The following is a 228,225-nucleotide window of genomic DNA, read 5'->3' on the forward strand; positions in this document are numbered from 1 at the left end:
GTTCATCGAACTGCTGGAACGCGGTGCGCTGCAGCAGGTGGGGATCGGCGCCGGAGGGGACGCCGAGCCGTTCGACTCGTACTTCTCCGGCAACACCGTGCAAATCTGCCCCGTCGGCGCGCTGACGGGCACCGCGTACCGGTTCCGGGCCCGGCCTTTCGATCTGGTCTCCTCCCCCAGCGTGTGCGAGCACTGCGCCTCCGGATGCGCGCAACGCAGCGACCACCGGCGCGGAACGGTGTTGCGCCGCTTGGCCGGTGATGATCCGGAGGTCAACGAGGAGTGGAACTGCGACAAGGGCCGCTGGGCGTTCACCTACACCACGCAGGGCGACCGGATCACCACGCCGCTGATCCGCGAAGCCGACGGCACCCAGCGCCCGGCATCGTGGTCCGAAGCCGTCGCCGTGGCCGTGCGTGGATTGGCGGCGGCCGGCGCCCGGACCGGCGTGCTCGTCGGCGGACGACTCACCATCGAAGACGCGTACGCATACGCCAAGTATGCGCGGATAGTGCTGGGCACCAATGACATCGACTTCCGCAACCGGGTACACAGCGACGAGGAAGCCCAGTTCCTGGCGGCCACCGTCGCGGGCCGGCCGCTGCAGGTGACGTACGCCGACCTGGAAAAGGCGCCCGTCGTGCTACTCGTCGGTTTCGAGCCGGAAGACGAATCACCGATCGTCTACCTGCGGCTGCGCAAGGCATTCCGCAAGCACGGCCTGAAAGTGGTTGCGGTGGCGGCGTTCGCCAGCCGGGGCCTGGAGAAGATGGGTGGCACCCTGATCTCCGCCGCACCCGGCCGCGAACCCCGTGCTCTCGACGCCATCGAGGTGTTGCCGCCCGGTTCGATCATCCTCACCGGCGAGCGGCTGGCCGGTCTCCCAGGCGGGTTCTCCGCGGTGGCCCGGTTGGCCGAGCGCACGGGCGCAGGCGTCGGCTGGGTGCCGCGGCGGGCCGGCGAGCGTGGTGCGCTGGAAGCCGGTGCAGCCCCGAATCTGTTGCCCGGCGGGCGTTTGGTGACCGATCTGCCGTCTCGAACCGAGGTGGCCGTCGCCTGGCATGTGGACGAACTCCCGGATGCACCGGGCCGCGACACCACAGCGATCCTGGCCGCCGCAGCCGACGGCGACCTGGAAGCCGTCCTGGTCGCCGGTGTCGAGCTGGCCGACCTGCCCGACCCGGAACTTGCTCAGCGGTCACTCACCGCTGCGAAGTTCGTGGTCAGCATGGAGGTGCGCCGCAGCGCCGTCACCGACCTCGCGGACGTCGTGTTCCCGGTCGCACCGGTGGTCGAGAAGGCCGGCAGTTTCGTCAACTGGGAAGGGCGCAGCCGGCCGTTCGGTGCCGCTCTGCCACCCGCCACCCGTGCGGACATGGGAGTGCTGGCCGCGCTGGCCGACGAGCACTGCATCGATCTGGGTCTGCGCGACGTCACGACGGTCCGCAACGAGATGAACCGGCTCGGGTGCTGGACCGGACCACGCCCCGCCGCACCGGAATTCACGGCTCCGCCCAACCCGGTGCCAGGACCGGGCCAGGCCGTTCTCGCGGGCTGGCGGATGTTGCTGGACGCCGGCCGGATGCAGGACGGCGAGCCGCACCTGGCCGCCACCGCGCGTCCCGCGGTGGCCCGACTGTCGCCTGACACCGCGGCGAGCGTCGGAGCCGGGGACACGCTCATGGTGAGTACGGAGCACGGCAGTATCACCCTGCCACTCGAGATCACCGATATGCCGACCGGTGTGGTGTGGCTCCCGCTGAACTCACCCGGATCGACCGTGCACGCGACACTGCGCGTCGCCCCGGGCGCGGTCGTCTCGATCAGCGGAGCGGCCTCATGAACTATCCCGACCTCTCGTCCTTCGGTCTCGACCCGTGGTGGCTCGTCCTCGCCAAAGCACTTGGCATTTTCGTCTTCCTGCTCCTGACGGTGCTGGTCGCGATCTTGCTCGAACGCCGGGTGCTGAGCTGGATGCAGATGCGCATCGGGCCCAACCGGGTGGGTCCGTTCGGATTGCTCCAGAGCCTGGCCGACGGCATCAAGCTCGCCCTGAAGGAAGGGCTGGTCCCGGCCGGGGTGGACAAGCCGATTTACCTTCTGGCGCCGATCATCTCGGTGATCCCGGCGATCATGGCATTCGCCGTCATCCCGATGGGGCCACTGGTCCACGTCTTCGGACACGAGACCCCGTTGCAATTGACCGACCTGCCGGTCGCGGTGTTGTACGTCCTCGCGGTGACCTCGATCGGGGTGTACGGAATCGTATTGGCGGGCTGGGCGTCCGGCTCCACCTATCCCCTGCTCGGGGGGCTGCGGTCCAGCGCACAGGTGATCTCGTACGAGATCGCGATGGCGCTGTCGTTCGCCGCGGTGTTCCTGTACGCCGGCACCATGTCGACGTCCCAGATCGTCGCCGCGCAGCAGGGCCGCTGGTACGTCTTCCTGCTGCTGCCGTCGTTCCTGATCTACGTCGTCTCCATGGTCGGCGAAACCAACCGGGCGCCTTTCGACCTGCCCGAAGCCGAGGGCGAGTTGGTCGGCGGTTTCCACACCGAGTACTCGTCACTGAAGTTCGCGATGTTCATGCTCGCGGAGTACGTCAATATGACGACGGTGTCCGCATTGGCCACCACCCTGTTCCTCGGCGGCTGGCAGGCCCCCTGGCCTTTGAGCCTCATCCCCGGAGCCAACACCGGATGGTGGCCGCTGCTGTGGTTCATCGGCAAGGTATGGGCTTTTCTGTTCCTGTTCATGTGGCTGCGCGCCACGCTCCCCCGGCTGCGCTACGACCAGTTCATGGCGTTGGGCTGGAAGGTGCTCATCCCGATCTCCCTGGCATGGATCATGATCGTCAGTATCGTGCGCACCCTGCGTCTGCAGGGCTACGACAGCTGGCCCGTCGTGCTGACGTTCGCCGCCGCCATCGCCGTGGTCGCCATCGCCGGTGCGCTGTGGAACACCATGCGGCGCAGGACCGCTCACCCGGCTGCCCCAGCCGCCGAACCGCCGCCCGGCGCGTTCCCGGTACCGCCCATCCCGGCCAAGGAGGTACACCATGCCCAGTAGGCCCAAATTCATCGAGGCCATCGCCGGCTTCGGCGTCACCTTCGGGACCATGTTCAAAAAGCCGGTCACCGAGCAGTATCCCGAGAAACCCGGTCCGGTCGCGCCCCGCTACCACGGCCGGCATCAACTCAACCGCTATGACGACGGCCTCGAGAAGTGCATCGGCTGCGAATTGTGCGCCTGGGCCTGCCCGGCGGACGCCATCTTCGTCGAGGGCGCGGACAACACGGACGGGACGAGCGAAGCGACGGGGGAAATAACACAGTCACAACGCTTTTCGCCCGGCGAGCGGTACGGCAGGGTATATCAGATCAACTACCTGCGGTGCATCGGCTGCGGGCTGTGTATCGAGGCCTGCCCCACCCGTGCGCTGACCATGACCAACGACTACGAGATGGCCGACGACAACAGGTCCGACCTGATCTACGGCAAGGACAAGCTGTTGGCGCCTCTCGAGCCCGGTATGACCGCACCACCACACGCGATGGTCGACGGCGGCACCGACGAGGACTACTACCGTGGCAACGTCACCGCCTCAGGCCTCTCGCGGCCCGCCGCCGACGAGCCAGCTCGGCGAGAGGCGGCCAAGTGACCGGAGAGGCCATGACATTCTGGGTGCTCGGCACGGTGTCGGTGCTCGGCGCCATCGCCATGGTGACCGCACCCAAAGCGGTGTACTCGGCAATGTTCCTGGCCAGCACCATGATCAGTCTGGCCGTGCTCTACATCGCCCAGGATGCCGTGTTCCTCGGCGTCGTGCAGGTGGTCGTCTACACCGGCGCCGTCATGATGCTGTTCCTGTTCGTCCTGATGCTGATCGGTGTCGATTCAGCGGACTCCCTGGTGGAAACGATTCGCGGACAACGCATTGCCACCGTCGTGGCCGGCGTCGGCTTCGGCATCGCGGTGATCGCCGGCATCGGCAGCCTCGGCACGTCGTATGTCGGTTTGGAGTACGCAAACCGCGCCGGCAACGTCCAGGGTCTGGCGGTGCTGATCTTCACCCGCTACCTGTGGGCGTTCGAGACCACCAGCGCGCTACTGATCACTGCTGCACTGGGCGCCATGGTGCTGACCCACCGCGAACGGTTCGAGCACCGAAAGACCCAGCGCGAGCTGTCAATTGAGCGGTTTGCCGCGGGCGGACATCCGACGCCCCGGCCGAACCCCGGGGTGTACGCACGGCACAACGCCGTCGACATCCTGGCCAAGCTTCCCGACGGTTCGGACGCCGACATGTCCGTCAGCGCCGTCCTGCCCCGGCGCAGCGTCTCGACCGACGATGGGCATGCCGTCAGCGCACGCGAGGAGCAGGGAGGCTCATGAATCCCACCAATTACCTCTATCTCGCCGCGCTGCTGTTCACCATCGGCGCGGCTGGTGTGCTGGTGCGCCGCAACGCCATCGTCATGTTCATGTGCATCGAATTGATGCTCAACGCCGCCAATCTGGCGTTCGTCACGTTTTCCCGGATGCACGGCGGGCTCGACGGTCAGGTGGTGGCGTTCTTCACCATGGTGGTGGCTGCGTGTGAGGTGGTGGTGGGACTGGCGATCATCATGACCATATTCCGGACCCGGCGATCGGCGTCGGTGGACGCCGCGAGCCTGCTGAAGCAGTGACCATGACGACATCGGTGTGGTTGCTGATCGCGCTGCCCCTGGCGGGCGCGGCAATATTGCTGCTCGGCGGGAAGGCCACCGACGCGTGGGGCCACCTGCTCGGTTGCGCCGCCGTTGTCGGCGCCTTCGCAGTCGGTGCCACCCAGTTCGTGGCAATGTCCGGTCGCGACAACGACTTCCGGATGGTGCACCAGACGCTGTTCTCCTGGGTTCCGGTCGCCCAACTCCAGGTCGACTTCGGGCTGCGGCTGGACCAGCTGTCCGTCTGCTTCGTCCTGCTGATCACCGGCGTCGGCGCGCTGATCCACATCTATTCGATCGGCTACATGGCGCACGACCCGGCCCGGCGCCGCTTTTTCGCCTATCTCAACCTGTTCGTCGCGGCGATGCTGCTGCTCGTCCTGGCCGACAACTACCTGGGCCTGTACGTCGGATGGGAAGGCGTCGGCCTGGCGTCGTACCTGCTGATCGGGTTCTGGTCGCACAAGCCGTCGGCGGCGGCAGCGGCGAAGAAGGCGTTCGTCGTCAACCGGGTCGGTGACATCGGGCTGGCGCTGGCGCTGGCGGCCATGTTCGCTCACACCGGAACACTCTCCTACGCGGGGGTTTTCGCCAAGGCGCCGCATCTCGCCGCAGCGACCACCACGCTCATCGGTCTGCTGTTGCTGCTGGCCGCGTGCGGCAAGTCGGCTCAGGTGCCGCTGCAGTCGTGGCTCGGGGACGCCATGGAGGGTCCCACGCCGGTGTCAGCGCTGATCCACGCGGCCACCATGGTCACCGCAGGTGTGTACCTCGTGGTGCGGTCGGCACCGATCTTCAACCAGTCCGCCGACGCCCGGCTGGCGGTCGCGATCGTGGGAGCGGTCACGCTGTTGTTCGGCGCGGTGATCGGCTGCGCCAAGGACGACATCAAGAAGGCCCTTGCGGCGTCGACCATGAGCCAGATCGGCTACATGATGCTCGCGGCGGGGCTCGGTCCGGCCGGCTACGCGCTCGCGATCCTGCATCTGCTGGCCCACGGCTTCTTCAAGGCCGGTCTGTTCCTCGGCGCCGGTTCGGTGATGCACGCCATGGACGACGAGACCGACATGCGCCGCTACGGCGGGCTTCGCACCGCCATGCCCGTCACGTTCGCCACGTTCGGCATGGGGTATCTCGCGATCATCGGGGTGCCGCCACTGTCGGGCTTCTTCTCGAAAGACCCGATCATCGAGACCGCTTTCGCTGTCGGCGGCACCAGAGGCCTGCTGTTCGGTGGCGCCGCGCTGCTGGGCGCGGGCATCACCGCGTTCTATATGACCCGCGTCATGCTGATGACCTTCTTCGGGGAAAAGCGTTGGCACACCGAGGCACATCCCCATGAATCCCCTTCCGTCATGGCCTGGCCCATGGTGTTGCTGGCCGCCGGGTCCATCGGTGCGGGCGCGCTGCTCGCGGTCGGCGGAACGTTGGAACACTGGCTCGAACCGATCGTCGGTTACCAGGAACTCGAGCACACCATTCCGGCTTGGCTGCTCACCGTCGTCACGCTCGCGGTGGTCGGTGTCGGTGTCGTGATCGCGTATCGGATGTATGCGCGGCAGCCCATCCCGGTGAGTGCGCCGGTCAACGTCTCCGGGCTGACGGTCGCTGCCCGCAATGATCTGTATGGCGACGCGTTCAACGAGCGGGTGCTGATGATGCCGGGCCGGCGGCTGACCGATGACCTGGTCGACTTCGACGACGTCGCGGTCGACGGTGTCACCCGCGAGCTCGCGGCGCTGGTGCGCAGCGGGTCGCAGGATCTTCGGCGCTGGCAGAACGGGTTTGCCCGGTCGTATGCGTTGTCCATGTTGGCCGGAGCGGCATTGCTTGCGGCCGCCATTCTCACGGTGAGGGTGTGGTGACCGGAATGTGGTGGCTGACGGCGTTGTGGGCCGTCCCGATGGCCGGCGGTGCGGCAGTGATCCTCTTGCCTGCCACGGCACGTGCTTTCGCGCGCTGGACGGCATTTGCGGTGTCGCTGGTCGTGTTCGCCATCGCGCTGATGCTCACGCTGCGGTTCGATCCGGCCGGGGCGCGCTACCAGTTTGTCGAGAACCATCCGTGGATCCCGTCGTTCGGCACCGGATACATCCTCGGGGTCGACGGTGTGGCCCTTGTGTTGGTCGCGCTGACGGCGGTCCTGGTGCCGCTGCTGATCATCGCCGGCTGGCATGACGGTGACAAGAACGACGCGGGCACGCAGGCCAAGTCGACACATGCCTACTTCGCATTGATCCTCGCCGTCGAGTCGATGGTGCTGATTTCCCTGGTGTCGCTGGACATCCTGCTGTTCTACGTGTTCTTCGAGGCCATGCTGATCCCGATGTACTTCCTCATCGGCGGTTTCGGCGCGGACCGTCCCGCGGCGTCGAAGGCTGCGGTGAAGTTCCTGCTGTACAACCTGTTCGGTGGCTTGATCATGCTGGCCGCAGTCATCGGGCTGTACGTGGCCACCGCCAACAGCCCGCTCTTCGCGCACGGCACGTTTGATTTCCGTGCCGTCGCGGACGCCGCGCGGGGCGGCACGCTGATTGTCAGTCCGGGTTTGGCCAACGCGCTCTTCGGCGGATTCATGTTTGCGTTCGCGGTCAAGGCACCCCTGTGGCCGCTGCACCGGTGGCTGCCCGACGCGGCAGTGCACTCCACCCCGGCCACCGCCGTCCTGATGATGGCCGTCGTCGACAAGGTCGGCACCTTCGGCATGCTCCGGTACTGCCTACAGCTGTTCCCCCAGTCCGCGGCGACGTTCCGGCCGTTGATCATTGCGCTGGCGGTCATCGGCATCGTCTACGGGGCCATCGTGGCCATCGGTCAGACCGACGTCATGCGCCTGATCTCCTACACCTCGATCTCACACTTCGGCTTCATCATCCTGGGCATCTTCGCCATGACCGAGCAGGCGCAGTCCGGCTCCGCGCTGTACATGGTCAACCACGGCCTCTCGACCGCCGCGCTGTTCCTGATCGCCGGGTTCCTGGTGTCCCGCCGGGGATCTCGGGCCATTGCCGACTACGGGGGCGTGCAGACCGTCGCGCCGGTCCTGGCCGGCACATTCCTGGTCGCCGGGCTGGCCACCCTGTCGCTACCGGGCCTGGCACCGTTCATCAGCGAATTCCTGGTCCTGGTAGGCACATTCATCCATTACCCGGCCGTCACGGCAGTCGCGGCCACCGCCCTGGTGCTCTCCGCCCTCTACATCCTGTGGATGTACCAGCGCATGATGACCGGCCCCGTCGCCGACGGCAACGACAAGCTCCGCGACCTGATGCCTCGCGAACTGGCCGTGGTGGTACCACTGGTCGCCCTGCTCCTCGTGCTGGGCGTCTACCCCAAGCCGGCCCTCGACATCATCAATCCCGCTGTCGGCCACACCTCGTCGAGCACCGCCCAGGGGGTCGCCCGGTGACACCCATCCCCGCGCCGTCCGTCGAGTACGGCCTGCTGTCGCCGATGCTGATCGTCTTCGGCGTCGCCCTGGCCGGCGTCCTCGTAGAGGCCTTCGCGCCGCGCTCGGCACGCTACCGTGCCCAGGTCATCTTGAGCATCGGCGGCCAGGTGGCGGCGCTGATCGCGGTGGTTTCCCAAGCGCTGCACCTGGGTTCGGCGATCGGCCGGCCCGCGGTCCTCGGTGCCATCGCCATCGACCGGCCGGCATTGTTCCTGCAGGGCACCCTGCTCGGTGTCGGCGTGCTGGCGACCCTGCTGATGGCCCAACGGGTTTCCGACGGCAGCGGGCTGGCCGCGTTCACCCCGCAGGCCGCGACGGTACCCGGCAGCGCCGCCGAACAGGTCGCGCTCAAAGCGGGTGTGGTGCATACCGAGGTGTTCCCCCTGGCGATGTTCGCGCTCGGCGGCATGATGCTGTTCGGCGCCTCGGATGATCTGCTGACGATGTTCGTAGCGCTCGAGGTGCTGTCTCTGCCGCTGTACCTGATGTGCGGCCTGGCTCGGCGGAATCGGCTGCTGTCGCAGGAAGCGTCGCTGAAATATTTTCTGCTGGGCGCATTTTCGTCGGCGTTCTTTCTCTTCGGCGTCGCGATGCTCTACGGCTACTCGGGCAGTCTGAGCCTGTCCGGGGTCGCCGCCGGCCGCGGACCGGCTTCACTCGGACTCATCGGCATCGCGCTCCTCTGCGTGGGCCTGTTGTTCAAAGTCGGTGCGGTGCCGTTTCATTCGTGGGTACCCGACGTGTACCAAGGTGCACCCACACCCGTGACGGCCTTCATGGCGTCAGCCACCAAGATCGCCGCGTTCGGTGCGCTGCTGCGGGTCTGCTACGTCGCGCTGCCGGCCCTCGCCGACCACTGGCGGCCGGTGCTGTCGATCATCGCGGTGCTGTCCATGGCGGTGGGCACGGTGATCGCCATCGCGCAGGACGACGTCAAGCGCATGCTGGCGTATTCCTCGGTGGCACATACCGGTTTCATCCTCACCGGTGTGATCGCACTCAACGGCAGCGGATTGTCGGCGTCGTTGTTCTATCTGTTCGCCTACGGGTTCAGCACGCTCGGTGCGTTCGCGGTGGTGAGTGTGGTCCGTCGCACCGACGGCGACGAGGAAGGCGACCTGCGCCGCTGGGCCGGGCTGGGACGGCGGAATCCGTTCTTCGGTGTGGTGTTCGCACTGTTTCTGCTTGCCTTCGCCGGCATCCCGCTGACCAGTGGGTTCGTCAGCAAGTTCGCGGTCTTCAAGGCCGCAGCCGAAGGTGGCGCCGCGTCCTTGGTGGTCATCGGTGTCATCGTCAGTGCCGTTGCCGCGTACTTCTACGTCCGGGTGATCGTCCTGATGTTTTTCACCGATCCGGTCGACGACGCACCGGAAATCCAGTCGGGCAGCCTCAGCACCGCGATGATCGGGCTGACGGCGTTCGTGACGCTGGCACTCGGCGCGGTCCCGCAGCCGGTGCTGGATCTGGCCAACCACGCCGGTCAGTTCTTGCGGTGAGCCGCTCGGAGGTGAGCAGCCGGTGATCGGAGATCGTTGGGGCGTCACCGACGCTGAAACTCGCGCCGAGTACGACTGTGACCGCTACGTCGCCAACCCGTCGGTCGAAGCGTGGCGCGGTGTCACGGTGAATGCGACACGAGAACGCTTGTGGCCTTGGCTCCTTCAGGTTCGCCTCGCGCCGTACTCGTACGACTGGATCGACAACCTCGGGCGGCGATCGCCGCGCGAGCTGCACAACCTCACCGACCCTGAGCCCGGCGATCCGTTCAGCGCCAGCGCCGGCCGGCCGCTGGGCAGAATTGTCTCCGTCGACCATCAGGTGCAGTTGACGGCGAAGATCATCGGTGCCTACATGTCTTATCGGCTCACCCCGATCGACAATGACAGAACGCGACTGGTACTGAAAGTCGCAGCGCCGCAGTCGTTGCGACTGGTCGCACCACTGCTGTCGCTAGGCGACCTGGTGATGGCGCGGCGGCAGCTACTGAACCTCAAGCTGCTCGCTGAGCAGTAACAGGCGGCCGACTCTGACATTCCCTCAGATCGGGGAGCCAATCGCGCAACGACACCACATTGGTTGTGAAATCGGAGATTTCAGCTCATCATGCTGATGTGACCGAGTGCGATCAAGCCACGCCGAGTGGAGTCCACCCGCTATTGGCGGAGCGATTCAGCCCCGTGTGGTTCGATCGGAACGCGGCCCTGAGTGACGCTGAGGTCGACGTGCTGCTCGACGCTGCCCGGTTGACTCCGTCGGCGGGCAACTCCCAGCCGTGGATGTTCATCGTGGGACGCCGTGACGATCCGATCCACCGGCGGATCGCGGGCCACCTGGCGCCCAGCTCGGCTCGGTGGGCTCTCGATGCCGCGCTGCTGGTGGTGAATCTGGCTCATCTCCTCGTCGAAGACACGGACTGGGAGTACTCCGAGTTCGCGCGGTACGACCTGGGCCAGGCAGTCGCCCACATGACGATTCAGGGTTTGGTCATGGGACTCGGTGCGCATCAGTTCAGGGCATTCGATCGTGACGCCGTTGCGCGTGAATTCGAAGTCCCGGCCGAATGGGAGGTGACGTCGATGACAGCGTTGGGTTTGGCCGGTCGCGCGCCAGACGGAACGACGGCACCGGCCCTGAGCCGCGGCCGGCTGTCACGACACGAAATCACCTGGAGCAGAGCGTAGTCATCTCCGATGGTCAGTGACGGGGCGAGGTTCCGGCTGCTCGCGCCACGGACATGCGCGAAGCACTGACTGCGTTCCGAGAGAAGCGCCCTCCGGTTTTCACTGGCACCTGACCTGCCCTGTGATTCGCGTTCCGGTCACCGGACAACTCGCTGTCGTCGTGACGCCGCGATCTGCGGAGATAGAGGAGTCGAACAGTCTGCGAAAAAGCAACTTTCGCGTTGCGAGCCGAACATATCGCGCGCTCGGAAGGCGCGTCGGTCTGGCGCGAAGGATGCCATTCGCCCCGCAACTACGTATCGAAGGAGCCGACGATGCCACAGCCCGGCCCTCGGAGTACCGCGCCGACCAAGCAGTTCTTGAGGGACCCGTCCCGGCGAGAAGAACTCCGCAAGCGGATCGTGTCGGCCGCGACAACACTGGCAGTCCTCGGCGACGGAGAATGTCAAATACGTTCAGTCGCGACCGCTGCCGGTATCGCGCCCAGCACTGTATATCGGTACTTCACGTCGAAAGACGATTTGCTCTTGGCATGCCTTCACCGATGGGTCAGCGACTTCTCCGCCTCCATGGACGCGAGTATCGACGGCTCCGACTTCCGCCGCGGAAATTTAGAGGTTGCCAGGATGCTCACCGTTTCTTTGTGTGCATCCCCTCGGTTCACCGAAGCGGTAATCCGGCCGTACCTGTACGCACACGGAGAGGCCTCTGCCCTGGCCGACATCGTGCGCCAGCAGCTGATCGAAATCTTTTGCACAGCCTTGCACGACAGACGACCGTCGCAGCTGCACGGGAGCGTTGCTGAGGTACTCACCGACATTTGGGTCACCAACGTTGTGGCCGTCAGCCAACAGCGCGCGACCCTTGACGACGTGATGCATCGCCTCAGCTTGGTGGTCAACGCGCTGTGGGACAACGCGAACGAGGTAAATCCCGGCGCTGCACGGCCGGACTCTGGCGAGGACGCCGTCGCGTGACTTGAACTACCTCGCGGAGTGCTCGGCGCCCGCGTCCTCAGGTCGTACCTTTTCCCGCTCACCGAACGAGGCGGCCGACCACCGCCGAAATCCCGGTGGGAGGGAATCGCGATGGCGGGGCCCGAAGCTCGCCTGCCAGTCTTCCTCGGTGGGACGTGTCCCGGGTCACATCGACTCGCATGTCCCGGTAGAGAAACGGAGTACGTCATGCCGCAGCGATCGTTCGCCGGTCCGTTGCAAGCGGTCGGAGGGTTGTTCGCCATGACGGCCGACGCAACCAAATTCGCGTTCCGGCGGCCCGTCCAGTGGCGCGAATTCCTTGACCAGTCATGGTTTGTCGCGCGGGTGTCTCTGGCACCCACACTTCTCGTCGCGATCCCGTTCACCGTGTTGGTGTCCTTTACTCTCAACATCTTGCTCCGCGAACTGGGAGCGGCCGATCTCTCTGGAGCCGGCGCCGCGTTCGGTGCAGTCACACAGGTCGGCCCCATGGTGACGGTGCTGATCGTGGCCGGCGCCGGCGCCACCGCAATGTGTGCAGACCTGGGATCGCGCACCATCCGGGAAGAGATCGACGCCATGGAGGTGCTCGGCATCAATCCGGTCCAGCGACTGGTAACTCCCCGCATGCTGGCCTCCGGACTTGTAGCACTGCTCCTCAACAGTCTTGTGGTCGTCATCGGCATTCTCGGCGGATACCTGTTCTCGGTATTCGTCCAGGATGTGAACCCCGGTGCTTTTGCCGCCGGCATCACGCTGCTCACCGGCGTTCCCGAGGTCATCATCTCCTGCGTCAAGGCGACACTGTTCGGCCTCATCGCCGGCGTTGTGGCCTGTTACCGCGGACTCACCATCTCCGGCGGCGGAGCCAAAGCAGTCGGCAACGCCGTCAACGAGACCGTCGTATATGCGTTCATGTCGTTGTTCGTGGTCAACGTGGTGGTCACCGCCATCGGAATCCAGATGACCACCCGATGACGCGAACCACAGCACCGCTCCGGTCCACCTACCCGCGGCTGACCCGCGCCGTGCAGACGCCCGCGAAGATCAGCGCCGACATCGGCGACCACATTTTGTTCTACGGTCGAGCAATTGCGGCCGTGCCGTACGCCGCGGCGCACTACCGCCGCGAAGTGATCCGCCTCATCGCTGAAATCAGCATGGGCGCAGGCACCTTGGCGATGATCGGTGGCACCGTCGTCATCGTCGGATTTCTGACCCTGGCCACGGGCGGAGTCCTGGCGATCCAGGGATACAGCTCGCTGGGCAACATCGGCATCGAAGCGCTCACCGGATTCCTGGCCGCATTCATCAACGTCCGGATCTCGGCGCCGATCGTCGCCGGCATCGGCCTCGCGGCCACCTTCGGCGCCGGTGTCACCGCCCAGTTGGGCGCGATGCGGATCAACGAAGAGATCGATGCGCTGGAGTCCATGGGGATCCGATCCGTCGAATACCTCGTGAGCACGCGCATCGCGGCCGGAATGCTGGCGATCACCCCGCTGTACGCCATTGCCGTGATCTTGTCCTTCCTCGCGAGCCAGTTCACCACCGTGGTGCTGCTGGGGCAGTCCGGCGGCCTCTACAACCACTACTTCGACACTTTCCTCAACCCCATCGACCTGCTCTGGTCATTTCTCGAGGCCGTCCTGATGGCCCTGGCGATCCTGCTGTTGCACACCTACTACGGCTTCTTCGCCGGCGGAGGGCCGGCCGGTGTCGGCGTAGCGGTCGGCAACGCCGTCCGCACCTCGCTGATCGTGGTCGTCTCCATCACGTTGCTCATCTCACTGGCCATCTACGGGTCCAACGGCAACTTCAACCTCTCAGGCTAAGCAGGCATCGAATGTCACGCGACTCATTACGTTTGCTCACCGGCGTTGCTGCGATGGGCGTTACCGCCGCGCTCGTGGTCGGCGCCGTGGTGTTGTTCCGCGGTGGCGCAACCGCCACCGCACCAGTCACAGTGCTGTCTTCGCGCGTGGGACTGATCATGAACCCCGACGCCAAGGTGAAACTGCATGGCGCCCAAGTAGGCAAGGTAGCCGCCATCGAAGACCTACCGGACGGCAGCGCCGCTATCCATCTGGCGATGAATCCTGGCTACCTGCAGCTGATTCCGGCCAACACCGGAGTACAGATCGTGTCGAGCACTGTGTTCGGCGCCAAGTACGTCGACCTCGTCCCACCGGCGGAACCATCTGCCCAGCCGCTGCACGCGGGACAGGTTCTCGACGCCAGCCACGTCACCGTCGAGATCAACACGGTGTTCGAGCATTTGGTCGACGTGCTGTCCCAGGTCCAACCCGAAAAGCTCAACGAGACACTGGGCGCGATGGCCCAAGCCCTGGGCGGCCGCGGCGACAAGCTGGGTCAGACGATGGTCGATTTCGACGCCATGCTCACCAAGATCGATCCCAGCCTTCGCGCGATGAGCCAGGAAATCGCCACGGCCCCAAAGGTACTCACCGCATACGCGGACGCCGGTCCCGATCTGATGAGTGCCGCACGCAACGCATCGCAGCTCAGCGACACCATCGTCGAACGCCAACAGGACCTCGACAAGGTACTGCTGAGCGCCATCGGATTGGCAGACATCGGCAATGACGTAGTCAGCACCAACAGCAACGCGATCATCGAGGCAATGCACGTATTGGTGCCCACAACCAATCTGACCAATCAATACAACGAAGCGCTCACCTGCGCGCTCAAGGGCATGGAGCCGCTTGCCATGGGACCGCCGCAACCGTTGCCCGGCATCATGCTGCTGGACTCGTTCCTGCTCGGCACAGAGCGCTACCGCTATCCGGGTAACCTGCCGAAGGTCGCCGCATCGGGCGGTCCCCAGTGCATGGACCTACCCAACGTGGGGTTCGGGCAGCGGCCGCCGTTCGTGGTCACCGACATCAACGCCAACCCCGCACAGTACGGAAATCAAGGGATCCTGTTGAACTCCGATGCCCTCAAACAAGCCCTGTTCGGCCCGCTCGACGGACCGCCGCGCAACACTGCTCAGACAGGGCAACCAGGATGACACGTCACAACTCGACCGCCCTCAAGTTCGGTGCGTTCGGTATCACGATGCTCCTGGTGACCGCAGCGCTTTTCGCAATCCTCGGGCAGTACCGAACCGGCTCGACAAACAGCTACTCAGCCGTGTTCACCGACGCGTCCAGCCTCAAAACCGGTGATTCTGTACGAGTCGCGGGTATCCGCGTGGGCACGGTCAACGACATCGCACTGCGATCTGACAACACCGTGGTCGTAGGTTTCGATGCCGACCGCGACGTCGTGCTGACCACCGGCACCAAAGTCGTTGTGCGTTACCTCGATCTCGTGGGCAACCGGTACCTGGAGTTGGTGGACAGCCCGGGGTCGACAAAAATTCAGCAGGCGGGCACCCAGATCCCAGCTGACCGTACGGAGCCCGCGCTGGACCTCGATCTGCTACTGGGTGGCCTCAAACCCGTCATCCAGGGACTCAACGCCCAGAACGTCAACGCGCTGACCAACTCGCTGATCCAGATTCTGCAGGGCCAGGGCGGAACCATGGAATCGCTGATGGCTCAAACGACTTCATTCACCACCGCACTGTCCGACAACGGGCAGACCGTTCAGCAGTTGATCGACAATCTGAACACTGTCGTGGCGACCGTCGCCAAGGACGGCGACAAGTTCTCTGGCGCCGTCACCCGCCTGCAACAGCTGATCACCGGCCTGTCGCAGCAACGAGACCCGATCGGCGAGGCGATCACCGCGCTGAACAACGGAACAGGTTCCCTGTCGGAACTCATGACGCAGGCCCGCCCGCCTCTCGCCGGAACGGTGAACCAGCTCAACCGCATGGCGGCACTTCTCGACAACGACAAAGACAAGGCCCGCATGGATCTCGCGCTGCAGAAGGCGCCCGCCAACTACCGCAAACTGGTCCGCCTCGGCGCTTACGGCAGCTTCATCAACCAGTACCTGTGCGGCTTGAATGTCCGCGTGACGGATCTGCAAGGCCGCACCGCGTACTTCCCCTGGATCATGCAGAACACCGGACGCTGCGGGGAGCCCTGATGCTGAAATACCGCGGATCGCAACTGATGCGCACCGGATTCATCGGTTTGGTGCTGATCATCCTCATCATCGCTATCGGCCTGCAGCCGCAGAAACTATGGTCGTGGGCCACGTCGATCAGGTACCACGCGGTGTTCGCCGACGCCGGAGGACTGTCCCCCGGAAACGACGTCAAGGTCTCTGGCGTCACCAAGGGGACAGTAAGCGCCATCACCCTCAGCCACGGAAAAGCCCTGGTGACGTTCACTCTCGATGGCACGGTCACTCTGGGCACACAGACCACCGCCCACATCAGGACGGGCACTGTCCTCGGCGCCCGGATGATGACCTTGGAACCGGCGGGAACCGGCAGTCTGCGCCCCGCCGACACCATCCCGCTTGCCCGCACCGGGTCTCCCTACTCGCTCACCGATGCCGTCAGCGACTTCACCACCAACACGGCCGACACCGACACCGCAGCACTCACCCACTCGCTGGACACGCTTTCCGACACCATCGACCGCATGGCCCCCCAGCTGAGACCGACATTCGATGGACTCACCCGCCTGTCCCGAACGCTCAACAGCCGCAACGAATCCCTGGCCGCGCTACTCAAATGCGCGGCCGACGTGACCGGCATTCTGTCGCAACGCAGCGCGCAGGTGAACACCCTGCTGCTCGATGCCAACGCGCTCACCGGAGTGCTCGACCAACGGCGCCACGCGATTGTCAATCTGCTGGCCAACACGTCGGCACTTTCTCAGCAACTGTCCGGACTCGTCCACGACAACGAAAAGGTTCTCGCGCCGACCCTGCAGAAAGTCAACTCCGTCACCGCAATTCTCGAAAAGAACCGCGACAACATCGCCAAGGCCCTTGCCGGGCTGGCCAAATATCAAGTCACGCAGGGCGAATCGGTGAACAACGGGTGGTATTACAACGCCTTCGTCGGCAACCTCATCCCCTCACAGACCATCCAACCGTTCCTCGACTACGCCTTCGGATTCCGCCGCGGCACCAACGCCGGCCAGCCCGCCGACAACGCAGGTCCGCGGGCCGAGTTCCCCTGGCCCCACAACGGTATTCCGGGAGGCCACTGATGATCACCCGCCATCGCCAACCATTGACCCGCGTCGCGGCTGCCCTGCTGGTGGTGCTCGCGCTCGCCGGCGGCGTGCTGCTGGTGCGGCAAACCGTCTTCCGTCCCACCACCATCACCGCGTACTTCACCTCCGCCACAGCGATTTATCCTGGCGACGAAGTCCGCGTCGCCGGCGTCAAAGTGGGAACGATCACCGGCATCGAACCGGCCGGCAGCCAGGCGCGGCTGACGCTTGCGATCGATCACGGAGTGCCGATCCGAGCAGACGCGAAGGCAATCATCATGGCGCAGAACTTGGTGGCCGCCCGATACGTGCAGTTGGCGCCCGCGTACGAGGATGCCGGTCCCACAATGGCCGACGGTGCACAGATCGGCGTTGACCGGACCGCGGTGCCGGTGGAATGGGACCAGGTCAAAGACCAGCTCATGCGGTTGGCCACCGACTTGGGGCCAGTCAGTGGTTCCTCTGCCACCTCGCTGAGCCGTTTCATCGACAGCGCCGCTACCGCGATGGATGGCAACGGCGAGAAGCTGCACCAAGCGATCAGCCAGCTTTCGGGGATCGGACGAATATTGGCGCACGGCAGCGGCAACGTCGTCGAGATCATCAAGAATCTGCAGACGTTCGTCACCGCGCTGCGCGACAGCAACGCCCAGATCGTCGAGTTCCAGAACCGCCTCGCGAGTGTCACCGGTGTCGTCGACGGTGCGCGGTCCGATCTCGATGCCGCCCTGACCAATCTGGCGTCCGCCGTCGGGGAGGTTCGGCGCTTCGTCGCAGGTACCCGCGATCAGACCGTGGAACAGTTGCAGCGGCTGACGAACGTCACCCAGAACCTCGTCGACAACAAACTCAAGCTGGAGAATGTGCTGCACGTGGCGCCCAACGCCATCGCGAACGGCTACAACATCTACAACCCTGACAGTGGCACAGCCGTCGGCGCTTTCGCGATGTCGAACTTCGCCGATCCAGTGTCGGTGGTGTGCTCAGCCATCGCGGCGGTCAAGAATGCCACGGCAGCAGAATCATCGAAGTTGTGCGCACAGTATCTCGGCCCGGCATTGTCTCTGATCAACTTCAACTACCTCCCGCTGCCGACGAATGTCTATCTGCGCAAGGCACCGAGCCCGGAGAATCTGGTATACACCGATCCCAAACTCGCCCCAGGCGGAAGCGGCGCCCGTGCCGAATCCCAAACCGAGCCCCCGGCAGTATCGGCATACACCGGCGCCAACGACGTGGCACCCCCTGCCGGGTGGGGCGCGCCACCAGGGCCTCCAGGTGCATACGTGCCCAACGGATTACCGGCAGATCCAGCGCCCGCGTTGTTCCCCGGCGCGCCGATCCCCCAACCACCAGCCGGCGCCGCGCCCTCGCCACAGACGCCCACTGTGCGGGACCTGCTCCTTCCCGCAGAAGCCGCGCCCGCGCCCGCCGCGCCGAACCCAGGAGGCACCCCGTGATGACCCGACGGGCCCTGACCCGCCTTACTGCGATATCGGCCTGTTCCCTGGTGTCGATCACCGGCTGCGCGTTCCACGGACTGAATTCGCTGCCGTTGCCGGGTACGGTGGGACGGGGCTCCGACGCCACGACCTATCACGTGGAGCTCGCCAATGTGGGTACGCTGGAAGCAAATTCGCCCGTCATGATCAGCGATGTCATCGTGGGCAGCGTGGCCAAGATGACGGTGCGCAACATGCATGCCGACGTCGAGGTGTCGGTCAAACCTGGCACCGTAGTCCCCGCGAACGCGGTTGCCACAGTAGGACAAACCAGTCTGCTCGGGTCCATGCATCTGGCCCTGGACCCGCCCCCGGGACAGCCATCCTCCGGTCGGCTGTCGCCCGGCACCATCCTGGAGCTGAACCGGACATCGACATACCCGTCGACGGAACAGACGCTGTCGTCGCTAGCAGTCCTCGTCAACGGCGGCGGGCTCGGCCGGATCGGTGAACTGGTCACCGAGACCAACAATGCGCTGAACGGTAGGCAAGACCAGATCCGCGACCTGCTCACCCGACTCAACAATGTGGTCGGCATCTTCGCCGATCAGCGAGACGACATCAATGCCGCCATCACCGCGCTCACTCGCCTGGCCCGGACCATGGCCGGGCAGAGCGACGTGATCACCCAAGCCCTGCAACGGATCCCGCCCGCACTGGATGTCCTGATCAGGGAACAGCCCCGCATCACAACCGCCATGGAGAAGTTCGGTGTGTTCAGCAGCACCGCGACCAAGCTGATCAAAGCCACCCAAGACGACTTGGTCACCAACCTGCGCAACCTTGAACCGACCCTCCGCGCACTGGCCGACGTCGGGCCGAATCTGGGTACTGTCCTGGCATTTGCGCCAACGTATCCCTACCCGCAGAACTTCATCGACCGCGGTATTCGTGGCGACTACCTCAACGAATTCATCACCTTCGATTTCACGATCCCCCGGCTCAAGCGCGGATTGCTGCTGGGCACCCGCTGGGGCCAGGAAGGAGCCCCTTTGGTTCCCGCTCCCGGCGATCCCTGGTACGCCAACTACACCAAGGACCCGCTGGGCACATTGCTGACCGCTCCGCCGAAAGCCGTTGCAACGCTGCCGGCTTCGGCACCCGCCGGCCCCGCAAATCTGAACGGAGGCGGCAACTGATGCTGACTCGTTTCGTACGCATTCAGCTGGGCCTCTTCGCGGCCGCCTCGATCGTCGGTTTGGCGGTGATGCTGGTCGTCTACCTACAGGCCCCCACCTTGCTGGGACTCGGGCGCATGACGGTCAGCCTGCAGCTGCCGGCGACCGGAGGGCTATACCGGTTCTCCAACGTCACCTACCGCGGCGTGCAGATCGGCAAGGTCACAGATGTCCGGCCCACCCGTGACGGTGCCGTCGCCACCCTGTCACTCGACCAAGCGTCCAAGATCCCCGCGGATTTACACGCCGCAGTCCTGAGCGTGTCCGCCGTCGGCGAGCAATATGTCGACCTGCAACCCCGTAACGAGGCAGGCCCCTACCTGCACGACGGATCGGTCATTCCTGCGGCGAAAACATCGATCCCCCAAGCCGTCGGACCGATGCTCGATCAAGCCAGCGCACTCATCAACAGCATCCCGAAAGACAAGATCAGTCCACTGCTCGACGAAACATTCAAGGCGTTCAACGGCTCTGGTTACGACGCCGGGTCCCTGTTGGATTCCTCGTCGAGGTTGATCGCAGACGCGAACAGCGTCAGCGACCAGTCCCGAGCGCTCATCGATGACAGCAGGCCCTTGCTGGATGGACAGGCCCAATCGGTCGATGCCATCCGGACCTGGGCCCACGGCGTCGCCGGAATCAGCCGGCAACTGGTCCAGAACGACCCGCAGGTGAGAACGCTCCTCAAGGAGGGGCCAGGCGCAGCGGACGAGGGCTCCCGCCTGTTCAACCAGGTGAAGCCTACTCTGCCGCTGCTCTTGGCCAACCTGACAAGCCTCGGCCAGGTGGCCGTGACCTACCACCCGTCCCTCGAACAGCTGTTGGTGCTCCTGCCACCTGTGGTGTCGTCCACCCAGTCGTACGGCGCACCCAAGAACAATCCGACGGGCATGGCGATGGGCGACTTCACCCTGAACATCAGCGATCCGCCGGCCTGCACAGTCGGCTTTCTGCCGCCGTCGTCATGGCGCTCACCGGAAGACACCAGTGACATCGACACCCCCGACGGGTTGTACTGCAAGCTGCCGCAGGATTCGCCGATCGGCGTGCGTGGGGCACGCAACTACCCGTGCATGGGGAATCCCGGAAAGCGCGCTCCCACAGTTGAAATCTGCGACAGTGATAAACCTTTCGAGCCGTTGGCGATGCGTCAGCATGCGCTGGGGCCGTACCCGATCGACCCGAACCTGCTCGCTCAGGGGATCCCGCCGGATTCTCGGGTTGATCACGACAGCACGATCTACGGGCCCATCAACGGAACGCCGGGGCCGGCAACCGCTCAGCCGCCAACCGGCGAGCCCGCGCCGGACGCTCCCCCACCGCCCCCGGGCGCCACGCCTGCGCCAGTAGCGCCGAGCGCCTTCAGCCCCAAGCATTCGGCGGGGCCGTCGGTCGCCATCGCCACCTATGATCCCGCCACCGGCCGTTACGCCACTCCCGACGGCGGGGTCTACCGTCAGAAAGATCTGGCTCCGCAGGGTGGTCAACGAACGTGGCGGGACCTGTTCACAGCCTGACGTTTTGGACCTTGGGGCCGGCACAATCTCAGGAATGTGCCGGCCCCAAGAAGTCAGCACCGGGTCAAGCGACTTTGACCAGTTTGAAGGGCATCGTGATGAACACGACCCTGCTGCTGCCGCACGAGCCACTGACGCCGGTGGTGGAGTCCTCGCCCATCAGTGTCGTCGACGTCGAATCCGCACCGGCCCCATCGGAGGTAGCCGGATAGAACCTGAACACCTGAAGTCCCGGTCCTGCACTGCCATCGCCGCACGGCTGCCAGTTGTCCACTGTCTTCTTGACATACCAGACACCGCTTTTCATATAGATGGGCGCCGTCCATCCCCAGTCGCTCGCGACTTTGCCGGTGCATTCGGTCGGGTAGCTGCACTTGGTCGTGATCGTCCACGTGCTGCGGATGCTCGCCTCGTCGTGATAGATGTCGTTGGTCTTCGCCCACTCACCGTTGGACGTAGCGACATAGGTGCCATTGAGACCCCAGTCGTTCGACGCGTTGGCGATGCCGCAACCCCACCCACTCGACAGCCCAACGGCCACCGCCGTCGCCGCGATCGATGTCGCTGATATCCGCATGACCCGCTCCTTTTGCACCGAACCCCGTTTGACGTCCGCCGGCGGCCACCACACGGCGCGAGTCCGGCCACATAGGTTCATCGAAAGATGCTGCCACACAGCCGGAACAGCTACTACTGTCCAGCTTCCCGCATTGGGTGACAGACAAAATCCCGCCAAGCGGTCATCGTGCCCTCGGTGGGCCGACGGTGTGCCACAGTTGGGCAGTGCCAGTCGTACCCAACCACCTCCACCCGTTCGGCGACATCAGAGGGCGTGTCACCGGTCGAGGCACAACGGCAACTCCTGCCGCAATGGCGCGGTGGACGCTGGCGGCAGGCTCGGTATTGGTGATCACCTTCGGTACAGCGACGGCACAGTCCGCATCCGCAGACAGCGACCCGGCGCCGCACCATGTGACGTACACCGTCACCGCCGATCTGCCCACCAATGCGGGCATCTACTACCGCGATGTCGAACCGCCCACTTGGGCCGAATACAGCCACAACCCTTATGAATTCAGCCCACGAGACGATGTGCATCTCGAACCCGGAAAACCGTGGGTCCACGAAGCCACCCTTGACGACCCCGGCCAATGGGCGATGGTCACCGTCACCACTGCCGGTCAGCCACCGCAGCTCGGGCAAACGCTGCGCTGCACGCTCACCGTCGACGGCAGGGTGGTCAACCGCGCTGACGGCCCCAGCGGCGCTCTGTGCTCATTGCGAAATTGGTGACCACCAGGCACCCCAGGCGCGTCCATCAACCGCTGGGCGGGAATTCTTCGCCATTCGGTTCCGGACCGCATTAGCGTCGAAAACGTGACGGCCAGAACGGGCTTGGCACCGACGGGCATCAGCACCCAAGACCAGCAGGGAACCGGAGGTGGATCATGCGGTTACTCAGCCGCTCCGATACGGCAACGCAGGTGAACGCCCCGGGCGCGACCGAGGACAACGACCGTTCGCAGGCTTTCGACCTGGCGGTCATCAGCCAAGCGGAGGCAGAGGCCCTTGCCGCAGAACAGCTGGCAGCAGCCGCGCGCGCACGAGCCGACGGGCTTCGTGCACGGGCAGTCGAGGTCGACGGTTCGCCGGGCGACGGCGAACCCACCGAGTCGACATCAGATCTCGCTGACGTCGAAACCGCTGCTGCGCAAGCGTCGTCGACGAAGGTACGGCGGCGGTTACAGCGCCCGAAGTTGGGGGCGGCATTGGCCACCGTCGCCGTCCTGGCAAGCGCCGCACTTCTCGCCGCAACCGGCTACATGCTCCACTACGACCGCCAGTTCGACAGCGAGCTGCAGCGAAAGGCCGAATTCGCCGCCTCCGCGTCGCAAGCAGTCGTCACGCTGATGTCGATCGACGGCACCAAGGCCGAGGACAACGTCAAGCAGATCATTGCCAATTCCACCGGACAGTTTCGTGACGACTTTCAAGCCGATGCAAAGGATTTCGTCCAGGTTGCCCGCGAGTCCAAGGCAGCAACGAAGGCGACCGTACGCAGCGCTGCCGTCGAATCGATGACGCCGGATTCTGCTGTGGTATTGGTGACCACCGCGACAACGGTGAGCAATACCGCAGGGACCAACCAACAACCACGCAATTGGCGCCTCAGTGTCACCATGATCAGGGACGGAGCGCAGCTCAAGATGTCGAAAGTCGAGTTCGTGCCATGACCACAGACACGGCAGTACCCCACACCGCTGAGGACGCCACTGCCGAGGATGCCGACAGTGCTCAGTCCGTCGACGACCGCGCGGTCGTCGACGATCAACGCGCCGACGTATCAGAACAAACCGCTTCAGACCCCGACCGGCCGAAGCGACTGACTCGACGGCTTGCAGACCGGTGGCGGGCCATCGCCGTCACAAGCCTCGTGCTGGCGTGCGCCGGCACCGCAGGTGCGCTGTACTTCACCACGTATCTCAGTGACCGCGCCAGCGCCGAAGCCACAACCCAGGTCGCCAAGGCCGCATCCGAAGGTGCCGTGGCGTTACTCTCCTATGCGCCTGCGACTTTGGACCATGATCTGGCGGCTGCGCGTTCACATCTGACCGGCGGATTCTTGACGTACTACAGCCAGTTCGCCGACCAGTTCGTCGCGCCTGCCGCCAAGCAGAAGGACATTCACGCCGTCGCGTCGGTCCTCCGTGCCGCCACGATCGATGCACACGCAGACAGCGCACACGTACTGATCTTCCTGAACCAAACCACCACCAGTCGCGAAAACCCTGAACCGACACAGTCGGCGAGCAGCGTGAATGTCGGCCTCACGAAAATTGATGGCGGGTGGCGGATTTCGTCGTTTGATCCGATCTAGTCGGCTGAGCCTTGCGGCGGAGGTATCAAAGATGTACAAGGCCCGAGCGCCCTCACAATGAGAGCACCCGGGCCTTCTACATCAGTGCATTTGCACATCTGGGCGTCGAACGGTTGCGATCAGCGCGCGGGCGACGCGACGTCGCTACCGACGCAGCAACTCGCCCAGGGCGCGGCTTGCCTGCCGGCGGGCGGCATGCGCGATATCGAACATGGGCATCGTCATGAAGCCGTGTATTCCGCCGGCGAAATACAACTGCTGAACGGTACCGCCCGCTTGCCGCAGCGCGTTGGCATACGCCAGGCCCTCATCTTTGAGTGGGTCGCAACCGGCGAGCACCATGACCGCCGGAGGCAATCCCTCGAGAAGACCACACAGCGGGGACGCGTACGGATGGCGGCGATCACTGGGCTCCGGAACGTATTGATCCCAATACCATTGCAGTGCTTCGCGCGGGTTGTAGTAACCCGCGCCGAATCGGCGGTAGGAGTCGGTGTCGAAATCCGCGGCGATCACCGGATAGAGCAGCATCTGCGCAGCAATGGGCAACTCGCCTCGGTCGCGGGCCATCAAAGCGGTCACGGCGGCGAGGTTTCCACCCGCACTGTCGCCCCCGATTGCGATTCGTTGCGCGTCGGCACCGAAGTCGTCCGCGTGTTCGGACACCCAGCAGGTCACTGCATACAAATCCTCCGCGGCTGTGGGCCACCGATGCTCCGGGGCCAGTCGGTATGCGACCGAAACGACCACCGCCGGAACGAGATTCGCCATATTCCGGCACAGGCCATCATGACTGTCCAGATCACAGAAGACGAAACCGCCACCGTGCGCGTACACCAGCACCGGCAAAGGTCCGGATGCTGCCGGGCGGTATATCCGGATGGCCACGTGCCCACCGTCGACCGGCACCTGGTCATCCCATACGCCGGCGACCGGCTCGGGCTGCGGGTTCGGCACGAACCGTGCGCGAATCGCGGCCCTGGCCTGTGCGCCGGTCATCGTGGACACCTTGGGAAATCCGGTATCGAGGACCTCGATGAGGTCCGCTACTTGCGGGTCGAGGCTCATGCGGGTCGCATCGCCGACGCACGCAGCTCCGCGTTATGTGCCGCAATACCGCCCCGCAGGGGACGCAGGAGCGTGGGACTCGCATGTTCGCGGACGCTTTCGGCATTACGCCAGATTGCCGTCGCGGTCATCCGCACCGGCGTGACCAACCGTCGGTCGAACGTCATCTGTGTCATGGGACCACACACCGAGACTGCGGCCACGGCTTCGCCTACCGGCCCGATCGGTGCCGCTACGCAGCCGAATCCACGAAGAGACTCTTCCCTCTCAGTGGCCACGCCGTGGGCCCGGACTCGGTCCAGTTCGCCGGCGAGCTGGGAACTCGTAGCTACCGAGTACCGCGTCCGCCGATTCGCAAGGTCAACGTGAGCAGAGTCGTGATAGGCCAGGATCGCTTTGCCGACGGCGGTGCATTGAGCGGGTTGGCGCCCACCTACGCGCGTCGGGATGGCGGCAACCACCTCGTCGCCGATCTTTTCCAGGTACACGACATCAGGGCCGTCGAGGACGGCGAGGTGCACCACCAGTCCAGTGGCCCGGTGCAGGTCGCGCAGGAGCGGCATGGCCGCTCGATGAATTCGGTCCTGTTGGAGCGCAAGGTTGCCCAACTCCACCAAGCGCACGCCGAGCTCGTAATCGAACCCATCGCGGCTCAGCCACCGCAGGCTCACCAGGCGCTCGAGCATCCGGTGCGCGGACGAACGTGGCAGCCCGGTGCGACGAACGATCTGCGCCAAGGTGAGACTTCCAGACCCGTCGAACGCCTCCAGCACCAGGGAAACCCGATCGATCACATTGCTAGGCGTCTCGGCAGCCATATCGACGGTCAGCGTCATCGAAACCCTCCAGGCTCATCACAGGAATAGTCAAAATAGGAATAGTGCTTTTTTTACCATATGCTGTGGTGGCTGTCACATATCGATGTCAAGCCACCGGCGGCCACACCGCCTCGGGCGGGTTTCCGCTCACCGGTCGGCCACCTATCGCCCGTTCCCGGAAGTCGGTACAGCTGAATCCGACGACCCCATCAATGACCTCGGGAGACGAATGCGCAATCACCTGCTGCTGGCCATCGCCGTCGGCGCGCTCAGCTTCGGCCCTGCGGCCGCGGCGGCCGCGGACGCTCCTGCCCCGTGCGAGGATGCCTACTGCACACCCGGCATCTCCGGCGGCGTCGTGCTGGGAGCCCCGTGCGCCGACACGTCGCATTTCGTCTTCGGCACCACGTCATGGGGACGCCTCGTGTTCTGCGGCTCTCCGCGTCGGTATGAGCCGCGCTATTTTCGTTCGCCACCGATGAGGGGCATCAAGGTCGAGGGCTCACCCTGTCCTCAATTCGTGAATGACGTGGCCCAGAGCCCCGACGGTGTGTTCTTGAGCTGTGTTGCGGTCGACGACACCACTCGCTGGGTGCCGGGCGACCAGTGACCAGGACCGGATCGACCAATCTTCCTGCACTACAGACACATTCATGATCTCGCCTGGGATCCAACGTGAATTCCTTTGGCGGAATTATTTTTGCGTGGCGCCCGCGTCAACGGGCAACGTGATCGCGGTGATGTATCGCGCCTCGTCGGAGGCCAGGAACAGCGCCGCGTTCGCGACGTCGATCGCCTCGACCCACGGGATGGACAGGAGGTTCATCCGGCGCGCGGCAGCGGCGAACTCATCGCGCGTAGGTGGCCGGTCCAGGTCCGGCCGGAAGGCGACTCGGACCACGTCGTTCTGGATGAGCGGAGTGTCGACGTTGGTGGGCAGGATGCAGTTCACGCGGACGTCGTGCGGCGCCAGGTCGTGCGCGAGGCTGCGCATCAGTCCAATCACCCCGTGCTTGGCTGCGGTGTAGTGGCCCACCCCGACGAGACCGCGCAGACCCGCAATGGAGCTGGTCAGCACCATGGAGCCGCCGCCGCGCGCGATCAGATGCTCGGCGCCAGCTCTGCACGTGTGCCACACCCCGGTCAGGTTGACGTCAACCATTGTGTGCCAGGCGTTTTCGCTGAGATCGACGGTCATCGCACGTGACGTGATTCCGGCCGTCGCGCAGACGACGTCAAGTCCTCCGAACTCGTCGACACCCCGATCGGTCGCTGCCTGCATGCCTTCGAGGTCGCGGACGTCGACGATGTCGGTGTAGATCCGGCGACCGGCCTGCCTGACCAGCCTGCCGGTCTCCTCAAGATCTGCTGGAGTACTTGACGGGACCGAGACGGTCTCGACCGGCCCGCAGAGGTCCAGCCCGATGATGTCGGCGCCTTCCTGGGCGAACCGGACCGCCTGGGCGCGGCCGATTCCGCGGGCCGCGCCGGTGATCAACGCGACCTTGCCGGCCAGCCGCAGCGCACTCATGTGGTTCTCCCCGTCAATCCCGCGTTGCAGGTGATGTAGCGACCCTCGTCGGAGGCCAGGACGACCCCGACGTCCACGTCGGTGTTCGATCCCCCGCGCACTACACCAACGGTAGGGAGCCGGGGCAGCCAAATCAGCGTCGATTCCCGGTGATCGGAAACCCGTGCCCGGATCCCGCTCATCGGAGAGACCGGTTGGGTCCGCGCCCTCGGCGTCCCAGAATTTCAGCACATGACCGCTGTCGAAACCGACACCGAAACCGTTGGTGCCCGTCGTGGCGTGCTGCTGACGGTGGCCGATGTCATCGCGGAGAGCCCTGACGCACGGTCATTGGTATTCAGCGTCCCCGAACAGCTGCGGGACCGCTTCGCCTATCGGCCGGGGCAATTCCTGACCTTTCGCGTTCCGAGCGATCAGACCGGCTCGGTGGCGCGGTGCTACTCGCTGGCGAGTTCACCGCACACCGATCCCGCGCCGAAGGTGACGATCAAGCGGACTGCGGGCGGTTACGGGTCGAACTGGTTGTGTGACAACGTCTCTGTCGGCGACACCATCGAAGTGCTGCCACCTGCCGGCGTGTTCACGCCCGCTTCGCTCGACAGCGACTTCCTGTTGTGGGCGGCCGGAAGTGGTATCACTCCGGTGATGTCAATCCTCAAGTCAGCGATGGCGTCAGGCTCTGGGCGGGCAATTCTGTGTTACGCCAACCGTGACGAGCACTCGGTCATTTTCGCCGCCGAACTACGCGAGCTGGCTGCACGTTACGCCGGCCGCTTGACGGTGCTGCACTGGCTGGAATCGGTACAGGGATTGCCGACGCGTGCCCAGATGGCCGGGTTTGCGCACACTGTTTTTGCCGGGTCGAACACCTTCGAATCGTTCATCTGCGGCCCTGCCTCGTTCATGACCGTGATCAAGGAAGCGCTGGCCGAGGCCGGGGTTCCGCGCGAACGCATTCATCTCGAGGTGTTCCAGTCATTGTCGGGCGATCCGTTCGCCGATGAGATCGATTCCACGGCCGATCATTCCGATGACGAAGACGCTGCGACGGTTCAGGTCGACATCGACGGCGACTGCCACCAGTTGCGATGGCCGCGGCGCGCAACACTGGTCGACACGATGCTCGCGGCAGACCTTGATGTGCCGTACTCGTGCCGGGAGGGCCAATGCGGGTCATGCGCGGCCACCGTGCTCCGCGGCCACGTCGACATGGCCACCTCCGAGGTACTGCAACCAGAGGACATCGCCGACGGCCTGATCTTGGCCTGCCAGGCCACACCGGTCTCAGACGACCTGCACATCAAATTCTGAAGAACATCGTTACACGACAACATTTTTCCGCTCACCGGGAACGGTTCTCAGCGGCGGGAAGCCCACTGTTGGACCATCAGTGGCAGCCATTGACCGATAGGACGAGAAGATGACCGACCGGGTAATCGACCGGGTGCGCGCGATCGCCGACCAACTACGCGCGCAGGGGCCCGAGGCAGAAAAGGCTGGACAGCTCACCAACGAGACGGTCAAGTTGATGAAGTCGGCCGGCAACATTCGGCTGTTGCAGCCGAAGGCCCACGGCGGCCTGCAAGTCCACCCGCGCGAGTTCGCCGAAACCGTGATGGCCACTGCCGCGCTCGACCCGTCCGCGGGTTGGATCAACGGCGTGGTCGGCGTTCACCCCTACCAGCTCGCTTACGCAGACCCACGGGTGGCATCCGAAATCTGGGCTGACGACGTCGACACCTGGGTCGCCTCCCCCTACGCGCCACAAGGCGTGGCGAAGCCGGTCGATGGCGGCTACATCTTCAACGGCCGCTGGCAGTTCAGTTCGGGCACCGATCACTGCGACTGGATCTTCCTGGGCGCGATGATCGGTGACGCCGAGGGCAAGCCGCTGATGCCGCCGCAGGTGCTGCACATGATTTTGCCGCGCGCCGACTACGAGATCGTTGAGGACTCGTGGAATGTCGTGGGGCTACGCGGCACCGGCTCCAAAGACGTCATCGTCAAGGATGCATTCGTGCCGTCGTACCGCACGATGGATGCGATGAAGGTCATGGACGGCACCGCCCAGCGCGAAGCCGGGATGACCGAAACCCTGTACTTGATGCCGTGGTCGACGATGTTCCCGCTCGGCATCAGCTCGGCGACCATCGGCATCGCCGAGGGCGCGCTGGCCGCTGCACTCGACTACCAGCGCGAGCGGGTGAACTCCAGCGGAATCTCGATCAAGGACGACCCGTACGTCATGTACGCCATCGGTGAGGCCGCCGCGGACATCAACGCGGCCCGGCAAGAGCTCTTGGCCAACGCCGACAGAATTTTCGACATGGTCGACTCGGGCAGGGAGGTGTCCTTCGAGGATCGCGCGGCCGGTCGGCGCACCCAGGTGCGGGCGGTGTGGCGCGCGGTCTCAGCGGTCGACGAGCTGTTCGCACGCTGCGGCGGCAACGCCGCGCGAATGGACAAACCGCTTCAGCGCTATTGGCGTGATGTGCACGTCGGCCAGGCGCATGCCATTCACGTTCCGGGCACGGTCTACCACGCTTCGGCCCTGAGCTCGCTTGGCGTGGATCCGCAGGGTCCGCTACGAGCGATGATCTGAGTGACCGTGGGATTGATCAAGAGCCTCGGCTACGTCACCGTCGCCGCCTCCGACATCGAACGCTGGCGGCACTTCGCCTTCAACGTCCTCGGCTTCGCGACCGGTACCGGACCCGACGAATCCGCGCTGTACCTACGAATGGACGAACGTGCTGCGCGCATCATCGTGGTGCCCGGCGAGTCCGACAAGATCATGACCGTCGGCTGGGAGGTCCGCGACCATGCCGACCTCGAGCAGGTCAAGAGCGCACTCGAAGCCGCCGGCGTGCCGTTCAAGCAGCTGTCGCTGGCGGAAGCCGATGCACGACGTGTCGAAGAAGTCATCGCTTTCGAGGATCCGGCCGGCACGCTACTCGAGGTGTTTCACGGCCCGGTCCTGGACCACTCACCCGTCATCACCCCGCACGGAGCAAAGTTCGTCACCGGCAACCAGGGCCTGGGACACGTGGTGCTCCCCGCACTCGATGTCAACGGCTTGTTCGAGTTCTACACGGAGGTCCTCGATTTCAAGTCCCGCGGTGCATTCCGTGTCCCGGTGCCACCGGAGTTCGGACCCGTCCGGGTTCGATTCATGGGCGTCAACCAGCGCCATCACAGCCTCGCGATCTGCCCCGCGCAGAATCTGCGCGATCCCGGCCTCATTCACCTCATGGTCGAGGTCGACAGCCTCGACGCGGTGGGCCAGGCCCTCGACCGGGTCAATGCCGAAGGCTTCCAACTCTCGTCCACCCTGGGCCGCCACACCAACGACAAGATGGTGTCCTTCTATGTGCGTGCTCCCGGCGACTGGGACATCGAGTTCGGCACCGAGGGCATGAAGGTCGACGAAACCTATTACACGGCAAAGGAAATCACCGCCGACAGCTACTGGGGCCACCAGTGGGTGTCGGACCTCCCGGCGGCCATGCGCCCATGACACGCGAGCCCCGCGTCACGCGAACTTACATCTGTACGAGGTCGAACGGATAGGTCAACGTCCCGGCGGGCGATCCGTCGCAGCCGGTGGCGAACGACGACGAGAGCGCCCCGGACATCGTACTCGGATCCCACGAGTAGGTATCCCGGGTCGGTATCACTGGGCCGTAATAGACATCCCCACAACGTAATCCATCCGGCACATCAACGGTCAGCGTCAACCGTCCGTCGTGCAGTTGCGCGTCGCCCTGGTACGGAAATGCTCGTGCCACCGGTTGTGGAATCGCCTGGACATGGACACAGTCGCCCTGACAACTCGACAGTGCCCAGAGCCAGTTGTGAAAGTCGTGCCGGCCAGAGATTCTCAGTTCGAAGTTCCCGTGGCGGATATCCGCGTGCGCCAATGGCGTCGACATCCACGTAGCGGCGACCAGCGTCATGGCCGAAACGATTGATTTCATACCTGCCCTCGCCAACGTGCCTACGGGTCGAACGCCACCGGCAAACGCCGGTCGAAGTAGCTGTGATCCGCTTACTAGCAAGAAGTTACGGCGCACAAGGCCGGGACGGTGCCGAATATCCGCTGAGCGGGCATCCTCGCGCTCGCACCTCAGCAGAGCGTCATCTGTGGACGCCGCGCGGCACGACGGACGGCTGCACGCCACACCGACCCATCCCGAAGCTACTGCCGACAGCAGGCTGGTGTGACACCGCACACATCGTATGGTAAAAATAGTAATAGTACTTTTTTGACTATCGACACTGGGAGCACTTCATGACAACGGCAGTCGTGAGCCGCGGCGAAACGCCGATCGCCGCCATTGATCGGATGTCCTTGGTGCTGGACGCCTTTGACGGCAAGACACCGCTGACGATGGTGCAGATCGTGCATCGCACCGGTCTGCCAAGGTCGTCCGTACACCGCATGCTGGAGCGACTCGTTCATCTTCGCTGGCTCCGACGCGAAGGTTTCGACTACGAACTCGGTACCCGCTTGGTCGAGTTGGGGTCGCTCGCCCTGCATCAGGGTCGCATTCACCAGGCCGCCCTTCCCCTACTGCGCAGTCTGCAACGGGCCACCGGATTGGTGGTACACCTGGCTGTCGTCGACGGCTCCGACATCATCTGCCTCGAGAGAATCGGTGATCAACTGTCCGATCTCGTCCATACCTCGGTCGGCAATCGCGTACCTGCGCACTGTACCGCGGTCGGAAAGGCCATTCTTGCCGAAAGTAACTGCACCGATGTCGATCTCAGTGCCCGGCAAACTCGCTTCTCGATTGCCAGCACCCAGCAATTGACGGCTGAACTGACCAAGACCCGCGAACGTGGCGTGGCGTTCGACCGGGAGGAATCCCTGCTCGGGATCGGCTGCGTCGCTGCCGCCATCGGACTGCCGGGACAGCCGCTCGCAGCCGTATCGGTGTGCGGCCCGATCGACCGGATCACTCTGGATCAGCGACTCGCCGCGCCCGTGCGGATCACCGCATCGCGCATCTGGCGCAATATCGAATACGGACCGCACCGGCCCACCCCGAAGGCGGTTACCCACCCAGCACTGCGACGAGTCGGACCGCCGAACTCCTGGGCGCGAGCATAGGTATTTGATCCATCGGCCCGTCAATTCGTGGCGCGTCTCCGGTCGTCAGGGAGCCGCTCAGCAGTCCCGTAACGTTGCTCAGGGTCCAGGACGCAATGGGTCCGTCCGAACACCGTCACCATGCACTTGTTGTTGTGGGTGCAACGGCTGCGTGAGCCTGGCTCGGCAATCATGGTGTTCACGCGATCCGGTTCACGAAGCAGGGCCCGCCCCATGGCGAAGAAATCAAAACCCTCTCGCATCCCGGTCTCGATATGCTCGCGGTTGGTAATGCCGCCCAACAGAACGAGTTTGGTGTTCTTCATCAGCGGGACGAACTGGCGGGCGGCGTCGAGCATGTACAAGTCCCGGTAGGGGTACATGCCCATCGCCTGCTTGCCGAAGAGCCGGATCGCAGGGCGTAAGGCCACCGGCATTACTTTCGAGAACTCCTTGGCCGGTACGTCGCCGCGGAACAGATACATCGGCTTGTACACCGAGGAACCTTGGGTCAGCTCGAGGGCGTCAAGGGTGGCGTCGGCATCGAGGAGTTGCGCCGTTCGCAGCGCTTCATCGATCCAGATGCTGCCGGGCAGACCGTCATCCATGTCGAGCTTGGCGATCACCGCGATCTGGCCGCCGACAACCGTCCGTACATGTTGAGCGATCTCGCGAACCAGTCGCGACCGATTATCGATCGACCCGCCGTAGCCATCTCGGCGGCGGTTGATGAGCGGGCTCAGGAATGAGCTGGGTAGGTACAGGTGTCCGAAGTGAAGCTCGACCGCGTCGAATCCGGCATTCACCGCAATACGGGCGGCCATTCCGAATTGCCTGATGACTGCCTGGATTTCCGCGACGCTGATGGCGCGGCAGTATGCCAAAGACGTCGGGTTGACGAACTTGCTCGGCGCCATTGCGGTGACCCCGGTGAGCTTCTTGGGCGCTACCACTCCGGCGTGACCGAGCTGGGCCGAAATCGCCGCTCCAGTCTCATGCACGGCATCGGTGAGCCGGCGCAGGCCGGGCAATGTGGTCGCGCTCATGACGATCTGCCCCGGTGCACTAGCAGCTTCGGGAGCGACGCAGCAGTAGGCGACGGTGGTCATCCCCACGCCGCCGTCGGCGAATGCCCGGTGAAATGCGATCAGTTCCTCGGTGACCGCGCCGTCGGGCGAGCGTCCCTCAGATGTCGCCGCTTTGATGATCCGGTTCCGCAGTATTACCGGACCCAGCTGCGCAGGTTCAAACGGATTGTCGCCCATGGGATCACCCTCGTCGCCTACTGTCGGTGAGCAAAGATGCGTTCCCGGTAACCGGGAACGGGCGGACCGCCGACTACCGCCGGCCCATAGCCTCTACTCATGGACGAAGTGTTCGTCATCGACCGGGTGGTTACCGCTCCCGGGTGCGCCCAGAAGTTCATCGACGCCTATCTCGCCGACTACGCACCCGGCGCCATTGAACGGGGCATGACCATGTGGGACATTCTGGTCAGTCCGCCGATCTGGTTCGATGACCAAACCAACGTCGTCACCATCACCTGGTCACTGCCCAGCCCGCAGGCGTGGTGGGAGATGACATGGCAAGGCCGTGGTGATCCAACACTGGCGCAGTGGTGGGACAGCGTCGCAGGTCTCATCGTCGAACGCAACCGCAGTGTCGCCGCATCGCCCGACAACGTCGCCCCCGCGGGTGATGTCGCCGCGCCGGCACCACAAGGATCCGCGGAGGGCACCACCGTCGGCGTGACCCGGCTGATCGATGTCGCCGAATCCGACCGCACACGAATACTGGAGAACCTGCGCGAGGCCGCCCGCAACAGCGGCGCGTTGGCGTATGTCGTGCAACCGACACTTCCGGGGTCACGCAATGGCGGCGACATCCTGGCCCATCTGCGCTTCTGGAACCAGACCGCCTGGGAACAGAGCACTTTCGACAGCGCCCTGGCTGATCCGGCCGTTACCCACGTCAACGGCGCGACCTACCGCGGCGCCCCGACACGCAACGGCCGCGGCAGCGTGTACCGAGCGCTACTGCTGCGGGTCGAGCCCGGCGTCGACGCCACCACCATCGCCGACTTCGAACGCGAATTGGCCTCGATGCCAAGGTATGTAAACACCATCGCGGCGTGGCAGCTCAGTCGCGTCGACTCCGCCCTGGGCACCAGTCCGTGGACGCACGTGTTCGAACAGGAATTCACCGACGTCGACGGTTTGATGGGGCCCTACCTGATGCACCCCATCCATTGGGCGGTCGTCGATCGCTGGTTCGATCCAGAAACCACCGACGTGATCATCCGAGATCGCTTGTGCCACAGTTTCTGCGAACTGACCACGCCGGTGCTCTGGTAACGGCAGACAGCTAGACGCCGGCGGGCAGGATGTTCGGATTCGCCGCTGCAGGCGGTGGCAGCGGCGGCAGGACCGTGCGGCCGTCCAGCGAGTGCACCGTCAGTTCTTGGGACCACGGATAGTGCAGGCTGAACGCCACCAGACCCGTACGCTCCGCGGCAGGAGCATGGCACATGGCCAGTACCGTCTCCGCCAGGTATTCCACCGGCTCGGTGGGAAAGGAATCGGGGATGAGTGCGGCAGCGCCCGGTGTCCGGACCGCCGTTGACGGACCAACACAGTTGACCGCGATGTTCGCATCGAGCAGCTCGGCGGCCACTCCCTGGGTGAAACGGTGCAGCGCTGCTTTACACGAGGCGTAGATGACATCGCCGGCGGTCTTGTTGTAGTCCCGATACGGCCGTGTCGGAGCCACCCCGGTAACCGAACCGATGTTGACGATCCAACCCGCACCCTGATCCTTCATGTGCGGCACAACGGCTTTCGTCAGCGCGAACGGAATGCGCAGGTAGTGGTCGATTGTGCGGTCGAAGGTTGCCATCGGCATCTGCTCGACCACGGCGTAGTCGGCGAAACCGGCGTTGTTGACCACGATGTCGACGCGGCCCGTGCGGTGCAGGACCGCCTCGACAAGACTGTCACGAGCCTCAGGTTCTTCCAGATCCGCCGGCACCCCGAAAGCCGAACCACCTGCGTCTTCGATGAGCTGGACGGTTTCCTGAATGCTGCCCGGTATCACCTCGCTCACCCCGGCACGCACCGAAGTCGACGGATGGTTGCCGCGCGCGGTTACCGCGACGGTGGCTCCTTCGGCCGCCAGCCGCTGAGCGATGGCCCGTCCGATCCCCCGGCTACTGCCCGTTACGAGTGCAGTCTTACCTGCCAACGGCTGTGTCATTGCAGGATGAAGTCTTCCTCGATGGGGGCCCGGTGCTGACGCCATAAGTCGACCAGTCGATACGGTGTCGCCACGACAACGCGCCCCGAATCGGAGCGATAGTAGGTGTGGGCGTTGGGAGTATGGCACCACACGGTGCCGCGCATCGTCTCGTCGATGCCCTCGACGTACTCGTCGTAAGCACCGCGCGTGACCTCCATGGTCTGCACACCGCGAAGCGCCATCAGCTGCAGGCACTCAATGATGTAGTGCGCCATCACCTCCATCGAGAAGTTGGCTCCCGCGCCGTGTCCCGGGCTGTAGTTGGGAGCGGAAGTGATGAACAGATTGGGGAAACCCGGCACGGTGCCGCCCCGGTAGGCCCGGGGGCTGTCGCCCCATTCGTCGGACAGCGCCTGGCCGTCGCGACCGCGGATGTCGATCGTCGACAGGAAGTCGAGGTGGTAGCCCGTGGCGTAGATGATGACGTCGAGGTCGATCTGCCGACCATCTTGAGTGACAATGCCGTTGGCGTTCACGGCAGCTGGTTCGCTGGCCTCGACGTCGACGTGATCACGGGTCAACGCCGCGTAGTAGCCGCCGGGGTCACGGATGATGCGCTTACCGTAGGGGGCGAAGTCCGGAGTGACTTTGTGCGCCAATTCCGTCCCGGCGCCGAACATCCGATTGATGTAGTCAGTACACATCTGCAACAGCACGTCGTTGGCAGGCGAGATCGACAGATGGCTCTTCGACCACTCTGGGTCCTGCAGGATGACCGGGTAGTTGTTGTCTGCGGTACCCCAGTATGACTTGACTCGATTCCACATCGCGTAGAACGGCAGCACCCGCCCCAGATAGCGACGATGTTCCGGCACGTCGTCGGAGAGGCGCTTGCGTGGGGCGACCCAATGCGGCTGCCGTTGGAACACGGTGAGGTGCTCGACCTGGTCGACGCAGGCATCGACGATCTGCACCGCCGTGCAGCCGGCTCCGATGATCGCTACCTTCTTGCCCGTCAGATCCAGTGTGGGATCCCATTGGGCCGAGTGAATACTGATGCCGCCAAAGGTCTCCCGGCCCTCGATGTCGGGAAAGCGCGGGCGATTCAGGTAGCCTGCCGCGGTGACGACGACGCTGGCATGGTCGACCGTCACGGTTCCGTCGGCGCTGCGCGAATGAATCTGCCACTGTTGACGCTGTTCATCCCACCGCAGTGCTTCGACCTCGGTGCCGAACCTGATGTGGCTGCGTAGCTCGTGTTTGTCCGCGAGCGCTACGAGGTAGGCCTGGTACTCGGCGCCCTGCGGATAGTAGCTGGACCACTCGGGGTTCACTTCACGAGATAGCGAGTAGTAGGCCGACGGGGTATCTACCCCGATGCCGGGGTACGTGGTGGTCAGCCAGGTACCCCCTACTTCTGTGTTGCGTTCGAAAATCTGAAATTGGACGCCCTCCTCGGCCGCCGCCAACGCCACCGCGATGCCGGCCAAGCCCGCACCGATGATGGCCATTGTGGTGGTCTGGGGAATGGGCACCGTACGCGGCAGGGTCGGTTGAGACGGGCGGAAACCACCCTGCTCGATCAGCAGGTCGACGTTTTCGTCGTCGACCTGAGTACCCAACGCGACCGGAAGCAACCTCGCGAACAGGTCGCGGTCAACGACGGGCTCGTCGGCGGGCGGGAAGAAGGCAAGCGCATTGCTCATCTCGTCGACAAGCGCCTGCATTGTCTCGGGATCGGTTCGTCCCGCCCGCTCCGGAGGGTCCGGAACGTGATCGATCTTGGGTGCATACCGATCGATGACCGATGCGTCGCCGGTCATCTGTGCCAGCACAGCGACCAGGACACCCGGATCTGCCTGCATCAGATGTGCCCGCAAGGCATCGGGGTCAGGAGCGCTGGCTACTGGTGAGGACGATTCGGTCGCGGCGGTCATGCAACCGAGTATCGAAGGGATCTTCCTTACGCCGCCGCTGCTTTAACCTCTGAGCGGGATACGATCCTGCGACCAACCCGGTGCACTACATACGTTTCACGGCATGGATTCTGATGACCTGGACACCGTCATCGCCCGGGCCCGCAGCCACAGCCTCGCCGACATTCCCCGACGATCGGCGCGCAAACAGCCAAACAAGACGGCGATCGTCGACGGAGACGTGACGCTGAGTTTCGCGGAATTCGACGACCTGGTCGACCGCGCCACAGCAGCGTTGTGCGACAACGGCCTTCGGCCCCGAGACCGGCTCGCGCTGTTGTCGCGGAACTGCTGGCAGTACGCGGTATTGGCATTCGCCACTGCCCGTGCCGGCGTTGTTCTGGTCCCGATCAATTTCATGCTCACTGCCGAAGAAATCGCCTACATCTTGGCGCACAGCAATGCTGCCGGGCTCATCGTCGAAGCTGACCTCGTACCGGTGGCGGAGGACGCGATGCGCCTCGGCACCGCCGTGAACTCCACCGCGGCACTGGTTCCGCCTGGGCAGCCATGTCCCGCTGATTGGGCAGATTTCACTGATTGGCTGACCACGGACAGCGCTGCCCCCGACCATCTTCTCGGCGACGACGAGATTGTCCGGGTGATGTACACCAGTGGCACCGAGTCACGGCCCAAAGGGGCGATGCACAGCAGCCGCGGACTGATGTGGCAGTACATCAGCACTATCGTCGCCGGCTCGATGTCCGGCGACGACGTCGTCATCCAGTCCCTACCGCTGTACCACTGTGCACAGCTGGACAACTTCTTGGCCACCGCCATCTACCTCGGCGCGACAAGCATCATCCTGCCGCGCCCGGAACCAGAAATGGTGCTGCGCACCATCGAGCGTTACCACGCCACCAGTTACTTTGCGCCGCCAACTGTTTGGATCAGCCTGCTGCGCAGCCCCGTCTTCGACCAGGTGGATCTGTCCAGCCTGCGCAAGGGGTACTACGGCGCATCACCGATGCCCACCGAAATCCTGCACGAGTTGCGCCGCCGGCTACCGCGTCTGCGCCTGTGGAATTTCTACGGCCAAACCGAGATGGCGCCGCTGGCCTCGGCACTGGGCCCCGACGAACAGGACAGTCACGCCGGATCAGCGGGCCGACCGGTGGTCAATGTCGAAACCACCATCCTCGACGACACCAACATTCCCGTAGCGCCCGGAACTGTGGGCGAGATCGCCCACCGCAGTGCGCATTTGATGCTGGGATACCTCAACGACCCGGACAAGACCGCCGAAGCGTTTGCCGGCGGATGGTTCCACTCCGGTGACCTCGGCTATTACGACGAGTACGGCCTCCTGCACGTCGTGGACCGCAAAAAGGACATGATCAAGACCGGCGGGGAGAACGTCGCCAGTCGCGAGGTCGAAGAGATCCTGTACCTGCACAGCGGCGTAGAAGAAGCCGCCGTGTTCGGGCTGGCCCACCCGCTGTGGGTAGAGGCCGTGGTAGCCGCGGTGGTTCCTCGCATCGGTGTCACGCTGACCGAAGACGAAGTCCTCACGCATTGCCGCGATCATCTCGCCGGCTTCAAGACCCCCAAACGCGTGTTCTTCGTCGATTCCCTGCCGAAGAACCCCAGTGGCAAATTGCTCAAACGCCGCCTGCGTGAGGAATTCAGCCCCGAATTCGTCCAAAACTAAAGGAACACAGCACATGTACACAGGTCGCATCGCGCGATTCGACGAGCCCGGTAAGCCATTTCAGATCGAAACCGTCTCTCTGCCAGAGGTTGGTCCGGGCGAGATCCTGGTACGGGTGAGCCGCGCCAACATCTGCGGGTCGGACGTGCACGCCTGGCACGGTACGTTTGCGACCCGAGGTCTCGGCGGACACCTGCCGACCGTGCTCGGCCACGAGATGGTCGGGGCTGTCGAGGCACTGGGTGACGGTGTTGCCACCGACTCCAACGGCAAGCCGTTGCAGGCCGGGACTCGAGTGGTGTACCCCTACTTCTACAGCTGCCACAGCTGCCGCAATTGCCTGGCCGGGCGACGAAACGCCTGCCTCAAGCTGAAGATGGCCATGCTGGGCCGCGCCGACCTGCCGCCGTATTTCGTCGGCGGCTACGGGGATTACTACCTGTTGCCGGCGGGCGCCGTCGTCTACACCGTTCCGGACAGTGTCGGCGACGACATCGCGGCAGGCGCGAACTGCGCTCTGTCCCAAGTGATGTATGGGCTCGAGCGCGTCGACCTTCAGCTCGGCGAGCACGTCGTGGTGCAAGGGGCCGGAGCCCTGGGCCTCTATGCGATCGCGGTCGCCAAAGCCCGCGGCGCCGCGAACGTGATCGCGATCGACGGGATAGCCGAGCGGCTGGAGTTGGCAGCCGCCTTCGGTGCCGACACCGTGCTGGATCTCAACCAGGTCGCGACGCCCAAGGACCGCGCCAAAGCCATCCGCGCCCTGACCGACGGCCACGGCGCCGACGTCGTCGTCGAAGTCGTCGGGCACCCCTCGGCTATCGAAGAGGGGCTGCAGATGCTGGGACAGTTCGGCCGCTACGTCGAGATCGGCAACATCAACGCAGGCCAAACGTTCGCCTTCGAACCATCGCGGTTCGTCTTCAGCAACAAGACCATGGTCGGCGTTTCGCTGTACGACCCCGCCGTGCTCTCGCGCGCCCTGACCTTCCTGGACCGGCACCAACACGCGCTGCCCTTCGACCGGCTCGCCGCAACGACTTACTCGCTCGACGACATCAATGACGCCTTCGGCGCGGCCGACGGCAAGCGCGACATCCGTGCCAGCATCACCCCGTAGTTCGCAAAGGACGAATATGCATACTCATCAACGCTCCGAGCTGTTCATCGACGGCCGCTGGGTAGCGCCCTCCGGCAGCGGTGTCATCGACGTCGTCGACCCGGCCACCGAAGCGGTGATCGGCCACGTCCCGGGCGGCGATGAAGCCGATGTCGACGCCGCGGTCGCCGCAGCACGCCGCGCCTTCGACCCGGCGATCACCGTCCAAGAGCGGCGGCAGCGGCTGCGCCGGGTGATCGACGCAATGGACAAGCGCCTGCCGGACATCGCCAACCTCATCACCGCCGAAATGGGCGCCCCGGTACGAATCGCCCAGACGGTGCAAACCCAGGTACCGCTCGCCGTTGCCAACGGTTTTGCCGACGTCCTGGAAACGTTCGAATTCGAAGAGCGCGTGGGCAATTCACTCGTGCTGCGCGAGCCGTACGGCGTCGTCGGCGCCATCACCCCCTGGAACTATCCGCTGTATCAGGTCGTCGCCAAAGTGCTTCCGGCCATCGCCGCGGGCTGCACCGTCGTGCTCAAACCGAGCAACGAGGCACCGCTATCGGTGTTCGCCTTTATCGAAGCCTGCGAGGAGGCAGGTCTGCCTCCGGGGGTGATCAACATCGTCTCCGGTTCTGGACGGGTGATCGGTGAGCGCCTCGCCAGCCACCCGGATGTCGATTTCGTGTCGTTCACCGGGTCCACGGGGGTCGGATCCCGTGTCGGCGAGTTGGCGGGCCAGTCTGTCAAGAAGGTGGCGCTCGAACTGGGCGGAAAATCGGCCAACGTGATCCTGGACGGCGCCGACCTGGCCACCGCCGTCAAAGTTGGTGTCGGCAACGCTTTCCTGAACGGCGGCCAGACCTGCATGGCGTGGACCCGAATGCTTGTGCCGCAGAAGCGCTATAGCGAAGCGCTCGAATTGATCGAATCGGCAGTGAGTCGCTACACCGTCGGCGATCCATGGGACCCTGGCACCCGCATCGGCCCGTCCGCGTCGCAATCCCACTTCGAGACAGTGCGTGGATTCATCGACCGCGCACGGAATGATGGAGCACGCCTGCTGACCGGCGGCTCAGAGCGGGTGCGTGACGTCGGGTTCTTCCTCGCACCAACGGTATTCGCCGACGTCGACCCGGAATCAGAACTCGGACAAGAAGAAGTTTTCGGGCCCGTACTGGCAGTCATCCCCTACACCGACACAGACGACGCGCTGCGCATCGCCAATGGCACCCCCTACGGTCTGTCGGGGGCGGTGTGGGCCGCTGACGACGACACCGCGATCGCGTTCGCCCGCCAGATTCAGACCGGACAGGTCGACATCAATGGCGGTTCGTACAACCCCGCAGCGCCATTCGGTGGCTACAAGAAGTCGGGAATCGGCCGTGAACTCGGGCGATTCGGTTTCGAGGAGTATCTGCAAACGAAGTCCCTTCAGCTCAAGGAGCGGCCGTGAAAGCGCCTGTCGACGTCAGTACCAGCGGCTCGATCCAGTTCTGGACGATCAATCTCCCGGAGGCAGGTAACGCCATATCCGGCCCGGATGTGGTCGCCGAGTTCGAAGCGAATATCGACGCAGCCAACCGCGACAACGCAGTTCGGGCGATCGTCCTCACGGGCAGCGGCAAGATCTTTTCCGCCGGCGGCAACGTCAAGGAGATGGCCGACCGCCGCGGCATGTTCGGCCTCGATCCCATCGACCAGCGTCGGGCCTACATCGACGGCATCCAACGCATCCCACGCGCGATGAGCCGACTCGAAGTCCCCATCATCGCGGCGGTCAACGGTGCCGCGGTCGGCGCCGGCTGCGATCTGGCGATGATGTGTGACATCCGTATCGCGTCGGAGCGGGCATCATTCGCAGAAAGTTTCGTGCAACTCGGCTTGATTCCCGGCGACGGCGGGACCTGGTTTTTGCCGCGGGCCATCGGGTACTCCCGCGCCGCCGAGCTCACCTTCACCGGCGATCGCATCGACGCCGCAACCGCGCTGGAGTGGGGCCTGGTCAGCCGCGTCGTAGCCCATGACGATCTGCTTGCGGACGCGCACGGGCTGGCCGAGCGCATCGCCGCCAATCCCCCGCATGCGCTGCGCATGGCCAAACGGCTGCTGCAGGAATCCATCACCGGCACATTGGAATCAACTCTCAGTATGGCCGCAGCCATGCAGCCATTGGCCCACCACGACACCGCGCACCAAGATCGCATCGCAAAGTGGCAGACCTCATGACTACCGCGTTGAGGCTGGTGCCGCCGGCGAGCAGCTCAAGCCCGGTGGCTGATGCGTTGCGCACCCAGGTCCGGGCGTTCCTGGCCGAGCAATTGGCTGCGGGCGCCTACACGCCGTCGGTCGACGCGTGGTTGTGCGGCTGGGACGAAAACTTCACCCACTCGCTGGCACGACAAGGCTGGTTGGGCATGACGGTCCCCGAATGCTATGGCGGGCACGGCCGTTCGTTCCACGACCGATTCGTGGTCACCGAGGAACTGCTGGCCGCCGGTGCGCCGGTGGCCGCCCATTGGATCGCCGACCGCCAGATTGTGCCTTCGCTTCTCAAGTACGGCACCGAAGAGCAGAAGCACGAGTTCCTGCCCCGCATCGTCCGCGGTGAGTGTTTCTTCGGCATCGGAATGAGCGAGCCCGACTCAGGATCCGATCTCGCGAGCGTTCGCACCCGAGCGGTCCGCGTCGACGGAGGCTGGTCGGTAACCGGGACCAAGGTATGGACCTCGGGAGCGCACCACGCGCACGCGTTCATCGTATTGGCCCGCACCGCACCGGTGGACTCGGCGCATCGGCACGCGGGGCTCAGCCAGTTCATCGTCGACTTGGCTGCCGAGGGTGTGGACGTTCGGCCCATCATCTCGATGAACGGTGGGCATCACTTCAACGAGGTCATCCTCGACGAGGTGTTCGTGCCCGACTCGATGGTCTTCGGTGAAATCGGGCAAGGCTGGACGCAGGTTACCTCGGAATTGAGTTTCGAACGAAGTGGCCCTGAACGATTCCTGTCGACCTTTCCCCTCCTGGCCGCGACGCTCGAACAGCATGCTCCACAAAGTGTTTCGCGCGACGTCGAGATGGGCCGGTTGGTGGCACGTATCGCTGGTCTGCATCACACCTCGACGGCAGTGGCAGAAGCGCTACAACGCGGCGAGGCCGCCGATGTATCTGCGGCCGTGGTCAAGGTTCTCGGCACCACGGTCGAGGGCGACATCGCCGACTACGCCGACCTGCACACCGGTGATGAGAGCACAGTCGAGTCGTCGTGGACCGATCTGCTCTCCCACGCGGTCGACCAACGCCCGGGATTCACCCTGCGCGGCGGAACAAACGAGGTACTGCGCGGAGTCATCGCGCGGGGATTGGGGCTGCGATGAACGCAACCGGTGTGCGGACGAATACGTCGACGGTAGATCGCGAACTGGTCGACATGATGGAGGCCGTCTTCGCCGGCTATCGGTCGTCGCACGATTCCGGGCCGGCGGATGCACGAATCGACTATGACCGCGCGTTGTGGCATCGGCTCGATGAGCTCGGGCTGGTGCGGCTGACCGGAGCGGAACAATCCGGCGGCAGTGGAGCGAGCTGGCGCGAATCGACCGAATTGGTCAGCGCCGCAGTGCGACACGGGGTACGGCTGCCGTTGGCCGAACATGATCTCCTGGCGTGCTGGCTGCTGGAGGCCGTCGGGCAGGAAGCAGATGACGCTGTTCGCACGATCCACATCGTGCCAAGACCCGGCGGGCCTCAGGCGCCGACACCCTGGGCCGGCTCGGCCGACCGGATCGTCACCGTCTGGCGCAGTGGCGACGGATACCGCGTCGCCGACGTCGATGCCGCGGAGATCACCATCGCCCCAGGACAGAACCTGATCGGCGAACCGCGTGACACCGTCAGCATTGATTTGTCCAGCCGGTCCGGACACGTTGTAGAGCCAGAATTGGTTGCCGAACTGACGCGCAAGGCTGCGTTGGTCCGGGCCATTCAGGTTTGTGCCGCACTGGATTGCGCGATCGCGGCATCGGTTGAGCACGTGACGTCGCGCGTCCAATTCGGCCGTCCGCTCGCCAAGTTCCAGGCGATCCAGAACCTGATCGCCGATGCTGCCGCCGAGGCAGCCGTCGCCCGCTCGGCCACCGAAGCGGCACTGCACAATGCGCTCGAAACCGGATGGCAAACAGGCCATCTGGACTTTCAGATCGCAGTCGCACGATCCTGCGCCGGGCATGCAGCCTCGGTCGTGACCCGCAATGCCCACCAGGTGCACGGCGCGATCGGGACGACACGTGAACACCGCCTGCACGAGTGGACCCGCGCGGCGCTGGCCTGGCGGTCAGAAAGCGGTTCTGTGCATTTCTGGGACCGAAAGGTCGCGGCCGCGGCGGCCGAGGCGGGTAGCGCAGGCCTGTGGGCGTTGATCACCGGTACCGACTAGCTCATCACCCACCAACGCCTCAAACCGGCTGAAAGACAACGGAGAAACGACTGAACATTGCTCGTCGGGACTGGTCGTATTTCGGGCAGAGCCATTATTCCGGTGACCGGTCACGGGCGCTGTGACGAACAACTCCGACGAGTTGACTTTACCGGTATGAGCAACCCGATCAGCCTGCCTGAGGCCCAAGAATTCATCGCCGAATTTTGGTTTCACTACGACCAGGGAAACTTCGCTGAGGTGGCCGCGCGTTTCGGCGACGAGATGGAGTACCTGAGTCGTTCGGATTCGGGTAACTGCCCGTTCGAACATCTGTTGGCAGCTGAATTACACGGTGGCGCAGAGACTATGGCCTGGATGACCTCGCATCGTAACGAGAACCCCTACCCGTGCCGGCACCACGCGACCAACATCTTCCGGACCGGCACCGAGGGTGAGGTCACCATGGTGCGGTTCTACCTGTACGTCAACCAGATCACCAATAACGTCCCGTTCGCGGTATCCAGCGGTGTCGTCGATGCCGGCATCCGGCGCGAAGGTGCTGGCTTGGTGTTCGCATCCATGAAGGTGGTGCTCGACGCCGAGGACTCGGTCCCGTTCGCCGAGCACGCGGCTGAGGTCGCTGCCAGCAGCGGGCAACCGGCATGACTGCCAGCTCAACCTTCGGAGGTGGCGTAGCCGTGATCACCGGCGCCGGCGCCGGCATCGGCGCCGGCCTGGCGCGTCACGCCAGTCAGTTGGGTATGACGGTGGTGTTAGCTGACATCGACGTCGCCGCCATTGCAGCCTTGCGTAACGAGATCTGCGCCGCGGGGGGAACTGCCGTCGACGCAGTCTGCGACGTTCGTGATGCCGCGGCGGTACAGCGGCTGGCCGACAGGGTCTTTGACGAATTCGGTGCCGTACGGCTGCTGGTCAACAACGCCGGAGTGGAGCAATTCGGCTATCTGTGGGACACGCCGCTGGCGAACTGGCACCGGATCGTCGACGTCAACATCAACGGCGTCTTCCACGGCATTCGTGCGTTTCTTCCGCGAATGATGTCTAACGACGCGCCCGCGTGGGTGTGGAATCTGTCATCGATCGGCGGGGTTGCAGTGGTTCCCCTGCAGGCGCCCTACATCATGAGCAAGCATGCCGTGCTGGCGCTGACCGAATGCCTGAACTTGGAGGTACAGGCGGCAGGACATGCTCATCACATCCACGTCCAGGCCGTCCTGCCTGGAGCCGTTGTCTCGAACATCTTCGAGTCCGCAGGCGGGGTGGACACCGGAAATACGGACGCTGCCGAAGGGCAGCGCGCAGCGATGCTCGATATCAAAGCCGCCGCAATGGACCCACTTGCCGCTGCTCGGGTGGTCTTTGATCAATCGGCCGAAGGCCGCTTCTATCTCATCACCCAACCGGACTACGTCGGCGCGGCGATGTCCGAACGTGCCCGAGTACTGACCAGCCAGCAGGCGCCTCAACTGCGCGAACATCGCCGGTTCGATCCCACCCACAACTGAGATGCCCACACCACAACTCGATCACGATGCTGCGGCCCGGGTCGCAGCATTCGGAGACATCGCACCGATGCGCACCCGCGGCCTGCCGGCCGTCCGCGCCGGTATCGAATCCGCACCGCTGCCTGACATGCCGGCCATGGCCAGCACAGAGAACCTCACGGCACCGGGCCCTGCCGGCTCCCTTTCGGTCCGCCTGTACCGGCCCAGCACCGAGGAACGTCTGCCCGTCCTGGTCTACTTCCACGGCGGCGGACTCGTCATGGGCTCCAACCACTCGTTCGAGCCGTTGGCGCGAGAACTGGCCTACGCCAGCGGAGCCGCCGTCGCAGCCGTCGAGTACCGCCTGGCGCCGGAGTCACCACCACCCGCTCAGTTCGATGACGCCTATGCCGCGACGGAATGGATCGCGGCCAACGCCAACGATCTCGATCTCGACGCCGGACGGTTGGGGGTGGCCGGCGACAGTGCGGGCGGATCCCTGGCCGCGGCAGTGGCTTTGGCGGCGCGGGACCATGCCGGGCCGCGGATATCCGTGCAGGTCCTGCTCTACCCTGGCCTGGATCGCGACATGGGCGCACCATCGATCACCGCGATGCCCGACGCACCGATGCTGCGCCACGACGACATCGTCTACATGCACGAGCTGGTGGACCGCAGTGGCGATTGGCCGCATTCGCACTATCAGGTGCCGGCCTACGCGACCGACCTGAGCGGCCTGCCGCAGGCAATCGTCGTCACCGGCGAATGCGACCCCATCCGAGACTGGGGTGAGCGCTACGCCGATCGACTACGCGAGGCCGGAGTGCAGACCACCCTCACCCGTTATCCCGGGATGTACCACGGGTTCTTGATGCGATCGGATGCGACCGCACGCGGCCGGCTCGCCATGGCTGAGGTCGGCGCACTGGTGCGCGCAAAGTTCGCTCACCCGTGCGTCACCGGCCGGTCCACCAACGGATCCCTCATTCAAAGCGCTTCTGTCCCAACGTCGACAGTCGACACACTCACCACCGAAGGAGAACACCATGCTGACCGATGAGCGTCGACGCGAGCTGTCCGACGTCCTACGTCCTGCCGCTCCCCCGCGGGAGATCACCGATGTCTACACCCCCGACCAGCGGCGGCGACTGCTCGACGTTGTGCACGATCACGGTCCATGGAAGCTGATCATCGCGCAGCACTTCGCCTCCGCGGACGAATTGTTGGCGACCATGAGCGGGTCGTTCCCGGAAGGTTTCACCCCGTCGCTGGATCTTTTTCTCACTCCGACGTTCCGGGGCTATCTCGCCAACTACGGTGCCGTCCTGTACCCGGAACTGCACGACTGCTTCTACAACAGCGCCTTCATCGAACAAGCCAAGAGCTACTGGAACGCTGAATACGCCAAACCGCAGATGATGTTGTTCAACATCAACGGGCCGTGCGCCAACCGCGATCCCGGCCATCTGGACTCCCCGAGTTTCCGTGGCGTGCGCTACGAGAACGCACCCACCTGGCTGTGCAGCGTGATGGGCAAATCGGGACTGTTCACCGACTACCTGATCAAAATGGCGCAGGTCATCACCTGGTTCTCCCTCGACACGCAATCGGGATTCACGTATTGGCCCGACGGACCGCTCAAGGCGCCCGGACGGGTACTGCCGCCGATCAACAACCGGGGTGTTGTTGTTCAGAACGAGATGATGATGCACCGTGGAGAGGCCAACGGCCCTCTGGCGCAACAGGTTCCCGCCGGGCTCTCCTTCGACACAGTGTTCACCGGAGACCCCGCCGACCGTGATCAATGGCTGCTGAAGAACGGTGAGGATGTCATCGGTCGTCATCACACCGACGAGCTGAGGTTCCTGGTGCACTGGTCCGCCGAAGTGTTCTCGGACTACGACGAACTCAAGAAGAACATGGACGGCTCCGACGACATCACGATCGAACGCGCGATCGGCATGATGGTCGATGATCTCAAGGGCAAGGGCATCAAAATCGATGTCCCCAGCGAACCCCTCCACAACGCCGCATTCATCGGCGCACTCAACGCGGCCTACGACTTGGGCGCCCCGACGACCTACCCGGAAGAAGCGCCGGTCAGCGCGTTCCAACTCGCATAGACCGCGAAAGGCACTGCAAAATGGATCGTTTCACTGACCGTCGCGTCATCGTGACAGGCGCGGGATCGGGTATTGGCGCGGCCACGACCGCGCGGCTACTCGATGAGGGTGCCACCGTGGTGGCCTACGACATCTCTGCCGGCGGACTGGCTGCCACGGCTGCCGCCGCTGAAAATGCCGGCACGGCAAAGCGCCTGACAACCACAACAGTCGACATCTCGGACGAGGACACCGTCATCGCCGCCGTCGACAGTGCGGTGGCCGAGTTGGGTGGGCTCGACGTATTGGTCAACGTCGCAGCAATACAGACCTGCTCGCACACCCACGAGACCACGCTGGCGGACTGGAACCGCACGCTCGCAGTCAATCTCACCGGCACCTTTCTGATGACGCGTCAAGCACTACCGTCACTACTGGAATCGGGCAGAGGCGTAGTGGTGAATTTCACCTCCACCGCAGCGACGTTCGCCCACCCCTATATGGCCGCTTACGCCGCCAGTAAGGGCGCGGTCCTCAGCTTCACCCACTCGCTCGCTCTGGAGTACTCGAAACAGGGCCTGCGCGCGGTGAACATCCAGCCAGGCGGTGTCTCCACTGCATTGGCCAACAGCACACTCGAGAAGATGCCCGAAGGCTACGACTTGGGACTGTGGACCAAACAGACACCGCTGTTGCACGGCCGCGACAACGCTATCCTCGGCGATCCGAGTGCTGTTGCTTCGGTGGTCGCCATGGTCGCGTCCGATGACGGCGCATTCATCACCGGCACCGAAATCCGCGTCGACGGAGGCGCGCACGCGTAGTCGCCCTGACTAACCCTCAGGCACACCGCCTTCGACACGTAGTTGCCCGCCGGGTCTGCACAGGATTCTGTGCAGACCCGGCGTGCTGCGTCTGTGCCAACCGAACGAGTCGGTCAAGATATCGGGTCAGCTCCCGGCAAGGCCCCTACCACCATGCTCATTCCGGTCCGCAGCACCGAACGCAGGCTACCGAAGTCACCATGGGCCACCCATTGCAGGTATGCGTGGCGGCACGCCTGAATGATCAACTGCGCCGGTAACTCTCGCGTCAACGGATCATCAGCCAGCCCGACCCGAGTATCGAGAAACTCGGTGATCGGCCCCACCAGTTCTTGCCCCCAGTCCAGCCAGCGCAACCGATACTGAGGTGCACTGACCACCAGCGCCATGAACGTGCGGTCGAACTCGACTTGTCCGCGTCTGGGCACCTCGGTGCTGAATGCCTCCACGAGGATGTCCACGACATCGCCGTCTGGTGGAGCGCCGGCCAAAACCTCGACGCTGAGCGTGCCGAACTGACGGAACAGCGGCATCACGACGTCTTCTTTGACCGGAAAATGCCGATGAAAAGTCCTCGGCGCGATACCGACGGCCTGGCAGATGCGCTCCACCGTTGCAGACGTCGACCCATCCGCGAGGAAGATGTCACGCGCGGCAATGGCGATATCCAATCGGAGCTCTTCGGCACGTCGCTCCGTCAATGTCGCCGGCCTGCGCTCAGCTCGCATGAATCCTCATCCCCTCTCTGAACAGCCAGTTCATCGCGTTCGCTATCCACCGGGTCAGGTTCACAGCCAACGTCATTGCCATCCCGGTGACAGGGAATCCGGTAGTGACGTACATCTCCCGAACATTACCGTTAAACATGTCAGATTCTGCCATTCCTGCTGAATCTGACAGCGGGATGCCGCCCCGTCGCCAGCCGCGAAACCGTTGGCTCGTCCCGCGCCTATTGATGCTCACGCAGCACAGCCCACTGAGGAGGAACCATGACCGCCGAACCCGAGGAAACCACCACGGAGACCGAGGAATTGAATTATGACGACTACACCCACGACTTCATGGGCAAGGTCGGCAACATCCAGGACTTCTCTCGCGACTTCCTGCTCGGTCTGGCACGCGTTTTTGAGGATGTTCTGAACTTCATGCCGTATGCGCATGTGAAGATCTATTCGGAAAAGGTTGGTATCAATGCCGCGATGGACGTGACCGCCGAGGTCTCGCGGGCTGGGATGCGCCAGGTCATGCCCATGGGACGTTTCATCGCTCCTCCCGGTTGGGATTGGAAAGAAGCGCAATACCAAGTGATTCCGTTCGACGTCCAGACCGAAGACCTCACGAAGCCGGCTCTGATCCGCCTGATCAAGACCTACTGGGATCAGTACCTCAAGGGGCACAACTACCTCATCGACCAATGGACGAAGATCATTCCCGAGGAAGAGGTATGGCTCGGGCTGCCCGACATGTACCAGCTCATCATCGACTACCAGTACCCAAAACTGGCAAAGGTCCTCAAGATCGAGCCTGTGCATGTGGTCGACTTCCTGAAACTGGCGGTGTTGAGCATCGATGGCACCCTGGGCTACGGCGGCGAATACATCGTCTACAACCCGGATCACGTCGTGCTCAACATGCGCCGCTGTGAAGTGCTGCAGAAGTACACCGACGAGGGCCTCTACCCCCCTGCGCGCGCATGGATGAACTGCACGTTCGAACAACGTATTTCGGCACCGTTCTTTCCCGGCTGCAAGCTGGCGATCAACTTGCCACCCAAGGACTTCAAATTCGCCCAGGGTGAACCGTTCTGCGTGTGGACCTACACCCGAGGTGAAGAGAACCACGCGGCTGCGGCGGCTGCGCCAGATCCACGGGCTACTGCGATGGAACGGATCCCGCTCATGGACGTGACAGTGTCCAAATAGGAAGTCCAAATAGGAACCGTTGGGCTGCGCCGTGACTTACGGCGCAGCCCAATTCCTTCATAGTCGGAGCAGGTGCCGTCGACGGCCGGCAGTGTTCCTGCGCGCACGGCAGCTCCGCACCGCCGGCAGTTCACCGGCACCATCGGAGTCTCGTCGACGCGGTTGCCGTACCGGACCGCCGTCGTCACTTCATCGAATTGGCCGTCGCGGCCCGCGCAGCCACATTGGCCTCGACTTCTTTCATCCACGCTTCCCGGGGCCGCGTCGTGTCCAGCTCGAACTCGAACCGGTCGACCATGTCCGGCGTGACATCAGCGGCATCGACATAGAACTGTTCGTACCAGCGCCGCAGCTGGTACACCGGGCCGTCTTCTTCAACCAGCAGTGGATTGTCGATGCGGGTCTTGCTGCGCCAGATTTCGACGTCCTGCTCAAACCCCATCTTGACGAAATCGCCCAGGGCAACAGCAGTCTGGACGGCGAGTTCGTCCGGCAGCGATGGATTCTTCTCCACGACGATGCCGTACTGCAGCGCAAAGGAATTCTCGTCGATCGGATAGTGGCAGTTGATCAACACCGTGCGCTGATCGAAGTCCTCGTAGTGGTAGGTGAGGTCATCGACCATGAATGACGGTCCGTGATAGGCAGCCAGGGAGGTCGTCCCGAGAATCTTCACGCCCTCGTCAGGGTCGCCAAGATCGGGCCGTCCAGCGCTTCTCATGTATTGGGTCGCGACGTGACCTTCAAAAATGTTCTTGAAGTGCGTGGGCATCGAGCCGTGGATGTAGAAGAAATGCGCCATGTCGACCACGTTGTCGATGATCTCGCGGCAGTTGGTATGCACCACCGTGGTGTACCAGTGCCAGTCGGTCCAACTGTCGCTGGTGGCACCCTCGATGCGAGGGATGGTCACATCCTGTGGCGGCTCGTTGTGCTCGGGGTCATTCCAGACGAACAGCATGCCGTCCTGCTGCAACGTGGGCCAGGCTGCGGTTCGGGCCAGCCGCGGTGTGCGCTTGGCATAGGGAACCAGCTTGCACCGACCGTCCCCGCCCCAGCGCCAATCGTGGAAGGGGCACGCGATCTCGTTTCCCTTCACGCTGCCCTGCGACAGGTCGCCACCCATGTGCCGGCAGTATCCGTCCAAAACGTTGATGGCGCCGTCCTGGCCACTGAACACCACCAGCTTCTGCCCAAAGGCGTTGATCTGGTGCGGTTTTCCGTCGGCGAAATCACGGATGAGTCCCAGGCAGTGCCAGCCTCTGGCAAACCTGGTCGGCACCGAGCCAGCTTCGATCAACCGGACATCGTCGGTTTCAGGTTGGGCTGTCATCTTTCGGTCCGTCCTTCAATTGGTGAAATCGCCATCGTGACAACATCATTGAACTGTGCCAGCCGCACGCAGCGAGATCGTCCTTCCCGCTGACAGGAATTTCCCGGCGAGAAATGTGTCCCTGTAGTTTTAATGTCGTTGACCGTGACCGACTCGACGCACACGACAATCCCCGCTGGTCTGACCATCGCTGACACCGAGGTCGACCTTCTTGTTGTGGGGTCCGGCACCGGCCTCGGCGCCGCTCTCGCCGCGCATGAGCAGGGCTTGTCGGTACTCGTGATCGAAAAGTCGTCATACGTAGGCGGTTCAACGGCCCGCTCCGGCGGTGCCCTGTGGTTGCCCGCGAGCCCCGTCATCGAAGAGTGCGGCGGCGTCGACACAGCACATCGGGCGAGCACCTACCTCGATGCGGTGGTTGGTGAGTCAGCCCCACAGGACCGTTCGACCGCCTATCTAAGCCAACTGCCGGCGACGGTCGACATGCTGCGCCGGACCACTCCGATGAAGCTGTTCTGGGCCAAGGAGTACTCCGACTACCACCCCGAGGCACCGGGAGGTTCAGCCGCCGGCCGCACGTGCGAATGCCGCCCGCTGAACACCGCGATTCTGGGTGAGTACCTGGCGGACCTGCGGCCTGGGGTGATGGAAGTCAGCATTCCGATGCCGACAACCGGGGCGGACTACCGCTGGTTGAACCTGATGAGCAGGATTCCACGCAAAGGGCTACCCACCGTCATCAAGCGACTCGCTCAGGGACTCGGCGGACTCGCGTTGGGTCGCCGCTACGCCGCGGGCGGGCAGGCCTTGGCCGCGGCCCTGTTCACAGGGGCGATTCGCGCCGGCATTCCCATCTGGCTGGACACCTCGCTGACCGGTCTCGTCACCGATGACGCCGGCCGGGTGGTCGGCGCGACAGTCGCGCATGCAGATGCCGCGTTCACGATCACCGCGCGGCACGGCGTCGTGCTTGCTGCGGGCGGATTCGACCATGACATGGACATGCGGTGGAAGTTCCAGTCCGAATCCCTTGGCCACAATCTCAGTCTGGGTGCACGGTCCAACACCGGCGACGCCATCCGGATAGGCCAGGAGGTCGGCGCCGGCATCGCCTTGATGGATCAATCGTGGTGGTTTCCCGCTGTGGCTCCGCTACCTGGAGCGACTCCCGCGGTGATGCTGGCTGAACGCTCTCTGCCCGGATCATTCATCGTCGATCAGACCGGTCGCCGTTTCGCCAATGAATCGGCGGACTACATGAGCTTCGGTCAGCGGGTGCTGGAGCTGGAGGCTGCGGGCACCCCGGTTGAGTCGATGTGGATCGTGTTCGACCAGCAGTACCGCAACAGTTACGTCTTCGCCGCGGAGCTGTTTCCCTGGATGCCAATCCCCCAGCGCTGGTATGACGCCGGAATCGCCTCTCGTGCAGAGAATCTCACCGATCTCGCCAGCCAAATCAGCGTTCCGGCCGGCAACTTCCGTACGGCGGTGGACCGGTTCAACGAGAACGCGTTCGCGGGCGAGGACCCCGATTTCGGTCGCGGCCGCAGTGCCTACGACCGCTACTACGGCGACCCGACGATCACGCCGAGCCCCAATCTGCGTCCACTGATCAACGGTCCGTTCTATGCCGTGAAAATGGTGCTCAGCGATCTCGGCACCTGCGGCGGCCTGCTCGCCGACAGCCACGCGCGGGTGCTACGTGAGGACGGCACCGTTATCGATGGCCTGTACGCAATCGGGAACACCGCCGCCAACGCGTTCGGCCGCACGTATCCGGGCGCCGGCGCGACCATCGCACAAGGCCTGGTTTTCGGCCACATCGCCGCTCAGCACGCCGCGCAGAGGAGACTGGCGGCACCGAAGCGGTGAAGTGCCCGTACCTCAGTCGCCTGCGTCTTCGGCGGCCGCCCTGCGTTCGATCTCGTACCAAAAGCTGAGATCGGGCCACGCGATTGCGGCGCCCTTGCTCGTGTTCGGCAGGGTCGCCTCCGCCTCCTCCAGATCCTTGATCAGGTTCAGGGCAAGCTCCCGCTCCGACGTGTAGTAACGGTCCGCCCAAATCAAGGCAAGTTTGGCGTACCCCCACGAGGGATCAGCGCCGGCCCACTTTGCTTCCGCGGCGGCTTCGCGCTGCAACTGGTCGACCTGCGCCACGTGTTCGTGCAGAAGCTGTTTGAGCGCGGCCGGATCGCTGAGGTGCCCCAACATCACGCGAAGGATCGCTGGATGTTTCAAGGTTGGCGGCTCAATCGGCGCTTCCTTGGCCCACCGGGAAACCGCATCCAACCCTTGGTCGGTGATTTTGTAGAGTCGCCGGTAACGAGCGCCTTTGCCCTCGACTCGCGAACTCAGCAACCCGAGCTTTTCGAGCTTCTTCAGCTCTGCATAAATCTGGCTGTAGGCGGGGCTTCCGAAAAAGAAGCGCATGCTCCAGTGAATCCACTTACGGATGTCATACCCCGACAGTTCCCGCTCGTACGACAGCATGCCCAGCAAGGCCCAATTGATCGCGGGCAGCGAAGGTATGTCTGACGTCTCGGGTTCTCCCACACCCTTAGGTTAACAATCGGTCCTGCCCAGACGCCGCACCTCGACCGCTAACCGGGATTTTGCCTTGCCGACGAATCCAGGCCGACCGACAGTGGTTCCGAGGCCAGAAGCGGACGAAGGAGAGCCATGGGACTCGGCGCAGCCCTGCTGCCAGGCACGAACCGGCCACGACGATTTCAGCAGCTGGACGGTGACCTCGGTCATGCCTGCACTGGTATCCATGCTGCGCAGCTGGAACCGGCAAGCTAGCCCAGATGGCCGAGACTATTGGAACCCACGTCCCCGCGGCGCTCTACAAGTCGCTCACGGACTCGGTCCGTCGACTGGTCGATTTCACCATTCGCAGCCAATGTGATGCCGCGACCATCGAATCGGCCCGCGCCAAAATCGACGCTGCCGCAGCTGAACTCGGCCACGCGCTCATTCCGAGGTCATTCGGCGTCCAGCAGGAGATCAGTGGAGCAACACTCGCTTGGGGCAACGCGGTTATCGGATTGCGGAACGCCCTCGCTCCCCCGTTGGACGTTCATCATGACGACGACGGAACGGTCTGGGCCGAAACCACTTTGGGCGCAGCGTACGAAGGACCCAGTGGCCAGGTCCATGGGGGTATCTGTGCCTTGTTACTCGACCACGTCTTGGGTGCTACCGCGCATAAACCCGGCCAGCCTGCAGTCACCGGCACGCTGACGATCCGCTACGAGAAGGGTACGGCACTGGGACCTGTGCGGATCGCAGCTCATGTCGACCGCATGGAGGGAGCGAAAACCTTTGCGGTGGGGCATATCGCGACGCCGGACGGTACGACGGTCCGTGCAGAAGGAGTCTTCATCCACCCCCGTAGGTCCACACCAACTGCGACTACGTTGGCGTCAAAGTGAACGGCAGCCAGTAGGTACCAGCCCCGTCCCCGGGGCAGCCCGGTGCAGCCACGGTGAACGTCCGCTGTCACCACGGACCGCAGCGAGACGCCAAGCTCAGCCAGGCTGTGACCGTTGCCCTACATTCACCATCGGGCTCACGTGTCACAGAACTGCTAACACCGCAGTCGCCACCGGTCGACCGTGTTGCGCAATGTGTAGGTATGCCAGCTATCTCCGTGCAGCAGCAGGGTGACCTCACTGGGGCCCGATGTTGGGTAGCTGACGCCGGAGTCGTCGAAACAGATGGCGTCGATGTCGTTGCCCACGAACACGCTGACGCCAATCACAGCCGATGGGCCGACCAGCAATTGACGGTCGGGGTTGCGCCGGTCGCCGATGGCCAACAGTCCGCTGGCGATGTTGAGATGGCCATCAAATGCTCGGACCCCGAGTCCGCCGGTATCCGAACCAGAGAGCACGCGAACCTGAATCTTCCGGCCGGCGACGTCACACTCGTGGGCACTCATCGTCCGCACCCACAGTGCCCGCTGCACCGTCGCGGGATCGGCGTCGATATCGGGGTGTACGTAGGTACCTGCAATCCCTGTCGCCCCAGCATCTTCGATGACCACCATGTAGCCGTCGGGTGCGATCATGACGTCGCACAGCAGCTTGTTCGTTGCCGTCCACACGGCGATGCCTCCTCTTTTCGCCTTATGCCGGCCGATGGTCAGTACCGCTCAATCCACCCATGGATCGTCGGCGTAGTACTGCCCAGGATCCTGGGGACTTCTCCGGTCAACTGTCTTTCCTGCCGGTTTACCGGTGGCATCCGTGATCGTCGCCCAGAACAGCATTGGTATTGATGCGAGACACCGCAGAACCCGCTGTACGTCACGAATCATTTTGTCCCCCTTCTCCCCTCAGACGATGTAGGCAGCCTCACACAGCTCTTGACGCCAGCGGCTTTCGCCAATCGTGAATCTGCAAGCAGACGCGTTCGCGTCTGAAGACCACTCATACATTGGTCGAAATCGATAGCGCGGCCGCAAATTCGAGAAGTCGGCCCATTTCTTCCTGACCGTCGTCTGCGGTCTTATCGAAGAGATAGCACTCGACGTAGTGCTGACTGTCCTCGGGAGTGGTTCGGGTTGTGCTGTTGACTGTCGGCGTGTAGAGCCGCAGGCGCACCGACACCAAGTCGTGAGAACCGTCGGGCAGGACGTCGTAGTCGGTGTGCAAGGCCTGATCACTGAGCCGCGAGAGCAGCACGGTCCGCACTGAGGACTGGAACATCGGGTGCGGCAACCGATTGTCGTGACCGGCGCATTCTGTGTCAGAGCCGTGCCACAAAATCAAACGCCGACCGTCGGTGACCGCAACCTCTTGCCACGTCGGACGCTCCGTAAGCACGAATGAGTAGGAACCGTCGAAGTTGATGAAAGGGCGCAAATTGTTCAGTGCCGCTTCGGGGTTGCGGATGCCGAGCTTTACCGCATGCTCAAGATGCCTGTGCGATGCCCAATCAGCCATGTGCGGCGATCGCCCTTCCGAATTGAATCAGCCGTTCCATCTGTGCTCGTCCGCCGTCCGTGACAGACTTCGTGAATAGCAGTTCTTCACTGAAGGCCTCGGTCTTCGAAGGGGTCTTGGCGAGCGTGTAGTCGGCCGTCGTGGTCACCAGCCGCAGTTCGACACTGTGCAGGGACCGTCCGCCACTGTGATCGATGCGATACCCAACCTTGAGATTGCGGTCGGTCAACGCGGACAAGGGAATCGAGCGCAGCGTGGATGTCAGCAAGGGTGCGCCGGGCTCGGGATCGTCGTCGTCGGTGAGTTCGTCGTCACCCATCCACAGCAGCAATGTCCGGCCGTCGGTCACAGCGACTTCCTGGTACAACGATTCGCGTGAATCCTCGTGTTCGAGCGTGCGTTCCATGACGAATGCCTTGATCGCCGTCGGATCCATCACGCGGTACAACGCGTCCACCGCGATCGCAGGGTCACGCAGGTACGCCTCCGCCGCTTGTGCCAAGTCGGAGTACGGCGCCCAATCCTGATGAGTGTCCGGCCCGGCGGGTCGATCGGGTGATACTTCGGCCATGAGCTCAGCTCTCGTACGGTCCCAAGGCCCGCAGCGCGGGCGCCACCTTCGCCGGCAAGAAACCACCCATGACCACATCCCCCTGTCCAAAAGACCGACCACACTCGTCACCGATGACGAGTCTGTGCAAGGTGTAGTCGTGAATCAGTGGCAGAACCGAACGGTGATCTGGCCCACAAAACGCGATAGGTTCGAAAGAGCATCTGCGCGAAGGCGTCAATAGCGAATGCACTGAGGCAATGGGATCCGCCTTCCCGCAGGCAGGGGTCCTCCGTTTGGTGATTATCCGCGGGAGATCATCTCGCGCGCTTGGCCAGTGCCGCGGGATCGACAATGCTGATCGTCTTGCCTTGCACACGGATCCAGCCTCTATCGACGAACGAAGCAAGAGCCTTGTTGGCTGATTCGCGGGTTGAGCCGGCGAGCTGAGCAAGCTCGTTCTGGTTGAGCTGGTGGTCGATGCGCAGTGTCCCATGGTCCGATTCGCCGAATCGGTTCGCCAGGTCCAGTAGCAACGTGGCCAGGCGCCCGGGGACGTCGTTGAACGTCTGATCGCACAGCTTGTTGTTGGTTCGGCGCAGCCGCCGTGCCAGCACGCGAAGCATCTGTTCGGCAGCGTGGGGCTCCTGATGTATCCAGGCCAGCAGTGCGGGACGGGTCATCGTCGCCGCGCGCACAGCGGTAATTGTGGTGACGGTGGATGTGCGCGGACCCGGATCGAGCAGGGCGAGTTCACCGAAAACCTCGGAGGGTCCAAGGACGGCGATCAGGCTGTCCGAGTGTCGCGTTGTGCAGGCGACTTTCACTCGGCCGGCGGTGATGATGTACAGCCGGTCCCCGGCATCTCCTTCGCGAAACACGTTGTGCCGTTGGGGAAAAGAAACCCACTCAAGTTGCGCGACGGCTGCGGCCAGAGCGTCTGGCCCCACGTCTTGGAACATGCCGGCTCGCGCCAAGATGTCATTCATCCCATACCCGCCGACCCCGAAATCGATCCGCCTGTCATCGACACCCCCGGCGCCTCCGTCACCATTTCCCAGCTAGCAATAGCACACCCACCGTTCTTTAGCTGACGTAGGTGGTTTGCTCGCCATCCCCACCCAAGCTACCGGTTGACGTATCAGTCCGCATATGCCAAAGTTCGCAACATCGGTGAAAGACCATGCAAGCCGGGGGGCTTAGAACTGGTCGTCACAGGGGGGGATTTGTGCATGCTCGGCCGTCAAGGGCCGTCGCGGCGTGATGCCGCGACGGCCATAGTGTTCGCTGTATCGGTAGCCTCGTGCGTGTGGGCGGCCGGCACTGCGGCCGCCGACCCGCAACCGATGTCGGATCGGTGGACGCAGTTCGTCACCGATGACGGCTGGGTGGTGGACGTGAACACCACCAACGAGGTGATCAACCACATCGACAACCTGGCCGGGGCATCGAACTCCCGGCAGGCGCGGCGTGCACCGTATCCAGACATTCCGACAGCTCCGGCGGGGTACGGGTAGCGATCTGCAGCAGTTCGCAGTCTTGGTCGGCCACCGTCAGCATTCAGCGGCCCAAAGCTGTGTCCACTGGCCGAAGATGCCGGCGCCCACGAGACTTCCGGGCGAAACCGTCAATCTCCGTTGATCACACCGTGCGTCACGATGGCCGCCGTCTCATCCACCCACAACTCGTCGAGTTCGCTCTCCGGATGCAGCAGCATCCGCAACATCGTTGCGCCACCGATGATTTCGATTAGCCGTTCGGGCTTGACGTCAGCCTGGACCTCGCCGCGCTCGATGCCGTGCTCCAGCCGGACCCGCACCACGTCGAACAGCCCGTGGAAGCGTGCGACGACCCGCGCGTTGAGCTGCTCGTCGGCGCTCATGTCCGCCATCAGCCCCGGAAGCGCGGCCCGGACGGCGGGACTGGTGAATACGTCGCGCGCCGCCGCGATCATGGCGCGGATGTCGCCGACGATGTCCCCTTCCGGGGTGGCGAGCGCGGTCGGGGTCGTGGGGAACGCCGCTTCGTGCACCAGCTCGGCCTTGCTCGACCAGCGGCGGTACAGCGCCGTCTTCGTGGTTCCCGCGCGTTCGGCGATCGCCGCCATCGTGAGGTTGGCGTAGCCCACCTCAGGCAGCAGTGCGGCGGCGGCAGCCAGTACCGCGGCATCGATCCGCGGATCACGAGGACGCCCTGCGCCAGAGGGCTTGTCAAGCGGTTGCAGGTCTGATTTCATAACGCTACGCATCGTATCGTAATTACCTCGGGAAGGAAGGTTCAGTGCCGAACCAACCGGCGGAAGGCTCCGTCACGGTCGAAACGAACGTCGACCATATTCAGCGCTCCAGCCGCGACGTGACAACAGTTCCGGACATCCTGTCACAGTGGCTGTCCACCGTGATGGAAGGCGGCATCAAACCTGACATCACGGTCGAGAGCGGTGTGGACTCCAACGGAATGTCCTCCGAGACAATCATTCTCACGGGCCGCTGGACCGAGGACGGCACGCCGATGGAGCAGAAGTGGGTCGCTCGGGTCGCGCCGACCACCGAGGACGTGCCCGTCTTCTCTTCCTACCGCCTGGACCACCAGTTCGATGTCATGCGCCTGGCCGCCGAGCTCACCGACGTCCCCGTCCCCCGCGTCCGCTGGCTGGAGAACACCGGTGAGGTGCTCGGTTCCCCGTTCTTCCTGATGGACTGCGTCGACGGCGTGGTCCCGCCCGACGTGATGCCGTACACCTTCGGCGGCAACTGGTTCGCCGACGCCACCCCGCAGCAGCAGCGCACGCTGCAGGACAGCACCGTCGAGGCCATCGCCAAGCTGCACGCGATCCCCGATGCCGACAAGACCTTCGGTTTCCTCCAAGAGATCGACCCACCCGGCGACACCGCACTGCGCCGCCACTTCGGCTGGCTCAAGGACTGGTACCAGTTCGCGGCGTCGAGCCTCGGCCGGTCGCCGTTGGTCGAGCGTGCTCTCGTCTGGCTGGAGGAGAACTTCCCCGAGGACGTCGCGGCGTCGGAATCTGTTCTGGTGTGGGGTGATTCGCGCATCGGCAACGTGATGTACCAGGACTTCCGGCCGTCCGCGGTACTGGACTGGGAGATGGCGACGGTCGGCCCGCGCGAGTTCGATGTCTCGTGGATCATCTTCGCGCACAAGGTGTTCCAGGAGCTGTGCGGTCTGGCCGGGCTGCCCGGCCTGCCGGACGTGCTGCGCGAAGAGGACGTGCGCGCCACCTACGAGAACCTTACCGGCGTCGAGGTCGGCGACCTGCACTGGTTTTACATCTACTCCGCCGCGGTCTGGTGTTGCGTGTTCATGCGCACCGGTGCGCGACGGGTGCACTTCGGCGAGATGGAACAGCCCGACGACATCGAGTCGCTCTTCTACCACAAGTCACTGCTGGAGAAGCTCCTGGAAGGAACCGCCTAAATGCTCGGCCCCATGGACGAATATCCGATCCACCAGGTCCCCCAGCCCATCGCCTGGCCGGGAACCAGCGACCGGAACTTCTACGACCGCTGTTACTTCAACGCCCACGACCGCACCGGCGACATCTTCGTCATCACCGGCATGGGCTACTACCCCAACCTCGGGGTCAAGGACGCCTACTTCCTGGTCCGCCGCGGTGATACCCAGACCGCGGTGCACCTGTCCGACGCCATCGACCAGGACCGGCTGAACCAGCACGTCGTGGGCTACCGCATCGAGGTCACCGAGCCGCTGCACAAGGTGCGCATCGTGCTCGACGAGACCGAGGGCATCGCTGCCGACCTGACCTGGAACGGCCTGTTCGATGTCGTGCAGGAGCAGCCGCACCTCATGCGCCAGGGCAACCGAGTGACGCTGAATGCTCAGCGCTTCGCCCAATTGGGTTCCTGGAGTGGCTCTCTCGCCATCGATGGCCAAGAGATCAAGGTCAGCCCCGACACGTGGATCGGCTCGAGGGACCGCTCATGGGGCATCCGCCCGGTCGGTGAGGCTGAGCCCGCCGGCCGGCCGGCCGATCCGCCGTTCGAGGGCATGTGGTGGCTGTACGTGCCGCTCGCGTTCGAGGAATTCTCGCTCGTGATGATCATCCAGGAGGCCCCCGACGGCTTCCGCTCGCTCAACGACTGCACCCGCGTCTGGAAGGACGGCCGGGTTGAGCAGCTGGGCTGGCCCCGCGTGAAAATTCACTACGTCTCCGGTACCCGCATCCCCATCGGGGCCACCATCGAAGCGACGGCGCTGGACGGCACGCCTGTCCGCTTCGATGTGGAATCCAAGCTGCCTGTGCCGATTCACGTGGGCGGCGGCTACGGCGGCGACTCCGACTGGCTGCATGGCACGTGGAAGGGCGACAAGTTCACCGAACGGCTCACCTACGACATGACCGACCCAGGGATCATCGCCCGCTCCGGCTTCGGCGTCATCGACCATGTCGGCCGCGCGGTGTGCCATGAGGGCACCAAGCCACCGGCCGAAGGCTGGGGTCTGTTCGAGCACGGTGCGCTGGGCCGGCACGATCCGTCAGGCTTCCCGGACTGGCTGACCATGGCTCCCTAGTTTTGGAGTCCGCCTCGGCTTACTCCAGCCCGGCGGTGCCGTCCGGCTTGACCGTCACGGCGGCGCCGGCGAGGTCCTCACGGGTGCTGACCTCGGCCTGCGACGCATCGGTGATGACGGCCAGCGCCCGGCCGCCACTCGGGGTGCGGACGGCGACGAACACCTTCTCGGGCGCGCCCTCGCGCGTTACCGGCGTCGTCCACGTTTCGATGGTCCCGGTACCTGACCAGTCGGCCTCTGCCATCACCGTCGGCTCCGCATCGACTTCCGATTGCACGTCCTCCCAACGGAATTCGCGCGCAGGCGGCTCGGTGCTGTAAACGCCGAAGCTGTGCTTGGTCAGGTACCCGCCATTGGCGGTGATGAGCCCGACCTGGCCCGGATTGGCGACGAGCCGTTCGGCCATGGTGGCGATGGAATGCGAGACGTAGTTGTTCCACGGCCCGCCGGCAAAGGTCAGACCACCGGTCACGGTCAGCGGACGTGCCGGATCGTCGAGCGCCAGGCCAAGCTCGCGGGCCGCCACCTGCACCGCCGACGGGAAGCACGAGTACACGTCCACCGCGTCGATGTCGTCGATGCCGAGCCCGGCCAGTTCCAGCGCCCGACGGCCCGCGATGCGAATAGCCGGTGATCCCGAGAAACTCGCGCGCTCCCCGATCAGATAGGTGTCATGAGCGTCAGTGCCGGCGTGCGGGAACACCCAGCGGTCCTTCGGTATCTGCAGTTCCTCGGCCTTGCCCACGGAGGTGAGGAGCAGAGCAGCCCCTTGGTCGACCATGTTGTTGGAGTTCATCAGCTTGGTGTACGGCCAGCTGATCATCCGGTTGCCCGGGCCGGGCTGCCAGATCTCTTCCGCGGAAACCGCGTCCCGGCTCCAAGCGTGCGGATTGCCTTGGGCCACTTGGCTGAACCGCGACCACAGCTCGCCGATCCGGCGGCGATGCTCGTCCGGGGCCTCCCCCGCGGCGATCCGCAGGGCCTGCTCGAACATGGGGTACACGTGCGACGGCGCCACCAGCCCGATCCGCAGTTCGGCGGGGCCGGCCATGGTGAACTCCGGGTCGCTAGGTGCCAGCGGGACGGACTCGGGCTGCTCGGTGCCGGTCAGTCGCTCGCCGCGGGCCTTCAGGCGGGTGCGGGTACGCCAGGTTTCGCCACCGGCGATCAGCACCACGTCGGTGCGGCCCTGCTGGATGTCCAGGCAGGCCTGGTTCACCAGTGACTGCGGAATGTTGCCACCGACCGGGGTGTACCGCGTGACGGCGTGTGGTGCGCCGATGCGCTGAGCCAGCAGCAGACCGGGATCCCGGTAGCGCACCGACAGCAGGTTGACGACCCGAACGGCGTCGACCGCCTCGAGCACGCGCGGATCCGCGGCGGCACGGGCCGCCGCCTCCATCAGGTCGACCGGCTCACTACCCGGGTTCTCGTCATGCTGGTTGATCTGGCCATAGCCGACGAGCACCGGGGTTCTGGGATCAAGTGACACTGATAGTTCCTCTTCTGCCGCCGGACCTTCTCCGGGATATCTCCACCATGGCGGCATCCGGGCGGCGCTGTAAACGACCAGCCCGGAAACCCACACATGAGCGTTCGGGACATCCAGTCGCCGTCCGATGTCGCAGATGTCCCCAACGGAAACGTACAGGTGTCGCACAATGCGATTTACAGGGCGGCGGCGACGACATTGCATGGACCTGACATGCAGAAGGGTGAACCCATGACGATGAGCGTCGCCGAACGCGCAGAACTCGCCGCCGCAGTGAAAGACCTGCTCAGTGAACATTGCACCGAAGCCGACGTGCGCCGCGTCATGCGCACTGACGAGGGGTTCGATCGCGATCTCTGGCACAAACTGGCCGCCCAGGGCGTGGCGGGGTTGATCGTCGACCCCGACTACGGCGGCGTGGGGTTGGGCGCGCAGGAGTTGGAGGCTGTCGCCGAGGTGACCGGCGCAGCCTTGCTGCCGGCCCCGTTCCTATCGAGTGCAGTCTTCACCACAGCACTGATTCAGGCCGCCGGCAGCGACGACGACAAGGCGCGACTCCTGCCTGGGTTGGCCGACGGGTCCTCGATCGGAACCGTGGCGGCCACCGGGCCCCGTGGCACGTGGGCGCCCGATGGTGTCGCGGTGCAGGCGGTCCAGCACGCTGCGGAATACCGGCTCACCGGCAGCGCGCATTACGTGCTGGACGGGCAGATTGCCGATGTTGTCATCGTCGTCGCAAAGACAGGTGACGGCATCGCGCTCTTCGAAGTAGCCGCCGATGCAGCCGGATTCGACCGGACTGCCACAACGGCTTTCGATCCCACGGTCCGCCTGTCGACCTATGCATTCGGTCAGACCCCGGCACGTCGCATCGGCAGGGGCGGTTGGGCCTCCGTCGAACACGCCTTGTCACTCGCAGTCATCGCGCTCGCCGGGGAGCAGGTCGGCGGCACTCGCCGGCTGTTCGGCATCACCGTCGAATACCTCAAGACCCGTATCCAATTCGGCCGGCCCATCGGCAGCTTCCAGTCGATCAAGCACATGGCGGCCGACCTGCTGCTCGAAGTCGAATCCGCCACCTCGGCCGCGCAGCACGCCGCCGCGCAATTCGATGCCGACCCGGCGGCCGCCGACGGTCCCGTCGCGCTCGCCGGATTCGCTTGTGCGGAGGCCTATCACACCACAGCCATGCAATCGATCCAGATGCACGGCGGCATCGGCTTCACCTGGGAGCACCCCGCTCACCTGTTCCTGCGCCGGGCGCGCACCGGCCGTCAACTGTTCGGCAGCTCTCGTGATCATCGTGAGCGCTACCTCGCCTCGAAGGGTGCCTGATATGACTCTCACCGCACCAACGGCCGACACCCTACGCAGCGAGGTGCGTGACTGGCTCGCGCAGAACTGGACCGCACTGCCGCCATCGGACGACCCCTGGGTCAGTTCTCCCGAGGAAATCGCCTGGCGGGAAAAGGTTCTGGATGCCGGCTACGCCGTACCCACATACCCGGCCGAATGGTTCGGGCGCGGCTACCCGAGCAAGTTGGCAGCCGTCATCCACCAGGAGTTTCGCGCCGTCAAGGCGCCCGGCGCCTGCCAGGACAAACACAACATCCCGGCCAACACGCTGTTCACGTTCGGGTCTGACGAGCTGAAACACGAACTGCTGCGCGATTTTCTGACCGGAGCGGCTCGCACCTGCCTGCTCTACAGCGAGCCCGGCGCCGGATCCGACCTGGCCGGGGTGAGCACCACCGCGGTGTGCGACGGTAACCGCTGGGTGGTCAACGGCCAGAAGGTGTGGACCTCGGGCGCGGCGACATCCGAGTACGGTCTGCTGATCGCGCGCACCGACTGGGATGTGCCCAAGCACAAGGGCATGAGCTACTTCATCATCCCGATGCGCCAGCCCGGCATCGAGGTGCGGCCACTGGTCCAGATCACCGGCGAGGCGCACTTCAACGAGGTGTTCATCTCTGACGCGACGGTGCCGCACGCCAATCTCATCGGCGGAGAGGGCAACGGCTGGCGCGTTCTGCAGACTGCTCTGGCCTATGAACGCTCCATCATGGGCGACGGCGGCCGCGGCTCACGCAACAAGTCCAAGGCCGACAGCCTCGTCGACCTGGCGCGCGAACACGGCCGCCTCGATGACGCCGCCGTGCGGGAGAAGCTGGCGAACGTCCTGGCACTTCGGGAACTCAACCGGCTCAACAACCTTCGCGCCAAAGCGGCCACCAGCCAGGGCACGTCGAGTTCGATCATGTCGCTGGGCAAACTAGCGATGTCGCGAATCCTGCATTCCGAGGCGGCGTTGAAGACCGAGATCATCGGCACCGAATCGCTGTTGGCGGGCCCCGACAACCCGGAGGCCGACGACGTCAACTTCCTTTCCCTCAACGCGTTCTTCACCTCGATCGGGGGCGGCACCGACCAGATTCAGCGCACCATCATCGGCGAACGTGTACTGGGACTGGCGAAGGAACCCGAAACCGATCGAGACATCCCGTTCCGGCAGGCGCGACGCAGTTGACCAACATGCCCTACGACCCACCGCTGTCGGGGATCGAGATTCTCGATCTGACCACCGGACCCATCACGGCCGTCGGCCGGTTGCTGGCCGATCTCGGTGCCCACGTGACGTCCGTTCATCTGGCCGGCGTGACCGCGGCAGACACCACCGGACCACGCATCGACGGGGTGTCCATCGGCACCGCCATCAACCGCCACGGCATCCCCACGATCGAGATCGATCCATCGACACCGGCCGGACAGCAGTCATGGGCGGAGCTGTTGACCACCGCGGACATCCTCATCGAGAACACGCGTCCCGGGTCGGCGGCCGAAGAGTCGTTGTCGGTCAAACAGATTCATGCCGACCATCCGTCCTTGGTCATCCTGTCCATCAGCGACTTCGGGCGCGACACGAGTTATCGCGCCTGGCAGGCCACCACGCCCGTGCTGCACGCGTTGACCAGCGAGCTGTCCCGCTCGGGCATCCCGGGACAGGCACCGCTGGTGCCGCCGAGCGCGGACCTGCCCTATCACGTCGCCGCAGCCCAGGCCGCCTTCTTCACGCTCTGCGTGTTTCTGGACCGATTACGCACGGGCACAGGCGATCTCATCGATTTCTCGGTACTCGAAGGAGCGATGCAGGCCCTCGACCCGCCCTTCGGCACGGCGGGCAGCGCCGCAGCCGGAGTACCGATCAGCGAACAGAAACGGGACTGGATCGCCGAGCAGCAGCGCTACCCGATCATCAAATGCAAGGACGGCCACGTCCGCATCTGTGTCCTTGCAAAGCGCCAGTGGCAGGGCATGTTCGAATGGATGGGGCGCCCGGAGGAATTCGCCGATCCGAAATTCAACAGTCTCCGCGAGCGTTTCGCATCCGCGACTCTGCTCGGGGCCATCGAGCAGTTCTGTTCCGACAAGACCCGCGCGGAACTGGAACTCGCCGGCCAACGGCACGGTGTGCCGACGGCGGCGGTACTGAGCCTGGCCGAGTCGCTGTCCACGGAACAGGTTGCAGCGCGCGGCTTCTTCCGCGAGACGGAGCTCTCCCCTGGTCTGAGCGCACCGGTACCGGTCGGCGTGGTCGAGATCGACGGGCACCGGGCCAGCAGCCTGACCGCCCGCAGTTTGACCAGCGGCGCGCCGTCGTGCCACCCCCTTCGTGACGCACCCACACTCACCGCGCGCGGCCGCGCCGGCCTGGGCCTGCCCCTGGAGGGGCTACGCGTGCTGGACCTCGGCGTCATCGTCGTCGGCAGTGACACCGGTCGTCTGTTCGCCGATCTCGGCGCGGACGTGGTCAAAATCGAGAACTCTGCCTTCCCGGACGGGCTGCGGATCAGCCTCACCCGGATGACGCAGGCCTACGCCGCCGGCCACCGGAACAAGCGGTCGATCGGCATCGACCTGCGGTCCGACGAAGGCCGGGCGTTGGCGCACCGACTGGTCGCGCAGTCCGACCTCGTCTTGAGCAACTTCAAACCCGGCGTGGCGGCGGCACTCGGCATGGACTTCGCCACGCTGCAGCAGATCAATCCGGCCATCGTCGTCGTCGACAGCTCGGCGTACGGACCCACCGGGCCGTGGGCCAAACGACTCGGCTACGGACCGTTGGTCCGCGCCGCAGCAGGCTTCACCAAGTTGTGGACGTACCCTGACGATCCGGATGCCTTCTGCGACACCGTCACCGTGTACCCCGATCACGTGGCCGCGCGCATCGGCGCGCTGAGTGCGCTTGCGCTGCTGCTGCGCCGCGAACGTAGCGGCGGCGGTGGCGCGGCGAGCATTGCCCAGGCCGAAGTGATGCTCAGTCACCTCGCCGACGACATCGCCGGCGAGGTGCTGACAAGTCGTGGTCATGTTCCCGACGACCAGGCGGCCCACGACGCGCCATGGGGCCTGTTTCCGGGCGCGAGTGACGACACCTGGATCGCCGTGACGGTCCGCGATGACGCCGACTGGTCGGCCCTGTGCGCGGTGATCGACCGGCCCGACCTCGGCGCCGATGCCGAGCTGGGTTCGCGCGTCGGGCGAGACCGCCAGCGCGCACGGATCGACGAGGCACTCAGCGCATGGACTTCTCAGCGCACCCCGGTGGACGCGATGGCGCAGCTACAGGCCGCGGGTGTGCCCGCCGGGGCCGTGCTGCACGCCGTCGAGGTCCCCACCTGGGATTACTACGTGGAGCGCCGCGCTTTCCGCGAGGAACTGCATCCGCACGGCGCGGCACCGTTCATGATGGAGAACGTGCAAATCCATGCTGACCTCATCCCGGATCCCCCGCTGGGCCAGGCACCGCTCCTCGGCGAGCAGACGCGCGAGGTCGCGGCGGAACTGCTCGGGCTGGACGACGACACGATCGACGACCTCATTGCCCGCGGCGTCCTGGAAGTACCTGCGGCAGCAGCACATTCGGGACGGTAGCCGACACCCGCAATGGAAATCGACTTCACCCGGCTTCGCTACTTCGTCGCTGTCGCAGAGGAACTGCACTTCAAACGCGCCGCCGACCGGCTGATGATCACCCCACCGCCGCTGAGCAAGCAGATCAAGCTGCTGGAGCGCGAACTCGGTGGGGAGCTGTTCGAGCGGACGTACCACGAGGTCCGCCTGACGCCACTGGGCGCGCAGCTGCTGGAACCGGCACGCGACATCCTGCGCCGGGTCGAAGACCTGAAGGCCACCGCGTCCCGAATCACGCAGGTGGTCAATCCCATTCGGATCGGGGCGACCGCGTATGCACCATCGGATTTCCTGTCCAGGTTCGAACAGGCAGTGGCCGGCCTGGCGGTGCCCACCGAGTACAGCATGCCCGGGTCGGCGGCGGAGGTCATCGCCAAACTGGTCTCCGGACACGTCGACCTCGGCCTGATCCACCTGCCGTCCGCGGACAAACGCATACGCCATCGCGTGGTGGCCACTTATCCCGGCGCGGCGGCGGTGCGGTTCGACGATCCGTTGGCGGCCAACGACATCATCGCCATCGAGGACCTGCGCGATCGCGACGTCGTGATCGACTTCGCGCGGCCCAATCCTGTGGTGCTGGCGCAGATGGCGCGCGGACTCAACGAACGTGGCGTCACGCGCATCGTGCGAGCCGTCAGTCAGCTGGGTGGCGAGCTGGAGATGGCCAGCCAGGTGTTCAATCGCCATCTCGTCGCGCTGGTCAGCTACGCGCCGGCATCGACGCTCGGCCGCATCTTCTCGCCCCCCGAATTCAAGCTGATCCCGATCGATGAAAGCACGTGGGCGCCGGCCAGAATCGCGCTGGCCTGGGCGCCGGACCGGCTGATCAACCCCGCCGAAGTCGAAGCGGTCGTCGAGCAGCTCGCCACTGCCCTTACCTAGGGCGTTCATGGCCCCGCGGTCCTGTCACCGCGCGGCGGTAGGCTGCCTCGACGGACGAACTCCCCACGATGGCCCCGGAAGGTTGGATGCCGTGCTCGACGCCGATGATGTGCGCCGCATCGCGCTGTCCCTCCCCGAGACCACCGAGAAGGAGCGTTGGGGCCATCCGACGTTCGACGTCGCGCGCAAGATGTTCGTCACCGTGCCCGACGATGAGACCTCGTTTGCGGTGCGCTGCCCCAGATTTGACCGCGAAGAGTTGATCGCCGCGGAGCCGCACAAATTCTGGGTACCGCGACACGAAGCTGCGTCGTCGTGGGTGCGGGTTCGGCTGGAGGCCCTCGACGACGCGCAGGAACTGACCGACATTCTCACCGATTCCTGGCGACTGGCGGCCCCGCCCAGACTCACCGAGGAGCCAGAGTCGTGAAAATCAGACCCGCTGGGCCGCTCGGCCGAAGACCATGGACTCTTCGATGCGGTCGAAGCGGTGGTCGATGACGTCGAGCACATAGTTGTGCCGCACATGCCATGGGCGGTGGGTACCGGACTTGGGCAACGCGTGCGGATTGCGGTTGATGTAGCCGGCATCGAGGTCGAACGTCTTCTTCTCGTCCATCGGGACGTCACCCAAATGCGGGTACGCATGGGTGTACCCGTGAGTGTCCATGTACTCCACCAGCTTTGCGAAGGCGCGGGCCGTCATGTCGGCGCGCAGCGTCCACGACGCGTTCGTGTAGCCCAGGCACCACGCCATGTTCGGCACGTCCTCGAGTAGGAACTCCTTGTAGACATACCGGTCGGACGGTGTGATCGGGACACCGTCGACAGCCAACGAGATGCCGCCGAGGGCCTGCAACTCCAGCCCCGTCGCGGTCACGATGATGTCGGCATCAACGCGCGCACCGGATTTCAGCACGATGCCGGTGGCGTCGACGTGGGAGATGTGGTCGGTGACGACCTCGGCGCGGCCGTCACCGATGGCGGTGAAGATATCCCGGTCGAGCACCGCGCAGAGGCGCTGATCCCACGGGTCGTACTTCGGGTTGAAGTGCACGTCCACCGGATAACCGGCGGGCAGCGCGGCCATGGCCCGACTGCGGATGAGGCGCCGCCCGCCCTTCGGGAATTTACGGAGCAGGTTGTAGCTGAGCACGCCGATGAGGACGTTGCGAAACCACACGACCCGGTGGGCGATCTTGCGCGGCAACAACTTCCGGATCAGGTTGACCATCGGGTCGATCTGCCATTGGGACATCAGGTAAGTGGGCGACCGCTGCAGCATGGTCACCTTCGCGGCGGTCTTGGCCATGGCCGGGACCAGACTGATGGCGGTCGCTCCACTGCCGATCACCACCACCTTCTTGCCGGCGTAGTCGAGCGACTCCGGCCAGAACTGCGGATGCACGACATCGCCGGTGAAGGTGTCGATGCCGGGGAAATCCGGGGTGTACCCCTGGTCGTAGTTGTAATAGCCGGTACCACAGAACAGGAACCGGGCGCGGTAGGTCTTGGCCTCACCGTTCTGCGCGGTCTGCACCGTCCACGTGTCGGTCGCCGAATCCCAATCGGCCGACAGCACATGGGTGTTGAAGGTGATGTGGCGGTCGATGCCGTGGGTGTGCGCCGCGGTGGTGAGGTACTCGCGGATGTGGTCGCCGTCTGCGATGTTCTCCGGCCTGGTCCACGGCTGATAGGGGAAGCTGAGCGTGAAGATGTCGCTGTCCGAACGAATTCCCGGGTAGCGGAACAAGTCCCAAGTGCCGCCGATGCGTGCCCGCCGCTCCAGGACCGCGTAGGTGGTCTGAGGGCTGCGTTGGTGCAGCCGGTATGCGGCGCCGATGCCGGAGATGCCGGCACCGATGATCAGCACATCGAAAAATTCGCCGCCGTCGCTACCCGTCATGAATCTCCCTTGATCTGATCCGGTACCGCCGGTTCCACCTTAGGACATCACGGCCCTAGGCAGTCGAGCTGTGGGCCGACCCGGTGAGTAGCGCCCGCAGATGCTGATTGACCTGCTCGGGGCGCTCGAGGTTCGCGCAGTGCCCACCGCCCAGCTCGACGAACGACCAGAGATTGGGGACGTTCCTGGCAATCCGCCGCGACGCCGCGATGGGCAGGAGCCGGTCCTTGGTGCTGCCGATGACCAGCGTCGGAACCGTCAGGTTGTCGAGGCTGATGTGGTGCGCATCGAGGTTGTCCACCAGAGCGTTGACCCACCCGCTGCGGCCGGCGGCCGAGGTGCCCATGAACAGTTCGTAGACGTAGTCGACAACCGCCGGATCAGCGTCACGCCCGACCGCGATCATCGCCACGAACTGGCGGGCCGCCTTGCGCGAACCCGGCACCAGCGGCGCCCCGCCGAAGGTCTTCAGGATGCGGCCGGCGGCGTAGGTGCGAGACTTCGCGAGTGAGTTCGGGACCTGCGCCAGCTGGACCAGCTTGAGCAGATCCCCGGTGGTGGTGTTGATCAGGGCGACGGCATGTGCACATTCGGTGACGCGCCGCGGATAGCGCTGCGCCCAGGACGTGATCGCGATACCGCCCATCGAGTGGCCGGCGATGACGGCCCGCTCCCCCGGCTTGAGCGTCGCCGTCAACACCGAGTCCAGGTCGGCCGCGAGAAAGTCCAGGTTGTATTTGTGGCGGCCCTTTGGCGCACCGCTCTGCCCGTGCCCGCGGTGGTCGTAGGCAATGACCCGGTAGTCGGTCGCCAGGTCGGCGATCTGGTTGCCCCATACACCGATGGCGCAGGTGATGCCGTGGGCGAAGACGATCGGCCGGCCATGTTCGGGGCCGAAGACCTCGGCGTGCAGCCGGGTGCCGTCGACGGCCTCGATTTCCATGGAACGGCCTGGTGGCAGCGCCGCGGGACGCCCGGGTTTGACCAGCTGAGATTGACTGAAGGCGGTCATACTGCTCCGTTTCGGGTTCGGCGACGTTGCCGGCGGGACATCCCGTACCTGCGAGCCTACCTAAATAACCAGCACAGGTTTGACGGCAAAACCGGCCGTGGCGTCCGCCCAGGCGTCGGCGAAGCGGTCGAACTGGTAAGTCCGTACCAGTCTGTCGACTGGGAGTTCACCCCGGAGGACGTGCGCGGCCAGCCGCGGGATGAAGGTGTGCGGCTCACTGTCGCCTTCGATGACACCTTGTACCCGAAGCCCGTTGGCCAGGATCAGTCCGACGGGCAACTCCGCGGTCAGCGCTCCCAGCCCGACGAGCGCGAGGCTGCCACACTTGCGCAGCAGCGCCAGCGCGGTGCCGATGACGTCGCCGCGCGCGGTGGTGTCGACGGCCAGCGTGGCCCCGCCGCCGGTAAGCTCCATGACTTCGGCCGACAGGTTCGCCGACGCGGAGTCGACGGCCCCGGTGGCACCCAATTCGATTGCCAGCGAACGCCGTTCGGCGATCGGGTCGACAGCGATGATCGTGCGACACCCGGCAATGCGCGCGCCCATCACAGCCGAGAGGCCCACTGCACCGGCACCCCACACCACCAGGACGTCATCGGGCCCCGCGGACAAGGTGTTCAGCACCGCTCCGACGCCGGTCTGCACGCTGCAGGCCAGGGGGGCCGCCAGCTGTGCGTCGATGCCGTCCGGCAGGACCACGACGTTGGACGTGTTGGCCAGCGCATGGGTGGCGAAGCTGGACTGGCCGAAGAATCCGCCGCGAACCGGCTGACCCTCCAGCCGCAGGGCGCTCGTGTCGTCACCACGGTCGCCCGCCATGTTGAGGCGGGTCGCGTTGTCGCAGTAGGCGGGCGTGTCGGATGAGCATGCGGTGCATTGCGAGCAACTCGCGAAGGTCAGGACGACCTGCCGGCCGACGTCGATGCGGGCGTCCGGGCCGGTGGCCAGGACGGTGCCGGCGCCCTCGTGACCGAACACCATGGGTAGTCGCTTCTCCGGCCAGCGCGCCGCCGTACTGATGTCGGTATGGCAGATGCCGACCGCATCGATGCCGACCAGCACCTCGTTGCCCTGTGGCTCACGAATCTGGACGTCGGTCAGTTCAGGGGTCGAACCCGGGCGAAGCAACACCGCGGCACGTGCGTCGATCATGCCGGGATGTTAGATGGTGGCATCCCGACGGAATTGAGGAGACCATGCGCGCCATTCAGATCGCCCGGTTGGACGGCCCGTCAGCAGCCGAACTGAACGAGATTCCCGAACCCGACGGCAGCGGCGCCGTGGTGATCGAGGTGCACGCCGCGGGTGTCGCCTTCCCCGACGCGCTGCAGTCCCGCGGCCTCTATCAGCACAAGCCCGAGTTGCCGTACACCCCGGGCGCCGAACTCGCCGGTGTGGTGCGCAGCGCTCCCGACGGCGCGCACGTAACGGCAGGAGACCGGGTGGCTGCGCTCACGATGTTGTCGGGCGCGATGGCCGAAGTCGTTGCGCTACCGGCCGATCGGGTCTTCAAGCTGCCCGACACGGTCTCGTTCGAGGCCGGCGCCGGCCTGCTGTTCAACGACCTGACGGTGCACTGTGCGCTGCGCACCCGTGGCCGCCTGACCCCTGGCGAGACAGTGCTGGTGCACGGTGCCGCCGGCGGCATCGGCACGTCGACGCTGCGATTGGCGCCGGCGTTCGGTGCGGCCCGGACCATCGCGGTGGTGAGCTCACAGGATAAGGCCGAAATCGCCCGTGCCGCAGGCGCTTCCGATGTTGTTCTGGCCGACGGCTTCAAGGACGCGGTGCGCGAGTTGACGGCCGGCCGGGGCGTCGACCTGATCCTCGATCCGGTGGGTGGCGATCGGTTCACCGACTCCCTCCGGTCGCTGGCACCGGGTGGCCGACTGCTGGTTGTGGGGTTCACCGGCGGCGATATCCCGACGGTGAAGGTGAACCGGCTGCTGCTCAACAACGTCGATGCGGTGGGTGTCGGCTGGGGTGCGTGGGCCATGACCCACCCGGGCTACCTCGCCGAGCAGTGGGAGGAGCTGGAGCCGCTGCTGGCGTCGGGTGCGGTCATCCCGCCGGTGCCCGAGGTCTATCCGCTGGAGCGGGCCGCGGACGCCATCGCGTCGCTGGAAAACCGCACTGCGAAAGGCAAAGTCGTGGTCACGGTGCGCTGACCGGTAACACCAGCCGGGATTGCCCACCGTCGCCGTGCGCAATGGTGTGCACGGACGGCACCATCCGGGTGGCGGTGGCCAGCGGATCGCCGGTCCCGAGATTTCGGGCGAACCGGGGGAAACAGCCACCGGCGATCAGCAGCCGGATCCGGTGGCCGGCGGCGAATCGGTAGGCCGTCGCGTCGAGCTCCAGGCGCAGCAGCGCCTCGGGGGTGTCAGCCGCGGTGAGCCGCAGGTATCCGTCGGTGACATTTGTCGAATGTCCGTCGGGCGCAACGTCACTGATCCGAACGAACACATCGGCGTGCGGGTTGTCGGTGCGGTGGTCCAATTCGACGTGGGGCGTTCCGATGACGTCGAGATCCGCGGGCAGCACGGGGCTGGTGAAGGACAGGACATCCGAGCGCTCGGCCAGCTCGGTGTCGTCGATGTAGCCCGACTTTCCGGAAACCAGAAGGCGTCCACCGACGCTCGGTGTGGGATCGGCCGGGTCGTAGACAAATGTCGAGGGTGCGCCACTGTTCGGCGGGGTCTCGGCCAGCGCCCCTCCGGGGTGCAGGTGCCACACCGTTTCGGCGACCGGCGGCGGCCACTCCTGCATGTCGAGCCAGTCACCGCCGGCGACGCAGATCCGCACCGGAGCCGCGGCGCGGCGCGGCCCGTCCAACCACAACACGGATTCTTTGATGGCTTCGGTGCCGCCCGACCCGTGAGTCCATGGCCCCACGGTGAGCGCCACCTCGACGCCGCGGGCCCGCAGCCGCCGGTACTGCTCGAGAGTCTGATCCACGAACACGTCCTGCCACCCGGTGATCAGCAGTACCGGGCCGCGCAGGTTGTCGAGTGCGGCCGCCACACCGTTCTCCGCCCAGTACGGTGACGACGGATCGGGCTGTTCGAGCCACGCGTTGAACCACGGGGTACGTCCGCCCAACAGTTCGGCCGCCGCCGGATCGAGCGGCAGCGTCTCCAGAACCGGCTTCAGGGTTCGCGGCGTCGCCATGGCGCGAAGCATCTGACGGATCCAGCCGCCACGGTGCTGCCAGGCCACCTGATAGCTCCAGCCCAGGAAGTCACCGAGCGCGAATGATCCTGTGCTCCAAACCGAATGTCCGAAATCGTGCGGCGCCATGGTGATCACCGAAGTGGTCAGGTCGGCAGGCTGGTCGACGAGGAGCGCCAGCTGGGTGAAACCCAGGTAGGAGGCACCGACCGTCGCGAATTCGCCTGTGTACCATGGCTGTTCACGCAGCCACTCGACGGTGTCGGCACCGTCGTCGACCTCATGGCGCCCCGGCTCGAAGGCTCCGTCGGACCCGAAAGTGCCGCGGGTGCTCTGCAGTATGACGTGAAAACCCTGCCCGGCGTACAGCCCGGCGAACACGCGGTTGGGCAGGCCGTCACGGCCGTACGGCCCCCGCATCAACAATGTGCCGGCCGGTTTCCGGGTCCGCGGCGCGTAGTGATCAGCCAACAGCAGCGCGCCGTCGCGCATCGGCACCGGCAGCGACCGTTCCACCCGGAAACTCTTGGCTCGCGGCAGACCCAAGCGGCGGGTCAGTGCGCGGGCACCGAGCCACGCCAGGGTGTCGCGTCGCACGTCGCACTCTCCTCGTCCGATGGGGTCTGGGACCATTTTCCACGGCAGCGGCACATCCACAGCAATTCAGGGCCGGAACTGTGATCTGATCGACGGGGCAGAAAGCCCACGGAGGGACGGACATGGGCGGACCGATGTTGACGCGGCGACGTTTCCTCGGCAGCTCCGCGCTGGCCGCGGCGTTCGGCGCCATGCCGAGCAACGTGCAGCAGGCCCTCGCAGAGCCGGTGGCGCCGCAACCGATCGAGCACGTCGTGCTGCTGATGCAGGAGAACCGCTCGTTCGACCACTATTTCGGCACCATGGCCGGCGTCCGCGGGTTCGGGGATCCCAACGCAGCCACACTTCCGGGCGGCGCCAGCGTGTTTCAGCAACCCGACCCGGAGAACCCCGACGGCTACACCTTGCCGTTCCACCTGGACAGTGCGACCAACAGCGTGCAGAAGATCCCGTCCACCTCACACGCCTGGTCGGTCCAGCACGAAGCACTGGCCGGCGGTCGCATGGACAACTGGCTGCCGGCGCATCGCAAGGCCGACGGTGCAAACGGCCCGTACGTCATGGGGTACTACCAGCGCGAGGACATCCCGTTCCACTTCGCCCTGGCAGATGCCTTCACAGTGTGCGACGCGTATCACAGCTCGGTGCTCGGGCCCACCTGGCCGAACCGGATGATGTGGATGACCGGCACCATCGACCCCGCCGACCTCGGCGGCGGACCGATCATCAAGAACGTCACGCCCGGCCGCGGCTACACCTGGACCACCTACGCCGAGCGGCTTGAAACTGCCGGAGTCAGTTGGAAGGTCTACAACGAGAGCGACGACTATGGGCTGAACCTCCTCGAGCAGTTCGCCCAGTACCGGCAAGCGCCACAGGATTCACCGTTGTACCGCAAGGGAACTGCAAAGTCACCGCCCGGTTCGTTCGAATCAGATGCCCGCGCCGGCCGCCTGCCTGCGGTGTCATGGATCATTCCGAGCGCAGCCGAATGTGAGCACCCCGACTACCGTCCCGCCGACGGCGCCAAGTTCATCGCCGACCGCATCAACGCCATCGCAGCCAATCCCGAGGCATGGGCCAAGACGGTCTTCATCCTCAATTACGACGAGAACGACGGCCTGTTCGACCACGTCATCCCGCCGCTCCCGGCGGCCGGAACGCCGGACGAATTCGTGCGCGGCCAGCCGATCGGCGGCGGCTACCGGGTGCCGTGCATCATCGTCTCGCCGTGGACCGCGGGCGGCTGGGTGGCCGGAGAGACGTTCGACCACACCTCGACCCTGCGGTTCCTGGAGTGGTTCACCGGTGTGCGCGAACCCAACATCTCCGCGTGGCGGCGCCGGACGTTCGGCGACCTGCGGTCGGCGCTGCGTCTCGACCAGTCAGCCGGGCAACCCGTGGCGTTTCCCGGCGTGGACCAGGAAGTGTTGCGCGCCAACGTTTCCGACCAGCTCCCGCCGCCGGTGGTGCCCCCGACACCGCAGAGCCGACCCGTGCAACTGCCGGGCGCCAAACCGCGGGTGAGCTAGCAATTTGGGCACGATTATTCGCGGCGTGCGCGGAAATCATGCACAAATCCCTAGAAGGCCGCGTTCTCCAGCTCCATGACGTCCGTGTCGAGGGTTTCGATGACCTCGCGCACCGAGCTCAGCAGCGGCAGCATGTTTTTCGCGAAGAACTTCGCCACCGCCACCTTGCCGGTATAGAACGCGTGGTCGCGTTCGGTGGCTCCGTCGAGCGCCGCCTGGGCGACCCGAGCGGCGAGGATCAACCGCCATCCGATCATCAGGTCGCCGACGGCGAGCAGGAACCGCACCGAGCCAAGGCCCACCTTGTACAACTGGCCGGGGTCGCCCTGGGCGGCCATGAGGTACCCGGTCAGCGCGGCGGCCATCGCCTGCACATCCGCCAGAGCCGTTGCCAGCCGCTCGGTTTCGGCTTTGAAGGCCGGGCCTGCCGCGTCGATGGTGGCCGAGATCTGGCTGGATACGTGGGCCAGCGCCGCACCCTGGTCCCGGATGATCTTGCGGAAGAAGAAGTCCAGCGACTGGATGGCCGTGGTGCCCTCGTACAGCGCGTCGATGCGGGCGTCGCGGATGTACTGCTCGATGGGGTAATCCTGCAGGAACCCCGAGCCGCCGAACGTCTGCAGTGATTCCGACAGCATTTCGTAGGCGCGTTCGGAGCCGACGCCTTTCACGATCGGCAGCAGCAGTTCGTTCACCCGGTGCGCCAAATCGGCATCAGCACCTGAAACAAGCTGGGCGACATCGGCATTCTGATAAGCCGCGGTGTACAGGTAGACCGACCGCAGCCCTTCGGCGTACGCCTTCTGCGTCATCAGGCTGCGTCGCACGTCGGGGTGTTCGATGATCGCCACGCGCGGCGCGGTCTTGTCGGCCATGTGGGTGATATCCGCGCCCTGGATGCGTTCCTTGGCGTAGGCCAGCGCGTTGAGGTAGCCGGTGGACAGGGTGCCGGCGGCCTTGACGCCCACCGTCATTCGAGCGTTCTCGATGACTTTGAACATCTGCGCGATGCCGTTGTGTACGCCACCCACGAGATAGCCGATGGCCGGTTTGCCGTGGGCACCGAACGTCAGCTCGCAGGTGGGTGAGGATTTGATGCCCATCTTGTGCTCGAGGCCGGTCACGTACACGCCGTTGCGCTCACCCAGTTCGAGTGTCTCGGAGTCGAACAGGAAGTTCGGTACGAAGAACAGACTGAGTCCCTTGGTGCCCGGGACTGCCCCGACAGGGCGGGCCAGCACCAGGTGGAAGACGTTCTCGGCGGTATCACCGACATCGCCACCAGAGATGAAGCGCTTGACGCCTTCGATGTGCCAGGTGCCGTCGGGCTGTTCGATGGCCTTGGCCCGTCCCGCGCCGACGTCGGAGCCGGCGTCCGGCTCGGTCAGCACCATGGTGCCGGCCCAGCCCTTGTCCATCGCCGTCCGTGCCCAATGCTGCTGCTCTTCGGTGCCGACCTCGGCCAGCGTGTGAGCCATCGCCGGCCCGAGGCCGTACAGGAAGGTAGCTGACGGGTTGGCCGAGATGAGCATTTCCTGGGTCGCCCACACCAGCGCCGCCGGTGCGGGCGTCCCGCCGGCGCGCTCATCGAGGCCCAGCCGCCACCACTCGGCCTCCTTGACCAACCGCACCGTCTTGGCCAGCTCCTCGGACACCGTGATCCGGTGCTCGTCGGGCAGGAACACCGGCGGATTGCGGTCGGCCTCGACAAACGTCTCTGCGGCAACGTCTTCGGCCAGCTTGGAGACCTCGTCGAGGATCGATCGTGCGGTATCGGCGTCAAGGTCGCCATAGCCACCCGCATCCAGGGCCGCACCGAGTGGCAGCACTTCGAACAGATTGAATTCGATATCGCGCACGTTGGCGATGTAGTGGCTCACGCGGCTCAGGATCCGCGCCGCCCCACAAGGTACGCAACCGTAGGTTGCGACAACCTACGGTTACGGACCCGAAGGGTGCGAGGTCACGCCCAGACGTGACCTACGTCACATTGCCGGGCGGTGACTCACAGCTGGACGACGACGCTCTTGTTCTTGAGATAGGCCTCGAGCCCTTCGCGACCGAATTCCTGGCCCCAACCGGACTGCTTGTAGCCACCGAAGGGCAGGTCGTGGTCAAAGACCAACTGGCAGTTGACCTGAACGCTGCCGGCCTGCAGCCGCTTGACGATGCGGTGCGCCCGGCTGACGTTGGTGGTCCATGCGGTGGCCGCCAGACCGTAGCTCGTGTCGTTGGCCATGGCGACGGCCTCGTCCTCGGTGTCGAACGGCAGGATGCTCACCACCGGACCGAAGATCTCCTGCTGGTACAGGCGCATTCCGGGGTCGACGTTGGTCAACACCGTCGGGTGCACGAAGTAGCCCTTGCGGTCCAGCCGGTACCCGCCCGCGACGATCTCGACGCCGTCGCTGCGGCCTTCGTCGATGAAGCCCAGAACACGGTTCAGCTGCTTGGCGCTGATCAGTGGGCCGCTCATCACGCCCTCTTCATCCGGCCCGCCGTACTTCATGAAGTTGGCCACGCCCGCAATGCCCTCGACCACCTGGTCGTAGACCCCGCGCTGCACGAAAATCCTTGAGCCGCAGACACATCCCTGGCCGGAGTGAATGAAGATGCCCATGGCCGCGCCGAAGATGGCCTTGTCGAGATCGGCGTCGTCGAAGATCAGCACGGGCGACTTGCCACCGAGTTCCAGCATGACCTTCTTCAGGTTTCCCGCCGAGGCCTTGACGATCTCCTTGCCGACTTCGGTCGAACCCGTGAAGGCGACCTTCTCGACATCGGGATGCGCGGTGATGGCAGCACCCGCGGTGTGACCGTAGCCGGTGATCAGGTTGACGACACCTTCGGGCACGCCGGCCTCGTGAATCAGGCGGTCCAGCAGCAGCGCTGAAAGGGGCGTCTCCTCAGCCGGTTTCACCAAGCTGCTGCAGCCCGCGGCCAGCGCCGGCGCGATCTTGGCGCAGGCGTTGAAGATCGGACCGTTCCAGGGGAAAATCAGGCCGACGACGCCATAGGGCTCTCGCAGCGTGTAGCCGTGCTGGTCGACATAGGCGTCCGAGGCGATGCCGCTGGTGCGGATGTCGTAGGCGGTGCCGTTGATCTTGGAACACCAGCCGGCGTAATAGCGGAAGAACTCGGCGCAGGTCGGAACGACGAGCTCGGACTGCATCTTCATCATGCCGGTGTTGGCCGAGTCGATGGCCGCGAACTCAGCTGTGTGCTCGTCGATCAGGTCGGCGATGCGCCACAGGATCTTGGCGCGCTCACGGCCGGGCAGACCGGACCAGACCCCGGACTCGAAAGACGACTTGGCGCGCGCGACGGCCTCGTCGACGAACTCGGGGCCGCAATCGGTGAACTCGCCGATCTGTTCCTCGCTCACCGGATCGATGATCGGGATGACATCGCCCGTACCCGGGCGCTTCTGGATGTCCTCCAAGACCGACTGCAGCGTCATCGCGTGCCTCTCATCGTCAGCAGTGCGCGCCCCGGGGTGGGCACACAACAAATGCTGTGCAGTTGCTTAGCATTGCCGTCATTAGGTCGTCAAGAGTGGCTCGCGTCGGCGAGTTGTCTGGAAAGATCGGGAATGTGTCTGCCGGCCGCGACTACACCTCCCCTGACCTGGCGCGCAGCGCCCTGGTGCTGATCGACGTGCAAAACGATTTCGTCTCGGGTCCGGCGCAAGTCGACGGCACCGCCGAACAGCTGCCCGCCATGGCGCGACTACTCGCGGCGTTCCGCGCAGCGCACCGGCCGATCGTGCACATCGTGCGGCTGTACGTCCCCGGCGGCAGCGACGCCGATCCGCCCCGGCGGGCCGCCATAGAGGCCGGCCGGCAGATCGCCGCACCGCACACCGACGGCGCCGCGGTGCCCGCCGAGCTGCTGGCACATCCCCTCGACTACGACTCGCTCCTGGCCGGCGGTGTCCAGCACGTGGCGGCCGGTGAGGTCGTCATGTTCAAGCCACGGTGGTCGGCGTTCTACCGCACCTCGCTCGACGAGCATCTGCGCGACCTGGCGGTCAACACCGTCGTGGTGGCCGGCTGCAACCTGCCGAACTGCCCGCGGGCGACGCTGTTCGACGCCTCCGAGCGCGACTACCGCGCCGCGCTGGTCACCGACGCCACCTCGCAGGTGACGCCGGAGCGACTCGCGGACCTGGCACTCATCGGCGTCGCGACGCTGACCACCGCCGATGTCGAGCAGTTCTTCCAGGCCGCTGCGACGGCCGCGCCGGCCCCGTGAAGAATTCAGAACGTGAGACCGCACAGTAAGACGCGCCCCTGACCGCCCTCGCGATCACCGCGGTGCTGCTGGCCGGCGTCGCCGCGGGCGTGATCAACGCGGTGGTCGGCTCCGGCAGCCTGATCACCTTCCCCGTTCTGATGGCCGTCGGTTACCCGCCGCTGGTGGCCAACATGTCCAACTCCGTCGGGTTGGTCCCGGGCAACTTCACCGGTGCCTACGGCTACCGGCACGAGCTCGGCGGCCAGGGCGCCCGCATCCTCCGGCTCGGCGTTGTCTCGCTGGCCGGGGCGATCGTCGGGGCAGTGCTGCTGCTCAAGCTTCCACCCGGTGCGTTCACCGCGGTGGTGCCGTGGCTGATCCTGCTGGCCGGTGTCCTGGTGCTGGTGCAGCCTGTGTTGCGCCGGACCCTGGATGCGCGCCGCGGCGCCGAACTGACCACCGACCATGCCACCCCGCTGTACGCGGGCGTGTTCGGCTGCGCGATATACGGCGGCTATTTCGGTGCGGCGCAAGGCATCATCATGATGGCCCTGTTCGGGTTGTTCGTGTCCGAAGATCTACAACGACTCAATGGCGTCAAGAACATCTCTGTGGGACTGGTCAATTCGGTCGCGGCCATCATCTTCATCGCCGTCGGCCATGTGGCGTGGCTACCGGCGCTGCTGCTCGCCGTCGGCTCCACGATCGGTGGCTACATCGGGGCGCGCGTCGGTCGCCGCCTGCCGCCCAACGTCCTACGAGCCTGCATCGTGGCGGTCAGCATGGTCGCGTTCACGGTGATGATGCTGCAGTAGCCGGTTACACCGCGTACGAAATTCGAACACGCCGACCGAGAGTCCCAGCATGCCAAGGCAGTTCAGCCAGAACTCCCGCTTGAGGAAATTCGCGCGGTAATGCGCGTAGGCCGCGCACAGGAAGTAGGCGATCACGCCGACGTTGGCGGCCACTCCGATGCCGGGATATTTCAGCCCAGCCAGCAGCCCCGCCACGGCCAGCAGCTTTACGACGATCAGCACCCACCACCAATCCTCCGGAAGCCGCACTCCCGCAAGACATCCGCGGACGAACTGCGGCGGGCGAATCGACATCAACGCGTCACCGAACAGCACCGCCGCCAAGAGTGCGGTAGGCCACCAGTAGTGCGGGATTCCGGTCACTGCTCATCTCCTCGTGCTGAATCGTGGATGACGCAACGGACGACGTCGCTTATCTGGTCGGGCACCGAAGCACCACCGGAAGCATGGTTGCCACCGGTCATGACGATGCCGAGGTAGGCGAAGTAGACGACCCGGGCTGCGCGGGCGGCCGCGGCCTTTGAAAGCCCTGCTTGCGCCAGGACCGACTCCATCTCGGCGACCAAGGCGAGGGCGAGCTCACGGAAGAAGATCGTCGATTCGTGGCTGCCGCGCACGATGATCGAGGAGTATTGCCGGGGACAACACGGCGCCCTCGGCGAAGTAGTGCAGAAACGGCGTGAGTAGCTCGATTACGGCGTCAACCGCACCGTCGGGCGTCAACGGTTCCACCGATTCGCGGCCCGGCCCGCGATCACGGTGCACTGCGGCGATCCACTCGTCGAACACCTCGACGAGCAACCTGTCCTTGTCCCCGACCCCCCATCACCCAGATCGATGAGCTGGCGCCCCGCATTTTCGGCGTCGTCGATCGGATGGAGGCCATCGTGACGCGCGTCGAGGCCATCGTCGGAGTCGCCGAGACCGTCCTGTCGCCAATCACGGTCACCGAGAGTGCGGTACGTAGCGTGCTGAAGTCGGTTCGCGGCTTGATTCCGTAGCGCCGCCGCAGCGCGTCCAAAAAAAACTTTGGTCACTTTGTTTGCGCTGGTCACAGTAGGTAACTGGGGCCACATTCGGCACAGCGAATTGTCGGTGCTTCGAACTAGTGTTCGGATATGGGCATCGCCAGCAGCGCTCTCGTCGAGGAGGCCTATGCCAACCTCGACGCAGCGCTGGCCCGCGTCGCAGCCCTGGACTACACCGGACTGCCCATCGCGGTCTTGTTGGAGTTGCAGTCCCGCCGCGAAACCCTCAAATGCGCCGCCGAGGCGGTCGACCACCAGATTTTGGCCGCCGCCCAGACCCAGGCCACCGCCAAAGACATCGGCGCCAAAGACTGGCCCGAAGTCCTGCACATCCGGCACCGCATCAGCCGCGAGGAAGCCCGCCGAAGGGTCCGCGACGCCGACCATCTCGGGCCCCGCTCGGCGATCACCGGCGAACCCCTGGGCCCGGTGTGGGAACTGGTCGCCGCCGCCCAAGCCGACGGTGCCATCAACACCGAGCACATCGCGGTAATCACGAACTTTTTCGCGAAGGTGCCGCTGTGGCTGGACCCGGCCACGTTGGCGCAGTGCGAACGCGACCTGGTCGCCGCAGCCCGATACCAAACCCCCGAGGAACTGCGCAAAGCCGCCGCCGATCTGCTGTACCGGCTCGATCAGGACGGCCCCGAACCCGACGACGACGAACCCGACCCCAAACGCTCCTTCGTGATCGGTAAACAGCAGCCCGATGGGCGCTCGGAGGTCAAGGCCAGCCTCGATCCGGAAGCCCGCGCCTACTGGGAGGCATTGTTCGAAAAGTTGGCCGCCCCCGGAATGTGCAACCCCACCGACCCCGAACCCTGCATCTCGGGCACACCGACCCAAGCCCAGATCGCGGGCGACACCCGCACCGTGGCTCAGCGCCAGCATGACGCGTTCAAAGTGGTGGGCCGGATGATCCTGGCCTCCGGCATGCTGGGCGAGCACAACGGGCTCCCGGTCGCGGTGGTGGCGACCACGACGGTGCAGGACCTCGAACGCGGCGCCGGAATCGCGGTCACCCACACGGGCAGCCGCCTGCCGGTACGCGATCTGATCCGGATGGCCACCCAAGGGGCCCACCATTATCTGGCGGTGTTCGATCAGCACACCACCATCCCCCTCTATCTAGGTCGGGCCCGTCGCACCGCCACCACCGGGCAGCGCATCATGCTGTTCGCCCGTGACCGCGGCTGCACCAAACCCAATTGCACCGCCCCCGCCTCCCGCTGCCAAGCCCACCACGTCAACACCGACTGGCGTGATGACGGGCCCACCGACATCACCAACCTCACCCTGGCCTGCGGCTGCGACAACCGAGCCGCCCACGCTGGCGGCTGGACCACCACCATGAAAAACGGCCGCGCCCACTGGACCCCACCACCACTACTCGACATCGGCCAACCCAGAACCAACCAATACCACCACCCCACCCTCTACCCACCCGAGAGCGAGGACGGCGATGGTGAGGACGGCGAGGGTGAAAGCGACAGTCCCACAAGCTAACCCGGCGCCCAGCATCCGGTGGCACGACACCGCGTGCGCCGCGGATACGGCATGCCTGGACGACGACTGCCGGTAGCCTTTCTGGCCCGCACCAGATGCGGCACGCCACCACCGAATCAGTCACCGCTAACAGGCAATAACGGACTTTTGGTATGTCACGATTCCAACGCGCCGAGCGCAGCTAACGAGCAGACGAGGTGCCGGTGTGTCAACATAGACCAGTGAGGCCAAGCAAAAGCAGAAGCCGAATCAGAAGCCTGACGACTGCCGCAATCCTGGTGGTACCGCCAGGATTACTGTCCGCCGCGCTACTGCCGGCAGCGCACGCGGCCGACTGCCCCGACACCCAGATCATCTTCGCCCGCGGCACCGATGAAGCACCGGGCCCCGGTGGGGTCGGAACCGCATTCATCAATGGCCTGCGCACCGCCATCAGCCCGAAAACCCTTGATGTATATGCCGTCGACTACCCCGCGACCACCGACTTCCCCACCGCCGTCGACGGCATTCGCGACGCACGTAGGCAGATCGTGACGACCGCGGCGGCCTGTCCCCGGACCAAGATGGTGCTCGGCGGGTTCTCGCAGGGCGCCGCCGTTGCGGGCTTCGTCACCGCGGGCACCATCCCCGACGGGATCTCAGCTGCCGAGGTGCCGGCGCCCATGCCGCCGGACGTCGCGGATCATGTTGCCGCCGTTGCCTTGTTCGGCAAGCCGTCCGCACGATTCATGCGGGCCATCGGCTCGCCCTCCGTCATCGTCGGACCGGTGTATCAGCCCAAGACCACCGATCTGTGTGTTTCCAACGACCTGGTCTGTGACGCGCACGGGTCGAGCTTCGATGCCCACAACAGTTACGTCGACAGCGGACTGGTCACTCAGGGCGTCAACTTTGCGGCGCGTCAACTGCAGGCGGGGTGGGCGGCCGATGCACTGGCCGGCCCCGCACCGTGGTCGTCAACGGCGGTGCAGGCCGCCGACCAAGCGGGCCGCGGTCAGCCCGCTCCCGCTGCGACTCCGCCGAGCAGCGCGGCGCCCGCCCATATGCCGGCGAGCGCGCCATGGCTGCCGGGGCCGGAGCAGGCTGCACCGACCCCGGACACCGTGCCCCAGTAACCGCTACCGGAACTGCACACCCCGGCGCCGCACCCACCAATCCGCGAACAACGTACCCGCGATCCACACGACCACCGCGACAGCTAGGTGTACAGCACTTTTGGTGTCACGACCGAGCACGGGACCGACGACATGGGCGACGGCGGTCGGGAGCGCCCGCCACAGCTCGCGGTGTTCGACCCCACCGATGGGGTCGGCGATGAAGTACAGCGCGTACGGCAAGGCCAACGACGACAGCCACAGCGCGATCCGGCGCCGGTCATGGCGCTGGCTCCACCGCTGCACCAACGGAACTTCGGCCACCGGCAGCAGCACCGACACCGCATTACCCAGTCCAAGCCAAGACAGGATCGGCACCGCGACGTTCGGGATCGTCACACCGAGCCGGGCCGGGCTTTCCAAGCAGACGGTCAATACCGCGGCAGCCCCGAGTGTCGGAAGTCCGATGAGGATCAGCAACGCCAGATTCTTGTGCAGCAGGATCCGCCACGGCGCCACCGATTCCGCCAGCCCTTGCTGGACCCGGTCATGATCGGCGCCGAGCACATTGGTCGTCGTGGTGTCGGCGAGCACGAACGACGAGAAATAGGTGCCGACCAGAATCACCCAGTCATGGTGATGACGGCCCCCGGAGGTCAACGGTTCCACGGCGAGCCACAGCACGGCGAAAACGAAGTTGGCCGCCACACCCAGCAGCCAGCTGCGCGGCGGGGTGAACGCCCACCGCACTTCCGACCACACTGCGGGCCACATCATCAATCTCCACCGTCAACGCCCCGTCCGCCGCGGAGTGCGTGCGACGATACCGGCACAACCTTGCGGTACCTGTGAGCGCAGCGCCGCCGATAACGACCGATACAGACCTGAACGGTCGGCGCGGGTCTTCCTGGGGTCGGCGGCGGCGAAGATTGCGGTCTAGCCCTTCCCGTAGAACGTCGCCTTGACCACCGGGCTGGCCGAGGGGGTCAGCGGCGCAGTCGGCGGGACTGTGCTGGTCGTGGTCGCGCCATCGGTGCTCACCGGCTTGTTCGGCACGGGCTGCGCATCTGCCACGGAGGCGACAGCCATGGCCACAAGGGCGCCGGCGCCGATTGCGGCCGCGATGCGACGGACGGTGGCGGCGTTCTTCAGACCTGAACGGGACATCAATTTCCTCAGTGTGTTGTTGCGTGCGAAGGTCTGGTGCCGGCAGCTGCTGACCGCTCACGCACCGCCGATCCCCTTGTCCCGCAATCTCCCCAGCGCAGATCGAGACCTGCAATGCCAAACAACGAGCAATCGGTGCCGCGAAATCTGCCGTGACGCCCGCGCTACGTCAACAGCCAGCGGAAATGTTGAGCAGACTGCTCAGAGTGTGACGCAGGACACTGTGATCCACGCATCATTTTGTCCGGTACCGCATCGGTTGACGGCAGCGCCGGACCGAGGTGTCGCCGACGCCGATCCGGGGTAAGAGCCGACGATGCGACACAGACGCCGAGTAGCCCGCCATGCGATTGCGGCATAGCGATGTCGGCACGCCCGGCATCACTCGGAGACGGCGCGGCGATGGCTTCTCCTACTACGACCCGAGCGGTGCACCCATCACCAGCGACGCCACACTGCAACGGATTCAAGAACTGGTGATACCGCCGGCATGGCGACAGGTCTGGATAAGCCCGCACGGCAACGGGCACATTCAGGCGGTCGGCACCGATGCCGCGGGCCGCCGGCAGTATCTCTATCACGCGGTGTGGCAACAGGAACGCACCGAGGAGAAGTTCGACCGGGTGCTGCAGATGTCCGGGGTGCTGCCCGACTGGCGCCGCCACGTCGCCGCTGATCTCGCCGGCCGCGGTCTTGACCGCGAACGTGTACTCGCGTTGGCGCTGCATCTGATCGACCGGGGCTATTTCCGTGCCGGCGGCGAGGAGTACGCCCAGGACAACGATTCCTGCGGCCTGGCGACCTTGCGCTGTGAACATGTGAAGGTGCGCGGCGACACAGTGGTGTTCGACTACCCGGCGAAGAGCGGCGTACAGCGATACCTGGAACTCACCGATCGACAAGTGGTTCGGGCGGTCCGCGCGTTGCGCCGTGGTCAAGGACCAGGCGATCGACTCTTGTGGTGCCGCGCCGATTCCGGTCGCGCCGAAGTGCATGCCGAGGATTTGAACGCCAGGTTCAAAGAGCTCGCCGGCGAGGAGTACAGCGTCAAGGACCTGAGGACGTGGCACGGCACCGTACTGGCTGCTGTCGGTTTCGCCGGTGCCGCACCTGCGGACACGAAGACCGCTGCGCGCCGGGCGCAGGCCGCGGTCTTTCGGGAAGTCGCCGATCAGCTGGGCAATACCCCGGCGGTGGCACGTAGTTCATACGTCGATCCCCGCGTGGTGACGGCATATGAGCAAGGCTCCACCATTGCCGCGGCCGTCGACCGTGCCCAGAAGCGCCGTAACGTTGCCGCGGCTCAAGCGATCCTGGAAAAGGCCACGCGCACACTCATCCGTCATGCTGCGAGGACGCCAGGCACCTGACTGGCGAAGCCGCCGACCGGGCGCAGTTGACGTTCTCGCGTCATTCTGCCTGCGATCCGGGCGTCCATCGAAACGGCGTCTGGAGCCCAATCACCTTCTCCGCCTTGTCATACCAACCCTGCGAAGCATGCTGGCTGGTGTGCAGGTAACACTGAACACGGACTTCCGCGCTGCCCGGGGTGAACGTCAACAACCGACTCAGCGGCAGGGTCGTGATCGGCATATGGTGCCGGCTCAACGAGGCAGCATTGAGGAACCATGTCCCCCAACGCTGTTCGATATGGCTCTTGCCGCCGAAATCGTCATCAGGATGGGTATGGGTATGCCCGGCGATCCACAGCTGCACCCGGCCAGGATGTGCGGCCAGAAATTGTTCGAATGCACCGGAATCCGGCTGACTGTCCACCCAGTACAGGTATGACGCCCCCTGCGGAGTGCCCGCTGCGAACGGCCGGTGGTAGTGCTCCACCGGCTGGCCGTCGGCGTCGCGACGCACGCCTTCCCATTCGCCGGAGGCGACCGTGGTGTCCTTGAGGACGTAGTGGTGCACCGTCACGATGATCGCGTCCGGATTGGCCAGCACCATGTCTTTCCACCATCGGAACGTCTCGCCGCTCACCACGCCCCCGGGGTTACCGCCCAACGTGCCCCGACCGACAGTCTGGGTTGGTTCGTTGCGGTCACTCAACATGAGGAACAGCAGGTTCCCCACCCGGAACGAGTAATGCTGCCAAACCCCGTCGACCGGGAAGGGCCGACGGGCGTTGTCGACACCGGAAGACGTGGTGTGCTGTCCGAGCGGGTCGATCCATTTCTGCCACCACCAGGCCTCGCGTTCGTCGAGGCCACTGCGGTCATGGTTGCCGCAAACACTGTAGATGTCTTCACGCCGGTGGCTGCGCAGGCTGCCGAACTGCCGTCGCACCTCACGCCCCTCAGCGTCGTCCGGCAGATGGTGGTGGGCACCGGACATGTCGCCGACATCTACTGCGATATCCCAGTCGAACGCGGCGCCACCGTCGGACCCGCCGCGTTCCGATTGTGAGATGGCCTCAGCCAGACTGTCTCTGTCGAAGCGGCGGTCGGTGCCCACATGTGCGTCACCGAACGCCCAAAGCCGGAACGGTTTCGCGTCGTCGGTCATTCCCGGTCACCGTCCACCAAGCCCCAGTAGCGGCGAATCTGTCTGTCCGCCAATCCGAACACCGAATCCACCACGACCCCGATTACGAGCACGACGATCATGACGGCAATCGCCAACGGCATGTCACTCATGTTCTGCGCGTTCTCCAGCAGAACTCCGATGGATGCGGTGCCGGCAACCATCACCACCAGTTCGCCGGCCATGAGGCTGCGCCAGGCGAACGCCCACGCCTGCCGTAACCCGCTGACGAACGTAGGCAGTGACGCCGGCAGGATCACGTGGCGATACAGCGCAAACCGCTTCAATCCCATGGTTTTTGCCGCGCGCAACTGCAGCGGAGGGATGTGATCAGCACCCGCGATCACGCCGAGTGCGACAGACGGTGCAGCACCTATCACGATCACGAACAGGATGGCCGACGTGTCCAGGCCGAAGAAGATGATCGCAAACGGAAACCATGCAATCGCCGGCATGGTCTGCAGCCCGGCAATGATCGGTCCAAAGGTTGTTCGCAGCAGCCTGTTTCGGGACAGCACACTGCCCAGGGCGGCACCGATGAGCAGTGCCAGTCCAAATCCGATGAGGGCGCGCACCATCGTCGTCGATACTGCCGTCCACAACAGCGCGTCCTGCGACTGTCGCCACAGCGTGGCACCGACCGTCGCGGGGCCAGGCAGGACCACCGCCGATTTCCAGCCGCTCACGTACACCAGCTGCCAAGCTCCCAACAACACCAGCAATGCCAGCGTTTTCGCTCGCACCGACGCAAGCACTGACGGCAGCCGACCAGGCCGGTGCGGCGCTGACAGCCGGGATGTCGTCGCCGCTTCACTGTTGATCACGACGACCGTTGCCTTCCTCATGCAACCGAGTGGTGATGTGTGCCGCCAGCTCAGCGACTTCCGCGGTATTGATCTGGCGGGGACGCCGTACCGGCACCCGGAACTCCTCCACGACGCGGCCTGGGCGCGCACCGAGCAGAAGCACCCGGTCCGCCAACCGCACCGCTTCGCGCACATTGTGCGTCACGAATACCACTGTCAGTCCGCGTGATTCGACGATTCGCTCGAGCTCCTCGTGCAGCCGGTCCCGGGTCAGGGCATCCAGCGCACCGAACGGTTCGTCCATCAACAGCACATCGGCGTCCTGCGCGAGCGCACGGGCCAGCGCAACTCGCTGCCGCATGCCGCCGGACAACTGGTGCGGACGCTTGTCGGCGAATTCACTCAGCCCGACGGTGGCCAGCAATCGCGCCACCCGCTTGCGACGCACGTCCCGTGGCACCGCACGCGCCCTCAGCGCCAGCTCGACGTTGGCTGCCGCTGTCAGCCACGGGAACAGCGCCGGCTCCTGGAACATCAATGCAATCCGGCGGCCGTGGGTGTCAACCGTGCCGGTCGACGGAGCGTCCAATCCGGCGATGATCGACAGCAGTGTGCTCTTTCCGCAGCCCGAACTGCCGACCAGACAGATGAATTCGCCCTCGGACACCGTCAAATCGATGGTGCCCAAGGCCGATACCGCGGCGCGTCCCCTTCCGTAGAGTTTGGTGACCTCTACCAATTCCAACACCGGCTGTGGCACCGACGGCGGTATCGCCACGGCCACTAGGCTCTCACCGGCTTGCGCGCAGGGGGTCACGCCGCGACCGCCGGTTTGCCCGACGCCGCGAGCACCCCATTGAGCGGAGCCGGATCAAACAGGCCGTCGATGTTCAGTGGTTGCAACAAGCCAATGGCGACGGCCTTGCTCACCTGTTCGCGCAGCGAAGCGATCCCGGGATCGTCGGTGAACGTGGTCTCTTTGAACGACTCGGCCAGAACTTCCGGATCCAGACCCTTACCAAGGGTTCTCGCGAGTGCGGCGTTGGCAGACTGCGCTGCGGCCGCGGGATCGGCCCCGATCTTGTCGTTGGCCTGCACCTGACCGCGCAGCAGTCCGGCCACCGCGTCTGGATGTGCGGCCAGGAAGTCCTGGCGGACAACCAGCACGGTGATGGTGCTCGGATCCGACCACAACCGCACGCCACCGCCCTTGATCATCTGCACGTCGAAGGGCGCGGAATCCAGCGCACCGGCGATCTGCTTGCTCACGAACTGCTGGACAATCGCCGACTCGGGGTTGGTCGGCTTGACCGAAACATCACCCCCGCCTTGGGTATCGGTCTTCAATCCGTTCTTCGAAAGCCAGTCGCGGAGGCTGACATCGTGGGTGCCGCCGAGGGCGGGATCGGCCACCGTCTTGCCCCTGAGGTCCTGGGCGGACGTGATACCCGGCTGGACGACCATCGAGGTACCGCCACTGGCAGCGCCCGAGATGATCTTGATGGCTTTGCCATTCGACTTCTGCCAGGCGTTGAAAGCGGGGTTGGGTCCGACATACGCCGCGTCGAGATGGCCCGACAACAGCGCGGTGACCTCTTCGGTGCCGGTGCTGAACGGTTGCGCGGTGAAGGTGATCCCAGGCCCGAGCTGCTGGGCGAACAGCCCGTCATTGACGCCGACGAGCGCCGGGGCATGAGTGACACGGGTCAGATACCCCAGTCGCAGCGGCACCGGAGAAGACGATGCCGACTTGGTCGACGGGGAACATCCGGCGATCGCGACGGTGACGGTGACTGCGGCGCACAGCGTAAGCAGCCTGGTGAAAAAGCGATGAGAGAGCACGGTTTTCCTTGATGTCGATCGAGCGGGACGAGACGCGAGGTCAGGCCGGCTCGGGACATCGCGCCTGGCCACTCGAACGGGTGACGAACAGCGGGCTGGTCCACACCTGATGGCCATCGGACTGGGTGGCGCGCACGTAGGTCGCGCTGGTTCCATGCGGCAGGTCGAGGGCGAGGTCGCCGGTCACCGTGGTGGGCAGCGCGGAGAATTCGGCCACGCGCTCGGCACGCAACCGCAGATTGAGTCCTCCCACCGCGGTTTCGACGTGGCGATCACGGATCAACTCGGCCCCCGAGAACTCGCGGTCCACCCGCAGACCGTCCTCCAGCACCGACGCTTGGATTCGGAAGCGGGCTGCCGCAAGGTCCGCCAACCGCACCACGATGCCGATATCGGAACCGTAGGTCGCGGTCCGCCAGCGGACGGTATCCCCGGCTGCATCGACGTTCTGTTCCGGATGCGTTGCAGCCCAGGGTGCTACGTCGACAATCTCGGTTCCCGACACGCGCAGCTCACCCGACCACGTCGCCCACCGGTAGCGGTCGCGGTGCCGCGCTCCACCCCACCGGACGCGGACGAGTTCGTCAGACAGCCCGGTCTCGGTGTGCAAATTGCGCTGCCATACCCGTCCGGCGCTGTCGTAGATGGCAACTTCGTCCCAGCCGGACGTACCGTAAAGCGCGTAGTCGATGCTCAATTCGGCATCTTCCGTGTCGATTTCGTCGCCCATCCAGGATTCGCCGCTGCGTAACAAAGCGACGGCCCGCGCTCCGGTCGTCGCCCAGGTCCGGCGGGCGCGCAGGCCCCGGCCCACGTCAGCTTTGGTGAGCTCCGGCGCGAGAACTCCGGTGAGGCCGCCGAATCCGCCGAAGATGTTCGCGCCGGGCGCCCCACCGCCGGGGCGGCCTCGGTGCTCGTCACTGGCAGCGCTGGCGCCCAGGCGAAGACCGCGGGCCAGCGCATCCTCGAGGAACCACGGGCTGGTCCCCCAGGACGAGTGCACTTCGATCAGCCGTTCCAGTTCGGGATGGTGCCAGTCCAAGATCGCGCGCCGGCCACCCACGTGCGGGATCAGCAAGTAGGAATCCGGATCCTTTTCGTAAGCGGCGTAAAGCTCGGTGATGGGCCAGGTTTGGGGTGTCGGCACGGTGCTGGCCATCCCCTGGTGCCACTCCAGCGAGCGCGCCAGCGTGGTGTCCTCTCCGAGAAAAACGACATTGTGATCACCGCCGACACCTGCCGTGCCGCACCATTCGACGCCCGGGTAGCAAACCAGGCTGCCGTCGCTCGAGATGGCCTGGCAGGCGGCGACCACGTCGACCCAGGCATCGTCGGTGATCTGAAAGTCATTGGCGGTGTACCCGACAACGTCGAGCGCGCCGATATCACGGGCATAGCGCAGGTTCCACGCAGTGTCCTGGGTGCCCACCGTGTCGTTGGAATGTACGTGCAGGTCGGTGAAGAACGCACGCGGGGCGGGAAAGTCGTCGATCACATCGAGGATGGCCTCGGCGGGCTGCACGCCCGCACCGGGTTCGGCGACGACCTGGATGTGTCCGGCGAGCGCCGGCACCACCAGCGCCACACTCGACCAGCCGGCGGACGGGGTCTGCGCCTCGGCCACCGTGGTGCCGTCGACGAGCGCGCGCACGGTAGCGGCGGTGTCAGTGCAGGCGTTGCCCCACCCGTCCTGCAGGTGAGCGCGGAGCGTGACGGCGCTGGTGTCGCTGCGTACGAGGCGCGGGCCGCGGACCACCACCCGCTCCGGCGGGCCGGGCACGATGGCGAGTCGGTTGACGCCGGCCCGGGCCATCCTGGAGGTGCCCAACGGGTCGACGAACAGATGCACTTCGAACTCGTCCTCGACGAAAGTCTGCACGCGGGTACCCGGACCACCGAACCGCTTGTCCCCCAGGCGGATTTCGACCACATCGCCAGGACGCAGGTAGCCGTCGACGGCGTGGATGAGGAGCGATTTCTGGAACGGCCGTTCCCCGCCTTTGACGTCATAACGAACGGCCAGCTGCTGCACGGTGGCCGCGCCGGCTTCCGATGCGCGCCCCACCAGTGACCGGCCGACCAACTGCGCGCTGGCGTAGTCGCGGCCGGCGGGGTCAGCCGTCTGCAGGTCCCAGTCGGAGTAGTAGCGGAAGCAGAGTTTGAGCCAGCCGCTGTCGGCGATACCCGAGCGGCCGACCGTGTAGGTGAAGACGATCTCCTCCAGCGCACCGGCGACCACCGACGTGTGCGAGCACCGCAGCTCGCCGAGGAACGGCACTGCGCCGAATTCCGCTGTGATGGCGTCCCGCACGGCGACCACAGAGCAGTCATTGCTGCGCAACGGGCTCTGCGGACGGACTGGAATCGCGCGGGACATCAATCCATCCTTTCCGCAATACACCTAGGAGTCCAGTTAATAGATATGATTCGATTCATCACAGGAAGTGAATAACGATGAATTTGCAGCAACTGCGCTACGCGGTCGCGCTGGCTGAGGCCAAGAGCTTCACCAAGGCAGCGGAAAACTCCTTCGTCGTGCAATCCGCGCTGAGCCAACAGGTCCGGAGGTTCGAGGAAGAGCTCGGCGTGGCGCTCTTCGAACGCACGACGAGATCGGTCTCGCTGACTCCGGCAGGCGAGGCGCTCATGCCGCTGCTGTACCAGGTGGTCGCCGGCATCGACCAGATCAAGGTCGACGCCCAGGCCCTCAGCGGCACCGTCACCGGACGACTGACCGTCGGGATCATGGAGGTGCCCTCCGAAAGCCTTGACGTGGCAACACTGATGGCGACGTTCCATTCTCGCTACCCCGATGTGAGTGTGACCCTGCGCAGCGGCGGTAGCGACGTCCTGCTGACCGCGACCCGCGACCGTAAGCTGGACGCGGCCATCGTCGGCTCCAACGTCTCCCCGGCCAGCGACCAGTTGGATTTCACCCACTTGTTCACCGAGTCGTTGATCGCGGTGATGCCGTACGATCACCCGCTGACCAAAGCGCGGACGGTGTCGCTGACGGAATTGGCGGCGTTGCCGTTCATCGACTTTCCACCCGGATACGGTCTTCGGCACGAAACCGACCGCGGCTTCGCCGGTGTAGCACGGCGGGTCGCCTTCGAGGTCACTCGCGTCGACGAGGTCGTGCATTTCGTCCGCCAGAATCTCGGTGTGGCGCTGCTGCCGGAATCGGTGGCGCGGACCCGCGCCGACACCGACAGCACCTTGGCGTTGCGCCAGGTCACCGGCGTCGAGATGCACCGTCAGGTCCACCTCGTGGCACCACGACCACATCTGCGTTCGGCGGCATGCCAGGCGTTCATCGCCTGCGTCCACGAGCACCTGGCATCGCACTAGGAAGAGTGAGCAGCTGAAAAGTACGTCCGCACGGCAGCTTCGAGCACCTCTACGGCGGTGGCCATGGTGTCGATGCTGATGCTCTCGTCGTACACGGCCCACCCGTCGTCACCGGGGCCGAACGTCACCGCGGGAATACCGACGTGGCGGAACCGGATAGTGTCGTTGAAAGCAGGTTTTGTGTAAGTGCGGACGTCGTCACCGGTGACGTCCCGGTAGGCGGTCCGGATCGCGGCGACGAGAGGATCGCCGACCTCCGGCGGTACGGTGCCTGCAACGAACGTAGGACCGGGCGCGAACTCGACATCGACCTCGATGCCGTCGGGCCGTGCCGCCGCGAGGCGGTCGTGAAACTCTTCGAGCAGCCGGCCGGCCACCACCTCAGGGCCGATGTTGGCGGCCGCGACCCGCGCGGTCGCCTGCAACGGGGTGAACTGTGCCATGCCGCTCTCGCCCGCATTCAGGCCCACCACCGAAACCGGCCAGTCCCCAACGGGATTGGTCGTGATATCGGTGAGGAACTCAGCGAGAAATTGCGCCGGGTTGACGCCGGTATCCGGTCGCCAGATGTGGCTGGACCGCCCGCGAGCAGTGAGGTCCAGCAGCGCATGACCGGTCTGCGCGACGGCCAGGGCGATACCGCTGCGGCCGTCGTCGGTCCACGCGGTGGGTTCGACCGTGATGGACGCATCCGGACGCAGACCGTGTTCGTCCACCAGATACTTGGACCCTTCGATGCCGTTACGTTCCTCGTCGACCGTCAGCACCACCAGCAGCGTCCCGTAGTCCGGAGGAGCGTCGACGACGCGTTTGGCCGCGGTCAGGAGCGCCGCCAGGTTGGCGCGGGTGTCCGAGGTACCGCGCCCATAGATCCGACCGCCCAGTTCGACTGCAGAGTATGGGTTTCCGGCACAGACGTGCCAGCGGCTCGGCGGCCCTGAAGGGTAGGTGTCCAGGTGGTCGTTGAGCATGAGGGTCGGACCGGCACCAAAGCGCTTGGTCGCCACGACGTTCGGCCGCTGCGGAGTGCGGCCCACCAACGCGACGGTGAAGCCCCATTCGCGCAACAGCTCGGCCACCGGACGCGCGATTCGCTCCTCTTCCGGCGGACGACCCGGACCATCGAGACTATTCTCGCACCACGGCTGGCCGGCGGCCACCAGACGGGCGGTGAGCTCGACGAGTTCACGACGGTCCTCGGCGGAGTCGACGCCGGCGTGGGTCATGCGCGAGTCTCGCTGTCGATCAAAGCCCTCAGCCCGTTGTTGTCACGGCCTTGCGCCAGACCGAGCGTCACCAACAGACGCGCGCGGTGTGGAGATATGCCGGCGGCCAACTGCGCTCCGTACTCGACGAGGCCGGCCACCCCGCCGGGGTAGCCGTAAACCGGAGCGACCCGACCGTCCGCCGCCCGGGTGGTCAGCACGACAAGCCTGCCGCCATCGATGAGTTCCTGCACTGCCGTAGCCTGTTTCGGCGGCAGATTACCGGCGCCGTTTGCCGCCACCACAATGGCCTGCTGCGCATCCCCAGCGGCGCGCAGCACCGAGCCGTCATCACCCAGCGCAGCCAGCAACACCGGCACGGGACGGATCGGCTCGGTGGGATCGCCGTGACTCTTGCGCCGTTCCTGGGCACGATGCCACTGGACCCGGCCACCCACGACGTAGCCGATTGGGCCGCGTCCCGGTGCATCGAATGCATCACGCACGACACCCGAAACCTTCACGGCCTCACGGCCATCGAAGATCTTTCCAGCGAACACCACCACCGGGTCGACGTCCGCGCCCGACGATGCCACCGCCAGCGCGTCGGCAAGGTTGGCGCGGCCGTCGCTGTCATGGCGTGTTCCCAGGATCATCGACCCGGTGACCACCACTGGCACCGACCAGTTCTCCCGGTACGACAACCAGCTTGCGACCTCCTCGATGGAATCCGTTCCCGTGGTCACCACGATGCCGTCGACGCCACCGGCAACGAGTTCGCGGGCCCGGCTGATCAGGCGTTCCAACAGGTCGAAGTCGACCTCGGACCCACCGACCAAGGCGAGGCTCTCGGCGCCGGAAAAGCCCGCAACCGTCTCAGAGAGTTCCACCGCTCCGGTGACGGGCACTGCACCCTGGGCGGTCTGGTGCATCGAGATGGTGCCACCCAGGCCCAGAAGGTACGCCCCGCTCATGAATTACTCTCCGCAACAAAGGATCCGGAGATGACGTTCTGATAGTCCGGGATGCGCTGATCGGCAGGAATGCGACCGATGCTCTGCGCCCAGTGGGCGCGGTCGGCGAGATCACCGGCGAGCTCGGGGCCGAGATGCGTCTGGTAGATGAACTCCGACGAGACCTGGTTGATCAGGTTGCTGTCCAGGCCCGTGGCTTTCGCGACCGCGGCGAGCGCGGCCGGTTCCTTGCCGGAAAGCGGGGCATCCGCATTGCGGATCGCCGCGACGAACTTGCCCACCGCCTGCTTCTTCGACTCGAGCACATTCTCGTTTGCCAGGTAGAGGCTGTGCTGGTTGTACTTCTGCTTGCCCTGCAGCGCTATTGCATCGCTGCCCAGTGCCGCAACCGCCTTGGCCAGCGCGGGCTGGAAGACCGCAATTGCGTCGACGTTGTGATTGGTGATCGCGGTGACGATCTCCGCCGGCCCGGTCTGGACCAGGTCTGCCTTCACATTCGCCTCGGCCAGGAACCGGCTCGCGAAGTAATGTGCGCTGCTGCCCAGTGGCACTGCGATCTTGCGGCCGGCCAAGTCGGCGATCGAGTTGATGCCCGCTGAGCGACGTGCGACGAACCTACCCTCGGGCCAGATGGCGCCGTCGGCGAATACTCGCAGATTCGTATTCTTCAGTGCCGCAGCTGATGTAGGGACGTCACCGCCATTGGCCACATCCACGGCGCCGCCGGCCAGCGCCTCGAGCGCTGCCGCGCCCGTCGGGAACGGGACGATCTTGACGTTGACTCCATGCTTCTTGAAGTATCCGAGGTCGCCCGCAACCGGCACCTGCGCCCACGACGGGTCGACCACCCACGCCACGGTGAGCGAGTCGGCAACACTGTCCTTGTTGCCTGAGCTACTGCAGCTGACAGCGCCCAGAACCGCAAGCGCGGCAATGACTATCGCGGCGAGATTCCGATGTGTCTTCATCCGTGTTCTCCCAGTGTGAGGGCCGGTTGCTGCCCGTGCAGCAGGTCGTGCAGTCGACGGCGCAGTGCCGCGTAGTCATCAAATTCGCCGAGGCGGCTCGCGGGCCGAGGCCGCGGCAACGGGTTACTGACGTGGTCGGCGACGGCGCCCGTGTGGTCCATCACGACGATCGAGGATGCGATGCGGATTGCCTCGTCGACATCGTGCGTGACGAAGACAACCGTCGGCCGGGTGCGCTCCCAGAGCTCGACCACAAGGTCCTGCATCTGCTGGCGGGTCAACGCGTCCAGCGCACCAAATGGCTCGTCCATCAGCAACACTCGCGGGCTGTTCGCCAGGGCGCGGGCGATTCCGATGCGCTGCCGCATCCCACCCGACAGTTCGTGTGGACGCTTGTGCGCCACTTCCGGCGCGAGGCCGACCGCACCGATCAATTCGGCGATCCGGTCGCGCCGCTGCACTCGCGGCACCTTGGCCGCGCGTAGCGCGAACCCGACGTTGCTGCCCGCGGAGGCCCACGGAAACAGGACATCGCGCTGGAACACGACGCCACGCTCACGCCCCGGTCCGGTCACCAGCTCGCCTCCGAAGGTCACCGAACCTCCTGTGGGCCGGACGAATCCAGCGATCACATTGAGCAGGGTCGACTTACCGCAGCCCGACGGCCCGAGGATCGCCAGGAAGGCTCCGGAGTCGATGGTGAGATCGAGTCCGTCGACGACGGCACGATCCGCGCCCGGGTAACGCACTGTCAGTGAACTGACCGCGATGTCGCCGGCCGTCACGACTGTTCCTTCGCCCACCGCACGATCCGAAGGGTGGCCTGGTGGAACAACTGATCGGCGAGGGCGCCGACGATACCCAGCGCACCGAGACAGACGAACAACCGGTCGGGTTGGCTGAAGAGGCGCGCCTGGTCGAGCCGGAAGCCGAGGCCTTCTGTGACACCGGATTGCTCGGATGCGACGATCAGGATGAGAGACGTCGCAATTCCCTGACGCAGGCCGGTTAGCACGGACGGCAATGCGCCCGGCAAAACGACATTGGTGAACGTCAACAACTTTGACGCACCGAGCGATGCAGCCACCCGCAGATGGTCTCCGCGCGTCGCGGCGACGCCGGCATGCGTGTTGACCCAGACCGGGAAGAAGACGCCCAGGCTGGTGAGAAAGAGCTTCGATTCTTCACCGATACCGAACCACAGAATCGCCAGCGGCACCAACGCAATAGCGGGGATGGGCCGGACGATCTGGATTGTCGGTTCCAAGAGCCCCCGGGCAATGCGCGAGCGGCCCGTAAGGGTGCCCACCACGACGGCGATCAGCGATCCGACGACAAATCCTTGGAGGGCTCGCCGAAAGCTCGCGGCCGAGTCATCGAACAGTGTTCCATCGCTGTACATCTCACGCGCGGCGTGCACAACCGTCGCAGGTGCGGGCAAAAGTCGGGCGGAAAAGATCTCGAACCGCACCGCGGCGTCCCAGCCGACGACCACGACAGCCAGGCTCAGAATCGGCAAGGCGGTCAGCAGCGCGACACGGGCAAGCTCACTGCGATCGCGGCGTCGCCGTATGACCCCGCCCCCGCTACTCGGCCGAACTGCTGTGGGCACGCCCCTCGAGCGGAGCGCGCCAGAACCGCGTGCGGGTGCCGATAACATCCATCTTCCCTTGCAGACCTGTGTGAAGGCCCGCAACGTAACACCAGCGTCGACGGGGTTCGGTGCGTCGACGGCGTCGCAGCGTCGTCAATCCTACGGAAGGACGAATGCCTGAATCCGTTCCGACCTGCAGGAACTCGGCAGCGCTCGCGCCGACGCGGAGCGTTTCAATCCTCCTGATCCGATGGTGCGTCTTCTGGCTCTCTGGCCGGCGCCGTGATCGGTCTAGTCAGTGAAGTCGATGCGCACGGATACGGGCGCGGTTCCGTAGGAGGCTATCTTCGGTCCCGCCGCACCCGACAGTCGCACGCGAGCCCGCACGTCGTCGTCAGGCACGAAGGACGCGATGCCAGAGCGCCATCGATTACCTTGCTGAATGCGCACATTCGGATTGGCCTCGATGTTGGCGCCCCAGCCCGACAACGTGCCGTGGCCACAGATCACCCACGCGCCCGATTCATCGAAGATCGGCGACACCGGCACCCGTCGCAGCTGCCCGGTTTTGCGGCCAAGGGTTTCCAATTCACTTACCTGCGTCGGGCGCACGGCCCCCAGCCGGGCGAGAGCCCGCACTGTCGGATTGAGTAGGTAGCGCCCAACCGCACGGAATACCCGGAACTGCCGGCGCGCGGCCCGCGTGTGATCTGTATCCACGAACTTTCTCCTTGCCGGCCGCGGCTGAACGATGGGCCCGATACGGTGAATATACCGATCGGTCTACCAGAGGGCAAGGTGTCATAGAGTCGGCATGAACTCAGCCAAGGCAAGGATGGTGAGCACCACCGAGGCGAGTCCGATCAATCCGCCCGCAGGGATCATGATGCTGCACACCACGATCCAGACGGCCAGCCTCGACCACTCGAACGACTGGTTGCCGACTGCGTTCCCCAAGCGAGCCTGGAGTGCGTGGTAAGACGCCCACATAGCCGCTCCCGCCGCCGCCACCGCCACGATCCGCGGCCCTACCGGCGTCGCCACCATCGCAATACCCGCCGCGACCACTGCCGCCACTACCCGCCCCCACACCACAGCCCGAACCGCGGTTGCCGCGGTCCACGGTTGACTTCGATCAGGCTCGCCGCGATACCGGGGTAGCCGCCCATCGATACCCAAGAGCCGCCACATCCACCGCGTCCAGACCGTGCGCAGACCGAGGTCTTCGGCGACGCGCCGGACATCGGCGGCCGATTCCGCCAACATCTGCCGGGATCGAGCGCTGCGCCAGTAGGCGGCTTTGAAAGCGCGCCGCGGGATGCCGAACTGCCGGGCGAAGGCGCGCGGCGGTGCGATCATCTCGCCGATCAGCCACCGCAGATAGATCGGAAATGCCAAGGCGTACACCAGCCGCCGCAACCGTCCCACTGCCGCGATTCGCTGCGTCAGATAGTGATCGGCGAATGAGATGTGGCGGGCTTCCTCCGCGAGGTGAATGGAAGTGATCGTGTTGAGCAAGGGCGGCACCGCCGCCGAGCCCCGATGCTGCAGCGTCTGCTGAAAGTGCAGCGGCTGCTCCCCGCACAGCACGCCGATGAACAGGAAGATGCTGGCGTAGCCGCCGAGGAATCCCAGAATCGGCCCGAAAAACCTTGACCCTCTGCGCATACCGGGAACATCGGCGCCCGTGCGGTTGACGAACTCCTGGAACATCTGGATGTGGTGGCATTCGTCGGTCAGCTCATGGAGCAGGTACTGAAACACGACCGAACCGTTGGGCAAAGTGCCGGCGTGGTGAATCACTCCGCGGATCAGCATCATCTCGAACTGCAACGTCACCTTGAGGATATTCGCGGTGAGCCAGCGCCCCATCGCGACGCGCTGCTCAACGGGTTGCCGCGCATACCATTCAGTCGCCGCGAGCGGAGCGATGTCGGGATCGAGCTGCCAACGCGGGTCATTCTCGTCCATGGTGTTTTCCGCTGCATCCCAGTCGATGTCGATGAACGGATCGAAACGCCGACGGGTACTCGCCCGGCAGAGCGTTGCGGCGATGCCGGCGCCGAGTTCAGCCGGCGTGCCGGTGCGCACATGTGATCTGGCCGATTCGGCGAGGGCGTTTGCGGTGAAGCCCACAGTCATGGCATGACCTCCGTTGGTATCGAAGGGGTTGGGATGCCCAAGAGCGTGCTGCCAGGCATTTGCGGGTCGGTGTCGGCCGCGTTGCGGCGGCGGCTCTTCGCGTGGGAAGCGTTGTCCCAGTGTGGGATACGCGGACGACACTGGTGCGAAACGTCGCAGAAACAGCGCGGTTCCTATACTCGGCGATGCTCATCTCGGACAATGACGTGCTGCACGGTCTGGGTCCGCGCACGCGCCTGGGCGGCCTAGATCGCGGTGCGCTGGGCGCCGCCGATGTTGCGGCACAGTCCGTTTCGGCCATGGCACCCTGCGGCGCGGCGGCGGCGAGCCCGATGTTGGTCGCTGCCCAGGGAGGTCCGGTCGTTGCGAGCACGGCCATTGCGTTCGCGCTCGCCCTGGTCGTGTCGTGGCTGGTTCGGGGATTCGCGCGGCGTGTGCCCGCAGCGGGTTCGCTCTATACGTACGCTGCCGTTGGTGTCGGGCCGGTGGCCGGGTTCGTCACCGCCGGTGCGCTGTTGCTCGGCTACCTCGGCATCGGAATGGTCGCGGTCACCGAGTCCTCGGCGTTCGCGTTACGGTTGGCGTCCGCGGCCGGGCTGACGGCGCACGGCTGGCTGGTCGCGGCCGGCGCGCTCGGGTTCGCGGTGGCCAGCGGGGTGGTGCTGGTTCGCGGAATCAGGCTGTCGGCGCGGGTCGCGCTGGTGACCGAGACCATCGCCGTGGGGCTGGTGGTGGTGGTCGCGGGGTGGCTGCTCTGGCATGGTGACGTACGCCGTCTACATGATTCGGTGCTGGCTCCCATCCCCGATCTCGGGCACCTGACTGGTGGTGTCGCGGTCGCAATGGCGGCGTTCGCCGGCTTTGAGACCGCGACAGTGCTGTCGGTCGAGACCCGCGCTCCGCTGCGCACTGTGCCAGCGGCAATCCGTGGCTCGCTGCTGCTGGGCGGGCCCGTCGTGATGCTTGCGACCTTGACCCAAGCCGGAACGCTAAGCCCGATACCGACAGATTCGTGGTTCGGGGCACTGACTGCCGATCCCGGTGGCCGGATGCTGGTGCCGGCCCTCTACCTCGCGACGACGCTGTCGTCTTTCGCCTGCGCGTTGGCATTCACGACAGCGGCAGCCCGCGTCTTGCTGTCCCTGGCCCGCGAAGGCGTCTTACCGGCGGCGCTTGGCCACACCGATCTGCGCAGCAAGGCACCAACCGTCGGGATCTGGGTGTGCACCGCGATCGTATTCGGCGTGCCTTTCGCCATGAGTGCATGCGGCGCCGACCCGGCAGCCGCATGCGGCTCGCTGATGGCCGGCGCGGTCTGCGGCTACCTGCTGGCATATGCCGCGCTGGCCGGCGCGATGCCCGCGATGCTGCGGCGCCTGGGCGAACCCAGCAGGGTGGCGTTGGTGATCGGGCCGGCCTGCGCACTGGTTCTCACGGCCATGGTGGCCGAATTCTGGGGACTGACCATCGCCGGCCCGTTCTGGATTGGAGCGGTAGCCGCCACGGCCTGGATGCTGCTGTGGGCTGCCGCTGGGTGGCGGTTGCGCAGCAGCCGACCGAACGCGTTCGCGTCGATCGGCGCACACGCCGGAACCGTCAGATCGTCGGTATGGCGCGGCTACCTGCGGGGCACACCATGAACCGAGGGTTGCGCCCAGACGCCGGATCGCGTTCGGCGCTCGCCGCCCTCGCGATCATCGAGGAGGTCGCCGCCGCTGGACCCGGGATCACGGCGCTGGACCTCACCCACCGGCTACGGATGTCGCGGTCCTCCGCGTACCGGTTGCTGGCCGTCTTGGTGGACAGCGAATACCTCGTCCGCACGCCGGATTTGGGCGGGTTCGCACTCGGGCGCCGTGTCGATCGATTGGTCGGTATCCCTTCCACTCCGGCGGATCGGCTACGCGAGGCCGTTGACGCTGTCCGGGCGGAAGCCCGGTTCGGGATACACCTGGTGCTGCACCGGTCCACCCGGCGGCCGGCACTGGAACTGTTCGACATCGATCCAGATTTCCCGCTGTCCGATCCGGCCCGGGTCATCGCCGAGCCGGACTGCTCGGCCATCGGACGCATGATCGCCGCAGACGCCCGAGGTGAACGTCCGGCCTTCTCCACGCAGCGCGGCATTCTGGTGGCCGGCCACGGATGTCTGGCGCTGCCGATCCGCGGCGCCGACGACAGTCTGATTGCCGTCCTCGCTGCCTCCGCACCCGCGCATCGAGTGGCAGACCCGGATGCGTTGATGGCGTTCCTGACTCCCCACGCCCGGGCGGTGACGATCGCGTGCGCAACCGAGGGTTGACTCACGCGGTCGCGGCGCTACGGTGCCGGCGTTGCGGCGATCGGCAGGAGGTTCTGCCGGGCGAATCGTTCGACCTGCTCGTAGGTCTCCAATGGCGCCAGCACCGCAGGCGTGAGGAGGATCGAATGGGTGATGCGGACAAGGATTTCGGCCCGGGCAAGTAGGTCGGGTTCCGGGACCGCCGCGACGTCCGGGCCACGCAGTATCTCGGCGGTCGCCGCGACAGCGCCGGCAAGCAGCGGACTGGCTTCGAGGGTCAGCCGAGGCAGCACGGTGTCGGGTTCGATTTCGAGAAGCCTGTTCCAGACGGCATTCGTGCGCACCGTCTCGATCGTCGTGGCAAAGCTGTGGACCACTCGATCCGCGAAGTTGTCGGTGCGCGCCGCAGCCGCGCGCACGGCTTCGAACAGCTTCTGGGATTCGCGGATGAGCACCGCGGTGACGATCTCGTTCTTTCCGCCCACGCGCCGATAGATCGTGACCCGTCCCAGCCCTGCGCGTTGGGCGATTTCATCGACAGTCGCCCGCCGGATACCGATCTTGGCAAAGACAGCCAAGGCGGCATCGAGAATCTCTTCCACGCCCTCATCACGCGCGGTGTCGAGAGCGAAGAGTTCCGTGTGCACGCAACTGACCATAGTCGACTTTGCAACATTGAAACAATTGTATGTTGTGTGTTTCACTGTAGCGCGAAGGACTCAGAGCTGAGGGAAGGCGCGTGATGGCGAGCAAACAACCAGGGCGAGTGGTGCGCGAGTACAACGACGAGGCATTGGCGATCAGCGCTCGTCACGTCCACTTCGATTGGTCCGGCGTCCCGCTGGAGTACATCCCGGGCGAGGCCTACGCCACTCATTTCTGGAACGTGATGCACCTGGTCTTGCCGGAAGGCGAGCGGGCCATGGCCGACGTCTTCGGCCAGGCGCTGCCATACATCGATGACGAGCGCCTCAAAGAGGAGGTCATCGGATTCGTCGGGCAGGAGGCAACACACGCGGCTTCGCACGAGGGGTTCCGCGACTACCTACGCGCTCACGGGGTCGAGGTCGGCGTGGTGCTGCGGCGCATCGAGTTCGCGGTGGAGAAGATCTTCGGTGACCACGGGATCACCGGCCCCGCCAGGAAAGCGTGGTTGAGCGAACGGCTCGGGGTGTACGCGGCGGCAGAGCATTTCACCGCCGTGATCGGCGAATGGCTCTTGGACAACGGGGCCTTCGACCGCGCGGGCATCGACCCGACGATGCTCGACTTGCTGCGATGGCACGGCGCCGAGGAACTCGAACATCGCAACGTCGCGTTCGACGCCTACCAATACGTCGACGGTGGGTACGCCCGCCGCGCGCGAACCGCCATCATCGCGTGTTCGGGCCTTGCCCTGCTGTGGTTTTCGACCGCGTCGTATCTCTATCGCAATGACGCGACAGTGCAACGTCGTCGTCCGTGGCCCGTCGAATACATCCGTGCCGCCCATCACGGTTTGGTACCAGGGGTGTCCTTCTTGTTCTCGCAGATGTACACCTACCTGCGTCCCGGCTTTCATCCGTCGACGATGGGCGACATCAGCAAGGCAGTGCGTTACCTGGCGCAATCGCCCGCGGCACAGGCGGCGCACGCATGAGCCGGCTGCTCGACCAGCCCGGCGCTGTCGATGACCCGAGTCCTGCACTCAAGGCGATGGGGCAGCTTGCCCGTGGCTATTCGCGGCTGTTCACCGAGAGCACGATTGCCGACCGCTTGTCTCCGACCCGGCCGGTACGCCGGGCGGGATACGACGCGCGGCTCGAAGTTGTTGCGGTGCAGCGCCTGGCGACCGATGTGGTCGGCCTGACTCTGAGCCGGCCCGACCGTTCACCGCTCCCCCGGTGGACGCCGGGTGCGCACATCGATGTGTTCACCCCGTCGGGGCGGCAACGGCACTACTCGCTGATCGGTGACCGTTTCGATCCACTCCACTACCGGATCGCCGTGCGGCAGCTACCCGATGGCGCGGGCTCGGCCGAACTGCACCGCGTCCGCGTCGGCGACACGCTGCGCATCCGGGGTCCACGCAATGCGTTCAGCCTCGCCCCTGCCGACGAGTACGTGTTCGTCGCCGGCGGAATCGGCATCACCCCGATCTTGCCGATGGTGCGTGACGTGGCATCCAGCACGTCCGCGTGGCGCCTGGTGTACACCGGACGTTCGCGCGAGTCGATGCCCTTCATCGACGAGCTCAGCGAACTCGGGCACGATCGGGTGCAGATCCGGCCCGACGATCAGTACGGCACACCGGATTTGGCCGAATTGTGCTCACCGGACTCACCCCGTGCGGCGTTCTACGTGTGTGGCCCTCCGGCCATGATCGAGCAAGCTCGTCAGGTCGCCACCACTGCGGCCGGGGCAGGAAACACTGCGGAATTCCACAGCGAACGTTTCAGCGCCGCACCCATCGTCGACGGCAGAGCATTCACGGTGAAACTCACCGAGTCGGGGCTGACGGTCAACGTCGGCGCAGCCGAGTCTGCCCTCGCCGCGATCCGCCAGGTCAAACCGGACGTGCAGTACTCGTGTCAGCAGGGTTTCTGTGGAGCCTGCCGGGTGCGCCTGGTGGACGGCGTCGTCGAGCACCGGGATCGGGTGCTGACTCCCGATCAGCACAGCGACTCGATGATGATCTGCGTCTCCCGCGCTCAGGGTGACTCGATCTCCGTCGCGCTCTAGTCATCCACCGGCACAACAAGGACAAACCATGACCAAACCCACGCCCACACATGCCCATACGGCGATCATCGGTGCCGGCTTCGGTGGGATCGGCGCGGCATTGCGGCTCAAAGAGTCCGGCGACAGCGACTTCCTCGTGTTCGAGCGGGCCACCGATATCGGGGGCACGTGGCAGGCGAACACCTACCCGGGGGCGCAGTGCGACATCCCCTCGGTCCTGTATTCCTACTCTTTCGCCCCGAATCCTGACTGGACCCGTCTCTATCCGCTGCAGCGAGAACTGAAGTCGTACATCGAAAAATGTGTCGATGACAGCGGCATCCGGCCGCACATTCGGCTCGGGCACGATGTCACCGACGCCTCATGGGACGACCTGGCCCAGGTGTGGCGGATAACCGCGGGTGGTCAACTCTTCACCGCCGGCGTCCTGATCGTCGCCACCGGACCATTCAGCGAGCCGTCGGTCCCGGATCTTCCAGGGCTCGAGGACTTCTCGGGCCCGGCATTTCACTCAGCGCAGTGGCGCCACGATGTCGACCTGCGCGGAAAGGCAGTCGGCGTCATCGGCACCGGCGCCTCGGCCGTGCAATTCATCCCGCAGATTCAGCCTGACGCCGCCAAACTGGTTGTGTTCCAACGGACGCCGACGTGGATACTGCCCCACCCGGACCGCCCGGTGGGTCCCGCCGTGCGCTCGGTGTTCCGCACGGCCCCGCTCGTCCAGCGCGTGGCGCGCTCGGCGGTCAGCCTGGTCCAGGAAGCGATGGTGCCCGGTCTGGTCCATCTCCCAGTGCTCCTGCAGCCGCTGGCGGCCGTGGGCCTGTGGCATCTCCGACGACAGGTTCGCGACGAGAACCTCCGCGCCAAGCTGACACCGCAATACGCTTTCGGCTGCAAGCGTCCGACGTTCTCCAATGCCTACTACCCCGCGCTCGCGGCGGACAACACCGTCGTGGAAACCGCAGCGATCCGGCGGGTCACCGCGGACGGGATCGAGACGGCCGACGGTACCCACCATCGGCTCGACGCCATCGTGTTCGGAACCGGTTTCAAACTGGCGCACAACGAGGGCTTCACCCGCATCCACGGTCGAGACGGCCGTAGCCTCGCCCAGGTGTGGGCCGGCGGAGAAATGAAAGCGCACCTCGGCACCGTCATTCCGGGTTTCCCGAATCTGTTCATGATTCTCGGACCGAACTCAGTGGTGTACACGTCGCAAATCGTGACGATCGAGGCGCAGCTCGACTTCGTTCTCGACGCCATCGCACAGATGCGCGACCGCCAGATCCGCAGTATCGAGGTGTCGGACGAGGCTCTCGACAATTTTGTCGAGCACGTCGACCGCCGCCTCGCAGGCTCCGTGTGGAACTCTGGCGGCTGTCAGAGCTACTACCTGAGTCCATCTGGCCGCAATTTCACCTTCTGGCCCGGCTTCGTCTTCACCTTCCGGCATCAGATGCGCCGAATTCGCCTCGGAGAGTTCGACATCCGCTACGCAACCGCACGACCTGCGACCACCGACACCGAGTTGGTGGTCGGGCGATGACCGCGCACTCAGCGTTGAATCTCTCCGGTGCAGTAGTTCTCATCACCGGCGCGGCACAAGGCATCGGCTTCGAAGCGGCGTCCCGATTCGTCGCGGCCGGATCCCGAGTCGTCCTTGTCGACGTCGACGACGAGCAACTCGGGAAAGCCCAGGCGCTGCTGGGGAGCAACACCATCGGCGTCGTGGCTGATGTGCGTGATGCCGAGGCGTTGACCGCGGCGGTCGACCGCGCGGTCAGCGCCTGGGGACGTATCGACGTGGTGGTCGCCAACGCCGGCGTCACGCCGCCGCCGGCGACCCTGCGCACGATCGAACCCGATACGTTCCAACGGGTTATCGATATCAACCTGCTCGGTGCGGTGCACACGGTGCGCGCGGCAACCGAGCACGTCATCTCCAGCCGCGGACACATTCAGCTCATCGGTTCGTGCGCAGCGTTTGCACCGGGGATGGGCGGTGCGGCGTACATGATCAGCAAGGCCGGGGTCGAACAGTTCGGGCGCGCGTTGCGAATCGAGCTGGCAGGGCATCGCGTTACGGTCGGAATCTCCTACTTCGGCATCGTCGATACGGCGCTGGCCCGCACGACACTCGATGACGATCCGCTCGGCCGGCGAATCGGGGAACTGCTGCCCTGGCCGTTGAACCGACGTATCGACGCGGACTACGCCGCCGCAAGCGTTGTCGATGCAGTCAGGCAACGCAAAGCCAGCAGCACCGCTCCACGAGCGTGGATTCCCTATGCCTGGCTTCGGGGTGTCATCAACGTGGTCCTGGATCAGCAGCTCGCCGCCAACCCGACGGTGGCCAACATCATCCGCCAACTGGAGCAATAACACGCGGGCTCTCGCCCGGAACTCCGACCGCCAACAGCCGAAAGAACCGCCTTCGAGAAACGAGATGAAACGATGGTCACCACCTCCGACGTACACGGTCTGATCGGGGCCGCCACAACATTCGCCAGGCAAGGCTTGCGCATCGCGGGAAACGCCCGCATCCCCATACGCGAGGTGCCGTCACAGGGGCACGCCGCCGTGCATTCGAACTCGCAATCGCGGCGCGCTGATGTCGACGTTGCGACACCGAATGACTTACCGCAGTTGAACGATGCGCTTCACAGCAAGATGGTCGGGCTGCTGGATCGCTCGGTTGAACAGAGCACATGCGAGACCCGGTTGGAGCTGTACAGCCGTATCGTCGACCAGCTTGTCGCCGACGAGGCACGGATTCTCCGCGCGCTGTCAGACGGCACCACATCGCCGCTCGTCAACGTCTATTCGCAGTCTCGATGGTGGTCGTCACCTCGAGCCGTGTTGACCAACACGTCTCTCATCGGCCGCACCGCAGGCGTCACATTGCCGACCATGGTGCCGACGTACGTCGCCAACCTGTTGCAACTCGGTCTGGTTGAAATCGGGCCACAGGCAGACCGATCGGAAGCCGGGTACGAAGTGCTCATGGCAGAACCCACCGTCATGCGAGCCATTGCCGACGCCGAGGCGGCGCGGCATTCAGCTCGGGTGGAGCGGCTCGGTCTACGTCTGTCCGACCTCGGGCACGAGCTGTGGACGACGTCCATGGGCAACGATTCCCCGTAGGGTTCACGATTTCCCGAACTGCCCGGGCCACAATGCATTCAGCCAAAGGGCCGGTACCACGTCAGTAGCGGGATCGGGTTGGCCGGCCGGCGCTCCGAAGCGCCCGGGATCACAACCGGTGACCGTCGCGGTGATCAGAACACGGACCAGCGCCGGCACATCGGCCGAGATCGGTTGGGCGCCTTGGGATACTTCGGTGGCCACAATCGCCACGATCCGGCTGGTGATGGCGTCCTCCACGTCAGCGACGATTTCGGCGATCTCAAGTTCATAGCCTGCCGATGCGCGACACGACGCCCACACCGGATCGTCGGCCGCCAGCGCGCCGCGTATGCCGGTGATGACCCGCGCGACCAGCGTCCGCGTGGATTCCCCGGGCATCCGCGACGCAAAAGACCGATCGAGCATGGCGGCATCGGTGCGGCCGTGCAACAGTTCGGCCAGAGCGGAGTACTTGGAATCGAAATAGAAGTAGAACGCGGTTCGAGTGACGCCGGCCTGCCGAGTGATCGCCTGCACCGAAATCTCAGAGATCGGGTCCCGCTCCAGCAATGCCCGCAGCGCCGTCAAGATCGCCGCACGGGCGTGATCACCCCGGTTTGTGGTCATAGCGCGGCCACCGCCCGTCGGGCTGGGGCTATCGGTAGCAGCCACACTCACCGGACACGCAGCGCCGCCCGGTCGACGCTGAGTTGTCAACATCACGGCTCTCTTTCTGTCGGGCAAGGTATTTCGCGCAGATCCGGACAGATGGGATGACATGCGCGGTCCGACTCCAGCGCTCCATTGAAACAATCATACTCAATATGTTCTACTGTTTCAGAATGAACGGTTGCGCTCCGTAGCCGTTGACACGCGGCGTACCGGAGCTGCACCGCAAGCGGTCCTACATATGAACTCCCGAGGAAGACAGTGATGAGCGAAAGCCTGTGCGCGCATTTCCAACGGCGCGTTGCCGAGCTCGGTGACACCGCAGCAATCTGCCGCACTGACGGCACAGTGGCATTGACGTGGTCGCAGTACGGCACCGAGGTTCGACGCGTCGCCGCGGGATTGGCCGCGCTGGGTGTGCGCCGGGGTGATGTGGTTGCGATGATGCTGACCAATCGCAGCGAATTCCACGTCGTTGACGCCGCAATCATGCACCTCGGCGCGGTCGGCTTCTCGGTGTACAACACCAGCGCCACGGCACAGATCACCTACCTGTTCGAAAACGCCGAGCCGGCGGTGGTGGTCAGTGAGGCGCAGTATCTGGACAAGGTTCTCGCCGCCGCATCGAGCACCGTTGTGCGCCATGTCATCTCAGTCGATGAAGCGCGCCACGGTGTGCGCACCCTCGACGAGGTGACTGATTGCGGTGCTGACGATTTCGACTTCGACGCCGCCTGGAAGACAGTTCAGCGCGACGATATCTTGACCCTCATCTACACCAGCGGGACCACCGGGCACCCCAAGGGCGTCGAGCTGACTCACGCCAACCTGCTGTACCAACTCGAGGTGATCTCCAGCGTGGTCGGTGATCTCACCCGGGGTCGCGTGCTGTCCTATCTGCCAGATGCGCACCTCATCAACCGATGGATCGGCCAGTACGCGCCGATGTACTTCGGCATCACGGTCACCGACGTCGGCGACCCGAAGTCCTTGGTCGACGTGCTGGGTCGGGTGCACCCGACGTTCTTCGTCGCCGTACCGATGCTGTGGTACAAGATTCGGGCTCGAATCGAGGCGCTCATAGCGGAGCAAGCCGGGCCGGCCGGGGTTTTGGCGCGCTGGGCGTTGGAAGCCGGCAAGAAGAAGGCTGCAGCCACCCTGGTTGGAGGCCGGCTGGGGCTGCTCGACGAAGCAGCCGCCGCCGCGGCAGATGTGTTGGTGTTGTCGAAGATTCGCTCGCGGCTGGGGCTGGACCAGCTGAGTGCTGCGGTGTCGGGCGCCGCACCCATCGATGTTTCCGTTCTCGAGTTCATGCTTGCGATCGGCGTCCCGGTGCTGGAGGCCTGGGGCATGTCGGAGACTTCGGCGGTCACGACCGTGAACCCGAAGGACCGGCCCAAATTCGGCACGGTGGGTAAATCGATACCGGGCACTCAAATCAAACTGGATACCGACGGCGAGATTCTGGTGCGCGGCTGCGGCGTGATGCGCGGATACCACCGCGATCCGGCCCGCACCGCGGACATTCTCGACGCCGACGGCTGGATCCACACCGGTGACATCGGCACGCTCGATGGCGAGGGGTACCTGCGCATCGTCGACCGGAAGAAGGAGTTGATCATCAACTCCGGTGGAAAGAACATGTCTCCCAGCAACATCGAGGGCGCGGTGAAGGCCGCCAGCCCTCTCATCGGTGCTGTCGCCGCCATCGGCGACAATCGCCCGCACATCGCCGCGCTCATCACGCTCGACCCCGACACCGCCGCTGAATACGCCCTACGGCACGGGCTGCGCGACACCCCAATCGCTGAGCTGGTCGACAGCGAGGCCATCCAGCGCGCCGTTTCCGACGCGGTAGCGCTGGCGAACGCCCGTCTGTCCCGGGTTGAGCAGATACGCAGCTGGAAAGTCTTGCCGCAGTACTGGATCCCCGGCGGAGACGAGCTGACACCCACGCTCAAGCTGCGCCGTGTGCCGATCGCCGAAAAGTACGCAGCGCAGATCGACGCCCTCTACGTGCGTTGAGTTTGAAAGGAACAACACAATGACCCACGCCTCGACGACCGAACTTGCGGCTCTCTCCGACTTGGCCCGGGAGTTCTTCACGAAAGAAGTTGCCCCGCGCCACGAGGAGTTCGCCGCCGCCGGAGAGCCCGACCGGGCGCTGTATCGCCGTGCCGGCGAACTGGGGCTGCTGCTGATGTCAATCTCGGAGGAATTCGGCGGCGGCGGAGCAACTTTCGCGCATGAAGCCGTTCTCTTCCGAGAGCAGGCCTACGCGGGTGATCTGTCCATGCAGTTAGGAGTTCACGCGGGCATCGTCCCGCATTACCTCAACGCCTACGCCAACACCGAACAGAAACTACGCTGGCTGCCCAAACTCGCTTCCGGTGAGTGGATCGGCGCCATCGCCATGACCGAGCCGGGTACCGGTTCGGATCTGCAGGCGATTTCGACGCGCGCGGTTCGCGTGGGAGACGAGTACGTGATCTCCGGCGCGAAGACGTTCATCTCGAATGGCGCGACGTGCGACCTGATCATCATTGCGGCCAAGACCGATCCCGGACAGGGTGCGGCCGGTTTGTCGTTGTTCGTCGCCGAGGTCAGCGACGACACTCCCGGATTCCAGCGGGGACGCAAGCTGAAGAAGATCGGTCAGAAGGGGCAGGACACGACCGAACTGTTCTTCGACGAACTCCGGGTACCCGCCGAAAACCTGCTCGGCGGCATCGAGGGCCGCGGCTTCGTCCAGCTGATGCAGCAGTTGCCGCAGGAACGGCTCATCGTCGGCGTCGCCGCGCTGGGCGCGGTCGAGGCCGCGTACGACCACACCCTGGCGTACGTCAAAGACCGTCACGTGTTCGGCAAACCTCTTTTCGCCCTGCAGAATACGCGTTTCGAGCTCGCCGAAATCGCCACGGTCATCGACGTGATGCGCACGTTCGTCGACGATGCGATTCAGCGGCACGTCCGCGGCGAACTCGACGTCAAGCGCGCCGCGCAGGTCAAACTCTGGTGCTCCGACCAACAGACACAGATCGTTGACCGCTGCCTGCAACTGCACGGCGGCTACGGGTACATGGAGGAATACCCGATCTCCCGCTTGTTCGTCGACAGCCGAATCTCTCGGATCTACGCCGGCGCCAACGAAGTCATGAAGGACCTGATCGCCCGTCACCTCTGAGCAGGGCTACTCGGGCAAGGGCGCTGACCACCGCAGGCGAGTCCCGCCGCCGGAGGGCTCATCGATGATCAGTTCTCCCCCAAGGGATTCGGCGCGTCGGCGCAGGTTTGTCAGGCCGCTGCTGGTGACGTTTTCGGGCATGCCTTTGCCGTCGTCGGTGATATCGATGCACAGCAAGTCTGCGACATCGACGGTGACCGTCAGCGTGGTGGCCTGTGCATGGCGTACCGCGTTGCTGGTCGCTTCTTTGACGACCGCTTCGGCGTGATCGGCCAATGTCGCGTCGATGACCGACAGCGGTCCGGCGTACCGCACAGTGGTGTTCAAATCTCCCGACATCTGTGCGATTGCCTCGTCGAGTCGCTGGCGCAGCCGAGTGACGTCAGAGGACCCGCCATGCAATTGGAAAATCACGGTACGAATGTCGTGGATCACGCCCTGCAGATCATCGACCGCCGCCGCGAGACGCTGCTGAACTTCGGCGCCGCGCGTGCGAGGGATGGTGCCCTGCAGTGTGATTCCGACGGCGAAGACTCGCTGGATAACGTGGTCGTGCAGGTCGCGGGCAATGCGGTCACGTTCGGCCAGTACGTCAGACTCGGCCCGCGCGGCAACCAACTCGGCCTGTGTGCGCAGCCGCTCGGTGATGTCGTGGGCCACCGCCGAATAACCGATGAGCTCATCGGTGCTGTCGCGAAGCGCGGACACCGTAACGACCACATCGACCGCCGCGCCGTTGGCATGGCGCCACTGAGTGTCATAGGCCTGGGCATGTTCGCCCCGTCCGACTCGCTGCAATGCCTCGGCGAAGTCGTCCTCAGCGGCCGGGGGTAGCAGCGTCCGCATGGATTGACCAACGATCTGCGTCCCGGCGTGACCCAGCAGCCGCTGTGCGCCGGGGTTCCAGGTTCGGATCACGTATTGCGGTGTCATGGAGATGATGGCGTCATCGGAGGACAGCACGATGGCGGCCAACCGGGATTCCGCGTGGCGGGCGGCTTCCAGTTCAGTGTGGAGCGCGATGATGCCGCGATTGGTGTCCTCGAGTTCTCGGTGTGCCTCGGTGAGCTGCCGCTGCGCTTGGCGCAGCGCGCTGTCGCGCTGGTGTAGCGCGTCCAGCGCCTCGGCCAATGTCGCAGGCTCAGGAGTGTTCGTCACGGCGGTCATCTCGTATCGCGCTCACGGCGGCGCTTCTAGTCATCATGGCGCACCACCAGCACACACGCATCGTCGGTGGATCGGGTGAAATCCCGGTGCAGGGTCGCTGCGATAACGGACGGATCGTGCCGCAGCAGTCCAGGGTAGGTATCCAGATGCCAGCCCGAGCGCAACCCGTCGGAGGCCATGACGAGGGTCGCTCCGAGCGGCCAGCGGCAGTGTTGGACACGGATGCGTGGAGTGGGCAGGTGCGTGCCCAGCGTTCCGGCATGGCTCATGAGGTGTTGTTTATCGCCGCCGTGAATCACTTGTCCTGCGATGTTTCCGACGCCGGCAAATAGCAGCTGTTCGTTTGGTGGATCGATCACGCACACCGCGGCCACTCCCCCTCGGGTGACCCGCATGGCTTCGTGCGCCCGCTGCAGAAAGTCCTGTGGATCGGTCACCGGTCGCTGATCGAAGACGGTGACCGCGGCCTGTGCTGCGGCGGCGGCAGAGTCTCCGTGTCCGAGGCCGTCCACGACAAGTGCCGCTAACTGCGGCCCGGCCGTCACCGCCCACGCATCGCCGCTGGCGTCACCATCTGTGCGCGGGACGTTGACTGCGCCGTAGCGCCAGCCCCCTTCGGTCGATGGGTCGGCACCGTGCAGTCGGGCGAGCACGATGGTCCCGCTTGGAGTGGAGTAGCAGCCGAAATCGGTGGCCATCCGGCGGATGCTGGCCAGCCCTACCGACAGCCCGCCGCTGCTGCCGTCCCGGCTGATGGGGCTTGGGCGTATCGGTGCCGTCTCGGCTCCGTCCGGGATGCGGTGCAGGGACATCCCGGGACCGCTGTCGACCGATAACAACTCGACGCCGTCGCCGAACTGCCGATACAGCACGTAGCCGCCCGGATCAGCATGTCGCAGCAGGTTCGTCCCCAGCTCGGTGGCTATGAGTTCAGCCTCACCGACGCGTACTGCAGATTGCGTTGCGGCCAGCCGGCCCACCGCCCTGCGGAGAGCGCCCACATCTTCGGGCACCTTGATGGGATGCCGGTGATGCTGCTGCTGTCTCACCGCCGCTGCCACTTCACGATCGTTACCGTGGTGCCCGCGCCCGGCGCGGAGATGATCGTCAGCTCATCGACCAAACGGCGCGAACCTGGCAGCCCCAATCCGAGGCTGCCCGCGGTGCTGAAACCGTCCGTGAGCGCTGCGTCCAAATCTGCGATGCCGGGTCCTTGATCAGTAAAGGTGGCTCGCACCCCGAGACGACGGTCACGGACATCCTGTTGGACGTCGAGTCGACCGCCGATACCCGCGGCATGGACCAGGATGTTGCGGGCCAGCTCACTTCCCGCGGTGATCAACTTCGTTTCATCGACCAACGACAGTCCAGCGGCGCGCGCATGTGCACGCAGCGTGTGGCGGACGCCGATCAGATCCGTTTCGTCGGTGATGGTGACGGCAGCCTGTTCGACGGTGCGGTCTGGGAGGCTCGGATCCATGTCAGTCGGTTGGGTGGGCGTCGTCTCGGCGCAGCCGATGCAGGAGAGCCAAGCCTTGTTGGGCGTTCAGCGCGGTGTTCAGGTGCCCCATCGGCACACCGAGCTCAACGAGTGTGATGGCCACCGCGGGCTGGATGCCCACAACGGCGGCTTGCGCCCCGAGCAGACGGATCATCGCCACAATCCGCGCCAGTACCCGCGCAACGAACGAGTCGACAGCAGTCAGTCCACTGACATCGATCAACATCCCCGCCGCGCCGGTGCGCGCAACCTCCTGAGTGAGTTGATTCTCGATGCGGATCACGGTGGCATCGTCGAGGTCGCCCTGCAGCGTGACAAGCAGCGTGTCAGCGATGCGCATCACCGGGATAACGTCGTCGTTCACCCTAGTCCAGCCGGTCCCATCAGACTGGCGACACCCGCTGCGGCTTCTGCCCGCTCGGCCAGCAGTGTCAGAGCCAGCTGCAGTGCGTGGCGCAACGTCGTACGGGATCGGAGTTGGCCGATGTCGATACCCAGATGCACCATCGATTGCGCGGTCTCGGGACGCACCCCGCACATGATGCTGATGGTTCCCATCAGCGCCGCCGCCTGAACCGTGGCCAGCAGATGCTGTGCAACTTGAGTGTCGATGGTGGGCACGCCCGAGATATCGAAGATGATGACCTCGGCCTGTGTCTCGGCGATCTTGAACAACAGTCCTTCGGTCAACCTCGCAGCGCGTGCTGAATCCAATGTGCCGATCACCGGCAAGGTCAGGACCTTGTCCCACACCTGGATCACCGGGGTGGACAGCTCCATGATCTCCTCGTGCTGGCGGCGCAGGCGCTGCTCCTGCTCGCGGCGCTCGGTGACGTCGCGGATCGCGGCAGATACCAGTAGCCCCTCATCGGTGCGCAACGGGCTCAGGCTGACATCGATGGGGAATTCGGTGCCGTCTCGACGCAAACCCCACAGCTCCAGACCCACACCCATCTGTCGTGGCTGGGGGTCGGCGAAAAAGCTGTTGCGATAGCGCTCATGCCCGCCCCGGAACCGGGGTGGTATCAGCGTCTCGATCTCGCGACCGATCAGGTCCTCACGGCGATAGCCGAACAACCGATCGGCTTGTGCGTTGGCCAGGGTGATACGCCCATCGGCTGCCACGATGACCATGGCGTCCGGCGCCGACTCCAGCAGCCCATGGAACATCGAGTCGGCCCGCTGCTGTTCGGCGGTCAGATCGCGAATCACCTTCGTCAGGCCTGTGATCGTGTCGGCCTCGTCGCGGATCGCGCTGACCACCACCGCGGCGCGGAACCGCTGCCCATCCTTGCGGACTCGCCAACCCTCGTACTCGAATCGACCGGATTCGCGGACAGCCGCCAACTCACGATCGACCAGTCCGGCCGCGCGGTCTTCGTCGGTGTAGAGCACCGAGACCGATTTTCCGACCATCTCAGCCGCTGAATAGCCGGTCATCAGCTCCGCACCGGGGCCCCAGCGCTCGACGTTTCCGGCCAGATCAAGCTGGATGATCGCGTGATCGATGATCGCGTCCAGCATCGCCTCGGCATCGCGAAGACGCGCGTGCAAATCGTTCTCACCTGATGGCGGCACCACCGGTACAGGCCTCCCTTGAATGTCCCCATCAACCCGCCCGCGCCGATGCTACCGCCCCGGCCCCAACCAGGAAGGGGAATGGGGCCGCGCCGATCCGGGTCGCGGTGAGGCTGCCCGGTACTTCAGCCGCCGTACTGCGGCTTCAGCTGACCCGCCAACGCGGCGAGCGGTACGTTTGCCACCACGGTGCCGCCGTCCATGGACCAACTGAATCGGTCTCGCGGGCTTGGGCTTTCACGGGACAGCGGTTGGTCGGGCATGTAGAGGCGCAGTGAATCGCCGGTGACAGCGAAGGCCCGGTAGTTACCCGAGTATCCGGGGCCGTCTCCATCGGGCTGGAACTCCGCCACGGTGAACGGGTAGGTACCGGGCGCGTGCGGTGGCAGGGCCGCGTCGAGCACCGGCGGCAGGATCGGGGCTGCGGCGGCGGAAACGGCTTGATTCGCATCGACTCCCGGCCGGAACAGATCGGGAAGGAACAGCCGCCGCCCGGCATTCATGTCGAAGAGGAACGATCGGTAGGCGTTGTTGGACTGAATACCGAACGGTTCGAACGTTTCGTGGACCACCACCGACTGCAACCCTCCGGGCCCCGGAATGATCTCGTAGTCGGCCCGGGCACTGCTGTCACGCGGCGTGGTGTTTCCGGTGGCGCGCCAGCCGTTGAACAGCCGGGTGTAATAGTCGCGCAGTACCGGCCCGGCGGTCGGGTTGTCGATCAATTCGGCCGGAACCCGAAGGGACAGCAGCATTTCGGCTTCCCGCTGGGATTTGACCACGGCGGTGCAGGCACCGCCGTCCCAGACTGCGCCGAGCCCGGAGCAGAAGCTGTCGATGGCCGCGTGGGCGGCCGGGGCACCCGTGAAACACGCCGTAGCGACAACTGTTGCACCCAAGGCAGCCAGGGCCGCCCGGACTCTACTTGCCACGTTTACCGTCCGCTCCGGCGAGCAGCACCTCGGCCGCCAGCCAGCGATCGCCCACCTTGCGCATCGTCATCGACACGCTGACGTAGTCGGTCCGCTTGTCTTTCGCAGCGGCACTGGTGACGTCCTGCTTCACCGACAGCAGCACGTCCACGTGATCGCCGCGCACGGCCTTGACCGCCGCATCCTCGATGACGCCGGTCGTGCTGACCTTGTTGTCGATCAACATCTTTCGCATGGTCGCCGCGGCCTTGCTGTAGGCGTCCTTGAACTCGCCGGTCGCCCCGCCCAGGACATCGGCGAAGTTCTTGTCGATCGTGTTCTGGTCGGTCGTGGTCAGCATCACCGCGTAACCCCTGGCTGCGGCGAGTGCGTCGGCCGCTTCGGCATCGCGTTGATGCTGGCCGTACACCAGTGCCCATGCCGTTCCCGCTGCGGCGGACAGCGCGATGATCACGACCGCCGCGGCCAAGCAGAGGCTGCGCCGGACCGCATAGGTCTTCGGGACCTTGGGCGCCTTGGGTTCTGCAACCGCGGGCGGCTCGACCTCGGCAACCTCGGCGACGTCGGTCTCCTTGTCGGTCACAGGATTTCGACCTTACCGGCCAGCCAGCGGTCGCCGACCTTCTCCATGGTCATGTCGATGCGGTTGCGGTCGATGCGCGGGCTCGGGTTGTTCGCGTTGGTGATCGACTGGTCGACGAACAACAGCACCTCGACCTTGTCCGGCGTCGCGGACTTCACGGCCGCCGCGACGACGATGCCCGTTCCCGAGGCCTTGTTGTCGATCAGCACCTGCCGCAGCTGGGTGGCGCCCTGGCTGTAGGCGTCCTTGAACTCCCCAGTGGCCCCGTCAAGCGACTTGCGGTAGTTCTCGTCGATGTTCTTGGCGTCCAACGTGGTCAGCACCACGGCGTAATCCTTGGCGGCCTGCAGCCCGGCCTCGCTCGCCGCGTTGACCTGGTACTGCTGATACTGGCGCCAGCCCAAGAATCCCAGCGCTGCCACCAGAATCGCGAACAGCAAGGCGCACACCAGCGTGGCGAGGCGGACCCGGCCCTTCGCCGCCGCGGTCGCCGGCTCCGCGGCCTCGGCGGACGCGTCCACCTCGGTCACGTCGGCGGCCTCCGCTTCGCCTGGCGGTCGGATCTCGTCGGCCTCGGTGTCTTGCACCTGCTCGAATACATCGGCACTGGCAGTTCGTTTACTCATCATTTCTCGCGGTCTCGTGGCCCGTCAGTTCGGCATCGGAATCGGGTACGACGGACCCCCGTATGGGGTGTCGATGGTGTAACCCGGGTAGTGCGGCGTCTTGTCGGTCACCGCGTGGGGGTCATACCCCGGCGGCGGGCCGGCGGTGTCGTCCCCCGGCGGCCGCGGCGCGTTGCGGGCGCCACGAACCAACAACGATGGATCCTTGTCCTCACAGTAGGTGTACTTGTACGGCTCGGGGAAACTCGCGTCGGACGGCGCATGCCGGGGCAGGTTGTAGTCGCACCGGTACTTGGGATAGATATCGCCGATCGCCCAGACACCGCCATCATGAACGGTGGTCGCAAAGCGGTCGATGAACGGATCCCGGTCCGGCCGCCAGATGTACTGCAGCGCCGGAATGCGCTGATAGATGATCTGCGACACCGTGGTCAGGTTGCCGAGGATCTGCACGACGTTCTGCCGGTTGTCGGCGATCAGATTGTCCAGCGTGGCCAACTGCGGCTCACCACGGTCGACGAGGGTACGGAAGCCGCCATCCATCTTGTTCACGCCGCCGAGCACCTCGGTCAGGTCGTTCGTGGTGGCGGCCAGGCCCGGACGGACATCGGCAACCGTGCTGAACACCACGCGCGTGGTGCGAATCATGCTGACCGTCTCGGGCAGCACCGAATCCACGGTGTTGGCCAGCAGGCTGGCACCGTCCAGGATGGCCGCGAGCTTGCGTGGGCCGTCCTTGGTGACGTGCAGCTCGCTGAACATCTTGCCGAGCTTGTCGGCGTCGAGCTGCGCCAGCGCGCCGCGGCTGTGGTCGATGATGTGCGGCAGCGTCACCGGGATGCCGGCCTGCTTGCCCGAAATGACCGCGCCATCAGTGAGATACGGACCGCCGCCGTGCTCGGGCCGGAAGTCCAGGTACTGCTCCCCCGCCGCCGACAGACCGGATACCCGCACCGGGCTGTCCGTCGGGATGTGGGCCGCCGAGTCGACGGAGGCGACCGCCTCGACACCGCTGCTGGTGAGGTTGACCGCAGCGACATGACCGATCGGGATGCCGCGCAACGTGACGTCCTGATTGGCCAGCAGGCCACCGGACTCGGGCAGCATGATGCGGATCGCCATGGTCCGGTGGAACGGGTTGAACCGCAATCCATCGATAGCGATGTAGCCGAACGCGATCACCGCGGTGAGCAGCAGGCCGAAGAGCGCGAGGACGACCTTGCGGCCGGCCACCGCCTTGATGACCCGAATCACGAACGCCACCAGGCTGTTCAGCACGTTCATCGGGTGCGATCCGATCCGTAGATGCGGCCGAGCAGCATGTTCCACTCGTAGCGCAGGCTGCCGATCATCAGGTGCCAGTCGGTGCCGTCAGGTCCGTGCATGCCGGGGTCGCCCGCGTAGTTCTTGTCGGGCAGCGCACCGATGGCGATCTTCGCAATCTCCGCCCGCAGGTGCACCGCAGTCGAATCGGTGGACTTGACCAGGATTCCGATCAGTCGGTTGAACGCGGTCAGCGAGATGTTCGGGTCCATGGCGATCTCGTTGAACACCTGCGACAACTTGTTGACATCGGCAGCGACACTGCGGGTGTCGGTGCCCTGCATCGACGGGAACTTGGACAGTTGCCGCGTGATCCGGCCGACGTTGTCGATGACATCCATGATCCGCGTGGTGTTGTCGGCGACGACGGCCAAAGCCGGGGCACCGGCAGCCAGCGCCGTGTCGATGCTCTGTTGGTGACGAGCCACCTCAGCCGCCATGTTCGACGTACTGCGCAATGTCGCGTCCAACTGAGCGGAACGCGCCGTCATCTTCGACAGGAACTGGTTGGTCTCGGCGATCAACCCGGCCAGCTTCTCACCGCGCCCACCGACCACCCGTCCGGCGCCGTTGACATCGGTGGTCAACGCCCGGATCGCACCCCCGTTGACCAACATCGCCAGGGAGTTGAGCAGCTCCTCGACCGTTGGCGCCGCAGCCGTCGACGCCAATCCGATAGTGTCACCGCCCCGGAGCAGCGCGCCGCCATCGGCATTGCCGCTCGGTGGACGAATCTGCAGGAACACATCGCCCAGCGGTGTGGCCGAACGCAATTCGGCGGTACTTCCCACTGGCAGCGGCACATCCTGCCGGATGCGCATGGACACCTTCGCGGTGAAGTCCACGGCCTCGATCGACGTGACCTCACCGATGTCGGCGCCGTACAGCCGTACTTTCGCCTTGGACGGCAGGTTCAGCGCGTCGGAGAACACCGCATTGAGGCCGTACGTCGCACCGCTTGATCCCGGCGACGGCAACGGCACGCTGTCGAGGCCCGCGGCGCAACCGGTCATCAGCAGCACGCCACCGAGCGCACCGGCCCACTGAGCCCCGCGCACAACGGATCTCGCCCTCATCGGGTCGGCCCTCCCGGTGCGGGTGCGGCCGGTTTGGGCGGTTCGCCCTGACCCGACGGACCGATACCGTTGGCCATCAGGTCCATCATCGAGGTCAGGCCGAAGTCCGGGCCGTAATCCTGCAGTGTCCCTGTCGCGCAACCCAACTGCTTGAGGCCCATCAGGTTGCACAGTTCCTTGTTCAGCTGGTTGTACGCCAACAGCTTGTCGGTCACCAGGTGGCCGCGGATGCTGCCACCCACCGGGTCGAGCGCGTTGTAGACGTTGTCAAGGGTCAGCGGCAGCACATCCAGCGTTTCCATCAACTCACGCTTGTTGTCCGCCAACGACCCGACGACGGTGTTCAAGTCCCCGAACGCCCCTTTGAGCTGATCGCGATGGCGATCCAGCAGCCCGCTGACCTCGTCGAGAATCTCATTGGCCTTGGCTCCGGTGCGCCCCGAGCCCAGGTTCTGGTCGGCGAGAATATCGCTCAACTGATGCACGTTGCCGCCGAATTTGCGGATGGCGTCATCATTTTCGGCGGCCGACTGGGTGAGATCGGAGACGCTGCGGATGATCTCCTGCAGGTTCTTCTGAGTCTGTGCCCCACCGTCGGGGCCGACCTTGAGCGCGTCGGACAACTTGGTCAGCGTCGATTTGATCTGGCTGCTGTTCTCGGAACTGATCCGCGAGCCCAGGTTCACCAGATCTCCCAGCGGACCACCACCCTCAGGGTTGCCACGCAGCGCGGTGCCCAGCTTGTCGATCATCGACAAGGTCTTGTCGAACTCGACGGGAGTCCTGGTGTGGCCCAACGCGATCAGATCACCGTCACGCAGCTTGTTTCCACCACGGTAAGGCGGGGTCAGCTCGACGTGCCGGTCGGTGAGGATCGATGCCGAGACGGTGGCGGCAGTGACATCACTGGGGATCGGGACCAACTTGTCGATGTCCATGGTGACCTCGACGTAGTTGCCCTTGTTCACCACAGTGTCGACCTTGCCGACCTGCATGCCCAGCACCGAGACCGCGTTGCCCGGATACAACCCCACCGCGTCCTGAAAGTGCGCTGTCACGGTGATGTTGCGCTGCCAGACCCGCGGCACCACCGCCGCCGCCGTCGTCACCGTCGCGACGACCACGATCACCAGAACCGCCCCGATCATCAAGGCACGCTTACTCATTTGCAGTCCTTGAAGTACTCGACGATGTTGAACTGGCGGGCCCGGCCGCTGATCGCACACATCCAGGAGTCGATCATGACGCCCGCAGGCAGAGTGATGTCGGCGCCGTTGCCGCTGCCGGTCAGGTTTGCGATGTTGCGCGCCGTCACCGGGGCGACCTGCAGAATGCTGCGGACCAGGGCGTCGTGCTCGGCAAGCAGCTTCGAAAACTCATGCAGATTGGCGATTAAGGCGTCGAGCTGCGGTTCATTGGCCAGGAGCGTGTGGGCCCGATCAGCCAGTAGCGTCACCCCGTCGAACAGCCGCTGCATCGCGGCCCGCCGAGTGGCGATCTCACCGAGAATCTGGTTGCCCTGCAGCACCAATGCGCCCAGATCAGCCTTCTGCCGGTGCAGCAGCGCCGCGATGGTGTCTGCGTTGGTGATCAAGGTGCCGAGCTGGTCACGGCGGGACTGGATGACGCCCGAAAGCGAGTTCAGATTGGTCAGTGCCTCGGGCAGGGCGTCGGGCACACCCTGCAGGCTGCCACTCATCACCCGCACCGACTCGGCGATCTTGTCCGCATCGAGCGGAGACAGGGTGCTGGTCGCGCCCTCCAGGGTCTTCTGCAAGTCATACGGCACCTCCGTATGACTCAATTTGATTGTGTCGCCGGCGATGTGGCCAGGACCGGCGGGAGAGATCTCCAAGTACCGCGAGCCCAGGATGGTCGTGAGTTTGATGGACGCCCGAGTGTCGGTGCCCAGCCGCACGTTCTTGTCGGCTTTGAAGGTCACCACCACGTGGTCGCCGGCCAGCTCGACGTTCTGCACCTCGCCGACGTTGATACCCGCGATGGTCACCGCGTTGCCCGACTTGATGGCGGCAGCCTGGGCGAACTCAGCGGTGTACTGCTTCTTCCCGAGGTCCAGGACACTGACCAGGACGACTGCAGCGACCATCACGATGATCACCATCAGGCCGATAACGCCGAGCCAGAACTTGTTGTAGTCCTCCAGAACTCGCTTACGCCCACCCGGGATGTTCGCCGGACGGAGCGGGCCACCGAACAGGCTGCTCATCGGCACACCGCCGTGTGCCACACTTCGCCGCCGTTGCCGGGTGTCGCCCTGGTGACGAACATCCGGAACCAATTGAGCAAACCTCGCCACAGACCGAAATCGAGATCGCAGGCATACACGTCGATGTAGGTGCCCTCCTGCCCGGCACGGGCAAGTCCTTTGAGCAGCAACGGCACGTTGGCGACCGCGTACGCCAAGCGGGCCTTTCCGTCCGTCACGCTGTATTTCAAGAATCCCGGGTCGCGGTCGATGAACTGCTGCATGTTCGGGGTGATCGCGTTGACGATCGCCGACAACCGCGACACGTTGGCGGTGATCGAACCCACCGAGGACACCAGTTCGTCGCGCCGGCCGTTCAGTGCCGCGATCGACACCGAGGTTTCGTGGAGCATCGTCTGCAGATTGGTGCTCTGCTTGGCCAGTGTCGTCATCAACTTGTCCAGGTTGGCGATCAAATCGCCCAGCGCCGCATCGGGACCCGCGAGGGTCTGCGTCAGCACCGAGGCCTGGGTCGTCAACGTCAGCAGCGATCCCTGGTTGCCCTGGAACGCCTGGATGATGGCACTTGTCAGGTTGTCCACCTGTTTCGGGTCCAGTTCGGTGAACAGCGGCTCGAAGCCGTTCAGCATGTAGGAGATGTCGAACGAAGGGTTGGTTCGGTTCTCCGGAATCTGGGCTCCGACAGGGAGTTTCCGCTTGTCGCCCTCCCCCTGACTCAAGCCCAGGTACCGCTGCCCGATGATGTTCTGGTAGGTCACCGAGGCCAGCGTGTTGGTGTACAGCGTCTGGTTGCTGCGCACCTGGAACGAGACCTTGGCCTGGTTGTCCGGCGTCAGCTCGATCTTGTCGACGCGGCCGACCCGGACACCGGCTACCCGGACGTCGTCACCTTCGGCCAACCCGGACACGTCACTGAAGATCGCCGAATAGCTCGACGTCGGTCCGGCGACGTTGCGCTGCAACGTGGCGAAAACCATCCAGGTGACGGCCACCGAGAAGACGAGGAACAGCGTCAGGAACACGACGGAGCTGCGCTTCAATTTCATGGCTGCCCCTCCAGCGCCGGGGTGACCTGTACGTCACTGCCGCGGACAACGGGCGCCAGCAGCAACTGTTGGGCGGATGTCGCTGGGCCACCGACGATCTGGCTCAGCTGGTCCTTCTCGCTCTGGCTGCCGACCGGTCCGACGGTCCCGCCGAACACCGATGCCGATTGCTGTTGAACCTGGCCGGCGGGCGCGCCGGCTTCTGCGGGCAGCGGCGGACCGGCCGGTGCGGGCACGGCTTGCTGGCCGGGCCCGGGTGCAGCCTGCGGCGCAGGCGGTGCATCGGGGTCCGGCGGACCGGGGAAGTCCGGCACGACCGGGACCGAAAAGCGCGGCGGCGCAATGTTGGGACGGTTCTCGGTCACCCACGGCGGGGTGGCCATACCCATCGATTCCAGACCGGGCTTCAGGTCCGGCGCGGTCGGAGTTTCCGGCGCGGTCTGACAGCTCGGGCCTTCCATCGCGCCATACCGCGGGCAGTCCGCCCGGGTGTACTGACGCGACGGATTCATCGAGATGGCCGCTTTCCAGATGAGCAGACCCGAGTCCTTGTCGAAGCCCTCGTCGTAGATCTTGTTGGCCAAAGCCTGCAATCGGGTTGACACACCATGGAATTCGCCGGCGTGGTCGGCCAGCACACCGATTGCCGGCGTCAGACCGGTGCTCACCTGGATCATGCGATCGGTCTGGTGGTCGAACGCGTCGGCCAGCGTGCCGGTGGTCCGCAGGCCACCGGAGAGGAATTCGGTGAGCTGCGAACGCTTCTCGGCGAAGGTCTGCATCGGCCGCACCGAACTGTCCAACGCGGTGAACAGATCCGGCGACACGGTGCGCAGGCTCTCGGCCGCGGCCTTCAATGCCGACAGCGTCGTCGGGCCGGTGTCGTCGGACCTGACCACCGTATTCAATTGCTGCATCACGGCGTTGAGACTGTGGCCGGCGTCGGTGATCTTCTGCCCGCGACCGTGGGTGGCCTCCGCCAGCGCCGCGAAGACACCGACATTGTTGGCGTCAGGTGACTGCCCCACCGCTTTGAGCAGCTGGCGCAACTTGGCCAGCACGTTCTGGAACAGCACCGTCGGCAGGGTCTGGTCTTCGAGCACGACGTCGCCGGAACGGATCTGCCGCGTCCCGCCGCCGTTCTGCACGAGCTGAACCGCCGACACCGCGAAGATGTTGGCCGGCACCACGCGAGCGGTCACGTTGTCGGGGATTTCTGCGGCGAACTGCGGCTGGATGTTCACGTGCACCACGTTCGGCTGACCGTGCTGGGACGGCGTCACCCCCGAAACCATGCCGACGATGACGCCGCGGAACTTCACGTCGGACCGTTCCGGCAGGCCGTCACCGATGTTGATGAGCTTCAGGTCCACCCGGATGAAATCGTCCAGCCTGCCTTGCGATTTGGCGACCATCAGCACGGCGGCGAACGCTGCGACCACCGTGAAGCACAGCCCGATGATGCCCAGCTTGCGGTCGGTCGATCCGCGCGGGTCGTGGTCGAACGAGTTGCCCATCAGCCACCGAACCTTGCGCCGCTGATGACGCCCCACAGCGCCATGGTGAGCAGCATGTTGACGATCATCACCACAGTGACACTGCCGCGCATGGCCCGGCCGGCTGCCACGCCGACACCTGCTGGACCGCCGGAGGCGAAGTAGCCGTAATAGCACTGGATGGTCGACGAGATGAACACGAAGATGACCGCTTTGACGGTCGCGAACAGCACGTCGCGGCCCTCGAGGAACAGTCCGAAGTAATGCAGATACGTGCCCGTGGACTGGCCCGCCACGACGCTGACAACCTGGCAGGACAGGTAGGCCAGCGCCAGCGCCGCCAGGAACAGCGGGACCACGGCGATCACCGAGGCCACCACCCGCGTCGCCACGAGGTAGGCCACGGAGTTGATGCCGAGGGTGTCCAGCGCGTCGATCTCGTCGTTGATCCGCATGGCGCCGAGTTGGGCGGTGAACCGGCAGCCGGCCTGGGCGATGAAGGCCATCGCGATCATGGCCGGCGCCAATTCTCGGGTTGTCGCGAACGACGAGACCAGACCCGTGGCCGGCCCGAGGCCCAACAGGTTCAGCGCGTTATAGCCCTCGACCGCGACCAGCGCCCCGGCCGTGATGCCAAGCACCCCAGCGACGTTCAGCGTGCCACCGCCTACCACGATGGAGCCGTTACCCCACGTGATGTCCGACAGCAGCCGCAGCAGTTCCTTGCGGTAGCGCAACCACATCGTCGGCATGGCCAGTACGACCTTGCCGAAGAACTCGATCATGTGACCGGTGCGTCCGGCCACTTTCAGCAGCCCGTTGCCGACCGCGGTGAACGGCCGCAAGAGTTGCGGGGTGAATGTTGACGGGGCTGCCATGTCAGATCGACGTCTTCGGGAACACGATGACGTACAGCTGGCTCATCACCACGTTGACGATCATCATCAGCAGCACGGACTCCACCACCGCGGCATTCACCGAGTTGGCCACACCTGCCGGACCGCCGCGGGTGTCCAGGCCTTTGTGACAACTGATCACCGCCACGATCACGCCGAAGACGATGGCCTTCACCATGGCCAGCGCCAGGTCACCGACGGTCGAGAACGACGAGAACGTGGCGATGAACGAGCCCGGGGTGCCGTTCTGCAGGTAGACGTTGAACATGTAGCTGGCGAGGTAGCCCACGAAGCTGGTGACGCCGGTCAGCAGCACACCGATGAGGACCAGTGCGGCCAGCCGCGGCACGACGAGGCGCTGGATCGGCGACACCCCCATGACCTCCATGGCGGCGATCTCCTCACGCATGGTCCGCGACCCGAGGTCGGCGCAGACGGCAGAACCGACCGCCGTTGCCAACAGCAGCGAGGCGACCAGCGGCGCGCCCTGCCGGATGACCACCAGGCCGGTGGCCGCACCCGACAGCGATGACGCGCCGACCTGGCCGGCCAGCAGGGCGAACTGGATCGACAGTGTCACGCTGATCGGGATGGTCACCAGAACCGTTGGAGTGAAGGCAGTTCCGGCCATGAACGCGGCCTGATCCAGGAACTCGCGTACTTGGAACCGGCCCTTGACGATGTCGAAGAACAAATACTCCAGCGTCCGCAGCCCGAGCACGATCTGCCCGCCGGCAGTGCTCAGCGACGCGATCGGATGGTTCTGCAGATAACGCTTCACCCAGTCGATGGCCTCGGCGATGGCGCCCCACTTCGCCAATCCCCCGCGCTGTGCCTGATCGGTCATCGGCCTGCCGCTTCCTGGCCGGGCTGTGGCCACTCGGTGGCGATGCCACGGCACACCAGTTCGTTGCTTGCGAGGGTCTGCGCAAGCAACTCCTCACGGCTCGGCTTCTGGCCGTAGCGCAGGGCGATACCGAACGGGATGGCACAGATCGTTTGAGCGGTGGCGCGCACGTCGACATCGGCGCGGATGTAGCCCTGCTTGATGCCGTCCCGCAGCAGTGTCGCGAGCACGCGGGCACCGTCATCGAAAAGGCGCTGGAATTCCTCGGTCATCTGCTGATCGACGCCGGCCGCCTGCACCACGATCAACTGCATCAGGCGCGGCTCATCGGCCAGCAGTTCGCTGTAGGCCATGCCGATACCCAGTAGGTGATCGCGGAACTCAATGATGGACGTCAGCCGTCCCGGCGTCGTATCGCCGATCGCGGCGAGCACCCGGGCGTTCACCTGGCGCACGGCGTGGTCGACGATATCGCGTTTGTTCTCGAAGTACCGGTAGAACATCGAATGGCCGGACCCGAGGCGCTTGGCAATGTGACTGATCGAGGTCTGGTGATATCCCCGCTCGGCGAACTCGGCCAACGCTGCTTCGATGACTTCCTCGCGTACCAGTTCAGCCCGTTTCGCACGCTGACGTTCCGCCATGGTCGCGCGCGCCTCGCCTGTCACGCAGATCACAGTAGCGTATCTATTCCGGTTTGGGACACAGTCTTCGCGAAGCGGAATGAATTGTCTCGCGCGCAAGTGGCCATGCGATGCAGATTTGCTGGAAATTGCACAGAAGCGCTGTCGCAGCAGAGTAGGGCGGTCCTCGCAGCCAAGTGGCTGTTTCTGCAATTTCGCCGAATACCCACAGCTTCGGCGGTCGCCGTGGTAATCAGCCGGGCCGCACTATCCTGCCCCCATGGCAACGGACCGGATCACCGTCGACATCCGCAATGGCATCGCCTACGCAACACTCAACCGGGCAAACAAGATGAACAGCCTCGATCTACCGATGCTGGAGGCGCTCGCCACGGTCCCCGGCCAACTGGCGCGAGACCGTTCGGTGCGGGTCGTGATCCTGCACGGCGACGGACGCGCGTTCTGCACCGGACTGGACTTCGCCGGCGCCAAACTGCAGGGGTTCAGCGCCGTGCGCAACTTCGGCAAGGTGCCCGGGCAGAAGACCAACCTGTTCCAGAAAGCTTGCTGGGCGTGGCGCGAGTTGCCGGTGCCCGTGATCGCGGCGGTGCACGGCCACTGCTACGGCGGCGGACTGCAGGTGGCCCTGGCCGCGGACTTCCGCATCGCGACGCCGGACTGCAAGCTGTCGGTCATGGAAGCCCGGTGGGGCCTGATCCCGGACATGACGGGGTCGGTGACACTCCGCGAGCTACTGCCGATAGATGTGGCCAAGCGGCTGACCATGACCGCAGAGGTGTTCTCCGGGACCGAGGCCTTGGGCTATGGATTGGTCACATCGGTTGCCGACGACCCGATGCAGGCGGCAGAGGGGTTGGCCGCACAGCTCATCGAGCGGTCTCCCGATGCGTTGGCCGCCACCAAGAAACTGTTCGACTCGACGTGGACCTCGACGCCGCGGTCAGCGTTCTGGACCGAGTCGCTCTTGCAGCTGCGGCTGCTGCGCGGCCGCAATCACCGTTTGGCACGCAAGGCCGGTCGGGACGGCACGCCGGTTTGGGCGCCGCGATCACTGGACTGAAATCCGGACTTGCCGCCGGGCTCGGCCTTGGGGCCGGTCTTGGGCGTCAGGGCTTTCGTCAGACCTTTCGCCAGCCCGGGCAGCGGGCCCGGGAGCTGCGCGGACGTCTGCGACGGTGATGCGAGCGCAGTTTTCGGCTTCTTCGGCGGCGACTGCGACGTGGTGACAGCGGACGAGGTGGCAGCAGACGGGGTGATCGCCGCCGTGGTGACGGGCTTCGACGCTGCCAGCGGTGCAAAGGCACCCGGCGCCATGGCAGCGGCGCGCACTTTGTTGACCTCGGTGACGATAGTGTTCGCGATGACCGTTCCGGCCGCGGTCACGACCCCGACGGCGGTTTGGATCCCTGCCATGGCCGCGCGGAGCGGATTGCCGCTCTTGGCCAGTTCCTGTGCGACAGCGTCGGGCACATGGAACGCGCCGGCGAGGACGTCGTTGAAGGCCGGGAAGATCACCGCCGCAACCACATTGATGGTACCGATGACCGCGACCTGGAGTACGCCGTGCGGCATGACGGTCGGCACCGGGTTCGGTACGACAGGTGCGTTGAGCGCATCGAAGGTCTGCTGACGGAATTGCTGGAACGCGTCGAGAACTGCGCCCGGGCCACCCAGGAACGCCGGGGGGATGTTGAGCAGGCCGACAACACCGACCTCAAAGGCATTCAGGGCGCGCTGCGCGGGAATGGCCGCGTCGGCCTCGATGGCCTTGTCCATGGCCGCCGCGGTGGGCCCCGTCATCGACGCGCCGGCGATGCCGATGGCCTTGAGCAGGCCGTTCGCCGGCAGTGCCGCGAGGAACACTCCCGGCTCCTGCAATGTGGTCGTGACACCCGTCGTGACGGTCTGCGCCAGCAGCGGACAGATGATCGAACAGTAGATGCCCTGGTTGTTCACGAAGCTGGTGAGCAGCCCACCCGGTGGAACCGTGGCGGCCAAACGGATTTCGCGCGCGACAGTCGGCGGCGACGAATGCTCGACGGTCGGGGCGAGAGGCGCCAAAGGTGCGACGACCACCAAAGCGACGGTAGCGGCCGCGAGGTCCGTTGGCAGGCGTGCGGAAAGTTGCATCGTGATCCCCTTACACAGCGGTTGTGGGTACCACGAACTACCGAGCCGTTCGGTTCAATCGGCGCGGGAATCGATCTGCGCGGCCAGCGCACCAAGGCTGATGAGGAGATTCCGGGTCGGTGGCTGCGCGAGATCGGCGACCGTGCTGGTGTTCAGCGACGCGTAGAACGCCGCCTTGGCCTCTGCCAACGCCGCACGGAGCCGGCACGCCGATTGCAGTGGACAGTCCAGCCCACTGCAATCGACCAACTCGGTGTCGCCATCGTCTTCCAGCGACCGCACGATGTCGCCGAGTCGAGCGGTGCGGCCGGCCTCGGTGAGGGCCAGTCCGCCGCCCCGGCCCCGGTCGGCATCGAGCCAGCCGGATGCCGCCAGGTGCGCGCACGCTTTGGTCGCGTGCGTGTACGAGATCTGCATGTCCTCGGCGATCTGCCGCGTCGAAATCCGCTGCCGGCCGTCTTCAGCGGCGAGCCGGATCAAGATCCGCAGCCCGACGTCACTGAAACCGGTCAACCGCACATGACCACGCTATTTAATCGTCATTTCCGATGCAAATAAGCGTTCCGGGCGTGCGTGCGTCAGCTCACCAGATGCTTCTTCAGCTCCGTGCGAGCGAGGGCGTTCTTGTGTACCTCGTCCGGTCCGTCGGCAAAGCGCAGGGTGCGGATGCCCGCGTACATCGCGGCAAGCGGGAAGTCCTGCGACACCCCGCCGGCACCGTGCACCTGGATGGCCTTGTCCAGAATCCACTGCACGGTCAGCGGCGTGGCGATCTTGATGGACTGAATCTCGGTGTGCGCGCCGCGATTTCCCGCGGTGTCCATCAACCACGCGGTCTTGAGCACCAGCAGCCGCAACTGCTCCACCCGCACGCGGGACTCGGCGATCCAGTCCCGGATCACGCCCTGCTCGGCCAGCGGCTTGCCGAACGCGACACGGCTCGCGGCCCGCTGACACATCATCTCGATGGCACGCTCGGCGACACCGATGGCGCGCATGCAGTGGTGGATACGGCCCGGTCCCAGACGGGCCTGAGCGATCGCGAACCCGGCACCTTCCTCGCCGATCACATTCGACACCGGCACCCGCACATCGGTGAACCGCAGCTCCGCGTGTCCGCCGTGGTCGTGGTCGTCGTAGCCGAAAACCTCCATGCCGCGCAGCACCTCCAGCCCCGGGGCGTCCCGGGGCACCAGGATCTGCGACTGCTGACGGTGACGTTCTGCCGTCGGGTCGGTCTTGCCCATGACGATGAACACCGTGCAGTTCGGGTTCATCGCGCCGGTGATCCACCACTTACGACCGTTGATCACATATTCGTCGCCGTCACGGACGATCGACAACTCGACGTTGGTGGCATCGGAGCTGGCCACGTCGGGCTCGGTCATGGCGAAGGCAGAGCGAATCTCGCCGTCCAGCAACGGCTCGAGCCACCGGCGCTGCTGCTCCTCGGTGCCGAACTCATTGAGCACCTCCATGTTTCCGGTGTCCGGAGCTGCGCAGTTGAACACTGCAGGTGCCAATTGGATACTGCGGCCGGTGATTTCGGCCAACGGCGCGTACTGCAGGTTGGTCAGGCCCGCGCCCTTCTGCCCGGGAAGGAACAGATTCCACAACCCGCGACGCCGGGCTTCGGCGCGCAGCTCGGTGAGCACCGGCACGCTGTCCCACGCCCACCGGTTGTCCAGAGCATTGAGCTGCTCATGGAACGTCTTCTCTGCGGGATACACGTGACTGTCCATGAACGCCGTCAGTTCGGCGACCATTTCGTTGGTCTTGGCGTCGTAGGCGAATTCCATATCAGTGCTCCTTGAGTGCGTTGAGGCCGGCGTCCAGCAGGAAGTGCACGGCGTCACCGGCGAACGAGAACCCGTCGCCGACGGTCTGTCCGTTGACATAGCGGTAGTGGATGCCTTCGAAGATGCCCGCCATCTTGAAGAAGGCCAGGCCCAGGTAGAAGGCGAAATCGCCTAGGCTGCGGTCGATTCCGGCGCGGTACCTGTCGATGATCTCCTGTTCGCTCAGGAAGCCCGGCGCCTCGCTGACATCACTGACCGCTTGCGCGGCATCCGCGCCGGCGAGCCGGCCGTACGCCACCATCAGCGCCAGGTCGGTGAGCGAGTCGCCGATAGTGGCCAGTTCCCAGTCGATTACGGCAGCAGGCCGGTCATCGGAGTCGAAAAGCACGTTGTCCAAGCGGTAGTCACCGTGCACGATGCCAGGTGCCGAGTCGGCCGGGACCCGCCCTGCCAGAGCCTGATAGAGCTCTTCAATGGCCGGCAGATCCCGGGTGTAGGCGGCGGCAAACTGCTTGTGCCACCGGCCGACCTGGCGCCCGAGGAAGCCGTCGGGCCGGCCGAAGTCACCGAGCCCCACCGATGACGGATCGACGGAATGCACCGCGACCAGGGTGTCGACGAGCCGCTCCGAAATGAGCCGGGTGCGCTCGGCGCCGAGCGCCGCCAATTCGGTGGCGTGCCGGTACGGCATGCCGTCGATCTCGGCCATCACGTAGAACGGGGCGCCGAGGACGGATACGTCATCGCAGAAGCCGTACATGGCCGGTACCGGCACCGCCGTGGGCGCGAGCGCCGACATCATGCGATGTTCGCGGCCCATATCGTGTGCGGTGGCGAGCAGTTCACCCACTGGCGGGCGCCGGACGATCCATGACGAATCACCATCTGTGACACGGTAAGTCAGGTTGGACTTGCCCCCGGCAATCAGTGTCGCCGACAAGTCGGCACCGGAGCCGGGCACGGTCGACGACAGCCAGGTACCCAGCCGGTCCAAGTCCAGCCCGGGCAGCTCGACGTGCGTATCCGCAGCCATCAGACGCCACCACCCAGGAGCACGCCACCGTCGACGGTCAACGTCTGGCCGGTCATCCAGCCCGCGTCATCCGACAGCAGGAACGCAACCACCGAACCGATATCTTCGGGAATGCCGAGTCGTTTCAGCGGGTAGTTCGCGCTGACCTCGTCCTCGCGCCCCTCGTACAACGCGGTCGCGAAACGGGTCTTGACCACTGCCGGAGCGACGGCGTTGACGCGGATGTTCGGGCCCAGCTCGACGGCCAGTTCCTCGGTGAGGTGGATGAGCGCGGCCTTGGAGACGCCGTAGAAGGCGATGCCCGGGGCCGGTCGCAACCCGGCGATGGATGCGACGTTGACGATGGCGCCGCCATGTTCGGCCTGCCAGGCCCGGTTCACCTTCTGCACCCACGACAGCGCCGACAGCACGTTGACTTCGAGGATCTTGCGCGCGGCATCCATGTCGATGTCCATGAGCGGCCCGTACACCGGATTGATGCCGGTGTTGTTGACGAACAGGTCTGCGCTCCCGAAGGTTTCGATCGCCTTGGCCACGACCGCATCCTGATGTTCGCTGTCGTCGCCGCGGCCGGCCACCGCGAGGGCGACGGCCGGCCCGCCGAGTGATTCGACGGCGGTGTCGAGCGCGTCCTGCTTACGTGCGGTGATGACCACCTTGGCGCCTTCGTCGACCAAACGCTGGGCGATGGCGAATCCGATGCCACGACTGGCACCCGTGACGATTGCGGTCTTTCCTTCGAATCGCGTGCTCATGTCAACTTCCTCGTGGCGTTGGCGGTACCCGGCCCCAGGACATGGGACACATAGCCGAAGTGTGCCACAGTGGCACACAGGCGCGCAATGTCCCATAATGGGCGGATGTCCGGAGCAGATTCGACGTCGTCCGCCCCGCCCGCGCGACTGGGAACGGCCCTGAGCCGCCAGGCCGCGGTCGACGCGGCGACGCGGCTGTATCTCGCGGGCGAGCCGGTCGACATGTCGGCCCTGGCCACCGAACTCGGCATCGGCCGCTCGACCCTCTATCGACTGGTCGGCAACCGCGAAGACTTGCTGGCCACCGTGCTGGCCGAGGCCACCGAACGCACCTTCCGGCGCACTGTCGCCGATATGGCCGCAGAGGCCGGACCCGACGCCGAACCGGCCGGCGGCACCGAATACATCCTCAAGGTCATGGACCGCTTTCTGAACGCGGTCGTCGACGCGAAGCCGCTGCAAACCGTGTCGCACCGAGAGCCGTTGTTGATCGTGCGGCTCATGCTGCTGCCCGGACTCGTGGAGCAGACCGCAGGGCGACTGGTCGGCGAACTCCTCGACGCCGAGGTGGCCGCAGGCAGAATGGAATTACCGCTTCCCACAGCCACTTTCGGCCTGGCGCTCATCCGGATGTGCGACGCGCACCTCTACGCGCCGCTCCTCGGCGGCGGAGCACCCGAGATCGGTACCGCGCTCGACCTGGTGGCCGCGCTCCTGGGCCACAGTCGATCCGACGAGGACTGATCGTCCGCCTGTTGCGGCGGTCAGTTCGGTGTCGCGGCAGCCAGATTGTCGGCCACCTCAGCTTCCCAACTCTCGATGGAATGCGTGGTGTCGATCTCGAACTCGAAGCGGTCCGTCATATCCGGTGTGACGTCTTCGACGTCGACATAGAACTGCTCGTACCAACGGCGCTGCTGATACACCGGACCGTCTTCCTCGGTGAGCAGCGGATTGTCGATGCGGGCCTTGTGTTTCCAGATTTCGACGTCCTGCTCGAATCCGGTCTGCACTCCCTCGATGAAAGTCCGTGCAAGTTCGGCGTTTTCCGCTTCTGTCATACCCGGGAGCTTCTTGACGATGGCGCCGTACTGCAACACGAACGAGTTCGGGCTGACCGGATAGTGTGAATTGATCAGGATGGTCTCGACGGTCACGCCATTGGACACGCTGCGGAGCCGGTCGATCATGTACGACGGCCCGAAATACGAGGCCTCCGAATAGAGAATGGACGTCGGGTCGTGGAAAGTGCTGACGATCATGTCGTCCCGGGGCGTCGAATCCATCACCTGAGTGGCGACATGACCCTCGAAGATGTTCTTGAAGTTCCGGGGAAATGCGTAGTGCACGTAGAAGAAATGCGCCATGTCGACGTTGTTGTCGACGATCTCACGGCAGTGTGAGCCCTCGATCAACTGGATGTTCCAGGTCCACTCCGTCCAGGCGTCCGTGCCGTATCCCTCGATCTCAGGGATGTCGACCTCCGGCGGAGGGGTGTTGCCCTGCGGGTCATTCCAGACGAACAGCTGCCCGTTACGTTCCAGCGTGAGCCAGGAGCGGGTGCGCGCCAGCCGCGGTGTCCGCTTGGCATAAGGCACCAACGTGCACTTGCCGTCGCCGCCCCACCGCCAGTCGTGGAACGGGCACGCTATCGAGTCGCCCTTGACGCTGCCGTACGCGAGGTTGCCGCCCATGTGCCGGCAGTAGGCGTCGAGCACGTTGAGCCGGCCCTGGCTGTCCGCGAAGACCACCAATGACGTTCCGAAGGCGTCGATCTGATGGGGTACACCGTCGTTGAAGTCGCGGATGAGACCGAGGCAATGCCAGCCGCGGGCGAACCTGGTCGGGTTCTCCCCCGCCTCGATCTGCCGGATTTCCGTCGACTCCTGCTCAGCGACCGACATGTGCTCCTCCATCGTCATCTTGTTTGGCGCTCGACCAGTGCGGGCATCGGTGCAGTGAGGAGGCCGACGATCATCGCCACGATGTTGTCCCTCGCCTCGGCCTCACTCAGGGCGCCGCGTACCACGTCGCGATGCTCATCGACATGACGTTCGTGGTCGGCGAGCAGCGTGTACATGACCGAAGCCATGGCGGCCATACGTTGGCGCCGAAGCGCTTCGGGCAAGTGATCGAGTGCGCGCAGCAGCCGCGTGGTAAGGATTCGGGTGGCCGGCCATTGCTCGGCCGTGAGGGTGAGCTCGGCCATGACCGCATGATTGCGGACGCGTTCGAGGAATCGCGCGTAGTGGCTGGAGCCGTCGGAATACGGAGTATCGAACAGCGGCTCGACCAGGATGGTCACCAGCGCGGTGATGCTGTCGTCGGGCTCACCGGCGCTTTCATGCTCGGCCAGCAGCGCCAGCCGCGCCTGCTCCAGCGGTGCTTGCCGATGACCAATGATGGCCGTGATCAAGCCATCTCGCGATCCGAAGTGATAGTGGACAGCTGAATTGTTCCGCTGCCCCGCGGCCAACGCGACATCGCGCAGGGAGACTTCCGGGCCGAATTCGGCAATCAGGCGTTCACCGGCGAGAAGAAGCTGCGTGCGCGCATCGGGCCGACTCACAGGCGTCAGTCTATCCCGCGCGCTTCAGAACGCAATCGCTAACGCTTGACCAGTTAAGCATGAACGCTTATTTTGGGTTTGCGTCGACGCCCTGCGCAGTTCGCCTCCCGGAAGGACCACCATGACCGTCTCGTATGGATCGATCTGCCAAATCGCCTGGGTTACAGATGATGTCGAGGCAACCGAGCAGCTACTGAGCAAGCAGTTCGGGGTCGGCGCATGGGTACGGATGCTCGATATCGAATTCGGGCCGCAGACCTGCCGCGTGCACGGCAAACCCGCGGATTTCACCGCCCATATCTCGATGTCGTACTCCGGCGACATGCAATTGGAGCTGATCCAGCCGGTACGGGGCACCAGCATCTACACCGAGTTCCTGGATCGCAGCGGCCCGGGCCTGCACCACGTGTGCTTCGAGCCGAGTGATTTCGATGCAGCGGTGACGTCGGCGAAGGAGCAGGGACTCGCCATCGTGCAGCAGGGTGAGATGTCGGGTGGCATGATGCGTTTCGCCTACATCGACGGTGCGTCGGCCGGGGCGCCGTACATCGAACTCGGCGAGTTCAGTCCTGAGATTCGCGTGATGTTCGAGCACATCAAGAAGACTGCGGCAGGCGCCCGATGATTCCGGAAACAGCTTCCGCGCAGAGCATTTCGTCGTTCTCCGATGAGGTCGACGTCCTGGTGGTCGGGCTCGGGATGGCCGGCGGATGCGCGGCAGTGGAAGCTGCCGCGTCGGGTGCGCGAGTGTTGGTACTGGAACGCGCCGCGGTGGCCGGTGGTACGACTGCCATGGCCGGCGGGCACTTCTACCTGGGCGGCGGCACCGAGGTGCAGCAGGCCACCGGCCACCCCGACTCCGCCGCCGAGATGGCGGCGTACCTGACGGCGGTGTCGACAGAGCCTGCACCGGAACTGATCAACGCCTACTGCGAGGGCAGCGCCGAACATTTCCGATGGCTGGAAGCGCTGGGCTTCGAGTTCGAGCGCAGTTACTACCCGCACAAGGCTGTCATCCAACCGGAAAAGCAGGGCCTGATGTACACCGGCAATGAACAGGTGTGGCCGTTCCGCGAGCAGGCGGTGCCGGCGCCCCGGGGACACAAGGTTCCAGTGCCGGGCGATACCGGTGGCGCCAGTATGGTCGTCAACCTTCTCGTCGAGCGACTGGCCGACCTGGGGGTGGAAATCCGTTATGAGACCGGCGCCTGCGCGCTCATCGTCGAGGACGGCCGGATCGTCGGGGCCACCTGGAAGCACTTCGGTGAGACCGGCGCCGTGCGGGCGAAGTCCGTCGTGCTGACCACCGGCGGTTTCGTGATGAATCGGGAGATGCTGGCGCAGCATCTCCCCCTACTGGCCGATGAGCGCGTTTTCGCCTTGGGCAGCAGCTACGACGATGGCATCGGCATCCGCTTGGGCCAATCTGCCGGGGCGGCAACCAAGTACCTGGACCAGGCGTTCATAACCGCTCCGGTGTATCCGCCTGCCACACTCCTCACCGGCATCATCGTGAACCGTAACGGGGACCGGTTCGTCGCCGAAGACTCCTATCACGCACGGACATCCGCGTTCGTCCTCGAACAACCCGACAGCGCCGCGTACCTCGTCGTCGACTCACGACACGTCGAGATGCCCACCATGCCGTTGGTTCAGTTGATCGATGGTTGGGAAGACATCGCCGAGATGGAAACGGCACTCGGCATCCCCGCGGGCCGGCTGCAGTCTTCGCTCGACCGATACAACGCGAACGCGGCACGCGGCGAGGACCCCGACTTCCACAAGGCCGCAACATATTTGGAGCCACAGGACGTCGGGCCTTGGGCGGCATTCGATCTGAGCCTGGGCAAGGCGTTCTACAGCGGCTTCACCCTTGGGGGCCTGGCGATTTCGGTCGACGGCGAAGTTCTTCGCTACGACGGCAGCGCCATTGCCGGGCTTTATGCCGCCGGCGCCTGTGCCTCCACCATTGCGCAGGACGCCAAAGGGTACTCCAGTGGCACTCAGCTGGGTGCCGGCTCATTCTTCGGCCGGCGGGCTGGGCGCGCTGCTGCGGCAGCGGCAAGGTAATCCCGGTAGCGTTGACTGCACGATGACCGGATCAGCTGACCTCCCAACCGTCATGCCCGCCGCGTTCATCGGACACGGCAGTCCGATGAACGCCGTGGAACGCAACCGGTTCACAGCCGCCTGGACAGAGTTCGGTCAGTCGGTGCCCCGACCCCGGGTGATTCTTGTGATCAGTGCGCACTGGTACATCAACGCCACCGCGGTCACCGCCATGGCGCACCCGCGCACCATCCACGACTTCTACGGTTTTCCGCAGGAGTTGTTCGATGTGCAATACCCGGCGCCGGGACTTCCCGAACTGGCCGACGAGATCGCCGAGACCGTCAAACCGACCTGGGTAGGGACTGATCGGGACAGCTGGGGCATCGACCACGGCACGTGGTCCGTGTTGGTGCATGCCTTTCCCGACGCCACGATCCCGGTGGTGCAATTGTCGATCAATGCCGAGAAGCCACTGGAGGAACACGTCGCTCTCGGCGCGCAATTGGCCGAGCTGCGCAGCCGGGGCGTGCTGATCGTCGGCAGCGGCAACATCGTGCACAACCTGCGGGCCATGAATCCGCGGCTGCCTGACGGCGGATTCGATTGGGCCACAAGGTTTGACGATGCCGCGGCCGATCTGCTGACCGGTGCTCCCGACCGCATCACGCGGTTGCGCGACCATCCCGACTTCGCGGCCGCCGCGCCGACGCCGGATCATTTCATCCCGATGCTCTACCTCGCCGGGCTGTGTTCGGCGGCCGACACCACGGCGAGCGTGCTGGTCGACGGCTACACCTACGGGTCGCTGTCGATGACGTCCTACGTGGAGACGTGATCAGCGACGAAACCGTCACAGGTGCGCTGATGATATCGGGGCCGCCTCAGCAGGAAACGCGCTAGGCCAATCCGGGTACCGGTGACGACGACGTCGGTCCAGACACCGGCGGAACCGCGCTGGGCGGCTGCAGGCCGTAGCCCGCGGACGGGCCAGGTGGCGTGCCATATGTCTGCGGCGGGCCGGGCAGCGCGCCGTACCCCGGGGCTTGTGGGCCATAGCCGGGCAGCGTCCGAGTGGAGCCGGCAAGAAGCTTGGACGTCACGAAAGCCGCTGCCTCGTCGGTGTATTCGGGGACGTAGCCCTGCGTATGCCCACTCCAGGAGTTGCCCGAACCGGCGTGGCAGATCGGGTCGGCGGGATTACACAGGTCGATCGCTTTAGCGCTGAGCGGCGAATTCTGGGTCGGTGGCGCTCCGTCGGTGCGGTCGGCCTGGTTGCCGAAAGTAGCGATCGCCGCAATGTTTTTCATGTACTCCGGGGGCAGCGGACTACCCCAGTTGATACCGGAGAAGCCGGCGACGATGTTGACCACACTCGCGCCTTGCGAGTAGCCGCCCAAGACGATCTTGGTGTCGGGACAGGCGGACGCGGTGGATTTGATGTGCGCAATCGCGTCCTTGGCTCCCTCGCCACTGTGCCGCTGCGTGATGGTGGCTTTGTAGTCCACCGCGTAGGACCTGATGACCAAGCCGCTGGGCTGCTTGCGCAACGCGTCGACGAGAGCGTCACCGACCCGGCCCATGCCCGCCGGCTCATCGGTGCCGCGCGCGAAAATCACTTCAGCGTCGGGGCAGTCGTCGGCGGCAGCGACCGGAGCCGCGCTCGTGATGATGAGCGGGGCCGTGACCGTCAGCAGCGCCGCAGCGCCAGCAACGCCCGAGCTACGTACGTGGCGAAACAGCATTTCTGCATCTTACCTGCATTCAGAAAAGTATGACAAACCTCTGACCTGGCAATATGTGTTGCACAGCAATCAGCAATCAGCAATCAGCCAACGCGCACCGCTTCGGCGAGTTTCCGGCAAATCCTGCCGGACGTATGCCCAGGCTGGTCGCCGGGAGTCGGCAACGGACTAACTGTGCGGAATCAACGCCAGCACATACATCGCCACCACCGCCGGCGGTGCCAGCAGCGGTAACCACGGCAGATCGATATTCACTGCGGTGGCAATCACCCCGGCGAGCGTGAAGCCGAGCATGGCGATCAATGTCGGCCGCGTCATGGTCACCACGCCGGCTCCGGCGGCATACCGCAACAGCAAGTACGCGACGGCAGAAAGCCCCGACAGTGCTGCGAATACCGGCGGCGGGTCGGACACGGCCAGCGCCAACACGGTGAGCAGCACCGCACCGGTGGCAGCCGCCCGAACCAGAAGTCCGGCGCCCACCGCCGCCAACGCCACCATCGACACGGCGACGGCCGTGCCATGGGCTTGGACCCCGGCCGCCGCGACCATCAGTGCCCCGAATCCTGTCGACAAGGTGCGGGCGCCCGGCTGCCCCCACCCGGCAGCCGTATCGGCCGTCATCGCTTCACCGTCCCGCGGCGCACCGGCATCAACCGCAGCGCCTGATCGAGGGCGGCAGTCGACGGCCACGGCACCACGTCGACACCGACGATGCCCATGTCGCGGTACATCGCGTGTCGCTGCAGCGCCCACATGCGGGCCACGGTCGGCGGCTGATCGCCGTCGAACGGCGGCCCCTCCAGGACGTCGACAGCGACCACGGCGTGCCTGCGGCTCCGCAACTCAGTGAGCGCCAGTGCGAATGCAGTGTCGAGCAACGTCGAGAAGGCGAACACGACAGCGCCCGGCGGAACGGCCACGCGCGGCGCCAATGTCCCCGTGGTGACTTCGTATTCGCTCCCCACACCCAACGCGGCATCGAGCACCCGATAGAACTGGCGCTGACCGATGTCGGCACCGATCCACCGCGGGCGCGCGCTACCGAGCGCGACGATGCCGGCGCGGTCACCGTTTCGCAGCGCGCTCTGCACAACCTGGGCGGCACCGAGAACGACCCGCTCCAGCGCGGCCGTGGCTGGGCCGGGAGGCTGCATGCTGGTATCGATGAGGACGACCACGTCCGCGGCGCGGTGGGTCAAGCGTTCGGTGACATGCAGCCGGCCCCGGCGGGCGCTCACCGGCCAGTTGATGGTGCGGAGTTGATCGCCCGGCAGGTAGGCGCGGACGTCGGCGTACTCGACACCCGGACCGACGTGCCGGGTCAGGTGGGTGCCGAGCCGATCGGGCAATTCGATGTGCGGAATCGGCGTCGACTGGGGCGGGGCAACCGGAAAGACGAAGACTTCGGCGGCCTCCACGGTGCAGGTCCCTGCCAGTAGTCCCCCGCCGGCCAGTACGTCGACCCGCGCCTGGATCGGATACCTGCCCCAGCGCTCGGCCGATACCGCGACGGTCTTCAGCTGTGCGGAACTGCCCTCGAGGACCTTGACGTCCATTCCCGATTCGACCGACACCGCGACCTCGCACGCGATGGTTCGCGCGTCCGTCGTCGTCCACACCGACAGCTGTGTCTCATCGGTCTCGAAGCACCGGGTCAGAGCGGGCCGCCCGTGTACGTACACCTTGGCGGACGGCCGCTGCCAACTGATCGAGCACAGCACACCGAGCAGCGGCGCGGCGAAGGCCACGAGCTGCCACCGGCCGAGCACGGCCGCGGCGAGGGCGACGCCGGCACACGTCGCGATGGCCTTCGTGAGCGACGAGGCCCGCCAACGCAATTCAACTTCGCGTGGTTCGGTCGAATTCGTCACGACGGGCCGCCCCGGGTCCGCGGCACGGGCAGGCGGTGCAGCAGCTGCGCCACGATGTCCGACCCGTGGACGCTGCGCACCCACATCTCCGGTTTCAAACTGATTCGGTGCGAAATAACGGGAATGGCCAATGATTTGACGTCCTCGGGAATGACGTAGTCCCGGCCGAACAGTAGGGCACGCGCCCGCGCCAATTGAACGAGATCGAGCTCTGCCCGTGGGCTGGCGCCCACCACAACCTGGGGATGGCTGCGGCTGGCGGCCGCCAGGGACACCACATAGTGCAGGACGTCGTCGTGCACCGTCACCTGCTCGACCGACTCCCGCATGGCAAGCAGATCGTGCGCATCGACGATCTGGTTGACCGTCGGTTCGGCCGAACCGCGTTCCAAGCGGCGGCGCAGCATCACCGTCTCGTCGGCACCCGACAGGTACTTCAACTCGACCCTGACCGCGAACCTGTCGAGCTGTGCCTCCGGCAGCGGATAAGTGCCCTCGTACTCGATGGGGTTGTCCGTGGCGAGAACGATGAACGGCGAAGGCAGTCGGTGGGTTTCGCCGTCGATACTCACCTGGCTTTCCGCCATGGCCTCCAACAGCGCAGCCTGGGTCTTCGGCGGTGTCCGGTTGATCTCGTCGCCCAGCAGCAGGTTGGTGAAGATCGGCCCGCGCCGGAACTCGAACCGGCCGGATTGCATGTCGTAGATGGTCGAGCCCAGCAGATCAGCGGGAAGCAGGTCCGGGGTGAACTGCACGCGAGTGAACGACAGGCCCAATGCTCGGGCAAAAGACTTGGCTATCAACGTCTTCCCGAGACCGGGCAGGTCCTCGATGAGCACGTGACCGCCCGCGAGCACCGCGGTCAGAATGAGGGTCAGCGCCGCACGCTTGCCCACCACCACGCGTTCGATCTCGTCGAGCACCGCCTCGCAGTGGGCCGTCGTCAGCTCTGCCGGCATCGTCATGCGCGATCCGCCTTCGGCTTCTCGCTGGTCGTCATAACCGCTCCAATCGGTGCAGGATTTCATCGAGCGTGGCCCGGCCCGGCCCCGGCTCGTCGCGGCAGGACCGGCGGACGTCGTGCGGATCCACCCACTGCCACAACTGATCCCCGAAGACCATCCGGCCCGTCGCGCGCATCGCGGCCGGGTCCCTGGCCTGCTGCGGGCCGGTGGCCATGAAGAACTCTCGGGCCAGCGTGGGCCGCAGGTGCTGGTCCCAGTCCCCGCGGGTGGTGTCCGACCACTGGATCAGCGTCTCGGTGCGAACGACCCAGTCCCGCAGCGACTTCTCGGCGTCGTTCACGGCCGGCTCGGCGACTTTCGGTCCACGACCGGCCAGCCGGCGGCGTACTGCCAGCAACACGATCACCGCCATCGCGGCGGAGGCCCAGCCGACGGCGCGGCGATCGGTGAGCAGCAGTGTGACCAGCTCTGCTCCCACCACCAACGAAATCCCTATGAGCCCGACCCTTTTCATGTCAGGCTCCGGAGCTCGCCGAGCACCCGGAGCAGCGCATCCGCGGCAATCTCCCGATGACGTTCGGTCATGACGTGGGGGCTGAAGCGTGCCTCGGCGAACAAGGCGACGAGTTCGGTCGCACTGCCCGCGTGCAGAGCATGGTGCTCGACGGCCCGGGCCAGCACCTCGGAGGGCGTGTCGGAGTCCTGCGGTGCGGCGCCGGGAGCGTCCGCGAGGGCACGCTCCATCGCGGCGTAGCAGGCGATGATCGACTCGCGCGGACCGCGGCTGCGGTCGCCGATCTCGGCAAGGCCGAATTCTGCCGCCCGCGTGAGGGTTTCCGGTGTGGACTCACCGACTATCGATTCCTGGCGGTGAGCGACCGACGGCGGCGTTTCGGCAGCGCGCCGGCTTCTGCGGAGCATGACACCGCCGACAGCCCACAGCAACAGCATTGCCACGGTGGCAGCGAGGAGGTAGCCGAAGACGCTGGGTTCCCGTTGACGAGGCGGTATCGGTGGCGGCCTGGGTGACGATGGCGGCGGTGGTACCCCCGCCATCGGTGCGCTGTTCCGCGGGGGCACCGAGAAGAGCAGATCGGGCAGTTGCAGCAGATGCAGATGTGAGAACACGGCGAGAATCACCAGCCAGGCGAGGAGCGCTGCGACGCCGATCAGCAACAGACGGCGCACCGGCCTCCATTTGAGTTTGCCGTCGAACGAGCCCGACAGCGGAAAGGGTGCCGACGCACCGGCCGTCCTCGGGCGCCGGAGCGACGCGATGAAAGCAATCGCGACGATGACCACCGAGACGATCAGCAGGGTGTCCAGGCCAACCTGGCTCGCGGCGCTGTTGGCCGGCTTCTCAGGCTGGGGGTGATCGCTCCCAGGTAGGTGTCCGCGCAATGCCAGGGTACCGACGAACAGCAGTGCGATCAGCGCGACCACACGCCCCAACGCCTTGTCGATACCGTTCATCGGTACACCGCTCGATCGGTTGCCTGACCTCCATCGTGGCACGCGATGGCGTGTCCCGGAGCAATACGTCGAGAACAGAATTCGGACCTGAGGCCGGTGGGTCATGAGCCGCCGGGTAACAGTTCCACCGGGCCTTCTGCGCCTTGTTTACTTAGGTCAGCAGTGCCTGCGGCGCGGTCAACCGTCGGTTCGCTACGCCGGTCTCATTCGTTCGGCGAGTCTTGTTCCCGATACACCCGAGGGCCGGCCGGAGACAACACCGCCATCTCGCGTAACTAGCAGACGCACCCACGTCGAAACCAAACCCGCACGGCGACTGATCAGCGGCGAGAACGACGCGCTCAAGCAGCTCCCGTGGTGCCGTCTGATCACGAATTCCCGGATACGCATCCATGCTGGTACGTGAGCGCCGGCCCACAGTGAAATCACTCGCAATTCAACCCGTCGACTAATGTGTCGACGGGCGCCGCAGAATAGAGGACGACTGGCTTCCCACTGAGCGGTACAAGCCATTGACACCCAACGTTCACGTCGTTAGGTTCGCCGTGAATTGATCGGCCGACAGATCGATTATGTCGCAAGTTGTCGAAAACCCCAAACCATAGGCCAGGAGCCGTTATGACAACGCACGCAGAGCCCGATACATCTGCAATCAATACTTCTAAAACTCCATTCGCGGTCGAGGATCCCACCTCGATCAACGCAAAGCGTTACTACTCGCCCGAATTCGCGGCATGGGAGGACGAGAAACTCTGGAAGCATTGTTGGCAAATGGCCTGCAGGGAAGACCAGATACCAGAGCCCGGCGACTATATCGAATACGAGATTCGCGGCCGATCGATTCTTATCGTGCGGCAAGACGACTACTCCGTGAAAGCATTCTTCAACGCCTGCCTGCATCGAGCTACAGCACTCGGCGAGGGCACGGGAGAGTTCATGGGCGGACAAATAGTGTGCCCATATCACGGCTGGCGTTGGAGTATCGACGGAACGAATACCGAAGTATTCGCCGAGGGAGGATTCGAAAAACGTTGCCTTGAGCCAGAAAAACTACGTTTGCGCGAAGTCCGCACGGCAACGGCGCTAGGCATGATCTTCATCAACACCGACCCAAACGGCCCGTCGTTCGCCGACACCGTCGGACACGCCGTACCCGTCTTCGAGCGCATCGGCTGGGATCGGATGAAGGTCCGGTGGTGGAAGTACGCAATCCTTCCGGCCAATTGGAAGATCGCACAAGAGGCGTTCATGGAGTCGTATCATCTTCCCCAAGCGCACCCGTCGCTGAACATGGGGGCCACTGAGTACAACAACGCCACCACTTACGAAGTGCTGCCCGGCGGAAACGCACACATGATCGCCCCCACCCTCCCGCTTCCAGACGGAATGACACCGGCCGAGTACTTCCGCCGATATAACCAGGCCATGCATCACGATTTCGTGGCGTATCCTACTGATCGCGAGATGTTCATCCAGGCAGGACTTCAAAACAGAGACATCCCTGAAGAGAACTACGTCGAGGCATTCTTCTCAGAGCTCTACGCGTATGCGGAATCGGCCGGAATCCCGCTGCCACCACCAGAAACCGGTCTCTTCGCATTCGGCCACATCTTCCCCAACCTCACGCTGCTCAGTCAATACGGATCGGCAATCATGTATCGTTCGCGGCCGCTGGGCGATGGCACCGATCGTTGCTTGTACGAAGTCTGGGCACTTCAAATCCCAGCAGACGGTGACGATTCCGATCCACCCGAACTAGAAGGGCCGATGTCGATGGAGGATTGGCCGCGAATCCTGCAGGAAGACTTCGCAAATGTCATCGGACAGCAGAAAGGTGTGCGTTCAGAGGCACTTGACGGCCTCATCTTCTCCGAGACGCTGGAACCGATGATCACCAATCATCACCAAGAGCTCGACCGTTACCTCCGGGCGTACTGACGCCATGGACGAGACCTACACTGTCCGAGTCGAACCGAGCGGCATCGAGTTCGAAGTCGGCCGCAAAGAGACCGTGTTCTCCGCCGCCGCCCGTGCTGGACTGCATTGGCCGACAATATGTTACGGACAGGTGCGATGCACCGCATGCGCGTTGCGAATCATCGATGGCCGACCGAACACAGTTGAGCCGACCACGGCAGAGACCACGTTGCTGCGCCGGATGGCGGAGTCTGGCGGCCGTCGGAGGCCTCAACGTGAGCTCCGATTGGCTTGCCAGCTCAAACTCCGCGGGGACATCACCGTGCATAAGTCTGGCGTTCGTCCAGCCACCGACAGCACCCCGGTGGCAGCCGCAGACTCCATCTCCGCGGCGAAGCAATGACCACGTCGTCGGTACCTCGCGGTTTCAGCGTCTGCCAGGTCGCTGTCAGCACCTCCGATCTAGCGGGCAGCCTGCGGTTGCTAGACAACCTCTTTGGCTTCCACAACGCTGGTGGCAGCGCATTGTGGGGTCAGGCTATGCGCGTCACGGGACTCACCCCAGACGCGCGCGCGTTGGTTTGGTGGCTAGTCGGTGAGCAACCATTTTTTCAGCTAGAACTGTTCGAATACACCCACCCCGTTCCCGCCGATGTCGGAGCACATGCCGAGACCGGCCGCCATGGATGGGTGCGGATCGGAATTGCGATCTCCGACTTTAGCCGCGTCACGAATGGCCTGTCCGACTTCAACATCGAGCCACTGATTCCTGCCACGGGCCCCCAAGGATCGCGTTCACTGTCATTTCGGGAACCGTTCGGGGGTTTCGTGATCGAAGTCAACGAGGCTCTCGACACCGTCGGTCCACGGGTCCTATACGCGACGCAAATCGTCCATGATGTCGATCTCGCCGCACGTCTTCATGCCACCATCCTGGGTGGCGCGATCGAGCCACTCGAGTCGATCGCCGTCGATCGCCTAGCGCGCTGGCCCGCCGGGCAGGGCGAGCCAACTGGGTTTCTAGCCCGCTACGACGAATTCGCCATCGAAGTCCTGCAATACCCCGAAGGGCCAACCACATCGCCGCTACAGCGTCGAATCTACGATCACGGCATCATCAACCTCGCCCTTGGCACCCGTGACTTCTCGACCGCAGCGGATCTCATAGAGCGCCTCCAGGCCGACGGTCACGATGCCACCGAAGTGATCCAAAATGAGCAGATCGTCGGTACCTACTTCGTAGACCCCGGCTGTGAGTTCGAAATATTCTCGCTGCCTGAGGAATACGACAACCTGCTCGGATTTGGTGCGACGACGCCGTTTGTTGCAAACATGGGCTTCTGACATCGACACCCTGGCGGTGGCGCTACCGAGTCTCGCCTCCGGCGAAGTGCTACCCACGTCGTACGCACCGAGGAGCAGGAGAGACAGCAATGAGGCCCACGAATGATTACGACGTCATCGTCGTCGGATTCGGTGCAGCTGGTGCGTGTACCGCGATTGCCGCAGCGGAAAGAGGCGCAAGAGTACTCATCGTCGATCGCGCCCTTGGCGGCGGCGCCTCGGCGCTATCCGGTGGAATCATCTATGCCGGTGGCGGCACCGCCTACCAACGAGCCGCCGGCTACGACGATAGCCCCGACAACATGTTCAACTACCTCCGCCAAGAGGTCAATGGTGTGGTGGACGACGACACCCTCCGGCAATTCTGTGACGGCAGCGTAGAGCGACTAGCCTGGCTGGAACGACACGGCGCCCGCTTCGGTTCGTCACTGTGCCACTACAAGACGTCATACCCAACCGACAGTCACTACCTGTACTTCTCCGGTAACGAGAAGGCCCACCCATACAACCGCTACGCCGTTCCGGCGCCACGGGGCCACCGCCAAATCGCCAAGGGGATGCGCTCAGGTGCCGTACTGTGGCAAGCTCTGCGCACCTCAGCGCTGCGCCTTGGCGTGACCTTCATGCCGATGACGCGCGTAGAGGAACTCGTGATCGAGGGTGACCAGGTCCGCGGAATTCGAGGCCGTACCCTAAGCGGCGCACGTTCACGGGCCGCCGCCCAGTTCCGCTATGGGACCGCTGCCGGCGCGAAGCTGACCAATTGGGTGCCGCCCGTTGGCCGCCGCTTCAACGCCAGCGCGGATGCAGTATGGCAATCGAATGCCCAACCCATCGCGGTCACAGCCAACGCTGTGGTCCTGGCGGCCGGTGGGTTCATCTTCAACAACGACATGCTTCGGCGCCATGCGCCCGACTATGCTCTGGTGTCGCCGCTCGGAACTGTGGGCGACGATGGAATGGGTATCTTGTTGGGGGTCAACGCCGGTGGATCAACCGCACACCTCAGCCGGGTTACCGCATGGCGATTCATCTCACCCCCATCAGCAATGACTGAAGGCATCACCGTTGGCGTCAGCGGCGAACGCATTGCCAACGAAGACCTCTACGGCGCCACCCACGCAGACATCATGATTCGAAAATTCGGCGGCAAGGGCTTCCTGGTCCTGGACCATCCAACCTGGATACGCGCACGGCGACAGCTGCGCACTCAGACCCAGCTGTTCCAGAAAGCCACCATGGCCCCGGCATTCACCGTGGCTCATCGCACCGCGTCTACCGTTTCGGCGCTTGCCGACAAGCTAGGAGTGTCACCATCAGGATTGATCGCAACCGTTGCGGCCTACAACGATGCGATCGCCTGTGGCACTGCCGATCCCGCGCACAAGGCCCCCGAGCTCTGCACACCTCTGCTAAATCCCCCTTTTCACGGCGTTGACATCTCGCTGCGGGCCGCGCCAACCGACTTCATGCCTGGACTGACCCTTGGCGGCCTTGTGGTCGAATCGGCTTCCGGCCAGGTGCTGCGCGAAAATGGCGCTCCCATCCCGGGTCTTTACGCGGTCGGACGCACTGCCGTTGGCGTGTGCTCGAATTCGTATGTCAGCGGACTGTCGCTCGCCGACTGCGTCTTTTCAGGTGGCCGCGCCGGCGAACACGCCGCGCGCGCGGTCAGCCGCAAGCGGCCGCTGTAGACGCCGACGCTCGGGCGGGCGTCGCCTGCTTCCTAAATGCCGGCAGGACCCGTTCGAAGAACAATTCGACGCTAGGCCATGCGATATCGGGGTCGATGCCGGCCAGCAGCGGCGTCAGCATGATCGGCTGCCCGACAGAGTCCAACTGATTCATCAGCGCGACGCATTCGTCCACTGTGACCACTTTGTACAACCCACTTGCACGCGCGGCCGCCAAATCAGCTACTGGCACGAACGGCGTACGCAGATCACCTACGACGGCCTCGGTGGACCATTTCCCGTAGCTGTTGAGATCGTGGAATACGTGCGGGCCCAGCTGGTCCCACGCTTTCTCCGGATCGTCCGATACGTGCACAAACAACGCCGTCGGTACGTTCAGAATCGCACCCGGCTCGCGCCCCAAGGCTCGGCATTCCGCCCGGTACAACTCTCGAATCTGGGCATCAGGCACCAACGGGAAAAACCCGTCGGCAAAGCGGGCCGCGCGCCGAGCCGACGCCGCTACTCCTCCAGCAACGTAGAACGGCGGCCGAGGAGATTGCACCGCGCGCGGCGTTACCGTGAACTCGCACTCACCGACGCGAATATTCTCGCCGGCCAACGCCGCGGCAATCAACGGGATGCCCTCGTCGAGGAGCATCGCGCGCTGCCTTAAAGTGCGGCCGAACATAGCAAACTCGCGCGCAACGTATCCGGCTCCGACCACAAGATCGACGCGACCGTTGCTGATCTGGTCCAGCACTAATGTCTGTTCAGCCACCGATACCGGGTGGTGTAACGGCAGGATCACCACGGCCAGTCGAATCCGAGCCTGCCGCGAGCGCGCCGCAACCGCACCGGCAAGCACCGTGGGTGCCGGACAGTAACCGTCGTCGGAGCCATGGTGCTCTGTCAGCAAGATGACGTCGACTCCATGCCGGTCCGCATAGTCAGCCATCTCCAGCGCCGCGTGATACAAGTGCGGCATCGGTGCTCCGAATGACGGGCCGCGCATATCGAACCTAATGATCGACTCCACAGTGGTGGCTCCTTTCAGGTCAGCAATCAGTGTTGACGGTGCTAGGAGTCATTCCCCACTACCGCACCCCGGGTACTGCACATTTGATTGATCTGTCGACTAGCTGATCGATTCCGGGCTTAGCGCGGCGGCGTGAGCATGGCCTGCCAGGTCTTGCCCGTTTCACCTCGGGGGACGAGATCAGCCGCAACGTAGGTTCTTCCATCTGGACCTATATACGAGCCAGTGGCCGGTTCATAAGGTGCGATCGTCAGCGCCGGGTTGGGAAGGGAAGCCGGCGATCCGCTACCCGACGTAGCGGCCCGCGGCGTTCCGGGAGGCAGCTGCGGGATATCTTGACCCGACAAGGTCGCGTTGGGGTCACCTTTCCAGTTATTGCCATCGTTAAGTGGCACGTATTGCTCGTCGCTTTCGCACATCTTGACCGTTGGCGCACGCTTGCCAGGACGTGTCTCGCACGGAATATTGCGTGCCCCACGAACATTCGTGGCAGCATCCTGCGGGACGCGGCAATATAGGTCACCTGTCGGCCGGTTCGGGGCATCGATGTTGGCCGCGGTACGTCTTTGGGTGGCCGGAAGAAATCCGGTTGTGCACGGCGCCGGCAAATTGATATTGAGGTTGAAGTCGAGATAACTACCCACATATGCCTGTTTACTGTCGTGGTTGGCCACCACGTCGCCCTGCACCATCGACACGCCTTGCGGTATCAGCACCAGCAACTGCTCCAGATCATTGCTGTATGTGACGGCGACTTGCCCGATGCTGATCAGGTTGGCAAGGATGACCGGTAAGGTCGGCCTTAGCCGGTCGAACAGTTGACGTGCCTGATCGGCGGCTGCACCGCCGGTATCAATAACTCTCGCCATCGCATTGTCGTTGGCGCGAAGCTGACCGGTGATGTCAGCCAGATGCGCCGCCCATGATCGGATGTCGCTGCCCGCGTTGATCTGTGCGTTGAGCAACGGCCCGGACTGGTCAATGACGGTGGTGATCGAATCCAGGTTCGCACGAGCATCGATAGCCAGCGTCGTGGAGCCCTTCACGATCCGAGACAACTCAGGACCTAGCCCACCGACCGCAGTGAAAGATTCGTCAATCGCGGTCTTGAGGTTGTCATGCGGAATTGCCCGCAATCCCCTGTCAGCGGCATCGAGTAGGGCATCAACCGCCGGCGGGACCGAGGTACTGTCCATAGGTATGACGTCACCGTTTCGCAAAGGCCGCGATGTGGCGTCGCGCGGAGTGAGCGCCACATACTGCTCGCCAACCGCGGATTGACTATGCACGGCCGCAACGAGATTCGATGGGATTTCGATTCCCGAATCCAACGACAGCTCGGCCGTCACGTGGCCGTCGCTGGTTAGTCGAACTGCCGTAACCTTGCCTACTTGGGTGCCGCGGTAAGTCACGTTGCCCGTGGCGTACAAGCCGCCAGATTGCGGCAACTCGACAGTGACCTGGTAACGCCCGAGGCCAAACATTGCAGGCACCTTGATGTATCCGAATATCATCACAGTCCCTGCGATCAGCGAAATAACCGCGAAGATCGCAAGCTGGATCAGAATCCTTCTACTGAAGTGCATGTCACCGCCCTTGGTCAAAGTGGTACGGAACAACCAACGGATTCACTGCGGTGTACGGGCTCGGCATCTGCCCAATTGTGCGGCCCCACTGCATTTCCAGTTCGGTCAGCGACCCTTCGAACCGGGTTCCGGTCAGGAACGCCGCGTCCAACCGACTCAGTGTCAAATCGATTATGGCAGTGAGATTTCCGTAGTCACCGCGAAACCAGTTCTCCAAGGTGTCCGCGGGGAATGGGAATGTCGCCAACATTCCCAGGGAGCGGGTGAGGGCCGGCCCGGAATCTGCCAGTGACTTCACCACCGGGGCGATCTGGTTCAGTTCTTTGACCAGACTGTCTTTGGTTTGACGCAGGGAATCGGCGGTAAGCGCGCTGAACTGGCCGAGCTTGTCTACTGCGTCAGCGATATGGCTCCGCTCGTCTCTAAGCACGGCCAGAGCATCCGGGATGGTTCTCAGCGCCCGGTCGAGGACCGGTTTGTCATCGGCAAACTTGCCTACCAGCCGGTTCAGGCTGTCAGTTGCATCGATGATGTCAGCGGTCTGGTTGTTGACATTCGTGAAGAATTCGTCAAGTTGATGCAGCAGGCCGCGCAGGTCCTGTTCACGGCCGCGGAACGCCGTGCTGAACGTTTCAACTATGTCTTGGACACGCCCCACTCCGCCGCCGTTGAGGAACAACGAGACAGCGGCCAATGTCTGTTCGGTCGACGGGTATGCGCCCGCATTGGCCAACGAGATGAGCGATCCCGCGTGCAACTTTCCCTGTGGTGCAACGGCAGTCGGTGCGGCCAACTCCACATGTAGCGAACCGAATAGGCTGGTCTGGCCAATGGTGGCCGTGGCGTTGGCAGGTAGGTTCACCTTCCCGTCGATGCGCATCGTCAGCAGTGCATGCCAGCCTTGTCGCTCAATCTTGGTGACGGTGCCGACGTTGACATCACCGACCCGAACGCGGGAATTCTCCTGGATATTGCTTACGTCGGGCATCTGGGCCTGCACGACAAATGAGTCTTGGCCCCCGCCGCGCGTGCCGGGCAATGGCAGCGAGTTCAGCCCCCGCCAGCCGCAGCCGGCAAGCACACTGGCCAGCACCGCAACGGTCAGTACCAGCGCCGAACGACGTCGGCGTACCGCGATCATGACCGGGGCCCTGGCGCGGCCATCAGCCCAGCGAGTCCGGTGCTCGGATCGGTAGCTGCGGGGGCAGGCGTGCCGACCCGTGTCACGTCGCCACCGGACTCGCCGCCCACTTCCGATGCCAATGGCTTTTGAGCAGAGCGCACTTCGGTCGGAGCAGGAGCAGCGCTTGGCTGTGACTCGGCTGGCGTTGGCGGGACGTAATCGGGCCGGAGCCAATCCTCGCTGTAGGTGACTTCATTGGGCCGAGCCTGTGCCCCCACACCCATGTTGAATCCCAGCGGCATCAGATAGTTGTACTGTCGGTTCTTTACGATGGGCGCCAAATACTGGACGCACAGTTTGGCCGATTGCTCAGCACCTAACCGCGACGCTGCCTGAATGGCCCCGCAGATGAAGTTGAGGGGATTGCTGAAGTTGGTGCCGGCCAGCACTCCCGTCACCGAGCTCTGGGCGGGTTCGTAGATGTTCACGTAGTTGCTCAGGGTGGTCGGCAGTAGATGCAGCGATTGCTTGATGTCGTCGATGCTGCCGCCTAATGCCGCGACGACTTCAGCCGTCTTATCCGACGTAGTTCCGATCGCATCCCGATTGTCGGCTACGAAGCTCTTCACATCCGAGATCGCGGTGCTGAGATCATTGATCGCCCGTCCGACCGCCCCTGGATCGTTGGCGAGCAATGCCGTGACTGCAGCAAAATTCCGGTTGAGCTGGCGCATCAGGTCTGTGCTGTCATGGAGAGCGGACACCAAGACCGCGAGGTTGCGTAGGGTGCCGTAGATATCGGCCGAGTGGTCGCCAAGGATCGACAGTGACTGCGAGAGTCCCGTCACCATGCCGCGGATACTGGCGCCCTGCCCACGGACATTGTCGGCGATCGTATTGACGAATGCACCCAGAGTTGACACGCCCCCGGGCGTCGTGGGTTGCAGGGTCGTCGTCAGACGTTTCAGCTGGCTCCGCAGCTCATCCCACTCCACTGGCACCGATGTGCGCTCAAGCGGCAGCACTGCGTTGTTCTGCAACTTCGGTCCCGCGGTGTAGACGGGGGTCAACTGAATCGCCCGCGCTGTCACCAACGACGGGGACAGCACCACTGCCCGAACGTTCGCAGGCACCGCATACCGCTGATCAATTGAGAAGGTGATCTTGGCTCGTGCCGGCTGGGGTTCGATCTTGTCGATCTCCCCCACTGGCACGCCAAGGATCCGGATCTGATCTCCCGGATAGAGCCCGATGCTGCTGTCGAAGTAAGCGGTCACCCTCGTCTTACCGATGGCATCTTTTGTCCGGAGCGCAGCAAATAGACCCAACGTCGCCGCCGACACGAGCACCAATGCCAAGCCAACCCGTACTGCAGTCCGGCGCATCATGAGCCCGCCCCAGCCGGCGGCACCTCACCAGGCGCCGGAACCAACACCGGTGACGGAGCCGTGGTGGATTCAAAGCCTGGTTCCGGAGCAGTCGGAATCGGTGCGCCCGGTGGCGGCCCACCGTTGGGTGGTGCTGGTAACGGTTCCCGGTAGGGGTAGCGGGGATCGCCAGGCTTTCCGGTGATCGCATCTGGCAACGTGAGGTTGGGCGCTCCGCCCTGCCCGGTCCGAGGAAAGGGGATTGGCAGCGCAGGAGTGGCGCTCTGTCCAGTCTGAGGGTCGGTCAGCTGCGAAGGAAGCTTCACATTGGGATCGAGCCCCAGGTCGGAAAAAGCGGCATCAACGAATGGCTGGATGAACTGGCCCGGTAGCAGGTTCGCGACATACGCGTTGAAAAACGGACCGGATGAGACTGATTCACCGAGCGACATCGCGAAGCTGTTGAGCCGTGAGATCGATTCTTGAACTCGTTGCTTGCGATTGGCGAGAATGGCAAGGACCCCGTTCAGCTTGTCCAGCGCCGGCCGCATCTGCTGGCGGTTCTCCGCGATGAATCCCGACAGCTGGCGGGCCAGCCCCGACACGTGGCCCGAAATCGCCTCCAGTGCCGTGCTTTCGCTCCGAAGTTGTGCCAGCAGCGCATTGGAGTCGGAGATCAGGTTCACGACTTGATCGCTACGATCAGCCAGAACCTTGGTGGCCTTATCAGCGTTGTCGAGCAGATTACGCAACCGTTCATCGCGGGTATTCAGAGACTGCGAGAACCGAGAGAGATTGCGCACCGCCAGCTGCAGCTGTGGTGGGGTGTCGGCGAACGCATCGGCCAGGGTCGTCAACGACTGCGAGAGCTGGCCTGTGTCCAGCCCCTGAACCGTCGTCGACAAGTCGCCGAGTGCGTCGCCCAGCTGGTAGGGCGATGTCGTGCGGTCGACCGGAATCGGCCCCGACAGGGCAGCGTCACCGCGTGGCGCCAGCTCCAGAATCTTCGCTCCCAGAAGACTTTTCGTCTGAATTGCAGCCTCCGTGCGATCGCCGAGGCGAACGTCGTCTCTGATTTTGAATGTCACCAGTACTCGCGGCCCGTCCAAGGCGACGCCCGATACCTCGCCGACTCGGTAGCCAGCGACCTGCACTGCCGCACCCGTCGACAGACCGCCGGCCTCAGCGAAGTAGGCTGAATACGGCGTGTCGGAGTGCACCAGCGGAAGGTTGTTGTACTGCAGGACCGCCACCACGGCACCGGCGGTCAATGTCAGACCTGTCAGACCGACCTTGATCGGGCTACGTTCGGCGAAGAATTTCATTTCGGCGCACACCGTCCCGTATCTTGACCAGCCACTTTCACATACACGGGCTGACCACCTTTACCGTTGAGTTTGAGCACTACGTCACACAGGTAGAAACTGAAGTAGTCGCCGTAGAGCCCCTGCCGCCCGAGCAACTTGTACTTATCAGGCAGTGTGTCTAGCAGATGATCGAAATAGTCGTGATCGGCCAGTACCAGACTCGCGGCTCGATCTGTCTGAGCTAGAAGCTCTTTCGCTGGCGGCCGAGCTCGTGTGAGCACATCAGCAGTCGTCGCGGCGGCAGCATCGGCATACGCCAGCCCGGTACTGATATCCGACTTGCGCTCGGCCAGTCCCTTGATCAGCTCCGACAGTGAGTTCACCGATTTGTCGAACTGGTCGCGCTGATCACCCAAAGTCCCCAGCACAACTTTGAGATTGCTGATCACCTGGCCGATCAGCTCATCGCGATCGGCCAAAGTGCTGCTGACCGCCGCGGTCTGATCCAGGAAAGAACCAATCGTGGACCCCTGTCCTTGGAACGCAGAGACCAACTGCCCGGTCAGTGCATTGACCTGGTCGGGATCGAGAGCCCGAAACAGCGGGCGGAAGCCTCCGGTCAGTGCGTCGAGATCCAAGGCCGGTGCCGTGTGTGACAGCGGAATCGTCTGGCCGGCATGAAGGATCGTTGCGTCCCCGATGCCTTCCTCTAAAGCCAGATACCGGCCACCGATCAGATTGTCGTAACGGATCACCGCCTTGGTTCCGTGGGTGAGCACCACTGAGGAATCAATCGCGAATTGAACATTCACGGTGGTTCCCGGCGCTAACGCGATCGCCTTGACCTTGCCGACCTCTACGCCGCCGATGCGGACAAAATTGCCTTCGGAGAGCCCGCTGATGTTGCTGAACTGCGCGTTATATGAGACGTAGTCGTCGAAACGTAACTGGGCGAAGATCGCCAGTAGCGCGACGATCCCAAATATGCAGACCACGACGAAGACGGAGAACCGCCACAGCGCACCGGTGAGTGACACCCTCACTTCGGCACCTCCTTCACTGGATGGTCAGTCACGGCGCGGGTGACGCTGGTCCACTCGGCGGATTGGGGTCAACAGGTGGCCCGCCTCCAGGGGCAACACCGGGCTCCGGCTGTGGAGCCGGTGGGATGCCAGGCCATAGCGGTACCCCGCCGGGTCCGTAGAGTGGCGCCCCGTACGGCGGCGCCCCGGGATATGCGATCGGCCCTGGCGCCGGGCCGGGCAGGCAGTGCCGCACCGTGGCCGGTTCAGGAACGGCCCGGGTCACAGGCAGATAGTCGGCGTAGCAGGGATGTGCCAGGCCTGGGTTTGGCCTGATGTCCAGGCCCGTGCCCCACCCCGTGTTGGTGACGAGTTGGCGCACGGGGAACGCCTTGCTCGCATCTGGCAGAGACCCGCACCCCGGCTTGCCACCTGGTCCGCCTTTGGCCGCCACAATTGGCAGGTTGTCTGGGAACACGTAGGGGTCTTTACCCATCAAGAGCGCAGCATCCGCCACATACGTGCGGCCATTGCCGCCGATCGCGGCAAGCGCGCCATTGTCCAACCACCATTTCGCACCGACCAGCATGCAGGTATAGGTCGGGTTGTACTTCAGGAGCAGTGCGGTCGTCGGCTCGAGAGTGTTGACTGCCTCGACAAAGCTCTTCTGATTCTGTGCGATCAAATTGGTACCCGACTGGGCGAACCCAATCGTGTTGAGTAGCAGAGCGTCCAAGGCGGCACCGTGCTCAGTCACCGTCTTTCCGGTGACGCTCGCCGAGTCTAGAACCGACAAAATATCCTGCGCGGCAGCACTATACGTATCAGCGACGCCCTTGAATGCTTGCCAGTTCTTCCGCATCGTCTCGGCGCGAGGGTTGAGAGCAAGCAAGACCTCGTGCGCGTCGGTGATCGACTGACCGATTCGCTCACCCTGGCCTTGAAATCCCACCGACAGCGCGGTCAGGACCGCGTTGAGCTTCGCCGGATCGATCTGGTTGAGCAGACCGACCAGATTCTGGAAGACGGTGTTCACCTCGGTGGTGACGTTGCGCGACTCCAGCACCGTGCCCGCCGACAGGCGTTGCTCAGTGGGATGATCGGGATAGACGAGATCGACGTACTTCGCGCCGAAGATGGTCGTCGCCCGGATCTGAGCCCCGACGTTGGCGGGAATGTTGGGAATCTGATCGGGTGAGATTTCCAACTTCACCATGACCGGATCGCCCGAGCCGGTGATCGCTGCGACATGACCGACTTGGACGCCGTTCATCATGACCTTGCCGCCTGATTCCATGATCAGACCTGCCCGACTGGAACTGAGAGCCACCGGTACATATCGAGTGAACGAGTCGCTGTACAGGCCGGCGGTCATAGCAACGAGGCCGGCCAAGACCACGACAAGAATGAGTGTCCACCACGCGGGATGGAGCCGATGCTCCCCTGGTCTCGGTTCCATCGCTTACGACGCCAGGTGGAAGTTGCCGGACTGACCGTACACGGCCAGCGAAACCAAAAGGCTCACTGTCACCGCCGAAACCAGCGACGCCCGCACTGCGCGACCGACCGCTTCGCCCACTCCCGCCGGTCCACCGGATGCGGTGTACCCGTAGTAGGTATGTACCAGCATGATCACAATTGCCATCGCGATCGCCTGCACGAATGACCACAACAGGTCGGTCGGGATGAGAAAGGTGTTGAAGTAATGGTCGTAGACGCCGGTCGACTGCCCGTAAATCATCGTGGTCCCGAGTCGTGCAGCCAGGAACGACATCAGTACCGCTATGCAGTACAACGGAATTACCACAATCACCCCGGTCAGTACGCGCGTGGATGCCAGATACGTCACAGATCGGATCCCCATCACTTCGAGTGCGTCGATCTCCTCGGAGATTCGCATCGCGCCGATCTGAGCGGTCGCGCCCGCTCCGATGGTGGCGGCCAAGGCGATACCGGCGGTCACCGGCGCAATGATTCGCACGTTGACGTAGGCAGAAATGAAGCCGGTGAGCGCCTCCACGCCGATCCCAGCGAGCTGGTTGTATCCCTGGACGGCGATCAGTGCACCCGCCGACAACGTCAGGAATCCGACGACGACGATCGTTCCTCCGATGAGTGCCAATGCACCAGTGCCCAAACTCATTTGAGCAATCAGGCGAATGATCTCGGCCTGATAGTGAACCAATGCATCACCGATCGAACGGATGGCGTGACCACAGAACTGGGCCTGGCGGCCAATCCTGTTCCATCCGGCAATCCAGGGGCCGGCATAGCGGCGCCAGAACGATCCGACCCGGCTTGGCGCGCTCGCGGTCATTGCGGTCCTCCGAACTGGACCGCCGTAATGATCAGATTGATCACGTAGAGGGCCACGAACGAATAGACGACCGTCTCGTTGACCGCATTACCGACACCAGCCGGTCCGCCGCCCACCGAAATGCCCTTGTAGCAACCGATCAAGCTCGCCGCCAGACCGAACAGACCCGCCTTGACGAAGGAGATGACGACATCCTTGACTCCGGTGAGCAGGGTTAGACCTGCCACGAACGCACCGGGGGTCACATGCTGGACATACACCGAGAAGAAGAACGACCCGACCAGGGTGGACAGCGACACGATCGCCGAAAGCAGCAACGCCACGACGCATGCGGCGAGCACCCGCGGCACCACCAGCGAACGAATAGGGTTGATACCGAGCACTTTCAGGGCGTCTAGCTCTTCTCGAATAGTGCGCGCGCCCAGGTCTGCGCAGATCGCGGTAGCCCCTGCACCGGCCACGACCAGCACTGTGACGATCGGTCCAAGCTGCGCCAACGAGATGCCTGCGCCTGTGCCCGCGAAATCGGCAGCGCCGAAATCGAAGAGCAACACATTGAGAGTGAAGGCCGCCAGAACAGTGAAGGGAATGGCTAGCAGTAGCGACGGGACGATGGATACCCGGGTGATGAACCAGCACTGCAGGAAGAACTCCCGCCACGCAAATGGACGCTGCGGTATCAAAATCAGAGTGTCCAACGCCATCGCGTAGAACTCTCCGACGCCACGTAGCGGCTTGGCGTAATCGGCTCGTCGCGACATCAGAAGCCGCCGAATTCTGCACTGGTACAAAGCCATAAGCCTGCCCAGTCGCCGGAGTATGGCCCGGGCCGTCGAGAAACGCAGCACGCCTCTGCCAGGCGAAATCCAACGCCCTCTGCGAGCGCTGCAGGACCGCAGCACCCAGTTCGCAGGACCATCATGAATCTCCTTGCTCAGAGCAGAATTACGGCACAGGCCATGGCTAGGGCGGGTGCCTACCGCCGACTTGCGGCGGTTGACGTCACTGCCATCTCAGTAAGTAGCGGTAATGACGTCGACAGTAGGATCAGGACCAGCGGGTTCATAGTGACTATCCGCTCAGCGGGAGTAATTGCCGGTTTTCTCCGCGCAAATTTCTTAGATGTGCTAGGCCACGGCAGCCTCAAGCTGAGCCGCGACGCTTTTTGCAGAACAAGGTAGTTCGATATATCAGCGCATTCTTGTGCCCGATCTTCGCCACCGACCAGGCGAAGTCAGGCAAGTAGCGGCCCACTACCCAGTGGCTCGCGCCTGGAACGCCGCCACGGTCTCGCTGAACTCGGGGGTGCCGAAGGACGTAAATTCTTCGGCCAGTGCGTATTCAAGTACGCCGAGCGCAGCCCGGCTCAGATGCATGTTCATCGCCGCCTTCGATGTGCATACCGCCTGCGACGGAAGTTGTGCCAACCGCTCCGCCAGACCGAGAGCCCCATCCAGCACAAGATGGTCCTCCACGACTCGGGTCACCAAGTTCAGCTTGTCTGCGATCGGTGCCGTGATCCGATCACCCAGCAGGACATACTCTTTCGCCTTCATCATGCCGATCAGTAGCGGAAGCATCGCCGCCCCGCCATCGCCGGCGGTTAACCCTACGGCGACATGAGGATCAGCCAAGTAGCTGCTCTCCCCCATTACCAACAGGTCGCTGAGTAGGGCAACCGAACAACCCAATCCGACTGCGGGGCCATTGACTGCCGAGATCAGCGGCTTTGCGAAATTGATGACTTCCAGAAACAGTGTGCGTGCCTCGGCAAACTGCGCGCGACGCGCCGACGGATCATCGATCAACCGGCGGAACATCGCCATGTCTCCGCCGGCCGAGAATGCCTTCCCGGTCCCCGTAATCACCACCGCGCGTACATCTTCGTCAGCACCGAGTTGCCGCCAGATCAGCGACAACGCATGGTGGAGTGGTTCGTTGATCGCGTTGAAAGCCTCGGGCCGATTGATGCGCACAACGTGCACCGCACCAATCTTCTCCACGAGCAACCACGGTGCAAATTCCTCATATCCAGCAAGGGTGGCAATGTCAGGGACGGTAGTCATCGATCTCTCTCTTTGGCGGAGGGTAGGTAAACGGAATGCGGGACCGGTTGGTCCGTAAGTGTTGGGACACCGGGCACGGTCACGGCAGAGCTCGCAGCGTGGCCAGCGGCTCGCTACCCGACCAATCGTGGCCCCAGTAGCTGTCCGCAGAGATCTCCTCGGCGCAGTAGTAGTCGTTGTCGACCTGCCACCCTTGAGTACCGAACTCAATATCCCAGCCACCGGGCGCTCGCACGTAGAACGACACCATCTTGTCGTTGGTGTGCCTACCCAAGGTGGATGACACTGAAAAGCCGCTCTTAGCGACCCGATCGAGCGCCTGGCCCACCGCATCAAGGGTGTCGACCTCCACCATGATGTGGACCAGCCCCGGTGCGCCGAAAGCCGGTGTCGGACACAAGGCCAGACTGTGGTGGCGTTGGTTCACGCCCAGAAACCTGACGCGCTGCGCTGGCACGCCCAACGGCAGGGGCAGCCGAAATGCCCCCCGAGGCAGGAATCCCAGGACGGTTGTGTAGTAGTCGAAACTCTCCCGCAGATCGTCGACCGGCAGCACCACGTGCCCCAATCCCTGTGGCCCGGTGACGAATCGAGATCCGTATGGAGTCACCGTGGGCGTATGGTCGAGCAACGGGCCGTGGAATACCTCCAACACGGTGCCTGACGGATCTGCGAACGACACCAATTCCTCGACACGGCGGCCATCCGCTTCGTCCGCAGTATGGGCGTGCACCTCGAAGCCCGCCTTCTCGACTGCTTCGACGACGTCGAGCAACGCGGCGTGGTCCCGCACTTGCCAGCCGACCGCCAGCACCTGATCAATCTCGCCGGGCACGACGACGAGGCGAGCGTGGTGCTCGTCCATCCGCAGATACAACGCATCCGGGTCGGGACCGCTGCCCTCCGCGAACCCGAGCACGTCAAAGGCGAAGGTGCGCCATCTGGCGATGTCGCTCGTCTGAATACGCACGTAGCCAAGGGAATTGAATCTCGGGTTACAGTTTGTCATGTCGGGTGTCCTTTGGAGGTCTGGTGGCTGAGGAGGATTCGACCTCGCTAGATCATGAATTTCAGCTTCGGCGGCGGGTCGATCCCGAGTTGCGCCATCGAAGTGGCTTGGTAGACATTGCTGGGTACATGGATCACATGGTTGAGTCCGGCATGAATGTCGCGCCAATAACGTTGTAATGTGCCATGATTGCGAATTGCATTGCCTCCCGCTCGCGCGAAGAGGGTGTCGACCGCGGACGCCGCACGCCAAGCCGCTCGCACCTGGATTGCGCGGCCGACCGCTCTGTCGTAGAAGGTCGGGGTGCCGCCGGACGCAACGATCTCCCACATCCGATCGGCGTTGGAGAGCAGTGCCTGTCGGGCAGCGTCGATGTCCGCTGACGCCTCGCCGATCGCGAACAACAGGTTGGCGTCCTCGCGCACGGCCGACCCCATCGAGTCTGAGCGGGACCGCTGGTAGTCCAAGTGAGCGACCAGCGCACCCTCGGCCATCCCAATGATGGCCGAGGTGATGCCCAGGGGAAATACGTGCGACCAGGGCAGCCGGTACAGAGTATTCTCACACCCGGCATCAATCTGGGCTTGCCCACTAAGCACCTGGTCACCGTTCATCACACGGTAACCGGGGACATATACATCGTTGACGACGATGTCTTTGGAGCCAGTTCCCCTCAGGCCGAGCACATCCCACGAGTCGGCGATGATCTCATAGTCGCTGCGCGGCAGAATGACGTGCAGCATGGTCGGCGGAAGCAATGCCTTTCCGTCATCGCCGCCGAGCATTGCCCCCAAGATGATCCACCGGCAGAAGTCGGTACCCGACGAGAACTGCCACCGCCCACTGAATCGGTAGCCGCCATCGGCCGTCGGGACAGCGATGCCCTGCGGTGCATACGGTGAAGCCATCCACGTGTCGTCATCCTCACCCCAAATCTCCTGCTGCACTCGCGGATCGGCGAAGCCCAGCTGCCACGGGTGCACTCCGACCACACCGCTGACCCAGCCGGCAGCCGGATCCAGGGCCGCCAGACCCATTACTGTTTCAGCGAACTCGCGCGGTACGGCCTCACGGCCGCCGTAGCGCTTCGGCTGCAGCATCTTGATCATGCCGGCATCGCGGATGGCAGCCGCCGTGTCGGTGGTCAGCATGCCCAGTCGTTCCTCTTCGACCGCGTCCAGTCGAATCTGATCGGCGCTGGCCATTAGCTTCTCGAGAACTGAATTTGACATAGCTAGCTTCTCCTCAGGTTGCATCTAAGATTGCTGTGCGGCCAAATTATTGAAGGCCAATATGTTGCGATTGATGTCCTCATCCCACCGCTCTTGAGCGCCGGAAGTATCGACCTCGAATTCGAATCTCGCGACCATCTCCGGTTTAACGTCTTCGACATCGACGTAGAACTGCTCATACCACCGACGTAGTTGATACAACGGGCCGTCTTCGTCGCAAAGTAGTGGATTATCGACGCGCGTCTTGTTCTTCCATACCTCGACATCCTGGAGAAAAGCTGCGCCGAGGCTGTCTGCAAATGTGCTGGCGAGTTCTTCAGCAGCCTCATCGGACATCTCGGGTGCCTTCTTCACGATGGCTCCCCATTGCAGTACAAAGGAGTTCTCGGTGACCGGGTAGTGGCAGTTGATCAACAGCCCCTCGGATGACACACCCCCAGCTGACAAGGTCTGCCCGTTCACCATGAACGAAGGACCGTAGTAGGTAGCCCAGGAGTTCATCAGCAGGCCTTCTTGTCCGTAGTTGGTCTCCAGGTCGATGTCGGGGCGCCCGGTCGCGGACATGTACTGCGATGCGATATGCCGGTCGAACACATTTCGGAACGATGTCGGCTTCACCAGATGTACGTAGTAAAAGTGCGCCATATCAACAACATTGTCGATGACCTCACGGCAGTTGGTACCTTCCACCAGCAACGAGTTCCAACTCCAGTCCGTCCATTCACCGGACCCGTATCCGTCGAGATGCGGGATGGTCACGTCGTCTGGTGGTGGTCTGCGCTGAGGATCGTTCCAGACGTAGAGATGGCCGTTACGTTCCAGAGTTGTCCACGACTGAGTCCGGGCAACCCTCGGCACCCGGCGCGAGTATGGAATCTCGACGCAAGCCCCAGTTGCACCCCAGCGCCAGCCGTGGAAGGGGCAGGAGACGGCGTTCTCTCTAATGGCGCCCTGTGCGAGGTTTCCCCCCATATGCCGACAATATGCATCTAAGACATTGAGCCGGCCGTCGCTTGACTCAAAAACCACCAGGGACGTCCCGAATGCGTCTATTTGGTGCGGCTTTCCATCTCGAAATGTTCTCTCGAGCCCAAGGCAGTGCCAGCCACGGGCAAACCGGCGAATTTCCTCGCCACCGTCGATCGTTCGGACGTCGGAAGCACCCGATTCAGGACAGGCGTTCATGCATATCTCCATTTCCTTGGAACGACCGCAATTGCGGGGAGTACGACTACTATTGATGGTGCGCGTGACAGATATCTCAATCCAGAGATATTCCGGTTAGCGGGAGACCATGTTCTGCCGGCTTTTACTTGAGCGCTCAGTCGACCCACGGCCCATACGTTCGATAGCCGTCTGAGACTTCGACGGCGACGTCAGTTATCGTCAATTCACCACGGGTGCAATACATCACACCTCGCGCGACTTCGCGACAGCCACGAATGGGCACGGCAGGATACGGTTGCTGAACCGTGCGGCTACCAGCCGACCGAATCGGATGTTGCTACCCGGCATCGCACCGAACCCATACCGCCAAACGTTGCTTCGACAACGTCACCGGGCAACAGACAAGAGGCCTTCGTCGGTGAGCCGGGCAGCACCACGTGGCCCTCCTCCAACACCATCCCGCGTTGTCCCAGCATGTTCGCCAACCACACCAGGGCATTGATGGGCGAGCCGAGAACCGCGCCACAGAGTCCCGACACAGTTGATTCGCCGTTGAGCGACAACTGAACGACCGACCGGTCGAGTTCGATCTCGCGTAACAGAGAGGGCTTGCCCCCCAAGATCACTCCGCCCGACGAGGCATTGTCGGCAATGGCGTCGACGATTGTCAGGTCCCACGGCTTGAAGCGGGAGTCAACGATCTCCAAAGCCGGCACCACGAAGTCGACTGCCCGGAGCACATGAGCAACGGTGACCCCAGGTCCAGCAAGCGGCCGTCCAAGCACGAAGGCTACTTCGGGCTGGATTCGGGGCGAGATGTACCGATCGATCGAGATCGGGTGATTCTCCGGATGGAACATGTCCGTGAGCAAGTGGCCGACGTCCGGTCGATCGATACAGTTCTGGGCCTGCGCAGCGGGCGAGCTGAGCCCCATCTTGTGGCCGATGACCGCCTGACCTTCGGCTACCCAGCTTGCGACCTGCATCGTCTGAATTGCGTATGCGTCCGCGATGGAAGCGTCTGAGTACGTGGCGATAACGGGATCGACTGGCACGCAACGGCTTCGTGCAAGCAACAGGCCTTCGGCGCATTGCCGTTGTTCGTCTTCGTTCATTGCTCCCCGCTGCATTTCGCTCCCGGCCGGAGGGTCGGGAGGTTATGTCCGACAGTGACCGTCAGGCCATATGCAGTGCACTGACCGATCGGCCATTTCCTAAGTCGCCGGCCCGGCGGCATGTCGCGCCGACCGGTACGCGAACACCATGGATGTCCCGATCGGGGCGCCCGGGCCGACGTAGACATGACCAGTGGCAGACGCAGTCGTGTTACCAGATGCGTACAGACCCCGGATCGGATGATCATCACGGTCGAGGACCTGCCCATCGGTGTTGGTCACCAACCCGCCCTTGGTACCGATGTCGCCAAGTCCGATCTGGACGGCGTGAAACGGAGCCTTGTCGATGGGAATCAGACATGGATTTGGTCCGGCGCCCGGCAAGGCAAAAAATTGGTCGAACTCGTCGTCACCCCTGGCGAAATCGTCGTCGACCCCGCTCTCGGTAAACGAGTTGAACCGGCCAACCGTCTCCGTCAAAGCGGACGACGGCAGTCCGATGCGTTGAGCCAAGCCTTCCAGCGTCGGATCGGTATGCCACAGACCAGCTTTGCGGAATTCGGTGACGTCGATCGGATCGACCACGGCGCACGGCACCGTTTCAAATCGATCATCGAACACCCACCATATCGGCAGTGCAGGCTCACCGAGCGCCTCAAGGTCCAATATCAATTGGCCCAATCTCCCGTAGGGCAGAGACTCGTTGCCGAACCGCCGCCCCGTGCCGTTTACAAAGATCCCGCCCTGGAGGCCGACCAGGAACGAAGAGCTGTCGCCGGGACGAGCCAACATTGGCGCCCACCACGCCTCGTGCATCCGAGCAGTGACCCCGCCCGCTTTGAGCCCAGCAATGATCGCATCTCCTGTGTGGGTCGGCGGCGCCCCAGTCCAACGCACTTCGCGGTTACCCTGCCACCGGCTGCGCAACTCCTGATTCGCCTCGAAACCACCGGCACTGAGGAGGACTCCGCGCACTGCGCGGTACTGCTCGCGCCGCCCATCAACCAGCGCCTCCACTCCGAGGACGCGGCCGTCGTCGAGAATCAAGTCGGTGAGGCGCGAACTTGTCTGGACCACCACGTTTGCGCGACGCCGCAAGGCCAACAGCAGCCTGGCGATCAATGCCTGTCCGCCAACGAGTTCCGTGCGGTCCGACTCCAGCCCTAACCGATCCTGGGGCACGGGAGGTCTGATACTCGCTGCAACCTCTGTCGCCATGGCCAGCGGCAGTGAGGCCGCGAAGATGCCGCGGCCCGCACGGACGCGGCCTTCGGCCTCGAAGTATTCGGGAAACGGCTGGTACTCGAATTGCAGGTCAGGTTCACCCATCAAGAACTCGACAAGTTGGCCTGCTGTGTCAACATAGGCGTGCTGCATCTCCACCGGCGAAGTGTCCCCGGCCAAGCCGTGCAGATAGGTGAACCCACTTTCTGCGGAATCAGCCGGGTTGGCGGCCGCGGTGACCCGATTTCCGGGCAGCCACATACAACCACCGGCGTAAGCGGTCATCCCGCCGAGAACCTCCGCCTTTTCCAAGACCAACGTTCGCAGGCCTCGCTCGGCGGCCGCTAGTGCGCCGGTGAGACCGCCTGCACCGGATCCGACGACGATGAAGTCGAATTCGGACGTCGACGCCAAATTTCTCCCAGTACCAACGCTCATCGCCCAACTACTCACTTTCAGCCGATTGATCGAGTTTGATGCGAACTATTAATCGCGAAAATTGGCGACTGAACCAGTCGCCGTAGTCGATCGGAAATAGGTCAATAGCTCCGCTGTAGGACCTCATATCGACTGTGATATGTACGTTGTCAGATTGCTAGATCGCTTCCGCTGAGCGGTTACGGAAATTCGCGGTGACCGCGTCCGCGGGACGAAGTAGGCCGACATTCAGCGCCCGATGAATGAGGCCGGGCGTGCGTGATCGACCGCGGTCAGCCCTTCGACGCAATCCGCTGTACCTGCCAGTCGCACAACCGATCGGCCTTCCTCCGACAGCGCGGCAGCCACGGTCGAAACCAATCCATTCCAAAGCAATCGCTTACCCTCGGACACCGCCAGTGGCGCCGAACTCGCCAACGTCGATGCGACAGCGCGTACCTCATCGGCGAGATCGGCGTCGGGAACTACCCGCGTAATCAGCCCGATCCGCAATGCCTCGTCGGCATCCAGCGTCGGATTGAGCAGGACTATTTCCATAGCCTTCCGGAAGCCGACCAGATGCGTGAGCATTGCGGTCAGGCCACCATCGGGCACCATTCCGACCCGAACCGCGCCCGACATGAATCGTGCGGAATCAGCAGCGATGACGAAGTCCGCACTGCCCAGCAGACCGAGGCCGCCGCCGCCTGCCGCGAAACCTTGGACTGACGCTATAACCGGAACATCGAGAGCCAGGATCGCGGCGGTCACGGCCTGCAACCAACTCGACACTTCTTTGATGTGAGCGGGCAGGTCATCCGCATGCGCGAGGAAATCCCGGATATCGCCTCCACTGCAGAAATGCCGGCCCGCTCCGGTGAGCACGACGACCCGGACGGTGGGCTCTACGCGACACTTCAGCAAGGCGCGGTGGAGGGCCGTCAGTAGCACCAAATCCATCGCGTTGGCCGACTCAGGCCGGTTCAGCGTGACAGTTGCTATCCCGTCGGCGTTGATGTCGAGCAGGACGGCGTCATTGTCAGACGCAATTGACACGTCAGCTCCCTCACGTGATCGTTGTTCGTGCGAATCCAGAACTTCGCCGCCTCCGTACGCCTCTCGGGAACGACGGCCGCATAAAGCCACCGACATCAGCGACAAGTGCGGTGGTATCTGGTAATGCTAGGCCGCCAACACCTCAATGAGACTTGTTTCCCGGCGAGCGGGAGACATATTCCGACCGACGCAGACTTGAGTAACTTGAACGAATAGGACCATCCGTCTGAAGTCACATCCATCGCGTTTGCAGAGGAGTACGCATTGTTGGCACCGGAGGCACTCAGCTACGAACAGACCAGCCGCGAAATCAATGGCGAATATCGCCTGCACTATCACGATGCCGGCGTCGGGCCGGAAGTCTTACTGCTACACGGTTCAGGACCCGGAGTTAGCGGATGGTCCAACTTCTCCAAGAACATCCCGGTTTTCGCCGAGAGATTTCGCACGTTGTGTCTCGACATGCCCGGATTTGGCGCGAGCCCACCCGTCCCGTGGCAGAAGGTCTATTCGCAAGTGGCCGCGGACGCCGTGCGATCGTTCCTCGACGCACTACAGATTGACCAAATTGATGTCATCGGCAATTCAATGGGCGGAAATGTCGCTGCCGAATTGGCACTCGCACATCCCGATCGAGTTCGGCGCCTTGTCCTGATGGGTCCGGGAGGACTGGCTGTCAATACGCTTTCCCCACAGGTCAGCGAAGGCGCGCGACGCCTCTTCGAGTTTCTCGCCGATCCGCGCCGCGATCGAATGATCGCATGGGTGGAGACGATGGTCAGCAATCCGGCGCTCATTACCGAGACGTTGATCGACGAACGGATGGCCAATGCGCTGAAGCCAGGCGTTGTCGCAACAACAGCCGAGATATTTGCGACCTTTGGGAACCCGTCCCTGAACACGACACCCGCGCTATGGGCACGAGCTAAAGACATTTGGCAATCCACGCTCATCGTCTGGGGACGCGATGATCGAATGCTGCCGCTCGAAGGTGGCCTCTTCCCCTATCGCCAGTTGCCGAACGCCGAGCTCCACATCTTCTCTGAATGCGGCCATTGGGCACAGATCGAACGCAAACACGATTTTGAGCGCATAGTCATGGAATTTCTTTCTCGAGCATACTGATCTGGCACATCTTCAGAGCAGGATGAGCCGGATCGAAAACGGCCGACATTCAACAAATGCGGAATGATTTCACCACGCGGCAGACTACCGCAGATCGCAATTTCTGATGACGGCCATCGGACCGGGATTTCTTGGTTTACACGACCGCGACGCCATTACCGCGCAGCACCATTATCTAATCCATAGTGTAGGATACCCTAATGACTGACAAGCAAAGCCCAGACGATCGCGGCGACTTCTTGCCGTTGTCAACGAATGGTTGGACGGTGCTTGGAATCGTGTCCTTCAGCAATGGCTTATCCGGCTATCAAGTGAAGAAGTGGTCCGACTTCGGACCCGGATTTTTCTACATCAGCCCATCTTTCAGTCAAATTTATTCCGAGCTGAAGAAGCTTGAAGAGATGGGCCTAGTAACTTCGCGTGAAGCCGATTCTGAAGAAAATGCGAGAAATAAGCGCCTGTATTGGATCACCGCCGACGGTAAGCAGGCGCTAGCCGATTGGTGCCGCAATTCTCCGGTCGACAGACCGGTGCTCAAGCATCCGATGCTGATGAGAGTGATGCTCGGTCATCTCAATGAGTCAGGGAACTTGAAGTCCATCCTGATGGAACACATCGAACGCTCCGAAATGCAGTCCGAACAAGCAGCTCACTATGCACGTTTTGCCAGTTCTGACCCGTACTTCGCCTACGTATGGATCGCCTTGAGGTGGGCCGAGCGGTACTACGCAGCGGAGCGCACTTTGGCGATCGAGTTGCTCAAGGACCTCGAACTCGCGGCCGAGCGGTTCGTCGAGACCGACACCGCGCCCGAGTGGTTCGAAGCCGCGCCGTTCCCCGGAAGGGGCGACGGCCCAGCCGATCCTCCGCCCAATACCAGTCGCCCCACCAACTAGCGCTTCGCGATTACGCCGGGGCGTCCCGTAACTGGCTGCGAAGCAGCTGCTTTTGTACTTTTCCACTCGCGGTGCGCGGCAAGTCCGTCACGATGTGAACTTGTTCCGGTCGCTTGTGCGCAGCCAGACCGCGTGCCTGCAGATAGGTACCGACATCTAACAACGGGCCAGATGCTCCGGCGGCGACTATGAGAAACGCCGCGACGCGCTCGCCCATTACCGGATCGGGATAGCCCACGACGGCGGCATCGAGTACCTGAGGATGCTCGTGTAGGTGCTTCTCAACCTCCAGGGCACTGATGTTCTCGCCGCCACGGATGATGATGTCCTTCATTCGCCCCCGAACTGTGAGCGCACCCGAAGCATCAAGATCGACTAAGTCTCCAGTCCGAAAGAAGCCGTCGCTCGTGAACGCAGCAGCATTGAGCGCAGGATCGAGATACCCGAGGAAGAGTTCGGGCCCCCGCACGACCAGCTCACCGATCCCGCCCTGACCGTTGAGCACGTAGCCTTCGGCCGGCGACACCGGCCGACCGTCGGTGTGGGCTCGCTGCTCGACGCTGGCCTCAGCGCCGGACATACTGTACGTGGGCATTTCGCTGAGTCCGTAGGTTCGGGTCACCAGGCAGTCCAGAACCTGGGAACTACGGACCACCAGGTCGGCAGGCACATCAGCGCCCCCACAGATAAAGACCCGCAGACTGCTAACTTCACCGCGCCGCTCATACTCGCTGGTCAATCCTCGCAAGAATGGCGTCGCTCCAAGGCTTACCTTGCAGTCGTGACGTTCGATGCACTCCACCGCTGCCTCGGCCCGCCACACGTCAAGAAGCGTTGTGCTTTGCCGCAGCAGCGTCGGCAAGTAGACGCCGTACACAATGCCGGTCAGGTGCCCGATCGGTGATGCCATGAATGTGCTATCTGCGGCACCGAGCTGCAGTTCGCGGATGACCGAGCGCATCTCCCAGACGATCGTCTGATGACTGTGCAAGACGCCCTTGGGCTGAGATGTGGTACCCGAGGTGTACAGCAACAGACAGATGTCCGCAGCGTCACCAACAGGCTCCATTTTCAGCTGCCCGCCCATCAGCTCATCAAAGGTATAGAAGCCGTCGGGCAGGGGACCTTGGGGCCTCACAACGATGACAACTGGAGGATCAGCCAGGTCCGGTAGAATCTCGAAAAGCAAGGCGACATAGTCGAATCCCCGGAACACGTGCGGGATGAAGATCACCCGGGACCCTGATTCAGTCAGAATGAATGAGAGTTCAGCACGCCGATAGGTCGTCACAACCGGGCTCACGACGCAACCTGACCAGTTGACCGCGTGGATCGCCGCCACCGCCTCCGGCCAGTTTGGCAAAAACACCGTCACCACATCGTGACGCGTGACCCACCGCTGAGTGATCGCGGCAGCCAATGTCGCGACTCTCCGCCGTAGTTCGCCATAACTGACGTCTTTTCCGTCGCCGCAGACTGCGGGGCTCTCCCCTGCCTCCCGGCTGGCCTCGTCGAGGAACGTGCTCAGGGTCCGGTTTTCCCATAAGCCCATGGCGCCGTAGTCGATATCGCTGGGCCTAGTCGCCACTAACACGTCTCTCACTCCTCTACCTGTCTGGTCCGAACTCCTCGCCCCACTGCGAGACGGACCCAGGGCCCGCAGGCCAGCCCATCAAGATTCACTCAGGTGTCCTGTACATGTTCGAGTTACGGCTAATCGTCGTAGGACACGTACACCCGATCGACAGACGGCAGTGCCTGGCATGCCAGTACGTAGCCCTCTGCGACATCATCGGATGACAAAGCCTGACAGTTGAGCATCGACACGCTCCCCTGCATCACCCGACAGACGCACGCGCCGCAGTGCCCCTCCGTGCACGAGAACGGAACGTCAACTCCGTTGTTCAGCAGTACATCCAGCAACGATTGGCCATCGAACCACCGGGCCGAGTGTTCGCGACCATCGATGCGAGCAGTAACTTCACATAACGCATCACCCATTGGTGCTTGCCTCTCCATAATTCAAATGGCCACTCACGCCCGGTACTGAGACCGAGGAAACTCGGCGAACAGCGGCCGACTAGATATGGCGACAGCACCATGCAGAATGCTCGACTGGATCGCCGCCCTCAGCGCAGAACATCGTTCAAAGCCCGAGCGCCCCTCACCCCGCTCGGCCTGTTGCGCGAACTCACGGCACAACACATCGGCTGCACCGACCCATTGCACACATATCTGATGCTCAGTATTGCGCTCCACGAACACAGTGTTGTCACAATTCTGGCACGTAATTTCCTGCACGGTTTTCTACCCCATCAACGACAAGTGGTAATCCGGGCCGCCAACTCAAAGTCACGGCTGCGGTCTGCCGCAGCCCCGCGGTCGCGCCACTACATCGCAACCCGATCGCGTCCCAGCCGGCCGTAGATTTGCGCACCGGTGTGCCGCAGCAGGGCAACAGTCTTCGCATCCGCCGAAAGACTGCCGATCCGACCGCACAGGGACACCGCGGCGACAACGTCGCCCTTTGCCCCGACGGGCGCTCCCAAGCATCCGAGACCGCGCATCGCTTCTTCCCGGTCGTAGGCAACTCCACGGAGTCGAATCGCAGCATATTCCTGCCTGATTCGGATCCCTTCGGCGCGTGGCGCCGATACCTCCGGAGTGGAGAGGAAGTTTGGCGTAACACGAACAGCGTTGGCCAGCAACACCTTTCCGAGACTCGTTGGTTGCGCGGACCTGCGTCCACCGACACGGGTATCGACATCAATACTGAATTTTCCGTCGAGTTTCTCCAGATAGACGACGTCCGAGCGATCCAAAACCGCAAGGTGGACCGTGAGGCCGGTCAGTCTGTTCAGCTCGCGCAGGTAGGGAAGTGCGGCACTGTGGAGCTGATCCTGTTGAACTGCAAGGGTTCCCAATTCAAATAGCCGCAATCCGAGCTGATAGTGAACGCCGTTGCGCCGCACCCACCTTAGTTGAACAAGCCTCTCCAGCATCCTGTGCGCCGAGGAGCGCGGAACTCCGGTTCGGCGAGCGATCTGGGACAGCGTGAGTTTCCCCGGGCCGTCGAAGGCATTCAGGATCAGGTCTGCCCGGTCGATTCCGGCCGCAGGTGAACCGTTCTCCAGCTGCGTGGTCATCATCGCCTCCGCCCTACGGTGACCGAACCTCGGTCCTGCATCACACGAACAGTACGTTACTACTGGGCATATCGCAATAGGGTCTTTAATGCCCGTTGAAATGATAGATACGCAGCGCACCAGCGCATTTAATCTCCCAAGCTCGCCTCCACCCTCATTTGCTACCTACCTAGCAGGTATATGAACGTGTTCGACGCACCCAGCTGCGACAGCCTCAGAAGACATAGCGCGCAATCAAGTCGGCAACCACTGCGGGCACCTCAGATCCCTCGACTTCGACGGTATGCCGCACGGTCAGGTTGACGGCACGGTCGCCTACCCGGTCTGCACCGAGGAGTTCCGAGCTAACCCGGATCCGATCCCCAGCTCTGACGGGCGAAAGGAATCGAACTCTGTTGAGCCCGTAGTTAATTCCCATGCGCGCACCGGTCACCCTGAAAGTGTCCTTGCTGAGCTTCGGCAGTAGCGCCAGCGTTAAGAAACCGTGCGCGACAGTGGCGTGGTATGGGCTCTCGGTGGCAGCCCTGACCGTATCGACGTGGATCCACTGGCGATCCTCAGTGATGTCGGCAAACGAATCGATTCGATGTTGATCGATGACCTTCCACTCACCTACGCCGAGCAGCTGACCAACCGCAGCCACAGCTTCATCGATGCACGTGATCACCTTCATGTCATCTCCTTCTTTTATATAGTTATCTATATAACTATATAACCAGCGTTGTTGCTGTTCCAGCCATCGGGATTGCGATGGACTCCGTCCAATACAGTTATATATTTATCTGTAGTAGGGGCCACCTGACAAGCGCCTGCGGCATAGAAGGAGAACCAGATGCAGCTCACTGCCGATGAAACGGCGCTGCTCGGCGATTCGGTCCGCGCAGTCTGCGACCAGCTGGCCACCGAAGAGCGAGTCCGCGCCGCCGCGTATGAAGGCGACGGCACAGACACCGAACTGTGGAAAGTCCTCACCCGGAAGGTCGGTGTGGCGGCAATTGCGATCCCGCAGGATCACGGCGGCGCCGGCTACGGCACGGTCGCACTCGGTGTAGTCGCCCACGAACTCGGGCGTGCGCTCGCGCCAGTCCCATTTCTGTCTTCCGCGGTTCTCGCCACCGGCCTCCTGGTCGAAACCGCAGACTTAGCCGATGAGGCCTTCGCTTCGCTCGCCACTGGTGAGCGAACGGCTGCGGCGATTCTCGGGCTCGATGGCGGACCTTGGTCGCTCGGTACCGCGCTCACTACTGCCACTCGCGTCGGTAATGACTGGACATTGAATGGCACAGCGCGACACGTGCTCGGCGCTCTCAGCGCGGACATACTGGTCGTCGTCGCTCTTCCCGACAACGGCAACGAGCCGGCCTTCTTTGTTCTCGACGCTGACGCTGAGGGCGTTACCCGTACGCCCGAGCGGGTGCTCGACTGCACCCGGCCGATGGCCACCGTTACTTTCGCCGCCAGCCCCGCCAGACGACTGACAGGCCGTCAACCCGCGGCCGCCGGGATCGCTAGAGCGGTACACCGCGCAATGGCCGTGCTCTCCGCAGAACAGGTGGGCAGCCACGAACGCGTACTCGAGATCGCCGTCGACTACGCCCGTACCCGTGAACAGTTTGGTCGCGCCATCGGCAGTTTCCAAGCCGTCAAACACCGCTGCGCCGACATGCTGGTGAACCTTGAGTGGTCACGGTCGGCATCGCACGCGGCACTGCAAGCAGCTGATGATGTTCCCGGTGGGGCTGCCGACGAACTTGAGTGGCGCGCAAGTATGGCGAAGGCGGTGTGCTCGGAAGCGTTCCGCGACGCAACACACGCCAACCTACAAATACACGGTGGCATCGGCTTCACCTGGGAGGACTCCGCCCATCTCTATCTCAGGCGGGCCCGGACCGACGAAGTTCTGTTCGGGGGCCCGTCAATGCACTGGGAACAGCTGCGAGGAAAGGCCGAATTGCTGTGATCGCCAATCGATTCCACGACGCCAACGCCGTTGGCGAGATTGCAGGAAAATGATGGAAACCCACACCGAGCTCGGCGAGGACGCTGCTGGCGTGCGCGCAGAGATCCGCCGCTTCCTGGATTCGGCACCTAAACCGGACGGACTGCGCAACTACGGCCCGACGCCCACCGACACGGATGTCACCCCAGGCCGGCAGTGGCATCGCTATCTCGCCGATCACGGGTATGCCTGTCTGCACTGGCCCACACGACACGGCGGCCAGGGCGCATCTGTTCTGCGGCAAGCGATCTTCGCCGAGGAATGCGCTCGCGCGGAGGTCCCGCGCCAGCTCGGAATTACCGCAATCGACTTGGTTGGCCCCATCCTCATCCACTTCGGGACCGTTCTACAGCAGAGCCGATACCTGGAACCGATACGTCTCGGCGAGCACGTATGGACCCAGCTATTCTCCGAACCGGACGCCGGGTCCGACCTGGCGGGCGTCCGTACACGCGCCGAACAGACAACATCGGGCTGGCTGATCAACGGTCAGAAAGTGTGGAGTTCGGCGGCGAAATCAGCGCAATACGGCCTATTACTGGCGCGCACAGGCAGCGATAGTCATCGAGGCCTGAGCATGTTTGTCGTGCCGATGAACGCGACCGGGATAACCGTCCGGCCCATCACTCAGATCGACGGCGAGAGCAAATTCAACGAAGTCTTCCTCGATGGGGTCGAAGTTGACCGGGATGCCCTGATCGGCGAAGTCGGCCAAGGCTGGCAGCTTGCGATGTTCACCCTCGGCCGCGAACGGCTGACGCTGGGCTCTCAGGCGGTGTCGATGTTCAAACTGCATGCGCGGATGGCTCAGGCAGCCCGCGATCGCGGACTACTCGATCCAGTGCTCGCACGGTCACTGACCCGACTGTGGGCGAGGATGTGGCTGTTGCGTGCGACCTGGCAGCGCGCCGTCGACCGCGGCGACGTGGCCTCTCCTGAGTTCTCAGTGCTCAAACTCATGACCTCAGAAACAGATCGCGACCTCGGAGACCTGGCCACCGAAGTCCTCGGCACGGACGCCTGCGCACATTCCGATGACAATGATCTGGTTCACAGCATGCTGGTCGGTCGCGCCCAGACCATCCTCGGCGGAACCAGCGAGATCCAACGCAACGTACTCGGCGAACGCGTCCTGGGTCTTCCCAAAGAGCCACGGTGACTGCACATGCCGGGCGGATGCGTATTCCGGCCCACCGCAAACAGTCTCGCCGTGAACAGCCCCGAGATGCCAAGGAGAGACCATGATGACCGCACCCTTGAACGGCCAAGTAGTCCTGGTGACAGGTGGTGGACGCGGTATCGGCCGAAGCCACTGTTTGGCTCTGGCTGCTCTCGGAGCCGCGGTCATCGTGAATGACCCCGGAGTCAGCCGCGACGGCAGCGGCGGCCAATCCGCGCCGGCGGCAGCCGTTGTCGAGGAAATCCAGGCTGCGGGCGGTACCGCCATTGCTCACACCGGTTCGGTGTCGGCGTGGGCAGATGTCGCCGACATGGTCTCCGCCGCGGTCGATACGTTCGGAACGCTCACCGGCGTGGTCAACAACGCCGGGATCTTGCGCGATGCCACCGTGGCGAACGCCACCGAGGAAGACTGGGACGCAGTCATCGCCGTACACCTCAAAGGCACATTCGCCGTCACGAAGCATGCCTGTGCTTACTGGCGTGATCAATCGAAGTCCGGGCGCCCGGTCGATGCGCACGTGGTCAATACCACCTCCGGCGCCGGTCTGTGGGGCAATGTCGGGCAGTGCGCATACGGAGCGGCCAAGGCCGCCATTGCCAACTTGACCGTCGTCACTGCGCTCGAGGCGCGCCGCTACGGCGTTGCGGTCAATGCGATTTCGCCTCTGGCGGTGACCCGGATCAGTGAAAGCTTCTTCAGCGCCAACCAGGCATCCGACACCGCACTCGACCCGGCACGTAGTTCACCAGTGGTGGCGTGGTTGCAGTCACCGCAGTCCTCATGGCTGACGGGACAGATCCTACGTATCAACGGAGCTCGACTCAGCAGGGTTGAAGGGTTCACAGAAGCTGCCAGCTCCTACCACGCCAGCGACGGAATATCCCTGCAATACAAAGAAATAAGTGACGCCGTCAGTTGGCTCTACGGCACCGCACCCCGTGGCCTTGCCGGTCCGCTCCCCCAGAACTGATGTAACTGGTAGAGACGATCAACACCCGGAGCAGCCGGGTCCCACCAAACCGAGGAGATTCCAGTGCCGGTACCCGTTGACAGCGCCTGCGCCGATCGCGCTCGGGAGTACCACCTAGATCACGCTTGCTACCGGCATGATCTCCGCCGCTACCTGCGTGATCTGGAGTGGTCCAGCGAGTGGCGCGACGCTCCGCACACCAGCGCCGAATCCGAAATGACGCACGGTGCCGCTGTGCTGGCCCGACTCCACCAAGCCGGCTGGAATCGTTATGGCTGGCCCGAACACGCTGGCGGGCTCGGTGGCAACGAGGTGCACCGCGCCATCTACTACGAAGAACTCAGCCATGCCATGCTCCCCGTCCCCGCTCAACACTGGACCCTGGAAACCCTTGGCCCAGCGCTGATCACGTTTGCGCCCGAACTCGCTTCAGCGTATCTGCCGGGCTACCTACGCGGCACCGAGTGGTGGGGTCAATGCTTCTCAGAACCGGAAGCCGGTAGCGACCTGGCTGCACTCCGGACTCGCGGCACCGACGACGGGCGTGGCGGCCTCATCATCAACGGCCAGAAGATATGGACCAGTCAGGGCCCGACCGCGACCAGGCTCCTGGCGCTCGTGCGCACGGGCACAACAGAAAGCCGTCACCGCGGGCTGACCATGGTCATGGTCGACGCGAACGCCGCCGGCGTGACCGTGCGTCCGATCTCCTTGGCCAGCGGTCGACGCGAACTCGCTGAGGTCTTCTTCGACGACGTCGCGGTGCCCCGCGCCCGAATCGTCGGCGATATCAACGGCGGCTGGGCCGTAGCCATGCATCTCATGCAATACGAACGCGGTATGTACGGCTACGCAGTATTGACCAGTGCCCTCACACAACTCGGGCATCTGCGCGCGTACATCAAAGCCAATGGCGCGGCTGCCGCGCAACGAGAACGTTTCGCGCGCATCTATGTCGAAGTGCTGGCAGCCCAGGCCCGCGCCGCAGCCACCGTGCACGCTCTCGCCAGTGGCGACGCCGTCGGGCCCGGCAGCAGCATTGACAAACTTCTGTTCAGTAAGGCTGAAAAGGCCGTGCACGACCTGATTTTCGACGTCAAACACGGCCAGATCGTCACCGGCGCCCTACCCAGCACTCCTGCGGAGCGCGATCAAGCTCGAGCGGATTGGTGGTACTCGAGAGCGGCAACCATCATGGGTGGCACCGCCGAAGTGCAACGCGGCATCATCGCCGATCACATCCTGCAACTGCCTAGGGAGAAACGTTGATGAGCGCTACCGGTGACGAAACTTGGCCGATCGTCGAAGAAGCGGTGCTACGCCTCTTTGCCGAACTCCCTGCCGGAGAACACGTGCCGCTCGGCCGGCAATTGGCGGAGATGGGTTGGGCAGAAATCGAATCGGAGTATCCGATCGAATCCGTCGAGCTGTTGTTCCGCGCTCAGGGCCGATATCTAACCCACACCGACTGCCTCGACCGCGTCATGCTCGCCGAACTCGGGCCCTCGCTTGGCGGCGCTGCCGACTCAGTCCTGTTGCCGTTTCCCGACGGCGGTGTGCCGAACAGAGAGCAGGTCGCCGGGATTGTCCTGGGCCCGCTGAGCGGACGAATCGCGGTCGCAGTGCCCGGTACGGACGGCGCAGTCGAGTTGACCATCATCGACGCCGATCAGCTCCGCGGCGCCGCACTCGATACTTTCGACCCCACGACGTGCTGGACCCGCGTGTGGGGCCCTACCCCGATCACTCCCGGGGCCAACGCTGCCCACGAGTGGCGGCGTGCAATTGCCGCCGCGCAGCGTGCCCTGGCGACCGAATTGACCGCGGTCACCGAACAGCTTCTCCAGATCGCCGTCCAGCACGTCACGGTCCGCATGCAGTTCGGAGCCCCAGTTGGCGCGTTTCAATCCCCCCGTCATCTACTGGCCGATACCTGGGCAGATTTGGCAGCCGCTCGCGCTTTGCTCGCCAACGCATGGCGCTATGGCGGGCCGCTTCCGGCACAAGTAGCCAAAGCCGCGGCCGGCCGAGCCCACCGCGGCGCTGCCGATGCTGCGATGCAAGTCTGCGGCGCAATCGGATTGACGGTCGAACACGTACTGCACCGCTACGTCACTCGGGGCGTGCAACTGGATGCGTTGTGCGGGTCCTACCATCAGCTTGAGACACAGCTGGCCGAGGAGCTGTTCGCGGCAACCGACGCCGCAGCACTGCCTGCGGTCATCACCTGCGGCTGAGCAATCCAGCACGAACACCATACATCTGAGGCTGGTGGGGAACTCGGTTCCCTACCAGCCTCAGATCTATGGCCCAGCGACGCGCGGACCTCAGCCCTTTTCAGCGGACAGGATCGTCACCGCGGCCACCGCGGTCGGCCCACCGACGTTGTGCGCCAACCCGATCCGGGCACCGTCGACTTGGTTCGCAGCCTCTCCGCGCAGCTGACTGAACAGTTCGTAGCACTGAGCGACACCCGTTGCGCCCGGTGGGTGGCCTTTGGCCTTAAGCCCACCGCTGGGATTGACCGGCAACGCACCCCCGACATAGGTCTCACCCGACTCAATCAGTTTGTAGCCCATATGGCGTTCGGCGAAGCCAAGATCCTCATAGCTGATCAGCTCGACCCCGGTAAAGCAGTCGTGCACCTCAGCCACATCGATATCACGTGGGCTTATGCCGGCCATCGACATAGCAGCCTTCGCCGCCCGCACCGTCGCGGGGAATGAGGCCATGTCGTCCTTGTGCTGATGCATCACCTTGTCCATGCCCAGCCCGACGCCACGCACCCAGACTGGCCTGTCGGTGTAGCGGTCGACGACGTCTTCGGCGACCAGAATTACCGCTGCGGCGCCGTCGCTCTGAGGAGTGCAGTCGTAGAGGCCGAACGGATCGACAACTATCGGCGCTGCCAGCGCCTGCTCCACACTGATCTCATAGCGCAACTGGGCCTTTGGGTTATTGACGGCATGGAAGTGGTTCTTAACCGCCACCATCGCCATGTGTTCTTTGGTTGCAGGCGACTCGTGCAGATAACGCGTCACGTGGAGGGCAAAGTTCGCCGGCGCTACAAGACCAAGCGGATAGTCCCACGCATTGTCGCGCGTGAGCGTCGCCCATTCCCAGAACGTCGAATTCGTCGCCGTTTCCCTCACTTTGTCCGCACCAAGTACCAGCACCACGTCGTACAGGCCCGAGGCGACCGCAATCGCCCCGTTGCGAATCGCGTCATTTCCTGTCGCGCAGGCATTTTCGACCCTGGTCACCGGTATCTCGGTAAGGTCCAGCGTGTCGGCCACAATGCCCGCCGGGAACCCGTCACTAGTGGTCAGCTCCCCAAACCAGATGGCGTCGATGTCAGCCTTTTCGATCCCTTTGTCGACATGTGCCACTGCTTCGGCGTAGGCCATAGGCACCAGATCTTTGAGACCTAGACCGAAGTGTTCACCGAAAGGCGTCATCCCGGCCCCGACGATTGCAACATTCCTCATGCTGTCACTCCTTGCTTTCCCGGCCAGAACGCATAGCCATAATCAGGAATACCGGTCCGCATCGCGATCCTGCGGAACACGATCGCGCCGGGCTGTCCGACTGTCACCTCTCCCGCCGGCACGCCGGTCACTTTCAGCAACACGCGCACGGGGCTATCGTCAAGCTGGACAACCGCCAACGAGTAGGGTCCCGGCAGGTCAGGAACCGCGAGCCGCACCGTTGTGTGGGTGTACACGGTCCCCGAGCGCGGAAGAGGCTGCATGTGTTGTGGGGCCGCCAAACCGCCCGCCGAATCCACCCGCAATCGCGGCGGAAACACCGGCCGGGCATCGATACCCGGCCGCTCCACGAAAATGGCCGCTTCCCAACGCAATTTCGGATCGAAAGCGCGCTCGTAGGCGGCTAGCGAGATCGGGATACCGGTGCCCGACGCGGACGTAAGGGATGGGCGCTCTCGGGCCAGCGGTTCATCACGCACGACAAGCGCCGAACCTTGGCCCAAGGACAACTCCGCGACAGTCGCGCTGCACTGCTCGACGGCGACTATCCAGCCCGAAACCCGTCGCTCGATCCCTTCCGCGATCGAACGCAGCACGGCCGCACCAGAACTCGCGGATTCGGTGATGGCCGCCGACGCATGCCACCGCTGGTCCAACTGCGCCGCCTTTGCGCCGACGACCGCGATTACCGGGCCAGGACCTGACAGATTCAGCCGCGCCAAAGTGCCTTGGACGCCAACGTTCCGCTCCAGTCGGGCGTCACCGTACACGTGCCGCACTCCATCACTACCCCGTGCCACAATCGGCAAGCTGCGGTTCTGACGTGCCAGAACCCGCACCCGGAGGTCAGATCTTCCCGTCAGTAGCGCGGCCGCGCCCCCTGATTCATCGGCCGCGATTACCAACGTGCCGTCACTGGCTTCGGCAACCTGATCCAGCACCGTCGGCGCCCCGCCGAGCACCTCAGTCACGGCAACGTCGGCGGGCAGAGACAACCCAGCCAACAACACCGCCCCGCTACCGCCTTCGAGCAGCGGATAATCGCGTGATACCAGCACTACCCGGACGGCAGTACCGGCTGGATCGGCGGCCCGCCCCGCAGCCACTGCCATCGTCACCGCGTCTTCATCGGGCCCTGACACACGCCGGCCACCTACCTGCCAGGGCGGCAGGTAGGTGCCGATCGAGACAACCGCACTCATTCGGGCCCCTTTTCGCGTTGATGTGACGGGGCGATTCCCTCGTCACTCCATTAGGTATATAGTTATATCATTAACTGTATAACCAATCTCGTGAACCCGTGCTGATTAGGAGACCCGTGAACAACTCAACCCCGCGCACGCTCAACAACCGCGTCGTCGTCATCACCGGCGCCAGCCGCGGCATCGGGCGCGAGATCGCAATCCGGGCCGCGGCCGACGGCGCCCACGTCGCGCTACTAGCCAAGACGGCAACTCCGCATCCCAAAATCACTGGCACCCTTACCGAAACAGCGCAAGCTGTTCGCGCCGCCGGTGGGCAAGCCCTCTCACTGGTCTGCGACGTGCGCGAGGCCACCAGCATTCAAAATGCGGTCACCGAAGTCGTCGACACCTTTGGCGGCATCGACGTCATCATCAACAACGCCGGCGCCCTGGACTTGCGCCGAACGCCGGAACTCCCGCCCAAGAACTTCGAACGCCTCCTCGCCACCAACGTCGCAGGGCCATTCGCGCTCGTGCACGCCGCCTATGACCACCTGCGCCGCTCCGACGCCGCGCATATCCTCAACGTCTCCCCACCCCTCAACTTGACGCCCGCCTGGGTTGGCGCGCACGCCGGCCACACTGTCGGCAAGTACGCGGAAAGTCTGCTCACTCTCGGCTGGGCTGCCGAATTCGCCGCAGTACCAATCGCAGTCAACTCTCTGTGGCCCGCCACCACGGTTGCCAGCACCGGCATGATCGCCGCCATGGGCGAAGACGTGATCACCGCCCAGTCGCGAATCCCGAAAATCATGGCCGACGCTGCCCACGCGATCGTGACCCGGCCAACCGCCTGCAGCGGCCACTTCTACACCGATGAGGACGTCCTCACCGAAGAAGGCATCACCGACTTCTCGCGTTATCGGCTCGCAGCCCGGGAACAGGACCTCACGCCGAACTTCTACCTGTCCAATGTCTCGCTCCCCACGGTGTAGGGGGCGATCCAGTGAGCAGCTTCGACGTCCTGTGCGCCAACGATCCCGATCTGGCTGTCCAGCGCACCCGCATCCGCGACTTCTTGCGCGCCGACCGCGCCGCATACGGCTGGCAGCCCAACGTAGATTCCTGGCTCAGCCAATGGGATCCGGCATTCAGCGCCCGCCTCGGCGACGCCGGATTCATCGGGCTGACCATTCCCCAGGCGTACGGCGGCCAGGGGCTCGGGCACCTCCACCGCTACGTAGTCACAGAAGAACTGCTGATGGAGGGGGCGCCGGTTGCGGCACACTGGATCGCCGATCGCCAAGTGGCGCCGGCTCTGCTCGCATACGGCACTGAAGATCAGAAGAGCCGGCTGCTGCCAGGTATCGCGACCGGGCGGCTACACACCGCCATCGGAATGAGCGAACATCAGGCGGGCTCCGACCTGGCCGCAGTACAGACCAAAGCCGTCCGCACCGATCACGGCTGGGTTCTGAACGGCACCAAAACCTGGACTAGCGGCGCCCACCATGCCCACCAGATCGTCATCCTCGCGCGCACTACTCCCCTCGACCCTCACCACCGGCACGCAGGTCTAAGCCAGTTCCTTCTGCGCACAGACACCCCCGGCATCACCGTCAGCCCGATCGTCTCGATGTCCGGCGAACACCATTTCAACGAAGTGCAGCTGAACAACGTCCACGCCGCCGATAGCGACGTGCTCGGCACAATCGGCAACGGCTGGCACCAAGTGACCGCCGAACTCTCTTTCGAAAGAAGCGGTCCCGAACGGATACTGTCCACCGCGCCGCTCGTCGAGGCCGCCGTCAGTGCGCTGTCGGCAAACCCAACGATTGACAACCACGTGGCCGCCACCGTCGGCGACTTGCTCGCCCGGCAAATCTCGCTGCGCCAGCTATCCATCAGTGTCGCCCGCGCATTGGCCGACGGACACGATGCCGCGACAAAAGCAGCGTTGGTCAAAGACCTCGGCACCCGCTTCGAACAGGACTCCGTCGACGTCATCGCAGACTTGCTCACCTACGCCCCGGACCGCCCGGGCTTACCCGACCTACTCGCCAACGCCTGGCTGCACAAACATGTGTTCACATTGCGCGGCGGCACCAACGAAGTTCTGCGTGGCGTGGTCGCGCGTGAAATGGGCCTGCGATGACCGCGACCAACGCATTACTCGGTGGGCTCTTCACAAGCGCACCAGCAGACCACGATGACCACACAGCGCCCCTTCGCGATCTGGTCAAGCAAATTGGAAAACGCTCCTTCGACGCCCGCGTCGGCCACCAGCACCGACCCGATGTCTTCGACGACACCCTGTGGTGCCAACTCGAGGACACTGCACTGTCGCGTTTAACCAGCACTTTGGATCTCGACGCCGGCCCCACCGAGGCGGCCACCATGCTCTATGAGCTCGCGCGCCATGCCGCCGCGGTGCCCATCGCCGAAACCGATCTGCTCGCAGCGTGGTTGGGCCAGCAGAGCGGACTGCCAATTCTTCAGCACGGGCCGATGACCGTCGCGATTGCCGACGCCACAACGGCGGGTGACCAGATCACAGGCGTCGCCACCAACGTGCCATGGGCCGCGACCTCAACGATGGTCCTCGTCGTACGCATCGGCGACACCCGCTATACCGCGCTCGCCGAGCAGACCGAGATTCGCAGTGGTCAGAACCTAGCGGGAGAACCCAGGGACACCGTCCACTTCACCGTAGCCCGCGACGATCTTCGCCCAATTGACGTGCGCGTCTACACCGAGCTGATTCGTCGAGGCGCCTGGGCCCGCTGCATGCAAATGATGGGGGCGCTAGACGCCACCGCTGCACTGACCGTCACGCACACTCGTGACCGCGAGCAGTTCGGGCGAGCACTGAGCAGCTTCCAATCCGTTCAACACGCGCTGGCCACGATGGCCGGACAGATCGAACGCGGCCGCGCCGCCGCGACCATGGCCGTCGCTGCGGCAACCGACTTCGGATTCAGTGCCCCACAAACCGAATTCGCGGTCACCGTCGCCAAGACCGTGCTCGGCCGTGCCGCCTCCGACGTCATCACCATCGCCCACCAGCTTCACGGCGCCATCGGGGTCACTGCAGAACATCCGCTGTGGCGATACAGCACACGACTACGCAGCTGGTCGGACGACTACGGCACCACCGTCCACTACGCACAACAGCTCGGCCACGCCGCCTTGGCCGCCGCCAGCGTATGCGATCTCACGATAGGGAACCTCGCCCCGCCCAGCACCAACCAGGCCGGTCACCTCACGTGATCTCGGACAACAATTGGCCAACAGCGTCCTTGCGCCTGGCCGGCCGCCACTCGGAGCTAAGCTAAACATTCAACTAGATGATCATTTAACGCTATACGCGCCGCTCAAACGGCGCGGTGGAGGACATACCATGGACGTCCATAGCCTTCGAGAACCCAAGATGGCCGATCGCGTCGCCACAGTGCTGCGGAAAATGGTTGTCCGAGGCGAGATTGCCGAGGGCACCATGCTCCCTCCTGAAACTGCGCTGATGGAACGGTTCGGGGTGTCCCGACCAACACTGCGTGAAGCGATTCGAGTACTGGAATCCGAGTCCCTCATTGAAATGCAACGTGGCGCGCACGGTGGCGCCAGAGTCGCCCGCCCCCAACGCGAAACCCTTGCTCGCTATGCCGGCCTCATCCTCGAAAGAGAAAGCGTCACACTCCGCGACGTCTACGACGCCCGCATCGCCATCGAGATACCGATGATCAAACAACTCGCCAGCGATCAGAACCTCGCGGTCATCACTGAGCTAGAAGACATCGTTGCCCGCGAAGCGACACTTGCGCCCGGGAGCCGCGGGGTCGACCAACTCACAGACTTTCACGCCGCGATCGCTCGACTGTCGTCGAACCACACACTGCGCATCATCAGTGAAATGCTGCACCACATCATCGAAAAGGCCAACCGATCGCTGCAACCAACCACCGGCCCGCGTGCCGAACAGGCCCTGCGTCGCTCCGCCAAAACACACCGGATGGTCTTGGACCTCATCAAGGCAGGCGAGGCAGAGAAAGCGGGTGAGTTGTGGACCAAACACCTGCAGAAGGCCGAAGAATTCCTCTTCGCCAACTCTGAGATGTCCACGGTCGTCGATCTTTTGGATTAGGTCCAACTGACACTGTTGATCCTCGTCAAGAAATCCGCACGTCGCGGCACCGCATTGCACAACCGGCCGCCAAGAGAATTCATGGAGCAGTCCATATGAGCACCTCATCCCTGGTTCAATACCGCGTCGACAACCGTGTCGCACTGGTCACCGTCAACGATCCCGACCGCCGCAACGCTGTCTCCGCCGGCTTGTCGACCCAGCTACGGGCGGCGGTCACGGAGGCCGAAAGTGACAGTGGCGTGCACGCATTGGTCGTCACGGGCGCCGGTAAGGCATTCTGCGCGGGCGCCGACCTAAGTGAACTTGGCGTGGCCACCGAGGAGGGCCTGCTGGGAATTTATGACGGCTTCATGGCCATCGCAGGATGCACGCTGCCGACGATCGCTGCCGTCAACGGCGCGGCAGTCGGCGCCGGACTCAATCTCGCCCTCGCCACCGACGTCCGCATCGCAGGCCCGCATGCCATGTTCGACCCACGTTTTCAGAAACTGGGTATCCACCCTGGCGGTGGCGCAAGCTGGATGCTGCAGCGCGCTGTCGGTCCGCAGATTGCCAGGGCTGCATTGCTTTTCGGCATGAAATTCGATGCAACCACCGCAGTGCAGTACGGGCTGGCATTACGGGTCGCCGACGACCCCGTAGCCGCCGCCCTGGAATTGGCAGCCGGTCCGGCCTCCGCGCCACGCGAGACCGTGCTGGCGACAAAGGCGTCGATGCGGGCCACCGCGGTACCCGGCTCGATCGACACCGATCTCCATCAGCTCGCACTACATACCGAGCTCAGGCCTCAGGCGATCTCAATCGCGTCACCCGAATTCGCTCGCCGCCTGGCGGCCTCAGGCCGGCGCTGACGTTTCGACGGCTACCGAATAGTGGCGGCCAGGTCGCCCGACATCGCATACAGCTGCGGTCCCCAGCTGCCCCAGTCATGTTGGAGGCCATCCGGGAAGCCGAAATGCGCATTGTGCCCACCGGCTGTTCGGTAATGCGAATAGAAGGTCAGGTTGCTACCTTGAGCCTGGTCGCAGTAGCCGATCATCGCGGCCGGATCGCTGCACGTCACCGTCAACGGACTGAACACCCACAGACGAATGTTGTTGTCTATCAACAACCCGATATGCGCGTTCGGGTCGTGCCACTTCCAACGCCCGAGCTGCGCCGCGCCCCACATAGCTTGAGTGTTCACTCCACCGAACCGCTGCATTCCTTCGGTGATCGCGCCATTGAGGTCGGTGGCCGACGGATACAAGAACCCCGACAGCGAACCGGCGAACCGGAAGCGGTCCGGATGGAACTCGGCCAGCGTCAGCGCTGCGGTGCCGCCCTGCGAGGCACCGACGATTCCGTGACCATTCGGCGCCAGCCCCTTGTTGGCCGCCAGCCAGTCCGGGAGCTCCTGGCTCAGGAACGTCTCCCACTGCTTGCTGCCGTCCTGCTCCCAGTCGGTGTAGAAGCTCCACGCGCCGCCCGCCGGCGCGACCACGGAGATGCCCTTACCGGCCAGCGTCCCCATAGCATTGCCGGCCGTCACCCAGTTGCTCACATCGGGACCGGCGTTGAAGGCATCGAGCAGACAGACAGCGTGCGGTCCGCCGCCCTGGAAGGCCACTGGAATGTCACGGCCCATGGCTGCAGACGGCACCACCAAATACTCAATTTGGCCAGCGGCCTTGCTGGTTGCTGTGGTCCACAGACACACCGCAAGAGCGGCCACCGCCAGTACGGTCCGCAGCGCCAGCGCAACCGACCGCTTGCCCCAACTCAGATCACCGATCGACGAACACTCCCCGGATACCCGGCCAAGGTTTGACATATTCGGTCACCTACACCGGAGGATAGGCCGGGGGTGGATATGCACCGCGCAGGGCCCACGGCAACCAGTTGAAGAAGTGCTCGATCTCATCGCTGGCGTCGTAATCTGGACTCGGATCCATACCTCACCTGTCTTCTTCGCATTACCGTGGATGATCACCGTGCGCGATTCGGGTTACCCAGCAGCAGAACTGAATCACACGCGTTCTAAGTCGGACTTCCGTAGACGGCCACCACCACAGAACGGTCGATGCTGTTTTCGGACCAGACACCCATTTCAGTGTTGGCACAGTTACTCATGATCGCCATGTCGGATGGGTTGTAGTACCACTGGTTCAGGATGTCGATGCCGTTTATGGCGAGGGCTGGGTTGATGGCAACGGTTTCGGCTACAGACCCGCGATAGCCCGCCGCCCGCGCACGATCAGTGACAGTCGAGCCGTCGGATCCGCTGTCACCGTCTAGGTTTCGGTTCGCCATGAGGTCGTCGGTGTGCCATTGTGCAGCGAGCATCAGTTGGTTGCTCATTCGTATGTTGTTCGTACATCCAGCCTGATGCTGGATGGTGTAGATGTTGGCCACCACACTGTTGTTAAGGCGGCTGTTGTCGGCCAACGCCGCCGAGATAGGTGCCAGCGCGAACGTCACTGCGCCAAGTGCCAGCACTGTAATGGTTTTCATTACGACTCTCATGCGGGTCGGTATCCGGCCGCGGACTGGCGTAGTTGCCAGATCTGAGCCGGACACAGTTCGTTGACGGCCTGGTTGATCAGATATCCGGCCTGGTATTCATCGGTAGTCTGTATGTCGTCCTTGACCTTGGCGATCAGGGCACCGTACGGACGGCCAGCGCTGACGTCGTCGCACACTCCATAGCCGTACTGCAGGGCGTCCTCAGGTCCGCTGAAGTGATAGCCCGGACGGACCGCGATGTTGAAGACGTAGGCGACGGTATCCGCATCGGCGACTGCCGTGTTCAGCATCGCACTGGCCGCGATCGCCATGAGGATGACCGCTCTAGCAACGCTTCGCTCAGTGAACATTCCGGGTTTCCGGCTTACATCGGCTCGAACTGAGAAATAAGCCAGCGGCTGCCGACTTTGTCCAAGGCGACTTTCACGCACGACGTGCTGGAAGTCGGAGCATCAGAACCAACAATGATGCTCTGATTCACGAACAGCAGCACGACCGCATGCTGGTCGCTGGCAGACAGCGACGCCGCTGCCGGCACCGTGGCTAACGAGGATATGTGTTTCTGCTTGGCTCCGGGGATAACGATGTCGTGGATCAACGACGAATACGAGTCCTTGAACGCACCCGTCAACCGGTCGCGGGCATCGTTAAGCGTCCTGTCAGCCGAATCGGATTGGTAGGACAGCAGCGCCACAGCGCTTTCCGTTGCCGCATGGATCGACTCGGTGCGAGCGGTGTCAGCCGCGGTGGCTGAGTGGTCTTGATACGACATGAACCCGACGGCAACAGCCAAGAGCAGTACCGCTGCTGGCAGCAGACCGAAGGCAACCAGCCGCCAATGCCCACCGGCCTGTCCGTGCTCTACGCACGGCTCGACCGCAGTATCGGTCTCTGGTTCTGATTCGCGAGTTTCGCTGTTCTCATCTGCAAACTCGTTCGCACTGTCATCGCCGAGATCGCTTGGCCGGTCGAGCGTTTCGCTTGTGGATGTCACCTTAGTACTCCTGTGCGTTGTGGCCGGTCGGGCACAAGTTGGCCATCAGGGCACGAACTCAACATTTGAAATCTTCGCGTCAGTTCCATTGCCTTGGACGCTGATTCGCATCCGCCAGCGACGCGGCTCCTGCTCGGGAGCACCCGCCGATACGGTTTTCACCGATACGGCTACAAGCACCTGGGCTTGATTGCCATCTTGTGATTCGACCCCCGCACCAGAGACAGTGCCCGTCGACACGGACCGCATCTGTTTGACTACATCGACAAACGGCTGGGCGCGCTTCTGGAAGTCCTCGCGGAATACGCCGGTCGACGAATCCAAAATGCGCTGGACATCCTTATCGACCTCGGAGTAGTTGATAGTGGTGAGGTTGACGGCCCCCTGCTTGGCCACTTCAACAAACATGTTGCGCTGGTCGTCGGCCTGCTGATGGCGGTGGCTGTCGTAGCCGAGCCATCCGCCCAATGCAGCCAACCCAACTGCGATGACCACACTAGCCCAGATTGCCAATCGAGCCGGTGAACGCCGACTCGAAAAAGAGTCTGCAACAACTGGTTTAGCCGAGTCGTCGTCGAGATCGATGTCATCGGCCACATGCTCAGCATCGCCCTCGATTTCCGGGCTGTGCGCTGCCAGTTGCTCGACGACATCAGCATCGGCTGCCATGCCTGCTCCTTATTGCCGTTCGATCCAGTGATCCTGAGGCACGATCAGTCGGCCACGTGACTGATCGATTAGGGGCGAAACGTAGCGAGACCGATTTGAGGTGTCAACGGTGCATACCGCTGAGCGGGATAACCGGCCATTTCCAATGCGGCCGCGGCATAAGTGTGCGAAATTCCGCGGCCTCGTTTCTGATCCCCTTGGCAACCAGTCGACGCGGCGGCGGTGAGCCGAGCAATGTTCAGTCCGATCGTGAACCCATGGACCCGGTGTATACGACAAGGTCTGCACGCCAGCCGAGCGACCACCCACTGCGTCGACGGACGGCTCCATCGCACCGGCATCGACCACGAACGTGAACCGACCCACATCCTGGCCTGTGGCCACCACATCACGGTCCGTAGCTGGGTTGGCGGAGTTAGCTGATCGCCCCATACGAGATCGCCCGCCAGCGGACCACAGAAGGAGGCCCGACTACCTGAACTGCTGGACGCCGTGGCCGCCGGGTATGGGGTTTGGGCAACACCGCGCCGCATGGACGGCGCACTCCCCACACCCGGCGGCGGCTCTGCCGGCCAGCGCCGAGGTCACAAGACGTACAGCATCTCCTGATAGGTGGGAAGCGGCCAAAGATCGTCTGCAACAACGCCTTCCAATGTGTCGGCGGCCGCCCGCACCGCGTCCATCTTCGGCAGCAGGGTCTGTGCGTGCGCGGCCTCTTCGGCGGCGGAATCACCGCCGTGTTCAGCCAGGGCCGCCTTCAACGACGCCAGCGCCGCAGTCAACTCCGAGATCGGCGCGCCGACGGTTTCAAGCAGCGTCATGTCGGGGGCCAGCCCCGCCGCCTTCAGTGCGGCCACGTTCTGTGCCAGCTCGGTCTGGTACCGGATCGCGGCCGGCAAGATGACCGTCGACCCGAGCTCCAGTGCCAGTTTCGCCTCGACACCGACGGTGAGCGCGTACATCTCGTACCGGACTTCTTCGCGACTCTTCAGCTCACGCGCGCTGAACACCCCGTATTTCTCGAATACTTCGATCGCCTCCGGAGTCGACAGCTGCGGGATGGCGTCCAGCGTGGTCTTGAGGTTGGGCAACCCCCTCGCTGCAGCCTCGATCTGCCAATTTTCGGAGTAGCCATCGCCGTTGAACACAACCGCTCCGTGCTCGGTGATGATCTCGGTGAGCAACGTCTGGACTGCCGCGTCGAAGGCTTCCCCGTCACCGACGGCCTTCTCCAGCGCGGACGCCATGTAGTCGAGCGAGTCGGCCATGATCGTGTTGAGGACGATCATCGGGACGTTGATCGTCTGCCCTGATCCGGGCGCCCGGAATTCGAATCGGTTGCCCGTGAACGCAAATGGGCTGGTGCGGTTCCGGTCGCCCGGATCGGTCGGCAGCACAGGCAGCGTGTCGACGCCGATGATCATGCTGCCCTTGCCTTTTGACGAAGTCGCCGCACCTTTGGCGATCTGCTCGAAGACATCGGCGAGCTGGTCTCCGAGGAAGATCGAAATGATCGCGGGCGGCGCCTCGTTGGCCCCCAAACGATGGTCGTTGGTGGCCGAGGCCACCGAAACCCGCAGCAGTCCGCCGAACTTGTGCACGGCCCGGATCACCGCGGCGCAGAACACCAGGAACTGGGCATTCTCGTGTGGGGTATCGCCGGGCACCAGCAGACTTCCGAACTGCGCGTTGCCCATTGAGAAGTTGACATGCTTACCGGATCCGTTGACGCCGGCGAATGGCTTCTCGTGGAACAGGCATTCCATGCCGTGCTTCTTGGCGATCTTACGGAACACCGTCATCAGCAGCTGCTGGTGGTCAGCGGCGATGTTGGCCCGCTCGAACATCGGCGCGATCTCGAATTGCCCTGGGGCGACTTCATTATGGCGCGTCTTGGCCGGAATACCGAGCTTGAACAACTCACGCTCGGTGTCCATCATGAAGGCCAGCACCCGGTCGGGAACGGACCCGAAGTAATGGTCGTCGAATTCCTGGCCCTTGGGCGGTTTGGCACCGAACAGGGTGCGACCGGCGTTGATCAGATCTGGGCGCGCCAGGAAGAAGTGGCGGTCGACCAGAAAGTACTCCTGCTCCGGGCCACAGAACGACACAATCGGGTCGAAATCCTTGTGGCCGAAAAACTTCAGAATGCGCGCTGCCTGGGCTCCCATCGCCTGCTGACTGCGCAGCAGCGGCGTCTTGAAGTCCAGCGCCTCACCGGTCATCGAGACGAACACCGTCGGGATGCACAACGTGTTCCCGTTGGGGTTCTCGAGGATGTACGCGGGGCTGGTGACGTCCCAGCCGGTGTAGCCGCGTGCCTCGAAGGTACTGCGCAGGCCACCGGAGGGGAAGCTTGACGCGTCCGGCTCGCCCTGGATCAACGTCTTACCCGCAAACTCCGCCAAGGTCTGACCGTCTGACACCGGCTCCAGGAAGCTGTCGTGCTTCTCCGCGGTGAGCCCGGTCATCGGATAGAAGACGTGCGCGTAGTGGGTGGCGCCCTTGGACAGGGCCCAGTCCTTCATCGCCGACGCCACCGCGTCCGCGACCGCCGGGTCCAGCTTCGCGCCCTTTTCAATGGTGGCGACGACGGACTTGTACACGGACTTGGGCAGGCGTGACCGCATCTCGGCGACGCTGAAGACGTTGGCTCCGAAGATTCCACCGGGCTCCTCACCCGGCACGAAACTGACGGCTGGAGGCACGTACGCCTCGACCATGTTGATCGCCTGCAGGCGTACGGCATTTCCGCTCAAAGGAGTTCCTCATTCATCACGATCGCCCGCATCGTTACGGACGGTTGACCGCCAACGCTATAAACGCCTCGTGGCGAAACTGTTACGCACGCGTCAACGTGGCAATTCGTCTCCGGCGTTCTCGCCGAGGATCGTTCAAGGTCCCGGACACGGGGGTGACGCGCGTCCACCTTTGCTCATGCACAAGACCAAGGACACCGCATCCTCGGATAGGAGTGCTGGTGTCAGAACTGCTTGCAAGAGCAGGCCACGAATCGCGGCAACGGCGACGGTGGCCATGCACAGCGCCTCCTTGGCGTCGCGCCCCTCACGTTCTGCGAGCGAGGCCAACATCATGGTCAGGTCGTCGAGCGAGTCGATGAACTCACGAAAGTCCCCTGGGCTGTGCGCCGCAAGTCCTACGACGTGGAAGAAGCCGCGGACCCGCGACAGCCGCTCCGGATGGCTGTAGGCCCGCCAGATCGCCACGACAAGTTCATCAAAAGTGCCCTGCTGGGCGGTCTCGAAAAACGCCTCGTTGTCACGAGATCGCTGCACCTTGAGCATCGCCGCCAAGACGCCCGAGAGTGACCCGAAGTGGTACCGCAGCAGGGCGTGGCTGGTCTCGGCTCGGGCGGCGACCTCACGCAGTGACATCTCCGGCGAGGGAAGCGACTCCCCGAAGGCAGCGAGAAGCCGAGCAAGAAGACGCTCGCGCGCGCCGCCTTTGCGTTCCGCGCTTGACAAGATCACTCCCGCACTTTATCCATTGGATAAGTATTGTCCAATGGATAAAAGCCGCTGAGAGCTCCGTGCTGCGAGGCCGGCCGACTTGCGAAGGACCTTTGATGAGCGCCATGTGGCAAGGCTGTCTCGCGGACACCGAGTACTTCGAGATGCGTTCCAGCGGTGGGCACGACTACGGAGTCTGGGTTACCACGCCACCCGGCTACGACAGCACGACAACACGGGTGCCCATCGTGTATGTGCTCGACGGCAACTTTGCCGTGGGTCTGACGGCTCCGCTCATCGTCACCCAGATGGACCCCATGCAACGGATCGAGCCCTACATCCAAGTCAGCGTCGGGTACGCGGGCGAGGAAGCACAGGACTGGGATCGGCTGCGCAACAGAGACTTCGTGCCACCCGGTGAGCCCATCGCCAAGGAGCTCATCGATGCCGTGGAGATGGGATTGCAGGCGGGCATCAGGACACGCGAAGAAGCTGACGCCTACCTCGCCGAATTACGCGACACCCACGCCGATCTGTTCCTGAGCTTCCTGACCGCGGAATTGCACCCGCGGATCGCACACGACTACGGCACAGCCGCAAGCGGTCACGGCCTTTTCGGCTATTCCTACGGTGGACTTTTCAGTCTCTATGCCTGGCTCACCGGCAGCACCCTCTTCGAGAGCATCGGAGCGGGCAGCCCCGGAATCCTGGCTGAGAACAGTGAGATCTTCGCGCTGCTTCACGAGATGGATGACAGCCGGCGGGCCGCCAAACTTCACCTGACCTTCAACGACCGAGAGCTTCTTGGAGATTTGGCCGTCTATCAGAGTCTCGCGAAAAACACGGCCACCGTCCTTCACCGCCTCACCTCGTGCGGCGCAACGGTCACCAGCGCGCTCCTGCACGAAACGCACGTGACTGGCCTGCAGGCCTCGTTCCTCAGCTACCTCAGGACCTGCCGCCCACGGTAAGCACGAGCCGCCTCGTCTCTTCTCCGGACGCAAAACCGCTGCCACGGAACGCAACCGAGCAATTATCGAGGCGGGAAACGCCATCATTTCGTTTCTTCAACCAGCTTCTCCAGAAGCGGTGTCAGCCTGAAGTCAACGAGCTTGCGCATGACCAGCGAGGTGTTGGTCTGCTCGACACCGTCGATATCGAGTATCCGGCCGGCCACCCGGTAGAGATCGTCTGCGTCACGGGCGACTACGTGAATCAACAGGTCGATAGCACCGCCGAGTCCCTGCACTTCGACGACTTCGGGAACCTGCTGCAGCGCTCGGGCGATGGCAGCGAGCTTGCGCTGCGTGACGCGCGTCAGGATGAACGCCGTCAACGGGTAGCCCAATGCGGCGGGATCGATGCGTCTCTCGAACGAGCGCAGGACGCCTTGTCGTTCCAACTTGTTGATGCGTGCCTGGACGGTGTTGCGCGACAGCCGGGTCTTGTCGGCCAATGCGATCACGGTGGCCCGAGGGTCATCGTTGAGCGCCTTGAGGATCCGAGCATCCAAGGCGTCGACTCTGGTTTGCGTGGTCAAAATGACAACCTCCAACTGAATGCCCGAACATCGACATCAGCAAAATGCTCAGTCGACCCACGTGAACTTGTCCAAAGTGTAGTTCGATGCTCGACTTGATAGCGAGTTCTGCACCCGTACGGAGCTCCGACGACCGCCTCACCGCGGTCGGTAGCGCCCACGCTCTCACCCGAGCAGGCGTGCTGCGACCCGTCGCCGCCGTGTTTACGACCTGAGCACGGCGAAGGCCGGTCCCCACAATCTGGAACTCGTATGCAAGGAACCCGTTGATGGACCGCTCGCAATCAGTCGATGCACGGCCTCGTGTCGCCGACACGTCAGCAGACGCCGCCCTCCGCGAAATCGAGGATCGCGTGTTGTGGCTGTCGACGTCGATCATCCACCACGCCAACCGTGTTCGGCCCAATCCGACCGGCCTGAAGGTGGGAGGCCATCAGGCGTCGTGCGCCTCCATGACCTCGATCATGACGTCGCTGTGGTTCGAACAGCTTCAACCAGGCGATCGGGTGTCGGTGAAGCCGCACGCCTCGCCCGTGCTGCACAGCATCAATTATCTGCTGGGCGAACTCGATCAGAAGTACCTGACTACTCTGCGCGAGTTCGGTGGTCTGCAGTCCTACCCCAGCCGATTGAAAGACCCTGATCCCGTTGATTATTCGACAGGCTCGGTGGGGATCGGGGCGACCGCGCCGATATGGGGAACGATCGCCCGCCGCTACGTCGATACGCAGATCGGCGCCGCGGGAAAAGGTCGCCAGTACTCACTGGTGGGCGACGCCGAACTCGACGAGGGGGCGGTCTGGGAAGCCATCCTGGACAACTCCGTCGCCGAGCTCGGCGAGATCGTCTGGATCGTCGACCTCAACCGCCAATCACTCGACCGCGTCGTGCCGAACATCGCTGCCGGACGGCTGGAGGCAATGTTCTCGGCCGCTGGATGGCAAGTGATCAATGTGAAGTTCGGCGCCCAGCTGGAGACTTTGTTCGGTCATAGCGGCGGGGCCGCGCTGTGCACCCGCATCCTCGAGATGCCCAACCCCGAGTACCAGCGTCTATTACGCTGCACAGCCGAAGAACTGCGGGAGAGGTTGCCCGGCAACGGAATAGCGGCCGACCAGATCTCGATGCTGATCCGCGACCTGGATGAGAACACGTTGTTGGCCGCGATCCGCAATCTGGGCGGCCACGACCTCGGCGCACTGCGCGCCGCCTACGCCCAAATCGATGACACCCGTCCGACGGTGATCATCGCCTACACCATCAAAGGTCACCGACTGCCCACCCAGGGCCATCCCCAGAATCATTCGTCACTACTCACCATCGAGCAGTACGAGCAGTTCGCCACGGAACTCGGTATGGACCCGAGCAGACCGTGGCAGCGTTTCGACACCGATAGTGCGTCCGGAGCACTCTGTGCCACGACTGCCGAGAGGCTGCGGCGCGAGCCGGTGACACTGTCGCCTCCGCCAGCCGTGCCCGTTGACACTGGTCGCACTCCCTCGGGCACATCGTCGACCCAGGCGGCTCTGGGCCGAGTGCTGCTCGACCTGAGCCGTCAAGCGCCCGACGCGGCCAAGCGTGTAGTGACCGTGAGCCCTGACGTCAGCTCAACGACCAACCTGGCCGGTTGGCTCAACAAGGTTGGCGTGTGGTCTCCCAATGAACGTCGGAACTGGTTCGACGACGACCCCGAGACGATCATGCACTGGCGGGAGAGACCGACCGGACAGCACATGGAACTCGGTATCGCCGAGACCAATCTTGTCGGCCTGATCGGTGAGCTCGGCGCGACGTGGAGCCGGTGGGGCGAACCCCTCTTTCCGATCGGTGTGGTCTACGACCCATTCGTGGAACGTGCCCTGGAGCCGTGGTCCTACGGCATTTACGCAGGCGGACAATCGATTCTGGTCGGCACCCCCTCAGGTGTGTCACTCGCGGCCGAGGGCGGCGCACATCAGTCCATCAAGACACCGTCAATCGGCCTTGAGCAACCTGGTTGCATCAGTTACGAACCGGCATTTGCCATCGATGTCGAGTGGACGTTGCTGTCATGCATCGGTCAGTTGGGCCGGCCGGACGGCTCGTCGTCGTATGTGCGACTTTCCACGCGGCCCGTGGACCAGACTTTGGCATCGGTTCCCGACGATGCCGCCGCCCGAGAGCGCCGGAGAAAACAAGTGGTCGCCGGTGCGTACATCCTGCGACGAGCCGGTGGCACACCGCAGGTCACTGTGGTCGCAATGGGAGCGATGATCACCGAATCCCTGCGGGCGGCCGACCGGCTCGCCGAGGAGGGAATCGATACCGACGTCATCTGCGTGACCAGCCCCGGCCTGCTGTTCGACGCACTACGAGCTCGCCGCGGGCTCTCCGAGAGCCCCAGCTGGATCCTCGACCAGGTCTTCCCGGCCGAGCGAGCGGCCCCTATGGTGACCGTGCTCGACGGGCACCCACATACGTTGGCGTTTCTCACCGGCATCAACAATGTGGCGGGAGCCGCTCTGGGAGTGAGCCGATTCGGACAGGTCGGCTCGCTCGACGATGTCTACCGGTATCACGGCATCGACACCGACAGCATCGTCAGCACAGCACTCGACCTGGCCGAACGGAGCGTGAAATGAACTCCGCCACAGGCATTACCAACGTGGAACTGCCCGCCCTCGGCGAAGCGGTCACCGAGGCCACCATCACCCGGTGGCTCAAAGCAGTAGGCGATGAAGTCCAGCACGACGAACCCCTGCTCGAGGTCGCCACCGACAAGGTCGATACCGAAGTCTGCTCCCCCGCAGCCGGGATACTGGCTCAGATCATCGAACCGCAGGACTCCGTGGTCGGGATCGGCGCGGTCATCGCGGTGATCGGCGCTGCCGACGCAGCGCCCACCGAGGAGACAGCCAGTGAGCCAGAGAGCGTTCCCAAGGTCGTCGAACCGGAACCGGAACTTGAACCGGTTGAATCACCGTCGGAGCGGGTCGAGAAGCTCTCGCGGATCCGGCGCACAATTGCTCAGCGCATGCTGACATCACTGCAGACATCGGCGCAGTTGACGACCGTGGTCGAAGTCGACCTGACCAATGTCGCGCTGGTGCGCAACCGCAACAAAGCCGAATTCCAGGCCCGGACCGGCCAGAAGCTGTCCTACCTGCCGTTCGTTGTGGGCGCTGCCGTGGAAGGCCTTGCGGCACATCCGGTGATCAACTCTTCATTGAACACCGACTGCACCGAGGTCACCTATCACAGTGCCGTCCATCTAGGTGTTGCGGTAGATAGTGACAAGGGTCTGATGGTGCCGGTGATCCGTGACGCCGAGTCAATGACGTTGGCCGGCTTGGCAGAAGCCATCGCGGCTGCGGCCCTGGCGGTGCGATCGGGGACGGTGCGGCCTGACGATCTGTCGGGAGGAACTTTCACGATCACCAACACCGGAAGCCGCGGCGCACTGTTCGACACCCCGATCATCAATCAACCCCAGTCGGCCATCCTGGGCGTCGGGACGGTGGTCGAACGGCTGGTCCCTCGGCGCGATGAACTCGGCAACCTCGTGGTGAAGACCAGTTCAATGGCCTACCTGTCGTTGTCCTACGACCATCGGATCATCGACGGCGCAGACGCCGCACGTTATCTCGGCACCGTGCGCCTGCGGCTGGAGCGCGGCTTCGACGACGCGGAACTTCGATGATCAAGCAACCCCCAAAGTCGAAGCGACCGGTGCCACGACCGACAAACGTCAACTCGCACAAGCTCATTGAATACGGTCGCATGCTCTCGTTCGTGGCTCAGTGGGGACCGTTCGATCACGGCGACGAGTACATATTGCCGGAGTTCGGCATAGCACCGTCAACCTTCTATCATCGAGTGCTGGCGCTCGTTCAGGAAGCCCCGCCTCAGCCGATGCGCGAATCCGAGCGACAACGTGTGATCGCGCTCTGTTCGACGAAACTCGCCGCCCTCGGCCTTTCCGATCAAACTCGTGCCGCCAATCACCCGCCGAGCTCTTGACCGCGGAGACCGCATGCCCTCTCGGACGTGAAGCCGCATGGTGCTGAACACGATCGACCGCACCGGGAAGGTGCTCGACCTCTTCACGACTGAGACACCAGAGTGGGGTGTGACGGCGGTAGCCGCGAGCCTGCAACTGCCAAAGTCGACGACATTCGACATCATGTCCAGTCTCGCGGCTATTGGTCTGTTGCAGCAGACTTCAGGCGACCGCTATCGACTCGGCTGGCGCGTTCTGCTCATCAGTCGTCGGCTCATGCGTTCCAGCTGTTTCAACGCCCATACAACTCGCCATGTGGCAGCGCTCGCCCACCAGCTCTCAGCTGTGGTGACCGTCGGCGCTTGGGATGGCCAAGGCGTTGTCTGTATCACCAACGCATCGGCGGACCCGACGGAACCGATTCTCACTCACGGAGTTCACATCTCCGGTCACACGTCGGCACTCGGCAAACTGCTCATGGCGCAGCTACCGTGGCCTACGGTAGAAGAACTCATCGACCGACACGGATTACCAAGGCTCACGGAGAACTCAGTCGTTGATGTGAATATCCTTCATGCGCAGCTCATCTCCGCCCGGCGCGACGACGTCGCGACAGAGCACGGTGAAACCATCCCGGACCATTCTTGCGTCGCCGTAGGCATCCACCAACGTGACCACCGGGCCATGGCGGCGTTATCCATCAGCGCACCAACGGAACGCCTTCTGAACCGCAGAGAAGAGTACATTCGCATCGCCAGGCGGACAGCGCGTAGCCTTGTCCAGAACGCGGTTCCGCCGCACTGAAGCGCAAAGTCGGCTGACCAATCCCGATGCGCGAGTGAGCCGCAAGACCGCTTGTCAGCAAGGCATAGTGGCTCTCGCGGCACACGGTTTAGCGGTGTGGGTCGGCCGAGCGAAGGAGGTTGCCAGCTCCTTCGGCGCCGTTGACCGCGTCACCGTGGCCGACGGTAGATCGTCGCCAAGCGCCACGCTGGTTCCGGCGACGTCAGTTCCATGAGTGAAGAACATCGCGCCCATTCCTACCGCTGCCGCCACACCCATCGCCGCTGACAGCGTCCTGAGGCTTTCAGTGACGCGTCCAATAGTGTTGGCTCCCAAGATGTTCTCCCATCGAACGTGACGGCCCACCGAAATACCAGAAGGCCGATAGCAGTGATGGAAGCCACACTGCCTGCAAAACGTGATGCACGTCATTGCCTGTCCGACTATTTCGGATGAGCCTCTTCTCCGCGTAGACGGGGAGCGGCCAGCCGGATTCCTCTGCGCCCCAATATGTCTGACCACCAGCGTCGACCCAGTGCGATGCCCGCGCAACAGCGAGCTCAGGGACCGGTAGAACCATGAATCGATCCGCGCGTACGGCACCGATCGTCTCCGCCGTGACCTCCGCTGCGCTGATTCCGCTGCCGGACTTGATGATCGACTGTGCGCCGATCCGGCGCGACAGGCCTGGGGAGTTCGACGGCCGGTGCCCGGCCGATTCCTGATCTACCGCCGGTGACGACAGCAACCCTGTTCTCGATCTGCGTTCTGATCCCGTCCCCGCCGGTTTGATGTGACCGCAGTGGCGATGCCGATTTAGCGGGGCAGCACGGTGACGGGAATCTCGCCGGACTGGTATCGCTGCCGCATCAGCTTCTTGTCGTACTTGCCGACACCGGTGCGCGCGATAGAGCCGACCACGGCCCACCGCTCAGGCAGCCACCATCGCTGTACGCGCTCCGCAAGCCAAGCCTTCAAATCTTCGACCCTCGCGGCAGAGTCGGGGCGCAACGTCACCAATGCGAGTGGCCGCTCATCCCAACGGGTGTCAGGTACGCCGATCACGGCGGCTTCGACCACATCGGGATGGCCGGCCAGAGTGGTTTCAAGGTGCACGGAGCTGATCCATTCACCGCCGGACTTGATGACGTCTTTGGCTCGGTCGGTGAGCGTCAGGTATCCGTCTGCGCTGATGTGTCCGATGTCGCCCGTGTGGAGCCAGAGTTGGCCGTCCGAGTCGGCGGAGAAGCTCTCGGCGTCGATGCCGCCGTGGTAGCCGCCAGTGATCCAGGGGCCACGCACGTGCACTTCGCCAACCGATCGGCCGTCGCGGGGCAGAACAGTGCCGGTCTCGTCGACGATGCGTCCTTTGGCGCCGAACAGGAATCGGCCCGTGCTGTTGAGCTTTCGCTGCTGATCGGTCGTGGCCGCATTGCCTGGGACGTCGGCGATCGTCACGATGGGACTGGTTTCGGTCATGCCCCACGCTTGGACCAGCGGAACCGCGAACTCATCGCGATACGCGGTGACAAGGGACGCCGGCACCGCGGCGCCGCCACACAGCACTCGACGCAACGAGTCGATTCGATGGCCGGGATTGTCGCGCAGCCACAGCAACATGTCGTTGAAAACCGTAGGGACACCGCCAGATACAGTGGCGCCGTGTTTGGCGATCATGTCGACGAGCGTGTCGGGTTTGAGGTGGCGGTCCGGCAGTATCAGTGTTGCGCCGGCCATCAGCGACGCATACGGAATGCCCCACGCATTGACGTGAAACATCGGGACTACGGGGAGCACCCGGTCACGGGAGGAGATTCCCGCAACGTTGGCCGTGCAGACGGCAAGGGCGTGCAGATAGACCGATCGATGACTGTAGACCACGCCTTTGGGATCCCCGGTGGTTCCGCTGGTGTAGCACATCGCCGCTGCGCTGTGTTCGTCGAGCGCTGGCCATGCGAACGTGGTCGGTTGGCTGTTCACGAGTTGCTCATAAGCGATCACGTCGGGTACCAGAGCTGATACCTCGGCCAGCTGAGCGTCGGTCGGGTCCCCGGCGATTACCAGCGCCGCCAGCTCCGGCATCAGCGGCAACGCTGGGAGCAACGTGTCGAGCAAACTGGCATCGACGATGATGATCTTGTCCCCGGCATGGGAGGCGATATAGCCGAGCTGCTCAGGCGTGAGCCGAATATTGAGTGTGTGCAGGATCGCGCCAGAACAGGGCGCGGCGAGATATGCCTCGAGGTGCCGCTGGTTGTTCCACATGAAGGTCGCAACCCGGTCACCGGCTTCGATTCCAAGGCCAGCCAATCCGTTGGCCAGTTGAGCTGCGCGCGTGGCAATCTCAGAGAATGTGGCGGCTTGTACGGCGGTGTTGGCACCTGCATAGGTGAGGACCTCTGAATCACCGAAGGTGCCGTCGATTCCGTCTAGGATCGCGGTGAGCGTCAGCGGTACGTTCTGCATGGTGGCATGGATGTCCATGGCTGCGGTCTCTCCGATTGTCTATCGCGCTCAAGAAGCGTGAGGTGTCAGGGCAGCGGCGGAGAGCCTGCACGGCTCCGAGGTCGCAGCGGGCCCAGAGACGATCAGCTCGCATACGGGCTCCAGCTGTGCATGTTGCACGTAGTCGGCCAAAGTCACTGTCGTGAAACCAAGCTCGATCAGCATCGCGGTGATGCAACCTGCGACCAACTCTGGCTGCGGCACCGAGAACCTCGGCGCTGAGGTGATAGGTGGCCGCACGTACACGATGACTCCGCCGTGTGCGGCGATGCGCTCGTGACACCTCTCAATTTCGACTCTGCATTCGCAGCCAGAGGCGAGAAGTGCGTCACCATGGACACATTCCGTGATGACATACACGGGTGGATCGACATCAGGTACGGAGGCGCCGATGAAAACCGTATGCCGAGCGCCCGTCAGCTGGTCTTCAAAGTCGACTGCTCTGAGCGCCCGGCCTGCCAGCTGGTCCAGTCGGTTCTGAACCAGAGTGACCCGTTTGCGGCGTCCATCACCGTGGACAAGGCGGTGGTGCACGACGCTGTCGATGTGCACCACCGGCAAGCGATGGTTCTGGGCGAACACACTGACTGCGGGTTCCCGCAGTAGTTCGCCGTCCTCCCCCAGGAGGGCAGCGGTCAGTCCTACAGGTGGAAGCCCCGCTATGTCACAAAGATCCACCGTCGCCTCTGCGCTCCCCCGGCGCTTGAGCACTCCGCAGCCTGAAACCCGCACTGGGAGAACATGACCGGGCCGCACCAGATCACTTGGCCGGGAGCTGCCGCTTGCCAGAACGCGCGCAGTGCGGGCGCGGTCGGTCGCGCTGATGCCGGTACCGATACCGGATGCGGCGTCTACCGCGACCGCAAACGTGGGAGCTTCCACACTTGAGTCATCGTCACGGGCCATGGTCGGCAGATCCAGTTCGTCTGCTCGACGCGCGGGCAGCGCCGCACAAATCAGCCCCGAGGTGAACCTCACCAGCCATGCCGTCCAATGCGGCGTGGCATGAGCAGCCGCAATCACTACGTCGGCGACGACCTGGTCATCGGTGCCGTTGACAACCAGAACCGGAGTGCCAGCGCGCAGAGCCGCACCGGCACGCTCGATCGCCAGCCGAGACACACAGCTGTGCGCCGTCATGAGTCATGTCCGACCGCGAACGTTCGAAATCGGCTGTCGTGGAAGAGAAGCGGCGACGCGTCGAGGTCCGCCGCAGCGGCCTTGACTTCGAGAATGACCACATCATGGTCACCTGCGGAAACGGTCGTGGAGATCTCGCAGTCGAGTTGGGCCACCGCGTCCGACAGCAGCACCGCGTCGGATTCGGTGGCGAACCAGGACACTCCGGCAAATCGATCCATATTCTTCGCCGCAATCTGCCGACACGCGGCTTCTTGCCGCGATTCCAGGACGGAGACGCCGAGATGGCGTCCGTCAGCCAGATGCGGCCAGGTGGTCGACGTGTGCTGCACGCAGATCGACACCAACGCCGGATCGATGGATACCGGGGTGAACGAGGTGGCAACAATCCCGACCGGTCGTCCATCACGCAGTGCGCACACCGCCGCGACGCCAGTTGGATAACGACCGTAAAGCCTGCGCAGTTGCGCCCCATCCCGGTCAGAGTTCCCGGTAGAAACGGGATCGAGGGTGGTCATCGCTTGCACTCCGTTCTCGTGGATGTCACGCGCCCCGGGCGCGGGCGTAGTCGGCAATAAGGGAGGTGACCGCGTCGAGGCACGCCTCCCCGATCCGTTGCGAGGCGCCCTCTGGGTCACCCAGAACCCCGTTGGCGGAGACTGCTCCGATTCCGTCTTGAAATGCCCGATCGAGTAGCTGCTGGTCCACCTTGCCGGTGTAACCTCGGGCGAACCGGTCGATGCGGACCTTCTGTGGGTGCAGGGCCAGCATCACCGACGTCTCTGCGATGTCAGCGTGCCCTCCCACGTTGGCGCCCAAAGATGCCACGCTGTCCGCCGCCCGTTGCCACGCGTTCAAGATGGCCTCGGTATCGGAGAAGACGATGACTGTCAGCGGCGCGAGTGCCGCCGTGAGTCGCACCGCGAAGTCACGCATCACGGGATGGTTCCCGATATGCCCGGAGAACATGACAATTCGTTCGAAGCCATCTTTGGCGAGGTGCCGACAGTAGTCTTCGCACACCGATTCCAGCGTGGACGCGCGAAGCGACAGGGTGCCGGTGAATCCGAGGTGGTGCGGTGAGTACCCCACTCGCACGGTCGGCAGAACCAGCGCGCCCCCGAGATGGCGCGCGACCCGCACCGCGAGGTCGTCAGCATGATCGGCATCCATCGACAGCGGTAGATGCCCACCGTGTTGTTCGACCGCTCCCAACGGCAGAACTGCTGTCCGTGCTCCTTCCGAGATCGCCGCGCTGATCTCGGCGCTCGTCATGAACTCGATCCGAACCTCGTCCATCCACCCCACCTACTTCAGATCGCCGCCGGAGAACCGCGCCTGGCGGGCAATCTCCCCCTGCTCACCCGCGTCGTACATCTCATCGACAAGGTCGCGGAAAGACGCGAGGATTGCCGAGCGCCGTATGGTGCCCTTGGAAGTCAACTCGCCGTCCGCGGCCGAGAGCAGCCGTGGCAGGACGCGGAACTTCTTCAATTGCAGCGGCCTTGAGAACTCAGAATTGACTTCATCGATCCATGTGGCAAGCGCGGCATCTCGGTCAGCCGTGGGCATCGCCCGCGCCTGCGCACTCACGCCGACCAGTACGGTCAGATACTTGCGCCCTTCACCGACGACAATCGCCTCATCAATGAGTGGACTGGCCTTGAGTCGGAGTTCGATCGGCTGAGGGCTGACAGTTTTTCCGCCGCTGGTCTTGAGGACATCTTTGATCCTGCCGATGATCCGCACTTCCCCATCGGAGTCCATCTCCACCAGATCGCCTGTGCGATACCAGCCGTGGTCCATCGCGGCGGCCGTCGCCTCAGGGTCGTCGAGGTAACCGCTGAAGAGGCAGGGGCTGCGCAGTTGCAGCTCCCCCTCTCCAGATACGCGCGCCTTCCATCGTGGGTCGGGCATCGTTTTCCCGATTGTTCCGGGCGGCGGGAATGCGCGATCCCACTGGGCAAGGACCGATCCGCACGTCTCTGTCGTTCCGAAGAGCTCACGAAGGTCGAGCCCCCACATCTGCCACAACGCTGTTACCTCGGGGGACATGCTGCCCGAAGCAGTCCAGGCGACCCTGATGCGATCCATGCCAACCTTTGCACGCAGGGGCAGGAACACCCGACGGAGGCACACGTTGTACAGACAGTTGAAATACCAAGGGACATCGTGGTTTCTCCAACGCATCTCACTTACTTTGCGAGCAATCCGCATCGCTATCGCGTACCGCAGTCGGAAGGCGGCGCCAGACCCCGAAAGCTGCTGTAACACCTCGCCGGCCAACTTCTCGTACATCCGCGGTGGCCACAGGACCGCTGTCGGTCGCACGCCGACCAGCGCCTCCAGACGTTGATCCATGGTGCAATAAGTAATGACGAGGCGAGTCATTATTGGGGTGAATACGCCGATCAGCGCGGGTGCAACATGTGAAAGGCCAAGGAATGCAACGAGATCGTGCCTGATCCTCGCGATCTCCGGGTACGACATGGCGAAAGCGAGTACCGAGTACTGCAGGGTGCGGTGCGTGTGGATCACACCTTTCGGCGCACCGGTCGATCCCGACGTGTAGAACAGGGCTGCGGGCTGGTCGATGTCGCCCGCCTCAACCAGTGTCGCAAACAGCTCGGGTTCGATCACCCCACGGGATCGACCGCGATGACGCAGTTCTCCCCAGTGCACGGACCGCACAGATTCCGCTAGGCCCTGCGGTTGTGTGTCGAACCCGATCGTCGTGCGCAGTCGTGGCAGCTCGGCCGATACGGCGGCAACTTTCGCGACGTCTGCCACGTTCTCCGCGAAAACGACTGTGGCCCCGGAACTCTCCAGTGCCAGTTTGACTTCGGCGACCGAACTCGTGGGGTACACGCCCACCGGGACAGCGCCGAGACTGAGTATCGCCAGTGCGGCTACGACCCACTCGTGGCGGGTAGCCGACACGATAGCCACCCGATCGCCCGGCAAGGCACCGAGATCATGCAAGCCGAGTGCTACCTCCCGCACCTGCTGGAGATATTCACGCCATGTGGTCGGACGGCCTACCCCGTTGATCCAGCTGCAATACGCGATCGCGTCGGGTTCACGCTCAGCGCGGTCGCAGAGCATCTGAGCGAAAGTTCGATTCACAGCGTCGAACTCCGTCATCGTGTTCAATACCGGCACCTCCGTACATCCCGTCGACGAGGTCGCTGCCCGTGCGTTTTGCATCTTCATAGTCAGTGCAGTTCCTTGGCCGCGGGAGCCCTTCGGCCACTCCACCGTTGCCGTAACCCTCGTGCGGCCGGGTCGTCGAAATAATCGGCAGCGGCCTTCAGCGTGCGTTGCAGGGATGCGGCATCGCGCACGTCGTCCCCAGCGTTGATGCTGCCCTTCAAGGCACCATAGAGCACCGGAGCCTTCGAGCCGGCGGCGCGCGCCGTTGCGACGGCCGCGGGGATCAGCTCCTCGGGACTGGAAACGAGTTCGTCGATGACGCCGATGTCCAGAGCGTGCTGCGCGTCGAAAAGCTCACCCGACAGGATGATTCGCCGAGTGACGCGCACACCGAGCACCCGGTTGGCTCGTTGGATCCCCTTGTCCGCCGGTAGCAGTCCGTGATTGATCTCCGGAAAGCCGAACCGCGCCGAGTTGACGGCCAACACACTGTCCGAAAAGAGTGCGACCTCCATACCGCCGCCAACACAGTGCCCATTGATCGCGCTGACCACCGGACGCGGGTAGCGATCCATCGCCACGAGTAGGGCGTGGAATTCCCGCATGCGGATCTCGATCTCGCCGGCGAGCGCACCCTCCAGCTCCTTGATGTCGCCTCCAGCGCTGAAGAACCGCTCCCCCTTACCGGTTAGCACGATCGGTGGCGCGTCTGGCCTGGCTCGGAGCTGCTCGAACAGGCTGGCAAGATCGTGGATGAGCTGACGGTTCATCGCATTTGCCGGAGGCCTGTCCAACGCGACCACCAGGACGCCATCATGGTCAGCGGTGTCGAGAGTGGCGGCCTGGTCGGTCGCGAGTGCGCTCATAGGGTCACCTTGCCGCGTTCGCCGGTTGCGGTCCCAGGACAGAGCGCCCTTCGCCGCGTGCGGACGGGAACTTCGGCGGACGGCCTTCGCGGAAAGCCTGCCGGGCCTCGAAGTAGTCTGCGCCCGCGAAGCCGATGACCTCCAGCGCCGCGGAAAGCTCATGCTGTGGCAGAGCGTTTGTGAGCCAGCCGGTGTTCAGCGACCGCTTTGTCCAGCGGATCGCCTGCTGCGGGCCCTGCGCAAGTTCGTCGGCGATCTCGAGGGCCCGATCCAGCACATTCTCCCGTGGTACGGCGAGACTCACCAAGCCGATTCGTTCGGCCTCGATGCCCGTCATACTTGCCGAAGTCAACTGGTAATACTTGGTTTTGGCCATTCCCACGAGCAACGGCCAGATGAGCGAGGAATGGTCGCCGGCGACCACGCCGACACGGGTGTGCCCGTCTCGAAGCAGTGCGTCCTCGGCAGCGACGCTGATGTCAGCCAGAAGCGCCATCGACAACCCCCAGCCGACCGCGGGACCGTTGATCGCCGAGATGAGCGGCTTGTCCATGTTGAGGATGGCCGTAATCCGCTTGCGCTCGCCCTCCATGAGCGCCACCGCTTCGTCCAGAGTGGGCTCTGGCTGGCGTACGTCCATGCCCGTGCAGAAGCCACGGCCTGCGCCGGTGATGACGGCAACCCGCGTTTCCGGGTCTCGGTCGACGTCCACCCAGATGTCCGACAGATGATCGAACATCGGCATCGTCAGAGCATTGAGCCGGTCGGGTCTGTTGATCGTGATGAGCAGAACACCATTGGGCTTGCGCTCGATCAGGATCTCCTCGGGGTAGCGGCTGAAGATGTCATCAGCGGCCAATGTGCTCATCGTGTCTCTCCTACCTTGACAACATTCTTATGGGAATTCGACTGGGATTTGGACGCTTCGAACGCTTCGAGCTCCGCATAATGAGCGGGCCGGGCCGTGCGGATATCGGCCAGAATCGCGTCAGCGGGGCGCACCACGGCACGGGGATTTTTGAACCTTGGAATCACATATTTGCCGAAGAGTTCGATCGACTTCATCAGCTCTCGATGTGGGAGTCCATCGATTCTCATGACGACGGCGTCTGCGCCAAGGTCGGCGAATCGCTGCACTTGTGCCGCACAGTCATCCGGGTCGCCCACGATGAATCCGGATGAGTCTTCGAACATGTATCGCTCATCGTTGAAGTCGACGTTTCGCACGGCACCCATGTACTGATAGTCAGCCGACAATTTGGACAGGCGCTCGTACGCGTTCGTCGAAAGAGCCACCGTCTCTTTGAGATTCCGCGCCCACTTGAGGGCCTCGTCACGCGTTTCGGCACAGTGCATTCCGCCTCCGACGGCGACGAGCTTCTGCGCTTGGAGCGGATAGGTATGCGTGGCTGCGCCGAGGGCCTCGTCGTAGATGCGCAACATGCTCTCGACAAACTCGAAGCCGAGGTAAAAACCACCGACGATAGCCCCGATGCCGAGTTCGGCGGCCTTGCGAACCGACTCGGGGCTCCCGGCCGCCATCGAGATGGGGGGATACGGCCGTTGAATTGTCTTGGGCACCAAGCTTCTTGGCGGAATCTTGTAGTGCTCACCAACAAAAGAGAACACGTCATTGTGCAGGGCCCGGCGAATGACCTCCAGACCTTCGATGAGCTGAGCCTTGTTCTCGCTCGGTTCAACTTCGAAGGCGCGCAGCGCAAGTGTCGTATTCCCCCGCCCCACTCCGAGTTCCACTCGGCCGCTGGAAAGGATGTCCTCGGTTGCCAACCGTTCGGCAACGCGAAGGGCATGGTTGATGCGCGTGGGCAAGAGGGTGACCAGGTGCATGAATCGGATGCGCTTGGTCAGCGCCATCAGGTAGGGATAGATGACCTCAGGCGCGGAAGTTGTTGCCGTGCCGATCGCGACGTGCTGCTCGGACGTTCCGAACGCATCGAACCCCACCTCCTCCGCAAGTAGGACCTCGTCCACGAGCTCGCGGTAGCGGTGCTCATGGGTATGCCCCGGGACCGTCTCGCCTTCGCTCATGAAAATGAATCGCATATTCACACCACTTTCCACTAGGTGAACGCTCACTAACCTAAGGCGCGGAGTGTTGTTTGTCAACGAGGATGTCCATCCGCCCCTCGGTTCGCCCTACATGACCGTGAAAATGCCATTTAACTGGCCATATATGACAAATCGGCCGCGGGCCCACAGAACCGCCGCGGTGCAGCGCTCGCGCGGCAGCTTTCAAAGAGGTTAATGTTCATTAATATGAGACATCACCTGACCTGCCAGCGGGGGTTCAACGTGGACTCACCTTGGCGCGCCATTCCCAGCCGCATCCCAGACTCGGCGCCGCCCATGACGGTGGCTATCGTTGTTTGCCATGACCACTGACGATGCGGCTGACGAGTCGTCCGCCGGCACCTCACGCCGCGACGTTTTGCTCAAGGTGGCCGCCGACCTGTTCCTGCGAAACTCCTACGACGGAGTGACTGTGGACATGATCTGCACAGCGGCCGGAATTTCCGGGCCGGGCCTCTACAACCACTTCGCGAACAAGCAGGCGCTCTTGATCGCCGTGGTCGAGAGTCCTTTGGCAGCACTGCACCGGTTCGCGCGGGAAACCGCGGAGGCCGAGCCCGATCCGCGGGCCGCGCTGGAGATCCTGGTCGACTTCCATATCAGGAGCGTGGTGACCTCGGCTCCGACGACTCTCGTCTTCATGAAGAACGAACACGCTCTACCCGAGAAGGACCGGCGGCGAATCCGGCGCGAGATGAACCTCTATGCCGAGGAATGGATTTCTCTCGTCGCAGCGTTGCGGCCCGACCTGTCCGAGCCGGAGGTTCGGCTACTCACCCATGCGGTGTTCTCGATGCTCAATTCCGTGGCGACCCTCAACAAAGGCCTGGACCACGATTCCATCATCAAGACAATGTCGACCGCAGCGATCAAGGCGCTCACCTCCCCCAGCGACGGATGACATGCCAGCCGCCCCGCCAAGTACTCAACCAGCGATCCGCTGCCGAATTTGGTTGTCGCGCTCCGTTTTCCGTTTCGACTCGGCCCGCGCGAACCTTGCCGTCCAGGTATCACGCTTCGATCGAACTGACAACCATGTCCACGATGCGGCCAGCTTGGATCAAGCCATCTTCACTGGAGGGGACTCGCCCATATCGCGCTCAGGAGGAGCGGTAGGTCGGCAGTATTCAACAGGCGTCGAATGGAAGTCGTGACGGGTCGGCGCTGGGGCCGAGTTCGCGGATGCGCAGTGCGGCACTGATTCCGGCGTCACTGCCGCCGACGGCGACAATGTGTTGGGGCACGACGGGTCTCCTCGGATCGGCGGTGGTTGCGGCGCGCTGGTGGGCTAGTAGGTGACGGGCACGCTGAGGTCGGACAAGAGTCGCCGCACGCGTTCGTCGATGTCGTCACGGATCGGCCGTACGGCCTCGAGGCCTTGGCCGGCCGGGTCTGGCAGACCCCAATTCTCGTAGCGTTTTCCGGGGAAGATGGGGCAGGCGTCCCCGCATCCCATGGTGATGACGACGTCGGCGGCTTGGACGATTTCGTCGGTCCAGGGTTTGGGGTATTCGCCCGTGATGTCGATGCCGACCTCGTTCATGGCGGCGATGGCTGCGGGGTTGATCTCATTTCCGGGTTCGGAGCCACCCGACCAGGCGACGGCGTTGTCGCCGGCGTAGTGAGTGAAGTATCCGAGCGCCATCTGGGAGCGGCCGGCGTTGTGGGTGCACAGGAACAACACGGTTGGTTTGCCGTCGCTGATGTGGCCTTCGACTCGGGCGAGCGCGTGTAGTCGTTGACGGGCAAACCGTTCGGCCAGCAGTGGCAGGAAGTTGGGGATGGCCGCGCGGCTGGCGAATTGGTCGTAGGCGGTGTGCAGGAACCGTTCGATGGTTTCGGTTCCGAAGGTATCGGCGAATTCGGTTTCGAGCCGGGTCACCGCGGTCCGCAGGGCCAGCTGTTGGTCGATGGAAAGGTCGCCGCGCCGGTGGGGGGTGATGGGGATCTCGGTCATCGGGCGTCGTCCGTTCTCGGTGCTGCGCCGGTGGGCAGGTGCTGGGAGGTGTGGTGGGTGAAGCGTTTGCGCAGCGCCAGCGAGACATAGACCAGGGCCACCAGCACCGGCACTTCGATCAGGGGTCCGACCACGCCCGCCAGGGCTTGTCCGGAGGTGGCGCCGTAGGTGGCGATCGCGACGGCGATGGCGAGCTCGAAGTTGTTTCCTGCCGCGGTGAACGCCAAGGTGGTGGTGCGCTCGTAGCCGAGGTCGAGCACTCTGCCCAGCAGGTAGCCACCACCCCACATGATCGCGAAGTACGCGAGCAGGGGCAGGGCGATGCGAGCCACGTCCCAAGGGTGGGTGGTGATCTGGTGGCCTTGAAGGGCAAAGAGAATCACGATCGTGAAGAGCAATCCGTAGAGTGCCCATGGCCCGATGCGCGGCAGGAACGTCGACTCGTACCAGAGGCGGCCTTTGGCCTTTTCGCCCAATCGTCGTGACAGGTAGCCGGCGGCCAGAGGGATCCCCAGGAAGATGAGCACCGATTTGGCAATCTGCCACGGTGAGGTGGTGATCGTGGTCTGGGGCAGGTGCAGCCAGCCGGGCAGCACCGACAGGTAGAACCAGCCCAGCACGGCGAACATGACGACCTGGAAGATCGAGTTCAGCGCGACGAGCACAGCGGCGGCTTCGCGGTCCCCGCAGGCCAGGTCGTTCCAGATGATGACCATAGCGATGCAGCGGGCCAGACCGACGATGATCAGCCCGGTGCGGTATTCGGGCAGATCGGGCAGCAGCAGCCAGGCCAGGGCGAACATCAACGCCGGACCCAGCACCCAGTTCAGCACCAGCGACGAGATCATCAGCTTCCGGTCGCCGGTGACGGTGTCGAGGCGGTCGTAACGCACCTTGGCCAGGACCGGATACATCATGATCAACAGACCCAGGGCGATGGGCAGTGAAATGCCGTCCACCTGAACCTTTTCCAGCGCCGTATTCAAACCGGGTATCCACCGGCCCAGCAGCAGGCCGGCAACCATCGCCGCGCCGATCCAGAGCGGCAGGAACCGGTCGAGGGTGGAGAGCTTGCCGACGACCGGAGGGGCGGACGGTGTGGTGGTGTCGGTCATGCCGGCGCCCCCGCCGCTGCGATGGCGGGCGGAGTGCCAAGGAGCACCGCCAGGCTGGCCAGCGCGTCGGGCACCACCGCGTAATACACCCACGACGCCCGGCGCTGCGACGTGAGCAGCCCGGCGTCGCGCAGCACCCTGAGGTGGTGACTGACGGTCGGTTGGGAGACCTCCACACCGGCGGAGATGTCGCAGACGCAGGCCTCGCCACCGGCGTGGCTGGCGATCGCCGAAAACAGTTGCAGGCGAACCGGATCGGCCAAGGCCTTCAACTTGACCGCCATGTCCGCGGCCGCAGCGGCCGAAAGGGGTTCACCGAGTAGCGCCCCGGGCGGACAACACACCTGGTCATCCGAATCCATCGATTTCGACATACATCGATATTGATGGTTATCGAATCTGCCGTCAAGTGAACAGTCGCCGAACACCCGCGAGCGAGCAAGGCGACGCCGCTGGACCAGACCAGCGACGTCGCGAGAAGCCTCGGGTCAGCAGCAGGGCGTTGCCTGCGCCGCCGGGGAATGCGCAGCGGCCGCGGCGGTGCCGCCGCAGCAGACCTCACCGTCACCGTCGTTGCCAGCCAGGAGCTGGGGGCTGTCGCCGAAGGTTTCCGAATCCGCGAGCACGGTGTAGACCTCCCATTTCTCGCCCGCCGGGCCGGTCACCCAGACCTTGTCCTGGGTGGCAAAACAACAAGTGGTGCCGATCTCCTCGTCAGTGAACAAGCCCTCACCGGTAAGACGGGCGATCTCGGCGTGCACCGTCTCGCTGGTCGCGACCTCGACCCCGAGATGGTTGATGGTGCCACCCTTGCCCGGGTTTTCCAGCAGGACCAACTTCAGCGGCGGCTCAGCCACCGCGAAGTTGGCATACCCCGGCTTCACCTTGGCCGGCTCGACGCCAAACAGCTTGGCGTAGAACGTGATCGCTGCGTCGAGATCGTCGACGTTGAGCGCTAACTGAACACGGGACATGATCGAACCTCCACTACCGGTGAGACATATATCGAACTAAGGTGTTGCCGTCAGCATGCCACCTTTTTGATATATGTCAATCTAATGGCAGGATCAGTTCTCATGTCGGTAAGGGGCATGCGGTGAACACACTCGATGTCGTCGTCATCGGTGGCGGGCAAGCGGGCTTGGCCGCCGGTTACTACCTGCGCCGCGCCGGGTACCGGTACGCCATCCTCGATGACCAACCGCGCCCGGGAGGGGCCTGGCCGCATATGTGGCCCTCACTTCGCCTGTTTTCCCCGGCCGAGTTCGCCGCACTGCCGGGGTGGCCGATGCCGCCATGGCCGGACGGCTTCCCGCCCGCCTCGCACGTCGTGGACTACCTCACCGCCTACGAGAAGCGCTTCCAGCTGCCGGTCGAGCGGCCCGTACGCGCCAAGAGCGTCACCCGCGACGGACGGGACCTCGTGGTGTCCGCGGCGGACCGCAGCTGGCGGACCCAGCGGGTGATCAGCGCGACCGGCACCTGGCATCATCCCTTTTGGCCGACCTACCCCGGTGCGCGCGAATTCGCCGGCCGCCAACTGCACACGGTCGACTACCGCCAGGCCGGTGACTTCGCCGGTGCACGGGTCGTGGTGGTCGGCGGCGGCAACTCCGCCGCCCAACTCGTCGCTGAGATCTCGACCGTGGCCACCACGACGTGGGTGACCACCCGGCCACCGCGCTTCCTCGACGACGATGTCGACGGGCGCGTCCTGTTTCGGGTCGCATCCGAACGCGCCGCCGCCATCGCCGCCGGACGGCCAGACCCTGGTGGGCCGGCGTCCCTCGGTGACATCGTGATGGTCCCCGAAGTGCGCGCGGCTCGTGATCGTGGCGTCCTGCGGGCGCTGCCGATGTTCGACCGCCTTACCCGCGACGGCATCGCCTGGGGAAACCAGCTCCAACATGCCGATGTGATCGTGTGGGCCACCGGATTTCGGCCCGCCCTCACGCATCTGCGGCCCCTGCGGCTACGCGAGCACGACGGCACCATCGCCGTCGACGGCACCCGGGCCCACAAAGAACCACGACTGCACCTGCTGGGCTACGGCGACTGGACCGGCCCCGGATCGGCCACCATCATCGGTGTCGGCCGAACCGCGAAAGCCGCCGTCGCCGACCTCGACCTGGCGGACTGAGCCACACCAACAGCGCCCGATCCAATCGGCGCAGCGACACAACCTTTTTGATATATATCAATGACGGTGGCAGGATGGGTTGATGCCCAAAGCGCTGCCCGTGATCGATATGTCCGCCCCGGTGTGCTGCGCCCCGGTGGCGGCAGGCCCGATGAGCGACGAGGATGCCCTGGCGATTGCGATGCGGCTCAAGGCGATCGCCGATCCGATGCGAGTGAAGATCATGTCGCTGCTGTTCAGCTCGCGCCCCAGCGAGGAGACCAGCGGCGCCTTGGCCGCGGTGCTCGATCTCAGTGAGTCCACGGTCAGTCACCACCTCGGTCAGCTCCGCAAAGCCGGGCTCGTGATCTCCGAGCGACGGGGCATGAACGTCTTTCACCGCGTGAAACCCGAAGCGCTGCAAGCGCTATGCGTGGTACTCGACCCGAACTGCTGCACCTAGCGGAGAAGGCTGGTCACGTTGGGGCATTCGGCCGCGGTGCGCGCGCTTAGATCAGCGTGCTGAAGAAGCCTTGGCCCCTCGGGACGTTACCGTCGCCGGGGCTATATCCGTTGGTCGCTACCAGGCCCGCCGAGGCGCCAAATCCGACGCTCTCCGCCCTTACGACGACAAGCACCGATCAGATCATGCACCTTCGCTGACATTCGCAAGTTTGTCCACACGCGAATTGGAAATGGCCCGCCTTTCCTCTGAGGGCCATTTCCGCTAGTAGCCCTAGCCCGGTTCAGTCCTAGCAATCAGATACAGGAGGGGCAGGAGACGACGTCTGTGGCGACCAGTCAGCGGCTGGTGTCACCACCACGGCAGCGACGGCGACTGACCGCCCGACTGCGGGCCGAGGTGGTTGAAGCCTACGAGGCTGGGCAGACCAGCCGGCAAGTCGCAGAAGAACTTGGGTTGGGACGAAGCACCGTCCTGGGCATCTTGAAGCATGCCAGTGTGGCGGTACGGCCGCAGGGACGGAGGTATTAGCCGCCCATTCCGATCTTCTCATTCGGGTTCGAGTAAGGCTCTCTTACGGTGCAGATCCTGCACTCGTACTGCAACAATCATGAAACCGCTGCTCAGCGGCTTGAAAGGTCATCGACCAGGCCAGAAACGGCAACCGGCCACCCCGAACATCCCCACTTCCCCAAACCGCCAAGCGACTCCTGCCCAGCGAGATCGATGAAATCCTGACCGCCTGGCACAACGGCCACAACGTCTCAGCCATCGCCCGCCGGACACCGCCGGACCAAACCACCATCCGCCTGGCACCTGCGTGCCGCTGGCATCGACACCCCCGCGAACCCCACTCCACCCCCGCCACAGTGAGATCATCCCGCTCCACCTGGAAGACCAAACGTTCCGGCAGATCGCGAGCGCGGTCGGATGCAGCAAGAGCACCGTCTGGCTGGTCATCCGTGACTACAAAGTAGCTCAGGCTGCGACCGAATCTTGATCTGGCTCCGGCTCAGCTACCCGAGAGCTGCCCCCATCCTCAGCCGCCATCTCCTCGGCTAGCGCCAGCAAGGCTTTTGTCATCCGCTCCACGCTCGGCTGCGCATATACCAGCGATTGCACGGTCACCACTTTGGTCGTTGGGCGTTCGCTTCGTCTTCTCCGTAGCCACCGGCTGCACTACAGCAGCCCGAGCTTGCGCCTCCGCAACATGCACGACCAGCGCCCGCTTCATTGAACGCCCGGCCGGCCCGCTGTGGCAGCGATCGGTCCCATGACCGTCATGTCGTGGAGATACTCCCGCAGTTCCGCGTCGGTCAGGTTCTTGCACGGCGCGAAGAAGTCATGCGAATTCCACCGCTCGTTCGGCAGCAGTCACGTCAACGCTCGACGATCGCTCGACCAGGCCTCACGGACAAACCTGCTGGATACAGTAGGCGTGATAAGTGAGGCGCGAGGCATGTCGGTGTCCTACTCGGCGCCTTTCGACCACCTATTGGCAAGGGTCATGGTCTTACTGTTTGGCTCGAACTCATCCGGCAACTTTCCAATCTGGACGACCACTGGCACCTGTGCCGAGATACCCGAAAGAACGCACGTGCCGGTTGGCAAAATTGGAAGCGCTTCGAAGGAGACGCGATCTAGTTACGCCCGAGGGCAGATACACCTCACCATCCGCGCGTTTCCAGTACGCACTGTCCGGCGCGACCCCCGACCATGCGGCGCTCATCTAGGGTCGGCGCTCTACACCAGGGCAGCAACCGTGTCGTAATACACGCCCTTGGAAACCCCTGAGCTGTTTTTAATCCCGTAGCCGCCGCCATCGCCTGAGGTGTCCTGGAAACAGAAGAACCACGTGGGCGGGTTGGTCGGATCTTCATTGGCCAGTTGCCATGTCAGCCAATCGGAAGCGTCGGCCAGGCTCACTTTGGCCGGTGTGTCGTAGCCAACTTCAGTGAAGGCCATGCCGCGGGTGTCACCCTTGGACGCCTGCACCGCCTTGAGAGCGTTGATCTGCGCGATGCCGAATGGGTTTGTCCGTGGATCCGCCCACACCTGCTTATTGGTAAAGCTGTACGGGTGATAACCGAGTAGGTCGTAATCGCCACTCTCACCGCCGGCGTACATGCCGTTGAGCCAGTCCACCGGAGAGTAGGTCTTACCCACGATGGACGAATAGGTCGGAAACGCAGCCAATCCCGCTGAAATGACCTGTGCACCAACAGCTCTGATCTTCGGCGCAGCAGCCTTGAGATACTTGACATAGGTAGCCGGCGTGCCAATGCTGAACGCGAGAAGGTTGGGCTCGTTCCACACCTCGTAATACGGAATGCTGCCAAAGATATCCACACAGTTGCCCACGAAGCCTCCGAACGCCGTAGAACTGTGGACGAACGGGTAGTGGATACCCAGACAGGGCATGGGAGTCAGGCCGCGCGCGACCAACGCGTTGTTCACCGCTGTCACGGGAGCGTAATTGGTCGAGCCCTGCGGGTTACTCAGCAGGCTCCAGTCGACCGCGAACCGCACCGAAGTAAAGCCCATTGCAGCAATGCCATCCAATGTGGTGGCCAGATTGGCCGCCGACAACTGACACAGATTGCTCTGGTTGATACCGATGGTCATTTGAGTTCCCCCTCTTCGGTGTATCGCCCCGCCGTCTGGGCGATCGTTACAGCGAGCCCCACAGGATTGTGGGCCTCGTCTGGTACTGCCAGCGCAGCAGGCTCCGCCGGGGCGGGCTCACTGCGTCGCCAACAAGGACTGCATCCTGCGCGGCGGTCTCCACCAACCGACTTGCGCGCCTGCAGCCACGCCGCGCTCTATCGCCCGAGTTTCGGACGCCACTTCAACGATTTCGCCGCCACCGCGGAGCGGGCGCGCGCCATCACCGGTGGCGTAGGCGGCCGCGAAGACCCCAGCGCCGGCCACTACGCAGCGCCTCATCCACACCATGCAAAGCCGCCGTTGCCGACAAGCCGGCAACTCATCTGCTGATAAGAATTCTCGCCAAAACTCATGCGCCCCAGGGGCTCGCCCCTCTCAGCAGCGAGCAAGGGTTGGCCCTCACGCTGGGGACCGGAGCGAGGCCGACCGAACTTCCCGCGTGTCAGGCACTGGCCGGATGCCCGGTATGGTCCACCCCTACGCAGCATTGCCGCCCCTTTGGTAAAACGGAGACCGAGAAGGTCGCCAATAGTCCCGAGCAGCTGACCCCGCCAGACGCGTAGCTCCGACAGACCAATATCGTCGTATTGCCAATACCGCCGTATTGTTACATGCAATCGGGCACCACCGCTACCGCGATTCTCTCGGAGCTTCGACTCCTGCAGAGATCCGGCCTGTCCGGGGCTGACTACGAAGTCCTGGCGTTGCTCACGGATCACAACAGGGACCGAATGCCTTCCCATGAGCTACGCAACGCACTCGGCTGGGAGAAGAGCCGTCTCTCCCATCAATTACGGCGCATGGAGAAGGACGAGCTGATAGGCCGCGAGCCCAACCCTGCCGACGCCCGCAGCACCCTGGTCTGCCTGCTGCCAGCTGGCCGCGCGGCCATCGAGAAGGCGGCGCCCGGGCACGTGGCGGACGTCCGCCGGAACTTCATCGATCTGCTCACCCCAGCTGAGCTCGACCTGCTCGCCGCTCTCAACGAACGAATCCTGCAGAACCTGGCCACGAACGACGACTCCCCCGCCGAAGACGAGCCTTCATAACCCCATCAGCCTTGAGGGATTGACCGGCCCGCCCCGGACAGCTTGGTTCGCGCCGAAGCACGATGAATTCGGTCCTGGTACGGCCTACAAACCACCCAGGACACCCCCACCGTCCCAAACAGCAAGAGCGACAACGCTGCTACCTCATGAGGGTCAGGCGCGCACAAGGTCGTGAGCGTCGCGAGGCCGATGCGATTCAGCGCATCCGGCACAGTGACGGGGACCAATCACCAACCGCATGCGCCACGAATTCGGCATCGTTGTCGAAGCGCACATAGTGCGGCGCCCCGTGTGGTGAGCACCAGGCGATCCAAGACATCGACGCCGCCACCGGAGAAGTCCTGTGCGACTTCACCCTCGATCCCACCAGCGCCTAGCAACCCACCGGCGCACCGAGGCCCCGACGGAAGAATCCCAGACATGAAGAACGGCCCCCGGAGAATTCTCCGGGGGCCGTCCTCACTAGTAGCGGGGACAGGATTCGAACCTGCGACCTCTGGGTTATGAGCCCAGCGAGCTACCGAGCTGCTCCACCCCGCGTTGGTGAATACAACGTTACCCAACGCTGCCGAATGCACCAAATCGTATGGTCAGACAGGGTTTTTGGCGCCGTCGATCACGTGGCGTTCGAACAAAACTGCCCAACTCCCGAAGGAGTTGGGCAGTTTTGATCTGTCGTGCCTACTTGGCCTCGCGGTACTTGGCCATGGCGTCGTCGAGCTTCTGCAACGCCGCGCCGTACTGGGCGAAATTGCCGCTCTGCTGGGCCGTGCGCAGACCATCGAGGGCCGCGTTGAGATCTTGTAGCGCAGCGGCTTTCGCCGGCGACAGCGTGATCGGCACGCCAGGTGACTGCACCGCCGCCGGCGGCGGTGGCTGCGGTCCCATGGCGGGCGGCGCGACGGCCCCCGGCACGGCCGCCGGAGGCGGCGTACCGGCCGGCACATCGGTCGGGGCCGGACCGGTCGCGGTAGCCCCCGCGCCGGGGCCGAAAATGCCGTTGAGGGCGTCCCGCACCGTCGGGCCATAGCCGACCTTGTCGTTGTACATCATCGCCACGCGGATCAGCCGTGGGTACGACGAGGCCGCATCACTGGCCCCCGGCGACGCGTAAACCGGTGCGACATAGAGCAACCCGCCCTGCCCCACCGGCAGCGTCAAGAGGTTGCCCCAGCGGATGCGGTTCTGGTTGTCCCGGCCGATCACACCGAGGTCCTGACTGACCGCGGTGTCCGTACTGATCGCGTTGAACGCCAGCTTTGGACCGTTCACCTGCCCCGGAATGGTCAACACGGTGATCCTGCCGTACGTCGCCGGATCAGAGCTGGCGCTGATGTACGCCGCCAGGAAGTCACGCCGGAACCGGTTCATCGCGGTGGTCAGCTGGAACGACGACGATGCACCGCCAGTGGCAAGGTCTTTCGCGACGATGTAGTAGGGCGGCTGGTAGCTGCTGGCCGTCGGGTTCGGGTCCAGCGGCACGTCCCAGAAATCGGACGTCGAGAAGAACGTCACCGGATCGTTGACGTGGTACTTGGCCAGCAGCATGCGCTGAACCTTGAACAGGTCCTCGGGATAGCGCAGGTGCTCGGAAAGTTCCTTGGAGATGGCCGACTTCGGCTTCACCGTGTCAGGGAACACCTTCATCCACGCCTGCAGCACCGGGTCGTGCTCGTCCTGCTCATAGAGCGTGACGGTGCCGTCGTACGCGTCGACGGTGGCCTTCACCGAGTTGCGAATGTAGGACACCTGCTTGTCCGGCAACATCCGGTTGACCGCAACCTCATTCGAGTCGGCAGTCGCACTCGACAGTGACGTCAGCTCCGAGTACGGGTAGTTGTCCAGCGTGGTGTAACCGTCGACGATCCACACCATGCGCTTGTTGACGATCGCCGGGTACACCGTTGAATCGGTGGTCAGCCATGGCGCCACCGCCTCGACTCGGCGGGCCGGATCGCGGTTGAACAGAATCTTGCTGTTGGGCCCGATCACGCTGGAGAACAGGAAGTTTCGCTCGGCGAACTTCGCGGCGAAGACGGATCGGGTCAGCCAGTTACCGATGTCGACACCGCCGGTACCACCGTAGGTGTAGTTCTTGGTCTCGGTATTGGTCTCGTAGTCGTACTCGCGGTCGACACCGTTTTTGCCGACGATCGCGTAATCCGAAGCCGCACTGGCGATCACCGGACCGAAGTAGATCCGGGGTTGGTCCAGCGGCGCCGGGCCGGGCGACACCGGCGCACCGTTGGCACCGACCACACTGGCCAGGAACTCCGGGTAACCGCCGTTCTGGTTGGGGTCGTTGGCGATACCGCGCACCGTGTTGGCCGGCGAGGCGATGAAACCGTTGCCATGGGTGTACACCGAATGTCTGTTGATCCAGTCGCGCTGGTTGTCGATCAACCGGTCCGGGTTCAATTCCCGTGCCGCCACGACGAAGTCGCGCAGCTTGCCGTCCGGTCCGTTGTAGCGGTCGATCGAGAGCTGATCCGGGAAGCTGTAGAAGTTCTTGCCCTGCTGGAACTGAGTGAAGGCCGGTCCGACGATGGTCGGGTCGAGCAAGCGGATATTCGACGTCGTCGCCCTGTCCGCTGCGACCTGTTCGGCGGTGGCGGGCGCGTTGCCGGTGTAGTCGCGGTAGGTCACCGTGTCGCCGGTCAATCCGTAGGCATCGCGCGTCGCGGTGATACTGCGACTGATGTAGTCGCGTTCCTTCTGCGCCGCATTCGGTTTGACGCTGAACTGCTCGACCAGCATGGGCCAGCCCGCCCCGATGATCACCGAGCTCAGCAGCAGCAGGACCAGGCCGATCGCCGGAATCCGCAAGTCGCGCAGCACCAGCGCCGAGAACACCGCCACCGCGCAGATCAGTGCGATGACCAGCAGGATCATTTTGGCGGGCAGCACCGCATTGATGTCGGTGTAGCCGGCGCCGGTGAACGGCTTGCCGCCACGGGTGTGGCTGAGCAGCTCGTACCGGTCGAACCAGTAAGCAACAGCCTTGAGCACCACCAGGATTCCCACCAGCGACACCAACTGGATCCGCGCCGCACGGCTGAGGGCACCCTGTCGGCCCGACAAGCGAATACCACCGAACACGTAGTGGCCCAGCAGGTTTCCGACCAGCATCAGGAAGACCCCGACGAACAGATAGCCGAGCACCAGGCGGTAGAACGGCAGATCGAACGCGTAAAAACCCAAGTCCTTGCCGAACTCGGGGTCGTTGATGCCGAACGAACCGCCATGCAGGAACAGCTGCACGCGCACCCAGTAGGTCTGTGCCACGAATCCGGCCAGCAACCCGATGAACACCGGGACGCCGATGGCGAAGAGCCGCAGCCGTGACAGCACCGTGGCGCGGTACCGGGCGACCGGGTCGTTGGGACCGGACGCCGGTACGAACACCGGCCGGGACCGGTACGCCAGTGCCATTCCGCCGAACACGACGGCGCCGATGAACACACCGGCCACCAGGAACACCACCAGCCGCGTCACCAGGACGGTGCTGAACACCGAGCGGAAGCCGAGCTCGCCGAACCAGAGCCAGTCCACGTAGGCGTCGACCAGTCGCGGGCCGATCATCAACAAACCGACGATCAGCAACGCGATCCCGACCAGGATCCGGCTTCGTCGCGTCAGCTTCGGCATCCTCGCCGCGGGCCGCATCCCCACTCGTCAGCTCCAGTCTGTTGAATGTCCGTTGAAAAATCCGAAAAGGCCAGCTTGTTCTACGACTCTACGCATCCAGAGGTGACCACACGCTCAACAGCGGGGAGGTTCGCCACCAGCGGACACGGCGTGCAGCGCGTCGACCGCACCGCTGAGGTTCTCGACCTTGATCAAACCCAGTCCGTCGAGGTGGGCCGACACCGCTTCGGCGCAGTTCTCCGCGGGCACCATGAACACCGTTGCGCCGGCCTCCCGCGCGGCCAGCATCTTGTGGGTGATGCCGCCGATCGGGCCCACCTTGCCGTCGTCGGCGATGGTGCCGGTGCCCGCAACGAACTTGCCGCCGTTGAGGTTTCCGTCGGTGAGCTTGTCGACCACGGCCAAGCTGAACATCAGGCCGGCCGACGGGCCACCGATGTTGGCCAGGTTGAAATCGATGACGAACGGCGCCCAGGGGGCGTTGAGGACGGTGGTGCCGAGATAGCCGTAGTCGCGGTCCTTGTTGGCGCCCAGCGTGATGGTCGCGACGCCGATCCCGGCGTTTTTGCGCCGGTAGTCCAGCACGACGTGATCGCCCGGCTTGGTTTTCTTCAGCATCGAGGTGAACTCTTCGACGTTGGCCACCGGAACGCCGTTGACCATGTCGATGGCGTCGCCCGGACGCAACTGCCCGGCCGACGGCCCCGGATCGGCGACCGCCTGGACCGTGACCGCCTTGGGGTATTTCAGATAGCCCAGCGCCGCGTACTCGGCGTCGTCCTCGGAGTTCTTGAAGTCGGCGTTGTTGGCCTTGTCCACCTGATCCTTGGACTTGTCCGGCGGATACACCAGGTCGCGCGGGACCAGCTGCTCGCGGCCGGACATCCACAGCGCCAGCGCCTGCCCCAGCGTCAGCCCGTCGCTCTGCGACACCGTCGTCATGTTGAGGTGACCCGACGTCGGGTGCACCTTGACGTCGCCCTTGATGTCGACGACCTTTTTGCCGTCGACATCACCCAGCGTGTCGAACGTCGGGCCGGGTCCCAGCGAGACGAAGGGCACCGTCACCACCGACACCAGCACAACGAACACGATGATGGGCACCAGAGCGACCACGAGCGTAGAAATCCGCCTGTTCACGCCGCCAACAGTAAAGCTCGCGGCTCGGTTCGCTGACAGCATGACCCGCGAAGCCACCCGCGGCCGGCGCTGGCAGTACGGTTGACGGTATGGCTGACCTGCCTTTCGGCTTCTCCAGCGGCGACGACCCCGACCGCGACAAGTCCGAGAAGAACCCTGGTCCGGGTTCTTCCGGGAGCTCTTCCGGCGGTTCGTCGGACCCGTTCGGGTTCGGCGCCGCGTTCGGTGGCGCCGGCGGCGCCGGTATGCCCGACCTGGGCCAGATTTTCACCCAGCTCGGTGCGATGTTCAGCGGTGCCGGCGCGTCGATGACGGGCCCGCAGTCGGGTCCGGTCAACTACGACCTGGCCCGCAAGCTGGCGTCCGACTCGATCGGGTTCGTCAAGCCCGTGCCCGAACAGACCGCGACGGCCATCTCCGACGCCGTGCGGC

General features: G+C 64.1%; 216 protein-coding genes, 1 tRNA gene and 4 pseudogenes (2 of these 221 only partly in view). 102 read left to right on the plus strand and 119 right to left on the minus strand.

Features of this window, described 5'->3' with window-relative positions; all coding sequences use genetic code 11:
* The 20 genes and pseudogenes from AC3WTE_RS06745 to AC3WTE_RS06840 all read left to right on the plus strand — a co-directional run.
* Positions 1-1,843, plus strand: the 3' portion of a protein-coding gene (locus AC3WTE_RS06745; RefSeq protein WP_492436577.1) for an NADH-quinone oxidoreductase subunit G. 539 nt of this gene lie to the left of the window's left edge; the window shows 1,843 of its 2,382 coding nt (coding positions 540-2,382); its start codon lies off the left edge, out of view; the stop codon is at positions 1,841-1,843.
* Positions 1,840-3,069 carry an NADH-quinone oxidoreductase subunit NuoH gene (nuoH, locus tag AC3WTE_RS06750; protein WP_492436578.1) on the plus strand — a complete coding sequence of 410 codons (1,230 nt, stop codon included), beginning with the start codon at positions 1,840-1,842 and terminating at the stop codon, positions 3,067-3,069. Before AC3WTE_RS06745 ends, nuoH begins: the two co-directional genes overlap by 4 nt.
* Positions 3,059-3,661, plus strand: a complete 603-nt coding sequence (gene nuoI, locus AC3WTE_RS06755; protein WP_492436579.1) for an NADH-quinone oxidoreductase subunit NuoI — start codon at positions 3,059-3,061, stop codon at positions 3,659-3,661. The genes nuoH and nuoI overlap by 11 nt, the downstream gene beginning before the upstream one ends.
* 11 nt (positions 3,662-3,672) lie before the next feature.
* A complete protein-coding gene (locus tag AC3WTE_RS06760; protein WP_492436580.1) occupies positions 3,673-4,395 on the plus strand; it encodes an NADH-quinone oxidoreductase subunit J in 723 nt (240 codons plus the stop codon).
* Positions 4,392-4,691: an NADH-quinone oxidoreductase subunit NuoK gene (gene nuoK / locus AC3WTE_RS06765; protein ID WP_459366078.1), complete on the plus strand. Its 300-nt coding sequence runs from the start codon at positions 4,392-4,394 to the stop codon at positions 4,689-4,691. Before AC3WTE_RS06760 ends, nuoK begins: the two co-directional genes overlap by 4 nt.
* A 2-nt stretch (positions 4,692-4,693) precedes the next feature.
* Complete coding sequence (nuoL, locus tag AC3WTE_RS06770) at positions 4,694-6,577, plus strand: NADH-quinone oxidoreductase subunit L (protein ID WP_492436581.1); 1,884 nt, start codon at positions 4,694-4,696, stop codon at positions 6,575-6,577.
* Positions 6,578-6,582: 5 nt separating this feature from the next.
* Entirely contained in the window at positions 6,583-8,121 is a 1,539-nt protein-coding gene (locus AC3WTE_RS06775) for an NADH-quinone oxidoreductase subunit M (protein WP_492436828.1), read from the plus strand.
* A gap of 5 nt (positions 8,122-8,126) precedes the next feature.
* The gene (gene nuoN, locus AC3WTE_RS06780; protein ID WP_492436829.1) at positions 8,127-9,659 is read left to right on the plus strand and encodes an NADH-quinone oxidoreductase subunit NuoN; all 1,533 of its coding nucleotides are present in this window, start codon (positions 8,127-8,129) and stop codon (positions 9,657-9,659) included.
* A 22-nt stretch (positions 9,660-9,681) separates the two neighbouring features.
* Complete coding sequence (locus tag AC3WTE_RS06785; protein ID WP_492436582.1) at positions 9,682-10,176, plus strand: polyketide cyclase; 495 nt, start codon at positions 9,682-9,684, stop codon at positions 10,174-10,176.
* A 98-nt stretch (positions 10,177-10,274) separates the two neighbouring features.
* Positions 10,275-10,844, plus strand: a complete 570-nt coding sequence (locus tag AC3WTE_RS06790; RefSeq protein WP_492436583.1) for a nitroreductase family protein — start codon at positions 10,275-10,277, stop codon at positions 10,842-10,844.
* Between the two features lie 314 nt (positions 10,845-11,158).
* A pseudogene (locus AC3WTE_RS06795) lies at positions 11,159-11,368 on the plus strand (TetR/AcrR family transcriptional regulator); the annotation flags it as partial.
* 45 nt (positions 11,369-11,413) lie between these two features.
* Entirely contained in the window at positions 11,414-11,821 is a 408-nt protein-coding gene (locus AC3WTE_RS06800; protein ID WP_492436830.1) for a hypothetical protein, read from the plus strand.
* Between the two features lie 207 nt (positions 11,822-12,028).
* Complete coding sequence (locus tag AC3WTE_RS06805; protein ID WP_459366083.1) at positions 12,029-12,799, plus strand: MlaE family ABC transporter permease; 771 nt, start codon at positions 12,029-12,031, stop codon at positions 12,797-12,799.
* Positions 12,796-13,656 carry an ABC transporter permease gene (locus tag AC3WTE_RS06810; protein ID WP_459366084.1) on the plus strand — a complete coding sequence of 287 codons (861 nt, stop codon included), beginning with the start codon at positions 12,796-12,798 and terminating at the stop codon, positions 13,654-13,656. The genes AC3WTE_RS06805 and AC3WTE_RS06810 overlap by 4 nt, the downstream gene beginning before the upstream one ends.
* Before the next feature lie 11 nt (positions 13,657-13,667).
* Positions 13,668-14,855 carry an MCE family protein gene (locus tag AC3WTE_RS06815; protein ID WP_492436584.1) on the plus strand — a complete coding sequence of 396 codons (1,188 nt, stop codon included), beginning with the start codon at positions 13,668-13,670 and terminating at the stop codon, positions 14,853-14,855.
* Positions 14,852-15,883, plus strand: a complete 1,032-nt coding sequence (locus AC3WTE_RS06820) for an MCE family protein (protein ID WP_492436585.1) — start codon at positions 14,852-14,854, stop codon at positions 15,881-15,883. The genes AC3WTE_RS06815 and AC3WTE_RS06820 overlap by 4 nt, the downstream gene beginning before the upstream one ends.
* A complete protein-coding gene (locus AC3WTE_RS06825; protein WP_492436586.1) occupies positions 15,883-16,962 on the plus strand; it encodes an MCE family protein in 1,080 nt (359 codons plus the stop codon). The genes AC3WTE_RS06820 and AC3WTE_RS06825 overlap by 1 nt, the downstream gene beginning before the upstream one ends.
* A complete protein-coding gene (locus AC3WTE_RS06830) occupies positions 16,962-18,428 on the plus strand; it encodes an MCE family protein (protein ID WP_492436587.1) in 1,467 nt (488 codons plus the stop codon). The genes AC3WTE_RS06825 and AC3WTE_RS06830 overlap by 1 nt, the downstream gene beginning before the upstream one ends.
* Positions 18,428-19,609 carry an MCE family protein gene (locus tag AC3WTE_RS06835; protein ID WP_492436588.1) on the plus strand — a complete coding sequence of 394 codons (1,182 nt, stop codon included), beginning with the start codon at positions 18,428-18,430 and terminating at the stop codon, positions 19,607-19,609. Before AC3WTE_RS06830 ends, AC3WTE_RS06835 begins: the two co-directional genes overlap by 1 nt.
* Positions 19,609-21,165 carry an MCE family protein gene (locus AC3WTE_RS06840; protein WP_492436589.1) on the plus strand — a complete coding sequence of 519 codons (1,557 nt, stop codon included), beginning with the start codon at positions 19,609-19,611 and terminating at the stop codon, positions 21,163-21,165. The genes AC3WTE_RS06835 and AC3WTE_RS06840 overlap by 1 nt, the downstream gene beginning before the upstream one ends.
* A 64-nt stretch (positions 21,166-21,229) precedes the next feature.
* Here AC3WTE_RS06840 and AC3WTE_RS06845 read toward each other — a convergent pair whose 3' ends face one another.
* Entirely contained in the window at positions 21,230-21,742 is a 513-nt protein-coding gene (locus tag AC3WTE_RS06845) for an Rv2253/PknI dimerization domain-containing protein (protein ID WP_492436590.1), read from the minus strand.
* A 293-nt stretch (positions 21,743-22,035) separates the two neighbouring features.
* Between AC3WTE_RS06845 and AC3WTE_RS06850 the strand changes: the two genes are divergently transcribed.
* The 3 genes from AC3WTE_RS06850 (at position 22,036) to AC3WTE_RS06860 (ending at position 24,043) form a co-directional block, all read left to right on the plus strand.
* Positions 22,036-22,458, plus strand: a complete 423-nt coding sequence (locus AC3WTE_RS06850) for an Rv2576c family protein (RefSeq protein ID WP_492436831.1) — start codon at positions 22,036-22,038, stop codon at positions 22,456-22,458.
* Positions 22,459-22,613: 155 nt separating this feature from the next.
* Positions 22,614-23,399 (plus strand): Rv1363c family protein, encoded by a 786-nt coding sequence (locus AC3WTE_RS06855; protein WP_492436591.1) that lies wholly within the window; start codon positions 22,614-22,616, stop codon positions 23,397-23,399.
* Positions 23,396-24,043, plus strand: coding sequence for a twin-arginine translocation pathway signal (locus tag AC3WTE_RS06860; protein ID WP_492436592.1), 648 nt, complete (start codon positions 23,396-23,398; stop codon positions 24,041-24,043). Before AC3WTE_RS06855 ends, AC3WTE_RS06860 begins: the two co-directional genes overlap by 4 nt.
* Positions 24,044-24,187: 144 nt before the next feature.
* Here the strand turns inward: AC3WTE_RS06860 and lipP1 are convergent, their stop codons facing one another.
* Together lipP1 and AC3WTE_RS06870 are read right to left on the minus strand one after the other, a co-directional pair.
* Positions 24,188-25,111, minus strand: a complete 924-nt coding sequence (gene lipP1 / locus AC3WTE_RS06865; RefSeq protein ID WP_492436593.1) for a LipP1 family hormone-sensitive lipase — start codon at positions 25,109-25,111, stop codon at positions 24,188-24,190.
* The gene (locus tag AC3WTE_RS06870; RefSeq protein WP_459366095.1) at positions 25,108-25,947 is read right to left on the minus strand and encodes an IclR family transcriptional regulator; all 840 of its coding nucleotides are present in this window, start codon (positions 25,945-25,947) and stop codon (positions 25,108-25,110) included. The genes lipP1 and AC3WTE_RS06870 overlap by 4 nt, the downstream gene beginning before the upstream one ends.
* A gap of 211 nt (positions 25,948-26,158) precedes the next feature.
* On the opposite strand from AC3WTE_RS06870, the gene AC3WTE_RS06875 reads away from it, so the two are divergent.
* Positions 26,159-26,539 carry a hypothetical protein gene (locus tag AC3WTE_RS06875; RefSeq protein WP_492436594.1) on the plus strand — a complete coding sequence of 127 codons (381 nt, stop codon included), beginning with the start codon at positions 26,159-26,161 and terminating at the stop codon, positions 26,537-26,539.
* 84 nt (positions 26,540-26,623) lie between these two features.
* On the opposite strand, the gene AC3WTE_RS06880 is transcribed toward AC3WTE_RS06875, so the two are convergent.
* Positions 26,624-27,460, minus strand: coding sequence for a mycofactocin-coupled SDR family oxidoreductase (locus AC3WTE_RS06880; RefSeq protein WP_492436595.1), 837 nt, complete (start codon positions 27,458-27,460; stop codon positions 26,624-26,626).
* Positions 27,461-27,691: 231 nt separating this feature from the next.
* Between AC3WTE_RS06880 and AC3WTE_RS06885 the strand changes: the two genes are divergently transcribed.
* The 3 genes from AC3WTE_RS06885 (at position 27,692) to bphC (AC3WTE_RS06895) (ending at position 30,977) form a co-directional block, all read left to right on the plus strand.
* Positions 27,692-28,771, plus strand: a complete 1,080-nt coding sequence (locus AC3WTE_RS06885; RefSeq protein WP_492436596.1) for a 2Fe-2S iron-sulfur cluster-binding protein — start codon at positions 27,692-27,694, stop codon at positions 28,769-28,771.
* Positions 28,772-28,880: 109 nt separating this feature from the next.
* Positions 28,881-30,062, plus strand: a complete 1,182-nt coding sequence (locus AC3WTE_RS06890; RefSeq protein WP_492436597.1) for an acyl-CoA dehydrogenase family protein — start codon at positions 28,881-28,883, stop codon at positions 30,060-30,062.
* Between the two features lie 6 nt (positions 30,063-30,068).
* Positions 30,069-30,977 (plus strand): biphenyl-2,3-diol 1,2-dioxygenase, encoded by a 909-nt coding sequence (bphC, locus tag AC3WTE_RS06895; RefSeq protein WP_492436832.1) that lies wholly within the window; start codon positions 30,069-30,071, stop codon positions 30,975-30,977.
* Positions 30,978-31,002: 25 nt separating this feature from the next.
* Here the strand turns inward: bphC (AC3WTE_RS06895) and AC3WTE_RS06900 are convergent, their stop codons facing one another.
* Entirely contained in the window at positions 31,003-31,437 is a 435-nt protein-coding gene (locus AC3WTE_RS06900; RefSeq protein WP_492436598.1) for a hypothetical protein, read from the minus strand.
* A gap of 314 nt (positions 31,438-31,751) precedes the next feature.
* Here AC3WTE_RS06900 and AC3WTE_RS06905 point away from each other — a divergent pair, with 314 nt between their 5' ends.
* Complete coding sequence (locus AC3WTE_RS06905) at positions 31,752-32,576, plus strand: IclR family transcriptional regulator (RefSeq protein WP_492436599.1); 825 nt, start codon at positions 31,752-31,754, stop codon at positions 32,574-32,576.
* A 20-nt stretch (positions 32,577-32,596) separates the two neighbouring features.
* Here AC3WTE_RS06905 and AC3WTE_RS06910 read toward each other — a convergent pair whose 3' ends face one another.
* Complete coding sequence (locus AC3WTE_RS06910; RefSeq protein WP_492436600.1) at positions 32,597-33,820, minus strand: NADH:flavin oxidoreductase; 1,224 nt, start codon at positions 33,818-33,820, stop codon at positions 32,597-32,599.
* Positions 33,821-34,303: 483 nt separating this feature from the next.
* On the opposite strand from AC3WTE_RS06910, the gene AC3WTE_RS06915 reads away from it, so the two are divergent.
* A complete protein-coding gene (locus AC3WTE_RS06915; protein WP_492436833.1) occupies positions 34,304-34,909 on the plus strand; it encodes a Dabb family protein in 606 nt (201 codons plus the stop codon).
* A 10-nt stretch (positions 34,910-34,919) separates the two neighbouring features.
* Here AC3WTE_RS06915 and AC3WTE_RS06920 read toward each other — a convergent pair whose 3' ends face one another.
* Positions 34,920-35,807 carry an SDR family NAD(P)-dependent oxidoreductase gene (locus AC3WTE_RS06920; RefSeq protein WP_492436601.1) on the minus strand — a complete coding sequence of 296 codons (888 nt, stop codon included), beginning with the start codon at positions 35,805-35,807 and terminating at the stop codon, positions 34,920-34,922.
* The gene (locus AC3WTE_RS06925) at positions 35,804-37,726 is read right to left on the minus strand and encodes a flavin-containing monooxygenase (protein WP_492436602.1); all 1,923 of its coding nucleotides are present in this window, start codon (positions 37,724-37,726) and stop codon (positions 35,804-35,806) included. The genes AC3WTE_RS06920 and AC3WTE_RS06925 overlap by 4 nt, the downstream gene beginning before the upstream one ends.
* Before the next feature lie 103 nt (positions 37,727-37,829).
* On the opposite strand from AC3WTE_RS06925, the gene AC3WTE_RS06930 reads away from it, so the two are divergent.
* From AC3WTE_RS06930 to AC3WTE_RS06980, 11 genes are all read left to right on the plus strand, one after another.
* Positions 37,830-39,416, plus strand: coding sequence for a fatty acyl-CoA synthetase (locus AC3WTE_RS06930; protein ID WP_492436603.1), 1,587 nt, complete (start codon positions 37,830-37,832; stop codon positions 39,414-39,416).
* A 13-nt stretch (positions 39,417-39,429) separates the two neighbouring features.
* Positions 39,430-40,536 (plus strand): zinc-binding dehydrogenase, encoded by a 1,107-nt coding sequence (locus tag AC3WTE_RS06935; RefSeq protein ID WP_492436604.1) that lies wholly within the window; start codon positions 39,430-39,432, stop codon positions 40,534-40,536.
* Positions 40,537-40,552: 16 nt separating this feature from the next.
* The gene (locus tag AC3WTE_RS06940) at positions 40,553-41,977 is read left to right on the plus strand and encodes an aldehyde dehydrogenase family protein (protein WP_492436605.1); all 1,425 of its coding nucleotides are present in this window, start codon (positions 40,553-40,555) and stop codon (positions 41,975-41,977) included.
* Complete coding sequence (locus AC3WTE_RS06945) at positions 41,974-42,750, plus strand: crotonase/enoyl-CoA hydratase family protein (protein WP_492436606.1); 777 nt, start codon at positions 41,974-41,976, stop codon at positions 42,748-42,750. Before AC3WTE_RS06940 ends, AC3WTE_RS06945 begins: the two co-directional genes overlap by 4 nt.
* Entirely contained in the window at positions 42,747-43,901 is a 1,155-nt protein-coding gene (locus tag AC3WTE_RS06950) for an acyl-CoA dehydrogenase family protein (RefSeq protein WP_492436607.1), read from the plus strand. Before AC3WTE_RS06945 ends, AC3WTE_RS06950 begins: the two co-directional genes overlap by 4 nt.
* Positions 43,898-44,959: an acyl-CoA dehydrogenase family protein gene (locus AC3WTE_RS06955; RefSeq protein ID WP_492436608.1), complete on the plus strand. Its 1,062-nt coding sequence runs from the start codon at positions 43,898-43,900 to the stop codon at positions 44,957-44,959. The genes AC3WTE_RS06950 and AC3WTE_RS06955 overlap by 4 nt, the downstream gene beginning before the upstream one ends.
* Before the next feature lie 156 nt (positions 44,960-45,115).
* Complete coding sequence (locus AC3WTE_RS06960; RefSeq protein WP_492436609.1) at positions 45,116-45,607, plus strand: nuclear transport factor 2 family protein; 492 nt, start codon at positions 45,116-45,118, stop codon at positions 45,605-45,607.
* Positions 45,604-46,467 (plus strand): SDR family oxidoreductase, encoded by an 864-nt coding sequence (locus AC3WTE_RS06965; protein WP_492436610.1) that lies wholly within the window; start codon positions 45,604-45,606, stop codon positions 46,465-46,467. Before AC3WTE_RS06960 ends, AC3WTE_RS06965 begins: the two co-directional genes overlap by 4 nt.
* Before the next feature lies 1 nt (position 46,468).
* Entirely contained in the window at positions 46,469-47,506 is a 1,038-nt protein-coding gene (locus tag AC3WTE_RS06970; RefSeq protein WP_492436611.1) for an alpha/beta hydrolase, read from the plus strand.
* On the plus strand, positions 47,493-48,569 hold the full coding sequence (locus AC3WTE_RS06975) for a hypothetical protein (RefSeq protein ID WP_492436612.1): 1,077 nt from the start codon (positions 47,493-47,495) through the stop codon (positions 48,567-48,569). The genes AC3WTE_RS06970 and AC3WTE_RS06975 overlap by 14 nt, the downstream gene beginning before the upstream one ends.
* A gap of 20 nt (positions 48,570-48,589) precedes the next feature.
* On the plus strand, positions 48,590-49,372 hold the full coding sequence (locus AC3WTE_RS06980; protein ID WP_492436613.1) for an SDR family NAD(P)-dependent oxidoreductase: 783 nt from the start codon (positions 48,590-48,592) through the stop codon (positions 49,370-49,372).
* Between the two features lie 113 nt (positions 49,373-49,485).
* Here the strand turns inward: AC3WTE_RS06980 and AC3WTE_RS06985 are convergent, their stop codons facing one another.
* Positions 49,486-50,100, minus strand: coding sequence for a TetR/AcrR family transcriptional regulator (locus AC3WTE_RS06985; protein WP_492436614.1), 615 nt, complete (start codon positions 50,098-50,100; stop codon positions 49,486-49,488).
* Positions 50,101-50,361: 261 nt separating this feature from the next.
* Here AC3WTE_RS06985 and AC3WTE_RS06990 point away from each other — a divergent pair, with 261 nt between their 5' ends.
* Positions 50,362-51,294: a hypothetical protein gene (locus AC3WTE_RS06990; RefSeq protein ID WP_492436615.1), complete on the plus strand. Its 933-nt coding sequence runs from the start codon at positions 50,362-50,364 to the stop codon at positions 51,292-51,294.
* A 184-nt stretch (positions 51,295-51,478) separates the two neighbouring features.
* Here the strand turns inward: AC3WTE_RS06990 and AC3WTE_RS06995 are convergent, their stop codons facing one another.
* On the minus strand, positions 51,479-52,627 hold the full coding sequence (locus AC3WTE_RS06995) for a 3-ketosteroid-9-alpha-monooxygenase, oxygenase component (protein ID WP_492436616.1): 1,149 nt from the start codon (positions 52,625-52,627) through the stop codon (positions 51,479-51,481).
* Positions 52,628-52,759: 132 nt separating this feature from the next.
* Between AC3WTE_RS06995 and AC3WTE_RS07000 the strand changes: the two genes are divergently transcribed.
* Positions 52,760-54,499, plus strand: coding sequence for a 3-ketosteroid-delta-1-dehydrogenase (locus tag AC3WTE_RS07000; protein ID WP_492436617.1), 1,740 nt, complete (start codon positions 52,760-52,762; stop codon positions 54,497-54,499).
* 12 nt (positions 54,500-54,511) lie between these two features.
* Here the strand turns inward: AC3WTE_RS07000 and AC3WTE_RS07005 are convergent, their stop codons facing one another.
* Entirely contained in the window at positions 54,512-55,180 is a 669-nt protein-coding gene (locus AC3WTE_RS07005) for a helix-turn-helix transcriptional regulator (protein ID WP_492436618.1), read from the minus strand.
* Between the two features lie 254 nt (positions 55,181-55,434).
* On the opposite strand from AC3WTE_RS07005, the gene AC3WTE_RS07010 reads away from it, so the two are divergent.
* Entirely contained in the window at positions 55,435-56,061 is a 627-nt protein-coding gene (locus AC3WTE_RS07010; RefSeq protein WP_492436619.1) for a PaaI family thioesterase, read from the plus strand.
* Positions 56,062-56,216: 155 nt separating this feature from the next.
* On the opposite strand, the gene AC3WTE_RS07015 is transcribed toward AC3WTE_RS07010, so the two are convergent.
* The 4 genes from AC3WTE_RS07015 to AC3WTE_RS07030 form a co-directional block, all read right to left on the minus strand.
* A complete protein-coding gene (locus AC3WTE_RS07015) occupies positions 56,217-56,735 on the minus strand; it encodes a hypothetical protein (protein ID WP_492436620.1) in 519 nt (172 codons plus the stop codon).
* Between the two features lie 325 nt (positions 56,736-57,060).
* Complete coding sequence (locus AC3WTE_RS07020; RefSeq protein ID WP_492436621.1) at positions 57,061-57,576, minus strand: hypothetical protein; 516 nt, start codon at positions 57,574-57,576, stop codon at positions 57,061-57,063.
* On the minus strand, positions 57,569-58,147 hold the full coding sequence (locus AC3WTE_RS07025; protein WP_492436622.1) for a hypothetical protein: 579 nt from the start codon (positions 58,145-58,147) through the stop codon (positions 57,569-57,571). The genes AC3WTE_RS07020 and AC3WTE_RS07025 overlap by 8 nt, the downstream gene beginning before the upstream one ends.
* Before the next feature lie 296 nt (positions 58,148-58,443).
* Positions 58,444-59,115 (minus strand): Crp/Fnr family transcriptional regulator, encoded by a 672-nt coding sequence (locus AC3WTE_RS07030; protein WP_492436623.1) that lies wholly within the window; start codon positions 59,113-59,115, stop codon positions 58,444-58,446.
* Positions 59,116-59,472: 357 nt separating this feature from the next.
* On the opposite strand from AC3WTE_RS07030, the pseudogene AC3WTE_RS07035 reads away from it, so the two are divergent.
* Positions 59,473-59,595, plus strand: a pseudogene (locus AC3WTE_RS07035) (MspA family porin); the annotation flags it as partial.
* Between the two features lie 158 nt (positions 59,596-59,753).
* On the opposite strand, the gene AC3WTE_RS07040 reads toward AC3WTE_RS07035, so the two are convergent.
* The gene (locus AC3WTE_RS07040) at positions 59,754-60,362 is read right to left on the minus strand and encodes a TetR/AcrR family transcriptional regulator (RefSeq protein ID WP_492436624.1); all 609 of its coding nucleotides are present in this window, start codon (positions 60,360-60,362) and stop codon (positions 59,754-59,756) included.
* A 44-nt stretch (positions 60,363-60,406) separates the two neighbouring features.
* On the opposite strand from AC3WTE_RS07040, the gene AC3WTE_RS07045 reads away from it, so the two are divergent.
* Positions 60,407-61,564 carry a phosphotransferase family protein gene (locus tag AC3WTE_RS07045; protein WP_492436625.1) on the plus strand — a complete coding sequence of 386 codons (1,158 nt, stop codon included), beginning with the start codon at positions 60,407-60,409 and terminating at the stop codon, positions 61,562-61,564.
* Positions 61,565-62,680, plus strand: a complete 1,116-nt coding sequence (locus AC3WTE_RS07050; RefSeq protein ID WP_492436626.1) for an Rv3169 family protein — start codon at positions 61,565-61,567, stop codon at positions 62,678-62,680.
* Positions 62,681-62,699: 19 nt separating this feature from the next.
* Here AC3WTE_RS07050 and AC3WTE_RS07055 read toward each other — a convergent pair whose 3' ends face one another.
* Positions 62,700-64,172: an acetyl-CoA acetyltransferase gene (locus AC3WTE_RS07055; protein WP_492436627.1), complete on the minus strand. Its 1,473-nt coding sequence runs from the start codon at positions 64,170-64,172 to the stop codon at positions 62,700-62,702.
* A gap of 231 nt (positions 64,173-64,403) precedes the next feature.
* On the opposite strand from AC3WTE_RS07055, the gene AC3WTE_RS07060 reads away from it, so the two are divergent.
* From AC3WTE_RS07060 to AC3WTE_RS07080, 5 genes are all read left to right on the plus strand, one after another.
* Positions 64,404-65,507 (plus strand): acyl-CoA dehydrogenase family protein, encoded by a 1,104-nt coding sequence (locus tag AC3WTE_RS07060; protein WP_492436628.1) that lies wholly within the window; start codon positions 64,404-64,406, stop codon positions 65,505-65,507.
* Between the two features lies 1 nt (position 65,508).
* Positions 65,509-66,702 (plus strand): acyl-CoA dehydrogenase family protein, encoded by a 1,194-nt coding sequence (locus AC3WTE_RS07065; RefSeq protein ID WP_492436629.1) that lies wholly within the window; start codon positions 65,509-65,511, stop codon positions 66,700-66,702.
* Positions 66,703-66,707: 5 nt separating this feature from the next.
* Entirely contained in the window at positions 66,708-69,107 is a 2,400-nt protein-coding gene (locus AC3WTE_RS07070; protein WP_492436835.1) for a CaiB/BaiF CoA-transferase family protein, read from the plus strand.
* Between the two features lie 12 nt (positions 69,108-69,119).
* On the plus strand, positions 69,120-70,031 hold the full coding sequence (locus AC3WTE_RS07075; RefSeq protein ID WP_492436630.1) for a LysR family transcriptional regulator: 912 nt from the start codon (positions 69,120-69,122) through the stop codon (positions 70,029-70,031).
* Positions 70,032-70,122: 91 nt separating this feature from the next.
* Positions 70,123-70,461: an MmcQ/YjbR family DNA-binding protein gene (locus tag AC3WTE_RS07080; RefSeq protein ID WP_492436631.1), complete on the plus strand. Its 339-nt coding sequence runs from the start codon at positions 70,123-70,125 to the stop codon at positions 70,459-70,461.
* A gap of 3 nt (positions 70,462-70,464) precedes the next feature.
* Here the strand turns inward: AC3WTE_RS07080 and AC3WTE_RS07085 are convergent, their stop codons facing one another.
* Genes AC3WTE_RS07085 through AC3WTE_RS07095 form a run of 3 tightly spaced genes read right to left on the minus strand, consistent with a single transcriptional unit; the run spans position 70,465 to position 74,101 of the window.
* Entirely contained in the window at positions 70,465-71,937 is a 1,473-nt protein-coding gene (locus tag AC3WTE_RS07085; protein WP_492436632.1) for a flavin-containing monooxygenase, read from the minus strand.
* A 55-nt stretch (positions 71,938-71,992) separates the two neighbouring features.
* Positions 71,993-72,949, minus strand: coding sequence for an alpha/beta fold hydrolase (locus AC3WTE_RS07090; RefSeq protein WP_492436633.1), 957 nt, complete (start codon positions 72,947-72,949; stop codon positions 71,993-71,995).
* A gap of 60 nt (positions 72,950-73,009) precedes the next feature.
* Positions 73,010-74,101: an NAD(P)-dependent alcohol dehydrogenase gene (locus AC3WTE_RS07095; RefSeq protein ID WP_492436634.1), complete on the minus strand. Its 1,092-nt coding sequence runs from the start codon at positions 74,099-74,101 to the stop codon at positions 73,010-73,012.
* Positions 74,102-74,145: 44 nt separating this feature from the next.
* Between AC3WTE_RS07095 and AC3WTE_RS07100 the strand changes: the two genes are divergently transcribed.
* Positions 74,146-75,117 (plus strand): NADPH:quinone oxidoreductase family protein, encoded by a 972-nt coding sequence (locus tag AC3WTE_RS07100; RefSeq protein WP_492436635.1) that lies wholly within the window; start codon positions 74,146-74,148, stop codon positions 75,115-75,117.
* Here the strand turns inward: AC3WTE_RS07100 and AC3WTE_RS07105 are convergent.
* Positions 75,104-76,753 carry a CocE/NonD family hydrolase gene (locus AC3WTE_RS07105; protein WP_492436636.1) on the minus strand — a complete coding sequence of 550 codons (1,650 nt, stop codon included), beginning with the start codon at positions 76,751-76,753 and terminating at the stop codon, positions 75,104-75,106. The two genes, AC3WTE_RS07100 and AC3WTE_RS07105, sit on opposite strands and share 14 nt — an antisense overlap.
* Positions 76,754-76,839: 86 nt before the next feature.
* Here AC3WTE_RS07105 and AC3WTE_RS07110 point away from each other — a divergent pair, with 86 nt between their 5' ends.
* Positions 76,840-78,249 carry an alkaline phosphatase family protein gene (locus tag AC3WTE_RS07110; protein WP_492436637.1) on the plus strand — a complete coding sequence of 470 codons (1,410 nt, stop codon included), beginning with the start codon at positions 76,840-76,842 and terminating at the stop codon, positions 78,247-78,249.
* Between the two features lie 50 nt (positions 78,250-78,299).
* Here AC3WTE_RS07110 and AC3WTE_RS07115 read toward each other — a convergent pair whose 3' ends face one another.
* The gene (locus AC3WTE_RS07115) at positions 78,300-80,129 is read right to left on the minus strand and encodes an acyl-CoA dehydrogenase (protein WP_492436638.1); all 1,830 of its coding nucleotides are present in this window, start codon (positions 80,127-80,129) and stop codon (positions 78,300-78,302) included.
* A gap of 125 nt (positions 80,130-80,254) precedes the next feature.
* Positions 80,255-81,709, minus strand: a complete 1,455-nt coding sequence (locus AC3WTE_RS07120; RefSeq protein WP_492436639.1) for an aldehyde dehydrogenase family protein — start codon at positions 81,707-81,709, stop codon at positions 80,255-80,257.
* A gap of 134 nt (positions 81,710-81,843) precedes the next feature.
* On the opposite strand from AC3WTE_RS07120, the gene AC3WTE_RS07125 reads away from it, so the two are divergent.
* Both AC3WTE_RS07125 and AC3WTE_RS07130 read left to right on the plus strand, forming a co-directional pair.
* A complete protein-coding gene (locus AC3WTE_RS07125) occupies positions 81,844-82,503 on the plus strand; it encodes a cysteine hydrolase family protein (RefSeq protein WP_492436640.1) in 660 nt (219 codons plus the stop codon).
* Positions 82,504-82,565: 62 nt separating this feature from the next.
* Positions 82,566-83,300 carry a sulfite exporter TauE/SafE family protein gene (locus AC3WTE_RS07130; RefSeq protein WP_492436641.1) on the plus strand — a complete coding sequence of 245 codons (735 nt, stop codon included), beginning with the start codon at positions 82,566-82,568 and terminating at the stop codon, positions 83,298-83,300.
* On the opposite strand, the gene AC3WTE_RS07135 is transcribed toward AC3WTE_RS07130, so the two are convergent.
* The 3 genes from AC3WTE_RS07135 to AC3WTE_RS07145 are packed head-to-tail and all read right to left on the minus strand — an operon-like array spanning position 83,241 to position 84,101.
* Complete coding sequence (locus AC3WTE_RS07135; RefSeq protein WP_492436642.1) at positions 83,241-83,663, minus strand: DoxX family protein; 423 nt, start codon at positions 83,661-83,663, stop codon at positions 83,241-83,243. The genes AC3WTE_RS07130 and AC3WTE_RS07135 overlap by 60 nt on opposite strands.
* A complete protein-coding gene (locus tag AC3WTE_RS07140) occupies positions 83,660-83,917 on the minus strand; it encodes a hypothetical protein (RefSeq protein WP_492436643.1) in 258 nt (85 codons plus the stop codon). The genes AC3WTE_RS07135 and AC3WTE_RS07140 overlap by 4 nt, the downstream gene beginning before the upstream one ends.
* Positions 83,880-84,101, minus strand: coding sequence for a hypothetical protein (locus AC3WTE_RS07145; protein ID WP_492436644.1), 222 nt, complete (start codon positions 84,099-84,101; stop codon positions 83,880-83,882). The genes AC3WTE_RS07140 and AC3WTE_RS07145 overlap by 38 nt, the downstream gene beginning before the upstream one ends.
* Positions 84,102-84,418: 317 nt before the next feature.
* Between AC3WTE_RS07145 and AC3WTE_RS07150 the strand changes: the two genes are divergently transcribed.
* Both AC3WTE_RS07150 and AC3WTE_RS07155 read left to right on the plus strand, forming a co-directional pair.
* Positions 84,419-85,834 (plus strand): HNH endonuclease signature motif containing protein, encoded by a 1,416-nt coding sequence (locus AC3WTE_RS07150; RefSeq protein ID WP_492436645.1) that lies wholly within the window; start codon positions 84,419-84,421, stop codon positions 85,832-85,834.
* A gap of 221 nt (positions 85,835-86,055) precedes the next feature.
* The gene (locus tag AC3WTE_RS07155; RefSeq protein ID WP_492436646.1) at positions 86,056-86,949 is read left to right on the plus strand and encodes a cutinase family protein; all 894 of its coding nucleotides are present in this window, start codon (positions 86,056-86,058) and stop codon (positions 86,947-86,949) included.
* 3 nt (positions 86,950-86,952) lie between these two features.
* Here AC3WTE_RS07155 and AC3WTE_RS07160 read toward each other — a convergent pair whose 3' ends face one another.
* Both AC3WTE_RS07160 and AC3WTE_RS07165 read right to left on the minus strand, forming a co-directional pair.
* Complete coding sequence (locus tag AC3WTE_RS07160) at positions 86,953-87,702, minus strand: hypothetical protein (protein WP_492436836.1); 750 nt, start codon at positions 87,700-87,702, stop codon at positions 86,953-86,955.
* 162 nt (positions 87,703-87,864) lie between these two features.
* Positions 87,865-88,095, minus strand: a complete 231-nt coding sequence (locus tag AC3WTE_RS07165) for a hypothetical protein (protein WP_492436647.1) — start codon at positions 88,093-88,095, stop codon at positions 87,865-87,867.
* A 344-nt stretch (positions 88,096-88,439) separates the two neighbouring features.
* Between AC3WTE_RS07165 and AC3WTE_RS07170 the strand changes: the two genes are divergently transcribed.
* Positions 88,440-89,465: a DNA topoisomerase IB gene (locus AC3WTE_RS07170; protein WP_492436648.1), complete on the plus strand. Its 1,026-nt coding sequence runs from the start codon at positions 88,440-88,442 to the stop codon at positions 89,463-89,465.
* A 40-nt stretch (positions 89,466-89,505) separates the two neighbouring features.
* On the opposite strand, the gene AC3WTE_RS07175 is transcribed toward AC3WTE_RS07170, so the two are convergent.
* From AC3WTE_RS07175 to AC3WTE_RS07195, 5 genes are all read right to left on the minus strand, one after another.
* Positions 89,506-90,609 (minus strand): hypothetical protein, encoded by a 1,104-nt coding sequence (locus AC3WTE_RS07175; protein WP_492436649.1) that lies wholly within the window; start codon positions 90,607-90,609, stop codon positions 89,506-89,508.
* On the minus strand, positions 90,606-91,472 hold the full coding sequence (locus AC3WTE_RS07180; protein ID WP_492436650.1) for an ABC transporter permease: 867 nt from the start codon (positions 91,470-91,472) through the stop codon (positions 90,606-90,608). The genes AC3WTE_RS07175 and AC3WTE_RS07180 overlap by 4 nt, the downstream gene beginning before the upstream one ends.
* Positions 91,438-92,178, minus strand: coding sequence for an ABC transporter ATP-binding protein (locus AC3WTE_RS07185; protein WP_492436837.1), 741 nt, complete (start codon positions 92,176-92,178; stop codon positions 91,438-91,440). The genes AC3WTE_RS07180 and AC3WTE_RS07185 overlap by 35 nt, the downstream gene beginning before the upstream one ends.
* A gap of 68 nt (positions 92,179-92,246) precedes the next feature.
* A complete protein-coding gene (locus AC3WTE_RS07190; protein WP_492436651.1) occupies positions 92,247-93,275 on the minus strand; it encodes an ABC transporter substrate-binding protein in 1,029 nt (342 codons plus the stop codon).
* 40 nt (positions 93,276-93,315) lie between these two features.
* Positions 93,316-95,652, minus strand: coding sequence for a CehA/McbA family metallohydrolase domain-containing protein (locus AC3WTE_RS07195; RefSeq protein ID WP_492436652.1), 2,337 nt, complete (start codon positions 95,650-95,652; stop codon positions 93,316-93,318).
* Positions 95,653-95,729: 77 nt separating this feature from the next.
* Between AC3WTE_RS07195 and AC3WTE_RS07200 the strand changes: the two genes are divergently transcribed.
* Positions 95,730-96,626 (plus strand): LysR family transcriptional regulator, encoded by an 897-nt coding sequence (locus tag AC3WTE_RS07200; protein WP_492436653.1) that lies wholly within the window; start codon positions 95,730-95,732, stop codon positions 96,624-96,626.
* Here the strand turns inward: AC3WTE_RS07200 and AC3WTE_RS07205 are convergent.
* The 7 genes from AC3WTE_RS07205 to AC3WTE_RS07235 all read right to left on the minus strand — a co-directional run bounded on the left by AC3WTE_RS07205 (position 96,623) and on the right by AC3WTE_RS07235 (position 103,509).
* On the minus strand, positions 96,623-97,852 hold the full coding sequence (locus tag AC3WTE_RS07205; RefSeq protein WP_492436654.1) for a M20 family metallopeptidase: 1,230 nt from the start codon (positions 97,850-97,852) through the stop codon (positions 96,623-96,625). The two genes, AC3WTE_RS07200 and AC3WTE_RS07205, sit on opposite strands and share 4 nt — an antisense overlap.
* Positions 97,849-98,805 (minus strand): asparaginase, encoded by a 957-nt coding sequence (locus tag AC3WTE_RS07210; protein ID WP_492436655.1) that lies wholly within the window; start codon positions 98,803-98,805, stop codon positions 97,849-97,851. Before AC3WTE_RS07210 ends, AC3WTE_RS07205 begins: the two co-directional genes overlap by 4 nt.
* On the minus strand, positions 98,802-99,773 hold the full coding sequence (locus AC3WTE_RS07215) for an ABC transporter substrate-binding protein (protein WP_492436656.1): 972 nt from the start codon (positions 99,771-99,773) through the stop codon (positions 98,802-98,804). Before AC3WTE_RS07215 ends, AC3WTE_RS07210 begins: the two co-directional genes overlap by 4 nt.
* Complete coding sequence (locus AC3WTE_RS07220; RefSeq protein ID WP_492436657.1) at positions 99,770-100,558, minus strand: ABC transporter ATP-binding protein; 789 nt, start codon at positions 100,556-100,558, stop codon at positions 99,770-99,772. The genes AC3WTE_RS07215 and AC3WTE_RS07220 overlap by 4 nt, the downstream gene beginning before the upstream one ends.
* A complete protein-coding gene (locus AC3WTE_RS07225; RefSeq protein WP_492436658.1) occupies positions 100,555-101,385 on the minus strand; it encodes an ABC transporter permease in 831 nt (276 codons plus the stop codon). The genes AC3WTE_RS07220 and AC3WTE_RS07225 overlap by 4 nt, the downstream gene beginning before the upstream one ends.
* 273 nt (positions 101,386-101,658) lie before the next feature.
* Positions 101,659-102,087, minus strand: a complete 429-nt coding sequence (locus AC3WTE_RS07230; RefSeq protein WP_492436659.1) for a nitroreductase family deazaflavin-dependent oxidoreductase — start codon at positions 102,085-102,087, stop codon at positions 101,659-101,661.
* A gap of 81 nt (positions 102,088-102,168) precedes the next feature.
* Positions 102,169-103,509, minus strand: coding sequence for an AurF N-oxygenase family protein (locus AC3WTE_RS07235; RefSeq protein ID WP_492436660.1), 1,341 nt, complete (start codon positions 103,507-103,509; stop codon positions 102,169-102,171).
* 185 nt (positions 103,510-103,694) lie between these two features.
* On the opposite strand from AC3WTE_RS07235, the gene AC3WTE_RS07240 reads away from it, so the two are divergent.
* Positions 103,695-105,149 (plus strand): APC family permease, encoded by a 1,455-nt coding sequence (locus tag AC3WTE_RS07240; RefSeq protein ID WP_492436661.1) that lies wholly within the window; start codon positions 103,695-103,697, stop codon positions 105,147-105,149.
* Positions 105,146-105,811 carry a helix-turn-helix domain-containing protein gene (locus tag AC3WTE_RS07245; protein ID WP_492436662.1) on the plus strand — a complete coding sequence of 222 codons (666 nt, stop codon included), beginning with the start codon at positions 105,146-105,148 and terminating at the stop codon, positions 105,809-105,811. Before AC3WTE_RS07240 ends, AC3WTE_RS07245 begins: the two co-directional genes overlap by 4 nt.
* Before the next feature lie 17 nt (positions 105,812-105,828).
* Here AC3WTE_RS07245 and AC3WTE_RS07250 read toward each other — a convergent pair whose 3' ends face one another.
* On the minus strand, positions 105,829-106,437 hold the full coding sequence (locus AC3WTE_RS07250; RefSeq protein ID WP_492436663.1) for a TetR/AcrR family transcriptional regulator: 609 nt from the start codon (positions 106,435-106,437) through the stop codon (positions 105,829-105,831).
* Between the two features lie 95 nt (positions 106,438-106,532).
* Here AC3WTE_RS07250 and AC3WTE_RS07255 point away from each other — a divergent pair, with 95 nt between their 5' ends.
* From AC3WTE_RS07255 to AC3WTE_RS07275, 5 genes are all read left to right on the plus strand, one after another.
* Complete coding sequence (locus AC3WTE_RS07255) at positions 106,533-107,429, plus strand: metal-dependent hydrolase (protein WP_492436664.1); 897 nt, start codon at positions 106,533-106,535, stop codon at positions 107,427-107,429.
* Entirely contained in the window at positions 107,426-108,511 is a 1,086-nt protein-coding gene (locus AC3WTE_RS07260) for a PDR/VanB family oxidoreductase (protein WP_492436665.1), read from the plus strand. The genes AC3WTE_RS07255 and AC3WTE_RS07260 overlap by 4 nt, the downstream gene beginning before the upstream one ends.
* A 28-nt stretch (positions 108,512-108,539) precedes the next feature.
* On the plus strand, positions 108,540-110,057 hold the full coding sequence (locus tag AC3WTE_RS07265) for a flavin-containing monooxygenase (protein ID WP_492436666.1): 1,518 nt from the start codon (positions 108,540-108,542) through the stop codon (positions 110,055-110,057).
* Positions 110,054-110,893, plus strand: a complete 840-nt coding sequence (locus tag AC3WTE_RS07270) for a short-chain dehydrogenase/reductase (RefSeq protein ID WP_492436667.1) — start codon at positions 110,054-110,056, stop codon at positions 110,891-110,893. Before AC3WTE_RS07265 ends, AC3WTE_RS07270 begins: the two co-directional genes overlap by 4 nt.
* 72 nt (positions 110,894-110,965) lie before the next feature.
* Positions 110,966-111,655, plus strand: a complete 690-nt coding sequence (locus tag AC3WTE_RS07275; RefSeq protein ID WP_492436668.1) for an Abi-alpha family protein — start codon at positions 110,966-110,968, stop codon at positions 111,653-111,655.
* A 3-nt stretch (positions 111,656-111,658) separates the two neighbouring features.
* Here AC3WTE_RS07275 and AC3WTE_RS07280 read toward each other — a convergent pair whose 3' ends face one another.
* Positions 111,659-112,264 (minus strand): TetR/AcrR family transcriptional regulator, encoded by a 606-nt coding sequence (locus tag AC3WTE_RS07280; protein ID WP_492436669.1) that lies wholly within the window; start codon positions 112,262-112,264, stop codon positions 111,659-111,661.
* Positions 112,265-112,570: 306 nt separating this feature from the next.
* Between AC3WTE_RS07280 and AC3WTE_RS07285 the strand changes: the two genes are divergently transcribed.
* Positions 112,571-114,331, plus strand: coding sequence for an AMP-dependent synthetase/ligase (locus AC3WTE_RS07285; protein WP_492436670.1), 1,761 nt, complete (start codon positions 112,571-112,573; stop codon positions 114,329-114,331).
* Between the two features lie 19 nt (positions 114,332-114,350).
* Complete coding sequence (locus AC3WTE_RS07290; protein ID WP_492436671.1) at positions 114,351-115,490, plus strand: acyl-CoA dehydrogenase family protein; 1,140 nt, start codon at positions 114,351-114,353, stop codon at positions 115,488-115,490.
* 6 nt (positions 115,491-115,496) lie between these two features.
* Here the strand turns inward: AC3WTE_RS07290 and AC3WTE_RS07295 are convergent, their stop codons facing one another.
* From AC3WTE_RS07295 to AC3WTE_RS07375, 17 genes are all read right to left on the minus strand, one after another.
* Complete coding sequence (locus AC3WTE_RS07295) at positions 115,497-116,648, minus strand: PAS domain-containing sensor histidine kinase (protein ID WP_492436672.1); 1,152 nt, start codon at positions 116,646-116,648, stop codon at positions 115,497-115,499.
* 35 nt (positions 116,649-116,683) lie between these two features.
* On the minus strand, positions 116,684-117,718 hold the full coding sequence (locus AC3WTE_RS07300) for a SpoIIE family protein phosphatase (RefSeq protein WP_492436673.1): 1,035 nt from the start codon (positions 117,716-117,718) through the stop codon (positions 116,684-116,686).
* Positions 117,703-118,137 carry an ATP-binding protein gene (locus AC3WTE_RS07305; RefSeq protein WP_492436674.1) on the minus strand — a complete coding sequence of 145 codons (435 nt, stop codon included), beginning with the start codon at positions 118,135-118,137 and terminating at the stop codon, positions 117,703-117,705. The genes AC3WTE_RS07300 and AC3WTE_RS07305 overlap by 16 nt, the downstream gene beginning before the upstream one ends.
* Position 118,138: 1 nt before the next feature.
* Positions 118,139-118,522, minus strand: a complete 384-nt coding sequence (locus tag AC3WTE_RS07310; protein WP_459366171.1) for an STAS domain-containing protein — start codon at positions 118,520-118,522, stop codon at positions 118,139-118,141.
* Positions 118,519-119,739: a PAS domain S-box protein gene (locus AC3WTE_RS07315; protein WP_492436675.1), complete on the minus strand. Its 1,221-nt coding sequence runs from the start codon at positions 119,737-119,739 to the stop codon at positions 118,519-118,521. Before AC3WTE_RS07315 ends, AC3WTE_RS07310 begins: the two co-directional genes overlap by 4 nt.
* Before the next feature lie 122 nt (positions 119,740-119,861).
* Positions 119,862-120,668, minus strand: a complete 807-nt coding sequence (locus tag AC3WTE_RS07320; protein ID WP_492436676.1) for a hypothetical protein — start codon at positions 120,666-120,668, stop codon at positions 119,862-119,864.
* Entirely contained in the window at positions 120,658-121,251 is a 594-nt protein-coding gene (locus tag AC3WTE_RS07325; RefSeq protein ID WP_492436677.1) for an Rv1363c family protein, read from the minus strand. Before AC3WTE_RS07325 ends, AC3WTE_RS07320 begins: the two co-directional genes overlap by 11 nt.
* Complete coding sequence (locus AC3WTE_RS07330; protein WP_492436678.1) at positions 121,248-121,877, minus strand: Rv1363c family protein; 630 nt, start codon at positions 121,875-121,877, stop codon at positions 121,248-121,250. The genes AC3WTE_RS07325 and AC3WTE_RS07330 overlap by 4 nt, the downstream gene beginning before the upstream one ends.
* 24 nt (positions 121,878-121,901) lie before the next feature.
* On the minus strand, positions 121,902-123,161 hold the full coding sequence (locus AC3WTE_RS07335) for an MlaD family protein (RefSeq protein WP_492436679.1): 1,260 nt from the start codon (positions 123,159-123,161) through the stop codon (positions 121,902-121,904).
* Positions 123,158-124,276 (minus strand): MlaD family protein, encoded by a 1,119-nt coding sequence (locus AC3WTE_RS07340; protein ID WP_492436680.1) that lies wholly within the window; start codon positions 124,274-124,276, stop codon positions 123,158-123,160. Before AC3WTE_RS07340 ends, AC3WTE_RS07335 begins: the two co-directional genes overlap by 4 nt.
* Complete coding sequence (locus AC3WTE_RS07345) at positions 124,273-125,442, minus strand: MCE family protein (RefSeq protein ID WP_492436681.1); 1,170 nt, start codon at positions 125,440-125,442, stop codon at positions 124,273-124,275. Before AC3WTE_RS07345 ends, AC3WTE_RS07340 begins: the two co-directional genes overlap by 4 nt.
* Positions 125,439-126,503 carry an MCE family protein gene (locus tag AC3WTE_RS07350; protein WP_492436682.1) on the minus strand — a complete coding sequence of 355 codons (1,065 nt, stop codon included), beginning with the start codon at positions 126,501-126,503 and terminating at the stop codon, positions 125,439-125,441. The genes AC3WTE_RS07345 and AC3WTE_RS07350 overlap by 4 nt, the downstream gene beginning before the upstream one ends.
* A complete protein-coding gene (locus AC3WTE_RS07355) occupies positions 126,500-127,549 on the minus strand; it encodes an MlaD family protein (protein WP_492436683.1) in 1,050 nt (349 codons plus the stop codon). Before AC3WTE_RS07355 ends, AC3WTE_RS07350 begins: the two co-directional genes overlap by 4 nt.
* Positions 127,546-129,066, minus strand: a complete 1,521-nt coding sequence (locus AC3WTE_RS07360; RefSeq protein ID WP_492436684.1) for an MlaD family protein — start codon at positions 129,064-129,066, stop codon at positions 127,546-127,548. Before AC3WTE_RS07360 ends, AC3WTE_RS07355 begins: the two co-directional genes overlap by 4 nt.
* Positions 129,066-129,923 (minus strand): MlaE family ABC transporter permease, encoded by an 858-nt coding sequence (locus tag AC3WTE_RS07365; protein WP_492436685.1) that lies wholly within the window; start codon positions 129,921-129,923, stop codon positions 129,066-129,068. Before AC3WTE_RS07365 ends, AC3WTE_RS07360 begins: the two co-directional genes overlap by 1 nt.
* A 1-nt stretch (position 129,924) precedes the next feature.
* Positions 129,925-130,788, minus strand: a complete 864-nt coding sequence (locus AC3WTE_RS07370; RefSeq protein WP_492436686.1) for an MlaE family ABC transporter permease — start codon at positions 130,786-130,788, stop codon at positions 129,925-129,927.
* Positions 130,785-131,432 carry a TetR/AcrR family transcriptional regulator gene (locus AC3WTE_RS07375; protein WP_492436838.1) on the minus strand — a complete coding sequence of 216 codons (648 nt, stop codon included), beginning with the start codon at positions 131,430-131,432 and terminating at the stop codon, positions 130,785-130,787. The genes AC3WTE_RS07370 and AC3WTE_RS07375 overlap by 4 nt, the downstream gene beginning before the upstream one ends.
* 259 nt (positions 131,433-131,691) lie before the next feature.
* On the opposite strand from AC3WTE_RS07375, the gene AC3WTE_RS07380 reads away from it, so the two are divergent.
* Positions 131,692-132,492 (plus strand): crotonase/enoyl-CoA hydratase family protein, encoded by an 801-nt coding sequence (locus AC3WTE_RS07380; protein WP_492436687.1) that lies wholly within the window; start codon positions 131,692-131,694, stop codon positions 132,490-132,492.
* On the opposite strand, the gene AC3WTE_RS07385 is transcribed toward AC3WTE_RS07380, so the two are convergent.
* The 5 genes from AC3WTE_RS07385 to AC3WTE_RS07405 are packed head-to-tail and all read right to left on the minus strand — an operon-like array spanning position 132,426 to position 137,149.
* Complete coding sequence (locus AC3WTE_RS07385; protein WP_492436688.1) at positions 132,426-133,562, minus strand: hypothetical protein; 1,137 nt, start codon at positions 133,560-133,562, stop codon at positions 132,426-132,428. The two genes, AC3WTE_RS07380 and AC3WTE_RS07385, sit on opposite strands and share 67 nt — an antisense overlap.
* Positions 133,563-133,616: 54 nt before the next feature.
* Entirely contained in the window at positions 133,617-134,081 is a 465-nt protein-coding gene (locus AC3WTE_RS07390; protein WP_492436689.1) for an RrF2 family transcriptional regulator, read from the minus strand.
* Positions 134,082-134,140: 59 nt separating this feature from the next.
* Positions 134,141-135,361 carry an acyl-CoA dehydrogenase family protein gene (locus AC3WTE_RS07395; RefSeq protein ID WP_492436690.1) on the minus strand — a complete coding sequence of 407 codons (1,221 nt, stop codon included), beginning with the start codon at positions 135,359-135,361 and terminating at the stop codon, positions 134,141-134,143.
* Position 135,362: 1 nt separating this feature from the next.
* Entirely contained in the window at positions 135,363-136,394 is a 1,032-nt protein-coding gene (locus AC3WTE_RS07400) for a phosphotransferase family protein (RefSeq protein WP_492436691.1), read from the minus strand.
* Positions 136,394-137,149: an SDR family oxidoreductase gene (locus AC3WTE_RS07405; RefSeq protein WP_492436692.1), complete on the minus strand. Its 756-nt coding sequence runs from the start codon at positions 137,147-137,149 to the stop codon at positions 136,394-136,396. The genes AC3WTE_RS07400 and AC3WTE_RS07405 overlap by 1 nt, the downstream gene beginning before the upstream one ends.
* 105 nt (positions 137,150-137,254) lie before the next feature.
* On the opposite strand from AC3WTE_RS07405, the gene AC3WTE_RS07410 reads away from it, so the two are divergent.
* Positions 137,255-137,893, plus strand: a complete 639-nt coding sequence (locus tag AC3WTE_RS07410; protein WP_492436693.1) for a TetR/AcrR family transcriptional regulator — start codon at positions 137,255-137,257, stop codon at positions 137,891-137,893.
* Between the two features lie 20 nt (positions 137,894-137,913).
* On the opposite strand, the gene AC3WTE_RS07415 is transcribed toward AC3WTE_RS07410, so the two are convergent.
* Together AC3WTE_RS07415 and AC3WTE_RS07420 are read right to left on the minus strand one after the other, a co-directional pair.
* The gene (locus AC3WTE_RS07415) at positions 137,914-139,053 is read right to left on the minus strand and encodes a 3-ketosteroid-9-alpha-monooxygenase, oxygenase component (RefSeq protein ID WP_492436694.1); all 1,140 of its coding nucleotides are present in this window, start codon (positions 139,051-139,053) and stop codon (positions 137,914-137,916) included.
* A 14-nt stretch (positions 139,054-139,067) separates the two neighbouring features.
* Positions 139,068-139,718, minus strand: coding sequence for a TetR family transcriptional regulator (locus AC3WTE_RS07420; protein WP_492436695.1), 651 nt, complete (start codon positions 139,716-139,718; stop codon positions 139,068-139,070).
* 121 nt (positions 139,719-139,839) lie between these two features.
* On the opposite strand from AC3WTE_RS07420, the gene AC3WTE_RS07425 reads away from it, so the two are divergent.
* From AC3WTE_RS07425 to ygiD, 3 genes are read left to right on the plus strand one after another with little or no spacing between them, the layout of a single operon-like run.
* A complete protein-coding gene (locus AC3WTE_RS07425) occupies positions 139,840-140,343 on the plus strand; it encodes a VOC family protein (RefSeq protein ID WP_492436696.1) in 504 nt (167 codons plus the stop codon).
* Positions 140,340-141,788 (plus strand): FAD-binding protein, encoded by a 1,449-nt coding sequence (locus AC3WTE_RS07430; RefSeq protein WP_492436697.1) that lies wholly within the window; start codon positions 140,340-140,342, stop codon positions 141,786-141,788. Before AC3WTE_RS07425 ends, AC3WTE_RS07430 begins: the two co-directional genes overlap by 4 nt.
* A gap of 52 nt (positions 141,789-141,840) precedes the next feature.
* Complete coding sequence (gene ygiD / locus AC3WTE_RS07435; RefSeq protein ID WP_492436839.1) at positions 141,841-142,605, plus strand: 4,5-DOPA-extradiol-dioxygenase; 765 nt, start codon at positions 141,841-141,843, stop codon at positions 142,603-142,605.
* A 61-nt stretch (positions 142,606-142,666) separates the two neighbouring features.
* Here the strand turns inward: ygiD and AC3WTE_RS07440 are convergent, their stop codons facing one another.
* The 6 genes from AC3WTE_RS07440 to AC3WTE_RS07465 form a co-directional block, all read right to left on the minus strand.
* Positions 142,667-143,512 carry a cutinase family protein gene (locus AC3WTE_RS07440; protein ID WP_492436698.1) on the minus strand — a complete coding sequence of 282 codons (846 nt, stop codon included), beginning with the start codon at positions 143,510-143,512 and terminating at the stop codon, positions 142,667-142,669.
* A gap of 168 nt (positions 143,513-143,680) precedes the next feature.
* Positions 143,681-144,136: a hypothetical protein gene (locus AC3WTE_RS07445; protein WP_492436699.1), complete on the minus strand. Its 456-nt coding sequence runs from the start codon at positions 144,134-144,136 to the stop codon at positions 143,681-143,683.
* A complete protein-coding gene (locus AC3WTE_RS07450; RefSeq protein ID WP_492436700.1) occupies positions 144,133-145,386 on the minus strand; it encodes a DUF58 domain-containing protein in 1,254 nt (417 codons plus the stop codon). Before AC3WTE_RS07450 ends, AC3WTE_RS07445 begins: the two co-directional genes overlap by 4 nt.
* Positions 145,383-146,351, minus strand: coding sequence for an AAA family ATPase (locus AC3WTE_RS07455; protein WP_492436701.1), 969 nt, complete (start codon positions 146,349-146,351; stop codon positions 145,383-145,385). Before AC3WTE_RS07455 ends, AC3WTE_RS07450 begins: the two co-directional genes overlap by 4 nt.
* Before the next feature lie 31 nt (positions 146,352-146,382).
* Positions 146,383-146,865 carry a hypothetical protein gene (locus tag AC3WTE_RS07460; protein ID WP_492436702.1) on the minus strand — a complete coding sequence of 161 codons (483 nt, stop codon included), beginning with the start codon at positions 146,863-146,865 and terminating at the stop codon, positions 146,383-146,385.
* Complete coding sequence (locus AC3WTE_RS07465) at positions 146,862-147,815, minus strand: DUF4129 domain-containing protein (RefSeq protein ID WP_492436841.1); 954 nt, start codon at positions 147,813-147,815, stop codon at positions 146,862-146,864. The genes AC3WTE_RS07460 and AC3WTE_RS07465 overlap by 4 nt, the downstream gene beginning before the upstream one ends.
* A 627-nt stretch (positions 147,816-148,442) precedes the next feature.
* Here AC3WTE_RS07465 and AC3WTE_RS07470 point away from each other — a divergent pair.
* From AC3WTE_RS07470 to AC3WTE_RS07485, 4 genes are all read left to right on the plus strand, one after another.
* Positions 148,443-149,762, plus strand: a complete 1,320-nt coding sequence (locus AC3WTE_RS07470; protein WP_492436703.1) for an aromatic ring-hydroxylating oxygenase subunit alpha — start codon at positions 148,443-148,445, stop codon at positions 149,760-149,762.
* 4 nt (positions 149,763-149,766) lie between these two features.
* Positions 149,767-150,144, plus strand: coding sequence for a 2Fe-2S iron-sulfur cluster-binding protein (locus tag AC3WTE_RS07475; RefSeq protein ID WP_492436704.1), 378 nt, complete (start codon positions 149,767-149,769; stop codon positions 150,142-150,144).
* Entirely contained in the window at positions 150,141-151,085 is a 945-nt protein-coding gene (locus tag AC3WTE_RS07480; RefSeq protein WP_492436705.1) for a VOC family protein, read from the plus strand. The genes AC3WTE_RS07475 and AC3WTE_RS07480 overlap by 4 nt, the downstream gene beginning before the upstream one ends.
* Before the next feature lie 89 nt (positions 151,086-151,174).
* Positions 151,175-152,779, plus strand: coding sequence for an FAD-binding protein (locus AC3WTE_RS07485; RefSeq protein WP_492436706.1), 1,605 nt, complete (start codon positions 151,175-151,177; stop codon positions 152,777-152,779).
* Here AC3WTE_RS07485 and AC3WTE_RS07490 read toward each other — a convergent pair.
* The 16 genes from AC3WTE_RS07490 to AC3WTE_RS07565 form a co-directional block, all read right to left on the minus strand.
* Positions 152,757-153,797: an LLM class flavin-dependent oxidoreductase gene (locus AC3WTE_RS07490; protein ID WP_492436707.1), complete on the minus strand. Its 1,041-nt coding sequence runs from the start codon at positions 153,795-153,797 to the stop codon at positions 152,757-152,759. The genes AC3WTE_RS07485 and AC3WTE_RS07490 overlap by 23 nt on opposite strands.
* 119 nt (positions 153,798-153,916) lie before the next feature.
* Positions 153,917-155,383: an MCE family protein gene (locus AC3WTE_RS07495; protein ID WP_492436842.1), complete on the minus strand. Its 1,467-nt coding sequence runs from the start codon at positions 155,381-155,383 to the stop codon at positions 153,917-153,919.
* Between the two features lies 1 nt (position 155,384).
* Entirely contained in the window at positions 155,385-156,524 is a 1,140-nt protein-coding gene (locus AC3WTE_RS07500; protein ID WP_492436708.1) for a virulence factor Mce family protein, read from the minus strand.
* Complete coding sequence (locus tag AC3WTE_RS07505) at positions 156,521-157,894, minus strand: MCE family protein (RefSeq protein WP_492436709.1); 1,374 nt, start codon at positions 157,892-157,894, stop codon at positions 156,521-156,523. The genes AC3WTE_RS07500 and AC3WTE_RS07505 overlap by 4 nt, the downstream gene beginning before the upstream one ends.
* Positions 157,891-159,198, minus strand: a complete 1,308-nt coding sequence (locus AC3WTE_RS07510) for an MCE family protein (protein WP_492436710.1) — start codon at positions 159,196-159,198, stop codon at positions 157,891-157,893. Before AC3WTE_RS07510 ends, AC3WTE_RS07505 begins: the two co-directional genes overlap by 4 nt.
* Entirely contained in the window at positions 159,195-160,223 is a 1,029-nt protein-coding gene (locus AC3WTE_RS07515) for an MCE family protein (protein WP_492436711.1), read from the minus strand. Before AC3WTE_RS07515 ends, AC3WTE_RS07510 begins: the two co-directional genes overlap by 4 nt.
* A gap of 28 nt (positions 160,224-160,251) precedes the next feature.
* A complete protein-coding gene (locus tag AC3WTE_RS07520; protein ID WP_492436712.1) occupies positions 160,252-161,661 on the minus strand; it encodes an MCE family protein in 1,410 nt (469 codons plus the stop codon).
* Between the two features lie 3 nt (positions 161,662-161,664).
* The gene (locus tag AC3WTE_RS07525; RefSeq protein WP_492436713.1) at positions 161,665-162,519 is read right to left on the minus strand and encodes an ABC transporter permease; all 855 of its coding nucleotides are present in this window, start codon (positions 162,517-162,519) and stop codon (positions 161,665-161,667) included.
* Positions 162,516-163,280 (minus strand): MlaE family ABC transporter permease, encoded by a 765-nt coding sequence (locus AC3WTE_RS07530; RefSeq protein WP_492436714.1) that lies wholly within the window; start codon positions 163,278-163,280, stop codon positions 162,516-162,518. Before AC3WTE_RS07530 ends, AC3WTE_RS07525 begins: the two co-directional genes overlap by 4 nt.
* 492 nt (positions 163,281-163,772) lie before the next feature.
* Positions 163,773-164,585: an enoyl-CoA hydratase/isomerase family protein gene (locus tag AC3WTE_RS07535; RefSeq protein WP_492436715.1), complete on the minus strand. Its 813-nt coding sequence runs from the start codon at positions 164,583-164,585 to the stop codon at positions 163,773-163,775.
* Between the two features lie 79 nt (positions 164,586-164,664).
* On the minus strand, positions 164,665-165,594 hold the full coding sequence (bphC, locus tag AC3WTE_RS07540; protein ID WP_492436716.1) for a biphenyl-2,3-diol 1,2-dioxygenase: 930 nt from the start codon (positions 165,592-165,594) through the stop codon (positions 164,665-164,667).
* A gap of 47 nt (positions 165,595-165,641) precedes the next feature.
* Positions 165,642-166,826 (minus strand): acyl-CoA dehydrogenase family protein, encoded by a 1,185-nt coding sequence (locus AC3WTE_RS07545; protein ID WP_492436717.1) that lies wholly within the window; start codon positions 166,824-166,826, stop codon positions 165,642-165,644.
* A 24-nt stretch (positions 166,827-166,850) separates the two neighbouring features.
* Positions 166,851-168,011 (minus strand): 3-ketosteroid-9-alpha-monooxygenase, oxygenase component, encoded by a 1,161-nt coding sequence (locus AC3WTE_RS07550; protein ID WP_492436718.1) that lies wholly within the window; start codon positions 168,009-168,011, stop codon positions 166,851-166,853.
* A 293-nt stretch (positions 168,012-168,304) separates the two neighbouring features.
* Positions 168,305-169,108, minus strand: a complete 804-nt coding sequence (locus AC3WTE_RS07555; RefSeq protein ID WP_492436719.1) for a 2-keto-4-pentenoate hydratase — start codon at positions 169,106-169,108, stop codon at positions 168,305-168,307.
* A 99-nt stretch (positions 169,109-169,207) separates the two neighbouring features.
* Complete coding sequence (locus AC3WTE_RS07560) at positions 169,208-170,770, minus strand: FAD-binding protein (protein ID WP_492436720.1); 1,563 nt, start codon at positions 170,768-170,770, stop codon at positions 169,208-169,210.
* Between the two features lie 228 nt (positions 170,771-170,998).
* Positions 170,999-171,805, minus strand: a complete 807-nt coding sequence (locus AC3WTE_RS07565; protein ID WP_492436721.1) for an enoyl-CoA hydratase/isomerase family protein — start codon at positions 171,803-171,805, stop codon at positions 170,999-171,001.
* A gap of 264 nt (positions 171,806-172,069) precedes the next feature.
* On the opposite strand from AC3WTE_RS07565, the gene AC3WTE_RS07570 reads away from it, so the two are divergent.
* Together AC3WTE_RS07570 and AC3WTE_RS07575 are read left to right on the plus strand one after the other, a co-directional pair.
* Positions 172,070-172,930 carry an alpha/beta fold hydrolase gene (locus AC3WTE_RS07570; RefSeq protein ID WP_492436722.1) on the plus strand — a complete coding sequence of 287 codons (861 nt, stop codon included), beginning with the start codon at positions 172,070-172,072 and terminating at the stop codon, positions 172,928-172,930.
* Positions 172,931-173,130: 200 nt separating this feature from the next.
* The gene (locus tag AC3WTE_RS07575; protein ID WP_492436723.1) at positions 173,131-173,826 is read left to right on the plus strand and encodes a PadR family transcriptional regulator; all 696 of its coding nucleotides are present in this window, start codon (positions 173,131-173,133) and stop codon (positions 173,824-173,826) included.
* Between the two features lie 10 nt (positions 173,827-173,836).
* Here AC3WTE_RS07575 and AC3WTE_RS07580 read toward each other — a convergent pair whose 3' ends face one another.
* From AC3WTE_RS07580 to AC3WTE_RS07595, 4 genes are all read right to left on the minus strand, one after another.
* Positions 173,837-175,420, minus strand: a complete 1,584-nt coding sequence (locus AC3WTE_RS07580; protein ID WP_492436724.1) for an AMP-binding protein — start codon at positions 175,418-175,420, stop codon at positions 173,837-173,839.
* A 119-nt stretch (positions 175,421-175,539) separates the two neighbouring features.
* Complete coding sequence (locus AC3WTE_RS07585; RefSeq protein WP_492436725.1) at positions 175,540-175,845, minus strand: 2Fe-2S iron-sulfur cluster-binding protein; 306 nt, start codon at positions 175,843-175,845, stop codon at positions 175,540-175,542.
* A gap of 371 nt (positions 175,846-176,216) precedes the next feature.
* On the minus strand, positions 176,217-176,972 hold the full coding sequence (locus AC3WTE_RS07590) for an IclR family transcriptional regulator (RefSeq protein ID WP_492436726.1): 756 nt from the start codon (positions 176,970-176,972) through the stop codon (positions 176,217-176,219).
* Positions 176,973-177,186: 214 nt separating this feature from the next.
* On the minus strand, positions 177,187-177,645 hold the full coding sequence (locus AC3WTE_RS07595) for a MaoC family dehydratase (protein ID WP_492436727.1): 459 nt from the start codon (positions 177,643-177,645) through the stop codon (positions 177,187-177,189).
* Between the two features lie 159 nt (positions 177,646-177,804).
* Between AC3WTE_RS07595 and AC3WTE_RS07600 the strand changes: the two genes are divergently transcribed.
* The 5 genes from AC3WTE_RS07600 (at position 177,805) to AC3WTE_RS07620 (ending at position 183,361) form a co-directional block, all read left to right on the plus strand.
* Positions 177,805-178,932: an acyl-CoA dehydrogenase family protein gene (locus AC3WTE_RS07600; protein WP_492436728.1), complete on the plus strand. Its 1,128-nt coding sequence runs from the start codon at positions 177,805-177,807 to the stop codon at positions 178,930-178,932.
* A gap of 52 nt (positions 178,933-178,984) precedes the next feature.
* Positions 178,985-180,130 (plus strand): acyl-CoA dehydrogenase family protein, encoded by a 1,146-nt coding sequence (locus AC3WTE_RS07605; RefSeq protein ID WP_492436729.1) that lies wholly within the window; start codon positions 178,985-178,987, stop codon positions 180,128-180,130.
* Positions 180,131-180,212: 82 nt separating this feature from the next.
* Positions 180,213-181,124: an SDR family NAD(P)-dependent oxidoreductase gene (locus AC3WTE_RS07610; RefSeq protein ID WP_492436730.1), complete on the plus strand. Its 912-nt coding sequence runs from the start codon at positions 180,213-180,215 to the stop codon at positions 181,122-181,124.
* Positions 181,125-181,187: 63 nt separating this feature from the next.
* Positions 181,188-182,393 carry an acyl-CoA dehydrogenase family protein gene (locus AC3WTE_RS07615; protein WP_492436731.1) on the plus strand — a complete coding sequence of 402 codons (1,206 nt, stop codon included), beginning with the start codon at positions 181,188-181,190 and terminating at the stop codon, positions 182,391-182,393.
* On the plus strand, positions 182,393-183,361 hold the full coding sequence (locus AC3WTE_RS07620; protein ID WP_492436732.1) for an acyl-CoA dehydrogenase family protein: 969 nt from the start codon (positions 182,393-182,395) through the stop codon (positions 183,359-183,361). Before AC3WTE_RS07615 ends, AC3WTE_RS07620 begins: the two co-directional genes overlap by 1 nt.
* 90 nt (positions 183,362-183,451) lie before the next feature.
* On the opposite strand, the gene AC3WTE_RS07625 is transcribed toward AC3WTE_RS07620, so the two are convergent.
* Both AC3WTE_RS07625 and AC3WTE_RS07630 read right to left on the minus strand, forming a co-directional pair.
* Positions 183,452-184,612: a thiolase C-terminal domain-containing protein gene (locus AC3WTE_RS07625; protein WP_492436733.1), complete on the minus strand. Its 1,161-nt coding sequence runs from the start codon at positions 184,610-184,612 to the stop codon at positions 183,452-183,454.
* Positions 184,609-185,814 carry a Zn-ribbon domain-containing OB-fold protein gene (locus AC3WTE_RS07630; protein ID WP_492436734.1) on the minus strand — a complete coding sequence of 402 codons (1,206 nt, stop codon included), beginning with the start codon at positions 185,812-185,814 and terminating at the stop codon, positions 184,609-184,611. The genes AC3WTE_RS07625 and AC3WTE_RS07630 overlap by 4 nt, the downstream gene beginning before the upstream one ends.
* 116 nt (positions 185,815-185,930) lie before the next feature.
* Here AC3WTE_RS07630 and AC3WTE_RS07635 point away from each other — a divergent pair, with 116 nt between their 5' ends.
* From AC3WTE_RS07635 to AC3WTE_RS07655, 5 genes are all read left to right on the plus strand, one after another.
* Complete coding sequence (locus AC3WTE_RS07635; protein ID WP_492436735.1) at positions 185,931-186,791, plus strand: SDR family oxidoreductase; 861 nt, start codon at positions 185,931-185,933, stop codon at positions 186,789-186,791.
* An 11-nt stretch (positions 186,792-186,802) separates the two neighbouring features.
* Entirely contained in the window at positions 186,803-187,951 is a 1,149-nt protein-coding gene (locus tag AC3WTE_RS07640; RefSeq protein WP_492436736.1) for an acyl-CoA dehydrogenase family protein, read from the plus strand.
* On the plus strand, positions 187,948-189,066 hold the full coding sequence (locus AC3WTE_RS07645) for an acyl-CoA dehydrogenase family protein (protein ID WP_492436737.1): 1,119 nt from the start codon (positions 187,948-187,950) through the stop codon (positions 189,064-189,066). The genes AC3WTE_RS07640 and AC3WTE_RS07645 overlap by 4 nt, the downstream gene beginning before the upstream one ends.
* A gap of 130 nt (positions 189,067-189,196) precedes the next feature.
* A complete protein-coding gene (locus AC3WTE_RS07650) occupies positions 189,197-189,937 on the plus strand; it encodes a FadR/GntR family transcriptional regulator (RefSeq protein ID WP_492436738.1) in 741 nt (246 codons plus the stop codon).
* Between the two features lie 95 nt (positions 189,938-190,032).
* The gene (locus AC3WTE_RS07655; protein ID WP_492436739.1) at positions 190,033-190,791 is read left to right on the plus strand and encodes an enoyl-CoA hydratase; all 759 of its coding nucleotides are present in this window, start codon (positions 190,033-190,035) and stop codon (positions 190,789-190,791) included.
* Between the two features lie 11 nt (positions 190,792-190,802).
* Here AC3WTE_RS07655 and AC3WTE_RS07660 read toward each other — a convergent pair whose 3' ends face one another.
* The 8 genes and pseudogenes from AC3WTE_RS07660 to AC3WTE_RS07695 all read right to left on the minus strand — a co-directional run bounded on the left by AC3WTE_RS07660 (position 190,803) and on the right by AC3WTE_RS07695 (position 197,599).
* Positions 190,803-191,753 carry an alpha/beta hydrolase-fold protein gene (locus tag AC3WTE_RS07660; RefSeq protein WP_492436740.1) on the minus strand — a complete coding sequence of 317 codons (951 nt, stop codon included), beginning with the start codon at positions 191,751-191,753 and terminating at the stop codon, positions 190,803-190,805.
* A 10-nt stretch (positions 191,754-191,763) separates the two neighbouring features.
* A complete protein-coding gene (locus tag AC3WTE_RS07665; protein ID WP_492436741.1) occupies positions 191,764-191,874 on the minus strand; it encodes a hypothetical protein in 111 nt (36 codons plus the stop codon).
* Between the two features lie 88 nt (positions 191,875-191,962).
* Positions 191,963-192,433 (minus strand): annotated as a pseudogene (locus tag AC3WTE_RS07670) (CAP domain-containing protein); the annotation flags it as partial.
* A gap of 8 nt (positions 192,434-192,441) precedes the next feature.
* Complete coding sequence (locus AC3WTE_RS07675) at positions 192,442-192,756, minus strand: DUF732 domain-containing protein (protein ID WP_492436742.1); 315 nt, start codon at positions 192,754-192,756, stop codon at positions 192,442-192,444.
* Positions 192,757-192,809: 53 nt separating this feature from the next.
* A complete protein-coding gene (locus tag AC3WTE_RS07680) occupies positions 192,810-193,439 on the minus strand; it encodes an Rv1363c family protein (RefSeq protein ID WP_492436743.1) in 630 nt (209 codons plus the stop codon).
* A gap of 45 nt (positions 193,440-193,484) precedes the next feature.
* Positions 193,485-194,108, minus strand: coding sequence for an Rv1363c family protein (locus AC3WTE_RS07685; protein ID WP_492436744.1), 624 nt, complete (start codon positions 194,106-194,108; stop codon positions 193,485-193,487).
* A gap of 584 nt (positions 194,109-194,692) precedes the next feature.
* Positions 194,693-196,867: a glutamine synthetase III family protein gene (locus tag AC3WTE_RS07690; protein WP_492436745.1), complete on the minus strand. Its 2,175-nt coding sequence runs from the start codon at positions 196,865-196,867 to the stop codon at positions 194,693-194,695.
* Between the two features lie 135 nt (positions 196,868-197,002).
* Positions 197,003-197,599: a TetR/AcrR family transcriptional regulator gene (locus tag AC3WTE_RS07695; RefSeq protein WP_492436746.1), complete on the minus strand. Its 597-nt coding sequence runs from the start codon at positions 197,597-197,599 to the stop codon at positions 197,003-197,005.
* A 95-nt stretch (positions 197,600-197,694) separates the two neighbouring features.
* Here AC3WTE_RS07695 and AC3WTE_RS07700 point away from each other — a divergent pair, with 95 nt between their 5' ends.
* The gene (locus AC3WTE_RS07700) at positions 197,695-198,549 is read left to right on the plus strand and encodes an alpha/beta hydrolase (RefSeq protein WP_492436747.1); all 855 of its coding nucleotides are present in this window, start codon (positions 197,695-197,697) and stop codon (positions 198,547-198,549) included.
* A gap of 83 nt (positions 198,550-198,632) precedes the next feature.
* Here the strand turns inward: AC3WTE_RS07700 and AC3WTE_RS07705 are convergent, their stop codons facing one another.
* Positions 198,633-199,118 carry an Lrp/AsnC family transcriptional regulator gene (locus tag AC3WTE_RS07705; protein ID WP_492436748.1) on the minus strand — a complete coding sequence of 162 codons (486 nt, stop codon included), beginning with the start codon at positions 199,116-199,118 and terminating at the stop codon, positions 198,633-198,635.
* Positions 199,119-199,387: 269 nt separating this feature from the next.
* Here AC3WTE_RS07705 and AC3WTE_RS07710 point away from each other — a divergent pair, with 269 nt between their 5' ends.
* From AC3WTE_RS07710 to AC3WTE_RS07730, 5 genes are all read left to right on the plus strand, one after another.
* The gene (locus AC3WTE_RS07710) at positions 199,388-201,739 is read left to right on the plus strand and encodes a thiamine pyrophosphate-binding protein (RefSeq protein ID WP_492436749.1); all 2,352 of its coding nucleotides are present in this window, start codon (positions 199,388-199,390) and stop codon (positions 201,737-201,739) included.
* Complete coding sequence (locus tag AC3WTE_RS07715; RefSeq protein ID WP_492436750.1) at positions 201,736-202,797, plus strand: 2-oxo acid dehydrogenase subunit E2; 1,062 nt, start codon at positions 201,736-201,738, stop codon at positions 202,795-202,797. The genes AC3WTE_RS07710 and AC3WTE_RS07715 overlap by 4 nt, the downstream gene beginning before the upstream one ends.
* Positions 202,794-203,117: a hypothetical protein gene (locus AC3WTE_RS07720; protein ID WP_492436751.1), complete on the plus strand. Its 324-nt coding sequence runs from the start codon at positions 202,794-202,796 to the stop codon at positions 203,115-203,117. Before AC3WTE_RS07715 ends, AC3WTE_RS07720 begins: the two co-directional genes overlap by 4 nt.
* A 37-nt stretch (positions 203,118-203,154) precedes the next feature.
* Positions 203,155-203,901: an IclR family transcriptional regulator gene (locus AC3WTE_RS07725; protein ID WP_492436752.1), complete on the plus strand. Its 747-nt coding sequence runs from the start codon at positions 203,155-203,157 to the stop codon at positions 203,899-203,901.
* 557 nt (positions 203,902-204,458) lie between these two features.
* Positions 204,459-204,605 carry a hypothetical protein gene (locus AC3WTE_RS07730; RefSeq protein ID WP_492436753.1) on the plus strand — a complete coding sequence of 49 codons (147 nt, stop codon included), beginning with the start codon at positions 204,459-204,461 and terminating at the stop codon, positions 204,603-204,605.
* A 91-nt stretch (positions 204,606-204,696) separates the two neighbouring features.
* Here AC3WTE_RS07730 and AC3WTE_RS07735 read toward each other — a convergent pair whose 3' ends face one another.
* The 8 genes from AC3WTE_RS07735 to AC3WTE_RS07770 are packed head-to-tail and all read right to left on the minus strand — an operon-like array spanning position 204,697 to position 213,608.
* Positions 204,697-206,346 carry a long-chain fatty acid--CoA ligase gene (locus AC3WTE_RS07735; protein ID WP_492436843.1) on the minus strand — a complete coding sequence of 550 codons (1,650 nt, stop codon included), beginning with the start codon at positions 206,344-206,346 and terminating at the stop codon, positions 204,697-204,699.
* 48 nt (positions 206,347-206,394) lie between these two features.
* Positions 206,395-207,525 carry a 3,4-dihydroxy-2-butanone-4-phosphate synthase gene (locus AC3WTE_RS07740; RefSeq protein WP_492436754.1) on the minus strand — a complete coding sequence of 377 codons (1,131 nt, stop codon included), beginning with the start codon at positions 207,523-207,525 and terminating at the stop codon, positions 206,395-206,397.
* The gene (locus AC3WTE_RS07745; RefSeq protein WP_492436755.1) at positions 207,522-208,043 is read right to left on the minus strand and encodes a flavin reductase family protein; all 522 of its coding nucleotides are present in this window, start codon (positions 208,041-208,043) and stop codon (positions 207,522-207,524) included. Before AC3WTE_RS07745 ends, AC3WTE_RS07740 begins: the two co-directional genes overlap by 4 nt.
* 25 nt (positions 208,044-208,068) lie before the next feature.
* Positions 208,069-208,824 (minus strand): creatininase family protein, encoded by a 756-nt coding sequence (locus tag AC3WTE_RS07750; RefSeq protein WP_492436756.1) that lies wholly within the window; start codon positions 208,822-208,824, stop codon positions 208,069-208,071.
* Between the two features lie 9 nt (positions 208,825-208,833).
* Positions 208,834-210,738, minus strand: coding sequence for an AMP-dependent synthetase/ligase (locus AC3WTE_RS07755; RefSeq protein ID WP_492436757.1), 1,905 nt, complete (start codon positions 210,736-210,738; stop codon positions 208,834-208,836).
* A gap of 2 nt (positions 210,739-210,740) precedes the next feature.
* The gene (locus tag AC3WTE_RS07760; RefSeq protein WP_492436758.1) at positions 210,741-211,544 is read right to left on the minus strand and encodes an enoyl-CoA hydratase/isomerase family protein; all 804 of its coding nucleotides are present in this window, start codon (positions 211,542-211,544) and stop codon (positions 210,741-210,743) included.
* 4 nt (positions 211,545-211,548) lie between these two features.
* Positions 211,549-212,412 carry an enoyl-CoA hydratase/isomerase family protein gene (locus AC3WTE_RS07765; RefSeq protein ID WP_492436759.1) on the minus strand — a complete coding sequence of 288 codons (864 nt, stop codon included), beginning with the start codon at positions 212,410-212,412 and terminating at the stop codon, positions 211,549-211,551.
* Positions 212,409-213,608 (minus strand): LLM class flavin-dependent oxidoreductase, encoded by a 1,200-nt coding sequence (locus tag AC3WTE_RS07770; RefSeq protein ID WP_492436760.1) that lies wholly within the window; start codon positions 213,606-213,608, stop codon positions 212,409-212,411. Before AC3WTE_RS07770 ends, AC3WTE_RS07765 begins: the two co-directional genes overlap by 4 nt.
* Positions 213,609-213,936: 328 nt before the next feature.
* Here AC3WTE_RS07770 and AC3WTE_RS07775 point away from each other — a divergent pair, with 328 nt between their 5' ends.
* Positions 213,937-214,536 (plus strand): TetR/AcrR family transcriptional regulator, encoded by a 600-nt coding sequence (locus AC3WTE_RS07775; protein ID WP_492436761.1) that lies wholly within the window; start codon positions 213,937-213,939, stop codon positions 214,534-214,536.
* A 387-nt stretch (positions 214,537-214,923) separates the two neighbouring features.
* On the opposite strand, the gene AC3WTE_RS07780 is transcribed toward AC3WTE_RS07775, so the two are convergent.
* The 4 genes and pseudogenes from AC3WTE_RS07780 to AC3WTE_RS07795 form a co-directional block, all read right to left on the minus strand.
* Positions 214,924-215,592 (minus strand): arsenate reductase ArsC, encoded by a 669-nt coding sequence (locus AC3WTE_RS07780; RefSeq protein ID WP_492436762.1) that lies wholly within the window; start codon positions 215,590-215,592, stop codon positions 214,924-214,926.
* Between the two features lie 38 nt (positions 215,593-215,630).
* Positions 215,631-216,707 (minus strand): annotated as a pseudogene (gene arsB / locus AC3WTE_RS07785) (ACR3 family arsenite efflux transporter); the annotation flags it as partial.
* Positions 216,704-217,081 carry an ArsR/SmtB family transcription factor gene (locus AC3WTE_RS07790; protein ID WP_492436763.1) on the minus strand — a complete coding sequence of 126 codons (378 nt, stop codon included), beginning with the start codon at positions 217,079-217,081 and terminating at the stop codon, positions 216,704-216,706. The gene AC3WTE_RS07790 and the pseudogene arsB, both read right to left, overlap by 4 nt.
* 114 nt (positions 217,082-217,195) lie before the next feature.
* A complete protein-coding gene (locus tag AC3WTE_RS07795; RefSeq protein ID WP_492436764.1) occupies positions 217,196-217,681 on the minus strand; it encodes an ArsI/CadI family heavy metal resistance metalloenzyme in 486 nt (161 codons plus the stop codon).
* Between the two features lie 122 nt (positions 217,682-217,803).
* Between AC3WTE_RS07795 and AC3WTE_RS07800 the strand changes: the two genes are divergently transcribed.
* The 4 genes from AC3WTE_RS07800 to AC3WTE_RS07815 all read left to right on the plus strand — a co-directional run bounded on the left by AC3WTE_RS07800 (position 217,804) and on the right by AC3WTE_RS07815 (position 220,289).
* Entirely contained in the window at positions 217,804-218,847 is a 1,044-nt protein-coding gene (locus tag AC3WTE_RS07800) for an ArsO family NAD(P)H-dependent flavin-containing monooxygenase (protein ID WP_492436765.1), read from the plus strand.
* A gap of 82 nt (positions 218,848-218,929) precedes the next feature.
* Positions 218,930-219,289, plus strand: a complete 360-nt coding sequence (locus AC3WTE_RS07805; protein ID WP_492436766.1) for an Rv2640c family ArsR-like transcriptional regulator — start codon at positions 218,930-218,932, stop codon at positions 219,287-219,289.
* Between the two features lie 348 nt (positions 219,290-219,637).
* Positions 219,638-219,820 carry a helix-turn-helix domain-containing protein gene (locus AC3WTE_RS07810; RefSeq protein WP_492436845.1) on the plus strand — a complete coding sequence of 61 codons (183 nt, stop codon included), beginning with the start codon at positions 219,638-219,640 and terminating at the stop codon, positions 219,818-219,820.
* A gap of 289 nt (positions 219,821-220,109) precedes the next feature.
* On the plus strand, positions 220,110-220,289 hold the full coding sequence (locus tag AC3WTE_RS07815; RefSeq protein ID WP_492436767.1) for a helix-turn-helix domain-containing protein: 180 nt from the start codon (positions 220,110-220,112) through the stop codon (positions 220,287-220,289).
* A gap of 743 nt (positions 220,290-221,032) precedes the next feature.
* Here AC3WTE_RS07815 and AC3WTE_RS07820 read toward each other — a convergent pair.
* On the minus strand, positions 221,033-221,914 hold the full coding sequence (locus tag AC3WTE_RS07820; protein WP_492436768.1) for a glycoside hydrolase family 5 protein: 882 nt from the start codon (positions 221,912-221,914) through the stop codon (positions 221,033-221,035).
* A 653-nt stretch (positions 221,915-222,567) separates the two neighbouring features.
* Between AC3WTE_RS07820 and AC3WTE_RS07825 the strand changes: the two genes are divergently transcribed.
* Positions 222,568-223,005: a MarR family winged helix-turn-helix transcriptional regulator gene (locus AC3WTE_RS07825; RefSeq protein WP_492436769.1), complete on the plus strand. Its 438-nt coding sequence runs from the start codon at positions 222,568-222,570 to the stop codon at positions 223,003-223,005.
* A 466-nt stretch (positions 223,006-223,471) separates the two neighbouring features.
* Here AC3WTE_RS07825 and AC3WTE_RS07830 read toward each other — a convergent pair.
* The 3 genes from AC3WTE_RS07830 to AC3WTE_RS07840 form a co-directional block, all read right to left on the minus strand.
* Positions 223,472-223,545 (minus strand) — tRNA-Met (locus tag AC3WTE_RS07830).
* Positions 223,546-223,686: 141 nt separating this feature from the next.
* Positions 223,687-226,677: a UPF0182 family protein gene (locus tag AC3WTE_RS07835; RefSeq protein WP_492436770.1), complete on the minus strand. Its 2,991-nt coding sequence runs from the start codon at positions 226,675-226,677 to the stop codon at positions 223,687-223,689.
* A 90-nt stretch (positions 226,678-226,767) separates the two neighbouring features.
* A complete protein-coding gene (locus AC3WTE_RS07840) occupies positions 226,768-227,793 on the minus strand; it encodes a YlbL family protein (protein ID WP_492436771.1) in 1,026 nt (341 codons plus the stop codon).
* An 89-nt stretch (positions 227,794-227,882) separates the two neighbouring features.
* Here AC3WTE_RS07840 and AC3WTE_RS07845 point away from each other — a divergent pair, with 89 nt between their 5' ends.
* Positions 227,883-228,225, plus strand: partial view of a zinc-dependent metalloprotease gene (locus tag AC3WTE_RS07845; protein ID WP_492436772.1) — the beginning only. 1,052 nt of this gene lie beyond the right edge of the window; only the first 343 of its 1,395 coding nucleotides appear in the window; it begins with the start codon at positions 227,883-227,885; its stop codon lies beyond the right edge, outside the window.

Source organism: Mycobacterium sp. FW102-FHT13B02, assembly GCF_058790275.1.

What these genes read in the sequence shown, in the direction of transcription:
- nuoH (WP_492436578.1), top strand. Translation starts at nt 1,840, where the DNA reads ATGAACTATCCCGACCTCTCGTCCTTCGGTCTCGACCCGTGGTGGCTC.
- nuoI (WP_492436579.1), top strand. Translation starts at nt 3,059, where the DNA reads ATGCCCAGTAGGCCCAAATTCATCGAGGCCATCGCCGGCTTCGGCGTC.
- AC3WTE_RS06760 (WP_492436580.1), top strand. Translation starts at nt 3,673, where the DNA reads ATGACATTCTGGGTGCTCGGCACGGTGTCGGTGCTCGGCGCCATCGCC.
- nuoK (WP_459366078.1), top strand. Translation starts at nt 4,392, where the DNA reads ATGAATCCCACCAATTACCTCTATCTCGCCGCGCTGCTGTTCACCATC.
- nuoL (WP_492436581.1), top strand. Translation starts at nt 4,694, where the DNA reads ATGACGACATCGGTGTGGTTGCTGATCGCGCTGCCCCTGGCGGGCGCG.
- AC3WTE_RS06775 (WP_492436828.1), top strand. Translation starts at nt 6,583, where the DNA reads ATGTGGTGGCTGACGGCGTTGTGGGCCGTCCCGATGGCCGGCGGTGCG.
- AC3WTE_RS06800 (WP_492436830.1), top strand. Translation starts at nt 11,414, where the DNA reads ATGGACGCGAGTATCGACGGCTCCGACTTCCGCCGCGGAAATTTAGAG.
- AC3WTE_RS06805 (WP_459366083.1), top strand. Translation starts at nt 12,029, where the DNA reads ATGCCGCAGCGATCGTTCGCCGGTCCGTTGCAAGCGGTCGGAGGGTTG.
- AC3WTE_RS06810 (WP_459366084.1), top strand. Translation starts at nt 12,796, where the DNA reads ATGACGCGAACCACAGCACCGCTCCGGTCCACCTACCCGCGGCTGACC.
- AC3WTE_RS06815 (WP_492436584.1), top strand. Translation starts at nt 13,668, where the DNA reads ATGTCACGCGACTCATTACGTTTGCTCACCGGCGTTGCTGCGATGGGC.
- AC3WTE_RS06820 (WP_492436585.1), top strand. Translation starts at nt 14,852, where the DNA reads ATGACACGTCACAACTCGACCGCCCTCAAGTTCGGTGCGTTCGGTATC.
- AC3WTE_RS06825 (WP_492436586.1), top strand. Translation starts at nt 15,883, where the DNA reads ATGCTGAAATACCGCGGATCGCAACTGATGCGCACCGGATTCATCGGT.
- AC3WTE_RS06830 (WP_492436587.1), top strand. Translation starts at nt 16,962, where the DNA reads ATGATCACCCGCCATCGCCAACCATTGACCCGCGTCGCGGCTGCCCTG.
- AC3WTE_RS06835 (WP_492436588.1), top strand. Translation starts at nt 18,428, where the DNA reads ATGACCCGACGGGCCCTGACCCGCCTTACTGCGATATCGGCCTGTTCC.
- AC3WTE_RS06840 (WP_492436589.1), top strand. Translation starts at nt 19,609, where the DNA reads ATGCTGACTCGTTTCGTACGCATTCAGCTGGGCCTCTTCGCGGCCGCC.
- AC3WTE_RS06845 (WP_492436590.1), bottom strand. Translation starts at nt 21,742, where the DNA reads ATGCGGATATCAGCGACATCGATCGCGGCGACGGCGGTGGCCGTTGGG.
- AC3WTE_RS06850 (WP_492436831.1), top strand. Translation starts at nt 22,036, where the DNA reads ATGGCGCGGTGGACGCTGGCGGCAGGCTCGGTATTGGTGATCACCTTC.
- AC3WTE_RS06855 (WP_492436591.1), top strand. Translation starts at nt 22,614, where the DNA reads ATGCGGTTACTCAGCCGCTCCGATACGGCAACGCAGGTGAACGCCCCG.
- AC3WTE_RS06860 (WP_492436592.1), top strand. Translation starts at nt 23,396, where the DNA reads ATGACCACAGACACGGCAGTACCCCACACCGCTGAGGACGCCACTGCC.
- lipP1 (WP_492436593.1), bottom strand. Translation starts at nt 25,111, where the DNA reads ATGAGCCTCGACCCGCAAGTAGCGGACCTCATCGAGGTCCTCGATACC.
- AC3WTE_RS06870 (WP_459366095.1), bottom strand. Translation starts at nt 25,947, where the DNA reads ATGACGCTGACCGTCGATATGGCTGCCGAGACGCCTAGCAATGTGATC.
- AC3WTE_RS06875 (WP_492436594.1), top strand. Translation starts at nt 26,159, where the DNA reads ATGCGCAATCACCTGCTGCTGGCCATCGCCGTCGGCGCGCTCAGCTTC.
- AC3WTE_RS06880 (WP_492436595.1), bottom strand. Translation starts at nt 27,460, where the DNA reads ATGAGTGCGCTGCGGCTGGCCGGCAAGGTCGCGTTGATCACCGGCGCG.
- AC3WTE_RS06885 (WP_492436596.1), top strand. Translation starts at nt 27,692, where the DNA reads ATGACCGCTGTCGAAACCGACACCGAAACCGTTGGTGCCCGTCGTGGC.
- AC3WTE_RS06890 (WP_492436597.1), top strand. Translation starts at nt 28,881, where the DNA reads ATGACCGACCGGGTAATCGACCGGGTGCGCGCGATCGCCGACCAACTA.
- AC3WTE_RS06900 (WP_492436598.1), bottom strand. Translation starts at nt 31,437, where the DNA reads ATGAAATCAATCGTTTCGGCCATGACGCTGGTCGCCGCTACGTGGATG.
- AC3WTE_RS06905 (WP_492436599.1), top strand. Translation starts at nt 31,752, where the DNA reads ATGACAACGGCAGTCGTGAGCCGCGGCGAAACGCCGATCGCCGCCATT.
- AC3WTE_RS06910 (WP_492436600.1), bottom strand. Translation starts at nt 33,820, where the DNA reads ATGGGCGACAATCCGTTTGAACCTGCGCAGCTGGGTCCGGTAATACTG.
- AC3WTE_RS06920 (WP_492436601.1), bottom strand. Translation starts at nt 35,807, where the DNA reads ATGACACAGCCGTTGGCAGGTAAGACTGCACTCGTAACGGGCAGTAGC.
- AC3WTE_RS06925 (WP_492436602.1), bottom strand. Translation starts at nt 37,726, where the DNA reads ATGACCGCCGCGACCGAATCGTCCTCACCAGTAGCCAGCGCTCCTGAC.
- AC3WTE_RS06930 (WP_492436603.1), top strand. Translation starts at nt 37,830, where the DNA reads ATGGATTCTGATGACCTGGACACCGTCATCGCCCGGGCCCGCAGCCAC.
- AC3WTE_RS06935 (WP_492436604.1), top strand. Translation starts at nt 39,430, where the DNA reads ATGTACACAGGTCGCATCGCGCGATTCGACGAGCCCGGTAAGCCATTT.
- AC3WTE_RS06940 (WP_492436605.1), top strand. Translation starts at nt 40,553, where the DNA reads ATGCATACTCATCAACGCTCCGAGCTGTTCATCGACGGCCGCTGGGTA.
- AC3WTE_RS06950 (WP_492436607.1), top strand. Translation starts at nt 42,747, where the DNA reads ATGACTACCGCGTTGAGGCTGGTGCCGCCGGCGAGCAGCTCAAGCCCG.
- AC3WTE_RS06955 (WP_492436608.1), top strand. Translation starts at nt 43,898, where the DNA reads ATGAACGCAACCGGTGTGCGGACGAATACGTCGACGGTAGATCGCGAA.
- AC3WTE_RS06960 (WP_492436609.1), top strand. Translation starts at nt 45,116, where the DNA reads ATGAGCAACCCGATCAGCCTGCCTGAGGCCCAAGAATTCATCGCCGAA.
- AC3WTE_RS06965 (WP_492436610.1), top strand. Translation starts at nt 45,604, where the DNA reads ATGACTGCCAGCTCAACCTTCGGAGGTGGCGTAGCCGTGATCACCGGC.
- AC3WTE_RS06970 (WP_492436611.1), top strand. Translation starts at nt 46,469, where the DNA reads ATGCCCACACCACAACTCGATCACGATGCTGCGGCCCGGGTCGCAGCA.
- AC3WTE_RS06975 (WP_492436612.1), top strand. Translation starts at nt 47,493, where the DNA reads ATGCTGACCGATGAGCGTCGACGCGAGCTGTCCGACGTCCTACGTCCT.
- AC3WTE_RS06980 (WP_492436613.1), top strand. Translation starts at nt 48,590, where the DNA reads ATGGATCGTTTCACTGACCGTCGCGTCATCGTGACAGGCGCGGGATCG.
- AC3WTE_RS06985 (WP_492436614.1), bottom strand. Translation starts at nt 50,100, where the DNA reads ATGCGAGCTGAGCGCAGGCCGGCGACATTGACGGAGCGACGTGCCGAA.
- AC3WTE_RS06990 (WP_492436615.1), top strand. Translation starts at nt 50,362, where the DNA reads ATGACCGCCGAACCCGAGGAAACCACCACGGAGACCGAGGAATTGAAT.
- AC3WTE_RS06995 (WP_492436616.1), bottom strand. Translation starts at nt 52,627, where the DNA reads ATGACAGCCCAACCTGAAACCGACGATGTCCGGTTGATCGAAGCTGGC.
- AC3WTE_RS07000 (WP_492436617.1), top strand. Translation starts at nt 52,760, where the DNA reads ATGTCGTTGACCGTGACCGACTCGACGCACACGACAATCCCCGCTGGT.
- AC3WTE_RS07010 (WP_492436619.1), top strand. Translation starts at nt 55,435, where the DNA reads ATGGCCGAGACTATTGGAACCCACGTCCCCGCGGCGCTCTACAAGTCG.
- AC3WTE_RS07020 (WP_492436621.1), bottom strand. Translation starts at nt 57,576, where the DNA reads ATGGCTGATTGGGCATCGCACAGGCATCTTGAGCATGCGGTAAAGCTC.
- AC3WTE_RS07025 (WP_492436622.1), bottom strand. Translation starts at nt 58,147, where the DNA reads ATGGCCGAAGTATCACCCGATCGACCCGCCGGGCCGGACACTCATCAG.
- AC3WTE_RS07030 (WP_492436623.1), bottom strand. Translation starts at nt 59,115, where the DNA reads ATGAATGACATCTTGGCGCGAGCCGGCATGTTCCAAGACGTGGGGCCA.
- AC3WTE_RS07040 (WP_492436624.1), bottom strand. Translation starts at nt 60,362, where the DNA reads ATGAAATCAGACCTGCAACCGCTTGACAAGCCCTCTGGCGCAGGGCGT.
- AC3WTE_RS07050 (WP_492436626.1), top strand. Translation starts at nt 61,565, where the DNA reads ATGCTCGGCCCCATGGACGAATATCCGATCCACCAGGTCCCCCAGCCC.
- AC3WTE_RS07060 (WP_492436628.1), top strand. Translation starts at nt 64,404, where the DNA reads ATGACGATGAGCGTCGCCGAACGCGCAGAACTCGCCGCCGCAGTGAAA.
- AC3WTE_RS07065 (WP_492436629.1), top strand. Translation starts at nt 65,509, where the DNA reads ATGACTCTCACCGCACCAACGGCCGACACCCTACGCAGCGAGGTGCGT.
- AC3WTE_RS07070 (WP_492436835.1), top strand. Translation starts at nt 66,708, where the DNA reads ATGCCCTACGACCCACCGCTGTCGGGGATCGAGATTCTCGATCTGACC.
- AC3WTE_RS07075 (WP_492436630.1), top strand. Translation starts at nt 69,120, where the DNA reads ATGGAAATCGACTTCACCCGGCTTCGCTACTTCGTCGCTGTCGCAGAG.
- AC3WTE_RS07085 (WP_492436632.1), bottom strand. Translation starts at nt 71,937, where the DNA reads ATGACGGGTAGCGACGGCGGCGAATTTTTCGATGTGCTGATCATCGGT.
- AC3WTE_RS07090 (WP_492436633.1), bottom strand. Translation starts at nt 72,949, where the DNA reads ATGACCGCCTTCAGTCAATCTCAGCTGGTCAAACCCGGGCGTCCCGCG.
- AC3WTE_RS07095 (WP_492436634.1), bottom strand. Translation starts at nt 74,101, where the DNA reads ATGATCGACGCACGTGCCGCGGTGTTGCTTCGCCCGGGTTCGACCCCT.
- AC3WTE_RS07100 (WP_492436635.1), top strand. Translation starts at nt 74,146, where the DNA reads ATGCGCGCCATTCAGATCGCCCGGTTGGACGGCCCGTCAGCAGCCGAA.
- AC3WTE_RS07105 (WP_492436636.1), bottom strand. Translation starts at nt 76,753, where the DNA reads ATGGTCCCAGACCCCATCGGACGAGGAGAGTGCGACGTGCGACGCGAC.
- AC3WTE_RS07110 (WP_492436637.1), top strand. Translation starts at nt 76,840, where the DNA reads ATGGGCGGACCGATGTTGACGCGGCGACGTTTCCTCGGCAGCTCCGCG.
- AC3WTE_RS07120 (WP_492436639.1), bottom strand. Translation starts at nt 81,709, where the DNA reads ATGACGCTGCAGTCGGTCTTGGAGGACATCCAGAAGCGCCCGGGTACG.
- AC3WTE_RS07150 (WP_492436645.1), top strand. Translation starts at nt 84,419, where the DNA reads ATGGGCATCGCCAGCAGCGCTCTCGTCGAGGAGGCCTATGCCAACCTC.
- AC3WTE_RS07160 (WP_492436836.1), bottom strand. Translation starts at nt 87,702, where the DNA reads ATGTGGCCCGCAGTGTGGTCGGAAGTGCGGTGGGCGTTCACCCCGCCG.
- AC3WTE_RS07165 (WP_492436647.1), bottom strand. Translation starts at nt 88,095, where the DNA reads ATGTCCCGTTCAGGTCTGAAGAACGCCGCCACCGTCCGTCGCATCGCG.
- AC3WTE_RS07170 (WP_492436648.1), top strand. Translation starts at nt 88,440, where the DNA reads ATGCGATTGCGGCATAGCGATGTCGGCACGCCCGGCATCACTCGGAGA.
- AC3WTE_RS07175 (WP_492436649.1), bottom strand. Translation starts at nt 90,609, where the DNA reads ATGACCGACGACGCGAAACCGTTCCGGCTTTGGGCGTTCGGTGACGCA.
- AC3WTE_RS07180 (WP_492436650.1), bottom strand. Translation starts at nt 91,472, where the DNA reads ATGAGGAAGGCAACGGTCGTCGTGATCAACAGTGAAGCGGCGACGACA.
- AC3WTE_RS07195 (WP_492436652.1), bottom strand. Translation starts at nt 95,652, where the DNA reads ATGTCCCGCGCGATTCCAGTCCGTCCGCAGAGCCCGTTGCGCAGCAAT.
- AC3WTE_RS07200 (WP_492436653.1), top strand. Translation starts at nt 95,730, where the DNA reads ATGAATTTGCAGCAACTGCGCTACGCGGTCGCGCTGGCTGAGGCCAAG.
- AC3WTE_RS07205 (WP_492436654.1), bottom strand. Translation starts at nt 97,852, where the DNA reads ATGACCCACGCCGGCGTCGACTCCGCCGAGGACCGTCGTGAACTCGTC.
- AC3WTE_RS07210 (WP_492436655.1), bottom strand. Translation starts at nt 98,805, where the DNA reads ATGAGCGGGGCGTACCTTCTGGGCCTGGGTGGCACCATCTCGATGCAC.
- AC3WTE_RS07215 (WP_492436656.1), bottom strand. Translation starts at nt 99,773, where the DNA reads ATGAAGACACATCGGAATCTCGCCGCGATAGTCATTGCCGCGCTTGCG.
- AC3WTE_RS07235 (WP_492436660.1), bottom strand. Translation starts at nt 103,509, where the DNA reads ATGACTGTGGGCTTCACCGCAAACGCCCTCGCCGAATCGGCCAGATCA.
- AC3WTE_RS07240 (WP_492436661.1), top strand. Translation starts at nt 103,695, where the DNA reads ATGCTCATCTCGGACAATGACGTGCTGCACGGTCTGGGTCCGCGCACG.
- AC3WTE_RS07245 (WP_492436662.1), top strand. Translation starts at nt 105,146, where the DNA reads ATGAACCGAGGGTTGCGCCCAGACGCCGGATCGCGTTCGGCGCTCGCC.
- AC3WTE_RS07255 (WP_492436664.1), top strand. Translation starts at nt 106,533, where the DNA reads ATGGCGAGCAAACAACCAGGGCGAGTGGTGCGCGAGTACAACGACGAG.
- AC3WTE_RS07260 (WP_492436665.1), top strand. Translation starts at nt 107,426, where the DNA reads ATGAGCCGGCTGCTCGACCAGCCCGGCGCTGTCGATGACCCGAGTCCT.
- AC3WTE_RS07265 (WP_492436666.1), top strand. Translation starts at nt 108,540, where the DNA reads ATGACCAAACCCACGCCCACACATGCCCATACGGCGATCATCGGTGCC.
- AC3WTE_RS07270 (WP_492436667.1), top strand. Translation starts at nt 110,054, where the DNA reads ATGACCGCGCACTCAGCGTTGAATCTCTCCGGTGCAGTAGTTCTCATC.
- AC3WTE_RS07275 (WP_492436668.1), top strand. Translation starts at nt 110,966, where the DNA reads ATGGTCACCACCTCCGACGTACACGGTCTGATCGGGGCCGCCACAACA.
- AC3WTE_RS07280 (WP_492436669.1), bottom strand. Translation starts at nt 112,264, where the DNA reads ATGACCACAAACCGGGGTGATCACGCCCGTGCGGCGATCTTGACGGCG.
- AC3WTE_RS07285 (WP_492436670.1), top strand. Translation starts at nt 112,571, where the DNA reads ATGAGCGAAAGCCTGTGCGCGCATTTCCAACGGCGCGTTGCCGAGCTC.
- AC3WTE_RS07290 (WP_492436671.1), top strand. Translation starts at nt 114,351, where the DNA reads ATGACCCACGCCTCGACGACCGAACTTGCGGCTCTCTCCGACTTGGCC.
- AC3WTE_RS07305 (WP_492436674.1), bottom strand. Translation starts at nt 118,137, where the DNA reads ATGGATCCGAGCCTCCCAGACCGCACCGTCGAACAGGCTGCCGTCACC.
- AC3WTE_RS07330 (WP_492436678.1), bottom strand. Translation starts at nt 121,877, where the DNA reads ATGAGTAAACGAACTGCCAGTGCCGATGTATTCGAGCAGGTGCAAGAC.
- AC3WTE_RS07335 (WP_492436679.1), bottom strand. Translation starts at nt 123,161, where the DNA reads ATGAACGTGCTGAACAGCCTGGTGGCGTTCGTGATTCGGGTCATCAAG.
- AC3WTE_RS07340 (WP_492436680.1), bottom strand. Translation starts at nt 124,276, where the DNA reads ATGAGGGCGAGATCCGTTGTGCGCGGGGCTCAGTGGGCCGGTGCGCTC.
- AC3WTE_RS07345 (WP_492436681.1), bottom strand. Translation starts at nt 125,442, where the DNA reads ATGAGTAAGCGTGCCTTGATGATCGGGGCGGTTCTGGTGATCGTGGTC.
- AC3WTE_RS07350 (WP_492436682.1), bottom strand. Translation starts at nt 126,503, where the DNA reads ATGAGCAGCCTGTTCGGTGGCCCGCTCCGTCCGGCGAACATCCCGGGT.
- AC3WTE_RS07355 (WP_492436683.1), bottom strand. Translation starts at nt 127,549, where the DNA reads ATGAAATTGAAGCGCAGCTCCGTCGTGTTCCTGACGCTGTTCCTCGTC.
- AC3WTE_RS07360 (WP_492436684.1), bottom strand. Translation starts at nt 129,066, where the DNA reads ATGGGCAACTCGTTCGACCACGACCCGCGCGGATCGACCGACCGCAAG.
- AC3WTE_RS07365 (WP_492436685.1), bottom strand. Translation starts at nt 129,923, where the DNA reads ATGGCAGCCCCGTCAACATTCACCCCGCAACTCTTGCGGCCGTTCACC.
- AC3WTE_RS07370 (WP_492436686.1), bottom strand. Translation starts at nt 130,788, where the DNA reads ATGACCGATCAGGCACAGCGCGGGGGATTGGCGAAGTGGGGCGCCATC.
- AC3WTE_RS07375 (WP_492436838.1), bottom strand. Translation starts at nt 131,432, where the DNA reads ATGGCGGAACGTCAGCGTGCGAAACGGGCTGAACTGGTACGCGAGGAA.
- AC3WTE_RS07380 (WP_492436687.1), top strand. Translation starts at nt 131,692, where the DNA reads ATGGCAACGGACCGGATCACCGTCGACATCCGCAATGGCATCGCCTAC.
- AC3WTE_RS07385 (WP_492436688.1), bottom strand. Translation starts at nt 133,562, where the DNA reads ATGCAACTTTCCGCACGCCTGCCAACGGACCTCGCGGCCGCTACCGTC.
- AC3WTE_RS07395 (WP_492436690.1), bottom strand. Translation starts at nt 135,361, where the DNA reads ATGGAATTCGCCTACGACGCCAAGACCAACGAAATGGTCGCCGAACTG.
- AC3WTE_RS07400 (WP_492436691.1), bottom strand. Translation starts at nt 136,394, where the DNA reads ATGGCTGCGGATACGCACGTCGAGCTGCCCGGGCTGGACTTGGACCGG.
- AC3WTE_RS07405 (WP_492436692.1), bottom strand. Translation starts at nt 137,149, where the DNA reads ATGAGCACGCGATTCGAAGGAAAGACCGCAATCGTCACGGGTGCCAGT.
- AC3WTE_RS07410 (WP_492436693.1), top strand. Translation starts at nt 137,255, where the DNA reads ATGTCCGGAGCAGATTCGACGTCGTCCGCCCCGCCCGCGCGACTGGGA.
- AC3WTE_RS07415 (WP_492436694.1), bottom strand. Translation starts at nt 139,053, where the DNA reads ATGTCGGTCGCTGAGCAGGAGTCGACGGAAATCCGGCAGATCGAGGCG.
- AC3WTE_RS07425 (WP_492436696.1), top strand. Translation starts at nt 139,840, where the DNA reads ATGACCGTCTCGTATGGATCGATCTGCCAAATCGCCTGGGTTACAGAT.
- AC3WTE_RS07430 (WP_492436697.1), top strand. Translation starts at nt 140,340, where the DNA reads ATGATTCCGGAAACAGCTTCCGCGCAGAGCATTTCGTCGTTCTCCGAT.
- ygiD (WP_492436839.1), top strand. Translation starts at nt 141,841, where the DNA reads ATGCCCGCCGCGTTCATCGGACACGGCAGTCCGATGAACGCCGTGGAA.
- AC3WTE_RS07440 (WP_492436698.1), bottom strand. Translation starts at nt 143,512, where the DNA reads ATGCTGTTTCGCCACGTACGTAGCTCGGGCGTTGCTGGCGCTGCGGCG.
- AC3WTE_RS07445 (WP_492436699.1), bottom strand. Translation starts at nt 144,136, where the DNA reads ATGACGGCCGATACGGCTGCCGGGTGGGGGCAGCCGGGCGCCCGCACC.
- AC3WTE_RS07455 (WP_492436701.1), bottom strand. Translation starts at nt 146,351, where the DNA reads ATGACGATGCCGGCAGAGCTGACGACGGCCCACTGCGAGGCGGTGCTC.
- AC3WTE_RS07460 (WP_492436702.1), bottom strand. Translation starts at nt 146,865, where the DNA reads ATGAAAAGGGTCGGGCTCATAGGGATTTCGTTGGTGGTGGGAGCAGAG.
- AC3WTE_RS07470 (WP_492436703.1), top strand. Translation starts at nt 148,443, where the DNA reads ATGACAACGCACGCAGAGCCCGATACATCTGCAATCAATACTTCTAAA.
- AC3WTE_RS07475 (WP_492436704.1), top strand. Translation starts at nt 149,767, where the DNA reads ATGGACGAGACCTACACTGTCCGAGTCGAACCGAGCGGCATCGAGTTC.
- AC3WTE_RS07480 (WP_492436705.1), top strand. Translation starts at nt 150,141, where the DNA reads ATGACCACGTCGTCGGTACCTCGCGGTTTCAGCGTCTGCCAGGTCGCT.
- AC3WTE_RS07485 (WP_492436706.1), top strand. Translation starts at nt 151,175, where the DNA reads ATGAGGCCCACGAATGATTACGACGTCATCGTCGTCGGATTCGGTGCA.
- AC3WTE_RS07495 (WP_492436842.1), bottom strand. Translation starts at nt 155,383, where the DNA reads ATGCACTTCAGTAGAAGGATTCTGATCCAGCTTGCGATCTTCGCGGTT.
- AC3WTE_RS07500 (WP_492436708.1), bottom strand. Translation starts at nt 156,524, where the DNA reads ATGATCGCGGTACGCCGACGTCGTTCGGCGCTGGTACTGACCGTTGCG.
- AC3WTE_RS07505 (WP_492436709.1), bottom strand. Translation starts at nt 157,894, where the DNA reads ATGATGCGCCGGACTGCAGTACGGGTTGGCTTGGCATTGGTGCTCGTG.
- AC3WTE_RS07510 (WP_492436710.1), bottom strand. Translation starts at nt 159,198, where the DNA reads ATGAAATTCTTCGCCGAACGTAGCCCGATCAAGGTCGGTCTGACAGGT.
- AC3WTE_RS07520 (WP_492436712.1), bottom strand. Translation starts at nt 161,661, where the DNA reads ATGGAACCGAGACCAGGGGAGCATCGGCTCCATCCCGCGTGGTGGACA.
- AC3WTE_RS07525 (WP_492436713.1), bottom strand. Translation starts at nt 162,519, where the DNA reads ATGACCGCGAGCGCGCCAAGCCGGGTCGGATCGTTCTGGCGCCGCTAT.
- AC3WTE_RS07530 (WP_492436714.1), bottom strand. Translation starts at nt 163,280, where the DNA reads ATGTCGCGACGAGCCGATTACGCCAAGCCGCTACGTGGCGTCGGAGAG.
- AC3WTE_RS07535 (WP_492436715.1), bottom strand. Translation starts at nt 164,585, where the DNA reads ATGACTACCGTCCCTGACATTGCCACCCTTGCTGGATATGAGGAATTT.
- bphC (WP_492436716.1), bottom strand. Translation starts at nt 165,594, where the DNA reads ATGACAAACTGTAACCCGAGATTCAATTCCCTTGGCTACGTGCGTATT.
- AC3WTE_RS07545 (WP_492436717.1), bottom strand. Translation starts at nt 166,826, where the DNA reads ATGTCAAATTCAGTTCTCGAGAAGCTAATGGCCAGCGCCGATCAGATT.
- AC3WTE_RS07550 (WP_492436718.1), bottom strand. Translation starts at nt 168,011, where the DNA reads ATGAACGCCTGTCCTGAATCGGGTGCTTCCGACGTCCGAACGATCGAC.
- AC3WTE_RS07555 (WP_492436719.1), bottom strand. Translation starts at nt 169,108, where the DNA reads ATGAACGAAGACGAACAACGGCAATGCGCCGAAGGCCTGTTGCTTGCA.
- AC3WTE_RS07560 (WP_492436720.1), bottom strand. Translation starts at nt 170,770, where the DNA reads ATGAGCGTTGGTACTGGGAGAAATTTGGCGTCGACGTCCGAATTCGAC.
- AC3WTE_RS07575 (WP_492436723.1), top strand. Translation starts at nt 173,131, where the DNA reads ATGACTGACAAGCAAAGCCCAGACGATCGCGGCGACTTCTTGCCGTTG.
- AC3WTE_RS07585 (WP_492436725.1), bottom strand. Translation starts at nt 175,845, where the DNA reads ATGGAGAGGCAAGCACCAATGGGTGATGCGTTATGTGAAGTTACTGCT.
- AC3WTE_RS07590 (WP_492436726.1), bottom strand. Translation starts at nt 176,972, where the DNA reads ATGACCACGCAGCTGGAGAACGGTTCACCTGCGGCCGGAATCGACCGG.
- AC3WTE_RS07595 (WP_492436727.1), bottom strand. Translation starts at nt 177,645, where the DNA reads ATGAAGGTGATCACGTGCATCGATGAAGCTGTGGCTGCGGTTGGTCAG.
- AC3WTE_RS07600 (WP_492436728.1), top strand. Translation starts at nt 177,805, where the DNA reads ATGCAGCTCACTGCCGATGAAACGGCGCTGCTCGGCGATTCGGTCCGC.
- AC3WTE_RS07605 (WP_492436729.1), top strand. Translation starts at nt 178,985, where the DNA reads ATGGAAACCCACACCGAGCTCGGCGAGGACGCTGCTGGCGTGCGCGCA.
- AC3WTE_RS07610 (WP_492436730.1), top strand. Translation starts at nt 180,213, where the DNA reads ATGATGACCGCACCCTTGAACGGCCAAGTAGTCCTGGTGACAGGTGGT.
- AC3WTE_RS07620 (WP_492436732.1), top strand. Translation starts at nt 182,393, where the DNA reads ATGAGCGCTACCGGTGACGAAACTTGGCCGATCGTCGAAGAAGCGGTG.
- AC3WTE_RS07625 (WP_492436733.1), bottom strand. Translation starts at nt 184,612, where the DNA reads ATGAGGAATGTTGCAATCGTCGGGGCCGGGATGACGCCTTTCGGTGAA.
- AC3WTE_RS07630 (WP_492436734.1), bottom strand. Translation starts at nt 185,814, where the DNA reads ATGAGTGCGGTTGTCTCGATCGGCACCTACCTGCCGCCCTGGCAGGTA.
- AC3WTE_RS07645 (WP_492436737.1), top strand. Translation starts at nt 187,948, where the DNA reads ATGACCGCGACCAACGCATTACTCGGTGGGCTCTTCACAAGCGCACCA.
- AC3WTE_RS07650 (WP_492436738.1), top strand. Translation starts at nt 189,197, where the DNA reads ATGGACGTCCATAGCCTTCGAGAACCCAAGATGGCCGATCGCGTCGCC.
- AC3WTE_RS07655 (WP_492436739.1), top strand. Translation starts at nt 190,033, where the DNA reads ATGAGCACCTCATCCCTGGTTCAATACCGCGTCGACAACCGTGTCGCA.
- AC3WTE_RS07660 (WP_492436740.1), bottom strand. Translation starts at nt 191,753, where the DNA reads ATGTCAAACCTTGGCCGGGTATCCGGGGAGTGTTCGTCGATCGGTGAT.
- AC3WTE_RS07665 (WP_492436741.1), bottom strand. Translation starts at nt 191,874, where the DNA reads ATGGATCCGAGTCCAGATTACGACGCCAGCGATGAGATCGAGCACTTC.
- AC3WTE_RS07675 (WP_492436742.1), bottom strand. Translation starts at nt 192,756, where the DNA reads ATGGCGATCGCGGCCAGTGCGATGCTGAACACGGCAGTCGCCGATGCG.
- AC3WTE_RS07685 (WP_492436744.1), bottom strand. Translation starts at nt 194,108, where the DNA reads ATGGCAGCCGATGCTGATGTCGTCGAGCAACTGGCAGCGCACAGCCCG.
- AC3WTE_RS07700 (WP_492436747.1), top strand. Translation starts at nt 197,695, where the DNA reads ATGAGCGCCATGTGGCAAGGCTGTCTCGCGGACACCGAGTACTTCGAG.
- AC3WTE_RS07710 (WP_492436749.1), top strand. Translation starts at nt 199,388, where the DNA reads ATGGACCGCTCGCAATCAGTCGATGCACGGCCTCGTGTCGCCGACACG.
- AC3WTE_RS07715 (WP_492436750.1), top strand. Translation starts at nt 201,736, where the DNA reads ATGAACTCCGCCACAGGCATTACCAACGTGGAACTGCCCGCCCTCGGC.
- AC3WTE_RS07720 (WP_492436751.1), top strand. Translation starts at nt 202,794, where the DNA reads ATGATCAAGCAACCCCCAAAGTCGAAGCGACCGGTGCCACGACCGACA.
- AC3WTE_RS07725 (WP_492436752.1), top strand. Translation starts at nt 203,155, where the DNA reads ATGGTGCTGAACACGATCGACCGCACCGGGAAGGTGCTCGACCTCTTC.
- AC3WTE_RS07730 (WP_492436753.1), top strand. Translation starts at nt 204,459, where the DNA reads ATGAATCGATCCGCGCGTACGGCACCGATCGTCTCCGCCGTGACCTCC.
- AC3WTE_RS07735 (WP_492436843.1), bottom strand. Translation starts at nt 206,346, where the DNA reads ATGCAGAACGTACCGCTGACGCTCACCGCGATCCTAGACGGAATCGAC.
- AC3WTE_RS07740 (WP_492436754.1), bottom strand. Translation starts at nt 207,525, where the DNA reads ATGACGGCGCACAGCTGTGTGTCTCGGCTGGCGATCGAGCGTGCCGGT.
- AC3WTE_RS07745 (WP_492436755.1), bottom strand. Translation starts at nt 208,043, where the DNA reads ATGACCACCCTCGATCCCGTTTCTACCGGGAACTCTGACCGGGATGGG.
- AC3WTE_RS07750 (WP_492436756.1), bottom strand. Translation starts at nt 208,824, where the DNA reads ATGGACGAGGTTCGGATCGAGTTCATGACGAGCGCCGAGATCAGCGCG.
- AC3WTE_RS07755 (WP_492436757.1), bottom strand. Translation starts at nt 210,738, where the DNA reads ATGAAGATGCAAAACGCACGGGCAGCGACCTCGTCGACGGGATGTACG.
- AC3WTE_RS07760 (WP_492436758.1), bottom strand. Translation starts at nt 211,544, where the DNA reads ATGAGCGCACTCGCGACCGACCAGGCCGCCACTCTCGACACCGCTGAC.
- AC3WTE_RS07765 (WP_492436759.1), bottom strand. Translation starts at nt 212,412, where the DNA reads ATGAGCACATTGGCCGCTGATGACATCTTCAGCCGCTACCCCGAGGAG.
- AC3WTE_RS07770 (WP_492436760.1), bottom strand. Translation starts at nt 213,608, where the DNA reads ATGCGATTCATTTTCATGAGCGAAGGCGAGACGGTCCCGGGGCATACC.
- AC3WTE_RS07775 (WP_492436761.1), top strand. Translation starts at nt 213,937, where the DNA reads ATGACCACTGACGATGCGGCTGACGAGTCGTCCGCCGGCACCTCACGC.
- AC3WTE_RS07780 (WP_492436762.1), bottom strand. Translation starts at nt 215,592, where the DNA reads ATGACCGAGATCCCCATCACCCCCCACCGGCGCGGCGACCTTTCCATC.
- AC3WTE_RS07790 (WP_492436763.1), bottom strand. Translation starts at nt 217,081, where the DNA reads ATGTCGAAATCGATGGATTCGGATGACCAGGTGTGTTGTCCGCCCGGG.
- AC3WTE_RS07795 (WP_492436764.1), bottom strand. Translation starts at nt 217,681, where the DNA reads ATGTCCCGTGTTCAGTTAGCGCTCAACGTCGACGATCTCGACGCAGCG.
- AC3WTE_RS07805 (WP_492436766.1), top strand. Translation starts at nt 218,930, where the DNA reads ATGCCCAAAGCGCTGCCCGTGATCGATATGTCCGCCCCGGTGTGCTGC.
- AC3WTE_RS07820 (WP_492436768.1), bottom strand. Translation starts at nt 221,914, where the DNA reads ATGACCATCGGTATCAACCAGAGCAATCTGTGTCAGTTGTCGGCGGCC.
- AC3WTE_RS07825 (WP_492436769.1), top strand. Translation starts at nt 222,568, where the DNA reads ATGCAATCGGGCACCACCGCTACCGCGATTCTCTCGGAGCTTCGACTC.